At 70.6% G+C, this 221,971-nt stretch carries 227 protein-coding genes, 4 tRNA genes, 1 pseudogene and 1 riboswitch (1 of these 233 cut by a window edge); of the genes and pseudogenes, 164 read left to right on the plus strand and 68 right to left on the minus strand.

The window, feature by feature from the left end; genetic code table 11:
* Positions 1-254 precede the first annotated feature (254 nt).
* The 5 genes from ACZ7GZ_RS11820 to ACZ7GZ_RS11840 are packed head-to-tail and all read left to right on the plus strand — an operon-like array spanning position 255 to position 4,902.
* Positions 255-845: a TlpA family protein disulfide reductase gene (locus tag ACZ7GZ_RS11820; RefSeq protein ID WP_471023157.1), complete on the plus strand. Its 591-nt coding sequence runs from the start codon at positions 255-257 to the stop codon at positions 843-845.
* A 1-nt stretch (position 846) separates the two neighbouring features.
* Positions 847-1,617, plus strand: a complete 771-nt coding sequence (locus tag ACZ7GZ_RS11825; RefSeq protein WP_471023159.1) for a cytochrome c biogenesis CcdA family protein — start codon at positions 847-849, stop codon at positions 1,615-1,617.
* A 3-nt stretch (positions 1,618-1,620) separates the two neighbouring features.
* Complete coding sequence (resB, locus tag ACZ7GZ_RS11830) at positions 1,621-3,336, plus strand: cytochrome c biogenesis protein ResB (protein ID WP_471023162.1); 1,716 nt, start codon at positions 1,621-1,623, stop codon at positions 3,334-3,336.
* Positions 3,333-4,409 carry a c-type cytochrome biogenesis protein CcsB gene (gene ccsB, locus ACZ7GZ_RS11835; RefSeq protein ID WP_471023165.1) on the plus strand — a complete coding sequence of 359 codons (1,077 nt, stop codon included), beginning with the start codon at positions 3,333-3,335 and terminating at the stop codon, positions 4,407-4,409. Before resB ends, ccsB begins: the two co-directional genes overlap by 4 nt.
* 25 nt (positions 4,410-4,434) lie before the next feature.
* The gene (locus ACZ7GZ_RS11840) at positions 4,435-4,902 is read left to right on the plus strand and encodes an SRPBCC domain-containing protein (protein WP_471023167.1); all 468 of its coding nucleotides are present in this window, start codon (positions 4,435-4,437) and stop codon (positions 4,900-4,902) included.
* On the opposite strand, the gene ACZ7GZ_RS11845 is transcribed toward ACZ7GZ_RS11840, so the two are convergent.
* The 4 genes from ACZ7GZ_RS11845 to ACZ7GZ_RS11860 all read right to left on the minus strand — a co-directional run bounded on the left by ACZ7GZ_RS11845 (position 4,899) and on the right by ACZ7GZ_RS11860 (position 8,509).
* Positions 4,899-6,314: a condensation domain-containing protein gene (locus ACZ7GZ_RS11845; protein WP_471023169.1), complete on the minus strand. Its 1,416-nt coding sequence runs from the start codon at positions 6,312-6,314 to the stop codon at positions 4,899-4,901. The genes ACZ7GZ_RS11840 and ACZ7GZ_RS11845 overlap by 4 nt on opposite strands.
* 166 nt (positions 6,315-6,480) lie before the next feature.
* Complete coding sequence (locus ACZ7GZ_RS11850) at positions 6,481-7,458, minus strand: isopenicillin N synthase family dioxygenase (RefSeq protein WP_471023172.1); 978 nt, start codon at positions 7,456-7,458, stop codon at positions 6,481-6,483.
* Positions 7,439-7,888: a nucleoside deaminase gene (locus tag ACZ7GZ_RS11855; RefSeq protein WP_471023175.1), complete on the minus strand. Its 450-nt coding sequence runs from the start codon at positions 7,886-7,888 to the stop codon at positions 7,439-7,441. Before ACZ7GZ_RS11855 ends, ACZ7GZ_RS11850 begins: the two co-directional genes overlap by 20 nt.
* Positions 7,889-7,909: 21 nt before the next feature.
* Entirely contained in the window at positions 7,910-8,509 is a 600-nt protein-coding gene (locus ACZ7GZ_RS11860) for a TetR/AcrR family transcriptional regulator (protein WP_471023178.1), read from the minus strand.
* 87 nt (positions 8,510-8,596) lie between these two features.
* On the opposite strand from ACZ7GZ_RS11860, the gene ACZ7GZ_RS11865 reads away from it, so the two are divergent.
* Complete coding sequence (locus ACZ7GZ_RS11865; RefSeq protein ID WP_471023181.1) at positions 8,597-9,364, plus strand: LppU/SCO3897 family protein; 768 nt, start codon at positions 8,597-8,599, stop codon at positions 9,362-9,364.
* 48 nt (positions 9,365-9,412) lie between these two features.
* Positions 9,413-9,652 (plus strand): annotated as a pseudogene (locus ACZ7GZ_RS11870) (ricin-type beta-trefoil lectin domain protein); the annotation flags it as partial.
* Positions 9,653-9,669: 17 nt separating this feature from the next.
* On the opposite strand, the gene ACZ7GZ_RS11875 reads toward ACZ7GZ_RS11870, so the two are convergent.
* The 3 genes from ACZ7GZ_RS11875 to ACZ7GZ_RS11885 form a co-directional block, all read right to left on the minus strand.
* Positions 9,670-10,023: a hypothetical protein gene (locus ACZ7GZ_RS11875; RefSeq protein ID WP_471023183.1), complete on the minus strand. Its 354-nt coding sequence runs from the start codon at positions 10,021-10,023 to the stop codon at positions 9,670-9,672.
* Positions 10,020-10,715 carry a DUF6232 family protein gene (locus ACZ7GZ_RS11880; protein ID WP_471023186.1) on the minus strand — a complete coding sequence of 232 codons (696 nt, stop codon included), beginning with the start codon at positions 10,713-10,715 and terminating at the stop codon, positions 10,020-10,022. The genes ACZ7GZ_RS11875 and ACZ7GZ_RS11880 overlap by 4 nt, the downstream gene beginning before the upstream one ends.
* Positions 10,716-10,846: 131 nt before the next feature.
* Positions 10,847-11,821 (minus strand): quinone oxidoreductase family protein, encoded by a 975-nt coding sequence (locus tag ACZ7GZ_RS11885; protein ID WP_471023189.1) that lies wholly within the window; start codon positions 11,819-11,821, stop codon positions 10,847-10,849.
* A gap of 101 nt (positions 11,822-11,922) precedes the next feature.
* Here ACZ7GZ_RS11885 and ACZ7GZ_RS11890 point away from each other — a divergent pair, with 101 nt between their 5' ends.
* Together ACZ7GZ_RS11890 and ACZ7GZ_RS11895 are read left to right on the plus strand one after the other, a co-directional pair.
* Positions 11,923-12,246, plus strand: coding sequence for an ArsR/SmtB family transcription factor (locus ACZ7GZ_RS11890; RefSeq protein ID WP_471023190.1), 324 nt, complete (start codon positions 11,923-11,925; stop codon positions 12,244-12,246).
* Positions 12,247-12,355: 109 nt separating this feature from the next.
* Entirely contained in the window at positions 12,356-13,312 is a 957-nt protein-coding gene (locus ACZ7GZ_RS11895; RefSeq protein ID WP_471023194.1) for a DMT family transporter, read from the plus strand.
* Here ACZ7GZ_RS11895 and ACZ7GZ_RS11900 read toward each other — a convergent pair.
* Together ACZ7GZ_RS11900 and ACZ7GZ_RS11905 are read right to left on the minus strand one after the other, a co-directional pair.
* Positions 13,200-14,090 carry a LysR family transcriptional regulator gene (locus tag ACZ7GZ_RS11900; protein WP_471023646.1) on the minus strand — a complete coding sequence of 297 codons (891 nt, stop codon included), beginning with the start codon at positions 14,088-14,090 and terminating at the stop codon, positions 13,200-13,202. The two genes, ACZ7GZ_RS11895 and ACZ7GZ_RS11900, sit on opposite strands and share 113 nt — an antisense overlap.
* The gene (locus ACZ7GZ_RS11905; RefSeq protein WP_471023197.1) at positions 14,090-14,368 is read right to left on the minus strand and encodes a PLD nuclease N-terminal domain-containing protein; all 279 of its coding nucleotides are present in this window, start codon (positions 14,366-14,368) and stop codon (positions 14,090-14,092) included. The genes ACZ7GZ_RS11900 and ACZ7GZ_RS11905 overlap by 1 nt, the downstream gene beginning before the upstream one ends.
* Before the next feature lie 115 nt (positions 14,369-14,483).
* On the opposite strand from ACZ7GZ_RS11905, the gene ACZ7GZ_RS11910 reads away from it, so the two are divergent.
* Positions 14,484-15,020 (plus strand): hypothetical protein, encoded by a 537-nt coding sequence (locus tag ACZ7GZ_RS11910; protein ID WP_471023200.1) that lies wholly within the window; start codon positions 14,484-14,486, stop codon positions 15,018-15,020.
* Here ACZ7GZ_RS11910 and ACZ7GZ_RS11915 read toward each other — a convergent pair.
* Positions 14,977-15,564, minus strand: coding sequence for a TlpA family protein disulfide reductase (locus ACZ7GZ_RS11915; RefSeq protein ID WP_471023202.1), 588 nt, complete (start codon positions 15,562-15,564; stop codon positions 14,977-14,979). The genes ACZ7GZ_RS11910 and ACZ7GZ_RS11915 overlap by 44 nt on opposite strands.
* A gap of 65 nt (positions 15,565-15,629) precedes the next feature.
* Between ACZ7GZ_RS11915 and ACZ7GZ_RS11920 the strand changes: the two genes are divergently transcribed.
* The 9 genes from ACZ7GZ_RS11920 (at position 15,630) to ACZ7GZ_RS11960 (ending at position 22,806) form a co-directional block, all read left to right on the plus strand.
* Positions 15,630-17,081, plus strand: coding sequence for a menaquinone biosynthesis decarboxylase (locus ACZ7GZ_RS11920; protein WP_471023205.1), 1,452 nt, complete (start codon positions 15,630-15,632; stop codon positions 17,079-17,081).
* Positions 17,078-17,980, plus strand: a complete 903-nt coding sequence (gene mqnP, locus ACZ7GZ_RS11925; protein ID WP_471023208.1) for a menaquinone biosynthesis prenyltransferase MqnP — start codon at positions 17,078-17,080, stop codon at positions 17,978-17,980. Before ACZ7GZ_RS11920 ends, mqnP begins: the two co-directional genes overlap by 4 nt.
* Before the next feature lie 79 nt (positions 17,981-18,059).
* The gene (locus ACZ7GZ_RS11930) at positions 18,060-18,707 is read left to right on the plus strand and encodes a UbiX family flavin prenyltransferase (RefSeq protein WP_471023211.1); all 648 of its coding nucleotides are present in this window, start codon (positions 18,060-18,062) and stop codon (positions 18,705-18,707) included.
* Positions 18,708-18,786: 79 nt separating this feature from the next.
* Positions 18,787-19,242: an Lrp/AsnC family transcriptional regulator gene (locus ACZ7GZ_RS11935; RefSeq protein WP_031166822.1), complete on the plus strand. Its 456-nt coding sequence runs from the start codon at positions 18,787-18,789 to the stop codon at positions 19,240-19,242.
* A gap of 38 nt (positions 19,243-19,280) precedes the next feature.
* Positions 19,281-20,444, plus strand: coding sequence for an aminofutalosine synthase MqnE (gene mqnE / locus ACZ7GZ_RS11940; protein ID WP_471023214.1), 1,164 nt, complete (start codon positions 19,281-19,283; stop codon positions 20,442-20,444).
* A gap of 58 nt (positions 20,445-20,502) precedes the next feature.
* On the plus strand, positions 20,503-21,162 hold the full coding sequence (locus ACZ7GZ_RS11945; protein WP_471023217.1) for a UdgX family uracil-DNA binding protein: 660 nt from the start codon (positions 20,503-20,505) through the stop codon (positions 21,160-21,162).
* Between the two features lie 42 nt (positions 21,163-21,204).
* Complete coding sequence (locus tag ACZ7GZ_RS11950; RefSeq protein ID WP_471023219.1) at positions 21,205-21,729, plus strand: GNAT family N-acetyltransferase; 525 nt, start codon at positions 21,205-21,207, stop codon at positions 21,727-21,729.
* A 75-nt stretch (positions 21,730-21,804) separates the two neighbouring features.
* On the plus strand, positions 21,805-22,104 hold the full coding sequence (locus ACZ7GZ_RS11955; RefSeq protein ID WP_471023222.1) for a DUF4229 domain-containing protein: 300 nt from the start codon (positions 21,805-21,807) through the stop codon (positions 22,102-22,104).
* Positions 22,105-22,164: 60 nt separating this feature from the next.
* Positions 22,165-22,806, plus strand: coding sequence for a TetR/AcrR family transcriptional regulator (locus ACZ7GZ_RS11960; protein ID WP_471023225.1), 642 nt, complete (start codon positions 22,165-22,167; stop codon positions 22,804-22,806).
* 149 nt (positions 22,807-22,955) lie between these two features.
* Here the strand turns inward: ACZ7GZ_RS11960 and ACZ7GZ_RS11965 are convergent, their stop codons facing one another.
* From ACZ7GZ_RS11965 to ACZ7GZ_RS11985, 5 genes are read right to left on the minus strand one after another with little or no spacing between them, the layout of a single operon-like run.
* Entirely contained in the window at positions 22,956-24,221 is a 1,266-nt protein-coding gene (locus ACZ7GZ_RS11965; protein ID WP_471023228.1) for an MFS transporter, read from the minus strand.
* A gap of 38 nt (positions 24,222-24,259) precedes the next feature.
* Positions 24,260-24,712 (minus strand): cupin domain-containing protein, encoded by a 453-nt coding sequence (locus ACZ7GZ_RS11970; protein ID WP_471023231.1) that lies wholly within the window; start codon positions 24,710-24,712, stop codon positions 24,260-24,262.
* 15 nt (positions 24,713-24,727) lie between these two features.
* On the minus strand, positions 24,728-26,422 hold the full coding sequence (locus tag ACZ7GZ_RS11975; RefSeq protein WP_471023233.1) for an acyl-CoA synthetase: 1,695 nt from the start codon (positions 26,420-26,422) through the stop codon (positions 24,728-24,730).
* Positions 26,419-29,625, minus strand: a complete 3,207-nt coding sequence (locus ACZ7GZ_RS11980) for an FAD/NAD(P)-binding protein (protein ID WP_471023236.1) — start codon at positions 29,623-29,625, stop codon at positions 26,419-26,421. The genes ACZ7GZ_RS11975 and ACZ7GZ_RS11980 overlap by 4 nt, the downstream gene beginning before the upstream one ends.
* Positions 29,622-30,083, minus strand: coding sequence for a cobalamin B12-binding domain-containing protein (locus tag ACZ7GZ_RS11985; protein WP_471023239.1), 462 nt, complete (start codon positions 30,081-30,083; stop codon positions 29,622-29,624). The genes ACZ7GZ_RS11980 and ACZ7GZ_RS11985 overlap by 4 nt, the downstream gene beginning before the upstream one ends.
* Before the next feature lie 465 nt (positions 30,084-30,548).
* Between ACZ7GZ_RS11985 and ACZ7GZ_RS11990 the strand changes: the two genes are divergently transcribed.
* The 3 genes from ACZ7GZ_RS11990 to ACZ7GZ_RS12000 all read left to right on the plus strand — a co-directional run bounded on the left by ACZ7GZ_RS11990 (position 30,549) and on the right by ACZ7GZ_RS12000 (position 34,748).
* A complete protein-coding gene (locus ACZ7GZ_RS11990) occupies positions 30,549-31,526 on the plus strand; it encodes a LysR family transcriptional regulator (protein WP_471023241.1) in 978 nt (325 codons plus the stop codon).
* Positions 31,527-31,731: 205 nt separating this feature from the next.
* Positions 31,732-33,654: an AMP-dependent synthetase/ligase gene (locus tag ACZ7GZ_RS11995; RefSeq protein ID WP_471023243.1), complete on the plus strand. Its 1,923-nt coding sequence runs from the start codon at positions 31,732-31,734 to the stop codon at positions 33,652-33,654.
* Between the two features lie 212 nt (positions 33,655-33,866).
* The gene (locus tag ACZ7GZ_RS12000; protein ID WP_471023245.1) at positions 33,867-34,748 is read left to right on the plus strand and encodes a LysR family transcriptional regulator; all 882 of its coding nucleotides are present in this window, start codon (positions 33,867-33,869) and stop codon (positions 34,746-34,748) included.
* Here ACZ7GZ_RS12000 and ACZ7GZ_RS12005 read toward each other — a convergent pair.
* Complete coding sequence (locus tag ACZ7GZ_RS12005) at positions 34,699-35,067, minus strand: ATP-binding protein (RefSeq protein ID WP_471023247.1); 369 nt, start codon at positions 35,065-35,067, stop codon at positions 34,699-34,701. The two genes, ACZ7GZ_RS12000 and ACZ7GZ_RS12005, sit on opposite strands and share 50 nt — an antisense overlap.
* Between ACZ7GZ_RS12005 and ACZ7GZ_RS12010 the strand changes: the two genes are divergently transcribed.
* A complete protein-coding gene (locus tag ACZ7GZ_RS12010; protein WP_471023248.1) occupies positions 35,057-35,164 on the plus strand; it encodes a DUF397 domain-containing protein in 108 nt (35 codons plus the stop codon). The two genes, ACZ7GZ_RS12005 and ACZ7GZ_RS12010, sit on opposite strands and share 11 nt — an antisense overlap.
* Here ACZ7GZ_RS12010 and ACZ7GZ_RS12015 read toward each other — a convergent pair.
* Genes ACZ7GZ_RS12015 through ACZ7GZ_RS12025 form a run of 3 tightly spaced genes read right to left on the minus strand, consistent with a single transcriptional unit; the run spans position 35,123 to position 36,818 of the window.
* Positions 35,123-35,773 carry a class I SAM-dependent methyltransferase gene (locus ACZ7GZ_RS12015; protein WP_471023251.1) on the minus strand — a complete coding sequence of 217 codons (651 nt, stop codon included), beginning with the start codon at positions 35,771-35,773 and terminating at the stop codon, positions 35,123-35,125. The two genes, ACZ7GZ_RS12010 and ACZ7GZ_RS12015, sit on opposite strands and share 42 nt — an antisense overlap.
* Positions 35,774-35,817: 44 nt before the next feature.
* Positions 35,818-36,132, minus strand: coding sequence for an AzlD domain-containing protein (locus tag ACZ7GZ_RS12020; RefSeq protein WP_471023253.1), 315 nt, complete (start codon positions 36,130-36,132; stop codon positions 35,818-35,820).
* The gene (locus ACZ7GZ_RS12025) at positions 36,129-36,818 is read right to left on the minus strand and encodes an AzlC family ABC transporter permease (RefSeq protein WP_471023255.1); all 690 of its coding nucleotides are present in this window, start codon (positions 36,816-36,818) and stop codon (positions 36,129-36,131) included. Before ACZ7GZ_RS12025 ends, ACZ7GZ_RS12020 begins: the two co-directional genes overlap by 4 nt.
* A 68-nt stretch (positions 36,819-36,886) precedes the next feature.
* Here ACZ7GZ_RS12025 and ACZ7GZ_RS12030 point away from each other — a divergent pair, with 68 nt between their 5' ends.
* Positions 36,887-37,450: a helix-turn-helix domain-containing protein gene (locus ACZ7GZ_RS12030; protein ID WP_471023256.1), complete on the plus strand. Its 564-nt coding sequence runs from the start codon at positions 36,887-36,889 to the stop codon at positions 37,448-37,450.
* A 139-nt stretch (positions 37,451-37,589) separates the two neighbouring features.
* Here ACZ7GZ_RS12030 and ACZ7GZ_RS12035 read toward each other — a convergent pair whose 3' ends face one another.
* Positions 37,590-37,793 (minus strand): cold-shock protein, encoded by a 204-nt coding sequence (locus ACZ7GZ_RS12035; RefSeq protein ID WP_003992177.1) that lies wholly within the window; start codon positions 37,791-37,793, stop codon positions 37,590-37,592.
* Positions 37,794-38,079: 286 nt separating this feature from the next.
* Between ACZ7GZ_RS12035 and ACZ7GZ_RS12040 the strand changes: the two genes are divergently transcribed.
* The 6 genes from ACZ7GZ_RS12040 to ACZ7GZ_RS12065 all read left to right on the plus strand — a co-directional run bounded on the left by ACZ7GZ_RS12040 (position 38,080) and on the right by ACZ7GZ_RS12065 (position 44,308).
* A complete protein-coding gene (locus ACZ7GZ_RS12040) occupies positions 38,080-38,928 on the plus strand; it encodes a menaquinone biosynthetic enzyme MqnA/MqnD family protein (RefSeq protein WP_471023259.1) in 849 nt (282 codons plus the stop codon).
* Positions 38,929-39,015: 87 nt separating this feature from the next.
* Positions 39,016-40,794 carry a serine/threonine-protein kinase gene (locus ACZ7GZ_RS12045; protein WP_471023261.1) on the plus strand — a complete coding sequence of 593 codons (1,779 nt, stop codon included), beginning with the start codon at positions 39,016-39,018 and terminating at the stop codon, positions 40,792-40,794.
* Between the two features lie 31 nt (positions 40,795-40,825).
* Complete coding sequence (locus tag ACZ7GZ_RS12050; RefSeq protein ID WP_471023264.1) at positions 40,826-41,566, plus strand: prepilin peptidase; 741 nt, start codon at positions 40,826-40,828, stop codon at positions 41,564-41,566.
* 71 nt (positions 41,567-41,637) lie between these two features.
* Entirely contained in the window at positions 41,638-42,837 is a 1,200-nt protein-coding gene (mqnC, locus tag ACZ7GZ_RS12055) for a cyclic dehypoxanthinyl futalosine synthase (RefSeq protein WP_471023267.1), read from the plus strand.
* 7 nt (positions 42,838-42,844) lie between these two features.
* Positions 42,845-43,450 (plus strand): imidazolonepropionase-like domain-containing protein, encoded by a 606-nt coding sequence (locus tag ACZ7GZ_RS12060; protein ID WP_471023269.1) that lies wholly within the window; start codon positions 42,845-42,847, stop codon positions 43,448-43,450.
* 162 nt (positions 43,451-43,612) lie between these two features.
* Entirely contained in the window at positions 43,613-44,308 is a 696-nt protein-coding gene (locus ACZ7GZ_RS12065) for a demethylmenaquinone methyltransferase (RefSeq protein WP_471023271.1), read from the plus strand.
* A 25-nt stretch (positions 44,309-44,333) separates the two neighbouring features.
* Here ACZ7GZ_RS12065 and ACZ7GZ_RS12070 read toward each other — a convergent pair whose 3' ends face one another.
* Both ACZ7GZ_RS12070 and ACZ7GZ_RS12075 read right to left on the minus strand, forming a co-directional pair.
* Positions 44,334-44,669 carry a PASTA domain-containing protein gene (locus ACZ7GZ_RS12070; RefSeq protein WP_471023273.1) on the minus strand — a complete coding sequence of 112 codons (336 nt, stop codon included), beginning with the start codon at positions 44,667-44,669 and terminating at the stop codon, positions 44,334-44,336.
* Between the two features lie 82 nt (positions 44,670-44,751).
* Positions 44,752-45,282: a GNAT family N-acetyltransferase gene (locus ACZ7GZ_RS12075; RefSeq protein WP_471023276.1), complete on the minus strand. Its 531-nt coding sequence runs from the start codon at positions 45,280-45,282 to the stop codon at positions 44,752-44,754.
* A gap of 98 nt (positions 45,283-45,380) precedes the next feature.
* Here ACZ7GZ_RS12075 and ACZ7GZ_RS12080 point away from each other — a divergent pair, with 98 nt between their 5' ends.
* On the plus strand, positions 45,381-46,697 hold the full coding sequence (locus ACZ7GZ_RS12080) for a geranylgeranyl reductase family protein (protein WP_471023278.1): 1,317 nt from the start codon (positions 45,381-45,383) through the stop codon (positions 46,695-46,697).
* Between the two features lie 16 nt (positions 46,698-46,713).
* Here the strand turns inward: ACZ7GZ_RS12080 and def are convergent, their stop codons facing one another.
* Both def and ACZ7GZ_RS12090 read right to left on the minus strand, forming a co-directional pair.
* A complete protein-coding gene (gene def / locus ACZ7GZ_RS12085) occupies positions 46,714-47,340 on the minus strand; it encodes a peptide deformylase (RefSeq protein WP_471023281.1) in 627 nt (208 codons plus the stop codon).
* Positions 47,341-47,489: 149 nt separating this feature from the next.
* The gene (locus ACZ7GZ_RS12090) at positions 47,490-48,302 is read right to left on the minus strand and encodes a C40 family peptidase (protein ID WP_471023284.1); all 813 of its coding nucleotides are present in this window, start codon (positions 48,300-48,302) and stop codon (positions 47,490-47,492) included.
* Between the two features lie 753 nt (positions 48,303-49,055).
* Between ACZ7GZ_RS12090 and ACZ7GZ_RS12095 the strand changes: the two genes are divergently transcribed.
* Genes ACZ7GZ_RS12095 through nuoN form a run of 14 tightly spaced genes read left to right on the plus strand, consistent with a single transcriptional unit; the run spans position 49,056 to position 65,097 of the window.
* Positions 49,056-49,415, plus strand: a complete 360-nt coding sequence (locus ACZ7GZ_RS12095) for an NADH-quinone oxidoreductase subunit A (RefSeq protein ID WP_003992243.1) — start codon at positions 49,056-49,058, stop codon at positions 49,413-49,415.
* Between the two features lie 13 nt (positions 49,416-49,428).
* Positions 49,429-49,983: a NuoB/complex I 20 kDa subunit family protein gene (locus ACZ7GZ_RS12100; RefSeq protein ID WP_007383964.1), complete on the plus strand. Its 555-nt coding sequence runs from the start codon at positions 49,429-49,431 to the stop codon at positions 49,981-49,983.
* A complete protein-coding gene (locus ACZ7GZ_RS12105; protein WP_471023286.1) occupies positions 49,980-50,750 on the plus strand; it encodes an NADH-quinone oxidoreductase subunit C in 771 nt (256 codons plus the stop codon). Before ACZ7GZ_RS12100 ends, ACZ7GZ_RS12105 begins: the two co-directional genes overlap by 4 nt.
* Positions 50,747-52,072 (plus strand): NADH-quinone oxidoreductase subunit D, encoded by a 1,326-nt coding sequence (locus ACZ7GZ_RS12110; protein WP_471023289.1) that lies wholly within the window; start codon positions 50,747-50,749, stop codon positions 52,070-52,072. Before ACZ7GZ_RS12105 ends, ACZ7GZ_RS12110 begins: the two co-directional genes overlap by 4 nt.
* Positions 52,069-52,935 (plus strand): NADH-quinone oxidoreductase subunit NuoE, encoded by an 867-nt coding sequence (gene nuoE, locus ACZ7GZ_RS12115; RefSeq protein ID WP_471023292.1) that lies wholly within the window; start codon positions 52,069-52,071, stop codon positions 52,933-52,935. Before ACZ7GZ_RS12110 ends, nuoE begins: the two co-directional genes overlap by 4 nt.
* Positions 52,932-54,281 (plus strand): NADH-quinone oxidoreductase subunit NuoF, encoded by a 1,350-nt coding sequence (gene nuoF, locus ACZ7GZ_RS12120; protein WP_471023294.1) that lies wholly within the window; start codon positions 52,932-52,934, stop codon positions 54,279-54,281. Before nuoE ends, nuoF begins: the two co-directional genes overlap by 4 nt.
* Positions 54,278-56,782, plus strand: coding sequence for an NADH-quinone oxidoreductase subunit G (locus ACZ7GZ_RS12125; RefSeq protein WP_471023297.1), 2,505 nt, complete (start codon positions 54,278-54,280; stop codon positions 56,780-56,782). The genes nuoF and ACZ7GZ_RS12125 overlap by 4 nt, the downstream gene beginning before the upstream one ends.
* Positions 56,779-58,143 (plus strand): NADH-quinone oxidoreductase subunit NuoH, encoded by a 1,365-nt coding sequence (gene nuoH / locus ACZ7GZ_RS12130; protein ID WP_471023300.1) that lies wholly within the window; start codon positions 56,779-56,781, stop codon positions 58,141-58,143. The genes ACZ7GZ_RS12125 and nuoH overlap by 4 nt, the downstream gene beginning before the upstream one ends.
* Entirely contained in the window at positions 58,136-58,777 is a 642-nt protein-coding gene (nuoI, locus tag ACZ7GZ_RS12135; RefSeq protein WP_471023302.1) for an NADH-quinone oxidoreductase subunit NuoI, read from the plus strand. The genes nuoH and nuoI overlap by 8 nt, the downstream gene beginning before the upstream one ends.
* A complete protein-coding gene (locus ACZ7GZ_RS12140; protein ID WP_471023304.1) occupies positions 58,774-59,616 on the plus strand; it encodes an NADH-quinone oxidoreductase subunit J in 843 nt (280 codons plus the stop codon). Before nuoI ends, ACZ7GZ_RS12140 begins: the two co-directional genes overlap by 4 nt.
* Entirely contained in the window at positions 59,613-59,912 is a 300-nt protein-coding gene (gene nuoK / locus ACZ7GZ_RS12145) for an NADH-quinone oxidoreductase subunit NuoK (RefSeq protein ID WP_073901863.1), read from the plus strand. Before ACZ7GZ_RS12140 ends, nuoK (ACZ7GZ_RS12145) begins: the two co-directional genes overlap by 4 nt.
* A gap of 15 nt (positions 59,913-59,927) precedes the next feature.
* Positions 59,928-61,874: an NADH-quinone oxidoreductase subunit L gene (gene nuoL / locus ACZ7GZ_RS12150; protein ID WP_471023307.1), complete on the plus strand. Its 1,947-nt coding sequence runs from the start codon at positions 59,928-59,930 to the stop codon at positions 61,872-61,874.
* Positions 61,875-61,879: 5 nt separating this feature from the next.
* Positions 61,880-63,451, plus strand: coding sequence for an NADH-quinone oxidoreductase subunit M (locus ACZ7GZ_RS12155; RefSeq protein WP_471023310.1), 1,572 nt, complete (start codon positions 61,880-61,882; stop codon positions 63,449-63,451).
* Positions 63,448-65,097 carry an NADH-quinone oxidoreductase subunit NuoN gene (nuoN, locus tag ACZ7GZ_RS12160; RefSeq protein WP_471023313.1) on the plus strand — a complete coding sequence of 550 codons (1,650 nt, stop codon included), beginning with the start codon at positions 63,448-63,450 and terminating at the stop codon, positions 65,095-65,097. Before ACZ7GZ_RS12155 ends, nuoN begins: the two co-directional genes overlap by 4 nt.
* Positions 65,098-65,178: 81 nt before the next feature.
* Here nuoN and ACZ7GZ_RS12165 read toward each other — a convergent pair whose 3' ends face one another.
* Positions 65,179-65,565: a hypothetical protein gene (locus ACZ7GZ_RS12165; protein ID WP_471023315.1), complete on the minus strand. Its 387-nt coding sequence runs from the start codon at positions 65,563-65,565 to the stop codon at positions 65,179-65,181.
* A 289-nt stretch (positions 65,566-65,854) separates the two neighbouring features.
* Here ACZ7GZ_RS12165 and recQ point away from each other — a divergent pair, with 289 nt between their 5' ends.
* Positions 65,855-67,834, plus strand: a complete 1,980-nt coding sequence (gene recQ, locus ACZ7GZ_RS12170; RefSeq protein WP_471023317.1) for a DNA helicase RecQ — start codon at positions 65,855-65,857, stop codon at positions 67,832-67,834.
* Positions 67,835-67,864: 30 nt separating this feature from the next.
* On the opposite strand, the gene ACZ7GZ_RS12175 is transcribed toward recQ, so the two are convergent.
* The 10 genes from ACZ7GZ_RS12175 to fahA all read right to left on the minus strand — a co-directional run bounded on the left by ACZ7GZ_RS12175 (position 67,865) and on the right by fahA (position 78,522).
* Positions 67,865-70,630, minus strand: coding sequence for a fumarate reductase/succinate dehydrogenase flavoprotein subunit (locus tag ACZ7GZ_RS12175; RefSeq protein WP_471023318.1), 2,766 nt, complete (start codon positions 70,628-70,630; stop codon positions 67,865-67,867).
* A gap of 11 nt (positions 70,631-70,641) precedes the next feature.
* The gene (locus ACZ7GZ_RS12180) at positions 70,642-71,430 is read right to left on the minus strand and encodes an ABC transporter ATP-binding protein (protein WP_471023320.1); all 789 of its coding nucleotides are present in this window, start codon (positions 71,428-71,430) and stop codon (positions 70,642-70,644) included.
* Positions 71,414-72,328: an ABC transporter permease gene (locus ACZ7GZ_RS12185; RefSeq protein ID WP_471023322.1), complete on the minus strand. Its 915-nt coding sequence runs from the start codon at positions 72,326-72,328 to the stop codon at positions 71,414-71,416. The genes ACZ7GZ_RS12180 and ACZ7GZ_RS12185 overlap by 17 nt, the downstream gene beginning before the upstream one ends.
* Positions 72,325-73,668, minus strand: coding sequence for an ABC transporter substrate-binding protein (locus tag ACZ7GZ_RS12190; protein WP_471023325.1), 1,344 nt, complete (start codon positions 73,666-73,668; stop codon positions 72,325-72,327). Before ACZ7GZ_RS12190 ends, ACZ7GZ_RS12185 begins: the two co-directional genes overlap by 4 nt.
* A 14-nt stretch (positions 73,669-73,682) precedes the next feature.
* Positions 73,683-73,910, minus strand: a complete 228-nt coding sequence (locus ACZ7GZ_RS12195; RefSeq protein WP_031166915.1) for a 4Fe-4S dicluster domain-containing protein — start codon at positions 73,908-73,910, stop codon at positions 73,683-73,685.
* A gap of 35 nt (positions 73,911-73,945) precedes the next feature.
* On the minus strand, positions 73,946-74,734 hold the full coding sequence (locus tag ACZ7GZ_RS12200; protein WP_471023327.1) for a GntR family transcriptional regulator: 789 nt from the start codon (positions 74,732-74,734) through the stop codon (positions 73,946-73,948).
* Positions 74,735-74,867: 133 nt separating this feature from the next.
* On the minus strand, positions 74,868-75,806 hold the full coding sequence (locus ACZ7GZ_RS12205) for a M56 family metallopeptidase (RefSeq protein WP_471023329.1): 939 nt from the start codon (positions 75,804-75,806) through the stop codon (positions 74,868-74,870).
* A gap of 231 nt (positions 75,807-76,037) precedes the next feature.
* On the minus strand, positions 76,038-76,424 hold the full coding sequence (locus ACZ7GZ_RS12210; RefSeq protein ID WP_471023332.1) for a GntR family transcriptional regulator: 387 nt from the start codon (positions 76,422-76,424) through the stop codon (positions 76,038-76,040).
* Positions 76,421-77,194 (minus strand): hypothetical protein, encoded by a 774-nt coding sequence (locus tag ACZ7GZ_RS12215; RefSeq protein ID WP_471023334.1) that lies wholly within the window; start codon positions 77,192-77,194, stop codon positions 76,421-76,423. The genes ACZ7GZ_RS12210 and ACZ7GZ_RS12215 overlap by 4 nt, the downstream gene beginning before the upstream one ends.
* 110 nt (positions 77,195-77,304) lie before the next feature.
* Positions 77,305-78,522 (minus strand): fumarylacetoacetase, encoded by a 1,218-nt coding sequence (fahA, locus tag ACZ7GZ_RS12220; RefSeq protein WP_471023335.1) that lies wholly within the window; start codon positions 78,520-78,522, stop codon positions 77,305-77,307.
* A 303-nt stretch (positions 78,523-78,825) separates the two neighbouring features.
* Here fahA and ACZ7GZ_RS12225 point away from each other — a divergent pair, with 303 nt between their 5' ends.
* The 3 genes from ACZ7GZ_RS12225 to ACZ7GZ_RS12235 all read left to right on the plus strand — a co-directional run bounded on the left by ACZ7GZ_RS12225 (position 78,826) and on the right by ACZ7GZ_RS12235 (position 82,253).
* Positions 78,826-80,070: a carboxylate--amine ligase gene (locus ACZ7GZ_RS12225; protein WP_471023647.1), complete on the plus strand. Its 1,245-nt coding sequence runs from the start codon at positions 78,826-78,828 to the stop codon at positions 80,068-80,070.
* Positions 80,071-80,115: 45 nt separating this feature from the next.
* Positions 80,116-81,318, plus strand: coding sequence for an FAD-dependent oxidoreductase (locus ACZ7GZ_RS12230; protein ID WP_471023338.1), 1,203 nt, complete (start codon positions 80,116-80,118; stop codon positions 81,316-81,318).
* A 122-nt stretch (positions 81,319-81,440) separates the two neighbouring features.
* Positions 81,441-82,253 (plus strand): HAD family hydrolase, encoded by an 813-nt coding sequence (locus tag ACZ7GZ_RS12235; RefSeq protein ID WP_471023341.1) that lies wholly within the window; start codon positions 81,441-81,443, stop codon positions 82,251-82,253.
* Positions 82,254-82,381: 128 nt separating this feature from the next.
* Here the strand turns inward: ACZ7GZ_RS12235 and ACZ7GZ_RS12240 are convergent, their stop codons facing one another.
* A complete protein-coding gene (locus tag ACZ7GZ_RS12240; protein ID WP_471023344.1) occupies positions 82,382-82,870 on the minus strand; it encodes a transglycosylase SLT domain-containing protein in 489 nt (162 codons plus the stop codon).
* A 3-nt stretch (positions 82,871-82,873) separates the two neighbouring features.
* Positions 82,874-83,047, minus strand: a riboswitch (cyclic di-AMP (ydaO/yuaA leader).
* Between the two features lie 576 nt (positions 83,048-83,623).
* Between ACZ7GZ_RS12240 and ACZ7GZ_RS12245 the strand changes: the two genes are divergently transcribed.
* From ACZ7GZ_RS12245 to ACZ7GZ_RS12260, 4 genes are all read left to right on the plus strand, one after another.
* Positions 83,624-84,634: a polyprenyl synthetase family protein gene (locus tag ACZ7GZ_RS12245; protein WP_471023345.1), complete on the plus strand. Its 1,011-nt coding sequence runs from the start codon at positions 83,624-83,626 to the stop codon at positions 84,632-84,634.
* Between the two features lie 488 nt (positions 84,635-85,122).
* Entirely contained in the window at positions 85,123-86,328 is a 1,206-nt protein-coding gene (locus tag ACZ7GZ_RS12250; RefSeq protein WP_471023348.1) for a LolA family protein, read from the plus strand.
* A gap of 80 nt (positions 86,329-86,408) precedes the next feature.
* On the plus strand, positions 86,409-87,425 hold the full coding sequence (locus ACZ7GZ_RS12255; RefSeq protein ID WP_471023350.1) for an ABC transporter ATP-binding protein: 1,017 nt from the start codon (positions 86,409-86,411) through the stop codon (positions 87,423-87,425).
* Complete coding sequence (locus ACZ7GZ_RS12260; RefSeq protein ID WP_471023353.1) at positions 87,412-88,293, plus strand: ABC transporter permease; 882 nt, start codon at positions 87,412-87,414, stop codon at positions 88,291-88,293. The genes ACZ7GZ_RS12255 and ACZ7GZ_RS12260 overlap by 14 nt, the downstream gene beginning before the upstream one ends.
* Before the next feature lie 2 nt (positions 88,294-88,295).
* On the opposite strand, the gene ACZ7GZ_RS12265 is transcribed toward ACZ7GZ_RS12260, so the two are convergent.
* A complete protein-coding gene (locus ACZ7GZ_RS12265) occupies positions 88,296-88,889 on the minus strand; it encodes a flavodoxin family protein (RefSeq protein WP_471023354.1) in 594 nt (197 codons plus the stop codon).
* Between the two features lie 195 nt (positions 88,890-89,084).
* On the opposite strand from ACZ7GZ_RS12265, the gene ACZ7GZ_RS12270 reads away from it, so the two are divergent.
* The gene (locus ACZ7GZ_RS12270) at positions 89,085-90,314 is read left to right on the plus strand and encodes a hypothetical protein (RefSeq protein WP_471023355.1); all 1,230 of its coding nucleotides are present in this window, start codon (positions 89,085-89,087) and stop codon (positions 90,312-90,314) included.
* 347 nt (positions 90,315-90,661) lie between these two features.
* On the opposite strand, the gene ACZ7GZ_RS12275 is transcribed toward ACZ7GZ_RS12270, so the two are convergent.
* From ACZ7GZ_RS12275 to ACZ7GZ_RS12285, 3 genes are all read right to left on the minus strand, one after another.
* On the minus strand, positions 90,662-91,141 hold the full coding sequence (locus ACZ7GZ_RS12275; protein WP_471023357.1) for a VOC family protein: 480 nt from the start codon (positions 91,139-91,141) through the stop codon (positions 90,662-90,664).
* Between the two features lie 63 nt (positions 91,142-91,204).
* Entirely contained in the window at positions 91,205-92,155 is a 951-nt protein-coding gene (gene rarD / locus ACZ7GZ_RS12280; protein ID WP_471023358.1) for an EamA family transporter RarD, read from the minus strand.
* 114 nt (positions 92,156-92,269) lie between these two features.
* The gene (locus tag ACZ7GZ_RS12285; RefSeq protein WP_471023359.1) at positions 92,270-93,124 is read right to left on the minus strand and encodes an SDR family oxidoreductase; all 855 of its coding nucleotides are present in this window, start codon (positions 93,122-93,124) and stop codon (positions 92,270-92,272) included.
* Between the two features lie 99 nt (positions 93,125-93,223).
* On the opposite strand from ACZ7GZ_RS12285, the gene ACZ7GZ_RS12290 reads away from it, so the two are divergent.
* Positions 93,224-93,628, plus strand: a complete 405-nt coding sequence (locus tag ACZ7GZ_RS12290; protein ID WP_471023360.1) for a winged helix-turn-helix transcriptional regulator — start codon at positions 93,224-93,226, stop codon at positions 93,626-93,628.
* A 15-nt stretch (positions 93,629-93,643) separates the two neighbouring features.
* Here ACZ7GZ_RS12290 and ACZ7GZ_RS12295 read toward each other — a convergent pair whose 3' ends face one another.
* The 5 genes from ACZ7GZ_RS12295 to ACZ7GZ_RS12315 form a co-directional block, all read right to left on the minus strand.
* On the minus strand, positions 93,644-94,705 hold the full coding sequence (locus ACZ7GZ_RS12295) for a 2-oxoacid:ferredoxin oxidoreductase subunit beta (protein WP_471023363.1): 1,062 nt from the start codon (positions 94,703-94,705) through the stop codon (positions 93,644-93,646).
* Positions 94,698-96,626, minus strand: coding sequence for a 2-oxoacid:acceptor oxidoreductase subunit alpha (locus ACZ7GZ_RS12300; protein WP_471023366.1), 1,929 nt, complete (start codon positions 96,624-96,626; stop codon positions 94,698-94,700). The genes ACZ7GZ_RS12295 and ACZ7GZ_RS12300 overlap by 8 nt, the downstream gene beginning before the upstream one ends.
* A 261-nt stretch (positions 96,627-96,887) precedes the next feature.
* Positions 96,888-97,577, minus strand: coding sequence for a LuxR C-terminal-related transcriptional regulator (locus ACZ7GZ_RS12305; RefSeq protein ID WP_471023368.1), 690 nt, complete (start codon positions 97,575-97,577; stop codon positions 96,888-96,890).
* A 192-nt stretch (positions 97,578-97,769) separates the two neighbouring features.
* The gene (locus ACZ7GZ_RS12310; RefSeq protein WP_471023371.1) at positions 97,770-99,107 is read right to left on the minus strand and encodes a sensor histidine kinase; all 1,338 of its coding nucleotides are present in this window, start codon (positions 99,105-99,107) and stop codon (positions 97,770-97,772) included.
* A 319-nt stretch (positions 99,108-99,426) separates the two neighbouring features.
* Positions 99,427-100,611, minus strand: coding sequence for a sensor histidine kinase (locus tag ACZ7GZ_RS12315; protein ID WP_471023372.1), 1,185 nt, complete (start codon positions 100,609-100,611; stop codon positions 99,427-99,429).
* A 260-nt stretch (positions 100,612-100,871) separates the two neighbouring features.
* Here ACZ7GZ_RS12315 and ACZ7GZ_RS12320 point away from each other — a divergent pair, with 260 nt between their 5' ends.
* From ACZ7GZ_RS12320 to ACZ7GZ_RS12375, 12 genes are all read left to right on the plus strand, one after another.
* Positions 100,872-101,291, plus strand: coding sequence for an NADH-quinone oxidoreductase subunit A (locus ACZ7GZ_RS12320; protein ID WP_471023376.1), 420 nt, complete (start codon positions 100,872-100,874; stop codon positions 101,289-101,291).
* Positions 101,282-101,896, plus strand: a complete 615-nt coding sequence (locus tag ACZ7GZ_RS12325; RefSeq protein WP_471023378.1) for an NADH-quinone oxidoreductase subunit B — start codon at positions 101,282-101,284, stop codon at positions 101,894-101,896. Before ACZ7GZ_RS12320 ends, ACZ7GZ_RS12325 begins: the two co-directional genes overlap by 10 nt.
* Complete coding sequence (locus ACZ7GZ_RS12330) at positions 101,893-103,773, plus strand: NADH-quinone oxidoreductase subunit C (RefSeq protein ID WP_471023380.1); 1,881 nt, start codon at positions 101,893-101,895, stop codon at positions 103,771-103,773. The genes ACZ7GZ_RS12325 and ACZ7GZ_RS12330 overlap by 4 nt, the downstream gene beginning before the upstream one ends.
* Positions 103,770-104,738 (plus strand): complex I subunit 1/NuoH family protein, encoded by a 969-nt coding sequence (locus ACZ7GZ_RS12335; RefSeq protein ID WP_471023383.1) that lies wholly within the window; start codon positions 103,770-103,772, stop codon positions 104,736-104,738. The genes ACZ7GZ_RS12330 and ACZ7GZ_RS12335 overlap by 4 nt, the downstream gene beginning before the upstream one ends.
* A gap of 2 nt (positions 104,739-104,740) precedes the next feature.
* On the plus strand, positions 104,741-105,292 hold the full coding sequence (locus ACZ7GZ_RS12340) for a NuoI/complex I 23 kDa subunit family protein (RefSeq protein WP_471023385.1): 552 nt from the start codon (positions 104,741-104,743) through the stop codon (positions 105,290-105,292).
* Positions 105,289-105,924 (plus strand): NADH-quinone oxidoreductase subunit J family protein, encoded by a 636-nt coding sequence (locus tag ACZ7GZ_RS12345; RefSeq protein ID WP_471023388.1) that lies wholly within the window; start codon positions 105,289-105,291, stop codon positions 105,922-105,924. The genes ACZ7GZ_RS12340 and ACZ7GZ_RS12345 overlap by 4 nt, the downstream gene beginning before the upstream one ends.
* Positions 105,924-106,298: an NADH-quinone oxidoreductase subunit NuoK gene (gene nuoK / locus ACZ7GZ_RS12350; RefSeq protein WP_471023389.1), complete on the plus strand. Its 375-nt coding sequence runs from the start codon at positions 105,924-105,926 to the stop codon at positions 106,296-106,298. Before ACZ7GZ_RS12345 ends, nuoK (ACZ7GZ_RS12350) begins: the two co-directional genes overlap by 1 nt.
* Complete coding sequence (locus tag ACZ7GZ_RS12355; RefSeq protein WP_471023392.1) at positions 106,295-108,289, plus strand: NADH-quinone oxidoreductase subunit 5 family protein; 1,995 nt, start codon at positions 106,295-106,297, stop codon at positions 108,287-108,289. The genes nuoK (ACZ7GZ_RS12350) and ACZ7GZ_RS12355 overlap by 4 nt, the downstream gene beginning before the upstream one ends.
* A gap of 6 nt (positions 108,290-108,295) precedes the next feature.
* A complete protein-coding gene (locus ACZ7GZ_RS12360; protein WP_471023394.1) occupies positions 108,296-109,870 on the plus strand; it encodes a complex I subunit 4 family protein in 1,575 nt (524 codons plus the stop codon).
* Entirely contained in the window at positions 109,867-111,384 is a 1,518-nt protein-coding gene (locus tag ACZ7GZ_RS12365) for an NADH-quinone oxidoreductase subunit N (RefSeq protein WP_471023397.1), read from the plus strand. The genes ACZ7GZ_RS12360 and ACZ7GZ_RS12365 overlap by 4 nt, the downstream gene beginning before the upstream one ends.
* 434 nt (positions 111,385-111,818) lie before the next feature.
* Positions 111,819-112,682, plus strand: a complete 864-nt coding sequence (gene htpX, locus ACZ7GZ_RS12370) for a zinc metalloprotease HtpX (RefSeq protein WP_471023400.1) — start codon at positions 111,819-111,821, stop codon at positions 112,680-112,682.
* Entirely contained in the window at positions 112,679-113,071 is a 393-nt protein-coding gene (locus ACZ7GZ_RS12375) for a YccF domain-containing protein (protein ID WP_471023402.1), read from the plus strand. Before htpX ends, ACZ7GZ_RS12375 begins: the two co-directional genes overlap by 4 nt.
* Before the next feature lie 72 nt (positions 113,072-113,143).
* On the opposite strand, the gene ACZ7GZ_RS12380 is transcribed toward ACZ7GZ_RS12375, so the two are convergent.
* Positions 113,144-114,394 carry an APC family permease gene (locus tag ACZ7GZ_RS12380; RefSeq protein ID WP_471023404.1) on the minus strand — a complete coding sequence of 417 codons (1,251 nt, stop codon included), beginning with the start codon at positions 114,392-114,394 and terminating at the stop codon, positions 113,144-113,146.
* Between the two features lie 156 nt (positions 114,395-114,550).
* Between ACZ7GZ_RS12380 and ACZ7GZ_RS12385 the strand changes: the two genes are divergently transcribed.
* Positions 114,551-114,817: a GlsB/YeaQ/YmgE family stress response membrane protein gene (locus ACZ7GZ_RS12385; protein WP_471023406.1), complete on the plus strand. Its 267-nt coding sequence runs from the start codon at positions 114,551-114,553 to the stop codon at positions 114,815-114,817.
* A gap of 64 nt (positions 114,818-114,881) precedes the next feature.
* Here the strand turns inward: ACZ7GZ_RS12385 and ACZ7GZ_RS12390 are convergent, their stop codons facing one another.
* Entirely contained in the window at positions 114,882-115,370 is a 489-nt protein-coding gene (locus tag ACZ7GZ_RS12390) for a YajQ family cyclic di-GMP-binding protein (RefSeq protein ID WP_471023409.1), read from the minus strand.
* A gap of 226 nt (positions 115,371-115,596) precedes the next feature.
* On the opposite strand from ACZ7GZ_RS12390, the gene ACZ7GZ_RS12395 reads away from it, so the two are divergent.
* Positions 115,597-115,678, plus strand: a tRNA-Tyr gene (locus ACZ7GZ_RS12395).
* A 67-nt stretch (positions 115,679-115,745) separates the two neighbouring features.
* On the opposite strand, the gene ACZ7GZ_RS12400 is transcribed toward ACZ7GZ_RS12395, so the two are convergent.
* Together ACZ7GZ_RS12400 and ACZ7GZ_RS12405 are read right to left on the minus strand one after the other, a co-directional pair.
* Positions 115,746-115,994 (minus strand): hypothetical protein, encoded by a 249-nt coding sequence (locus tag ACZ7GZ_RS12400; protein ID WP_471023410.1) that lies wholly within the window; start codon positions 115,992-115,994, stop codon positions 115,746-115,748.
* 445 nt (positions 115,995-116,439) lie between these two features.
* The gene (locus tag ACZ7GZ_RS12405; protein WP_471023411.1) at positions 116,440-117,114 is read right to left on the minus strand and encodes a hypothetical protein; all 675 of its coding nucleotides are present in this window, start codon (positions 117,112-117,114) and stop codon (positions 116,440-116,442) included.
* Between the two features lie 404 nt (positions 117,115-117,518).
* Here ACZ7GZ_RS12405 and ACZ7GZ_RS12410 point away from each other — a divergent pair, with 404 nt between their 5' ends.
* Genes ACZ7GZ_RS12410 through ACZ7GZ_RS12420 form a run of 3 tightly spaced genes read left to right on the plus strand, consistent with a single transcriptional unit; the run spans position 117,519 to position 118,395 of the window.
* Complete coding sequence (locus tag ACZ7GZ_RS12410) at positions 117,519-117,872, plus strand: DUF6233 domain-containing protein (RefSeq protein ID WP_471023649.1); 354 nt, start codon at positions 117,519-117,521, stop codon at positions 117,870-117,872.
* Positions 117,873-117,916: 44 nt separating this feature from the next.
* On the plus strand, positions 117,917-118,141 hold the full coding sequence (locus ACZ7GZ_RS12415) for a hypothetical protein (protein WP_031167006.1): 225 nt from the start codon (positions 117,917-117,919) through the stop codon (positions 118,139-118,141).
* A 41-nt stretch (positions 118,142-118,182) separates the two neighbouring features.
* Positions 118,183-118,395 carry a hypothetical protein gene (locus ACZ7GZ_RS12420; protein WP_471023413.1) on the plus strand — a complete coding sequence of 71 codons (213 nt, stop codon included), beginning with the start codon at positions 118,183-118,185 and terminating at the stop codon, positions 118,393-118,395.
* A 123-nt stretch (positions 118,396-118,518) separates the two neighbouring features.
* Here the strand turns inward: ACZ7GZ_RS12420 and ACZ7GZ_RS12425 are convergent, their stop codons facing one another.
* Positions 118,519-119,175 carry an SDR family oxidoreductase gene (locus tag ACZ7GZ_RS12425; RefSeq protein ID WP_471023414.1) on the minus strand — a complete coding sequence of 219 codons (657 nt, stop codon included), beginning with the start codon at positions 119,173-119,175 and terminating at the stop codon, positions 118,519-118,521.
* Positions 119,176-119,558: 383 nt separating this feature from the next.
* Positions 119,559-120,824, minus strand: a complete 1,266-nt coding sequence (locus ACZ7GZ_RS12430; RefSeq protein WP_471023415.1) for an amidohydrolase family protein — start codon at positions 120,822-120,824, stop codon at positions 119,559-119,561.
* A gap of 318 nt (positions 120,825-121,142) precedes the next feature.
* Between ACZ7GZ_RS12430 and ACZ7GZ_RS12435 the strand changes: the two genes are divergently transcribed.
* The 9 genes from ACZ7GZ_RS12435 to ACZ7GZ_RS12475 all read left to right on the plus strand — a co-directional run bounded on the left by ACZ7GZ_RS12435 (position 121,143) and on the right by ACZ7GZ_RS12475 (position 127,128).
* Positions 121,143-121,215 (plus strand) — tRNA-Thr (locus ACZ7GZ_RS12435).
* 46 nt (positions 121,216-121,261) lie between these two features.
* A tRNA-Met gene (locus ACZ7GZ_RS12440) sits at positions 121,262-121,334 on the plus strand.
* Between the two features lie 90 nt (positions 121,335-121,424).
* A complete protein-coding gene (gene rpmG, locus ACZ7GZ_RS12445; protein ID WP_003948671.1) occupies positions 121,425-121,589 on the plus strand; it encodes a 50S ribosomal protein L33 in 165 nt (54 codons plus the stop codon).
* A gap of 291 nt (positions 121,590-121,880) precedes the next feature.
* Positions 121,881-122,333, plus strand: coding sequence for an FAS1-like dehydratase domain-containing protein (locus ACZ7GZ_RS12450; RefSeq protein ID WP_471023418.1), 453 nt, complete (start codon positions 121,881-121,883; stop codon positions 122,331-122,333).
* Between the two features lie 7 nt (positions 122,334-122,340).
* Positions 122,341-122,769: a MaoC family dehydratase gene (locus ACZ7GZ_RS12455; RefSeq protein WP_471023419.1), complete on the plus strand. Its 429-nt coding sequence runs from the start codon at positions 122,341-122,343 to the stop codon at positions 122,767-122,769.
* A 148-nt stretch (positions 122,770-122,917) separates the two neighbouring features.
* Entirely contained in the window at positions 122,918-123,487 is a 570-nt protein-coding gene (locus ACZ7GZ_RS12460) for a TetR/AcrR family transcriptional regulator (protein WP_471023420.1), read from the plus strand.
* A gap of 84 nt (positions 123,488-123,571) precedes the next feature.
* Entirely contained in the window at positions 123,572-125,113 is a 1,542-nt protein-coding gene (locus ACZ7GZ_RS12465) for a DHA2 family efflux MFS transporter permease subunit (protein ID WP_471023423.1), read from the plus strand.
* 416 nt (positions 125,114-125,529) lie between these two features.
* On the plus strand, positions 125,530-125,919 hold the full coding sequence (locus tag ACZ7GZ_RS12470; protein ID WP_471023425.1) for a DUF3291 domain-containing protein: 390 nt from the start codon (positions 125,530-125,532) through the stop codon (positions 125,917-125,919).
* A 153-nt stretch (positions 125,920-126,072) separates the two neighbouring features.
* The gene (locus ACZ7GZ_RS12475) at positions 126,073-127,128 is read left to right on the plus strand and encodes a UDP-N-acetylmuramate dehydrogenase (RefSeq protein WP_471023427.1); all 1,056 of its coding nucleotides are present in this window, start codon (positions 126,073-126,075) and stop codon (positions 127,126-127,128) included.
* Between the two features lie 6 nt (positions 127,129-127,134).
* On the opposite strand, the gene ACZ7GZ_RS12480 is transcribed toward ACZ7GZ_RS12475, so the two are convergent.
* Positions 127,135-127,767 (minus strand): NAD(P)-dependent oxidoreductase, encoded by a 633-nt coding sequence (locus ACZ7GZ_RS12480; protein WP_471023430.1) that lies wholly within the window; start codon positions 127,765-127,767, stop codon positions 127,135-127,137.
* Positions 127,768-127,868: 101 nt separating this feature from the next.
* On the opposite strand from ACZ7GZ_RS12480, the gene ACZ7GZ_RS12485 reads away from it, so the two are divergent.
* Entirely contained in the window at positions 127,869-128,480 is a 612-nt protein-coding gene (locus tag ACZ7GZ_RS12485) for a TetR/AcrR family transcriptional regulator (RefSeq protein WP_471023432.1), read from the plus strand.
* Between the two features lie 134 nt (positions 128,481-128,614).
* On the opposite strand, the gene ACZ7GZ_RS12490 is transcribed toward ACZ7GZ_RS12485, so the two are convergent.
* Positions 128,615-129,655, minus strand: coding sequence for an adenosine deaminase (locus tag ACZ7GZ_RS12490; RefSeq protein ID WP_471023433.1), 1,041 nt, complete (start codon positions 129,653-129,655; stop codon positions 128,615-128,617).
* Positions 129,656-129,779: 124 nt separating this feature from the next.
* Positions 129,780-131,006 carry a pyridoxal phosphate-dependent aminotransferase gene (locus ACZ7GZ_RS12495; protein ID WP_471023435.1) on the minus strand — a complete coding sequence of 409 codons (1,227 nt, stop codon included), beginning with the start codon at positions 131,004-131,006 and terminating at the stop codon, positions 129,780-129,782.
* 505 nt (positions 131,007-131,511) lie between these two features.
* Here ACZ7GZ_RS12495 and ACZ7GZ_RS12500 point away from each other — a divergent pair.
* The 10 genes from ACZ7GZ_RS12500 to ACZ7GZ_RS12545 all read left to right on the plus strand — a co-directional run bounded on the left by ACZ7GZ_RS12500 (position 131,512) and on the right by ACZ7GZ_RS12545 (position 145,704).
* A tRNA-Trp gene (locus ACZ7GZ_RS12500) sits at positions 131,512-131,584 on the plus strand.
* A 107-nt stretch (positions 131,585-131,691) separates the two neighbouring features.
* On the plus strand, positions 131,692-131,979 hold the full coding sequence (gene secE / locus ACZ7GZ_RS12505; protein WP_360093898.1) for a preprotein translocase subunit SecE: 288 nt from the start codon (positions 131,692-131,694) through the stop codon (positions 131,977-131,979).
* Positions 131,980-132,059: 80 nt separating this feature from the next.
* The gene (gene nusG / locus ACZ7GZ_RS12510) at positions 132,060-132,914 is read left to right on the plus strand and encodes a transcription termination/antitermination protein NusG (RefSeq protein WP_471023438.1); all 855 of its coding nucleotides are present in this window, start codon (positions 132,060-132,062) and stop codon (positions 132,912-132,914) included.
* 170 nt (positions 132,915-133,084) lie between these two features.
* Positions 133,085-133,519 carry a 50S ribosomal protein L11 gene (rplK, locus tag ACZ7GZ_RS12515; RefSeq protein WP_030345386.1) on the plus strand — a complete coding sequence of 145 codons (435 nt, stop codon included), beginning with the start codon at positions 133,085-133,087 and terminating at the stop codon, positions 133,517-133,519.
* Positions 133,520-133,618: 99 nt separating this feature from the next.
* A complete protein-coding gene (gene rplA, locus ACZ7GZ_RS12520; protein WP_471023440.1) occupies positions 133,619-134,344 on the plus strand; it encodes a 50S ribosomal protein L1 in 726 nt (241 codons plus the stop codon).
* 178 nt (positions 134,345-134,522) lie between these two features.
* A complete protein-coding gene (locus ACZ7GZ_RS12525) occupies positions 134,523-135,458 on the plus strand; it encodes an SCO4651 family lipoprotein (RefSeq protein ID WP_471023442.1) in 936 nt (311 codons plus the stop codon).
* Positions 135,459-136,592: 1,134 nt separating this feature from the next.
* Complete coding sequence (rplJ, locus tag ACZ7GZ_RS12530; RefSeq protein WP_167991102.1) at positions 136,593-137,123, plus strand: 50S ribosomal protein L10; 531 nt, start codon at positions 136,593-136,595, stop codon at positions 137,121-137,123.
* 116 nt (positions 137,124-137,239) lie between these two features.
* Positions 137,240-137,629, plus strand: a complete 390-nt coding sequence (gene rplL, locus ACZ7GZ_RS12535; RefSeq protein WP_471023444.1) for a 50S ribosomal protein L7/L12 — start codon at positions 137,240-137,242, stop codon at positions 137,627-137,629.
* 591 nt (positions 137,630-138,220) lie between these two features.
* On the plus strand, positions 138,221-141,706 hold the full coding sequence (gene rpoB, locus ACZ7GZ_RS12540) for a DNA-directed RNA polymerase subunit beta (RefSeq protein ID WP_471023445.1): 3,486 nt from the start codon (positions 138,221-138,223) through the stop codon (positions 141,704-141,706).
* 98 nt (positions 141,707-141,804) lie between these two features.
* A complete protein-coding gene (locus ACZ7GZ_RS12545; protein WP_471023448.1) occupies positions 141,805-145,704 on the plus strand; it encodes a DNA-directed RNA polymerase subunit beta' in 3,900 nt (1,299 codons plus the stop codon).
* A gap of 78 nt (positions 145,705-145,782) precedes the next feature.
* Here the strand turns inward: ACZ7GZ_RS12545 and ACZ7GZ_RS12550 are convergent, their stop codons facing one another.
* On the minus strand, positions 145,783-146,229 hold the full coding sequence (locus ACZ7GZ_RS12550) for a cold-shock protein (protein WP_471023450.1): 447 nt from the start codon (positions 146,227-146,229) through the stop codon (positions 145,783-145,785).
* A gap of 322 nt (positions 146,230-146,551) precedes the next feature.
* Between ACZ7GZ_RS12550 and rpsL the strand changes: the two genes are divergently transcribed.
* The 7 genes from rpsL (at position 146,552) to ACZ7GZ_RS12585 (ending at position 153,015) form a co-directional block, all read left to right on the plus strand.
* A complete protein-coding gene (gene rpsL, locus ACZ7GZ_RS12555; RefSeq protein WP_003948652.1) occupies positions 146,552-146,923 on the plus strand; it encodes a 30S ribosomal protein S12 in 372 nt (123 codons plus the stop codon).
* Between the two features lie 2 nt (positions 146,924-146,925).
* On the plus strand, positions 146,926-147,396 hold the full coding sequence (rpsG, locus tag ACZ7GZ_RS12560) for a 30S ribosomal protein S7 (protein WP_003998848.1): 471 nt from the start codon (positions 146,926-146,928) through the stop codon (positions 147,394-147,396).
* Between the two features lie 39 nt (positions 147,397-147,435).
* Positions 147,436-149,562 carry an elongation factor G gene (gene fusA, locus ACZ7GZ_RS12565; RefSeq protein ID WP_471023453.1) on the plus strand — a complete coding sequence of 709 codons (2,127 nt, stop codon included), beginning with the start codon at positions 147,436-147,438 and terminating at the stop codon, positions 149,560-149,562.
* 155 nt (positions 149,563-149,717) lie between these two features.
* Positions 149,718-150,911 carry an elongation factor Tu gene (tuf, locus tag ACZ7GZ_RS12570; protein WP_363214371.1) on the plus strand — a complete coding sequence of 398 codons (1,194 nt, stop codon included), beginning with the start codon at positions 149,718-149,720 and terminating at the stop codon, positions 150,909-150,911.
* A gap of 337 nt (positions 150,912-151,248) precedes the next feature.
* Positions 151,249-151,692, plus strand: a complete 444-nt coding sequence (locus ACZ7GZ_RS12575; RefSeq protein ID WP_471023455.1) for a hypothetical protein — start codon at positions 151,249-151,251, stop codon at positions 151,690-151,692.
* Between the two features lie 199 nt (positions 151,693-151,891).
* Positions 151,892-152,542, plus strand: a complete 651-nt coding sequence (locus ACZ7GZ_RS12580) for a serine/arginine repetitive matrix protein 2 (RefSeq protein WP_471023458.1) — start codon at positions 151,892-151,894, stop codon at positions 152,540-152,542.
* A 230-nt stretch (positions 152,543-152,772) separates the two neighbouring features.
* On the plus strand, positions 152,773-153,015 hold the full coding sequence (locus tag ACZ7GZ_RS12585; RefSeq protein ID WP_471023460.1) for a hypothetical protein: 243 nt from the start codon (positions 152,773-152,775) through the stop codon (positions 153,013-153,015).
* On the opposite strand, the gene ACZ7GZ_RS12590 is transcribed toward ACZ7GZ_RS12585, so the two are convergent.
* The gene (locus tag ACZ7GZ_RS12590; protein WP_471023461.1) at positions 152,996-153,412 is read right to left on the minus strand and encodes a hypothetical protein; all 417 of its coding nucleotides are present in this window, start codon (positions 153,410-153,412) and stop codon (positions 152,996-152,998) included. The genes ACZ7GZ_RS12585 and ACZ7GZ_RS12590 overlap by 20 nt on opposite strands.
* 261 nt (positions 153,413-153,673) lie before the next feature.
* Between ACZ7GZ_RS12590 and ACZ7GZ_RS12595 the strand changes: the two genes are divergently transcribed.
* From ACZ7GZ_RS12595 to truA, 34 genes are all read left to right on the plus strand, one after another.
* Positions 153,674-154,078 (plus strand): hypothetical protein, encoded by a 405-nt coding sequence (locus tag ACZ7GZ_RS12595; RefSeq protein ID WP_471023462.1) that lies wholly within the window; start codon positions 153,674-153,676, stop codon positions 154,076-154,078.
* Positions 154,079-154,125: 47 nt separating this feature from the next.
* Positions 154,126-156,360, plus strand: coding sequence for a hypothetical protein (locus tag ACZ7GZ_RS12600; RefSeq protein ID WP_471023465.1), 2,235 nt, complete (start codon positions 154,126-154,128; stop codon positions 156,358-156,360).
* Positions 156,361-156,456: 96 nt separating this feature from the next.
* On the plus strand, positions 156,457-157,491 hold the full coding sequence (locus ACZ7GZ_RS12605) for a hypothetical protein (protein WP_471023468.1): 1,035 nt from the start codon (positions 156,457-156,459) through the stop codon (positions 157,489-157,491).
* 503 nt (positions 157,492-157,994) lie between these two features.
* A complete protein-coding gene (gene rpsJ, locus ACZ7GZ_RS12610) occupies positions 157,995-158,303 on the plus strand; it encodes a 30S ribosomal protein S10 (RefSeq protein ID WP_003948644.1) in 309 nt (102 codons plus the stop codon).
* A gap of 16 nt (positions 158,304-158,319) precedes the next feature.
* Entirely contained in the window at positions 158,320-158,964 is a 645-nt protein-coding gene (gene rplC / locus ACZ7GZ_RS12615) for a 50S ribosomal protein L3 (protein ID WP_014674369.1), read from the plus strand.
* An 8-nt stretch (positions 158,965-158,972) separates the two neighbouring features.
* A complete protein-coding gene (rplD, locus tag ACZ7GZ_RS12620) occupies positions 158,973-159,626 on the plus strand; it encodes a 50S ribosomal protein L4 (protein WP_471023472.1) in 654 nt (217 codons plus the stop codon).
* Positions 159,626-160,045: a 50S ribosomal protein L23 gene (rplW, locus tag ACZ7GZ_RS12625; RefSeq protein ID WP_145886671.1), complete on the plus strand. Its 420-nt coding sequence runs from the start codon at positions 159,626-159,628 to the stop codon at positions 160,043-160,045. The genes rplD and rplW overlap by 1 nt, the downstream gene beginning before the upstream one ends.
* Before the next feature lie 40 nt (positions 160,046-160,085).
* Positions 160,086-160,922, plus strand: coding sequence for a 50S ribosomal protein L2 (rplB, locus tag ACZ7GZ_RS12630; RefSeq protein WP_069779215.1), 837 nt, complete (start codon positions 160,086-160,088; stop codon positions 160,920-160,922).
* A gap of 12 nt (positions 160,923-160,934) precedes the next feature.
* The gene (gene rpsS / locus ACZ7GZ_RS12635; protein WP_073753479.1) at positions 160,935-161,216 is read left to right on the plus strand and encodes a 30S ribosomal protein S19; all 282 of its coding nucleotides are present in this window, start codon (positions 160,935-160,937) and stop codon (positions 161,214-161,216) included.
* A gap of 45 nt (positions 161,217-161,261) precedes the next feature.
* Positions 161,262-161,609 (plus strand): 50S ribosomal protein L22, encoded by a 348-nt coding sequence (gene rplV / locus ACZ7GZ_RS12640; protein ID WP_019329637.1) that lies wholly within the window; start codon positions 161,262-161,264, stop codon positions 161,607-161,609.
* Complete coding sequence (gene rpsC / locus ACZ7GZ_RS12645; RefSeq protein WP_003998826.1) at positions 161,609-162,430, plus strand: 30S ribosomal protein S3; 822 nt, start codon at positions 161,609-161,611, stop codon at positions 162,428-162,430. The genes rplV and rpsC overlap by 1 nt, the downstream gene beginning before the upstream one ends.
* A 5-nt stretch (positions 162,431-162,435) precedes the next feature.
* Positions 162,436-162,855, plus strand: coding sequence for a 50S ribosomal protein L16 (gene rplP, locus ACZ7GZ_RS12650; protein ID WP_009190136.1), 420 nt, complete (start codon positions 162,436-162,438; stop codon positions 162,853-162,855).
* The gene (rpmC, locus tag ACZ7GZ_RS12655; RefSeq protein ID WP_007494763.1) at positions 162,855-163,079 is read left to right on the plus strand and encodes a 50S ribosomal protein L29; all 225 of its coding nucleotides are present in this window, start codon (positions 162,855-162,857) and stop codon (positions 163,077-163,079) included. Before rplP ends, rpmC begins: the two co-directional genes overlap by 1 nt.
* Positions 163,079-163,363: a 30S ribosomal protein S17 gene (rpsQ, locus tag ACZ7GZ_RS12660; RefSeq protein ID WP_153539280.1), complete on the plus strand. Its 285-nt coding sequence runs from the start codon at positions 163,079-163,081 to the stop codon at positions 163,361-163,363. Before rpmC ends, rpsQ begins: the two co-directional genes overlap by 1 nt.
* A gap of 98 nt (positions 163,364-163,461) precedes the next feature.
* A complete protein-coding gene (gene rplN / locus ACZ7GZ_RS12665; RefSeq protein ID WP_003998823.1) occupies positions 163,462-163,830 on the plus strand; it encodes a 50S ribosomal protein L14 in 369 nt (122 codons plus the stop codon).
* A 2-nt stretch (positions 163,831-163,832) separates the two neighbouring features.
* Positions 163,833-164,156, plus strand: a complete 324-nt coding sequence (gene rplX / locus ACZ7GZ_RS12670) for a 50S ribosomal protein L24 (RefSeq protein WP_031477830.1) — start codon at positions 163,833-163,835, stop codon at positions 164,154-164,156.
* A complete protein-coding gene (rplE, locus tag ACZ7GZ_RS12675; protein ID WP_053661885.1) occupies positions 164,156-164,713 on the plus strand; it encodes a 50S ribosomal protein L5 in 558 nt (185 codons plus the stop codon). Before rplX ends, rplE begins: the two co-directional genes overlap by 1 nt.
* Positions 164,714-164,718: 5 nt before the next feature.
* Positions 164,719-164,904 carry a type Z 30S ribosomal protein S14 gene (locus tag ACZ7GZ_RS12680; protein WP_003948630.1) on the plus strand — a complete coding sequence of 62 codons (186 nt, stop codon included), beginning with the start codon at positions 164,719-164,721 and terminating at the stop codon, positions 164,902-164,904.
* A 214-nt stretch (positions 164,905-165,118) separates the two neighbouring features.
* On the plus strand, positions 165,119-165,517 hold the full coding sequence (gene rpsH / locus ACZ7GZ_RS12685) for a 30S ribosomal protein S8 (RefSeq protein ID WP_100827756.1): 399 nt from the start codon (positions 165,119-165,121) through the stop codon (positions 165,515-165,517).
* 24 nt (positions 165,518-165,541) lie between these two features.
* Positions 165,542-166,081 (plus strand): 50S ribosomal protein L6, encoded by a 540-nt coding sequence (rplF, locus tag ACZ7GZ_RS12690; RefSeq protein ID WP_471023477.1) that lies wholly within the window; start codon positions 165,542-165,544, stop codon positions 166,079-166,081.
* A gap of 3 nt (positions 166,082-166,084) precedes the next feature.
* Positions 166,085-166,468, plus strand: a complete 384-nt coding sequence (rplR, locus tag ACZ7GZ_RS12695; protein WP_014674380.1) for a 50S ribosomal protein L18 — start codon at positions 166,085-166,087, stop codon at positions 166,466-166,468.
* A gap of 36 nt (positions 166,469-166,504) precedes the next feature.
* A complete protein-coding gene (gene rpsE / locus ACZ7GZ_RS12700) occupies positions 166,505-167,110 on the plus strand; it encodes a 30S ribosomal protein S5 (RefSeq protein ID WP_019753099.1) in 606 nt (201 codons plus the stop codon).
* Positions 167,111-167,112: 2 nt separating this feature from the next.
* Entirely contained in the window at positions 167,113-167,295 is a 183-nt protein-coding gene (gene rpmD / locus ACZ7GZ_RS12705; RefSeq protein ID WP_003974250.1) for a 50S ribosomal protein L30, read from the plus strand.
* Between the two features lie 2 nt (positions 167,296-167,297).
* On the plus strand, positions 167,298-167,753 hold the full coding sequence (rplO, locus tag ACZ7GZ_RS12710; protein WP_014674382.1) for a 50S ribosomal protein L15: 456 nt from the start codon (positions 167,298-167,300) through the stop codon (positions 167,751-167,753).
* Positions 167,754-167,998: 245 nt separating this feature from the next.
* Entirely contained in the window at positions 167,999-169,312 is a 1,314-nt protein-coding gene (gene secY / locus ACZ7GZ_RS12715; protein WP_471023480.1) for a preprotein translocase subunit SecY, read from the plus strand.
* Positions 169,312-169,977, plus strand: coding sequence for an adenylate kinase (locus ACZ7GZ_RS12720; protein ID WP_471023483.1), 666 nt, complete (start codon positions 169,312-169,314; stop codon positions 169,975-169,977). Before secY ends, ACZ7GZ_RS12720 begins: the two co-directional genes overlap by 1 nt.
* A 99-nt stretch (positions 169,978-170,076) precedes the next feature.
* Positions 170,077-170,913, plus strand: coding sequence for a type I methionyl aminopeptidase (gene map, locus ACZ7GZ_RS12725; protein ID WP_471023484.1), 837 nt, complete (start codon positions 170,077-170,079; stop codon positions 170,911-170,913).
* Between the two features lie 147 nt (positions 170,914-171,060).
* Positions 171,061-171,282, plus strand: coding sequence for a translation initiation factor IF-1 (gene infA / locus ACZ7GZ_RS12730; RefSeq protein WP_003948620.1), 222 nt, complete (start codon positions 171,061-171,063; stop codon positions 171,280-171,282).
* A 59-nt stretch (positions 171,283-171,341) separates the two neighbouring features.
* The gene (rpmJ, locus tag ACZ7GZ_RS12735; RefSeq protein ID WP_003998809.1) at positions 171,342-171,455 is read left to right on the plus strand and encodes a 50S ribosomal protein L36; all 114 of its coding nucleotides are present in this window, start codon (positions 171,342-171,344) and stop codon (positions 171,453-171,455) included.
* 196 nt (positions 171,456-171,651) lie between these two features.
* Positions 171,652-172,032: a 30S ribosomal protein S13 gene (gene rpsM / locus ACZ7GZ_RS12740; protein WP_023547369.1), complete on the plus strand. Its 381-nt coding sequence runs from the start codon at positions 171,652-171,654 to the stop codon at positions 172,030-172,032.
* Between the two features lie 65 nt (positions 172,033-172,097).
* Positions 172,098-172,502: a 30S ribosomal protein S11 gene (rpsK, locus tag ACZ7GZ_RS12745; protein WP_003956432.1), complete on the plus strand. Its 405-nt coding sequence runs from the start codon at positions 172,098-172,100 to the stop codon at positions 172,500-172,502.
* Between the two features lie 149 nt (positions 172,503-172,651).
* A complete protein-coding gene (locus ACZ7GZ_RS12750) occupies positions 172,652-173,674 on the plus strand; it encodes a DNA-directed RNA polymerase subunit alpha (RefSeq protein ID WP_003966937.1) in 1,023 nt (340 codons plus the stop codon).
* Between the two features lie 161 nt (positions 173,675-173,835).
* Positions 173,836-174,327, plus strand: a complete 492-nt coding sequence (gene rplQ, locus ACZ7GZ_RS12755; RefSeq protein ID WP_471023487.1) for a 50S ribosomal protein L17 — start codon at positions 173,836-173,838, stop codon at positions 174,325-174,327.
* A gap of 90 nt (positions 174,328-174,417) precedes the next feature.
* Positions 174,418-175,272: a tRNA pseudouridine(38-40) synthase TruA gene (gene truA / locus ACZ7GZ_RS12760; RefSeq protein ID WP_471023488.1), complete on the plus strand. Its 855-nt coding sequence runs from the start codon at positions 174,418-174,420 to the stop codon at positions 175,270-175,272.
* A 1-nt stretch (position 175,273) separates the two neighbouring features.
* On the opposite strand, the gene ACZ7GZ_RS12765 is transcribed toward truA, so the two are convergent.
* Positions 175,274-176,149 carry a hypothetical protein gene (locus ACZ7GZ_RS12765; RefSeq protein ID WP_471023491.1) on the minus strand — a complete coding sequence of 292 codons (876 nt, stop codon included), beginning with the start codon at positions 176,147-176,149 and terminating at the stop codon, positions 175,274-175,276.
* Positions 176,150-176,447: 298 nt separating this feature from the next.
* Here ACZ7GZ_RS12765 and rplM point away from each other — a divergent pair, with 298 nt between their 5' ends.
* The 4 genes from rplM to ACZ7GZ_RS12785 all read left to right on the plus strand — a co-directional run bounded on the left by rplM (position 176,448) and on the right by ACZ7GZ_RS12785 (position 179,620).
* Entirely contained in the window at positions 176,448-176,891 is a 444-nt protein-coding gene (gene rplM, locus ACZ7GZ_RS12770; RefSeq protein WP_030345455.1) for a 50S ribosomal protein L13, read from the plus strand.
* A 42-nt stretch (positions 176,892-176,933) separates the two neighbouring features.
* Positions 176,934-177,446, plus strand: a complete 513-nt coding sequence (gene rpsI, locus ACZ7GZ_RS12775; protein ID WP_471023492.1) for a 30S ribosomal protein S9 — start codon at positions 176,934-176,936, stop codon at positions 177,444-177,446.
* A 179-nt stretch (positions 177,447-177,625) separates the two neighbouring features.
* Positions 177,626-178,984 (plus strand): phosphoglucosamine mutase, encoded by a 1,359-nt coding sequence (gene glmM, locus ACZ7GZ_RS12780; protein ID WP_471023494.1) that lies wholly within the window; start codon positions 177,626-177,628, stop codon positions 178,982-178,984.
* Positions 178,985-179,095: 111 nt separating this feature from the next.
* Positions 179,096-179,620 carry a hypothetical protein gene (locus ACZ7GZ_RS12785; RefSeq protein WP_471023497.1) on the plus strand — a complete coding sequence of 175 codons (525 nt, stop codon included), beginning with the start codon at positions 179,096-179,098 and terminating at the stop codon, positions 179,618-179,620.
* Between the two features lie 101 nt (positions 179,621-179,721).
* Here the strand turns inward: ACZ7GZ_RS12785 and coaA are convergent, their stop codons facing one another.
* Complete coding sequence (coaA, locus tag ACZ7GZ_RS12790) at positions 179,722-180,690, minus strand: type I pantothenate kinase (protein ID WP_471023651.1); 969 nt, start codon at positions 180,688-180,690, stop codon at positions 179,722-179,724.
* A 169-nt stretch (positions 180,691-180,859) separates the two neighbouring features.
* Between coaA and glmS the strand changes: the two genes are divergently transcribed.
* Positions 180,860-182,707: a glutamine--fructose-6-phosphate transaminase (isomerizing) gene (glmS, locus tag ACZ7GZ_RS12795; protein WP_471023499.1), complete on the plus strand. Its 1,848-nt coding sequence runs from the start codon at positions 180,860-180,862 to the stop codon at positions 182,705-182,707.
* A gap of 41 nt (positions 182,708-182,748) precedes the next feature.
* Here the strand turns inward: glmS and ACZ7GZ_RS12800 are convergent, their stop codons facing one another.
* Entirely contained in the window at positions 182,749-183,528 is a 780-nt protein-coding gene (locus ACZ7GZ_RS12800; protein WP_471023502.1) for an SDR family NAD(P)-dependent oxidoreductase, read from the minus strand.
* A 92-nt stretch (positions 183,529-183,620) separates the two neighbouring features.
* Between ACZ7GZ_RS12800 and ACZ7GZ_RS12805 the strand changes: the two genes are divergently transcribed.
* From ACZ7GZ_RS12805 to tsaE, 7 genes are all read left to right on the plus strand, one after another.
* Positions 183,621-183,992, plus strand: coding sequence for a holo-ACP synthase (locus tag ACZ7GZ_RS12805; RefSeq protein WP_351239047.1), 372 nt, complete (start codon positions 183,621-183,623; stop codon positions 183,990-183,992).
* Between the two features lie 46 nt (positions 183,993-184,038).
* Entirely contained in the window at positions 184,039-185,469 is a 1,431-nt protein-coding gene (locus ACZ7GZ_RS12810) for an NAD(P)H-hydrate dehydratase (RefSeq protein ID WP_471023504.1), read from the plus strand.
* A complete protein-coding gene (locus tag ACZ7GZ_RS12815) occupies positions 185,448-185,690 on the plus strand; it encodes a hypothetical protein (protein WP_471023507.1) in 243 nt (80 codons plus the stop codon). The genes ACZ7GZ_RS12810 and ACZ7GZ_RS12815 overlap by 22 nt, the downstream gene beginning before the upstream one ends.
* A gap of 52 nt (positions 185,691-185,742) precedes the next feature.
* Positions 185,743-186,657 (plus strand): L,D-transpeptidase family protein, encoded by a 915-nt coding sequence (locus ACZ7GZ_RS12820; RefSeq protein ID WP_471023508.1) that lies wholly within the window; start codon positions 185,743-185,745, stop codon positions 186,655-186,657.
* A gap of 47 nt (positions 186,658-186,704) precedes the next feature.
* Positions 186,705-187,871, plus strand: a complete 1,167-nt coding sequence (gene alr, locus ACZ7GZ_RS12825; RefSeq protein ID WP_471023511.1) for an alanine racemase — start codon at positions 186,705-186,707, stop codon at positions 187,869-187,871.
* A gap of 120 nt (positions 187,872-187,991) precedes the next feature.
* A complete protein-coding gene (locus tag ACZ7GZ_RS12830) occupies positions 187,992-189,251 on the plus strand; it encodes an alpha/beta fold hydrolase (RefSeq protein ID WP_471023512.1) in 1,260 nt (419 codons plus the stop codon).
* Entirely contained in the window at positions 189,217-189,729 is a 513-nt protein-coding gene (tsaE, locus tag ACZ7GZ_RS12835) for a tRNA (adenosine(37)-N6)-threonylcarbamoyltransferase complex ATPase subunit type 1 TsaE (protein WP_471023514.1), read from the plus strand. Before ACZ7GZ_RS12830 ends, tsaE begins: the two co-directional genes overlap by 35 nt.
* Positions 189,730-190,070: 341 nt before the next feature.
* Here tsaE and ACZ7GZ_RS12840 read toward each other — a convergent pair whose 3' ends face one another.
* A complete protein-coding gene (locus tag ACZ7GZ_RS12840; RefSeq protein ID WP_471023515.1) occupies positions 190,071-190,634 on the minus strand; it encodes a hypothetical protein in 564 nt (187 codons plus the stop codon).
* Positions 190,635-190,747: 113 nt separating this feature from the next.
* On the opposite strand from ACZ7GZ_RS12840, the gene tsaB reads away from it, so the two are divergent.
* From tsaB to ACZ7GZ_RS12860, 4 genes are read left to right on the plus strand one after another with little or no spacing between them, the layout of a single operon-like run.
* The gene (gene tsaB, locus ACZ7GZ_RS12845) at positions 190,748-191,404 is read left to right on the plus strand and encodes a tRNA (adenosine(37)-N6)-threonylcarbamoyltransferase complex dimerization subunit type 1 TsaB (protein WP_471023518.1); all 657 of its coding nucleotides are present in this window, start codon (positions 190,748-190,750) and stop codon (positions 191,402-191,404) included.
* A 17-nt stretch (positions 191,405-191,421) separates the two neighbouring features.
* On the plus strand, positions 191,422-191,895 hold the full coding sequence (rimI, locus tag ACZ7GZ_RS12850; protein ID WP_471023652.1) for a ribosomal protein S18-alanine N-acetyltransferase: 474 nt from the start codon (positions 191,422-191,424) through the stop codon (positions 191,893-191,895).
* Entirely contained in the window at positions 191,888-192,976 is a 1,089-nt protein-coding gene (gene tsaD, locus ACZ7GZ_RS12855) for a tRNA (adenosine(37)-N6)-threonylcarbamoyltransferase complex transferase subunit TsaD (RefSeq protein WP_471023520.1), read from the plus strand. Before rimI ends, tsaD begins: the two co-directional genes overlap by 8 nt.
* Positions 192,973-193,230, plus strand: a complete 258-nt coding sequence (locus ACZ7GZ_RS12860; protein ID WP_471023522.1) for a hypothetical protein — start codon at positions 192,973-192,975, stop codon at positions 193,228-193,230. Before tsaD ends, ACZ7GZ_RS12860 begins: the two co-directional genes overlap by 4 nt.
* Positions 193,231-193,444: 214 nt before the next feature.
* Here ACZ7GZ_RS12860 and ACZ7GZ_RS12865 read toward each other — a convergent pair whose 3' ends face one another.
* Positions 193,445-194,326 carry a COG4705 family protein gene (locus tag ACZ7GZ_RS12865; protein ID WP_471023525.1) on the minus strand — a complete coding sequence of 294 codons (882 nt, stop codon included), beginning with the start codon at positions 194,324-194,326 and terminating at the stop codon, positions 193,445-193,447.
* A gap of 326 nt (positions 194,327-194,652) precedes the next feature.
* Between ACZ7GZ_RS12865 and ACZ7GZ_RS12870 the strand changes: the two genes are divergently transcribed.
* Both ACZ7GZ_RS12870 and ACZ7GZ_RS12875 read left to right on the plus strand, forming a co-directional pair.
* Entirely contained in the window at positions 194,653-195,009 is a 357-nt protein-coding gene (locus tag ACZ7GZ_RS12870; RefSeq protein ID WP_471023526.1) for a YciI family protein, read from the plus strand.
* A 44-nt stretch (positions 195,010-195,053) separates the two neighbouring features.
* Positions 195,054-196,340 (plus strand): RNA polymerase sigma factor, encoded by a 1,287-nt coding sequence (locus tag ACZ7GZ_RS12875; RefSeq protein ID WP_471023528.1) that lies wholly within the window; start codon positions 195,054-195,056, stop codon positions 196,338-196,340.
* Here ACZ7GZ_RS12875 and ACZ7GZ_RS12880 read toward each other — a convergent pair.
* Positions 196,337-197,521, minus strand: a complete 1,185-nt coding sequence (locus ACZ7GZ_RS12880; protein ID WP_471023531.1) for a class I SAM-dependent methyltransferase — start codon at positions 197,519-197,521, stop codon at positions 196,337-196,339. The two genes, ACZ7GZ_RS12875 and ACZ7GZ_RS12880, sit on opposite strands and share 4 nt — an antisense overlap.
* 90 nt (positions 197,522-197,611) lie before the next feature.
* On the opposite strand from ACZ7GZ_RS12880, the gene ACZ7GZ_RS12885 reads away from it, so the two are divergent.
* From ACZ7GZ_RS12885 to groL, 4 genes are all read left to right on the plus strand, one after another.
* On the plus strand, positions 197,612-198,523 hold the full coding sequence (locus ACZ7GZ_RS12885) for a polysaccharide deacetylase family protein (protein WP_471023532.1): 912 nt from the start codon (positions 197,612-197,614) through the stop codon (positions 198,521-198,523).
* A gap of 290 nt (positions 198,524-198,813) precedes the next feature.
* Entirely contained in the window at positions 198,814-199,617 is an 804-nt protein-coding gene (locus ACZ7GZ_RS12890) for a polysaccharide deacetylase family protein (protein ID WP_471023654.1), read from the plus strand.
* Between the two features lie 298 nt (positions 199,618-199,915).
* Positions 199,916-200,224 (plus strand): co-chaperone GroES, encoded by a 309-nt coding sequence (gene groES, locus ACZ7GZ_RS12895; protein ID WP_020132158.1) that lies wholly within the window; start codon positions 199,916-199,918, stop codon positions 200,222-200,224.
* Positions 200,225-200,346: 122 nt separating this feature from the next.
* On the plus strand, positions 200,347-201,972 hold the full coding sequence (gene groL, locus ACZ7GZ_RS12900) for a chaperonin GroEL (RefSeq protein ID WP_471023534.1): 1,626 nt from the start codon (positions 200,347-200,349) through the stop codon (positions 201,970-201,972).
* A gap of 57 nt (positions 201,973-202,029) precedes the next feature.
* On the opposite strand, the gene ACZ7GZ_RS12905 is transcribed toward groL, so the two are convergent.
* The 3 genes from ACZ7GZ_RS12905 to ACZ7GZ_RS12915 form a co-directional block, all read right to left on the minus strand.
* Complete coding sequence (locus tag ACZ7GZ_RS12905; RefSeq protein ID WP_471023537.1) at positions 202,030-202,737, minus strand: ester cyclase; 708 nt, start codon at positions 202,735-202,737, stop codon at positions 202,030-202,032.
* A 75-nt stretch (positions 202,738-202,812) separates the two neighbouring features.
* A complete protein-coding gene (locus ACZ7GZ_RS12910; RefSeq protein WP_471023540.1) occupies positions 202,813-203,586 on the minus strand; it encodes an SDR family NAD(P)-dependent oxidoreductase in 774 nt (257 codons plus the stop codon).
* 74 nt (positions 203,587-203,660) lie between these two features.
* On the minus strand, positions 203,661-204,329 hold the full coding sequence (locus ACZ7GZ_RS12915; RefSeq protein WP_471023542.1) for an MOSC domain-containing protein: 669 nt from the start codon (positions 204,327-204,329) through the stop codon (positions 203,661-203,663).
* Between the two features lie 79 nt (positions 204,330-204,408).
* Here ACZ7GZ_RS12915 and ACZ7GZ_RS12920 point away from each other — a divergent pair, with 79 nt between their 5' ends.
* Positions 204,409-205,308 carry a LysR family transcriptional regulator gene (locus ACZ7GZ_RS12920; protein ID WP_471023545.1) on the plus strand — a complete coding sequence of 300 codons (900 nt, stop codon included), beginning with the start codon at positions 204,409-204,411 and terminating at the stop codon, positions 205,306-205,308.
* Positions 205,309-205,400: 92 nt separating this feature from the next.
* Here ACZ7GZ_RS12920 and ACZ7GZ_RS12925 read toward each other — a convergent pair whose 3' ends face one another.
* Positions 205,401-205,730, minus strand: a complete 330-nt coding sequence (locus tag ACZ7GZ_RS12925; RefSeq protein ID WP_191871889.1) for a WhiB family transcriptional regulator — start codon at positions 205,728-205,730, stop codon at positions 205,401-205,403.
* A gap of 380 nt (positions 205,731-206,110) precedes the next feature.
* On the opposite strand from ACZ7GZ_RS12925, the gene ACZ7GZ_RS12930 reads away from it, so the two are divergent.
* From ACZ7GZ_RS12930 to ACZ7GZ_RS12945, 4 genes are all read left to right on the plus strand, one after another.
* Entirely contained in the window at positions 206,111-206,722 is a 612-nt protein-coding gene (locus ACZ7GZ_RS12930; protein WP_003948568.1) for a response regulator transcription factor, read from the plus strand.
* Between the two features lie 1,034 nt (positions 206,723-207,756).
* Positions 207,757-208,344 (plus strand): sigma-70 family RNA polymerase sigma factor, encoded by a 588-nt coding sequence (locus tag ACZ7GZ_RS12935; protein WP_030641278.1) that lies wholly within the window; start codon positions 207,757-207,759, stop codon positions 208,342-208,344.
* Positions 208,345-208,507: 163 nt separating this feature from the next.
* The gene (guaB, locus tag ACZ7GZ_RS12940) at positions 208,508-210,016 is read left to right on the plus strand and encodes an IMP dehydrogenase (RefSeq protein ID WP_471023546.1); all 1,509 of its coding nucleotides are present in this window, start codon (positions 208,508-208,510) and stop codon (positions 210,014-210,016) included.
* Between the two features lie 117 nt (positions 210,017-210,133).
* Entirely contained in the window at positions 210,134-211,258 is a 1,125-nt protein-coding gene (locus tag ACZ7GZ_RS12945; protein ID WP_471023548.1) for a GuaB3 family IMP dehydrogenase-related protein, read from the plus strand.
* 60 nt (positions 211,259-211,318) lie between these two features.
* Here the strand turns inward: ACZ7GZ_RS12945 and ACZ7GZ_RS12950 are convergent, their stop codons facing one another.
* Positions 211,319-211,861, minus strand: a complete 543-nt coding sequence (locus ACZ7GZ_RS12950) for a hypothetical protein (RefSeq protein WP_471023549.1) — start codon at positions 211,859-211,861, stop codon at positions 211,319-211,321.
* Between the two features lie 137 nt (positions 211,862-211,998).
* A complete protein-coding gene (locus ACZ7GZ_RS12955) occupies positions 211,999-213,207 on the minus strand; it encodes a nucleotide sugar dehydrogenase (protein WP_471023551.1) in 1,209 nt (402 codons plus the stop codon).
* Positions 213,208-213,486: 279 nt separating this feature from the next.
* On the opposite strand from ACZ7GZ_RS12955, the gene ACZ7GZ_RS12960 reads away from it, so the two are divergent.
* The 4 genes from ACZ7GZ_RS12960 to ACZ7GZ_RS12975 form a co-directional block, all read left to right on the plus strand.
* Positions 213,487-215,196, plus strand: coding sequence for a glycerol-3-phosphate dehydrogenase/oxidase (locus tag ACZ7GZ_RS12960; RefSeq protein WP_471023553.1), 1,710 nt, complete (start codon positions 213,487-213,489; stop codon positions 215,194-215,196).
* A gap of 183 nt (positions 215,197-215,379) precedes the next feature.
* Complete coding sequence (locus tag ACZ7GZ_RS12965) at positions 215,380-217,479, plus strand: serine/threonine-protein kinase (protein WP_471023556.1); 2,100 nt, start codon at positions 215,380-215,382, stop codon at positions 217,477-217,479.
* Between the two features lie 163 nt (positions 217,480-217,642).
* Positions 217,643-220,510: a protein kinase gene (locus tag ACZ7GZ_RS12970; RefSeq protein ID WP_471023557.1), complete on the plus strand. Its 2,868-nt coding sequence runs from the start codon at positions 217,643-217,645 to the stop codon at positions 220,508-220,510.
* A 127-nt stretch (positions 220,511-220,637) separates the two neighbouring features.
* Positions 220,638-221,971 carry the 5' portion of a serine/threonine-protein kinase gene (locus ACZ7GZ_RS12975; protein ID WP_471023560.1) on the plus strand. It continues 487 nt past the right edge of the window, so the window shows 1,334 of its 1,821 coding nt (coding positions 1-1,334); the start codon lies at positions 220,638-220,640; its stop codon lies beyond the right edge, outside the window.

Below are 221,971 nucleotides of genomic sequence, written 5' to 3' on the forward strand. Positions count from 1 at the left end.
GAGAAGGAGAAGGGCGGGGACGTGCGGCTGGTCTCCTTCCGGCAGTTCGTCGACTGGATGGACGTGCAGAAGCCCGAGGTGCTCGCCAAGCTGCGCACGCTGGGTGTCGGGCAGAAGCCCACCGCCGGCTGGAAGCAGTTCCTCGCCTGAGTGCGGTGCCGGAAATGTCCCGTGTAAATACGCCCTGAAATGCGGTTTTCCGCCCGGCAGGGGGGTGCCACAGATCGCCGGAACGGGCATGCGAAACTTTTCACATGAGTACCCGTAGCCGCGCCGTCCTGCTCGGTGCCGTGGCCGCCGTGTCGGCCCTGACCCTGTCCGCGTGCGGCAAGGGCGGCACCTCCGGCGGCGGTGGCAACACCAACTTCGTCACCGGCAACAACGGCATCGTCACCGCCCCCCAGGGCAAGCGCGACGCGGCCCCGGACCTGTCCGGCACGACCATCGACGGCAAGACCCTCGACCTGGCCGACTACAAGGGCCAGGTCGTCGTCGTCAACGTCTGGGGCTCGTGGTGCGGCCCCTGCCGCGAGGAGGCCCAGTACTTCTCCAAGGTGTCGAAGCAGTACGAGGGCAAGGGTGTGCGGTTCGTCGGCATCAACACCCGCGACACCAGCACCACCCCCGCGGTCGCCTTCGAGAAGGAGCACGGGATCAGCTACCCGAGCCTGTACGACCCGTCGGGCAAGCTGATGCTCCGCTTCAAGAGGGGCACGCTGAACCCGCAGCTGATTCCCTCCACCCTCGTCATCGACCGGCACGGGAAGGTCGCCGCGCGGGCCCTGGAGGCGCTCGACGACACCTCCCTGCTGAAGATGCTCAAGCCGGTCCTGGCGGAGAAGTGACGTGAGCGCACTCGTGACGCTGGCCGCGACGGGCCAGAACCTGACCGTCCGGGACGGTGCCCTGCTGGTCGCCCTGCCGATCGCCGTACTCGGCGGGCTCGTCTCCTTCTTCTCGCCCTGCGTCCTGCCCCTGGTTCCCGGCTACCTCTCCTATGTCACCGGGGTCGCCGGCACCGACCTGGCCGAGGCCAGACGCGGGCGGATGGCCACGGGTGCCGCCCTGTTCGTCCTCGGCTTCACCGCCGTGTTCGTCTCCGGCGGCGCACTGTTCGGCTTCTTCGGCTCCACCCTGCAGGAGTACAAGGACACGCTGTCCAAGGCGCTCGGCGTGCTCATGATCCTGCTGGGCGTCTTCTTCATGGGGCTGATGCCCTGGCTGACCCAGCGTGAGTTCCGCTTCCACAAGCGGCCGACCACGGGCCTGGTCGGCGCGCCCGTCCTGGGCGCCCTGTTCGGGATCGGCTGGACGCCCTGCATCGGTCCCACCCTCTCCTCCGTCGCCCTGCTCTCCTCCCAGCAGGCGACTGCGGGCCGGGGCGCCCTGCTGACCGTGGCGTACTGTGTGGGCCTCGGCGTGCCCTTCATCCTCACCGCCATCGCCTTCCGCAAGGCGCTCGGCGCCTTCGACTGGGTCAAGCGCCACTATGTCTGGGTGATGCGCATCGGCGGCACGATGATGATCGTGACCGGTGTGCTGCTGCTGACCGGTGCCTGGGACCTCCTGGTGCAGCAGATGCAGACCTGGTCCACCGGCTTCTCTGTGGGGATCTGATCGATGAGCGCAACCGACACCGACAACAGCCGGGACCAGGAGGACCTCGGCGCGGCCGGCTCCCAGCTGTCCACCGCGCCGCGCGAGGAACTCTCCTCCGTACCCGGCCTCGGCGTCCTCGGCTGGGTCCGCTGGTTCTGGCGGCAGCTGACCTCCATGCGGGTCGCGCTGCTGCTGCTCCTGCTGCTCTCGCTCGGTGCGATCCCCGGCTCGCTCATCCCGCAGACCGGCGCCGACCTGAACAAGGTCGACGACTTCCGCAAGGCCCACAGGACGCTCGCGCCGATCTACGACAGGCTCGGCCTGTTCCACGTCTACAGCTCGGTGTGGTTCTCCGCGATCTACATCCTGCTGTTCGTCTCCCTCATCGGCTGTATCGTCCCGCGCACCTGGCAGTTCGTCGGCCAGCTGCGCGGCCGGCCGCCGGGCGCGCCCAAGCGGCTGACCCGGCTGCCCGCGTACACGACGTGGCGTACGGAAGCCGACCCCGAGCAGGTCCGCGAGGCCGCGCTCGCCCTGCTGAAGAAGCGCCGTTTCCGCGCCCACGTCGCCGGTGACGCCGTCGCCGCCGAGAAGGGCTATCTGCGCGAGCTGGGCAACCTCGTCTTCCACATCGCCCTGATCGTGCTGCTGACCGCCTTCGCCTCCGGCCAGCTGTACAAGTCGGACGGCACCAAGCTGGTCGTCGAGGGCGACGGCTTCGCGAACGCGCTCCCGAACTACGACGACTTCAAGTCCGGCAGCCTGTTCCAGAACGACGACCTCGTGCCGTTCAGCTTCGACCTGAAGGACTTCAGGGGCACCTACGAGGTCACCGGCCCGAACAAGGGCACGCCGCGCACCTACGAAGCGAAGATCGACTACACCGAGGGTGCGTACGGCAAGGAGAAGCCGACCACCATCAGGGTCAACCAGCCGCTGCGCATCGGCGACTCCAAGGTCTACCTCGTCAGCCACGGCTACGCGCCCGTCGTCACCGTCCGCGACGGCAAGGGGAACAAGGTCTTCCACGACGCCGTGCCGCTGCTGCCGCTCGACGGCAACGTCACCTCCAACGGCGTGGTGAAGGTCTACGACGGCTACCGCAACCCGCAGGGCAAGTCGGAGCAGCTCGGTTTCCAGGCCTTCTTCGTGCCGACGTTCAACCCCAGGAGCGGCACGATGCTCTCGCAGTTCCCCGCACTGGTGAACCCGCTGCTCGCGGTGAACGCCTACCACGGCGACCTCGGCGGCGTGAACGCGGGCATGGCGCAGAGCGTGTACCAGCTGGACAAGGCGCACATGAAGGCGTTCAAGGACAGCAAGGGACAGCTGCTGAAGAAGCTCCTGCAGCCGGGCGACACGCTCACGCTGCCGAACGGTGCCGGGTCCATCACCTTCGAGAAGGACATCAAGGAATGGGCCGGCTTCGAGATCGTCCAGGAGCCCGGCAGCGGCTGGGCGCTCGGCGGTGCCCTCGCCGCGATCTTCGGTCTGGCCGGGTCCCTGTTCATCCAGCGACGCCGGGTGTGGGTGCGCGCGGTGCGCGGCGCCGACGGCGTGACGGTCGTCGAGATGGCCGGGCTCGGCCGCAGCGAGTCCGCCAAGGTGCCCGAGGAACTGGGCGACCTCGCCGGAACCCTCTACGACCAGGCGCCGGGGGCTGCCGACCGCGACGACGATCCCGACGACGACTCCACCGAATCTCCCGTCGTACCTGCCGAAGGGGCTGAGAAGTGACTCTCGCCGCCGCAACCAACGAACACCTCGCGAGTATCAGCAACACGCTGATCTACTCGTCGATGGCCGTCTACACCCTGGCCTTCTTCGCGTACATCTTCGAGTGGCTCCTCGGCGGCCGCAGCAAGGTGGCCCGTACGGCGGCGGCGCTGACGGCGGACACCTCCGCGAAGGCCCCCGCCGTCACCGTCAGGCAGGCCGGCGGCACCGCCGTGCTGGAGCGGCCCAAGGTCGTCGTCCGCTCGGCGTCCGGCGCCCGTGACGTGCCGGACGGGCCCGGCGCGCACGGCGGGGACGTACAGGGCGACCTCTACGGCCGTATCGCCGTCTCGCTCACCGTGCTCGCCTTCCTGGTGGAGCTGGGCGGTGTCGTCTGCCGCGCGGCCTCCGTGCAGCGGGCGCCGTGGGGCAACATGTACGAGTTCAACATCACCTTCTCCACCGTCGCCGTCGGGGTGTACCTCGGGCTGCTGGCGCTGAAGAAGAACGTGCGCTGGCTCGGGCTGTTCCTGATCACCACGGTCCTGCTCGACCTCGGTCTCGCCGTCACCGTCCTGTACACCGCGAGCGACCAGCTGGTTCCCGCGCTGCACTCGTACTGGCTGTACATCCACGTCTCCACCGCGATCTTCTGCGGCGCGGTGTTCTACGTCGGCGCGGTCGCCACGATCCTGTACCTGTTCAAGGACTCGTACGAGAACAAGCTGCAGACCGGCGGCAAGCCCGGCGCGTTCGCGACCTCGGTGCTGGAGCGCCTGCCCGCCTCCGCGTCCCTGGACAAGTTCGCCTACCGGGTGAACGCGGCGGTGTTCCCCCTGTGGACGTTCACGATCATCGCGGGCGCGATCTGGGCGGGCGACGCCTGGGGCCGGTACTGGAACTGGGACCCGAAGGAGACCTGGTCCTTCATCACCTGGATCGCGTACGCCTGCTACCTGCACGCCCGCGCGACGGCCGGCTGGAAGGGCCGCAAGGCCGCCTACCTGGCGATGCTCGCCTTCGGCTGCTGGCTGTTCAACTACTACGGCGTCAACATCTTCGTCAGCGGCAAGCACTCCTACGCGGGCGTGTGAGCCGCCGGTCGCCCACACTGGTGTCATGAGGGGTTCCATCGCACAGGGCACCAGCCAGACCCACGGGAACACGCACATACTCCATCTCCTGGTGCGGCTCCCGAGGCGCATGGAGGACGTCTGGCCGGCGGTGGCCACCCCCGAGGGACTCGGGGCGTGGTGCACCGCCGTCGACGTTCTGGAGCCCAGACTCGGCGGTGCGGTCACCCTGCGGGACCTGGGCTCCGGCCGGGTCACGGCCTGGGACGTGGACCGGGTCGCGGAGTACACCGTCGGGGGCGGGCGGATCCGGTTCCATCTGGAGCGGGACGAGGGTGACGGCTGCGCGCTGCGGTTCACGCACGAGTCCCAGGGCGAGGAGGCGTCGGAACAGGGCTGGCGGGCTCGATTCGAACGCCTGATCGGGCAAAGTGAGGGCTCGCAAGCCGTTCCGGGTCAGGAGCCCTCACGGCCCTCGGAGCCCTCAGAGCCCCTCCCCGGGCAGTTCACCTAGGACACCGCGGACAGGCTTCCGTGGGCCACCGAGGCGATGTGGTCGCGCAGCCGCTCGACGTACAGCCGCATGTTCTTCGCCGCCACGTCCGTGTCCGGGTACCGGCTCGCCAGCCACAGCCCCTCGTGCAGCCGGTTCACCCACACGCACACCTGATCGCCGTACGACACCCGCAGCAGGGCGTGCGCCCGCTGCTCCGCCCAGCGCTCGGCGCCGGGAACGCCACGTGTGTCGACGTAGGAGACGATCGAGTACAGGTCGGGTGAGGTCGGCCGGAAGTCCGCGCCGAGCAGGCGCAGTACCCGGGCCAGCGGCATCCGGGCCAGTGACCGGTTGGCCTGCAGCTGCGCACGCACCGCCCGCAGGGTCTCCGGGAAGCCCGCCGAACGGCCGACCGGGACCTCGATGGGGGCACCGCCCACGTACCAGCCCACCGAGTCGTTCCACCGCGACTTCACCCGGGTGTGGAACGGCACCACGGTCCGGTACACCGACTGCCCGCCCAGCTCGTGCACGATCAGCCCGGTCGCGGCCAGCAGGCCGACCATGCTGCCGCCGTACGGCCTGCAGTACGCCTCGAACGCCGCCGCCTCGTCCGCGTCCGTCAGCGGCTCGCACAGCATGCGCTGTCTCGGCAGCGGGCCGCCCGGCTCCAGTCCGAGGTCGACCGGGAAGCCCGGCAGCGTGCCGTCGCAGCGCCGGATGAACTCGCGCCAGCGGTCGACGACCGCGTGCCGGCCGTCGATGCCGTCCGCGTCGGCCCGCTCGATCTCGCAGAAGTCGACGTAACTGGCCGCGGGCGCCAGGGAGCCCGGCTCGGTGCCGGCCAGGGCCGCCGTGTACAGCTCGTGGATCTCGGCGGCGATCCGGGTCAGGGAGTAGGCGTCGACGTTGCTGTGGTCGAAGGCCATGTACACGCTGGCGCCGTCGTCCCGTACGACCGCGGTGTAGATCAGGTTCGGCCAGCGCAGCGCGTCCGCGACGGTGTCGAAGCGGTCCTGGAGGTACCGGACCAGTTCGTCGGCGTCACCGAAGTCGCCTGCCTCCTCCCGGTGCAGGGACACGTCCCCCGGGTCCAGCGTGAAGCGGCGCAGTTCGTTGTCCGAGGGGCCCGCCCAGCGGAAGCCGCTGCGCAGCGTCTCGTGCCGCACCGTCCAGGCGCGCAGCGCCTCCTGGAGCGCGTCGAGGTCGACCGGGCCCGGCAGGTCGAAGGCGGTGCCGAGCCAGGTCGGCACGAACAGCCCGTCCTCCCGGACGCACCTGGCCGTCCTGATGTGCGACTCCTGGATGTAGGCGGGCGGCCGGGAGTCCTCCGGCAGTGCCGTCGCCGCCGCCACGGTCGCCGGGCTCAGCGTCCACTCGACGAGCCGTCCCGGCCGGACCTCGCAGCGCTGGATGTCAGTGATTCGCACGCGTCTCCTATCGGCAAAAAAAGGGGGGCCCTGAAGACGGGCCCCCTGGATGGCAATGCCGTGGGACGCGGCCGGGACATGCCCGCCCGGTTCATTTCAACGGATCGGGTGGTGGGCCGAACGTGGGAGTGAATAACCGACGGTGACGCCAGGGCCGGGGGTGGGCTCACCCGACGGTGATCGAGTCGAGTTTCTCGCGCAGGTAGACATGCGAGTCGACCGGCGGGTAGGCCACCCGGCCCACCGGTGCCGGCACGGACTCCACCCGGGTGCCCGGGGTGCACTCGCCGAAGTACACGAGCGACATCAGCTCCTCGGCGGGCGCGTCGAGCGGCGGCGGCAGCACCCGGTGCCGCCCGGACCGCCACCGGTCGCCGGTCCAGCGGGCCAGCAGGTCCCCGACGTTGACGGTGAGGGCGTCCGGGTCGTACGGCGCGTCCTCCCAGCCCCCCGCGTCGGTGTAGACCTGCAGTCCGCCCTTCCCCGCCTGCCGGTCGAGGATGGTCACGGTCCCGAAGTCGGTGTGCGGCCCGATCCGGAACTGCCCCGGCAGCGGCTCGCCGGTCACCTCCGTGCCCGGATACCAGTTGATGTTGAAGCCGTACGTCGGATGGCCCATGTGCCGCGAGAAGAAGTCGCGCTCCAGCCCCAGCGCGTAGCCCAGCAGCGACAGCAGCTCCTTCTCCAGGGCGGCCATCCGCGCCAGGTACTCCTTGCACAGCGCGCGCAGTCCGGGCACCTCGGCGGGCCACACGTTGGGGGCGTACCACTCCGCGTTGACGACGGGATCCTCGAAGGGCTCGTCCGTCGCGAAGGTCAGCGACTCCTTCAGGTCGGGCGGGGTCTCGGTGCCCTCCGCGTACCCGTTGGCCTCGGCGCCGGGCCCGAGCCAGCCCCGGCCGCCGACCTTCGCCTGGTACGCCCGCTTGGCCTCGACGGGCAGCAGGAAGAACTCCCGTGCGGCCGACCGGATCCCGGTCCGCAGCCCGGGCTCCACCCCGTGCCCGGTGACCAGCAGGAACCCGGCGGTCCCCAGCGCCCGGTCGACGGTACGGGCGAGGGCGCCGCGGGCCTGCTCGTCGCCGTGCAGCCAGGGCCGCAGGTCGATGGTGGGAACGCGTGCACTACTCACCGATGTCCTCATTCCACAGCTCCGGGTTCCCCTTGGCGAAGTCCGCCATCAGGGCCGTGCACGCGGGGTCGTCGAGCAGGACGATCTCCACGCCGTGCGCGGCGAGCCAGTCGTGGCCGCCGTGGAAGGTGGCGGCCTCGCCGATCACCACCCGGGAGATGCCGAACTGGCGGACCAGGCCGCTGCAGTACCAGCACGGGGAGAGCGTGGTGACCATGGTCGTGCCGCGGTACGTGCGCTGCCGTCCCGCCGCGCGGAACGCGGCCGTCTCCGCGTGGGCCGAGGGGTCACCGTCCTGGACCCGGCGGTTGCGGCCGCGGCCGAGGAGGGTGCCGTCGGGGGCGTAGAGCGCGGCGCCGATCGGAATCCCGCCCTCGGCCAGCCCGGCACGGGCCTCGTCGAGGGCGGTGGCGAGCCAGGCCCGGGCCTGTGGTTCATCCATGTCCTCTCTCCTTCCCGCCGCTCACCCCTGCGCAGACACCGACCGCCAGATCCGCTCCGGGAGGAGCACCGCCGCCTGGTCGAGGTCCACGTCGTCGATGCCGGACAGCCAGCGGCGGGCGACGCCGACGACCGGGCCGAGGATCAGGGACTCCAGCAGCGGTACCGGGAGCGGAGCGAGGTCGCCGGAGTCCACGTACCGCTCCGCCCACTGCCCGAGCGGTGACAGCCGGGCCTCCTGGGCGTCCCGGAGCCGCTTGCCGTCGGCCATGCCCTGCCGGTCGGCGTACGAGGAGTGCAGCAGCAGCGCCGCCTCCCGGTGCTCCTGGACGAAGTTCAGGTAGGCCCGGACGAGGGCACGAATACCGGTATGGGGGGTACGGGTGTGCCGCAGCGCCGCGACCAGCTCGCCGAGCAGCCGGCCGAGCCACCGCGTCAGCAGGGCGTTCATCAGCCCGTCGACGCTGCCGAAGTGGTGGTACAGGCTGCCGAGGCTCACCCCGCTCTCCCGGGTGATCGCCGCGACCGTCAGCCCCTGCTCACCCGACTCGGAGTAGACCCGCAGTGCGGCGTTCAGGAGTCGTTCGGCGGTGGCCTCGCCACGCTGCTGCTTGGGGCTCATACTGAAGTGCTTTTCTAGAAAGATATTTTAGTTCTGTGGGCTGCAGGCCCACACTGGTTGCCTCATCCTCACATCCAGGAGCGGCTGGTGTCGTCACCCGAGAACCAAGGAATCCCCGAGATCCCCGTCTCCCTCACCCCGCAGCAGGCCGCCTCCGGGACAGTCCTCAGACTGCCGCCCGGCACGGGTGTACCGCCCGTCCGCATACCCCCGGTCCGCGACGGCGACGTCGTACGGCTGCGTACCGCCGACGGCGAGGTGCGCCTGCGGATCCGCGTCACGGCGTCCGCCGCCGCAGCGGGCTCCGGCAAGAAGCAGGGCCTCGCCTGTCTGGGCGTGCTCGGGGTCGTCGCCGCCGTCGTGTTACTCCTGGTGCTCACGAACCACGGCGGCAGCGACGATTCGTCCGACGACACGGTGGGCTCGTCGTCGTACTCACCGTCGTACCCGACCGCCACGGCGACCGACGAGCCGTACACCGGCGACCCGTCCAGCGCCCCGTACAGCAGCGCTCCGGACACCGGCGGCACCTACTCCAGCGACCCGTACGGCACCGGCGACCCCTACGGCACCCCGAGCCCGGACCCGAGCCCCTACACCTCGGGCACCTGCCTCAACGGCACCCTGCCGAACTCCACCACCGCGCAGTCCGTCAGCGGTGTGGAGGAGGTCTCCTGCTCCGCGTCCGACGCGCACTACAAGGTGATCGAGACCGTTCCGCTGACCTCGGACATGAGCCGCTGCAATGACAACCCCCGGACCCAGTACGCCTTTTCCTCGCGCTACACGATCAACGGGGCGACCGTCAACGAGTATGTGTACTGCCTGGTGGGCCTCGGCTCCTACGCACGCTGAAGCAGTCGAAGCAGCTGGAACAGGGGGAAAGTCCGCAGTGCCACCGGCGGCAGCGTCAAGGTCGTCAACGTCTCGACCGGCGCCTGCCTGAGCGCCAACGGCAACGGCCAGGCGGTCTTCGTCGGCGACTGCTCGCAGGGCGGCGGCAACCTCCGCTGGACGACCGGCACCGGCAACTCCCTGCGCACGGTCCACGACGGCGGCTGCCTCGACCTCGCCTTCGGAGGCGGCGTGGCCGAGGCGAGCTGCCAGCCGGGGGCGTCCTCGCAGAGCTGGGCCCGGACGTGACAGGGCCGCCGTAGGGGCTACCCGTTGATCATCCCGATGACCGCCCTCACGGCCTCGGCCACCGGCTGCCCGACCGCTCCGACGGCGGCGGCGATCCCGGCGATCGACCGCAGCGCCCGGTGCCGCTCCAGCGCGGGCACGGTGGCGTCGGGGCTGAGGGCGGGCAGGGACTCGTCCAGGAGCTGGGCGTCGGGCGCCGGCACCTGGGCCCGCAACTGCGCGATCAGCCCGTTCAGTTCGGCGAGGGCGGCGGCCAGGGCCGGGTCCTGCTGCCCGGCTCCGGCGCCGCCCTGGTTCTTGACGATGCCCTGGTTGCCCTGGCCGCCGTACATGTTCACGTTGTCGCCGTAGTAGTAGTTGGTGCCGCTCATGCGCCGATCCCCACGTTTCCGCTGCCGCCGTACATGTTGACGTTGTCGCCGAAGTAGTAGTTCTTCGGCGAGACGGTGAGGCTCTCCACCGTCACCTTGAACTCCGTGTCCGGGTGATCGATGGCATAGGAGATCTGGCCGACGATCTGGTCCAGGTAGCGCGCGTCCTGGCTGGTGACCAGCGCCGTGGAGGCGCCCGAGGTCTCCACCGCCAGGACGTGCTGCGGTGCGGAGGCCAGGACCGAGATCATCTCGATGAGGAAGTAGATCTCAACGAAGAGGGCCACGATCCAGACGAAGGTGACATAGCCCGCGGCGCCGGAGTTCTGCTCCCCGCCTCCGCCGGCCGCGAGGGAGGGCAGGCCGGGGAGCATCGCGATGAACCCGACGATCAGCGTCCCCGCGGTGTACCGCAGGAACCTCAGCACCGCCTCCTTGCGCTTGGGGCGCATGACGAAGGTGTAGACGCGGGCGATGTTCGCCAGCGGGTACACCGCCGCGCCGATCCACAGGATCCGCTTGCTGACCCGGAGATCGACCCGGGCCGGCGCCGGCTGCGCGGGCGGCGCGGGGACGTCCGGCATGAGCGGCGCCGTGGTGTGCGCGGTGGGCGGCCCCGCGGGCGCCGGTGGAGAGGCCTGCGCGGTCGGTGGGTCCTGGGCCGGGCGTTCGGGTGGCTGGCCGGTCTGCATCTGCTTCTGTCCCCCAGAGGTCAGGCGATCCCTCGCAACTCGGTGACCACCATTAACAACAACGCCGGCGGGTGATGGCAAGTCGTCAGCCGCCGCGAAGTGGAGCCTGGGCGGGAGAAGTTGACGGAGGTTCAGTCGGACACGCGCAGCAGCAGCTTCCCCGTGCTCGACCGTCCGCCCATCAGCCGGTGCGCCTCGGCCGCCTCCGCGAGAGCGAACTCGGCCGTCACCGGCACGGTCACCGTCCCGTCGACCGCCTTCGCGAGCGCCTGCTCCGACAGCCGGCGCAGCGCGTCCGGTGCCGTCCTGGCCAGGGTCAGGATCGAGAAGCCGGACACCGTGATGCCGAGCGGGTACAGCTCGGGCTGGCCCACGCTCCACGGCTCGGCACCGCTCGCGTTGCCGAAGGAGACCAGGCGCCCGAAGGCGGCCAGCGAGGCCAGTCCGGCGCGCAGGGTGTCGCCGCCGACGGGGTCCAGGACGAGGTCGGCGCCGCGCCCGCCGGTCGCCTCGCGTACCTGCTCCTGGAAGGCGCCGACGAACACCTCGTCGTACCCGTGGTCCTTGGCGTGTGCTGCCTTCGCGGCCGAGGACACCACGCCGTACACCGCCCCGGCGCCGGCCGCGCGCGCCAGCTGGCCGATGGCCGTGCCGACCCCGCCCGCCGCGCCCTGTACGAGGACCGACTCGCCGGGCTGGAGCCGGCCGACGGTGTGGACGAGGGCGTACGCCGTGGTCAGGACCGTCGGCAGGGTCGCGGCGGTGCGCAGGTCCAGGCCGGCCGGGACCGGGAAGACGGTCGCCGCCTCGGCCACCACCACCTCCGCGTACCCGCCGCCCTCGGTGTGCGCCACCACCTCCTGGCCGACGGTCAGGCCCGTGACCCCGCCGCCGAGCGCGCGGACGCGGCCGGAGACCTCCAGGCCGGGGACGTAGGGGAGTGCGGGCACCCGGTAGCCGTCCGAACGGGCCTTGAGGTCGGCGAAGTTCACCCCGGTCCAGGCCACGTCGATGCTCACCTGCCCGGGGCCTGGTTCCGGCGCCTGGGCCGTCACCAGCCGCAGCACCTCGGGACCGCCGTACTCCTGGAACTCCACCGCGCGCATGCCACACCCCTGGCTCGACTGTTCAATGAAAAGCGAACACTCATGAGTGTATGGTTTTCATCGAACACTCGGCAAGCGGATGCGGAAGAGGGGAGCATGGCGTGGCAGTCGGCAGTCACCGGGCCGCCCCGGAGCACACCCACCCCGACGACGTGCCCGTCCTCACGGCGCTCGCCGCCCTCGCCGACCCCGTACGCCTCACCCTCGTGAGGGAGCTGGCCGGCTCCGCCGACTGGAGCCGCAGCTGCGGCAGCTTCGACGTGCCGGTGGGCAAGGCCGCCCTCAGCCACCACTTCGCGGTACTGCGCGGCGCCGGGCTGGTGGAACAGCGCGACGAGGGACCCAAGCGGGTCAACCGGCTGCGCCGGGCGGAGTTCGACGCCCGCTTTCCGGGACTGCTGGACCTGGTCCTCCGCGGCGACTGACCGGCCCGGGTGGCTCACCTGCCCCTATCGGCGGCGCCGATGGCCCCATCGGCAGCGTCCCGCACCGGCGCGTGGCACCCGGTCGGGGCCCGGTCCTAGCGTCGGTGCCATGACCTCGGAACTCAAGGGCACCGCCCAGCTGACCACCGCCATGATGCTCTCCGGCACCCTCGGCGTCTTCGTCGTCGAGTCGGGAGCCCCGCCCTTCGACGTCGTCTTCTTCCGTGTCCTGTTCGGCGCCCTCGCCCTCGGCGGCTATGTCACCGCCCGCGGCTGGCTGCGCGACCACGGCTTCACCCCGCGCACCCTCGGACTCGCCGTGCTCGGCGGGGTGTTCATCGTCTTCAACTGGGTGCTGCTCTTCCAGTCGTACCGGAACACGTCCATCTCCGTGGCCACGGTCGTGTACCACACCCAGCCGTTCTACGTGGTCCTCCTCGGCGCCCTGCTGTTCCGCGAACGGCTCACCGCCGCCAGGGCCGGCTGGATCGCCGTGGCCTTCGCCGGGCTGATCCTGGTCTCGGGCGTCACACCCGGCGACTTCGCGGGCGGCGGGTCGTACCTGACCGGCATCGGCCAGGCCCTCCTGGCCGCCCTGCTCTACGGCCTGTCCACCCTGGTCACCAAGCGGATCACCGGTGTCCGCCCGCATCTGATCGCCCTCGTCCAGGTCCTGGTCGGCATCCCGCTGCTGCTGCCCTTCGCGGACTTCGGCGCCATGGGCGGCACCGGCTGGGGCTGGGGCTGGCTCGCCGGGCTCGGTCTGATCCACACCGGCGTGATGTACGTCCTCATGTACGCCGCGTACGCCAAGCTGCCGACCTCGAAGATCGCCGTGCTGGCCTTCGTCTACCCGGCCGTGGCGATGCTGACGGACTGGGCGGTGTACGGCCACCACATCGGGCTCGTGCAGGCGCTGGGCGTCCCGCTGATCGTGACGGCCAGCCTCCGGGTCACCCTGGCCCGTCCTGCTCGGCGACCAGCCTCCGCGCCCGCTCCACGAACAGCCGCGCATGCGCCGGAAGCCGCTTCCCGGACCGCCACGCCAGCTGCGTCCGAAGCGTGAACGGCGGCTCCCAGTCCAGTCGTACGAGAGAGCCCTCCGCGAGTTCGGCGGCGACCGTCACCTCGGGCAGCAGCGCCACCCCGAGGCCGGCCGCCGCCGCGCGCTTGGTGGCCTCGATCGTGCCGAACTCCATGAACTCCACCGGCTTCAGCGCCGTCAGCTCCCGCTCGAACAGATCCCGGTAGGCGCAGCCCGGCTCGGTGGCCAGCAGGGGCTGCGCGGTCAGCTCCGCCGTCGTGACCGCCGCCTCGGCCAGGGCGTGCCCGGGCGCCGCCACCAGGGCCAGCGGCTCCACCGCCAGCACGGCGGTCTCCAGCCCCGGGTGCTCGGTCTCCTCCTCCATCAGGAACCCGACGTCGTAGGTGCCCTGACGCAACGCCTGCCGGGTCTCGTCGCCGATGGTGGTGCGCAGGGCGAGGCGCACCTTGGGATGGCGGTGGTGGAAGTACTCCAGCAGCGGCGGCAGCCGGTAGGAGGTCAGCGACTCCATCGTGCCGACGGTCAGGGTGCCGGACGGCTCCTCCGGCTCGACGACCACCGCCCGGGCCTCCTCGGTCAGCTCGATGATCTGCCGGGCGTACGGCAGCAGCCGCTCGCCGGCCTCGGTGAGCCGGATCCGGCTGCCGAGCCGGTCGAACAGCTCCACACCGAGGGAGGTCTCCAGGGTGCGGATCTGACCGGTCACACTGGACTGGGCGTACGCCAGCTCGGACGCGGCCCGGGTGAAGCTCAGTACCGTGGCGACCTTCTCGAAGGTGACGAGCAGCCGGAGTTCCATCACGTGTCCCGGTCGTCCTTGCGGAGGGACTTGAGGAACTCGGGGTTGTCGTCGGGCGCGACCCAGGCGGGTGCCGAGCCGCCGGCCGGGGCCTGCCGCACCCGGCCGGTGATCAGCCAGGCGACCGGACCGACCAGCACCTCGCCGAAGAGCAGGATGACGATCACCCACACCACCTTCGGCAGATGCCGCACCTCTTCCTCGGGGGTGTTCAGGCAGTCCACGAAGGCGTAGATCCACAGGGCCAGGACCAGCAGGAACGGCAGATACCTGAGCATTGGCGTGCGATCCCCCGACGAAGTGAGACGGCCCCGGTGACCGGGCCAGAGTAGCGGGTGGCCAGGATGGACACCGTCATGACCGCTGCCCGGGCACCGGGGGAAGGTGGCCGCGATGAAGGCAGGCGCGCGCAGGAGACGGGCGGCGGCCGGGCCGGCCGCCGGAGGACTGGCCCTCGGGGGCGTGCTGGTCGCGCAGGAGCTGGCCTCGCCGGTGTTCGGCAGCGGCAGGCGCCGCTGGCGAAGGACCCGGCATGCGCCCGGATCGCCGCGCACCACCCGGGCCGTCTGGACGGCGACCGGCGCGACCCGTTCACCTACGAGGGGCTCGCGGCCTGGGGCCACGGGAAGGTCCGACTGCGCTGCGGCCTCATCCCGCCCCCCGGCGAAGGACCCGTACATCGCCGTGAACGGCGTGGACCGGGTGCTGCGCGAGGGCGCCGCGCGCGACGGGCACGACCCGCTCGCCACCTACGGCCGCCGGCCCGCCGTCGAGGTGACGCTCTCTGGCTCGGTGCGGCAGACCGACACCCTGCTCATGGAGCTGAGCCGGCTGGTCGCACCGGTACGCCCGAGCGACCACTGCCTGGCCGGCCACCGAGCGGGGCTCAGCGCGTCCGGTCCGCCTTCTCGGCGAGCAGCGGACGCGTGATCGTGCGCGCGTCCGCCTCGGTGAGCCGGATCGGGCCGTGCGCGGCGATCTTTCCGTCCCGGTCGATGAACGGCGGGTACGGCAGCGCCTGCGCCAGGTACTTCCCGGGCAGCCGGTGGACGAGCTGCCGGCTGCCGGGGTCGTGCAGGCTCGGGTAGGCCAGGCGGTGGTCGCCCGCGAACGCCCGGCCCTGGGCGCGGTCGGCGTCGGTGTCCACGCCCAGCACCCGGAGGCCCTTGCCCGCCAAATGCCGCTGGGCCCGCGAGAGTCCGGGCGCCTCGGCACGGCACGGCCGCACCAGGAGGCCCGGACGTTGAGGACGACGACCTTGCCGCGGTAGTCGGACAGCCGGACGCGGCGGCCGTCGAGCGCGGTGCCGCCGAGATCGGGGGCGGCCTGGCGGTCGGCGGCCGGGACACGGATCACCGGGGACGCGGCGGAGCTGTCCGTGTCCTGCCGGGGCGTGCACGCGGCGAGCGCGACGAGCGGGACCAGGAGTCGTGACACGCGACGACGCCTCATGATCGACGAGTATCCCGGCCACGCCGGACCCCGGCCGGGCAGGGGTGGGCGCAGGGACGAAGCGGTAGGTCGGCGATACTGGGGCGCATGGCTTACGACGATCTTCGCTCCCTGCTGCGGGCGCTGGAGCGCGAGGGCGACCTCAAGCGCATCAAGGCCGAGGTCGACCCCTATCTGGAAGTCGGGGAGATCGTCGACCGGGTGCAGAAGTCCGGCGGCCCGGCCCTGCTCTTCGAGAACGTGAAGGGCTCGGCGATGCCGCTGGCCATGAACGTCTTCGGCACCGACCGCCGCCTGCTGAAGGCGCTGGGCCTGAAGTCGTACGGCGAGATCTCCGAGAAGATCGGCGGCCTGCTGCGGCCCGAGCTGCCGCACGGCTTCGTCGGTGTGCGCGAGGCGTTCGGCAAGCTCGGCGCGATGACGCACGTGCCGCCGAAGAAGGTCAGGGAGGCTCCGGTCCAGGAGGTCGTCCTGCACGGCGACGAGGTGGACCTCGACCGGCTCCCGGCGCTGTTCACCTGGCCCAAGGACGGCGGCTCCTTCTTCAATCTGGGGCTCACGCACACCAAGGACCCGGAGACCGGCATCCGCAACCTCGGGCTCTACCGCCTGCAGCGCCACGACCGGCGCACCATCGGCATGCACTGGCAGATCCACAAGGACAGCCGCAACCACTACCAGGTGGCCGCGCGCCGGGGCGAGCGGCTGCCCGTCGCCATCGCCTTCGGCTGCCCCCCGGCCGTCACGTACGCCTCCACCGCCCCGCTCCCCGGCGACATCGACGAGTACCTCTTCGCCGGGTTCATCGCGGGCAGGCGGACCGAGATGGTCGACTGCAAGACGGTGCCCCTGCAGGTGCCGGCTCAGGCCGAGGTCGTCCTGGAGGGCTGGCTGGAGCCCGGCGAGATGCTCCCGGAGGGCCCCTTCGGCGACCACACCGGTTTCTACACCCCGCAGGAGCCGTTCCCCGCGCTGAAGATCGACTGCGTGACGATGCGCAGGCGCCCGCTGCTGCAGTCGATCGTCGTGGGCCGCCCGCCCACGGAGGACGGCCCGCTGGGCCGCGCGACGGAGCGTTTCTTCCTGCCCCTGCTCAAGATCATCGTCCCGGACATCGTGGACTACCACCTGCCCGAGGCCGGCGGCTTCCACAACTGTGCGATCGTCTCGATCGACAAGAAGTACCCCAAGCACGCGCAGAAGGTGATGCACGCGATCTGGGGGGCGCACATGATGTCCCTGACCAAACTGATCGTGGTCGTGGACTCCGACTGCGACGTGCACGATCTGCACGAGGTCGCCTGGCGGGCCCTCGGCAACACCGACTACGCCCGTGACCTCACGGTCGTCGACGGCCCCGTCGACCACCTCGACCACGCCTCCTACCAGCAGTTCTGGGGTGGCAAGGCGGGGATCGACGCGACGAAGAAGTGGCCGGAGGAGGGCTACACCCGGGACGGGGGCTGGCCGGACATGGTCCTCTCCGACCCCGATACGGCGGCCCTGGTCGACCGCCGCTGGAAGGAGTACGGCCTGTGAGCAGCGCCTCCGCGGCGATCCCCCAGCCGGGACGCACGAAAGCCTTCCTGCGGCTGGTGATGATCGAGCACTCGGTCTTCGCGCTGCCCTTCGCCTACATCGCCTCCCTCACGGCGATGTACGAGGGGGACCGGAACATCCACTGGGGCCGGCTGCTGCTGGTCACCGTCTGCATGGTGGGCCTGCGCACGTTCGCGATGGCGGTCAACCGCATCATCGACCGCGAGATCGACGCCCGTAACCCCCGCACGGCCCACCGTGAACTGGTGACCGGCGCGATGTCCGTCCGGCACGCCTGGACGGGCGCCCTGATCGCCCTGGTGATCTTCCTCGGCGCGGCGGCCCTGCTGAACCCGCTGTGCCTGGCCCTCGCCCCGGTCGCCGTCATCCCGATGGTGGTGTACCCCTACGGCAAACGCTTCACGAACTTCCCGCAGGCCATCCTCGGCCTCGCCCAGTCCATGGGCCCCGTCGGCGGCTGGCTCGCCATCTCCGGTTCCTGGAGCGGGGACGCGGTGATCCTCGGCCTCGCCGTCGGCATCTGGATCGGCGGCTTCGACCTGATCTACGCCTGCCAGGACGTCGAGACCGACCGGGAGATCGGCGTCATGTCGGTCCCGGCCCGCTTCGGCATCCCGGCGGCGATCTGGGGCGCGCGGGCCTGCCACACGGTGACGACGGCCCTGTTCGTCTGGTACGCCCTGGCCACGCACGCCGGTGCCGCCTTCTGGCTGGGCCTGGCGATCGTGGCGGGTGCCTTCGTCTACGAACACCGCATCGTCCGCCCCCACGACCTGTCCCGTCTCAACCGGGCGTTCTTCTCGGTCAACGGGTTCATCGGCATTGCCCTGTTCGTGTGTGCCCTGCTGGATCTGCTGGTGCGCGGTCTGACGGTCTGACGAACCCCGGGCCACCCGGCCTGAGCCCTGGCCGACCCACCGGTACGCTCAAGGTGTGAACGCAGGAGAAACGCAGTGCGTGCCTTGGATCGTGGGGGTGTCCGGTGCTTCCGGGACGCCGTATGCGGCGGCCGTGCTGCGGGCGCTGCTGGAGGCGGGCGAGGCGGTCGACCTGGTGGTCAGCCGGGCCTCGCGGCTGACGCTGCTGGACGAGACGGGGATCTCGTTCCGGGACGCCCACTGGCAGGACGACCTGCGCGAATGGCTGGCCCGGGGCGCCGACGGCAAGCCCGGGACCTTCGACGTGGACGTCAGCGGGGTGCGGTACTGGAGCGCGGGCGACCTCGCCGCCGGTCCGTCCTCGGGGTCGTACCCGGCGAAGGGGATGCTCATCGTGCCCGCATCCACCGCCTGCGTGGCCGGTGTGGCGCTCGGGCTGTCCAAGGACCTGCTGCAGCGCGTGGCGAGCGTCACCCTGAAGGAGCGCCGGCCGCTGGTGGTCTCGGTGCGGGAGACGCCGCTGAACGGGCAGACCCTGCGCCACCTGGTCGCCCTGGACGACGCCGGGGCCACCGTCGTACCGGCCTCGCCCGCCTTCTACGCGGGCGCCACCCACATCCAGGACCTGGTCGACTTCGTCGCCGGGCGGGTGCTGGACGCGGCCGGCGTGCAGCACCGCCTGTACCGGCGCTGGAAGGGCGAGCTGGGCGGCGGCACGAACCAGTAACGCACATCGCGGGCACATCACAGTACGTCGCATCACTTCAGGAACTCTTCAGACCTCTTCAGCGGAAGGCTTCGATCGCATGGACGCGGTGGACAGGCAGCTCATCCAGGCCCTGAGGGAGAACGGCCGGGCCTCGTACGCGGAGCTGGGGCGCCTCGTCGGCCTGTCGGGCCCCAGCGTCACCGACCGCATCAACCGGCTGGAGGCGGCCGGTGTCATCACCGGCTACCGCGCCACGGTGAACGCGGCCTCGCTCGGTCTCGGCGTGACCGCCCTGATCGGCATCTCGCTCTCCGACGCCGCCGACCACGAGGACGTCGCGCAGCGGCTGCGGGACCTGCCGGAGATCGAGGACTGCTGGTTCATCGCCGGCGACGACTCCTACATGCTCAAGGTGCGCTCGTCGGACGTCGACGGTCTGGAGAGGACCATCCGCCGGCTGAGCGGCACCAAGGGCGTCTCCCGGACCCGTACCACCATCGTGCTGTCCACGAAGTGGGAGAACCGGGTCGGGGAGCTGCCCGAAGAGGTCTAGGGATACCGTTGGTCGGGCTGTCGTAGAAAGGTGTTGGCATGGACGTCGGGCTCAAGCGCGAGCTGGAGGAGAAGGTCCGCTCCGGTGAGCGGCTGACCCGCGAGGACGGCATCGCGCTGTACGAGTCGGACGACCTGGCGTGGCTCGGCGGCCTCGCCCACGAAGTGCGCACCCGCAAGAACGGCGACGTGGTGCACTTCAACGTCAACCGGCACCTGAACATGACCAACGTGTGCACGGCCTCCTGCGCCTACTGCTCGTTCCAGCGCAAGCCGGGCGAGAGGGACGCGTACACGATGCGCATCGAGGAGGCCGTCAAGCTCGCCAAGGCGATGGAGTCGGAGAACCTCACCGAGCTGCACATCGTCAACGGCCTGCACCCGAACCTGCCCTGGCGCTACTACCCGCGTTCGCTCAGGGAGCTGAAGCAGGCCCTCCCGAACGTCTCCCTGAAGGCCTTCACGGCGACGGAGATCCACCACTTCGAGACGATCAGCGGTCTGTCCGCCTCGGAGATCCTGGACGAGCTGATCGACGCCGGGCTGGAGTCGTTGACCGGCGGTGGCGCGGAGATCTTCGACTGGGAGGTCCGGCAGCACATCGTGGACCACCGCACCCACTGGGAGGACTGGTCCCGTATCCACCGCCTGGCGCACGAGAAGGGTCTGAAGACCCCGTGCACCATGCTCTACGGCCACATCGAGGAGCCGAGGCACCGGGTCGACCACGTTCTGCGTCTGCGCGAACTGCAGGACGAGACGAACGGCTTCCAGGTCTTCATCCCGCTGCGCTACCAGCACGACTTCGTGGACATGAAGGACGGCAAGATCCGCAACCGCCTTCAGGCCCGCACCCAGATGGCGACCGGCGCGGAGGCGCTGAAGACCTTCGCCGTCTCCCGGCTGCTGTTCGACAACGTCCCGCACGTGAAGGTCTTCTGGGTCATGCACGGCGTGCAGACGGCCCAGCTGGCCCTGCAGCACGGCGCGGACGACATGGACGGCTCGGTCGTCGAGTACAAGATCACGCACGACGCGGACAACTTCGGTACGCCGAACAAGCTCACCCGTGACGACCTGCTGGAGCTGATCCGCGACGCCGGCTTCCGCCCGGTGGAGCGCAACACGCGCTACGAGATCATCCGCGAGTACGACGGCCCCGACCCGGCACGCAGGGAGTCCCCCCAGCCGATGCGGGTCTGACACCAGGGGGCTCCGCCCCGTGGGTGAAAAGGCGAGGCACAAGGGGTACCCGCCCGGCATGGTTGCAACGAAGGCCCCCGAGGACGCCTACACGGCGGAGCCCTTCGTCCCGGACGGCGCCGGGCTCACCGCCCTGCGCCGGGCGGCGGCCGACTGCCGGGGCTGCCCCCTGCACCGGGATGCCACGCAGACGGTGTTCGGCGCGGGCAACGCGCACGCGCGCGTGATGCTCGTCGGCGAGCAGCCCGGCGACCAGGAGGACCGCCAGGGCAAGCCCTTCGTCGGCCCCGCCGGCAAGCTGCTCGACAGGGCGCTGGACGAAGCCGGTATAGACCCGGCGGACGCGTACGTCACCAACGCCGTCAAGCACTTCAAGTTCACCCGGGCCGAACCCCGCAAGCGCCGGATCCACAAGGCTCCGAGCCTGCGCGAGATGACCGCGTGCGGGCCGTGGCTCGCGGCGGAGCTGGCACTGGTCGAGCCCGAACTGATCGTGGTGCTGGGCGCGACGGCGGGGAAGGCGCTGCTGGGGTCGTCGTTCCGGGTGGGCGAGGTGCGCGGGACCGTACTGGAGCGGGAGATCCACGGCCGGCCCGAGCGGCTGGTGCCGACCGTGCATCCGTCGTCGGTGCTGCGGGCACAGGACGACGCGGACAGGAAGGCCGCGTACCAGGGCCTCGTGGCCGACCTGAAGGTGGCTGCCCGCGCCCTCGGGTAGGTGGCTGCACGCACCCTGCTCGGTAATAGATAAAGTGGCCCCATGCCGCTTACCTTCACTCTGGACCCGGCCATCACCCCCGCCCTGCGCGACGGCATCCTCGACCTGTGGACGGACGTGTCCAACGCGGGCGGCGCCGTGGGCTTCGTACCGCCGGTGGGCCGGGAGGACGTCCGGCCGGAGCTGGTGCGCCACTTCGTGGCCATGGCCGAGGGCCGTCACCGGCTGCTCGTCGGCTGCGACGAGACGGGCGCGCCGGCCGCGACCGCCTTCTTCTCCTTCAACACGCACCCGCTGCAGAAGCACTGGGTGTGGCTGTACACGGTGATGGTCCACCCCAGGCACCAGGGCAAGGGGTACGGCCGCGACCTGCTGGCGGTCGCCGCGGAGGCGGCCCGCGCCTTCGACGGCATCGACGCGATACGGCTGACCTGCCGGGGCGGCCTCGGCCTGGAGCGGTTCTACGGCTCCTGCGGTTACCAGGAGGTCGGCCGGGTGCCGGGCGCCGTCCGGGTGGCACCCGGCGACGACCGCGACGACGTGTTCATGCTGCTGCCCCTCGGCTGACCCCCCTGCAAGATCCCTTCCCCGTCGTGCTTCACTGGACGATGACCCCTTTTGGAATCGGACGAGTGGATTGAGATGCTCCGCTACACGCTGATGCGCCTCGGCATCTTCGCCGGCTGCCTCGTGGTCGTCTGGGGAGCCGTCTACTCCGGCATCTTCCCGCGCGGTTTCGGCGACTCCAACTTCCTGTGGGTGCTGCTGCTCTCGCTGGTGCTGTCGGCGCCGATCAGCTGGGTGGTGCTGCGCAAGGAGCGGGAGCGGGCCTCCGTGCAGATCGTCGGCAAGGTCGACCGGATGAAGGCCAACCTGGACGCCAACCGCAGCCAGGAGGATCTCGCCGACGACACCGCCCGGGCGCAGAGCCAGCCCTCCTGACCCACGGCCTGTCCGACGGCACGGCTCCCGGCACCCCGGGCCCCAATTAGTCTTGCCCTCATGGGTGGGGCGAAGACCAGACGGATGCCGCGTGCGGTGCGCGAGCAGCAGATGCTCGACGCCGCCGTGCGGATCTTCGGCCAACGCGGGTACATGGCCGCCTCGATGGACGAGATCGCCGAACTCGCGGGTGTCTCCAAGCCGTTGGTCTATCTGTACCTGAACTCCAAGGAAGACCTCTTCACCGCCTGCATCCGGCGTGAGGCCGGCGCCCTGACGGCGGCCGTCCGCGCCGGGGTCCGCACCGACCTGCCCGCCGACCGCCAGCTGTGGGACGGGCTCAGGGCCTTCTTCGCGCACACCGCGGAGCACCCCGACGCCTGGTCGGTGCTGCACCTCCAGGCCCGTACGCACGGGGAGCCCTTCGCGGGGGAGGCCGCCGCGATGCGTGAGGAGATCGTCACGTTCGTGACCCGGCTGGTCGCCGTCGCCGCACGGGGGGCCCACCGGGATCCCGACCTCCCCGAGCGTGAGGTCGCCGGACTCGCCGAGGCCCTGGTCGGGGCCGCGGAGTCACTGGCAGCCTGGGCCAACGCCACGCCCGGTGCCACCGCCCGGCAGGCAGCGGCCACCCTGATGAACTTCGCCTGGGCGGGCCTGGGCAACCTGATGGAGGGCCGGCCCTGGACGCCGCTCGGCTGACGGACCCCCACGTCCGAGGCGCCGCGCACCACGCGCCCGCGACGGCAGGGCCTCCTGGCGCCCGGAGGGATTCCCCCCTCCTCGGGCGGCCAGGAGGCCCTGTTTCGGTGAGCCGAAGGACCACGGCAGGCCGGTGTCCGGCCGATGCCCTACCTGCCTTCGCGCGGCATCACCACGGCGGACAGGACGGCGGGCACGGCGCCGACGAGCAGCATGATCACCGGCCAGGACGTCGCCGACAGCAGGCCGGGGATGATGACCGGGGTGATGAACGCACCCGCGAAGACCATCGTGTTCTCCAGCCCGAGCGCGGTGCCGGACCGCTCCTTGCCCGCCATGATCGCGATCTCGGCGTAGTGGACGCCGTGCCAGCCGCAGGAGAGCAGCCCCGCGAGGACCATCAGCCCGGCCGCCACCCAGGACGGTCCCGACTGGCACAGCGCGAGTCCGGCGAAGCAGACCGCGATGATCCAGCTGTAGACGATGACCAGGGTGCGGCGGTGCCGGCCGCCCCGGCTGTCGGTCCACCGCCCGCTCCACACCCGGGACACAGCGCCCATGGCCTGGACGGCGAACAGCAGACCGGAGATCGCCGTGAGACCCAGCCCGTGCACGGTGTGCAGGTAGATCGCGGCGAACGACAGGATCGTGAACTGCGGGAAGTCGAGCAGGAAGGCGCTGAAGGACACCCGCCAGATGCTCCAGCGGCGCAGCGGGCTGACGGTGTTGGTCGCCTTCAGACCCCCGGCGGGCAGGGGCGGCTCGTCCATCCAGCAGACGATGGCGAGGGTGGCGGCCAGGGAGAAGACGGTCAGGAAGGTGAAGACCGCCCGGAATCCGATGCCCATGGCGAGGGCGGGCAGAACCGCCGCACCGATGGCTCCGCCGAGGGGCACGGCCGCCACCCGGAGGCTGATGGCGAAGCCGTGGCTGCCGGGCGGGAACCAGCCCATCACCGCCCTGCCCGAGGCACTGTTGACACAGCCGCCGAGGGCGCCGGCGAGCAGCAGCACGGCGGACAACAGCCAGGAGGGCGGGCTGGAGTGTCCGGCCGGAACGAGGAAGGCCGCGGCCACGGCCAGGCACAACGTCGTGCCGGAGAGGCCTGAGATCAGTACCCTGCGCTCGCCGAAGCGGTCGGTGAGCAGGCCCCAGATGACTTCGGTGAGCGCTGCCCCGCAGGTCAGGGCGGCGAGCACCAGACCGAGCTGTCCGGTGGAGTAGTGGTAGTCGTTCTGGAGGACCGCGCTGGCCATGGGGATGCCCTGGAAGGCCGCGCTGAACGCGGCCTGCGCGAAGACGCCGATGCCGAGGACCCCCCACTTGTAGTGGGGTGAGTGGACCTTCCCCGACCTGCCGACGGGGAGGGGTTCCGCGGCGTTGTCGGCGACGGCTGTCGTGACCTTTGTGGACATGGTGTTGAGGATCCTTCTGTGAGCGGGGCGGGGAGAGGTCAGGCAGCGGAGGCCGGTGCGCCGTCCAGGGCCAGGCCGGTGTCCGGGGTCTCGCCGGGCAGCAGGGGCTCGGTGCGCTTCTCCCGGATGACGAGCAGGGTGCAGCCGCGCGGGCTGCTCACGCGGTGGACGCTGCCGGGCTCTTCGAGGACGAGGTGTCCGGCGGGGTAGATGTCGCCGTTGTCGTTGCGCAGTTCACCGTCCACGACCACGATCAGCTCGTAGCCGAGATGCCGGTGGAGGTCTCCGTGGGCTCCCGGCCCGAAGCGCGCGAGGTAGGCCTCCGCGCCGTCCGGGCCGGTCTCCTCGGCGGTGTAGAGCCAGTGGACGTCGACGGCCTCGCGTCCGGGCTGGACATAGGGCTGCCAGGTCAGGTCGTCGTGCTGCGCACCGCCGAGAAGGCCGGGGATGACACGGACATCGCGCTGCTGGTGGGTGTGGGCTGCGGGCATGGCGGAGGAGTCCTCTCAGATCTGGGAAGGGGCGTTCCGGGCGCTGTCGGGGGTGCCGCTGTGCAAGCGCGCGGCGACTTCGGCGCGGCGGACCTTGCCGGACACCGTGCGCGGCAGACTGCGGGCGAAGGAGACGCTGTGCACGCGCAGGGCGCGGGTGACGTGCAGGTCGACGTGGGCGAGGAGTTCGGCCGCCGTGGCCCGGTGGCCGGGTTCGAGTTCCACCACGGCGTGGGCGGCCTGGGTGAGGGCCGGGTGGGGCACGGGCACGACCGCGGCCTCGCGCACCGCGGGGTGCGTGCGCAGGACCGCTTCGAGTTCGTACGGGGAGACCCGGTGGCCTGCCGACTTGAAGACGTCGTCGCGGCGTCCGAGGAGGCGCACGTAACCGTCGCGGCCCAGTTCCCCGCAGTCCCCCGTCGCGTACAGGTCCTCGGTGAGGACGCGCCCGGTGCGCTCGGCGTCGTCGTCGTAACCGGGCATCAGTCCCACGGGCTGGTTCGCTCGTGACACGTACAGCTGGTCGTCCCGGACGGTGAGTTCCCAGCCCGGCAGCGGCTTGCCGGCCCAGCCGGGTTTGCCGGACAGGCCCGGAGTGGTGCCGACCAGCGCGGTCGTCTCGGTCTGGCCGTACCCCTCGCGGACGGTGACGCCCCACGCGGTCTGGACGGCCTCGGCCACCCGCGCGGGCAGCGGCTCTCCGGCCGTGGTGGCCTCCCGCAGCCGCGGCCGGGCCCGGTCGGCGTGCCGGGCCAGACGGCCCCACACCGCGGGTGGGGCGCAGAGACTGGCGATGCCCCGCTCCTGCAGGAACCGCGGCAGCCGCCCGGAGTCGACGATGTCGGCAGGCGGCACCACGAGCGTCGCCTCGGCGGTGAAGGGGACGAAGAAACTGGACCAGGAGTGCTTGGCCCAGCCGGGCTCGGAGATGTTCACATGCCGGTCGCCGGGCAGCAGCCCGTTGAAGTACAGGGACGACAGATGGCCGACCGGGTACGAGACATGGGTGTGGGTGACGAGTTTGGGTGCCGAGGTGGTACCGGAGGTGAAGTAGGCGAAGGCCGTGTCCGAGGCCGGGGTGGGGCCGGTGGGCAGGTACTGCGCCGGGGCGTGGCGGGAGTCGGCGTACGGGTGCCAGCCGGCGACGGGAGCACCGGCCGCGATGCGGGTTGCGGGCCCGTCGTGCTCCGACGGGTCCGACCGGTCGAAGAGCGGGGTGAGGTCACTGCGGCAGATCACATGGCGGACCCGGCCACGCCGGAGCCGGTCGGCGGCCTCCTTCCGGGTCAGGCTGGTGTAGGTGGGGATGGCCACGGCGCCGGTCTTCAGACAGGCCAGGAGCGTCTCCCACAGCTCCGCCTGCGCGCCCAGGACGATGAGCACCCGGTCGCCGCGCTGGACGCCCAGCCGGGTGAGCCAGGTGGCGAGCCGGTCGGAGCGGGCCGCGAGGTCCTGGTAGGAGATCTGCTGGACCCGGCCGTCGGGGCCGTGGAGTTCCAGGGCGGTGCGCGGGTTGTCGTGGGCGATGACGTCGAACCACTCCAGGGCCCAGTTGAAGTGGGTCAGGCGCGGCCAGGTGAAGGCCCGGCGGGCGGCTTCGTGGTCGGCGCGCAGTTCCTGGAGGAGGTCGCGGCTGCGGCGGAAGACGGTGTGGGCCAGGGTGTGGCGGAGGACGAAGTGGTCCGCGGTGTCCGGGTGCCGGGAGGTCATGCGCGGGCTCCTTCCAGTCCGCTGGGGGCGGCCGTGAGCCGGAGCGCTGCCAGCGCGTCCCCGGCGACGGCGTCGGCGTCCTTGGTGAAGTCGGTCCACGGGCCGGGCCGCGCGGATCCGACCTGCATGAACCAGCGCTGCCCCTCGGAGGGGATGCCGAGGACGTAGAGGCCGTCCGCCGCGGTCCCGGCGGTGGTCATCGGCCGGTACGGCGCATCGGTCGTGGTGACCCCGCCGGTGGCGAAGCCGTCCGTGCCGTGGTTGTTGCTCCAGGGGGTGGCCAGCCCGGTGTCGAGCAGGTGCCGGGTGAGCGGCGCGGGATCACGGGTGAGGTCCGGCGCGGGGATGCGGGCGTCGACGAGGACGTCGCAGTGCTGGAGCGACCCGCCGACCTGCGCGGAGCGGACCGTGAAGCGTTTGCCGGCCTCGTCCGTGCCGAACTCGGTCGCGGGACCCGCCACTTGCAGCACACCCGCCTGGAGCAGGGCGAGTGTCTGCCGCAGGCGTTGGGCCGGCGGGCCGGCGGCCAGGAAGGAGCTGAGCGGTGCGAACCAGCCGAGGAAGTCGTCGCGGTGCGATGCGGCGGTCAGGCCGCCGAAGTCGACCGCGCGGCGGATGGTTCCCCGCACGTCGCGCAGGACGTCCAGGGCCGCCTTGCGCGGACCGTGGTGGTTGCCCTGCCCGGCATGTGCGATGTCCTCCCGGATCCACCGCGTCAGAGCGGCGGTGAACTCGGCCGGACCGGTGAAGTCCTGCGGCCCGAACGGCCGCGCCAGGGCGTGGATGTCGAGGGGCTCCAGGTCCTCGATGCCGAGCCGGCGTGCCTCGGCACGGATGATCCGCTCGGCGTCCTTGGCGTCGGTCGCCTCCACGCAGGCAGCCGCACGGGCCACAAAGCGCTGCTCGGCCCGGTCCCCGCAGGCGCCGCGCACGGCGGTGGCGTAGTAGACGAGTTGCATCTCCGCGTGCAGCCAGGGCCAGACCTGCGTACGGAAGTTGAGCGGGGCGCCGGATGCGCGCAGGGCGGTGATGCGGTCCGGGGTGAACACGCGCGGCGTGTAACGCCACTGCGGGCCCTTCTGGTTGCGGCCACGCGCCGGCAGCGGTGCTCCGGAGCGGGAACCGGCCACGATGACGGGCTCCTGCCCGCAGGGCACGTACCGCAGGGCCCCTTCCTTCGTCTCGGTGAAGTGCCCGCCGCGTCCCGTGGTCAGGGCCGCGACGATGTCGTAGAACGTCAGGCCCATGCCGAGAACGGCGACCCGGCTGCCCGGTGCGATGTCGTCCAGCGGCATGTCGGCGGCGCTGTCGCCGCGGATGTACCGCACCGTCGGGTGGTCGTCGGCGAAACGGGCCAGGCGGTCCTGGTCCTCGGAGAGTTCGCTGCGGGGGTGGCCGGTGGTCAGCACCACCCGGTCGGCAGCGAGCAGTTCACCGTCGGAGAACTCCAGCTGCCAGCCGGCGTCGCCGGAGCGTTGCAGGGCGACGACGTGGCCGGTGCGGCGGCGCAGTGTCACGCCCGCGGGAAGTGAGTTCTCGACCGCGTCGAGCAAGAACTGCAGGTATCCGCCGTACAGGGCGCGGGGCGCGTAGGCGTTGGGGCCGGGCCACACGGTGTCGGCGGCGGCCCACCACTGGGCCAGGGAGGGGCCGGCACCCGCGCGGGCGGGACCGTCGTCCGCGGGACCCGAGAACATGGTCACTTCGCCGCAGGCGGTGTTCATCAGGAAGGCGGTGCTCTGGTCCGTGCGCCAGATGCGCCCCGCGCCGACCTGGTCCTTGTCGATCAGGACGATCTCGACGGGCCGGCCGGGCGCGGTCCTGCCCAGACGGGCGGCGATGCGCTCGACGACGGCCAGTCCGCGCGGGCCCGAACCGACGACCGCGACGCGGTAGGGGGCGGTGACCTGCGGGCGCGGGCGGGGCAACGCCGCCGCCAGCCGGTCGTGTGTGTCGGCGGTGTAGCGCAGCATGCCGAGCAGCCGGCTCGACGTGACGGCGAGACGGGTGGTGCCCGGGGCGGGCAGGGGCATGGCGCCCGTGTCGGACCACACCAGGCGGCCGTCGTCGCCGATGGTGCCGCGTGCCGTGCCCGCGTTGTCCCGGTGCAGGCAGAAGGGCACGTCCAGGAGGCCACGGGCGAAGGCTGCGCGCAGGCCGGAGCCGATGTCCGTTCCCTGCTCCAGGACGGTGGTGATGAGCTTCAGGGCCTCGGCGTAGACCGTCTCGTAGTCGACCTGCCGGGCCCAGGGAAGGCCGCAGCCGTCGTCCAGGGCTCGACGGGCGGCCTGTGCCGCCCGCTCCAGCGCGGAGACGTTCTCGGCGACGGTGGGGATCCGATGGGCCTCGGCGACGGTCTTGACGATGAGCCGCTGGGCACCACCGCGCACCGCGATCTGGGCCGACATGTCCAGGAGCAGTTCGGCGCCGGCCCGGGTGGCGGGGTAGACGCCCATGTAGGTGTAGAGGACCACGTGCCGGGCCACCCCGGTGGGCAGGAAGAGCTCGGCGAGATGATGCAGGGCCGCGAGCGCCTCGATGTCCTGGACGGGGTTGGTCTGCTGCGCGTACGACAGGGACACCGAGGACACCCCGTGCTGGGCGAAGAACATCGCTTCCAGCACGCTGATCGCCACGAGCAGCGACGGCGGGGACATCTGGCCGAGCATGCAGCCGCCGAAGGTCTCCAGGTGGGCACGCATTCCGTGGTCGGCCGCCTGCTCGGCGAGCTGCTGGGTGGCGTCGGTCCACGCGGACACCGCCTCGGCCAGCGGCAGCCGGGAGTAGGGCAGGCAGTAGGAGACCGGGCCGCCTTCGGACGCCGACAGCCCCGCGGCCACCATGGCCTCGAAGATGTGGGCGGGCCGTGCCGAGCCGTGCCGCACCTGGACGGGAATGGCGCCCGCGGCGGCGGCGACGCGCGCGGTGGTGTGCGGCCCGTGGTTGACGAGGGGGAAGCCGTTCAGCGCACGCCCCGCGGCGAGGGCCGCCTCGGCGCCCGCCATGTCCTCCACGCGGGTGTAGGAGTCGATGGTGAGGGTGCCCAGGGTCCGGGCGCGGGCGGCGGCGACGGCCGCCAGCCCGCCGGCCATGTCCTGCGGAGCCGACATGCCCATGCGGGGCTGTACGACCAACTGGCCCTGCCGTGCCGCCTGTTCCACGTAGGTCTGCATGTCGCCGGTGCGCGGCGATATGCCGGTCATGCGGCGACTCCCGGGGACTCCGCGCGGTGCGCCGTCAACTGGCGCAGTGCGGCGTCGAACTCGGCGGGACCGGCGCCGTCGGTGAAGACCGCGTCGAATCCCGCGGCCGACAGTTCCTCGGCCAGCTGCGGCTGGGCGGCGCCCTGGATGCCGAGCTTTCCGCCGATCATCACGGGGACGCGGGAGACCGCGCTGTCGCCGTCCTCCCGCACCTTCCTGATCAGCCGCAGACCGTCGATGTGGCCGTGGCCGTTGACCGAGGAGATGACCACGGCGTCGGGGCGCTGCGTGCGTATCTGCTCGACGAGCTCGGCGTCGGGGACGCATGGACCGAGGTTGGTCACCTCGTACCCGTTTTCTTCGAGGAGGAGCTGGAGGAACACGAGATTCCAGGTGTGGGAGTCGGAGGAGACCGTCGAGAGCAGCACGCGCCGGGCTCTGGACTGGATCGGTGACATGGGGAGAGCCTCCTGTCGGATGAGCCGCAGCCGGTGGTGCGGCTCCATCACGATCACGCGTCACGGGCCGGCGCCCCATACCGGTTCGGAGGTCGTGAACCGCGGTTCGCCTGCCGTGAACCGGGGCCGTGGAATCGCAAGGAAACGGTCAAGGGGAGGCCTGGAAGGTAAAGAGATGAACTTGGGTTTGTGTTTGTACCTGAGGGCAAAAACAGGCCGGTGTCGACGCTCGCGCATGTTCCATGGCTGCTCCGGTGATCCTGCTCGACTGCGCCTTCCGGCCTGGTCATCGAAGTGAGGCCGGATCAGGGAGTCGCCCGGCTCGTTCGTGCGCGAGGCACCGGAATGGCTGATACCGGGGGGTGTGTGTCAGGCGTGGGAGGCGGAGGCGGGTATCGCCTGGATGCGCGGTACATGCGATGTTGTTGCTTGAATGCGGTGCGGGTTCGGGGAGGGGACGCGGGCGTGGACGTGCAACGGCTGGAAACATTCGTCGCCGTGGCGGAGAGCGAGAGTCTGGCAGAGGCCGCGAAGCGTCTGGGCTATGCGCGATCGACGGTCACCAGTCACCTGCAGAGCCTCGAACGCTCCCTGGGCGCCGCCCTGCTGGAACGCAGGGCGACCGGACACCGTCTCACCCACGCCGGTGTCTGTCTCCTGGAGTACGCCAAGGACATCCTGGAGAAGATGGCGCAGGCCCAGACCGCGGTGACCGCCGCTGCCGAGAACGGCTCGCACACCACCTTGTCCATCGGCGCCACGGCGTCCCTGTGCACCTACCGCCTTCCCGGGTTTCTGCGCACCCTCGGCCGGCTGGTGCCGGACATCGAGGCGCAGGTGTTCGTCGGCGAGGTGGCCGAACTGCGTGCCCAGGTGAGCCGCGGTGAACTGTCCGCGGCACTCGTCAACTCCAAGACGGCCTCGGTGCAGCCGGCCCGGACGGCCGCACCGGAACAGGACAACCGCCGGCATCTGTGGATCGACCGGGCCGTGCTGATCGGCGCGCCGGAGACGGTGGCCCGCCCGTCCCGGCTGCTGCTCACGGCCCCCGGCTGCGTCTTCCGGGAGATCGCCGAGCACGAGGTGCTGCCCCGCCTGGGCCGCATCGACATACAGCAGGTGGGCAGCGTGGACGGGGTCAAGTCGTCCGCGCTGGCCGGACTGGGGCTCGGCCTCGTCCCGCTGATCGCCGTCGGGCCCCAGCTGGAGAACCGGCAGCTGGTGGAGATACCGCTGCCCCTGCCGTCCGTGACCACGGAGCTGATCTGGAACGCCGAGGTCACCCCCGCCCACGTGGTCCAGCACCTGAGGCGGCTCGGGCCGCAGCAGGCGCGGTCCCAGCCCGGCGGATCCCACCTGCCCGGTGTGCCGGCCGAAGCGGCCACCGGCCGGCCTCACGACGGACCGCCGCACGCCTGTGCCGCCCGCCCCAGGCCCGCGTAGCGGGACCCAACGGCCCGAGGGCTCCGGTCACATGGGGCCTCTCCCGCAACCCCCGAGGCTGCACATCCCCGGCTCCGGACCATCCCCGGACTCGCACAATTGCCTCACAGTGGAGTCGTACGATCACCTGCCTAACCAGCGGTAACCCCTTTCTCCGTATCTATGGGGGTCCGCCGCAGGTGCACGCACGCCACAGGAGCCGCTCGTGTCCACGCCGTACCCGAACGCCCCCGTCTCCGCCACCGACTACGACGGCCGCCCGGTCCTCGTGGAACCCTGGGTCCAGCGGCTGGACGGCACCGTACGGGAGGTGTCCGTACCGCCGTTCACGCCTCCGGTGAAACACGGCTCCCTCGCGGACCTGCCGTTCGACAACGCGGAGTCCGCGCCCGCCGCGATCGTGCTCAGCCGCAGGCTGCAGGACGGCCGCTGGACGGACCTGACGGCCGCGTACTTCGCCGAGCAGGTGCTCGCGGTGGCCAAGGGGCTGATCGCCGAGGGCCTGGTGCCGGGCGACCGCATCGCCGTCATGGCCCGTACGACGTACGAGTGGACGCTGCTCGACTTCGCCGCCTGGGCCGCCGGCCTGGTCACCGTGCCGGTCTACCCCACCTCCTCGGTCTTCCAGACCCGCTGGATCCTGCACGACTCCGGCGCCGTCGCCCTGATCACCGAGACCACCGCCCAGGCCTCCGCCATCGGCCCCGAACTCCAGCACCTGCCCGACCTGCGCCATCTGTGGGTGATGGACAAGGACCACGTGACCCGGCTCGCCGAGGCCGGCGCCCCGGTGCCGGACGGCGAAGTCGCCGTACGGCGCGGCATGCTGGGCCCCGACACCCTCGCCACGCTCATCTACACCTCCGGCACCACCGGCCGCCCCAAGGGCTGCGCGCTCTCGCACGGCAACTTCTTCGCCGAGGTCGACAACGCCATCGAACTGCTCCACCCGGTCTTCAAGGTCCAGGACGAGGAACCCTCGGTCCTCCTCTTCCTGCCGATGTCCCACGTCTTCGGGCGCATGGTGGCCATCGCCTGCGTCCGGGCCCGGGTCCGCCTCGGCCACGCGCCGAGCCTGGCCGCCGAGGACCTGCTGCCGGACCTGGCGGCCTTCAGGCCGACCGCCCTGCTGACCATCCCGTACATGCTGGAGAAGGTCTACAACTCGGCCCGGGCGAAGGCGGAGTCGGGCGGCCGGGCCGCGGTCTTCGACCGGGCCACCGCTGTCGCCCGGCGCTACGGGGAGGCGCTGGAGGCGCAGCAGACCGGCACCGGCAGCGGCCCGAGCCGCTCCCTGAAGACGGCCCGCAGCTTCTACGACCCGCTCGTCTATCGCAAGATCCGCTCCGCCATGGGCGGTCGCGTCCGGCACGCCGTCTGCGGCGGCTCCCCGCTCGGCCGGCGCCTCGCCGCGTTCTACGCCGGCGCCGGCATCGAGATCTTCGAGGGCTACGGCCTGACGGAGACCACCGGCGCCACGACCGTCACCCCGCCCCTCAAACCCCGCCTGGGCACGGTCGGCTGGCCGCTCCCCGGCACCCGCGTCCGCATCGCGGCGGACGGGGAGATCCTCGTCGCCGGCGACCATGTGCTGCGCGGCTACTGGGACCCCCGGGCCGGCGGAGTCGTCCCCGCGACCAGGGACGGCTGGCTGCCCACCGGCGACATCGGTGAGCTGGACGACGAGGGCTACCTCACCATCACCGGCCGCAAGAAGGAGCTGCTGATCACGGCGGGCGGCAAGTCGGTGGCCCCGGCCCCGCTGGAGAACTGGCTGCGCCAGCACCCGCTGATCTCCCAGGTGATGCTGGTCGGCGACGGCCGGCCATACGTCGCCGCGCTGATCACCCTCGACCCCGACGGCATCACCCACTGGCGGCAGATGATCGGCAAGCACCCGGTACCGCCGGAACTCCTCGTCGGGGACCCCGAGTTGGAGGCGGTCCTGCAGCGCGCGATCGACGAAGCCAACAGGCTGGTCTCCCGCCCCGAATCCATCCGCCGCTTCGCCGTACTCCCCGTGGACTTCACCGAGGCCGCCGGCCATCTGACGCCCTCCATGAAACTCCGCCGTGAGGCGATCACGCGGGACTTCTCCGGTGCGGTGGAGGGTCTGTACGGGGGCTGAGGCGACGGCGGTCGCGAGGAACCCGTCGACCACCTGGTCGTGATCGGTCGACACCCGCTCCTCGCTGGTCCCGCCTCGGTCCGGACGCTCGGCGGGGCGGGGAGCGGGTTGCCGCCTGGGTCGATCGCGGCCCGCCACCGATCCTCGTACGGCCCTGACGGCCAGTCAATCCTTGGGTTTTCTCAGTAAGTCCAAGTGTTAGCTTGGAGATTGTGACTCTCGAAGACCTCCGCGTGTTCGTGTCCGTGTGCCGCGCCGGCAGCCTCAGCTCCGTCGCGCGGGACCTCGGCTGCACCCAGTCCGCCGTGAGCCAGCACGTGAAGCGGCTGGAGAAGGAGACCGGGGTCGCGCTGCTGGAACGGCAGCCGCGGGGCGTGGTCCCCACGCAGGCCGGCCGGATCCTGGAAGCGGCGGCGGCCGAGGGCATATCCGGCCTCGACCTCGCGGTACGGCAGCTGCGTGACCTCGTCGACGGCCACAGCGGGTACGTCCGCGTCGCCACCGGCGCCACCACCGTCCGGCACTTCATGTCCGACGCGGTGGTCACCTTCCGCCGCCGTCACCCCAAGGTCAACCTGGAGTTCCGTACGGTCAGTTCCGGGCGCGGCACCTTCGACGCCCTGGCCGACGGCACCCTCGACCTGGCGTGGATCACCGTCGGCCCCCGGGTCCGCGGCATCGAGCAGCGGACGGTCGCGGAACTGCCCTGGCTGCTCGCCCTCCGCGCCGACGACCCCCTCGCCGAACGGCCGGATCTCGACCCCGCGGAACTGGCCGACGTACGCCTCATCCGCCTGCCTCCCAACTCCACCTCCGCGGCCCACCTCGACGCGGCCTGCGCCGAGCTGGGCGCGCGGTTCGCCTACGACACGAGCGTCGCCGACTGGGACACGGCGCTGCTGCTGGCCGAGCTGGGGGTGGGCCGGGCGGTCGTCCCCGCCGTACCCGGGCTGCCGGTACCGGGGAAGGGCGACCTACGGCTGGTCCCGCTACGGGGCCTGCGCCCCCTCCCGGTCGGCTGGGCCGTCCGCCGCTGGGACGCCCTCAGCCCTCCGGCACGGGCCTTCGCGGACACGGTCGCCGCCGCCCGCTGAGCGAGAGTTCCGCCCATACCGTCTTGCCGACGGTGCGCGGCGCCACGCCCCAGCGGGCCGACAGCACGAGTACGACCACGAGTCCGCGCCCGTGCTCGTGGTCCGGCCCGCCGGTCAGGAACCGCAGCTCCTTGTCTCCCCGGGCGTCACTCACCTCGATACGCAAGACGTCCCTCCCGGGCAGCAGCCGGAGCCGCAGCCCGAAGCCCCGGCCCGGCACCCGGCCGTGGGTGACGGCGTTCGCCGCGAGCTCGGCGACGAGGAGCTGAGCGGTCCAGTTCGGGTCGCCGTCGTGCCGGTGTCCCCAGGTGTCCCACATCCGCCACTCGAAGCAACCCGCCGCCCCTCACCTCACCCTCACCCCGTCCGCCTGGTCACCCTTTCTTCTGGGCGAGAAGGAACGCCTGGCCCGCTGACTCCTGCAGCGCGGTGTCCCGTTCGCGCACGGTGCTGGAGCGGAGGGCGAAGCCGCCGTCGGCCAGCAGCCCGGCCATGAACTCGGGACGACGCCGCTCGAAGTCCAGGCTCACCGGACGCCCCCACGGCCGAGCCAGGCGGCGCGGCTCGTCTCCCGTCTGGAAGGCGAGCAGGAGATGACCGCCAGGAGCCAGCACACGCGAGAACTCGGAGAAGAGGCGAGGGAGTTCGTCCACGGGTGTGTGAATACTGGAGTACCAGGAGACGACCCCGGCGAGGGAACCGTCGTCAAGAGGCAACTCCAGCATCGACCCCTGCCCGAACCGCAGAGCGGGATACTCGCGGCGGGCGATGGCGAGCATCGACTCGGAGAGGTCGAGGCCGAAGACGGACAGGCCCAGGCCGGCGAGGTGGGCTGTGACGGCCCCGGGCCCGCAGCCGAGGTCGGCCACCGGCCGGTCCGGGCCGACCAGTTCGGCGTACGCGGCCAGCAGAGCCCGGTCCAGCGGCCTGTGGGCGAGCGGATTCCGGAAGTGGTCGGCGTAGTCCTCGGCGACCGCGTCGTAGAAGGTGCGGGTGGCGGTGAGGAAGTCCTCGGTGTCGGTCATGTCGGGGGACGGTAACGGCGCGTACTGACACCGGCGTCGGGCTTCTAGCCGACCCCCGCCAGCCGCAGCACCGCGGTCGTCGCCGCGGCACCGAGCACCACCACCGCGAACGGGGCCCGGCGCCAGGCCAGCAGGCCGCCGACCAGGACCCCGGCGGGCCGGGTCCAGCCCGCGAAGCCGCCGGACTCCGTCAGCGCACCGGTGGCCAGGAGGGCGACGAGCAGCACCACCGCCCCGGTCGAGGCGAGTTCCTGCGCCCGGGCCGGTATCTCGACCCGCCCGTGCAGCACCGGCCCCACCAGCCGGAAGGCATACGTGCCCAGGGCCAGCGCGAGGATCACGAGGACGGTGGCGTTCATACGGCGGCCTCCACGGGCTGTCGGCGATACAGGAAGAGCCCCGCCAGAGCGAGCAGCACCGGCACCCCGGCAGGCACGGCGGGCGTCGCCGCGAGGGCGAGGACGGCGCCGAGCACGGCACACCGCCGTACCGCCGCGTCCTTCCGCAGCTGGGGCAGCACCAGCGCGACCAGCACGGCGGGGAACGCGGCGTCGAGCCCGTACCGGGCCGTGTCGCCCAGTGCGCCCCCGGCGAGCGCGCCCGCCAGCACCCCGGTGTTCCACACGGCGAACAGCCCGAGCCCGGAGATCCAGAAGGCCCGCCGCTGCCGTACCGGGTCGGGCTGGGCGAGGGCGAAGGCGACCGTCTCGTCGGTGACCAGGTGGGCGCCGAGGAACCGGGCCGCCTTCCCGGCCCCGAGGATCTCGGCGACGGCCAGGCTGAAGGCGGCGGTACGGGTGTTCAGCAGCAGCCCGGTGGCCGCAGCCGCGAGCGGGCCGCCCCCGGCGAGCAGCACCCCCACCGCGCTGAACTGGGCAGATCCGGCGTACACCACCAGGGACATCAGCACCGGCACCCACACCGGCAGCCCGCCCGCGACGGAGACGGCGCCGAAGGAGACGCCGACGACGCCGCTGGCGATCCAGACGAGCGAGCTGTCGCGGAGCAGGGAACGGTCCGCGGGTGTTCGGAGAAACGAACGCATGTTTCCTACAATGGACAGTGGGCACACTGTCCGTCAAGCCGAACGATCGTACCGATGGAGCGAACGACATGTCCGAGCCTCCCGCCCGGCTCCCCGTGGAGTGGATCGCCGCATCGCTCAAGCGCGAGCGCACCCGCACCGGGCTGTCCCTGTCCGAGCTGGCCAAACGCGCCGGAATCGCGAAGTCCACGCTCTCCCAGCTGGAGGCGGCGAGCGGCAATCCCAACGTGGAGACGCTCTGGGCGCTCGCGGTCGCGCTGGGGGTGCCGTTCAGCGCGCTGGTGGAGCCGCCGGTGCCGAGCGTCCAGGTGATCCGGGCCGGCGAGGGCCCGGCGGTCGCCTCGGCGCAGGCGAACTATGTCGCCACCCTGCTGTCCGCGAGCCCTCCTTCGGCCCGGCGGGACATCTACCGCCTGAGCGCCGAGCCCGGGGCGGCCCGCGTGTCGGAACCGCACATCCCCGGCACGGTCGAGCATCTGATCGTGGGCTCCGGCCGGCTGAAGGCGGGCCCGGCGGGGGAGGAAGCCGAACTCGGCGCCGGGGATTACATGACCTATAGGGGAGATGTGCCGCACTCGTACGAGGCGCTGGAGCCGGGCACGACCTTCGTCCTCGTCATGCAGCACACGTAGAGAATTCGCACAGAATTCATCGACGGCCGGGGATCGGCGACCGGGGCCAACGGCCGGGGAGGGAAAGGCAGGAGCCCCGTCGCCGGAACGGCGCGGGGCTCCTTGGGTACTGCTCTCAGGTTCTGCGATCAGGCAGTGATCAGACGGGGGTGACGTTCTCCGCCTGCGGACCCTTCGGGCCCTGCGTCACGTCAAAGCTCACCTGCTGGTTCTCCTCGAGGGAGCGGAAGCCGGAGGCGTTGATCGCGGAGTAGTGAACGAAGACGTCGGGGCCGCCGCCCTCCTGGGCGATGAAGCCAAAGCCCTTTTCGGCGTTGAACCACTTCACGGTTCCGGTAGCCATAAGCCCTCCTTGGGCCCAAAAGGGTTGCCCTGCTCCAGAACCTGCACGTGCGAAACGGTGCTGCACAACTGCATTCGTCTGAAAACGACGAGAGCCCGCGGTCACATGCTCCGCAGGCTCTGTACTGCAAGGGAAACCAAACTGCAACTTGCGGCAAGCCTAGCATCCGGGCAGCCGAAAGCAATAGGGATCAAGATCACGTCACCCGGATGTTTGAACGGAGGTTGGTCCATTTGACGGCGGGGTCGGTCCCGGCACCGTACCGGACGGGGTCTAGTCTCGCGATGTGGACAATTCTCGCACCCGGCCGCGCGTCGGCCACATCCAGTTCCTGAACTGCCTGCCCCTGTACTGGGGGCTCGCGAGAACCGGCACCCTCCTCGACTTCGAGCTGACCAAGGACACCCCCGAGAAGCTCAGTGAGCAGCTCGTGCGCGGCGACCTCGACATCGGCCCCGTCACCCTCGTCGAGTTCCTGAAGAACGCCGACGACCTGATCGCCTTCCCGGACATCGCCGTCGGGTGCGACGGCCCGGTGATGTCCTGCGTGATCGTCTCGCAGGTCCCGCTGGACCGGCTGGACGGCTGCCGGGTCGCCCTCGGCTCGACCTCCCGTACCTCGGTCCGCCTCGCCCAGCTCCTCCTCGCCGACCGCTACGGCGTCCGGCCCGACTACTACACCTGCCCGCCCGACCTCAGCCTGATGATGCAGGAGGCGGACGCCGCGGTCCTGATCGGCGACGCGGCACTGCGGGCGAACCTGCTGGACGGCCCGCGCTACGGCCTGCAGGTCCACGACCTCGGCACGCTCTGGAAGGAGTGGACCGGCCTGCCGTTCGTCTTCGCGGTCTGGGCGGCCCGCCGCGACTACGCCGACCGCGAGCCGGACATCACCCGCCAGGTCCACGAGGCCTTCCTCGAGTCCCGCAACCTCTCCCTGGAGGAGGTCGCCAAGGTCGCCGAACAGGCCGCCCGCTGGGAGGCCTTCGACGAGGTGACCCTGGCGCAGTACTTCACCACCCTCGACTTCAGCTTCGGCTCCCCGCAGCTGGAGGCGGTCGCCGAGTTCGCCCGCCGGGTCGGCCCGACCACCGGCTTCCCGGCGGACGTGAAGGTGGACCTGCTGCGTGGGTGACCACGCGTCACTAGGCTGAGGGCGACAGGCTCGGACACGGGCCTCGGGTACGGGCCTTGAGGCCGGAGGCGTTGGGGGGAGCGCGCCATGCAGCCGCTGGACGTGGACGAGCCGGCCACCGTCGGCCCCTACCGGCTGCTCGGCCGGCTCGGTGCCGGCGGGATGGGCCGGGTCTACCTCGGCCGCAGCGCGGGCGGCCGTACGGTCGCGGTGAAGATCGTGCATCCGCACTTCGCGCTGGACGAGGAGTTCCGCGCCCGCTTCCGGCGCGAGGTGGCGGCCGCCCGCAGGGTCGGCGGCGCCTGGACCGCGCCCGTCCTGGACGCGGACCCGGACGCCCCGGTGCCGTGGGTCGCCACCGCCTACGCGGCCGGCCCGTCCCTCGCCGCGGCCGTCACCGACACCGGCCCGCTGCCCGCGCACACCGTACGGGCCCTGGGCGCGGGCCTCGCCGAGGCGCTGACGGCCGTACACGAACGAGGGCTCGTGCACCGGGACGTGAAGCCGTCGAACGTCCTGCTGACCCTTGACGGACCGTTGCTGATCGACTTCGGCATCGCGCGGGCCATGGACGGCACGGCGTCCCTGACGTCCACCGGTGTCTCGGTCGGCTCCCCGGGTTACATGTCACCCGAGCAGATCCTCGGCAAGGGCGTCACGGGTGCGGCCGACGTCTTCTCCCTCGGCGCGGTCCTCGTCCACGCGGCCACGGGAGAAGCGCCCTTCCGCGGTGACTCCTCGGCCGCGCTCCTCTACAAGGTGGTCCACGAGGAGCCCGAACTCGGATCGCTGGACGGCGCGTTGCGGGAGGTCGCCGCGGCCTGCCTGGCCAAGGACCCGGCGGCCCGGCCCGTCCCCGCCGACGTGAGCCGACTGCTCGCCCCTGAGGGCGCCGCCCGCCTGGTCGCCGGCGGCTGGCTGCCCGGCCCCCTGGTGGAACAGGTCAGCCGCAGCGCCGTCCGCCTGCTCAACCTGGACACGGAGGAGACGGTGCGGTCGGGCCCGGTGGCCTTCGACCGGCCGGCGGTCGCGGGGGCACCGACACCGGCGTCGCCCTCCGACGCGGCCCCTGCCCCCGCCGAGTCGGCCTCCTTCACCGGAGCCGGTGCTTTCGGGCCCGCGCCCGTGATGAGTCCGCAGGGCCCTGGCACGTCGGATTCCGCAGGCACGGCGGGCGGCGCGACCGGTGCGGCCGGGGTCTGTCCCGAGTCCGCGACCGGTGTGGACGGCGTGCCACCCGGGGCGCCGACCGTCGCGCCCCCGCCGCGGGACGCCCCGCCGCCCGGCCGGGTCTCGGTCAGCCTGGCGGCGGCCTCCGCACCGGCAGCGGGCGGTCGCGGTCGCCGGCTGAGCTGCACGCTGGTGCTGGCGGTCGCCGGAGCGCTGGCCGTGGTGTCCCTGGTGCTCGGCGCGGTGCTGCGGCCCTGGTTCCAGAACGGCGATGACGCGGGCGCGGGCAGCGCCCCCCGCTCCCCGGCGCCGAGTGCGGCGTACAGCAGCGCCCCCGACGGAGCGCCCGGTGCGGTCCCGGCCCGCTACCTCGGCACCTGGGAAGGGCAGGGCACCGAACTCGGACTGCCCGCCGGCTCCTTCCGGATCACCGTCCACCAGGCCGCCGTGGGGAAGGAGTTGGGACGGCTCCGGAACACCGACCAGTTCGGTGGTGTGTGCACGGACGTCCTCACCCTGAAGAAGGTGACGAAGTCCCAGATCCTCGCGACCTCGGTGGGCGCCGAGGACAACCCCGGGCACTGTGTGGCGAACCCGCGCCAGGTCGAGCTGACCCCGGTCGGCGACGACCTGCAGTTCACTTCGGACAGCGCGGCCGAGGGCAACGCGCGGGCCCGCATGTCGAAGGTCGGATGAGGACCGTGGGCGCGACGGGAAGCGGGACGGGATGAGCACAGGGGCGCTGATGGCCGCCGCCGCGCTGTGGGGCGCCCTGGCGGGCGCGCTGCTGCCCCGCGCCGCCTACCGCTTCGCCGTCCCCTCCGGTGAGCCGTGGCGGGACCGGTGCCCGGACGGCCACCCGCTGCGGGGCTGGATCGGCCGGACGGGGTGCGGCGCGTGCGGAGCGGGGAGGCCGGGCCGGCCACTGAGCACGGAGGTGCTCCCTGCCGTCCTCGCCACCGCCCTGACCTGCGCCGCTCTCGCCGCCGCCACCGGCACCCGGCCGGAACTGGCGGTCTGGCTGCTGCTCGCGCCCGTCGGGGTGCTGCTGGCCGTGGTCGACTTCCGGGTGCAGCGGCTGCCCGACCCACTGACTTTGCCCCTCGCCGGGGCCGCCCTCGCCCTGCTGGGCCTCGTCACGCTGCTGCCCGAGCACGCCGGCCACTGGCCCACCGCGCTGTACGCAGCCCTCGCGCTCGGCGCCGGCTACTACGCGCTGTACCGCATCAACCCGGCCGGCATGGGCTTCGGCGACGTGAAGCTGGCCGTCGGCATGGGCGCCGTACTCGGCTGGTACGGCTGGTCCACGGTCCTGCTCGGCGCCTTCGCCGGCTTCCTGTTCGGCGCCCTGTACGGCGGCGCCCTCGTCGTCGTACGGCGCGCGAGTCGCAAGTCGGCGATCCCGTTCGGCCCGTTCCTGCTGGCCGGGGCCTTCACAGGGCTGCTGATCGGCGCGTACGCGGCCTGAGAGCGGGCCGGGGAAACGGCTGACGTAGGCTGAGTCAGTCCGTCCACAACCCTTGACGAAAGGGACGCCCGGTGACCGAGAAGGCCGACCTCCAGTCCGTGCTCGACCGAGCCGCAGCGGGCGGACGCATCACGCCCGAGGAGGCGCTCGTCCTCTACCGCGACGCCCCGCTGCACGCGCTGGGCGCCGCCGCCGACGCCGTACGCCGCCGCAAGTACGCCGGCATCGAGCACATCGCGACGTACATCATCGAGCGGAACATCAACTACACGAACGTGTGCGTCACGGCGTGCAAGTTCTGCGCCTTCTACGCGGCCCCCAAGGACAAGGACAAGGGCTGGACCCGCGACCTCGACGACATCCTGCGCCGCTGCGCGGAGACCCTCGAACTGGGCGGCACCCAGATCATGTTCCAGGGCGGCCACCACCCGGACTACGGCGTCGAGTACTACGAGAAGCACTTCCGGGCCATCAAGGAAGCCTTCCCGCAGCTCGTCATCCACTCGCTGGGCGCGTCCGAGGTCGAGCACATGGCCCGTATCTCCGGCGTGTCCGTCGAGGAGGCCATCACCCGGATCCACGAGGCCGGCCTGGACTCCTTCGCGGGCGCCGGCGCGGAACTGCTCCCCGAACGCCCCCGCAAGGCCATCGCTCCCCTCAAGGAGTCCGGCGAGCGCTGGCTGGAGATCATGGAGTCCGCGCACCGGCTGGGCGTGGAGTCCACGTCCACCATGCTGATGGGCACCGGCGAGACCAACGCCGAGCGCATCGAGCACCTGCGCATGATCCGCGACGTACAGGACCGCACGGGCGGCTTCCGCGCGTTCATCCCGTACACCTACCAGCCCGAGAACAACCACCTGAAGGGCCGGACGCAGGCGACGATCTTCGAGTACCTCCGAATGATCGCCATCGCCCGCCTCTTCCTGGACAACGTCCGGCACATCCAGGGCTCGTGGCTGACCACGGGCAAGGAGGTCGGCCAGCTGTCGCTGCACTACGGCGCGGACGACCTCGGCTCGATCATGCTGGAGGAGAACGTGGTCTCCTCGGCCGGCGCCAAGCACCGCTCCAACCGCCTGGAGATCATCGACCTGATCCGCAAGGCGGGCCGCGTCCCGGCGCAGCGCGCCACGACGTACGAGCACCTCCTCGTCCATGACGACCCGGCGAACGACCCCGTCGACGACCGCGTGGTCTCCCACATCTCCTCCACGGCCATCGAGGGCGGCACGGCCCACCCCGAACTGAAGCTGCTGGCTTCGAACTAGGGGCGTCTTGCTGACGATTCACGCCGACTCCAGGGGCCACGCCCTCGCCGTCGAGGGCGAGCGGGTCGCGGCTGCCGGCCCCCTGGAGGAGCTTGCCGCCGTGTACCCGCACGCGCGCGTGCGCACCTGGCCCGGCATCCTCACGTCCGGATTCGTCAGCCTCCACGGCAACGAGCTGCTGGAGGAGACGTACCATCCGGATCCCCGGGAGGCAGACGCCCTCGGTACCGAGCCGTTGACCGGCGACGCGCTGACAGCGCTCGCCCTCGACGACGCCCGCTGGGGCGCGAGCGCCCGGCGCGGGGTACAGCGCATGCTGGCCCACGGCACCGTCGCGGCAGCCTGCGAACCGCTGCGCAACCGTGCGGTCCAGGACGCCGTGCGGCGTACCGGGCTGGTGCTCACCGGCCGGCAGGGGCGCCCCGGCGGCGTCCCCTCCCTCGACCCTCTCGCCTCGGGCCTGCCGCCCGTGACACCGCCTCCGCGCACCCCGGGCTCCGCCGCCCGCTTCGCGGTCTTCGACGCCCACGACGAGGCCGAACTCGCCGAGCGGGGAGCGGGTACGTGCCTGGCGACGGTGCTGGCGGGCCGATTGGTCTTCCGCCGCCGCTGACCCCTCCACCCTCGAGCAGGACACCGGCATCACCCCGCCCTGCACCGTGGTCGTACGCCACCCGGCAGGCCCTCCGGTAGGGCCGACCACCGGGGTGGAGGGCGTCGCGGCACGCAGGAGGCCGAGCCTCCTGCCGTGGGACCGGGCTGCAACAATGGGCGGGTGACCCGCGCTTCCCTGAACAAGCAGCCGCACGAAGTCGCCTCGATGTTCGACGACGTGGCGGAACGGTACGACCTGACGAACGCCGTGCTCTCGCTCGGCCAGGACCGGCGCTGGCGCAAGGAGGTGGCGAAGGCGGTCGACGCGCGCCCCGCGCAGAAGGTCCTCGACCTCGCCGCCGGTACGGCCACCTCCTCGCTGCCCTTCGCGCGGACGGGCGCCTACGTCGTCCCCTGCGACTTCTCGGTCGGGATGCTCCAGGTCGGCAAGAGGAAGCACACCTGGCTGCCGTTCACGGCCGGGGACGCGACGAAGCTGCCGTTCCAGGACGACACCTTCGACGCCGTCACCATCTCCTTCGGGCTGCGCAACGTCCAGGACGCGGATGCGGCCCTGCGGGAGATGTACCGGGTGACCCGGCCCGGCGGGCGCGTGGTGATCTGCGAGTTCTCGACCCCGACGTGGGCGCCGTTCCGCACCGTCTACACCGAGTACCTGATGCGCGCCCTGCCGCCGGCCGCCCGCGCGGTGTCCTCGAACCCGGACGCCTACGTCTACCTCGCCGAGTCCATCCGTGCCTGGCCCGACCAGGCCGCCCTCGCCGAAAGGATGGGCAAGGCGGGCTGGTCGAAGGTGGCCTGGCGCAACCTCACCGGCGGTGTGGTCGCCCTGCACCGGGGCTTCAAGGAGAGCTGAGCCGTCCTTCCGCAACGCGGCGGGCTCAGTGGTTGATCATCTCGAAGGCGTCACCGGGCTCACCGAGTTCGCGTCGGAGTCCGCCCGTGGGCGGTCGCGGGACGCGTGGCTCGCGCACGCCTCCGCCGCCCTCTCCCTCACCGAAGTCGAACCACACGTACACCATCGACTCCCGCGGCACCTCGGCGCCGGGCTGCGGGTACTGGCGTACGACGTAGTCGACGACCGTGTGGTGGAAGTCCGGGCGGTCCGGCGCGTTGAGGAACAGGCCCCGCGCCCGGGCCGTTTCGCGCGCGTCCACGGCCATCAGTCCGACCAGCCGCGGCACGCGCACTTCGGGTGTTTTGGGTGTTATACGCACAGATGTCACCCCCAGCGGTACTGGAAGGGTAACTCTCGTGTGCCCCGGCCGGAAGGAGTTGGTGTCTTTCTGTAACAGATGACTACGCTGCGTTATCAGTGCGGGTGTTGAGGGCGAGCCGGAAGCAGAGCGCCGACTCGTTCAGCATGGGATGCGGATAGGTCTCCGCCGGCCGCATCCCGAGCCGCCGGGTCACCGCGATCGACCGTTCGTTGCCCGGCCGGACCATCGCCACCACCTCCGGCACCCCGGCCGCCCGCACCCGCTCCAGCGTCTCGCGCGAGGCAGCGGTGACGTACCCCTTGCCCCAGTGCGCCCGGCCCAGCCGCCAGCCGATCTCGATCTCGCCGACCGGCCCCCAGGCGGGCCGCCAGGGCTGCGCCCCGGTGAAGCCGATGACCTCCCCGGACTCGTCCAGCAGGGTCCACAGACAGAAGCCGAGTTCCGCGTCGTGCCGCCGCTGGCGCGCGGTGAGTTCCTCGTAGACGGACAGCGCGGCCGGCCTGCCGCCGTAGAACTCCATGACCTCGGGGTCGTCGAAGACCCGGTGCCAGGCGATCGCGTCCTCGTGCGTGGGCACGCGCAGCCGTACCGCGGGGAGGGGTCGGTTCACAGGGCAGCCCTTCAGCCGGGTGATCAATTCTGCTGAATAGACTGCCCGTGTCCAGTGCCGGTCGGCACGCATATTCCGAACCTTGGGGAGATCCCGCCGTGACCGTCGAGACCGAGCCCCACTCCGAGCGAGTCCCCGAGCCTTTCTCCGAGAACACCGCCGATGTCATCGTCGTCGGCGCGGGGCCGGCCGGCTCCACGACCGCGTACCACCTCGCCAAGGCCGGTCTCGACGTCCTGCTCCTGGAGAAGACCGAGTTCCCGCGCGAGAAGGTCTGCGGCGACGGCCTCACCCCGCGTGCGGTGAAGCAGCTCGTGGCGATGGGCATCGACATCTCCGAGGAGGCCGGCTGGCTGCGCAACAAGGGCCTGCGCATCATCGGCGGCGGTGTCCGCCTCCAGCTGGACTGGCCGGAACTGGCCTCCTTCCCGAACTACGGACTGGTCCGCAAGCGCGACGACTTCGACGAGCAGCTCGCCCGCAACGCCCAGAAGGCGGGGGCGCGGCTGTACGAGCGCTGCAACGTGAGCGGTCCGGTCATCGACGACCGCACCGGCCGCATCACCGGCGTCAGGGCCAAGCTCGGCGAGGAGAAGCGCGAGGTCACCTTCCACGCGCCCCTGGTGGTGGCCGCCGACGGCAACTCCACCCGCCTGTCCCTGGCGATGGGCCTGCACCGCCGCGAGGACCGCCCGATGGGTGTCGCGGTCCGGACGTATTTCGAGAGCCCCCGTCACGACGACGACTACCTGGAGTCCTGGCTGGAACTGTGGGACCGCCGCGGCCCCCAGGACCGTCTGCTGCCCGGCTACGGCTGGATCTTCGGCATGGGCGACGGCACGTCGAACGTGGGCCTCGGCGTCCTGAACACCTCCGCCTCCTTCAAGGAGCTGGACTGGCGCGAGATCCTCAAGGCCTGGTGCGCCTCCATGCCGGAGGACTGGGGCTACACCCCCGACAACATGACCGGTCCGATCCGCGGCGCCGCCCTGCCCATGGCCTTCAACCGCCAGCCGCACTACACGCGTGGGCTGCTGCTCGTCGGCGACGCCGGCGGCCTGGTGAACCCCTTCAACGGCGAGGGCATCGCCTACGCCATGGAGTCCGGCCAGATCGCCGCCGACGTCATCGTCCAGGCCCACGCGCGGGCCACGCCCGCCCAGCGCGAGATCGCCCTCCAGGGCTATCCGCGCATCCTCAAGGACACCTACGGCGGCTACTACACGCTCGGCCGCGCCTTCGTGAAGCTCATCGGCAACCCGAAGGTCATGCAGATCGCCGCCCAGCGCGGCCTCACGCACCCGATGCTGATGAAGTTCACCCTCAAGCTCCTCGCGAACCTCACCGACCCCACGGGCGGCGACGCGATGGACCGCATCATCAACGGCCTGAGCAAGGTGGCCCCGAAGGCGTGAGCCCTCGCCAGGCCTGTCAGCCCCGGCTCAGTTCCTCGGCCCTGGCGGCCCGGCGGGCGAACACCTCGTCGCGCCGGTCCGTCATCTGCCGCAGCGCGTCCTTTTTCTCCCGCTTGGAGAGCCGGTCCAGGTAGAGGTGCCCGTGGGTGTGGTCGGTCTCGTGGGCGAGGCAGCGCGCGAAGTACCCCGTGCCCTCGATGACGACCGGCCGGCCGTCCTTGTCCTGCCCGCGTACGACGGCCCTGTCCGGCCGCGGTACGGCCATCACGGCACCCGGCACCGACAGACAGCCCTCGCCCTCGTCCAGCAGCCGTCGCCCGTGCGTGGGCGTTTCGAGCACCGGATTGACGATGTGCCCGACATGTCGGACACCATCGTCATCGGGGCAGTCGTACACGAACAGCCGGAGATCGACCCCCACCTGATTCGCCGCCAGTCCCGCCCCTTCGGCGACATACAGCGTGAGGAACATGTCGTCGATGAGTGCGGCGAGGTCGGGCCCGAACTCCGTGACGTCCCGGCACGGCTTGTGCAGGACCTCCTCGCCGGCCTCGGTGATCCTGCGCACCGCACCACGCCGGGCCTCCGGGGCGTGGCGGGGGTAGTGGTCGGCGGGCCTTCCCTGCACGAACACGCGTGGCATCGCGCGGTCTCCTTCGCTCGTGGACGGACCGCCGGGCGGCGGCCCGTGCCGAGCATGTCAGGAACACCGCCCTGGCGTGCCGGGAACGCCGCAGGGCCGCTGCCCCCGAGCGGCTGCGGCCCTACGCGCGTTGAGAGGCGCGGGAGCGCTCAGAGCACCCGCACGGCGCCGGTCGGCGGGTCGTACGACAGCGGGTGCTCCCCGACGCCGCTGGAGGGGTTCTGCGCGCCGACGAACATGCCGTCGCCCACGTACACCGCGACGTGGTAGGCGCTGCCCGCGCTGCCCCAGTACAGGATGTCGCCCGGCTGCAGATTGCTCAGCGACACCTGGGTGCCCTGGGTCGACTGGTCCTGGGAGACGCGCGGCAGGCTGATCCCGACCTGCTTGAACGCCGTCTGCACCAGGCCGGAGCAGTCGTACGCCGACGGGCCGGTGGCGCCGGAGACGTACGCCTTGCCGATCTGGGCCTTGACGAAGCTGATGACGGCCGCGGCCGAACCGGTGGCCGTGGACGTGCTCGTGGAGGTGCTGCCGGTGTCCGTCGTGGCGGAGAGCGTCGTGCGCTCCGCGTTGCGGGAGGCGCGCGCGGCGGCCTCCTTGCGTGCGGCCTCCTCGGCCTTCTTCTTGGCCTCGGCGGCCTTCTGCTTCGCCTCGGCGAGGTCCGCCTTGGCCTGCTTCGCGGCCTTTGCGGCGGCCGCGTCACGCTCGGCCTGCAGCTGGTAGTTCGCGGCGGCCTGCTGGGTGGCGTCCGCGGACTTGGCCGCCTGGGCGGCCAGGTCGGCCGTCAGGGTGGGCAGTTCGAGGGTCTGCGTCACCGGCTCGGCCGCGTTCGCCGAGCCGGACGCCCCGGCGACTGCCAGGGTGCTGAGGACGCCACCGGCAACTCCGGCCCGCATCGCGAGGGTCGACGCGCTGCGGCGGGGCTTCCGGTGGCTGCGTATGTGAGCGGTGTGGGACATGGGAACAACCGGTACCAGGGGCTCCTTCATATCTACAAGAAACGTGTGCTGCGCCACAGTTGCTCAATCGAGACCCAGAATCCCGGGCGTGTCGTTCTTTATTGACGCCGTAACGGACATAGCGGACGTCGGTGATCAAGGCCTTGATCACGGTCTTTGATCATTACGTCCGGATTGCCCCCCGCCTACCACCGGTTGAGGTCGTTGGCCAAGCCCGCTTCTCAGGGCCCTCTCATCAATGTGGCGGAGGTCACGGAACGGTTACCGGTAGCGGGGCGTCCTGTGTGCGCGGCGCTCGTGAACGCGTGCACGCGTCCGCACCCCCCGTCCACACCGCACCCCCGCCTCCCTCTGATGTGTGAACGCCGCCCTCTACCAGGCACCCGCGCCCAGCGCCAATTTGCATGCAGCGGAACTCTCTTGATATGGAGACGCCCCTTCCGGCCTGCGATGACAAGCGAAAATGTCACTTCTGGTGATCAACTGAACGCTTCGCGTATGAAGATCACTCATCATCCGACTTCATGATCCTTCGTCAGGTGGTGGAGATCACAAAGCTTGTGGAATACCCCGTGTCGCAGATCACAGAGCGACGGGCATAAGATGCGTGGCAACTGGGCTTGTGACCTGCTTCACATGTTCTCGATCTTCGCCACGGGACGACGGGGCCCGAGGGACCGGTGAGGCGGAAGTGAGCGCAGTGCACCAGTGCAACCGCCAGCAGTCAGCGCCGACTGAGAGGAGCGAGGAGCGGTGAACGCGTATGCGCCCATCCTCGTACTGGGAGCCCTCGGGGCAGGCTTTGCGATCTTCTCCGTGGTCATGGCCACGCTGATCGGTCCGAAGCGGTACAACCGCGCCAAGCTCGAGGCCTACGAGTGCGGTATCGAGCCGACCCCCACGCCGGCCGGCGGCGGGCGCTTCCCCATCAAGTACTACCTGACGGCGATGCTCTTCATCGTCTTCGACATCGAGATCGTCTTCCTCTACCCCTGGGCCGTTACCTTCGACGCCCTGGGGATCTTCGGGCTCGTGGAGATGCTGCTCTTCGTGCTCACCGTCTTCGTCGCGTACGCGTACGTATGGCGGCGCGGCGGCCTGGAATGGGACTGAGGGGCCTTACGACATGGGACTCGAAGAAAAGCTGCCGAGCGGCTTCCTGCTGACCACCGTCGAGCAGGCCGCGGGCTGGGTGCGCAAGGCGTCCGTCTTCCCCGCCACCTTCGGCCTCGCCTGCTGCGCCATCGAGATGATGACCACCGGCGCCGGCCGTTACGACCTGGCGCGCTTCGGCATGGAGGTCTTCCGCGGCTCGCCGCGCCAGGCGGACCTGATGATCGTCGCCGGCCGGGTCAGCCAGAAGATGGCGCCGGTGCTCCGGCAGGTCTACGACCAGATGCCCAACCCGAAATGGGTGATCTCCATGGGCGTATGCGCCTCCTCGGGCGGCATGTTCAACAACTACGCGATCGTCCAGGGCGTCGACCACATCGTCCCGGTCGACATCTATCTGCCCGGCTGCCCGCCCCGCCCCGAGATGCTGATGGACGCGATCCTCAAGCTCCACCAGAAGATCCAGTCCTCCAAGCTCGGCGTCAACGCCGAGGAAGCCGCCCGCGAGGCGGAGGAGGCGGCGCTCAAGGCCCTGCCCACGATCGAGATGAAGGGGCTGCTGCGGTGAGCGACGCGAACGGCAACGGCGCAGGCGGCGTGAACGGCTCCGCGAACGGGGTGAACCCCGAGAAGGACCTCTCCGCCTCCAACCTCCCCGGCCAGCGCGGCCAGGGCGGCGAGGAGATCCGCGTCCAGCGCGGCATGTTCGGCGCCGACAACGGCGGCGACACCTCCGGCTACGGCGGCCTGGTCCGCTCGATCCGGCTCCCGGGACCGGCGACCCGGCCCTACGGCGGCTGGTTCGACGAGGTCGCCGACGAGCTGGAGGGCGCCCTGGAGGAACAGGGGCTCCTCCCTGACAACGCCATCGAGAGGACGGTCGTCGACCGGGACGAGCTGACCTTCCACATCGAACGCGAGCACCTGGTCCGCGTCGCCCGCACCCTGCGCGACGACCCGGCCCTGCGCTTCGAACTGTGCACCGGCGTCAGCGGCGTCCACTACCCGCACGACAAGGGCCGCGAGCTGCACGCCGTCTACCACCTGCGCTCGATCACCCACAACCGGCTGATCCGCCTCGAGGCCAGCGCCCCCGACAGCGACCCGCACATCCCGTCGCTGGTCTCCGTCTATCCGACCAACGACTGGCACGAGCGCGAGACCTACGACTTCTTCGGGATCGTCTTCGACGGTCACCCGGCCCTGACCCGGATCATGATGCCGGACGACTGGCAGGGCCACCCGCAGCGCAAGGACTACCCCCTCGGCGGCATCCCCGTCGAGTACAAGGGCGCCCAGATCCCGGCTCCGGACCAGCGGAGGTCGTACTCGTGAGCAGCACCCAGTCAGCAGCCGCCCGGGAAACCACCGAGGGCACCGTATACACGGTCACCGGTGGCGACTGGGACGAGGTCGTCCAGTCCGCGACCCGCGCCGACGACGAACGCATCGTCGTCAACATGGGCCCCCAGCACCCCTCCACCCATGGGGTGCTCCGCCTGATCCTGGAGATCGAGGGCGAGACGGTCACCGAGGCCCGCTGCGGCATCGGCTATCTGCACACCGGCATCGAGAAGAACCTCGAGTACCGCACGTGGACGCAGGGCACCACCTTCGTCACGCGCATGGACTACCTGACGTCCTTCTTCAACGAGACCGCCTACTGCCTCGCCGTGGAGAAGCTCCTCGGTATCGAGGACGACATCACCGAGCGCGCCAAGATCATCCGGGTCCTCCTGATGGAGCTGAACCGGATGTCCTCCCACCTGGTGTGCATCGCCACCGGTGGCATGGAGCTCGGCGCCACCACGATCATGATCTACGGGTTCCGTGATCGTGAAATGATTCTCGACCTCTACGAGCTCATCACGGGCCTTCGGATGAACCACGCGTACATCCGCCCCGGCGGACTCGCCCAGGACCTGCCGCCCGGCGCGGTGGACCAGATCCGCGAGTTCGTGAAGAAGATGAAGAAGAACCTCCCGGAGTACGACAAGCTCGCCACCGGGAACCCCATCTTCAAGGCCCGCATGCAGGACATCGGCTACCTCGACCTGGCCGGCTGCATGGCCCTCGGCGCCACCGGCCCCATCCTGCGCTCCACCGGCCTGCCGCACGACCTGCGCAAGGCGCAGCCGTACTGCGACTACGAGACGTACGACTTCGAGATCCCGACCGCCGACACCTGCGACGCCTACGGCCGCTTCCTGGTCCGCCTGGAGGAGATGCGCCAGTCGCTCAGGATCGTCGAACAGTGCCTGGACCGGCTCGCCCCCGGCCCGGTCATGGTCGCCGACAAGAAGATCGCCTGGCCCGCCCAGCTCGCCCTGGGGCCGGACGGACTCGGCAACTCCCTCGACCACATCAAGAAGATCATGGGCACCTCCATGGAGGCCCTGATCCACCACTTCAAGCTCGTCACCGAGGGCTTCCGCGTCCCGCCGGGACAGGCGTACGCGGCCGTCGAGTCCCCCAAGGGCGAGCTCGGCGTGCACGCCGTCTCCGACGGCGGCACCCGCCCCTACCGGGTCCACTTCCGCGACCCGTCCTTCACCAACCTGCAGGCCATGGCGGCGATGTGCGAGGGCGGCCAGGTCGCCGACGTCATCGTCGCCGTCGCGTCCATCGACCCCGTGATGGGAGGCGTCGACCGGTGACCACCTCTTCTTCGGAGCGGGGCGTCAGCCTGGGCATGCCCGAACTGCCCGCGCCCGCGTACCCGGACGACGTCCGGGCCCGGCTGGAGGCGGACGCGCGCGAGGTGATCGCGCGCTACCCGGACTCCCGGTCGGCCCTGCTGCCGCTGCTCCACCTCGTGCAGTCCGAGGAGGGCCATGTCACGCGCACCGGAATGCAGTTCTGCGCGGACATGCTCGACCTGACCACGGCCGAGGTCACCGCCGTCGCCACCTTCTACACCATGTACCGGCGGGGGCCGTCCGGTGACTACCAGGTCGGCGTGTGCACCAACACGCTGTGCGCGGTGATGGGCGGCGACGCGATCTTCGAGACCCTCCAGGAGCATCTGGGCGTCGGCAACGGCGAGACCACCGACGACGGCAAGGTCACCCTGGAGCACATCGAGTGCAACGCGGCCTGCGACTTCGCCCCGGTCGTGATGGTCAACTGGGAGTTCTTCGACAACCAGACGCCGGGCAGCGCCAAGCGACTGGTCGACGACCTGCGCGCGGGACGGCCCGTGCAGCCCACGCGCGGGGCACGGCTGTGCACCTTCAAGGAGACCGCGCGGATCCTGGCCGGCTTCCCCGACGAGCGGCCCGGGGCCGTCGAGGAGGGCGGCAGTGCGGGACCGGCGTCGCTGGTGGGCCTTCGCCTGGCAAGGGGAGAGACCGCACCCGCGCGCGTGGTCCATCCGCGCGGAGGTCCGCATGAGGAACCGCGGGACAGGGTGCACGAGCCGTCGCCGGCCGAGCACCTCAGTTCCCATGACGCGCCGCAGGAGACATCGGCCTCCGACCCGGCTCACCCCGCAGGGCCTACCGCAGAGGAGGGGGAGTGATGACCGTGGCACCCGAACTCAAGGACTCGAGCCCCGAGAAGCTGCTCGCACCCGTGCTGTCGGCCTTCTGGGACGAGGACCGGTCCTGGACTCTGGACGTCTACCGGAGGCACGAAGGGTACGAGGGGCTCCGCAAGGCGCTCGCCATGTCACCGGACGACCTGATCGCGTACGTCAAGGAGTCCGGGCTGCGTGGCCGCGGCGGCGCGGGATTCCCGACCGGAATGAAGTGGCAGTTCATTCCGCAGGGTGATGGGAAACCACACTATCTAGTTGTCAACGCCGACGAGTCGGAGCCGGGGACCTGCAAGGACATCCCGCTCCTCTTCGCCAACCCGCATAGCCTCATCGAGGGCATGGTGATCGCTTGCTATGCCATCAGGTCGTCGCATGCCTTCATCTATCTGCGTGGTGAAGTCGTCCCCGTTCTGCGGCGGTTGCACGAGGCCGTGCGCGAGGCCTACGCGGCGGGCTACCTCGGCGAGAACATCCTGGGCAGCGGACTCGACCTCCAGCTCACCGTGCACGCGGGCGCCGGCGCGTACATCTGCGGTGAGGAGACCGCACTGCTCGACTCGCTCGAAGGCCGCCGTGGTCAACCGCGGCTCCGTCCCCCCTTCCCTGCGGTGGAAGGCCTCTATGCCTGTCCGACTGTTGTGAACAACGTCGAGTCGATCGCGTCGGTTCCCGCGATCCTGCAAAACGGAAAAGATTGGTTCAGGGCGATGGGCAGCGAGAAGTCCCCGGGCTTCACGCTCTACTCGCTCAGCGGCCACGTCGCCAGCCCCGGCCAGTACGAGGCCCCGCTCGGCATCACGCTCCGCCAGCTCCTCGACATGAGCGGCGGCATGCGGCCCGGCCACCGGCTGAAGTTCTGGACGCCGGGCGGCTCCTCGACACCGATGTTCACCGACGAGCACCTCGACGTCCCCCTCGACTACGAGGGCGTCGGCGCCGCCGGCTCGATGCTCGGCACCAAGGCCCTGCAGTGCTTCGACGAGACGACCTGCGTGGTGCGGGCGGTGACCCGCTGGACCGAGTTCTACGCCCACGAGTCCTGCGGCAAGTGCACACCGTGCCGCGAAGGGACGTACTGGCTCGTGCAGTTGCTGCGCGACATCGAGGCCGGCAAGGGCGTCATGTCCGACCTCGACAAGCTCGCCGACATCGCCGACAACATCAACGGCAAGTCCTTCTGCGCCCTCGGTGACGGCGCCGCGTCCCCGATTTTCTCCTCGCTGAAGTACTTCCGCGAGGAGTACGAGCAGCACATCACGGGCCGGGGCTGCCCCTTCGACCCGGCCAAGTCGACGGCCTGGGCGGACCGCCCGGAGGTGAACGCATGACCGTGACCACCAACGCTCCCGCGGGTGGCGGAGATGCGGCGGTCCCGCCGGAAGACCTCGTCACGCTGACGATCGACGGCGTCGAGATCAGCGTGCCCAAGGGCACCCTGGTCATCCGGGCCGCCGAGCAGCTCGGCATCGAGATCCCGCGGTTCTGTGACCATCCCCTGCTCGACCCCGCCGGCGCCTGCCGTCAGTGCATCGTCGAGGTCGAGGGCCAGCGCAAGCCGATGGCTTCCTGCACCATCACCTGCACCGACGGCATGGTGGTGAAGACCCAGCTCACCTCGCCGGTCGCCGAGAAGGCGCAGCAGGGCGTGATGGAGCTGCTGCTCATCAACCACCCGCTGGACTGCCCGGTCTGCGACAAGGGCGGCGAGTGCCCGCTGCAGAACCAGGCGATGTCGCACGGCAACCCCGAGTCCCGCTTCGACGGCAAGAAGCGGACCTACGAAAAGCCCGTGCCGATCTCCACCCAGGTGCTGCTCGACCGCGAGCGGTGCGTGCTGTGCGCCCGCTGCACCCGGTTCTCCAACCAGATCGCGGGCGACCCGATGATCGAGCTGATCGAGCGGGGCGCGCTCCAGCAGGTCGGCACCGGCGAGGGGGACCCGTTCGAGTCGTACTTCTCCGGCAACACCATCCAGATCTGTCCGGTCGGCGCCCTCACCTCGGCGGCCTATCGTTTCCGCTCCCGCCCCTTCGACCTCGTCTCCTCTCCGTCGGTCTGCGAGCACTGCTCCGGCGGCTGCGCCACCCGCACCGACCACCGGCGCGGCAAGGTCATGCGGCGGCTCGCCGCCGACGACCCCGAGGTCAACGAGGAGTGGATCTGCGACAAGGGACGCTTCGCGTTCCGGTACGCGCAGCTCAAGGACCGCCTCGACACGCCCCTGGTGCGCAACGCCGACGGCGTCCTGGAGCCCGCCTCCTGGCCGGAAGCCCTGGAGGCGGCCGCGCGGGGACTGACCGCCGCCCGCTCCCGGGCCGGTGTCCTCATCGGCGGCCGGCTGACCGTCGAGGACGCCTACGCCTACAGCAAGTTCGCGCGCGTGGCGCTCGACACGAACGACATCGACTTCCGCGCGCGCGTGCACAGCGGCGAGGAGGCCGACTTCCTGGCGTCCCGGGTGGCCGGGCGCGGCCGTGACCTCGACGGTACGGGCGTCACGTACACCGCCCTGGAGAAGGCGCCGGCCGTGCTGCTGGTCGGCTTCGAGTCGGAGGAGGAGGCGCCCGGCGTCTTCCTGCGGCTGCGCAAGGCCTGGCGCAAGCGCAGGCAGCAGGTGTACGCGCTGGCCACGCACGCGACCCGGGGCCTGCAGAAGGCGGGCGGCACCCTGCTGGCGGCCGCCCCGGGCACCGAGACCGAGTGGCTGGACGCCCTCGCGAGCGGCGTCGGCCTGGAGGAGCCCGGCACACGGGCCGCTGAGGCCCTGCGCGCCGACGGCGCGGTCATCGTCGTCGGTGAGCGGCTCGCCTCGGTCGCCGGCGGCCTCACCGCCGCGGTACGGGCCGCCGACTCGACCGGCGCCCAGCTGGTGTGGATCCCGCGCCGGGCCGGTGAGCGGGGCGCCATCGAGGTGGGCGCGCTGCCGTCGCTGCTGCCGGGCGGCCGTCCGGCGACCGACCCGCGCGCGCGGGAGGAGGTCGCGGCCGTCTGGGGGCTCGCCGAACTCCCGCTGCGCTACGGCCGTGACACCCACCACATCGTCGAGGCCGCCGCCACCGGCGAACTCTCCGCACTCGTGGTCGCCGGGGTGGAGGTCGCCGACCTGCCCGACCCGGCACGCGCGCGTGAAGCACTCGACAGTGTCGGCTTCCTGGTGTCGCTGGAGCTGCGGCCCAGCGAGGTCACCGGGCACGCCGACGTCGTCCTGCCGGTCGCCGCGGTCGCCGAGAAGGCGGGCACCTTCCTCAACTGGGAAGGCAGGGTGCGTTTGTTCGAGGCGGCCCTCAAGCCCGAACAGATGACCCGCCTCCTGGCACCCACCGACGCGCGCGTGCTGCAGATGCTGGCCGACGCGATGGACGTCCACCTGGGCCTGCCGGATCTGCGCACCACGCGCGCGGAGATCGACAGGATCGGCTCCTGGAACGGCCCGCGCGCCGCCGCGCCCCAGGAGTCCGCGGGCGCGCTGCCCCGCCCGGCCGCCGGCGAGGCCGTACTCGCCGGACACCGGCTGCTGCTCGACCAGGGTCTCCTGCAGGAGGGCGACGAGGCGCTCGCCGGAACCCGCCATGCCGCACACGCGCGCGTGTCCGCCGCGACGGCCGCAGAGACGGACGTCAGGGACGGTGACGTCCTCGCCGTCACCGGCCCGGCCGGCACCGTCGAACTCCCGCTCCGGATCACCGAGATGCCCGACCGAGTGGTCTGGCTCCCGCTGAACTCCGTCGGCGGGGGCGTCGCCTCCGGCACCGGGGCGCAGCCCGGCTCCCTCGTCCGTATCGGCCCGGCGGCAGTCGCCGAACAGGCCCCCAAGGAGGTGGAGGCATGAGCCCGTACCTCGCAGCTGAAGACCTCTCGATGTTCGGCCGTGACCCCTGGTGGCTGGTCGTCATCAAGGCCGTGTTCTGCTTCGCCTTCCTGATGGTGACCGTACTGTTCTCCATCGTCTGGGAGCGCAAGGTCGTCGCCTGGATGCAGCTGCGCATCGGCCCCAACCGGCACGGTCCCTGGGGCATGCTCCAGTCGCTGGCCGACGGTGTGAAGCTGATGCTCAAGGAAGACATCATCGTCAAACGCGCGGACAAGGTGGTCTATGTCCTCGCGCCGATCGTCGCGGCCATCCCGGCCTTCATGGCGATCGCGGTGATCCCCTTCGGCCCGGCCGGCAACGAGATCTCGATCTTCGGCCACCGCACCGCGATGCAGCTGACCGACCTGCCGATCGCGATGCTCTACATCCTCGCGGTCGCCTCCGTCGGCATCTACGGCATCGTCCTCGCGGGTTGGAGTTCCGGATCCACCTATCCGCTCCTCGGCGGCCTGCGCTCCTGCGCGCAGATGATCTCCTACGAGATCGCCATGGGCGCCGCGTTCGCCTCGGTGTTCCTGTACTCGGGGTCGATGTCGACGTCCACGATCGTGGAACAGCAGCACGACCGCTGGTACATCCTGCTGCTGCCGGTCTCCTTCATCCTCTACATCGTCACGATGGTCGGCGAGACGAACCGCGCCCCCTTCGACATGCCGGAGTCCGAGGGCGACCTGGTGGGCGGCTTCAACACCGAGTACTCGTCCATCAAGTTCGCGATGTTCATGCTCGCCGAGTACGTGAACATGGTGACGGTCTCGGCCGTCTCGACCACCCTGTTCCTCGGCGGCTGGCGCGCCCCCTGGCCGATCAGCTCCTTCTGGGAGGGTGCGAACCACGGCTGGTGGCCGTTGCTGTGGTTCGTCATCAAGGTCCAGCTGCTGCTGTTCTTCTTCATCTGGCTGCGCGGCACGCTCCCGCGGGTCCGCTACGACCAGCTGATGAAGCTCGGCTGGAAGGTTCTCATCCCGGTCTCCGTGACCTGGCTGATGCTGGTGGCGACCGTACGGGCCCTGCGCAACGAGCACTACGACTTCGCCGACATCGCCCTCTACGTGGGCGGCGGAGTCCTCGCCCTGCTGCTGATCTCCTTCGTCGCCGACATGTTCCGCGAGAAGGCAAAGGCGACCGGCCGGTCCGCCGCCGAGCAGGCCGGATTCGACCCGATGACGGGCGGATTCCCCGTGCCGCCGCTGCCCGGTCAGGAGCTGCCGCCGGTGCCGAGGCGCCGCCCGCGCCGCGATCGGGAGCTGATTGTCAGTGGTGGGTCGGACACTGTCAGTGACGGATCTTCGGATGGAAAGGAGGCGTCCGATGGCTGAGGAGCCGAAGGAGACCAAGCCCGGTTTCCAGAACCCCGTCGCCGGCTTCGGCGTGACCTTCAAGGCCATGTTCAAGAAGCGGCTGACCGAGCAGTACCCGGAGCAGAAGAAGACCACGGCTCCGCGGTTCCACGGACGGCACCAGCTCAACCGCCATCCGGACGGCCTGGAGAAGTGCGTCGGCTGCGAGCTGTGCGCGTGGGCCTGCCCCGCCGACGCCATCTACGTGGAGGGCGCCGACAACACCGACGAGGAGCGCTACTCGCCGGGCGAGCGGTACGGCCGCGTCTACCAGATCAACTACGCCCGCTGCATCCTGTGCGGGCTGTGCATCGAGGCGTGCCCCACGCGCGCGTTGACGATGACCAACGAGTTCGAACTGGCCGACTCCAGCCGCGCCAACCTCATCTACACCAAGGAACAGCTCCTCGCCGGCCTCGAAGAGGGCATGGTCGACACACCGCACGCGATCTTCCCGGGGACGGACGAACAGGACTACTACCGGGGCCTGGTCACGCAGGCAGCGCCCGGCACGGTCCGCCAGGTCGCCCTCTCCAAGGGCGAGGTCCCGCAGGAGGCCGCGTCGACCTTCGGTGAGGACGAGCCGGCCTCGGAGAAGGTGATCGGCCAATGACGACGCATCTCGCCGCCTACACCACCTCCACCGGTGAGGCCTTCCAGTTCTGGGTCCTCGGCACCGTCGCGGTGATCGGCGCCCTGTGCACCGTGTTCATGAAGAAGGCCGTGCACAGCGCGCTGTGTCTCGCCGGGACCATGATCGTCCTGGCGGTGTTCTACCTCGCCAACGGCGCCTACTTCCTGGGCATCGTGCAGATCGTCGTCTACACGGGCGCGATCATGATGCTGTTCCTGTTCGTGGTGATGCTCGTCGGCGTGACGGCGGCGGACTCGCTGAAGGAGACCATCAGGGGCCAGCGCTGGCTGGCCCTTCTGTGTGGGGTCGGCTTCGGCGTCCTGCTGCTCACCGGCATCGGGAACGCGTCCCTGAAGGAGTTCGACGGCGCCGGCCAGGCGAATGCGAACGGCAATGTGGAGGGCCTCGCCTCCCTCATCTTCACCAAGTACGTCTTCGCCTTCGAAATCACCGGCGCCCTGCTGATCACGGCCGCCGTCGGCGCCATGGTGCTCACACACCGCGAGCGCACCGAGCGCGCCAAGACCCAGCGCGAGCTGTCCGAACAGCGCGTCCGTGAAGGCACCCACCTCCCTCCGCTGCCGGCCCCGGGTGTCTACGCCCGGCACAACGCGGTCGACATCGCGGGCCTGCTCCCCGACGGCACCCCGTCCGAGCTGACCGTCAACAAGACGCTGCGCGAACGCGGCCAGATCCGTGACGTGTCCGCGGAGGCGCTCAACGACCTGCGCGCACTGGAACAGCGCGCGGAGGAACGCCTGGAGCGCACGGTGATCGAACCGGCGACGTTCAAGCGGCCCGAGGAGGCGTCGAAGTGAACCCGGTCAACTACCTCTACCTCGCGGCCCTGTTGTTCACGATCGGCGCGACGGGCGTACTGATCCGGCGCAACGCCATCGTGGTCTTCATGTGCATCGAACTGATGCTGAACGCCTGCAACCTCGCGTTCGTCGTCTTCTCCCGGATGCACGGCAACCTCGACGGCCAGATCATCGCCTTCTTCACGATGGTCGTCGCCGCCGCGGAGGTCGTGGTGGGCCTCGCGATCATCGTGTCGCTGTTCCGTACCCGCCACTCGGCCTCGGTCGACGACGCCAGCCTGATGAAGCTGTAAGGGGTCGGAAGAATCGTGGAGAACCTGATCGCGCTGCTCATCGCGGCGCCCCTGCTCGGAGCGGCCGTCCTCCTGGTCGGCGGCCGGCGGCTCGACGCCGTCGGCCACTGGATCGGCACGGTGCTCTCGTTCGTCTCCTTCGCCTTCGGCGTTGTCCTCTTCGCCGACCTGCTGGGCAAGGGGGCCGACCACCGGACGCTGATGCAGCACCTGTTCAGCTGGGTCCCGGTGGCCGGCTTCCAGGCGGACGTCACCTTCCGCCTGGACCAGCTGTCGATGACGTTCGTACTGCTGATCACCGGCGTCGGCTCGCTGATCCACCTGTACTCGGTCGGGTACATGGAGCACGACGAGCGGCGCCGCCGTTTCTTCGGCTACCTGAACCTGTTCCTCGCGGCGATGCTGCTGCTCGTCCTCGCCGACAACTACCTGCTGCTGTACGTCGGCTGGGAGGGCGTCGGCCTCGCGTCGTACCTGCTGATCGGCTTCTGGCAGCACAAGCCCAGCGCCGCGACGGCCGCGAAGAAGGCCTTCCTGGTCAACCGCGTCGGCGACATGGGCCTGTCGATCGCGATCATGCTGATGTTCGCGACCTTCGGGACCTTCGCCTTCGGCCCGGTCTTCAGCCACGCCGGTGACGCCTCCGAGGGCAAGCTCACCGCCATCGGCCTGATGCTCCTGCTCGCCGCCTGCGGCAAGTCCGCCCAGGTGCCGCTGCAGTCCTGGCTCGGCGACGCCATGGAGGGCCCGACCCCGGTCTCGGCCCTGATCCACGCGGCGACGATGGTGACGGCGGGCGTGTATCTCATCGTCCGCTCCGCAGCCATCTTCAACGGCGCCCCCGACGCCCAGCTGGCCGTCACCGTCGTGGGCGCTGTGACGCTCCTGTTCGGTGCGATCGTCGGTTGCGCGAAGGACGACATCAAGAAGGCGCTGGCCGGCTCGACCATGTCGCAGATCGGCTACATGATCCTCGCCGCCGGCCTCGGCCCCATCGGCTACGTCTTCGCGATCATGCACCTGGTGACGCACGGCTTCTTCAAGGCCGGGCTGTTCCTCGGCGCCGGTTCCGTCATGCACGGCATGAACGACGAGGTCGACATGCGCAAGTACGGCGGCCTGCGCAGGTACATGCCGGTCACCTTCGTCACCTTCGGCCTCGGCTACCTCGCCATCATCGGGTTCCCGGGCCTGTCCGGGTTCTTCTCCAAGGACAAGATCATCGAGGCGGCCTTCGCCAAGGGCGGCACCGAGGGCTGGATCCTCGGCGGTGCGGCCCTGCTGGGCGCGGCCATCACCGCCTTCTACATGACGCGCGTGATGCTGATGACCTTCTTCGGAGAGGAGCGTTGGAAGAACCAACCCACTCGCTCCCCGGAGGCACCGAGCGCCGAGCCCGCCGCCGAGCACCGCGGCGAGCACGCCGAGCCACACCCGCACGAGTCCCCGAAGGTCATGACGATCCCCATGATCGTGCTGGCCGTCGGCTCTGTCCTGGGCGGTGGCTTCTTCAGCATCGGCGACCGCTTCCTGCACTGGCTCGAGCCGGTCACCGGACACAGCGAGGGCAACTCCCCGGTCAGCGCATGGGTGGTCACCGCGGCGACCCTGGTGTGCCTCGTCATCGGCGTCGGCATCGCCTGGGCCCAGTACGGCCGCAAGCCCGTCCCCGCCGTCGCCCCGCGCGGCTCCCTGCTCACCCGCGCGGCCCGTCGCGACCTGCTCCAGGACGACTTCAACCACGTCGTCCTGGTACGCGGCGGAGAACACCTCACGCGCTCCCTGGTGTACGTCGATCACACCCTGGTCGACGGTGTCGTCAACGGCACGGCAGCCGGCTTCGGCGGCCTGTCCGGACGGCTCCGCCGGGTCCAGAACGGCTTCGCCCGCTCCTACGCGGTCTCGATGTTCGGCGGTGCGGCACTTCTGGTCGCCGCGACCCTGCTGATGAGGGCGGTCTGATACCGATGTCCTTTCCTCTGCTGACAGCGACGGCGGCGCTCCCGGCCATCGGGGCCGTCGCCACGGCCGCCGTACCGGCCACGGGGCGCACCGCCGCCAAGTGGCTGGCGCTGCTCGTCTCGCTCGCCACACTCGCCCTGGCGATCACCGTCCTGGTCCGCTTCGATCCGGACGGCGCCCGCTACCAGCTCACCGAATCGCACGCCTGGATCAAGGACTTCGGGGTGCGGTACGAGCTGGGTGTCGACGGCATCGCGGTGGCGCTGGTCGCGCTGACCGCCCTGCTGATCCCGTTCATCATCCTCGCCGGCTGGCACGACGCCGACCCGCTGGAGACCGGCAGCCGCCGCTGGCGGCCCACCCAGGGCTTCTTCGCGCTGATCCTGGCCGTCGAGGCGATGGTGCTCATCTCGTTCGAGGCCACCGACGTCTTCGTCTTCTACATCTTCTTCGAAGCCATGCTCATCCCGATGTACTTCCTCATCGGCGGCTTCGGAGACCGCGCCCACGCGCAGGGCGAGGCGGCGGCCTCGACACAGCGGTCGTACGCGGCGGTGAAGTTCCTGCTCTACAACCTGGTCGGCGGTCTGATCATGCTGGCCGCGGTGATCGGCCTCTACGTGGTGGCCGGGAACTTCAGCCTCCAGGAGATCGCGCAGGCCCGCGCCAACGGTTCGCTGCACATGGCGACGAGCACCGAACGCTGGCTGTTCCTCGGCTTCTTCTTCGCCTTCGCGGTGAAGGCGCCACTGTGGCCGCTGCACACCTGGCTGCCCAACGCCATGCAGGAGGCCACCGCCCCGGTCGCCGTCCTCATCACCGCGGTCGTCGACAAGGTCGGCACCTTCGCGATGCTCCGCTTCTGCCTCCAGCTGTTCCCGGAGGCCAGCAAGTGGGCGACGCCCGTGATCCTCGTACTGGCCCTGATCAGCATCGTCTACGGCGCGCTGCTCGCCGTCGGCCAGCGGGACATCAAGCGCCTGGTGGCCTACGCGTCGATCTCGCACTTCGGCTTCATCATCATGGGCATCTTCGCGATGACCAGCCAGGGCCAGTCCGGCGCGACGCTCTACATGGTCAACCACGGCATCTCCACGGCCGCGCTGATGCTGGTCGCGGGCTTCCTGATCTCCCGGCGCGGGTCGCGGCTCATCGCCGACTACGGAGGTGTGCAGAAGGTCGCGCCGGTGCTCGCCGGCACCTTCCTGATCGGCGGCCTCGCCACGCTGTCCCTGCCCGGACTGGCCCCGTTCGTGAGCGAGTTCCTGGTCCTGGTCGGCACCTTCACCCGCTACCCGGCGATCGGCATCATCGCCACCTTCGGCATCGTCCTCGCCGCGCTCTACACCCTCGTCCTGTACCAGCGGACGATGACGGGCCCGGTGAAGCCCGAGGTGTCGGCGATGCCCGACCTGCGCGCGCGTGAACTCCTGGTCGTCGCCCCGCTGATCGTGCTGCTGATCTTCCTGGGCGTCTACCCGAAGCCCGTCACGGACATCGTCAACCCCGCGGTCAAGCAGACCATGTCCGACGTACACAAGACCGACCCCAAGCCCTCGGTGGAGGCGGCCAAGTGAGCACAGCAGCCATCCACAGCCTGTGGACAACCGCGGCCGATCCGATCTCGAAGATCCCGGCACCGAAGATCGAATACGGACAATTGTCGCCGACGCTGATCGTCGTCGGCGCGGCGCTGGTCGGGGTGCTCATCGAGGCGTTCCTCCCGCGCACGTCCCGCTACTACGCGCAGGTCTTCGTGTCCGTCGTCGCCCTGTGCGCCGCGTTCGCCGCGGTGGTCGCGCTGGCGGCCGACGGCTACGGCACGACGAAGGCGCACATCGCCGCGATGGGCGCCATCGCCGTCGACGGCCCGTCCCTGTTCCTGCAGGGCACGATCCTGCTGGCCGGCCTGGTCGGCCTGTTCACCTTCGCCGAGCGGCGCCTGGACCCGGCCGCGCACGGCAACCGCGTCGACTCCTTCGCCGCGCAGGCCGCCTCCGTACCGGGCAGCGACAGCGAGAAGGCCGCGGTGAAGGCCGGCTTCACCACCACCGAGGTCTTCCCGCTGCTGCTCTTCGCCATCGCCGGCATGCTGGTGTTCCCCTCGGCCAACGACCTGCTGACCCTGTTCGTGGCCCTGGAGGTCTTCTCCCTGCCGCTGTACCTCCTGTGCGCGCTGGCCCGCCGCAAGCGGCTGATGTCGCAGGAAGCCGCGGTCAAGTACTTCCTGCTCGGCGCGTTCGCCTCCGCGTTCACCCTGTTCGGCATCGCCCTGCTCTACGGCTACGCCGGCTCGGTGTCGTACGCGCGCATCGCCCAGGTCGTCGACGGCACGGTCACCAACGTCGACCCGGCACTCGCCAACACCATGGGCAACGACGCGCTGCTGCTGCTCGGCAGCGCCCTGATCGTGATGGGCCTGCTGTTCAAGGTGGGTGCGGTGCCCTTCCACATGTGGACGCCGGACGTCTACCAGGGCGCGCCGACGCCCGTGACCGGCTTCATGGCGGCGGCGACGAAGGTGGCCGCGTTCGGCGCGCTGCTGCGCCTGCTGTACGTCGTTCTGCCCGGGATGCGCTGGGACTGGCGGCCGGTCATGTGGGCGGTGGCGATCATCACCATGCTCGGCGGTGCGATCGTCGCGATCACGCAGACCGACATCAAGCGGCTCCTTGCGTACTCGTCCATCGCGCACGCCGGATTCATCCTCGCGGGTGTCATCGCCACCTCGAAGGACGGCGTCTCGTCGGTCCTCTTCTACCTGGCCGGCTACTCCTTCGTGACGATCGGCGCCTTCGCGGTGGTCACGCTCGTGCGTGACGCGGGCGGCGAGGCCACCCACCTGTCCAAGTGGGCCGGGCTCGGCCGCAGGTCACCGCTGGTGGCCGCCGTGTTCGCGGTGTTCCTGCTGGCCTTCGCGGGTATCCCGCTGACCTCCGGCTTCGCGGGGAAGTTCGCCGTGTTCAAGGCGGCGGCGGACGGTGGTGCGGCACCGCTGGTCGTGATCGGTGTGATCTCCTCGGCGATCGCCGCGTTCTTCTACATCCGCGTGATCGTGCTGATGTTCTTCAGCGAGCCGAAGCCGGAAGGCCCGACCGTGGCCGTGCCGTCCCCGCTGACCATGGCGGCGATCGCCATGGGCGTCGCGGTCACGCTGGTGCTCGGTGTGGCCCCGCAGTACTTCCTGGACCTGGCGAGCCAGGCGGGAGTGTTCGTGCGCTGAGTCTTTTGCGTCAGGCCCCGGTTCCCCACGGAACCGGGGCCTTCGCGCTTGGTCAGCCGGGTGCTCCGGGGTACGGGCACTTCACGTCGGGGTTCCACTCGAAGAACAAACCGCTGGGGTTGTCCGCACCCCGGTGAGCCTGCGCCCCCCGACGCCGTCGTCCTCGTAGAGCAGGGCAGTGGGCTTGGCCGGGTCGAGAGAGCCGTAGAGGGACGTGTTGATGTAGTGGTATCCCATGGCACCCTGGGCACCCTGCCCGCCCGTCACATCCACGGTGCACGGGTTGGGCTCGTATCCGTCGGCCAGGGCCTTCGGCACGTAGAGGTACTTCGCGGTAGCCGCGTACGTCGGGACGAGTTGCGCCCATTCGGCGGGGTCCGGACCGGCGGCACGGGCGGGCGTGGTCGTCAGAGCGAGGGCGGCGATGGCGGCGACGGCGAGAGCGGCCTTAGCGAGGTGAGCGGGCATCGGGCGGAGCTCCTTGGAACGGCACGCGGTCGGGTACCGGAGCGGGTGTCGAGTGGCTGTCTGTGCCGGGCCTCCGCCTCTCCCGCCCCGAGCAGCATGGCCCCGGTGTGATCGCCGGACCATCCGGGACGACCGACGGGGTGACCGGGCTGGTCCGTGCGAGGACGCGCAAGGCTCGTGCGGGTGTCACCCGGCCTGTGGATAACTCCGATGCTGTCGGTCCGGACCCCTATCGTGGAGGCAGCGGTCGAGAGACGACACACACGGGGGACCGACGGGGGACAGGACGATGGGCGTGACGGGCGGGATCAGCGAGATGCCACAGGTGACCGAGGGGCCGGGCGCGGCCGACAGCGAGGCGCTGGCCACGCTGCACCGGGTCTTCGGATACGAGGCCTTCCGGGGCGAGCAGAAAGCGATCATCGAGCATGTGGTCGCGGGCGGCGACGCCCTCGTCCTCATGCCCACCGGCGGCGGCAAGTCGCTGTGCTACCAGATCCCGGCCCTGGTCAGACCCGGTACGGGCATCGTGATCTCCCCGCTGATCGCGCTCATGCAGGACCAGGTGGACGCCCTGCGCGCCCTCGGCGTGCGGGCCGGCTTCATCAACTCCACGCAGGACTTCGACGAGCGGCGCATGGTCGAGGCCGAGTTCCTGGCCGGAGAGCTGGACCTGCTGTATCTGGCGCCCGAGCGGCTGCGCCTGGACGCCACGCTGGATCTCCTCGCGCGCGGCAAGATCTCCGTCTTCGCGATCGACGAGGCGCACTGCGTGTCCCAGTGGGGCCACGACTTCCGCCCCGACTACCTCACCCTGTCCCTCCTCGGCGAGCGCTGGCCGGACGTCCCGCGGATCGCCCTCACCGCCACGGCCACCCGAGCCACCCACGAGGAGATCACCCAGCGGCTGAACCTTCCGACGGCCCGCCACTTCGTCGCCAGCTTCGACCGGCCCAACATCCAGTACCGGATCGTGCCCAAGGCCGACCCCAGGAAGCAGCTTCTCGCCTTCCTCCGACAGGAGCACGCGGGCGACGCCGGCATCGTGTACTGCCTGTCGCGCAACTCGGTGGAGCGGACGGCGGAGTTCCTGACCGCCAACGGCATCGAGGCCGTTCCGTACCACGCCGGTCTGGAGGCGGGCACGCGCGCCGCCCACCAGTCGCGCTTCCTGCGGGAGGACGGCCTGGTCGTGGTGGCGACCATCGCCTTCGGCATGGGCATCGACAAGCCGGACGTACGGTTCGTCGCCCACCTGGACCTGCCCAAGTCGATCGAGGGCTACTACCAGGAGACCGGGCGCGCGGGCCGTGACGGCCTGCCGTCCACGGCCTGGATGGCGTACGGCCTGAACGACGTCGTACAGCAGCGCAAGCTGATCCAGTCCGGCGAGGGCGACGAGGCGTTCCGCCGCCGGGCCGCCGCCCACCTCGACGCCATGCTCGCGCTGTGCGAGACGGCCCGCTGCCGTCGCGGCCAGCTGCTCGCCTACTTCGGTCAGGATCCCGACGCTGCGGCCTGCGGCAACTGCGACACCTGCCTCACCCCGCCGGAGACCTGGGACGGCACGATCGCCGCGCAGAAGGTGCTGTCGACGGTGGTCCGGCTGCAGCGGGAGCGCGGGCAGAAGTTCGGCGCCCTGCAGATCGTCGACATCCTGCTCGGCAAGCGCACCGGCAAGGTCATCCAGTTCGACCACGACCAGCTGTCCGTCTTCGGTATCGGCCAGGACCTCCCCGAGGCCGAGTGGCGCGGTGTCATCCGGCAGCTGCTGGCCCAGGGACTGCTCGCGGTCGAGGGCGAGTACGGCACTCTGGTGCTCACCGAGGCGAGCGGCTCCGTGCTGCGGCGTGAGCGGGAGGTGCCGCTGCGCAAGGAGCCGAAGAAACCGGCCGTTTCCCGGTCGCGGTCGGCGGGCGCATCCGGAGGCGACCGCAAGGCCAAGGCCGCCGCCGAACTGCCCGACGACCTGCTGCCGGCCTTCGAGGCACTGCGCGCCTGGCGCGCCGAACAGGCCCGCGAACAGGGCGTGCCGGCGTATGTCATCTTCCACGACGCGACCCTGCGGGAGATCGTCGGCCGACGGCCCGGTTCGGTGCGCGAGCTGGGCACGGTGAGCGGTGTCGGCGAGAAGAAGCTGGCGACGTACGGGGAGGGCGTGCTGGCTGTGCTGGCCTCCCTGGACGGGCCCGCCCCGGCCGCCGGCGACGTGCAGGACGCCGACTGGCCGGAGCCGGACGAGGAGCCGGCGCCGGACGACTGGATATAGCCCGGCACGGCATGTCGCGAGGTACGGGGGTCACAGCCCCCGCGCCGCGTAGGCCCTGACGTCCGCGTCCGAGTCGCTGGTGGCCGTCGCGAGGGCGGCCCGCGCCTCTGCCGTGGCCCGGTGCCGGGTCAGAGCCAGCACGGCCGCCTTGCGCACGTCGGCGTTCGGGTCGGCCAGCGCCTCGGCCAGGGCGGGGACGGCGGTCCCGGCGGGCGCGGCCGACAGGGCGGTCGCGGCGCCGGAGCGGACCTGCCAGGCCGGGTCCGACAGCGCGGCCACGGCTCGGGCGGCGAGCGGAGCCGGGCAGCCGGTGCCCGCCAGCGCGGCGAGCGCGGCACCGCGCACCAGGGGATCGGTGTCCCCGGTGAGCCGGACCAGGGTGGCGGTGAGCAACTCGCGGTCGGCCGCGGCCAGGGACGCCGGGCCGACGGCGGCCAGGGCCTTGGCCACGGTGACCCGGACCTCCCGGGAGGGATCGTCCGCGGCATCCGCCAGCGGCCGGACCGCGTCGACGGAGACGAGCGCCCGTACGGCCTCCGTGCGGACGGCGATGTCGGGGTCGGCCAGCGCCGCCGCGAACACCGCGGCCTCACCGAGCCGCAGAGCGCGCAGCACATCGAGGGCGGCGGCACGGACCACGGGGTCGGACTCGGCGAGAGCGCCGGTGAGGGCGGTGCCCAGAGCCGGTTCGGGCGCCAGGGTCTCGACGAGTTCGCGCAGCGAGGCCGCGGCGGTCGCGCGGACCTCGGCGTCGGAGTCGGCGAGGGCACCGGCCAGGGCCTGCCCGGTGCCGGGCGGCACGGTCTCGGTGAGGACCGAGACTGCCGTACGCCGGACGGCGGGATCCTCGTCGGCCAAGTACGGCTCGAGGAGGTCGAGTTCGGGTTCCGCCTCGGCCAGCTCCAGCAGGTGCAGGAGCCGGGACGAGGCGGTGCCCGGCACGCCCGACGGGTCGGCAAAGGCGGTGGTACGCACGGACGTCGGTCCTGCGGCGACCGGCGCCACCTCGCGCGGCCCGGCCGTGGCGACCTGCTCGGGACGGACCTCGCCCAGCTGCCGGGAGGGACCGCCGACCGGCTCGAACTCCTCGACCGGGACCAGATACGGAGCCACGGGGCGGGCCGTGAACTCCATCGCACCAGAGGGGGACTTGTGCAGATCGAGATGGTGGAACCAGGAGACGTCGTCACGGCCGGGATGGTCGAGACGGTCGTGGTAGAGGCCCCAGCGGGACTCGGTGCGGGCGAGAGAGGCGCGGGCGGCCATCTCGGCGCAGTCGCGGATGAAGGTGACCTCGGCGCAGCGCATCAGCTCGTGCGGGGTGCGGGCGCCCATGGCGGCGACGTCGGCGCGCATCCGCTCGAAGGCCTCGAGGGCGAGGGAGAGGCGCGCGCCGGACTTCGGAGGTGCCACGTAGTCGTTCACGAAACGGCGCAGCTTGTACTCGACCTGGGTCTGCGGCGGGCCGTCCGGGTTGCGCAGCGGGCGGTAGATCAGCTCGTGCGCCTCGCGCACCTGGTCGGCGGGAAGCTCACCGTCGTACGCCGTGTACTGGGCGGCGTCCGCGCCGGCGAGGTCGCCGAAGACGAACGCGCCGATCATGTAGTTGTGCGGGACACAGGCGAGGTCACCGGCGGCGTACAGGCGGGGGACGGTCGTACGGGCGTGGTCGTCGACACGGACGCCGGAGGCGGAGTGGCCACCGCACAGGCCGATCTCGGAGATGTGCATCTCGACGTCGTGGGTGCGGTAGTCGTGCCCGCGGCCGGCGTGGAAGGTGCCGCGGGTGGGCCGCTCGGTGGAGTGCAGGATCGACTCCAGGGCGGAGACCGACTCCTCGGGGAGATGGCTGAGCTTGAGGTAGACCGGGCCGCGGTCGCTGGCGACCTCGGCGGCGAACTCGGCCATCATCTGCCCCGACCAGTAGTCGGAGTCGACGAAGCGCTCGCCGTGCCGGTTGACCTGGTAGCCGCCGAAGGGGTTGGCGACGTAGGCGCAGGCCGGGCCGTTGTAGTCCTTGATCAGCGGGTTGATCTGGAAGCACTCGATACCGGTCAGCTCGGCGCCCGCGTGGTAGGCCATGGCGTACCCGTCACCGGCGTTGGTGGGGTTCTCGTAGGTGCCGTAGAGGTAGCCGGAGGCGGGCAGGCCGAGCCGGCCGCAGGCGCCGGTGGCGAGGATGACCGCGCCCGCGCGGACGGTGACGAAGGCGCCGGTGCGGGTGTGGAAGCCGACGGCGCCCACGGCCCGCCCCTCGGCGGTGAGGACCCGGACCGGCATCACCCGGTTCTCGATCCGGATGCGCTCCCGCATCTCCCGCCGCCGCAACTGCCGGTACAGGACCTTTTTGACGTCCTTGCCCTCTGGCATGGGCAGTACGTACGAGCCGGAGCGATGGACCTGGCGCACCGCGTACTCTCCGTGCTCGTCCTTCTCGAACTTGACCCCGTACGACTCCAGCCGCTGGACCATCGCGAAGCCGCGGGTGGCGGTCTGGCGGACGGTGGACTGGTCGACGATGCCGTCATTGGCGCGGGTGATCTCGGCGACGTAGTCGTCGGGCTCGGCGCGACCGGGGATGACCGCGTTGTTGACGCCGTCCATGCCCATGGCGAGCGCGCCGGAGTGGCGGACGTGGGCCTTCTCCAGCAGCAGCACGTTCGCACCGCGCTCGGCGGCGGTCAGGGCGGCCATGGTGCCGGCGGTGCCGCCGCCGATGACGAGGACGTCGCAGGTCAGCTGCTCGGCGTCGGCGACGGCGGGAATCTCCAGGGAAGTGGACGCGGGGGTGGTCACCGGGGTGCCTTTCAGGAGCCGAGCGAGGTGAGGATGTCGCGGCGCAAGGCCACACGGGCCGGGTCGTCGACGGCCCCACGGTCGCGCGGCCCGGGTACGTCGCGTACGGCGGCCACCCGGCCGGAGCCGAGCAGGGCCACGCGGTCACCGAGGAAGAGGGCCTCGTCCACGTCATGCGTGACGAAGACGACGGTCGCGCCCGTGCCGCGCAGCACGTCCACCAGCAGGTCCCGCATGCCGGAGCGGGTCTGGGCGTCCAGGGCGCCGAAAGGCTCGTCCATGAGGACGGCGCGCGGGCTGTCGGCCAAGGCGCGGGCCAACTGGGCGCGCTGGCGCTGCCCGCCGGAGACCCGGTGCGGCAACTGCCCGGCCTGCGCGCTGAGTCCGACGCGGGCGAGCCAGGACTCGGCCCGGGAACGGCGTGCGGAGCGCGGTACGCCACTGATGGCGAGCGGCAGTTCGACGTTCCCGCGCAAGGTGCGCCAGGGGAGCAGCGCGTCCTCCTGGAAGACCAGCGCACGGTCGGCCGACGGCCCCGTCAGCGGGACGCCGTCCGCCTCCGCGGCGCCACCCAGGGGAGGCAGCAGCCCGGCGAGGGTGCGCAGCAGCGTGGACTTGCCGCAGCCGGAAGGGCCCACGACGGTCAGGATCTCGCCGGGGGACACGTCCAGGTCGACGTCGTACAACACCGGCGCGTCCGGGCGGCCGAGCACGGTGGAACGGAAGGTGAGCCGGGTGCCGCGTACGGCCTTCGATGCCGGCGCGACGGGAGCGGTGACGGTCTCAGACGAGGTGCTCATCACGGGCCTCCTCGGTGTCGTTCTGGCCCTGCTGCTCGGGCTGGGCCTGCTGCTCGGGATCGCCGTCGGCGCGACCGGGGGCGGCGACAGGCCGGGACACGCGGGTGCGGCCGGCGGGGACGTACGAGGTGCGGGGCAGCCACCGGGTCAGACGCCGGCCGAGGACTTCCACGGCCGTGGAGGTGACCCAGCCGAGGACGCCGATCGTGACCATGCCGACGAAGACGCCCGGGTAGTTCACCACCGTGTAGTCCTGCCAGGTGCGGTAGCCGACGCCGTACTGGCCGGAGATCATCTCGGCGGAGATCACGCAGATCCACGACACGCCGATGCCGACCGACAGCCCGCCGAAAATGCCGGGCAGTGCGCCCGGCAGTACCACCGAGCAGAGGATCCGCAGCCGGCCGCCGCCCATGGTGCACACCGCTTCCTCCCAGACGGGGGTGAGGGCACGGACCGCGTGCCGGGTGGAGACCAGCACAGGGAAGAAGGCGGCGGTGCAGGTGATGAAGACGATGCCCTGCTCATTGGAGGGGAAGAGGAGGATCGCGACGGGGACGAGGGCGATCGCCGGTATCGGGCGGATCACCTCCAGGACCGGACCGAGCAGATCCTCGGCGAGGCGCGAGCGGGCCACGAGCACGCCCGTCGCCACGCCCAGGACGGCCGCCAGCGCGAAGCCGGTGAGGATCCGGGTGAGGCTGTCGGTGAGGTCGGTCCAGTAGTCGTCGCCGGAGAGCCGGTCGCCGAAGGCGCGGGCCACGTCCGTGACCGTCGGGAACTGCGAGAACCGCAGCCACAGGTTCACGTCCAGGCTGGTCAGCAGTTGCCACAGGCCGAGGAACGCGGCCAGCGATGCCGTCCGCAGCGCATACCGGGCCAGGGGCCGCCGGGTCATGAGGCCCGCTCCAGCGCCTCGCGGTACGACACGGTACGGGCGCCGCCGTGGGCGGTGACGTAGGCCTGCGCGGTCGCCGGGGTGACGAAGGGCAGCAGCTGGTTGCCATCGGCTACCCACACCGCCTTGTCGGCGAACCAGAGGGTGCCGGTGGCGGCGTCGGGTACATATGTGGCGCGGATGCCGGCCTGGTGCCCGGCCACGTAGGCCAGCAGTTCCTTCGCGGACGTGAACGAGAGCGCCTTCTCGCTGCCCTTGGGCCACACCTCGCTCGCAGCCGGTGCGGGTGCGGCGGCAAGGCGCTTGGCGTAGGAGGCGCTGAGGGCTTTCTTGACGTACTGGTCGTCGACGAAGGAGTCCACGTCGATGTCGCCGGTCAGTTTGGCGGCCTTCAGTACGGACACGTCCTGCTTGAGCGCGGAGACGAGCTGCGGCTTGACCGCCGGGTCGAAGGTGGCGATGCCGTGGGCACCGTTGTAGAGGTAGACCACCTCGGCGGGCAGGCCGGTGGCTTCGGCGACCTTCTCGGAAGCGGCGACGGGCTGGGCGTTGAGGTAGTCCGTCGCCTCCGCCTGGGCCTTGAGGAAAGCCTCCAGGACGGCCGGACGCTGCTGGGCGAAGTCCTCGCGGGCGGTGACGCCGTGGAAGGTGGGCAGGTTCAGCTGGGCGCCGTCGTACAGCGCCTTGGCACTGCCCTGGTAGGTGAGAAGGCCCGGCCAGGCGACGAACTGCGACAGGGCGTCCACGCTGCCTGAGGAGAGCGCCGAGGCGCCCACGGCGGGCTGCTGGTTGAGTTTGGAGATGCCCTTGTCCGGGTCGATGCCGGCGCGTTGCAGGGCCCGTACGAGAGTGCCGTCCGCGGCGGAACCGATGCTCGTGGAGACCTTCTTGCCCTTCAGGTCCTTCAGGGAGGTGAGTTTCGAATCGGGCGCGGTGACGACGGTGTTGAGGCCGCCCCGCAGGTTGTAACCGGTCACCGAGATCAGGTGGGTGGGCCGGCCGAGCTGTTTGCCGCGGGCCGCGTTGAGCAGCAGCGGGAAATCGCCCATCGAGCCGATGTCGATCTTGCCGGCGGTCATCTGGGCGGTGATCGGAGCGCCGGTGGCGTAGTCCTGCCAGTCGACCTTGTAGGTGTGGCCGTCATGCAGGGAGTTGAGCTGCTTCTCGAAGTAGCCGAGGGAGCGCAGCAGCGTGCCCGCGGTGACGGTGTTGATGGTCTTGGACTGGTAGCCGACGGTCACGGTGACCGTGGAGCCGCTGCCCGCTTCGGCGCTGCCGCCGCAGGCGGACAGGGGAAGGAGGAACGCGATGGCGGATGCGGCGACTGCCGTTCGTTTCATGATGGTTGTACCTCTCACCGCAGCAGATAGGGCATGTTGACCGTGACGGCTCCGGTGGGGCAGCGGGCTGCGCACGGGCCGCAGTACCAGCACTCGTCGACGTGCATGTACGCCTTGCCGTTGGTCTCGTCGATGGCCAGGGAGTCCAGCGGGCACATGTCCACGCAGAGGGTGCAGCCGTCGATGCACTTCGACTCGTCGATGGTCACGGGCACGTCGGCCCGCTGGGGCGCCAAGGGCATGGCTGTCTCCAGGAAACGTGCAGGCAAGGGGCGTGTTACGACCGGTGGAGCAGGCCGCTCATGGTGATCCGGTCGCCGCGGAAGCGGATGAACTCCAGGTCGACGGGGCGGCCGTCGGCGAGGTGGGTGAGGCGTTCCAGCATCAGTACGGCGGCGCCGCGCGGGGCCTGGAGCACGGCGGCGGAGTGGGTGTCCGCGTTCACCGCCTCCAGGGTGATCTCGGCGTGGCCGAGGCGCTGGCCGGTGATGGCTTCCAGGAGGCGGAAGACATCGGTGTTCTCCAGGTCGGCGCCGAGCAGGGCGGTGCCGATGTCGAGCGGGATGTAGGTGAGGTCGAGGGAGAGCGGGAGGCCGTTCAGGCGGCGCAGACGCTCGATGTAGAGGACGTCGGCGCCGGCGGGGATACGGAGGCGGTCGGCCACCGGGACGGGTGCGGGGGCGGGGCCCATGGTGCGGACCTCGTTGGTGACGCGGCCGTGTTCGCGGAGGGTTTCCGCGAGGCCCATCAGACGGTCGAGCCCGTGCGGGTACTTCTGGGCGACGACCACGGTGCCGACTCCGGGCAGCCGCTCCACCAGCCCCTCGGCCCGGAGCAGGTCCAGGGCCTGGCGGACGGTGTTGCGGGAGGCGCGGTAGTCGGCGGCGAGGGTCGACTCGTGGGGGAGGGGGCCGTTCTGGAATACGCCGGTGAGGATCTGGTGGCGCAGCAGGTCGGCGAGCTGCCGGGCCCGGTCCGCACGCAGCCGTCGACGCGTGCGGTGGGCGGCGACGGTGGTCGCGGCGCCTTGACCGGCGTGGTCTCGGGGGCGGTCGGTGGGTGGCATGGCCGAAACCATACCGACCCGGTAGGGAATGGGGTGTTGCTGAAGTGTTGCGCCAGGTGAGGGGTCGTTGGATACCGCGCTGAGCTGCGCTTTTTCCGGTGCGGGCGGGAAGATCTGCCACCGGGTGGTCGGGTCAGGAGAGTGCTGTCAGGCCCGGTGCGAACGTGATCAGGAGCGGCAGCAAGGGCACCAGCGCGGCCACCGTCGTCGTCAGCGCCCGGTGCCGGCGCAGCAGCCGCGGTGGCGGCTCCAGCAGGCGGTCCACGCGCTCGCCGAGGAGGCGCCGGCTGGAGTCGCAGGACAGGACGCCCCGGTGCTGGTTCAGCTCGATCAGCGCGAGGGCCGTGGTGAGGTGCCCGCAGCGCCGGGACGCCGTGTCGTCGGCGGCCAGCTCGACCAGGCGGTGCGTCTGGTCGCAGAAGTGCGCGAAGAGCGGTACGCGTGGGAAGCCCGTGGCGAGCGCGGTGGACAGGTGCAGCAGCCAGTCGTGGTGGGCACGCGCGTGCCCGCGCTCATGGGTGAGGACGGCGTCCAGCTGGTGGTCGGTGAGGCGCTGCAGCGCCCCCGTCGTGACGACCAGCTGCGGCGGGTGTCCCGGCATCCACCAGGCGTCCGGGTATTCGTCCTCCAGCACCAGCATCGGGCCGCGCGCCCCGGGCAGGCCGGCCGGCAGATCGGGGGCACGCTCCCGCAGGTGCGCGCGGGCCTGGCCGCGGCTGCGGCGGGCCTCGACGAGTTCCCGGCCCAGCATCGCCGTCGTCCAGGCGGCTCCGCAGGCCAGCAGCACGGTGAGGGCGGCGGCCCACACCGGCGCGGAGGAGAGGTCGTAGGCGGCGGTGACGGAGGGCGGCGCGGGGGCGAAGACACGCTCGCGGACGGTGTGGAAGACGGCCGCCGTGCCCAGTACCAGTGCCGCCAGACAGCACAGCAGGACGGTGGCGACCAGGCACTGCCACACCCACAGCGCGACCACCGGTTCCCGCTCGGGCCAGGCCGCGCGGGTCAGCGCGCGTGGTGCCGGCAGGGCGGCCGTCAGGGCGACGACGCTCAGCAGGAGCAGGCAGACGGTCATGCCGGGGCTCCGGTTCCTGGTCGGAGAGTTGTGCGGGTGTCGGTGGTGCGGGGCGGCGCGCCGAGGGTGCGTCGCGTGTGGTGCGTGCCCGCCCAGTATGACGGTGAGGGGCGGCGAGAGTCAGGTCTCGGCGGTGATCGGTCTTGTGGTTGCGTCGCCGGCTGTCCTTCCCGTCCGGTGCGCCCGACTGTCCTTCCCGTCCGGCGTGCCTGGCCTTCGGGTGCGGATGCGTTACGTCCGCCGCTCCTGGAACGCGCGCCGTACCGCCTCCAGCACGTCGTCCTCTCCGAAGTCCAGGGCCGCCGCCCAGGCCACGAAGTCACGTGTGCCGTCGGCGAGTTCCGCCGTTTCGCGGCGGCGGGTGCCCGGTGGTGGCGGAGCCACCCGGGTCCCAGCGCCGCGCCGGGTCCGGATCAGGGACGCCGCCTCCAGTTCGCGGTAGGCACGGGCGACGGTGCCCGCTGCCAGGCCGAGGTCCGCGGCCAGTTGCCGTACCGTCGGCAGCCGCTCGCCCTCGGCCAGTCGTCCGCTGCTGATCAGGGCGGCGAGCTGGGCGCGGATCTGCTCGTAGGGCGGGACGGGGCTGGTCGTGTCGACCCGGACGGCGGTGCCGCTCACCGGCGTGCCCCCGCTCGGCGGCGCCACCCCGCCCGGGGCGAGCACACGGTGAAGAGCATCCACGGCGCGGTCACCAGCGAGATCAGTGCGAGCGGCAGCAGGAGCATGTTGGCCGCGGTGCCCGCGGCGCCGTCGCACGTCATGCTCGTCAGGGCGCCCGAGGCCGTTGCGGCCGCGCCGAGCAGCGAGGTGGAGACGACGATCCCCCAGGCGGCCACGATCGCCAGCGAGCGGTCGCGGCGGGACTGCTCGTCGCCGGGCCGGGTGGCGATCCGCCGCAGCGACCAGCCGCACGCGCCCGTGGCGGCGGCGAGGGAGGCCAGCATGGGCAGGCCGTAGGAGAGACCGGGCCAGGGGCCGTGCCCCTCGGTCATGCCCCGGCAGGTCAGGGTGAGTTCACGGCCGGCCCGCCCCAGGTCGTCCGGCGAGGCCACCGCGCCCGCCGTCGCCAGCAGTGCCACCAGGGCGACCGCGAGGACGGCCAGCAGCCAGGTCGTCCGCGGCGGTACGTAGTCGCGGATCCGGCGAGGTGCGAGCCCTGCGGTGCGGACGGCTCCCCGGGCCGGCGCGGTCAGTGCGTCGCCCACCAGGACGCCGGCGACCGCGCAGAGGCCGAACGCCGGGATGGCGTACAGCACGCCGTCGCCGTGGTGGAGTCGGGACAGCCAGACGGCCGCCAGGGCGCCCGTGGCCAGGCCCGTCCAGCGGGCGTAGCGGTCGACCGGCGCCCGGGAGGCGGTCGCCGGCGAGGTCATGTCGAGGTCGGTCATGGAAGTCCCCCGTGAAAAGCACGACTTGTACTCACCGCTTGTATCAAGCGGTGAGTACAAGATGCCCGGTCCGGCGAACTTGTGTCAATCTCTTGCTACAAGGTGGCTCTTCACCCCGCCACGACCCGCCCGCTGACCTCCCCCAGGCCGACACGGCGCCCGTCCGCCGCGGGAGCCCATGCCGACAGGGTCACCACGTCTCCGTCCTCCAGGAAGGTCCGCTTGCCGTCCGGGAGTTCGAGGGCGTCGCGGCCGTTCCAGGTCAGCTCCAGCAGAGAGCCGCGCTGACGCTCCTCGGGGCCGCTCACCGTGCCCGAGCCGTACAGGTCGCCGGTGCGCAGCGAGGCACCGTTCACCGTCATGTGGGCGAGCTGCTGTGCGGCGGTCCAGTACATGGTCGAGAACGGCGGCTCGGAGACCACATGGCCGTTGATCGCGACGGAGATTCGCAGGTCGTAGCCGCCGGGGTCGATGCCGGGCGCCGAGTCGTCCAGGTACGGCAGCAGCGGGTGCGTGCGCTGCGGGGGCGCCACGCGCGCGTGCTCCAGTGCTTCCAGCGGGGTGATCCATGCCGACACCGAGGTCGCGAAGGACTTGCCGAGGAAGGGCCCGAGGGGGACGTACTCCCAGGCCTGGATGTCCCGCGCGGACCAGTCGTTCAGCAGGCACAGTCCGAAGACGTGGTCGCTAAAGTCGGCCAGCGCGACCGGACTGCCCAGCGCGGACGGCACACCCACGACGAAGCCGACCTCCGCCTCGATGTCCAGCCGGATCGACGGCCCGAAGACGGGTGCCGGGTCGGCCGGGGCCTTGCGCTGCCCGGAGGGCCGTACGACGTCCGTACCGGAGACGACGACCGTGCCGGAGCGGCCGTGGTATCCGATGGGCAGGTGCTTCCAGTTGGGGGTGAGGGAGTCCTCGGCGTCCGGGCGGAAGATCTGGCCGACGTTGCGGGCGTGGTTCTCCGAGGCGTAGAAGTCGACGTAGTCCGCCACCTCGAAGGGCAGGTGCAGGGTCACCTCGGACAGGGGGTGGAACAGCGGCTCGACGGCCTCGCGGTGCGCGGGGTCCGTGACCCAGGCCGTGACGGCGCGCCGTACCTCCGACCAGGTGGGGCGGCCGGCGGCCAGCAGCGGGTTGAGGGTGGGGCGTGCGAGCAGCGCGTGGTGGGGTGAGCCGAGGGCGGCGGCTGCGGCGCCCGCGTCGAGGACGTGGTCCCCGAGCCGGACGCCGACCCTCCGCTCCGTACTGCCGGAGGGCGAGAACACGCCATAGGGAAGGTTGTGCGGTCCGAAGGGGTCGCCCTCGGGGACGTCGAAGGGGGGCATGGGGTGCTGCCTCACTCTCATCCGGGCCGTGCACGGCGATCGTTCCATGTGGTCGCGCCACACGTTACGGCTGGGATGCCTGTCTTGGGCAGTGCCTCCTGTGGCGCCCGGGGGATGTCCGAAGGTGTGTGTCGAAGAAGCTTCGAAAGGTTGCTCGTACCCTGCCTAAAGAGTTCGCAATGTCCGGATAAGCCTTGTCGGAGGCGGTAATTCCGGCTTAGCGTCCTTTGGGGACGCGGACGGGGTGGGTCCGTTCCATTGGGGGGACACGTGGGGGGACCCGTGGCCGGAGACACCGTCGGGTTGCCGTTCGAGGCGGACCGGGACGTACCAGGACTGATCGTCAAGTTCGGCGACTACCCGCTGCACCACGGCGGCGTCGGGGCGATCCGCAGCCTGGGCCGGCTCGGCGTGCCCATGTATGCCATCACCGAGGACGCGTACACGCCCGCGGCCTCCTCCCGTTATCTGAAGAAGGCCTTCGTATGGCCGACGACCGGTGCGGAGGACCCGGACCGCCTGGTCGAGGGCCTGCTGCGCATCGGCCGCCGTATCGGCCGCCCCACCGTCCTCGTCCCGACCGACGAGGAGGCCGCCGTACTGATCGCGGAACACCAGGACGAGCTGGCCGGATCTTTTCTCTTCCCGCGTGTCGACCCCGTCCTGCCGCGCCGGCTCGCCAGCAAGCAGGGCCTGCACGAACTGTGCGTGGAGCACGGCATCGCGAGTCCCGCGTCGGCGTTCCCCGAGTCGTACGACGACGTCGTCGCCTTCGCCGACACGGCCCGCTTCCCGGTGGTGGCCAAGAACCGGGAGGCGTTCGTACGGCGCACCCGTCCCGCGGTGGGCGGCACCACGAGGATCGCCACCCGCGAGGGTCTGCTCACCCTCGCCCGGGACTGGGGGGCGCGGCCGGGCGTGATCCTCCAGGAGTATCTGCCGCGCGAGGAGGCCGAGGACTGGATCGTGCACGCCTGCTTCGGCCAGGACTCCAGCCCCCTCGCCCTGTTCACCGGCGTCAAGGTCCGCTCCTGGCCGCCGCACGCCGGCATGACGGCGAACGCGTACGTCGTCGACAACCCGGAACTCGCGGACCTCGCCGCACGTTTCATCAAGCAGATCGGCTACAGCGGCATCATCGACCTCGACCTGCGCTTCGACCGGCGCGACGGACAGTACAAGCTCCTCGACTTCAACCCCCGCGTGGGCGCCCAGTTCCGCCTCTTCGAGAACGAGTCGGGCGTGGACGTCGTACGCGCCATGCATCTGAATCTGACCGGCCGCCCCGTTCCGGAGGGGGAGCAGCGCGCCGGCCACCGCTACATCGTGGAGAACATCGACCTGCCCGCCCTGCTCGCCTACCGCCGCAGCGGCTATACGACGCCGCACGCGCCGGCGAAGGCGAGCGGGACGGAGCTGGCCTGGCTCGCGGGTGACGACCCGCTGCCGTTCCTCACGATGCTCGCCCGCTTCGTGCGTCCGGGCGCGAAGCACCTCTATCAGCTGTGGCGGACCAACCGCCGCGGCAGCAGCACATCCACGAAGTAGGCAAGGCCACCAAGCGTGGCGCACCGTGTCCTGGGGAGGGACTTCGTGACTCGACCGGTTGCAGTCATCGGGGCCGGGCCTTTCGGCCTGTCCACCGCCGCCCATCTGCGGGCGCGCGGCATCCCCGTCCGCGTCTTCGGCGACCCCATGGTCAGCTGGCGCGACCACATGCCCGAGGGCATGCTCCTGAAGTCGACGCCCGCCGCCTCCAACCTCGACTGCCCGCAGCCCGGTCACACCCTCGCCGACTACTGCGACGCGGCCGGGATCCGCCGCCTGGTGACCGACGAGGACATCATCCCGGTGGAGACGTTCATCGCCTACGGCGAGTGGTTCCAGCAGAAACTGATCCCCGGCCTGGAGCGGGTGCGGGTCGTCTCCGTGGACCGCGACAAGAGCGGCGGCTTCGAACTGAAGCTGGACTCGGGCGAGTTGTTCACCGCGCGTGCCGTCGTCGTCGCCACCGGGCTGTCCGGCCTGGCGCACCTCCCGGCGGAGCTCGCGGGAGCCGCGGCCGACGGACCGGCGCCCACGGGCCCGGTCTCTCACAGCTCCCAGCACCACGACCTGGGCCGCTTCGCCGGCAAGGAGCTGATCGTGATCGGCGCCGGCCAGTCCGCGCTGGAGACGGCCGCGCTCGCCGCCGAGGCGGGGGCACGCGTGCGTGTCGTCGCGCGTGGCCGCGGCCGGGTCGCCTTCGGCGCCCCGCCCTGGGACCAGCCGAAGCTGCGCCCCGAGTCCCCCTTCGGCCGGGCCTGGTCGCTGTGGGCGCTCAGCCACTACCCCCACCCCTACCGCTATCTGCCCGAGACCACCCGCCACTTCCTGGTCCGCCGGGTCCTCGGACCGCTCGGCGCCTGGTGGCTGCGCGAGCGCTTCCAGAGCGCCGTGCTGGTCCAGGACGTGGAGCGGGTGGTGGGCGCCGAGGCGCCGGACGGCAGCCCCGTCCTCACCGTCCGCACACACGGCGGACGCACCGAGCGGCTCACCGCCGACCACGTCATCGCCGCCACCGGCTACCGCGTCGACATCGCGGCGATGGACTTCCTCGGCCACGAACTGCGCACCCGGCTCGCCGTGAGCCGCGGTACGCCCAAACTCGGCCCCGGCTACGTCTCCTCCGTCTCCGGGCTGTATTTCACGGGCCTGCCGGCGGCGTCGTCGTACGGCCCGGTGATGCGCTTCGTCTGCGGTACGGAGTTCGCCTCTCCGCGCCTGACGGCACACCTGGCGGCGGCCCACGGCTGATGCCTCCGGGAAGGCCGACACGTCATCAAGGGGGCGGAGGGCGCCACTTGGGGCTGACCAGTACGTAAGTACGCAGGACGACAAGATGAGTCGGCGGGGCGAGGTATCCGTATTCTCTGATCATGGCCGCCTCCCCCGCGTACGCTCTGATCGCCACCGACCTGGACGGAACGCTGCTGCGCGGCGACGACACCGTCTCCGACCGGTCGCTCGCCGCGCTCGCGCGGGTGGCGCGGGCCGGTGTCCGGCATCTGGTGGTGACGGGCCGCCCGGCCCCGCGGGTACGGCCACTGCTCGAGCATCTCGGCTGCACGGGGCTCGCGGTGTGCGGGCAGGGCGCGCAGGTCTACGACGCCGCGTCCGGCCGTCTGCTGTGGTCGGTCCGGCTGGACCGGGAGCTGGCCGAGACCGCGCTCGGCAAGATCGAGGCCGAGGTGGGGCAGGTCTACGCGGCCGTCGACCAGGACGGCGTCGACGGGCTCACGCTCATCGAGCCGGGCTATCTGATGCCGCACCCGACCCTGCCCGCGGTGCGGGTCGGCCGGCGCGACGACCTGTGGTGCGAGCCCATCAGCAAGGTGCTGTTGCGCCATGCCGGCCTGTCCGACGACGAGTTGGCGGCGGTAGCGCGCGAGGTGGTGGGCTCGCTGGCGACGGTCACCATGTCGGGGCCGGGGACCGTGGAGCTGCAGCCGTCCGGGGTGACCAAGGCGACCGGCCTCGCGCTGGCCGCCGAGTGGCTCGGGATCGCCGCGCAGGAGGCCCTGGCGTTCGGCGACATGCCCAACGACATCCCGATGTTCGACTGGGCCGGACACGGGGTCGCCATGGCGAACGCGCACCCCGAACTCAAGGCGGTGGCCGACGAGATCACCCTGTCGAACGAGGACGACGGCATCGCCGCCGTCCTCGAAGGACTGTTTCCGACCGACTGACCGGCCCATCAGTAGGCGGCCGTCCGGCGCGGGCCCGCAGGACGCACGGTGGCCGCCCGGCGCGCCCCTTCCGTCAGGTGGGGGGCGTACCGGGCGGGCCGGTGACGTGCTGCCGGTCCGCGGAGCTGTCAGTACGCGCCGAAGACGTTGTCGATCGACCCGTACCGCGCGGCCGCGTAGTTGCAGGCGGCGGTGATGTTCGCGACCGGGTCGTAGATGTTGAAGGAGGTTCCGGCCACGTGGTACGCGTTGAACGTCGGGTCGATGACCTGCAGCAGGCCCTTGGACGGGATGCCCTTGGCGGCGTTGGAGTCCCAGAGGTTGATGGCGGCCGGGTTGCCGGAGGACTCCCGCATGACGTTGCGGTAGATGCCGTTGTAGGTGCCCGGGATGCCCTTCTGAGCCATGATCGCGAGGGACTCGCGGATCCAGCCGTCAAGGGTGTTCGGGTAACCGGCGGGGGTGGTGGAGACCGTGGTGGCGGCCGGGGTCGCGGCGGAGGCGCTGGTCGCCCCGATGAGCGGCAGGGCGAGGACGGCGGCACCGGTGCCGGCGGCGGCGAGGGCGCGGACGAGGCGGTTGTTCCGGGTACGGCGGTGCTGAGCGGCAGCAGGCATGGGGAAGTTCCTCTCCAACGCCTGCGGGGTGAGCTGTCGGGTTCGGGCGGGGAGGTGCCCGGCCGTGCCCGGGAAGGCACGGCTTCACCCCTAGCCGGTCCGGCGCGACGGGTGTCGTCCGGTCCGGCGCTTACCTGGGTCCCCCGCTCCTGCCATACGAATGGGTCCGTGGATGGTTATGCGGGCGGCGGCAGGATTCGGCGTCCGCCCGACGGCCCGGAACGTATGCGAGAGCACATGTCGGGAACAAGTACCGGATTCACACAACGTCCTGTTTGACCTTGATCTATGCACTATGAGGTGCTTGATCCTTTGCGCTCGCCAACCCTCAACTCGCCAGCGGGGCAAGGCGGGAAGGGGAACCGGGGCCAATGGGGTGCCGACGGGTGCCCGTGACCCAACTCACGAAATAGCAAAGTGCTTCAAGTCGGACATGGGGGATTCGGGTGGATCGGCTGAACGGTGGAACCTGCGACCTGGCGCCCGTCGTTGTTCCGGGGGAGGGGGGTGGAGGTATTACTCCGCTCGCCTCTCGGCTTGCGACAAAGCGGACGGATTCCTATTAAGTCGATAAATATACGTTCCTATTACTTGATCAAAAGTATCCCGGTCATGACCTGATACCTCCCAGGCTGGACCGGTGGGCGCTATCGGTGATCGAAAGAGGACCGGATACGCTGACTCGAGTGATGGCAGCGACCTATCGACAAACCGTGTAATCGCCAGCAGACACCAGCAGACAGGAGACCCCTCGTGACCGTCGTCGGGCCGTTCGGGCTGAGCGTGCGGGACCAGGCTCTGGAAGCCGATGTCCAGGCCGGATTGACGGCTGTCGAGGAAGGCTTGCTCGAGGCCACCAAGAGCGAGGTCCCGTTCATCACGGAGGCCGCACAGCACCTCGTGCGAGCCGGCGGGAAGCGGTTCCGGCCGCTGCTCGTGATGCTCGCGGCCCAGTTCGGCGACCCCTACGCGCCGGGTGTCGTACCGTCGGCCGTGGTGGTGGAGCTGACCCATCTGGCCACGCTGTACCACGACGACGTCATGGACGAGGCGGCCGTACGGCGTGGCGTGGACAGCGCCAACACGCGCTGGGGCAACTCGGTCGCGGTCCTCACCGGGGACTTCCTGTTCGCCCGGGCCTCCCAGATCCTCGCCGACCTCGGCCCCGAGGCCGTCCGGGTGCAGGCCCTCGCGTTCGAGCGGCTGGTCACGGGCCAGATCCTGGAGACCGCCGGTCCCGCGGACGGCCGCGACCCGGTCGAGCACTACCTGGACGTGCTCGGCGGCAAGACGGGCTCGCTGGTGGCGGTGTCGTGCCGGTTCGGCGCGATGATGTCCGGCGCGGCCGAGACGGTCGTCGACGTGCTCACCCAGTACGGCGAGCGGCTCGGCGTCGCCTTCCAGCTCGCCGACGACGTCCTGGACATCGCCTCCGACTCGCACGAGTCCGGCAAGACCCCCGGCACCGACCTGCGCGAGGGCATTCCGACGCTGCCCGTTCTGCGGCTGCGTGAGCGGGCGGCCCGGCTGGGGCTGCCCGAGGACATCGCACTGTGCCGGCTGCTGGACTCCGACCTCAGTGACGACGCCCGGCACGCCGAGGCGCTGGCCGCGCTGCGCGCCCACCCCGCGCTGGAGCAGGCCCGCCGGGACACCGTCCGCTACGCGGAGGAGGCCCGTGCCGCGCTGGCGCCGCTGCGGGAGTGCGACGCCAAGGCGGCGCTGATGGAGCTGTGCGACGCGGTGGTGCACCGCGCCGGCTGACCCCGGCCGTCCCACGGGGCCACGTCTCGCGGCGGCGACCGGCCGTACGGAGCCTGTGCGACCGGTACGGCCCGGTGCGATGCACGGTCCGCCGCAGACATCCCTCCCCCGGTGGCTCGGATGCCCGTCCCCTCCGGTGGCTCGGATGCCCGTCCCCTCCGGTCGCTCGGATGCCCGTCCTCCCGGTCGCTCGGATGCCCGTCCTCCCGGTCGCTCGGACCCGCCCGGCACCTGCCGCTCCGATGCCCATGCCCCCGTACAGCCCCCTCCGTTCCGGTGAGACCCCTACGGGTCGGGGGAGCCGCGGCCCCTACGTGTCATACCGCAGGCGTACACGGAGTTGGCTCCGAGGTCTGACGCTTCCTCATGGCCGATTTGGTGAGATGGACACCACGGACATCACCACTCCTCACCGATTCGGGTGAGAATGGCGGCACTGGTGGACCAGCGTGGGGACAGCCGCCGCCGACGACGGAGGTAAGGCACACATGGCACCGTACGAAACCGACGACGCAGTGGACGCCGCGCAGGAGGAAGCTCCGCGCGCCGGACGCCGCAAGGCCGCCCGCTACGCGGTCCCGGTCGCGGTGGTGGGGGTGGCGGCGGCCACGATCGGGCTGGTCCCGGCGCTCGCCGCCTCCGGTGACCCCGACCTGCCCAGGATCACCGCACAGCAGCTCATCGAGAAGATCGCCAAGTCGGACGTGCAGCAGCTGTCCGGCACCGTGCGGGTCAGCACCGACCTCGGCCTGCCCGACCTGGGCGGCCTGGAGAGCAGCCTGGCCTCGGGGGCCGCCAAGGGCTCCGGCGACGGCTCCTCGGCCGACCCGCAGGCCAAGCTCACCTCGCTGGTCTCCGGCACGCACACGCTGCGCGTCGCCGCGGACGGCCCGCAGAAGCAGAAGCTGTCGCTGCTGGAGAGCGGCTCCGAGTACAGCCTCATCCACAACGGCAAGGACGTGTGGGGCTACGACAGCAAGAGCAACGAGGTCTACCACGGCACCTCGGCCGACTCCGGCAAGGACCACAGGGCCGAGCCCCCGGCCACGCCCAAGGACTTCGCCGACGAGGCGCTGAAGTCGGTGGACGACACCACGTCCGTCACCGTCGACGGCACCGAGCAGGTCGCCGGCCGCGACGCCTACAAGCTGCTGATCAAGCCCCGGCAGTCCGGTACCACGGTCGGCGCGATCAGCATCGCCGTCGACGCGAAGACGGGCATGCCGCTGAAGTTCACGCTGACTCCGAAGAGCGGCGGCGCCGCCGTCCTCGACGCGGGCTTCACCCGGGTCTCCTTCGCGAAGCCGGACGCCTCCACCTTCGCCTTCACCCCGCCCAAGGGCGCGAAGGTGACGGAGGAGAAGACGGGCAACAAGGAGCACGCGGAGCGGCAGCACGCGCCGAAGCGGGGCGAGTTCGGCAAGGGTCTCGGCGGCTCCGACGTCCTCGGCAAGGGCTGGACGTCCATCGCCACCTTCGACACCGGCGCCAAGGGCGGCCTGCCGACCGGCGCCAAGGCCGGTGACCTCGGCGGCTTCCTCGGCTCGCTCGGCGACAAGGTCTCCGGCAAGTTCGGCAAGGGCACCGTCTTCTCCACCCGGCTGGTCAACGCCCTGATCACCGACGACGGCAAGGTCTACGCCGGCACGGTGACCAAGGACGCCCTGGTGAAGGCGGCGAACACGGGAAAGTAGCCCCTTTCGGGCACCACGAGCCGTGACCGTACGTTGAACCTTCGGGGTCTTCGGGGGCAGGGCGAATCGAGGGGGAGCCGATGGACGAACCGTCCGCCAGGGAGCGCGAGGCGGGGGAGAACGGGGAACCGGGGGACGCACAGCGGCGTGCCCCGGCCCGGGCGGAGGCGGGCGTCATCGTCACCCGCGGCCTCACCAAGCGCTATCGCGGCGGACAACTCGCCGTCGACGGCCTCGACCTGACCGTCCCGGCGGGCAGCGTCTTCGGCTTCCTCGGCCCGAACGGCTCCGGCAAGACCACCACCATCCGCATGCTGATGGGCCTGATCGAGCCGACGGCGGGCACGGCCCGTGTGCTGGGCCGCCCGATGCCCCGGGCGGCCCGTGCCGTTCTCCCGCAGATCGGCGCGCTCATCGAGGGGCCCGCCCTGTACGGCTTCCTCTCCGGCCGGGACAACCTGCTGCGCTACGACGCCGCCGACCCGACCGCCGACCCCCGCACCCGGCGCGCCCGCGTCGCCGCAGCCCTGGACCGGGTGGGCCTCACGGCGGCCGCCGGCAAGAAGGCGAAGGCGTACTCGCTGGGCATGAAACAGCGCCTCGGCCTGGCCGCCGCGCTGCTCCAGCCACGCCGGCTGCTGGTTCTGGACGAGCCCACCAACGGCCTGGATCCGCAGGGCATGCGCGAGATCCGCACCCTGATCCGGGAGCTGGCCGCCGACGGCACGACCGTCTTCCTCTCCTCCCACCTCCTCGACGAGATCGAGCAGGTCTGCACCCACGCGGCGGTCATGGCGCGGGGCCGGCTCGTCACCCAGGGTGCGGTGGCCGACCTGGCGGCCGGGGCGCGGGGCCGGCTGGTGGTGACCACCCCGGATCCGGCCGAGGCGGCCCGGGTGCTGAAGGAGCAGGGCGTCGGGGATGTCATCGCCGACGGCGACCGGGTCGGCGGCGAACCACCCGCACGCGACCTCGCCGAGGTGAACGCGGCCCTGGTCGCGGCGGGAGTGCGGGTCCGGGGTTTCACGGTCGAACGGGCCTCGCTGGAGGACGCGTTCGTGGCGCTGACGGGGGAGGGCTTCGATGTCGCGGGCTGAAACGGTCCCGGCGACCGCCGTACGGCGGCCGAGTCCGCTGTGGACGCTCGGGCTGCTGCGCAGTGAACTGGTCACGACCCTCCGGCGCTGGCGCACCCTCGCCCTGCTCGGCGTGCTGACCGCGGTGCCGGTGCTGGTCGGGATCGCGGTGAAGATCCAGACGCGCGGCGGCGGGACGGCGGACCACAGCGGGCAGGGCCCGGCGTTCCTCGCACAGATCACCAACAACGGCCTGTTCCTGGTGTTCACGGCGCTGGCCGCGACACTGCCGTTCTTCCTGCCGATGGCCGTCGGGGTCGTCGCGGGCGACGCGATAGCCGGTGAGGCGGGGGCGGGCACCCTGCGCTATCTGCTGGTCGCCCCGGCCGGTCGTACCCGGCTGCTGCTGACCAAGTACACGACCGTGATGGCGTTCTGTCTGCTGGCCACCCTGGTCGTCGCCGTCTCCGCTCTGATCGTCGGCGCGCTGCTCTTCCCGCTGGGCGACCTGACGACCATCTCCGGTACCCGGATCAGCTTCGCCGAGGGCCTCGGCCGGGCCCTGCTGATCGCCCTGGTGGTCGCTGCCTCGCTGGTCGGCGTGGCGGCGCTGGGCCTGTTCGTGTCGACCCTCACGGGCAGCGGCATCGCGGCGATGGCGACCACCGTCGGCCTGCTCATCACCGTCCAGATCCTCGACCAGATACCCCAGCTGCACGCGCTGCGGCCGTACTTCTTCCCGCACTACTGGCTGTCCTTCGCCGACCTGATCCGCGACCCCGTCTACTGGGACGGCCTGGTGAAGAACCTCGGCCTGCAGGCGCTGTACGCGGCGGTGTTCGGTTCGGCGGCCTGGGCGCGGTTCACGACGAAGGACATCAGCGCGTAGGCCTAGCCGGCGGCCTTCTCGTGCGGGAAGCGGGCCAGGGGCGCGTCCTGGGCGAAGAAGGTCTTCGCGCGTGCCAGCGCCTCGGTGTCCTTCAGCACGTCGCCGGGCGCGCTGCCGTTGCCGAGCAGCACCCCGCCGAAGCGCATCCCCATGTAGGCGGCGGAGTTGTTGAGTGTGCCGGCGTAGGGGTCGGCGACGGACGGCTCGTCGTCCGCCAGTGCCGCGATGCCCCAGAGCGTGCGGCCGGCCAGGGTCGCCCTGAAGTCGAGGCCCGGGGTGCGCAGCCAGCCGGACCAGTGGTCCAGGTAGCGCTTGGTGAGACCGGACACCGAGTACCAGTACAACGGCGAGGCGATCACGATGTCGGTGGCCGCGAGGGTGGCGTCCAGCAGCAGACCGGCGGGGCCGTCCGACGGCGGCCGTACGTGGTCGCTGTCGTGCCGCGCGTCGGTGAAGTCGGGGAGCGGGTGGTCGGCCAGGCGGATCCAGCGCTGTTCGACATCACCGGGCAGCTGCTCGGCGGCCCTGCGGGCCAGCAGTTCGGTGTTGCCCTCGGCGCGGGAGCTGCCCAGGACGAAGAGAAAACGGCGGCTCATGGGTCCCCCAGGTGGGTGCTGGCGTACGACGGTTAGAGTCGTGCGCATTTTATGCACACGCAAGCACTTCTGGCCAGGGTGCGGCTGGTGCGAGGCTGTGACGCTGCGGTGACGTGGAATTCGAGGGAAACCGACACACTGGTCGGCAGGACGCGTACGACCGGATCGCGACGCCGGGGGAGTGAGGGAAAACCGATGGCCCGACTCAGCTTCGAGAAGAAGCGGGTGCAGCAGCCCGCGGTGCATCCGGCGGTGGTGGCCGTGCGGGTGTTCGGCGCGGGAAGCGCGTCGGTGGGTGGGGCGTCGGTGGTGGCGGGGCCGGGCGAGGAGATCCAACAGGCCGTCCTCGACCACCTGCAGCGCCTGGCCATCAGCCTCGGCGCCCCGATACGCGCCACCATCCACGACGACCGCGTGGGCTGCGTGGTTCCACTGGAGGTCTCGGCGGACGGCTCCAGCCGGGTCACGGGGCGGGCGATGCGGGTGGCCGCGGCGAGCGGGCCGGGCGGGCCGCGCTCGGCCGACGTTGCGTCACCGGCGGCCGTGGCCGTGGCGGAGGGCGCGCGGGACGTGCCCCGTGGGGAGCAGCCGGAGCCGGCCGGGGCGGTGCAGGTACCGACGGGACAGTTCGGTCCCGCGCCGGTCATGCCGGTCAGGGAGGCCCCGGTGCCCGCCGCCGACGCCCCGAAGCCCGAGCCCGCACCCAGGGCCTACGTCCCCCCGGCTTACGCCCCCGCGGCCCCGGCCGCCCCGATCCCGGCTGCCACGGCCCCGGCTTCCGTGGTGACCGCGCCTGCCGCTCCGGCCTCCAGGGTCTCCGCCCCCGCAGCCCTGGCCTCCATGGCATCCGCGCTCATGGCCTCTGCCCCCGACCCCGCTCCGACCCACACCCCCGCCCGGGGCTTCGACGCCGTCGCCGAGGAGGTGCTCGGGGACGAGCCCGTGACCGAGACCGCGGAGGGGGCCGAGTTGCTCACCGAGCCGATGACGCGGATCAACGAGGCCGTGCGGGAGGGCCGTGTCGAGGCGGCGGCGGAACTCGCCGACCGTACGGTCGCCGAGGCGTCCGCCGTGCTGGGCCCCCGCCATGCCGAGGTGCTGCACCTGCGCGAACTGTCCGCCTACATCGCCTACTTGGCGGGCGACCCGGTCCGTGCCTTCCAGCTGTCCCTGGACCTCGCCCGGCTGCGCCGGCAGGCGCGGGACGCGGAGGCCGCCTATGGCAACGTGCAGAGCGCGGCGACCGCCTGGCGCGCGGTGCGCGACCCGGAGGAGGGGCTGCGGCTGGGCCGGGACCTGATCGACCTGTGGGCGGAACTCAGCAGCGAGCCGGGCCCCGCTGCCGACGACCCCCGCCCGCTGGAGTCCGCCCGCGCCCGCATGGTGCGCCTCACCGACCGGGCGGCTCGCGCCGCGCAGGCCTGACGACTGCCTGATCCTGACGCCCGCCCGTGGCCTGACGACTGCCTGATCCTGACGCCCGCCCGTGGCCTGACGACTGCCTGGTCCTGACGACTGCCTGGTCCTGACGACTGCCTGGTCCTGACGACTGCCTGGTCCTGACGACTGCCTGGTCCTGACGCCCGTCCGTGGCCTACGCCGGTCCGTGGCCTGACGCTCGCCCGTGGCCTGACGCCCGCCCGTGGCCTGACGCCGGTCCGGACAGGACGCCCGTCCAGGCGCGGCGTCCGCCCGCACCGGATGGGCGTCCAGGCGCGGCGCCCGCCCGGACCCGGCAACCGGCCACGCCGGAACCGGTCCCGGCGGCAGCCCTACTGCACGCAGAACTCGTTGCCCTCCGGGTCCGTCATCAGCACCCACTCGCCGGCGGGCTCCTTCACCTCGCGCAGTACGTGCGCGCCCAGCGCCCGCAGCCGTGCCACCTCGTCCGCGCGCTGCCCGGCACCGGCGTGCAGGTCGAGGTGGAGCCGGTTCTTGACGGTCTTCGGCTCCGGTACGCGCTGGAAGAGCAGTCGCCGCCCGAGGCCCGTGCCGGTCTCCGGGTCGTACGGGTCGTCGGGGTGCCGTACGGCGATCAGGTCGCGGAAGGCGGGGCGGCCGTGGTACTCGACGGTGGCCTCCCCGGGCAACGCGCCGAGGGACAGCAGCCGTTCGACGAGGGCGCTGTTGTCCTCGGCCGTGTAGTGCAGCGCGGCGGCCCAGAAGTCGGCCTGTGCGTGCGGGTCGGCCGCGTCGATGACGAGCTTCCAGTGCAGTGGGGCGGGGGCCTCGGTGGGCGGCTGAGTCGACATGCTCACCACTTATAGCGGGGAGCACTGACATCAGCGGCGTTCACGGGAGCGGAGCCCCCCGGTTCACGCGTCCACAGGCGCGGTATCCGGCGTGTTCACCCGGGGTGTCCCGAGCGGCTCCCTCGGCCTCCGCGCGGAGCGCAGCGCGTCACCCGTGAGCAGCACCAGTGCCAGCCAGACCAGGGCGAATCCGGCCCAGCGCTCGGGTGGCATGGCCTCGTGGAAGTAGAGGACGCCGCACAGGAACTGGAAGACGGGGGCCAGGTACTGCAGCAGGCCCAGCGTGGACAGGGGCACGCGGATCGCCGCCGCGCCGAAGCAGACCAGGGGCAGCGCGGTGACGACGCCGGTGGAGGCGAGCAGGGCGGCGTGTCCGGTGCCGTCGTTCAGGAAGCTCGTGCCTCCGTGTCCGCCGAGCCACAGCAGATAGCCGAGCGCGGGCAGGAACTGGATCGCGGTCTCGGCGGCCAGTGACTCCAGGCCACCGAGGGCGACCTTCTTCTTGACCAGGCCGTAGGTGGCGAAGGAGAAGGCGAGGACGAGCGAGATCCACGGGGGGCGGCCGTAGCCGATGGTCAGGACGACGACGGAGGCGAGGCCGGTCGCGACCGCCGCCCACTGCACGGGCCGCAGCCGCTCCTTGAGCAGGAGCACGCCCATCGCGATGGTCACCAGCGGGTTGATGAAGTACCCGAGGGAGGCCTCGACCACATGGCCGGAGTTCACGGACCAGATGTAGACGCCCCAGTTCAGGGTGATGACGGCGGCGGCCACCGCGATGAGCCCGAGCCGGCGCGGCTGGCGCAGCAGTTGTCCGGCCCACGCCCAGCGCCGGACGAAGAGCAGGGCGACGGCGACGACCAGCAGGGACCACACCATGCGGTGGGCGAGGATCTCCACCGCCCCGGCGGGTTTCAGCAGGGGCCAGAACAGGGGCACCAGGCCCCACATGCCGTAGGCCGCGAAGCCGTTCAGCAGGCCTATCCGGTGCTCACCCTTGGACTTCCCGGCCACAGCCCCTCCCTCTCCCGTCACGCACGCGAGAACGAAGGTAGCGCCGCGCACCCCCGGCTGTCATGGCCATATTGCCATACGGTCATGACAGCCGGGGTGGTGTCACCGGATCGCTCAGCCCTTGAGCGCGGCGGAAACCGCCTCCGCCAGCGGGGTGGTGGGACGGCCGATCAGCCGCGACAGATCCCCGGAGGAGACCACCAGCTCGCCCTTCTCGACCGAGGCGTCCACACCGGCCAGGACCGCGGCCAGCGGGCCGGGCAGCCCGGCGCCGGTCAGGATGCCGGTGAAGGCCTCGACGGAGACCGGGGTGTAGGTGATCTCCTTGCCGGTCTGCCGGCTCAGCTCGGCCGCGTACTCGGCGAAGCCCCACGCCTCGTCGCCGCCCAGTTCGTACGTCGTGTTCTCGTGGCCCTCGCCGGTCAGCACCGCGACCGCGGCGGCCGCGTAGTCGGCACGGGCGGCCGAGGAGAGGCGGCCCTCGCCGGCGGCCTGGACGACCGTGCCGTGCTCCAGCACCGGGGCCAGGTTCTCGGTGTAGTTCTCGTGGTACCAGCCGTTGCGCAGCAGCGCGTACGGCAGGCCGGAGGCGAGCAGCACCTCCTCGGTGGCCCGGTGGTCGTCCGCCAGCGCCGCCGTGAGACTGCCCGGGGCGCTGGTGTACGCGAGCAGCGCCACGCCCGCCGCCTTCGCCGCGTCGATGACGACCTTGTGCTGTCGCACCCGGCCCTTGTCGAACTCGTTGCCGGAGATCAGCAGGACCTTGTCGCCGGCGGCGAACAGGCCGTCGAAGGTGTCGGGGGCGTTGTAGTCGGCGACGGCCAGTTTCACTCCGCGTGCCGCGAAGTCGGCGGCCTTCGTCTCGTCGCGCACGACGGCGGTGATCCGCTCCGCCGGAACCTTCTCCAGCAGCTGTTCCACGACGTGCCGGCCGAGGTGTCCGGTGGCTCCGGTGACGACGATGCTCATGGTGGGGACTCCTTGGGGGTGCCGTTGTCTGCCTATGGCACTCACCCTAGGGATGGCGCTAACTGAGCGAAAGTACCCACTTTGAAGTAAGGTACGGTCATGGCGGTAAGTGAGTCGAAGGGCGGCGGCGAGGCCATGTGCCCCCATCGCCTGGTCCTGGAGCACGTCACCAGCCGCTGGGGGGTGCTGGTGCTGATCCAGCTCCTCGACCGCCCGTACCGCTTCAGCGAACTGCGCCGGGCGATCAGCGGCCTCGGCGGGCGGGGCGTCAGCGAGAAGATGCTCACCCAGACCCTGCAGACCCTGGAGCGCGACGGCCTCGTCCACCGGGACGCCAAGCCCGTCATCCCGCCGCGCGTCGACTACTCCCTGACCGGGCTGGGCCGCGAGGCGGCGGAGCAGGTACGGGCACTGGCGCAGTGGACCCAGCAGCGCATGGACGACGTGCTCAACGCCCGCCGGGCATACGACGAGGCCCGGGAAATCCAGTCCCGGGCCTCGTGACGGCGAACAGCAGGGTCAGCCGACGACCGTCCAGGTGTCCCCGCCGGCCAGCAGCGCGGCCAGGTCGCCCTTGCCCTTCTGCTCGATCGCGGTGTCCAGCTGGTCGGCCATCGCCGTGTCGTAGACCGGTCGTTCGACCGAGCGGAAGACACCGATCGGGGTGTGGTGCAGGGTGTCGGGGTCGGCGAGCCGGGAGAGGGCGAAGGCCGTGGTCGGCGACGCGGCGTGCGCGTCGTGGACCAGGATGTCCGCCTCGTTCTCCGCCGTCACGGTGACCGCCTCCAGATCACCGGTGGCCCGGCTGCGTACGACGCCGCGCGCGCCGTCGGCCCCGAAGCGGATCGGCTGCCCGTGCTCCAGGCGGATCAGGGTCTCCTCGGCCTGCTCCTTGTCCTTCAGGGCGTCGAAGGCGCCGTCGTTGAAGATGTTGCAGTTCTGGTAGATCTCGATCAGCGCGGTGCCCGGGTGGTCTGCGGCCGCGCGCAGCACCTCCGTCAGGTGCTTGCGGTCGGAGTCGATGGTGCGGGCCACGAAGGACGCCTCCGCGCCGAGCGCCAGCGACACCGGGTTGAACGGCGCGTCCAGCGAGCCCATGGGCGTCGACTTGGTGATCTTGCCGACCTCGGACGTCGGCGAGTACTGGCCCTTGGTCAGGCCGTAGATCCGGTTGTTGAACAGCAGGATCTTCAGGTTGACGTTGCGGCGCAGGGCGTGGATCAGGTGGTTGCCGCCGATGGACAGCGCGTCGCCGTCACCGGTGACCACCCACACCGACAGGTCCCGCCTGCTCGCGGCCAGGCCGGTCGCGATCGCCGGGGCGCGGCCGTGGATGGAGTGCATCCCGTAGGTGTTCATGTAGTACGGGAAACGGGAGGAGCAGCCGATGCCGGAGACGAAGACGATGTTCTCTCTGGCCAGCCCCAGCTCCGGCATGAAGCCCTGCACGGCGGCGAGGATCGCGTAGTCGCCGCAGCCCGGGCACCAGCGCACCTCCTGGTCCGACTTGAAGTCCTTCATCGACTGCTTGGCCTCGGCCTTGGGGACCAGCTGCAGCAGTCCGTTGCCGGCGTCAGTCATCGATGGCCTCCTTCAGCGCGGTGGCGAGCTGTTCCGCCTTGAACGGCATGCCGTTGACCTGGTTGTAGGAGTGGGCGTCGACCAGGTACTTCGCCCGGATCAGGGTGGCGAGCTGCCCGAGGTTCATCTCCGGGACCACCACCTTGTCGTACTGCTGGAGCACCTTTCCGAGATTGCGCGGGAAGGGGTTGAGGTGGCGCAGATGGGCCTGCGCGATCGACTCGCCGGCCGCCCGCAGCCGCCGTACCGCCGCCGTGATCGGGCCGTACGTCGATCCCCAGCCCAGGACCAGGGTCTTCGCGCCGTGCGGGTCGTCGACCTCGATGTCCGGGACCTCGATGCCGTCGATCTTGGCCTGCCGGGTGCGGACCATGAAGTCGTGGTTGGCGGGGTCGTAGGAGATGTTGCCCGTGCCGTCCTGCTTCTCGATGCCGCCGATGCGGTGCTCCAGACCCGGCGTGCCCGGGATCGCCCACGGCCGGGCGAGGGTCTCGGGGTCCCGCTTGTACGGCCAGAAGACCTCGGTGCCGTCGGCAAGGGCGTGGTTCGGCCCGGAGGCGAACTGGACGCGCAGGTCCGGCAGCTCGTCCAGGTCCGGGATCCGCCACGGCTCGGAGCCGTTGGCCAGGTAGCCGTCGGACAGCAGCATCACCGGTGTGCGGTACGTCAGCGCGATCCGGGCCGCCTCCAGCGCGGCGTCGAAGCAGTCCGCCGGGGTCTGCGGCGCGACGATCGGCACCGGCGCCTCGCCGTTGCGGCCGAACATCGCCTGCAGCAGGTCCGCCTGCTCGGTCTTGGTCGGCAGACCCGTGGACGGCCCGCCGCGCTGGATGTCGACGACCAGCAGCGGCAGCTCCAGCGAGACGGCGAGACCGATCGTCTCGCTCTTCAGCGCGACACCGGGACCGGACGTCGTCGTCACCGCGAGCGAGCCGCCGAAGGCCGCGCCCAGCGCCGCGCCGATGCCCGCGATCTCGTCCTCGGCCTGGAAGGTGCGGACGCCGAAGTTCTTGTGCTTGCTCAGCTCGTGCAGGATGTCCGAGGCCGGAGTGATCGGGTACGAGCCGAGGAACAGCGGCAGGTCCGCCTGCTGCGAGGCCGTGACCAGGCCGTAGGCCAGGGCGAGGTTGCCGGAGATGTTGCGGTAGGTGCCGACCGGGAAGGCCTTGGCGGCCGGGGCGACCTTGTAGGAGACCGCGAAGTCCTCCGTCGTCTCGCCGAAGTTCCAGCCGGCCCGGAACGCGGTGATGTTCGCCTCGGCGATGTCCGGCTTCTTGGCGAACTTCGACCTCAGGAACTTCTCGGTGCCCTCGGTGGGCCGGTGGTACATCCAGCTCAGCAGACCCAGCGCGAACATGTTCTTGCTGCGCTCGGCCTCCTTGCGGGAGAGGGAGAACTCCTTGAGTGCCTCCACCGTGAGGGTGGTCAGCGGCACCGGGTGGAGGTTGTAGCCGTCCAGCGAGCCGTCGTGGAGCGGGTCGGTGTCGTAGCCGACCTTCTGCAGGGCGCGCTTGGTGAACTCGTCCGTGTTGACGATGATCTCGGCGCCGCGCGGCAGGTCGCCGACGTTCGCCTTCAGGGCGGCCGGGTTCATCGCCACCAGCACGTTCGGCGCGTCCCCGGGGGTGAGGATGTCGTGGTCGGCGAAGTGCAGCTGGAAGCTGGAGACACCGGGCAGGGTGCCGGCGGGGGCGCGGATCTCGGCGGGGAAGTTGGGGAGGGTGGAGAGGTCGTTGCCGAAGGAAGCGGTCTCCGAGGTGAACCGGTCACCGGTGAGCTGCATACCGTCACCCGAGTCCCCCGCGAACCGGATGATCACCCGGTCCAGGCGCCGCACGTCCTTCGCGCCGCCCGGTTTGCGCTGCTCTCCCACGACGGTTCCGTCGGTCTGCTCCGCTGGGCTGCTGACCTGGCTGGTCACTGAACTGGACCTCCTTCGAGGCGGCTGTCCGTCGGGTGGTCGTCCCACGGACCATCCCAGGATCAACCCTACGTCGGTTAGGGTCGCCTTCCCGAGGCCATCCGAAGATTGGACGGCGTTTCGAGACGGCCTGTCGCGCTGCTTCTCACTCTCCCGCATGATGACCCGCGCCGCCGGAACCCCGATCAAGAAGTTCCCGAGCGTCCCTCGCTTGTCTCCTGAGCGGCGGTGCCGGGTCCTCAGGAGTTCAGGGCCGGGTCCTCAGGAGTTCAGGTACGTCAGGACGGCCAGAACGCGACGGTGGTCGCCGTCGCTCGGGGCCAGCCCGAGCTTCAGGAAGATGTTGCTGACGTGCTTCTCCACGGCCCCGTCGCTGACCACCAGCTGCTTGGCGATGGCCGAGTTCGTGCGCCCCTCCGCCATCAGCCCGAGCACCTCGCGCTCGCGCGGCGTCAGCCCCGCCAGCACGTCCTGCTTGCGGCTGCGCCCGAGCAACTGCGCGACGACCTCCGGGTCCAGCGCCGTACCGCCTTCGGCCACCCGCACCACCGCGTCCACGAACTCGCGCACCTCGGCGACCCGGTCCTTGAGCAGATAGCCCACACCCCGGCTGGAACCGGCCAGCAACTCGGTGGCGTAGCGCTCCTCCACGTACTGCGACAGCACCAGCACCCCGAGCCCCGGATGAGCCTTGCGCAGCCGTACGGCCGCCCGGACGCCCTCGTCGGTGTGCGTCGGCGGCATCCGCACGTCCGCCACGACCACGTCGGGCAGCGTGCCCTGTGCCTCCAGGTCCGCGACGGTCTTCACCAGAGCCTCCGCGTCGCCGACACCGGCCACGACATCGTGCCCGCGGTCGGTCAGCAACCGGGTCAGGCCCTCCCTGAGCAGCACTGAATCCTCGGCGATGACCACCCGCACCCTGTCCTCCACGATCTCCCGGCCCCCCATGCCATGCCGCTCGTGCGACGACGCCCGCCCATGCGGACGCTCGTCCGTACGAAGGCCAAGCATCCCAGCATTCGCTCCGCACCGCCGCCGCACAGCACAATCCGGCCACCGGCGGGGGCAGGGGGCGGGAGGCCGTCCCCTGGGGAGGGAGGCGGGTGTGCGCGGGGGGGCGGGGGGCCGTCGTACCGGGCGTCAGGCTCGCCAGGGCAGTTCCGCGATCACCCGGGTGGGGCCGCCCGACGGGGAGTCCACCACGAGGACGCCGTCCACCGCGTCCAGTCGTCCGGCGAGGCCGGCCAGGCCCGAGCCGCGGGAGACGTCCGCGCCGCCCACCCCGTCGTCGGTCACCTGCAGCATCAGCCGGTCCTCCGTGCACCACACGTCCACCGAGGCGGACCGGGCCCCGCTGTGCTTGCTGATGTTCTGCAGCAGTTCGGAGACGGTGAAGTAGGCGATGCCCTCGATGGCCGGCGCCGGGCGGGCCGGCAGATCGACCTCGACCCGTACCGGCACCGTGCACCGGGAGGCGACCGCGGACAGCGCGGCGTCCAGACCACGGTCGGTCAGCACGGCCGGATGGATGCCGCGGGCGAGATCGCGCAGCTCCTGCAGCGCCGTCTTCACCTCGCCGTGCGCCTCGTCCACCATCCGCGCCGCCGCCCGCGGGTCCTCCCGGAGCTTCTCCTTCGCCAGCCCCAGATCCATGGCCAGGTTGACCAGCCGGGCCTGTGCCCCGTCGTGCAGGTCCCGCTCGATGCGCCGCAGGTCGGCGGCGGCCGTGTCGACCACGACCCCGCGGTCCGACTCCAGCTCCACCACCCGCGCCGACAGCAGCGACGGCCCCAGCAGCCCCCGTACCAGCAGCCCGTCCACCGCCGTCAGGGCCCGTACGACCCACGGCGTGGCCAGGGTGACCAGCAGCCCGACCAGCGCGGTCACGGTGATCTCGAAGGGGTTGTCGAGATAGACGCTGTGGTGTTCGTCGCCGTACAGCTGCAGCCCGCCCTGGCCGCCGTACATCGGGAAGACCCAGAACCACAGCGGGTAGGTCAGCAGCGACCAGCCGCACGTCCACAGGCTCACCGCCACCGAGAACGAGAACACCGCCCAGGGGAACTGCACCAGCGTGTACAGCAGGTTCCGCCAGGAGGTGCCGCTCTTGAGCACCGCGCCCATCCAGCCCAGCGCGCCCGGCTTGCGCAACCGCAGCGGCTCCGGCTCGGCCACGTCCAGCCGCAGCAGACCGCGCGCCCGCGCCCGCTCCAGCGCGCCGAAGCCGCGGCAGCCGGCGAGTGCCGCCGCGAGCACCGGGACGCCGAGGAAGGTCACCAGCAGGCCCACGCCGAGCGATGCCATGGTGACCGTCCAGGTGAACAGCACGGTGGAGAGGGGCAGGCTCAGCAGGACGTAGCCGAGCTCGCGCCAGCTGCGCGCCTCGAACGGCGCCCGCAACGCGGCGGGCAGCCGATAGCCGGTTCCGGCGGACCGCCCGTGCCCCCGCCCGTACCCGTGTCCGTACTCCGTGGCCATCGATGTCGTCCCGTTCTTCTCGTTCGAGCGGCGGTTCAGCCGTGTCTCCAGAGTCCTGTGCCGGGGGGTGCCGGGCCATGGAGTCCGTCGGCGTCTCGGGCCGGGGGTTTTCCCCACCCCTTGCCTCCGGCGGACAGGCCGTCGTCCGCTGCGGCCGGCGTCTTCGTGCGGTCGGCTGCCGGCGCCGTCGTGCGCGGTCGCCGTAGGCGGTTGTGCCGTGGCGCGGCGCGGGTTTCGTCGCGGTTGCTCGCGCGGCCCCCTGCGGAGCCCCAGCCGCCGCACCCGCCTGGGAAGCCGCAGCCGCATGCGGAGCCGCCGGTTACTCCGTCCGGTCCCGCCACGGCAGCTCGGCCGTGATCACCGTCGGGCCGCCGGCCGGGGAGTCGAGGACGAACAGGCCGTCCACCGCGCCCAGCCGCTCCGCGAGGCCCCGCATCCCGGTGCCGCCCTCGAGCCGGGCGCCGCCACGGCCGTCGTCCCGGACCTGGATGAGCAGTCGGTCCTCCGTCCGCCACACGTCCACCGACGCGGACCGGGCCCCGCTGTGCTTGCTGATGTTCTGCAGCAGTTCGGAGACGGTGAAGTAGGCGATGCCCTCGATGGCCGGCGCCGGACGGGCCGGCAGGTCCACGGTCACCTTCACCGGCACCGTGCAGCGCGTGGCGACCGCGGACAGGGCCGCGTCCAGGCCCCGGTCCGTGAGCACGGCCGGATGGATGCCGCGGGCGAGGTCGCGCAGCTCCTGCAGGGCCAGCTTCACCTCGCCGTGCGCCTCCTCCACCATCACCGCCGCCGAGTCGGGGTCCTCCAGCAGCTTCTCCTTGGCCAGACCGAGCCCCATGGCCAGGTTGACCAGCCGGGCCTGTGCCCCGTCGTGCAGGTCCCGCTCGATGCGCCGCAGGTCGGCGGCGGCCGTGTCGACCACGACCCCGCGGTCCGACTCCAGTTCGGCGATACGGCGTTCCAGCTCGTCCGACGGCGACAGCAGTCCGCGCACCATGAAGCGGTCCACGTTCGCCAGCCCCCGCGCCAGGTACGGCAGCACCGGCCACAGCACGAACAGCGAGGTCAGCACGGTGCAGAAGGTGAGGACACCCCACGGCAGCCGGATCGCGTCGTAGAGCAGCGTCCGCCAGCCCACCGGGTCCTTCAGCGCCATCCACAGCCGCTGTGTCAGCCCGCCGCCGCGGGCGAACGGCATCGGTGTCGGCTCCTCCACCCGCACCCCGAGCAGCCGCCGGGCGCGGGCCCGCTCCAGCTTCCCCAGCTGCCGGGCGCCCAGCAGGCTCAGCGCCAGCAGCGGAAGGCCGATCACGGTGAGCGTCAGGGACCCGCCGACGGACAGCACGGTGATCGCGTAGACGAAGCCGAACACCGTCACCGGCAGGTTCAGCAGGAGATACAGGATCTCCTTCCACGTGTGCGTGTCGTACGCCGGCCGGATCGGCGGCAGCCGGTCGGTGCCGTCGGCCGCCCGGCCGTCGGCGGAACTGGTAGCGGTCATACCGGTCAGCCTGCCGTGCGCGGCGCCCTCCGCGCCATGCGGTACGCCGCCCTCCGCCGCCGGGGGAAATCCCCACCCCGCGCACGTCATCTGTCTCACCCCGTGACGGGCTGCTTACCCGCTCTTTATCAGGGCCTAGACTCCCGTGCGTACAGATCCTCGAATCGCATTGCATCACAGAGGTCACCGACTCACGAGTTCACCGACTCGCGAGTTCACTCATTCACCAAGGTCATGAGGTCAGGGAGCGAGGTCGGACGGTGCGGGAGACGTTGGGGGACTCGACGGTCGGCGCGGCGCACGTCATCGCGGCCGGTTACTTCCGGTCCTACTCGGTGGTCGGACTGCTCGCGCTCGTCGGCGTGCTGTTCGTCGCGGTCGCCTTCGGCGCGGGCCGCCTGCTGCGCCCGGTCGTGCCGACCCCGGAGAAACTCCTGACCTACGAGTGCGGCGTCGACCCCGTCGGCGAGGGCTGGGCCCACACCCAGGTCCGCTACTACGTCTACGCCTTCCTGTACGTGATCTTCGCGGTCGACTCGATCTTCCTGTTCCCCTGGGCCACGGTCTTCGCCGCGCCCGGTTACGGCGCGACGACGCTCGTGGAGATGTTCGTCTTCCTCGGCTTCCTCGCCGTGGGCCTGCTGTACGCATACAAGAAGGGCGTCCTGGCATGGACGTGACCCCGGATCCCGTTTACCTGCCGGAGCCCAAGCGGCTCGGCGCCCTGGCCCGCCTGGCCCCCGAGCCGATGAAGGTGGTCCTCAACTGGGGCCGCCGCTACTCGCTCTGGGTTTTCAACTTCGGCCTCGCCTGCTGCGCGATCGAGTTCATCGCCGCGTCGATGGCCCGCCACGACTTCATCCGCCTCGGCGTGATCCCGTTCGCGCCGGGACCGCGCCAGGCGGACCTGATGGTGGTGTCGGGCACGGTCACGGACAAGATGGCCCCGGCCGTGAAGCGCCTGTACGAGCAGATGCCGGAGCCGAAGTACGTCATCTCCTTCGGCGCCTGCTCCAACTGCGGCGGCCCCTACTGGGACTCGTACTCGGTGACGAAGGGCGTCGACCAGATCATCCCGGTGGACGTGTATGTCCCCGGCTGCCCGCCCCGGCCCGAGGCACTGCTTCAGGGAATCCTCAAGCTCCAGGAGAAGATCGCCCGCGAGTCGCTGGAGGAGCGGTACGGCACCGGTTCCGCCCGCCCGTCGGCCGCCGCCCTCACCAGCGACCTGGTGAAGCCGCCGATCCCGGCCCCGGCTCCGGGCACCGAGGGGGACGCCCGATGAGCACCGTCGGCTGGCTGCCCGCCCCGGTCGAGGACCTCTTCGGCACGGACGCCACGGCCGAGGAGTCGTACGACCTCCTGGCCGTGGACGTGTCGCCGTCCTCCTGGCTGACCGCCCTGGAGACGGCCCGTACGACCCTGGGCTGCACCTACTTCGACTGGCTGAGCGCGGTCGACGAACCGGGCACGGGTTTCCGCGTCTCGGCCCACGTCGTCGCCCTCCACCCGGTCCGCCGTCTCCTCGTCCGCACGACCGTCCCGCACGAGGCGCCGACGCTGCCCTCCGCCGTCGGCGTCTACAAGGGCGCCGCCTGGCACGAGCGCGAGACCCACGAGATGTTCGGTGTCCGCTTCGAGGGCCATCCGTCACTGGAACACCTCCTGCTCCCCGAGAACTTCGAAGGCCACCCGCTCCGCAAGGACTTCGTCCTCGCCGCCCGCGTCGCCAAGGCCTGGCCCGGCGCGAAGGAGCCGGGCGAGTCCGAACACGGTGGCCCGAAGCGCCGGCAGATGCTGCCTCCCGGCGTGCCGGACCCCAACGAATGGGGCCCGCTGAAGGGCCAGCTCCCGCCGGCTCCGGCCCGTCCGGCCCGTGCGGCGGCGGGGCGCGCGGCGGGAGACCGTCCGGTACGACGCACCCGTACGGCGGCGGAGGGCTCCGCGAGCCAGCAGCCAGAGACTCCTGCTGGTGCTGGTGCTGGTGCTGGTGCTGGTGCTGGTGCTGGTGCTGGTGCTGGTGCGTCGGGGGGCCATGGTGCCGCCGGTGCTGCTGGTGCCCGTCCGCGGCGGATGCGGAGTGCGAGCGAAGGCTCGGTGAGTCAAACCCCGACGCCGGCCCCACAGGACGCGGCCGAGCAGAAGCAGGCCGCGGCGCAGGGCGACGCGCCCCGGGCAGCGACTTCGGAAGGCCCGGCGGCCGAGGCGTCCGTGGCCCACGAGCCCGGCCCGCCGCCGGCCCGCCCGCGCCGCGCCCGCACCGCCTCGGAGGGCTCGGCATCACAGCGAACCGGGACCCCGGAGCCGGCGGCACCGGTTTCGGGCGAGGAGGCGGTACGGGTTTCGGGCGAGGCGGCGGCACGGGTTTCGGGCGAGGCGGCGGCACCGGCTTCGGGTGAGCCGACGGGCCCGGCTTCCGGTGAGCCGACCGCACCGGCTTCCGGTGAGCCGACGGGCCCGGCTTCGGATGAGGCTGGGGCAGCGGCTTCCGGTGAGCCGGCGGCTCCCCCTTCGGGTAGGCCGACCGCCCCGGACAGCGCGGCTCGCCCCGCCCGCCAGAGCACGGCCCCACGCAGCTCGGACGCCCCCTGGCACCACGCCCGCCCGGCCTTCGACGAGCCGACGGGGTCCGAGCGGACGCCCGGGGAGGCCGAGAGGGCTCCTGTGGAAGCCGAGCCAACACCTGGCGAGTCCGAGCGGACTTCTGCGGAGCCTCAGCGCGTCTCTGCCGAGCCCGAGCCCAGCCCTGCGAAGCCCGAGCGCGCCCTCGCAGAACCGGAGCGGACTCCTGCGGAACCGGAGCGGACTCCTGCGGAACCGGAGCGGACCCTTGCGGAGCCCAAGCGGGCGCCTGCGGAAGGTGAGCCGGTCCCCGCCGAACCGGAGCCGTCCTCCGCCGAACCGGAGACCTCCTCCGCCGAGCGGGAGGCGTCCCCCGCCGAACGGGAGCCGACCCGTGCGGAACCCGGTCGGACCGAGCAACGACGTGAACGGCCCACCAAGGGTGACGACCCCGACACCCCCGACGGCCGCGCCACGCGCACCACCTCCGGCACCTCTGACAACGGCAACCCCGTGACCCCCGGCACCGCAGGCGCTCCGCACACTTCCCGTACCCCAGACACCCCCGACGACCCCCACCCCACAGGAGGCCCGCAGTGAACGGCGTGCTGGACGTCGCCCTGCGACTCCTCGTCGTGTTCGTCGTCTTCCTCACCTTCCCGCTGATCGTCGGCCAGACCGAGCACAAGGTGATGGCCCACATGCAGGGCCGGCTCGGCCCGATGTACGCGGGCGGCTTCCACGGCTGGGCCCAGCTCATCGCCGACGGCGTGAAGTTCGCGCAGAAGGAGGACGTGGTCCCGGCCGGCGCCGACCGCCGTGTCTTCCAGCTGGCCCCCGCCGTCGCCCTGCTGCCGTACCTCCTCGTCCTGCTCGCCATCCCGATCGGCCCGAGCGAGGGCGCCGTCGGCCAGGTCCTGGACGCGGGCGTGTTCTTCGTGCTCGCGGTGATGGGCGTCGGCGTGCTCGGCTCGCTCATGGCGGGCTGGGCCAGCGCGAACAAGTTCTCCCTGCTCGGCGGCCTGCGCACGGCCGCCCAGCTGCTCGCCTACGAACTCCCGATGCTGCTCGCCGCGGCCTCGGTCGCCATGGCGGCGGGCACCGTCTCCCTGCCCGGCATCCTGCACACCTTCCACTGGTGGTGGGTGCCCTGGCAGATCGTCGGCGCGGTCGTCTTCTTCGTCGCCGGACTCGCCGAACTGCAGCGCCCGCCGTTCGACATGCCCGTCGCCGACTCCGAGATCATCTTCGGCGCGTACACGGAGTACACCGGACTGCGGTTCGCCCTCTTCCTCCTCGCCGAGTACGCCGGGATCGTCGTCCTGTGCGGTCTGACCACCGTCCTGTTCCTGGGCGGCTGGCACGGCCCCTGGGGCCACGACGGCCTGGGCTGGCTGTGGACCCTGCTGAAGACCGCGATCCTCGCCTTCCTCGTCATCTGGCTCCGCGTGACCTACCCGCGGCTGCGCGAGGACCAGCTCCAGAAACTCTCCTGGACCCTCCTCGTCCCCCTCTCCCTCGCCCAGATCGCCCTCACCGGCGTCGTCAAGGTGGTGATCAGCTAACCATGGCCCCCATCCCCGGCTCCGGCCTCGCCAAGGGCCTGGCCGTCACCCTGCGCACGATGACGAAGAAGACCGTCACCGAGCAGTACCCGGACGCCCTGCCCGAACTCCCGCCCCGCACCCGCGGTGTGATCGGCTTGTTCGAGGAGAACTGCACGGTCTGCATGCTCTGCGCCCGCGAGTGCCCGGACTGGTGCATCTACATCGACTCCCACAAGGAGACGGTCCCGCCGGCCGCCCCCGGTGGCCGCGAGCGCAGCCGCAATGTCCTCGACCGGTTCGCCATCGACTTCTCCCTGTGCATGTACTGCGGTATCTGCATCGAGGTCTGTCCTTTCGACGCGTTGTTCTGGTCCCCGGAGTTCGAGTACGCCGAGACGGACATCCGCGACCTCACCCACGAGCGGGACAAGCTCCGCGAGTGGATGTGGACCGTCCCGGCCCCGCCCGCCCTCGACCCCGCGGCCGAGGAGCCGAAGGAGATCGCCGCCGCCCGCAAGGCCGCCGAGAAGCTGGCGGCCGCGCAGGCCGAACCGGGGGAGGGCGACTCGTGAGCCTCGCCGCAGCCACGGCCACGGTGGCCGCTTCCGGCACACACGGCTTCCTGTCCCCGACCGGTGTCGAGATCGCCTTCCTCCTCGTCGGCCTGGTCACCTTCGGCGCCGCGCTGATCACCGTCACCACCCGCCAGCTGGTGCACGCCGCCCTGTGGCTGGTCGTCGCCCTCGGCGGCCTCGCCGTGGAGTACCTGCTGCTCACGGCCGAGTTCATCGCCTGGGTGCAGGTCCTGATCTACGTCGGTTCCGTCGTCGTCCTCCTGCTGTTCGGTCTGATGCTCACCAGGGCGCCCATCGGCCGCTCCCCGGACGCCGACTCCGGCAACCGCTGGGCCGCCCTGGCCGTCGCGGTCGCCGCAGCCGTAGCCCTGGTGTGGGTGGTCGTCGACGCCTTCCGCACCACCTGGATCGACCTGGGCGGCCCGGCCGCCGGCACCACACGGATCACCGGCGAGAGCCTGTTCCGGACCTGGGTCCTGCCCTTCGAGGCCCTGTCCGTACTGCTCCTCGCGGCCCTGGTCGGCGCGATCGTCCTGTCCCGCAAGGCGAAGGCGGGCACGGCCTCCGGCGCACCGGCCACCGCCCACGCGCCCGCGACCGCACCCGGCGAGAAGGAAGGCGCCCGCTGATGCACCTCGCCTACCCGGCCGTACTGTCTGCCCTCCTCTTCTGCACCGGCCTGTACGGCGTCCTCGCCCGCCGCAACGCGATCCTGGTCCTGATGTCGGTCGAGCTGATGCTCAATGCCGTCAACCTCAACCTGGTCGCCTTCGACGTCTGGCTCAGCCGGGCCGCGAAGGAGACCCTGCACTCCGGCCAGGCGCTGACCCTGTTCACCATCGCCATCGCCGCCGCCGAGATCGGCATCGGCCTGGCGATCGTGCTCGCCGTCCACCGCAACCGCGGCACCTCCGACATCGACAAGCTCCGCGACACCGCCGAGGGACCCGGCACCGAGGGACCGGGCTCCCCGGCGGCCGAGAAGGCTGAGGCCACCGCGTGACCACGACCACCCTCGCCGTCCTCGTCCCCATCCTGCCGTTCCTCGGCGCCGCGGCCGGACTGCTGCTCGGACGCACCGCGCCCGGGTTCGTCCGCCCGCTCGCCGTACTGCCGCCGCTGGTCTCGCTCGTGCTGGCCGTGCTGGTCGCCGTGCGCCAGGGCGGCGGCCGGACCATCGACGCGTACACCGAGCTGACACCCACCGGCTCGGTCCCCATCGAGCTGGCGCTGCACATCGACGGCTTCGCCGCGCTCGTCGCGATCCTGGTCGCGTTCGTCGCCGCCTGCGTGCAGATCTACTCGACGGGCTATCTGCGCGACGACCCGCGCTACCCCTCGTACGCCGCCCTCGTCTCCCTGTTCACCTCCGCGATGCTCCTGGTCGTCTACTCCGGCGACCTGATCGTGCTGCTGGTCGGCTGGGAAGTCATGGGCATCTGCTCCTACTTCCTGGTCGGCCACTACTGGGAGACCCCGGAGGCCCGCGCCGCCTCGCTGAAGGCCTTCCTGGTCACCAAGCTCGGCGACGTGCCGTTCCTGATCGGCCTGTTCGCGCTGGCCACCGACGCCGGCTCCTTCCGTATCACCCGCGTCCTCGGCGCCGTCGCGAGCGGCAACCTGCACCACCCGACCCTCGTCGCCCTGCTGCTCCTCGCGGGTGCCGCGGGCAAGTCGGCGCAGTTCCCGCTGCACACCTGGTTGCCGGACGCGATGGCGGGCCCGACGCCCGTCTCGGCACTCATCCACGCCGCGACGATGGTCGCCGCCGGTGTCTACTTCATCGCCCGTCTCCTTCCGGTGTTCGAGGCCTCCCGGGCCGCGATGATCGTGCTGGCCGTCATGGCCGCCGTGACCATGACCGGCTCGGGTCTCGCCGCACTCGCCCAGGACGACATCAAGCGCGTCCTCGCCTACTCGACGATCGGCCAGCTCGGCTACATGACCGGCGCCCTCGCCGTCGGCGACCGCGGCGCCGCCGTCTTCCACCTCCTGTCCCACGGCGCCTTCAAGGCGCTGCTGTTCCTCGCCGCCGGCGTGATCATCCATGCCGCCGGCACCAACTCGCTGGCCGCCATGTCCCGCATGCACGGCCTGCGCGACCGCGTCCCGGACGCCTACTGGACGATGACCGTGGCCCTGCTCGCGCTCGCCGCGATCCCGCCGTTCAGCGGGTTCTTCTCCAAGGAGTCGGTCCTCGGGGCCGCCGAGCACGTCGCCCAGGGGGGCACCGAGTACGTGCCCGGCGCCGCCGGCTGGATCGTCCTCGTCGCCGGTCTGCTCACCGCCCTGCTGACCGCCGCCTACGCGACCCGGCTGTGGCTGCTGGCCTTCCGCGGGCGGGGCGCCGAGGCCCCCGACCACGGCCGCCAGCCGCTGACGATGACCGTGGTGCTCTGGGTGCTCGCGGTGCCGTCCCTGGCCTTCGGCGGGCTCGCCTACCGCTCGCTGCCCGACTGGTTCGACGGCCGCGACCTGACCCCGACCCCGCTCACCTCCATCCTCGGCACGGGCCTCGCCCTGGTCGGCGGGCTGCTCACCTACGGTGCCTGGCAGCGCACCACGCAGCTCGCCGCCCGGTTCCCGCTGGGCGCGGTCGCCGCCCACCCCGAGGGTGACGCCGCACTGGTCGAGGCCGAGGCCATCGCGACCCACGAGCCGGCCTACGGCGACATCGCCCACGCCCCCGACCCGGCGGACCCCGGCCGGCTGCTGCTCGGCCCGCTGCACCGGTCCGCGGCCGCCGGCTTCCACCTGGACGCCGTGTACGCGGTGATGTTCGTCCGCCCGGTCCAGGCCGGGGCGAGCCTCGTCCGGTTCCTCGACCGTGAGGTCGTCGAGACCTACGTAAGCGGCGCGGCCGCCCTGCCCCGGATGCTCGGGGCCGCCGTACGGCGGGCGCAGACCGGCAATGTGCAGACCTATGTGAGCGCGCTGCTCGCCGGCACCGTCGTCCTGGCGGTCGCCGTCGTCCTCGTCGCCACGGGAGCGTGAGCAGGCGTGATCGATATCAACGAGTCCGTGATGCAGTTCCTTCTGGCGTTCGTCGTCGTCGGCCCGCTCCTCGGCGCCGTCGCCGCTCTCCTGCCGGCCCCGCCCGGGCTGAAGGGGAAGTCGCCCGAGCAGGCCGTGCTGCGGCACGGTGTGACCGTGACCGGCGCGATCCTCATCGCCGCGATCGTCCTCGCGCTCGGCTTCGACCACGACCATGCGTCGAAGATGCAGGCCACGACCGACATCAGCTGGATCCCCGCACTCGACGTGCGGATCCACCTCGGCATCGACGGCATCTCCCTCCCCCTCGTCGTCCTGACCGCGCTGCTGACCTTCCTCTGCGCGCTGTACTCCTACTTCAACCCGCCCAAGGGCCCGTCCCCGAAGGCGTTCGTCGCGCTGCTGTTCCTGCTCGAGTCCGGCACCCTCGCGACCTTCGCCGTCCTCGATCTGCTGCTGTTCTTCCTCGCGTTCGAGACGGTGCTCATCCCGATGTACTTCCTCATCGCCCGCTGGGGCGGCGAGGGCCGGACCCGGGCCGCGTGGAAGTTCATCCTGTTCACGCTGCTCGGCTCCGTCGTCATGCTGCTCGGCCTGCTCCTGATCGGGATCAAGGCGGGCACGTTCGACATGGTGGCACTCGCCACTGACAACGGCCGGTCGCTGACCGCATCCGTGCAGGTCATCGCCGTCCTGGCGATCGGGATCGGGCTCGCCGTGAAGTCGCCGATGTGGCCGCTGCACAGCTGGCTGCCCGACGCCCACACCGCCGCGCCGACCGTCGGCTCGGTGCTGCTGGCCGGTGTCCTGCTGAAGATGGGTACGTACGGGTTCGTCCGGATCCTGCTGCCGGTCGCGCCGCACGGCTTCCACACCTTCGCGCCGTACCTCGCCGCGTTCGCCGTCGTCGGGATCATCTACGGATCCCTGGCCTGCCTGGCCCTGGCCAAGCGCGGCGCGAAGGGCGATCTCAAGCGGCTGATCGCCTACTCCTCCGTCGGCCACATGGGCTTCGTCCTGCTGGGCATCGCCACCATGACCGCGACCGGCGTCAACGGCGCCCTGTTCGCCAACATCGCCCACGGCCTCATCACCGGCCTGCTCTTCTTCCTGGTCGGCGCGCTGAAGGACCGCACCGGCACCACCGACCTCGACACCCTCGCCAAGGAGACGGGAGCCGCGCTGTACGGCAGGGCCCCGCGTCTGGGCGGCCTGCTCGCCTTCGGTGCCGTCGCCTCGCTCGGTCTGCCGGGGCTCGCCGGGTTCTGGGGCGAGATGCTGGCCCTGTTCGGTTCCTTCAAGCCCGCCGCCGACCTCAGCCGGCCGGCCTTCCTCACCTTCATGGCGATCGGCGCGTTCGGCACCCTGCTGACCGCCGCGTACATGCTGATCGTGGTCCGCCGCGTCTGCATGGGCGGTGTCGAGCAGGAGGTCCACACCCTCGCCGACGTACGCGGGTACGAGTTCGCCGCCTGGACCCCCCTTGTCGCCCTCACCGTCGTCGCCGGACTGTGGCCCAGGGCGCTGCTCGGCCTCACCGACCCGGCCGTGCACCAGCTCCTCGCAGGAGGCACCCGATGAGCGCCCAGCCCCTCGCCGAGTCCCTGGTCCAGTCCGTCGACTGGCTCGCCGTCGCCCCGCCGACCATCACCGCCGCGGTGGGACTCGTCGTCCTGGTCGCCGACCTGTTCCTGCCCGAGGCCCGCAAGGCCGTCCTCGGCTGGATCTCGGTCGCCGGACTGGCCGTGTCCGCGCTGATGCTGCTGCCTCTCCTTGACGGCGACCGCAGCACCTTCTGCCGGAACGGCGCCACGCGCGCGTGCAGCTACACCGCCGACCACTTCACGCTCGTCATCCAGTTCCTGGTCCTCGGCGGCGCCCTGCTCGCGGCGCTGCTGTCGGTTACGAACCTCAGGGACGACCAGCGGCGCGTCCCGCCGGGCGAGTTCTGGTTCCTGCTGCTGTCCTCGGCGGCCGGCGCGGCCCTGCTGCCCGCCTCCCGGGACCTGGCCACCCTGATCGTCGCCCTGGAGGTCGCGTCCCTGCCCGCCTTCGCCCTCGTCGGCATCCGGCACGGAGACAAACGGTCCTCCGAGGCCGCCCTGAAGTTCTTCCTGTCCTCGGTGACGGCCACCGCGGTCAGCCTGATGGGCATCAGCTTCGTCTACGCCTCCACCGGCACCCTCTACCTCACCGAGGTCGCCCAGCGCCTGCCGCACGTCGGCGGGCAGCTGCACACGCTCGCCCAGACGGGCGTCGTCCTCACTCTGATCGGCTTCGCCTTCAAGACGGCCGCCGTCCCCTTCCACTTCTGGGTGCCCGACACCTACGTCGGCGCGCCGCTGCCCGTCGCCGCGTACCTGTCGGTCGTCGGCAAGGCGGTCGGCTTCTCCGGCCTGATCCTCGTCACCGTCGTCGCGTTCCCGTCGTACGCCGACGTCTGGGGCCCCGCGCTCGCTGTCCTGGCCGCCCTGACCATGACCGTCGGCAACGTCGGCGCTCTGCGCCAGCAGGCCACGCGCGCGTACAGCGCCGTACGGCTGCTCGCCTGGTCCTCCGTCGGCCAGGCCGGCTACCTGCTGGTGCCGATCGCCGCCGCCGGCTACGCCAGGGATCCGCAGAAGGCGATCGGCTCCACGGTGGCCTACGCGCTGATGTACGCCGCCGTGAACCTCGGCGCGTTCGCGGTGGCCGCCCTGGTGGGCCGCAGCCGGGCCCTCAACCGGATCTCCGACTACCGGGGGCTGTACGCCACCAACCCGCTCACCGCGCTCCTGCTGGCGTTCTTCCTGCTGTGCCTGGCCGGTCTCCCGCCCGGCGTCATCGGGCTGTTCGCGAAGGTCACCGTGTTCTCGGCGGCCGTCGACGCGGGCCTCGGCTGGCTCGCCGTCGTCATGGCCGTCAACGTGGTGATCGCGCTCTTCTACTACCTGCAGTGGACGGCCCTGCTGTTCCGCGCTCCCGAGGGGGAGCCCGCCCGGCACCGCGTCCCGGCCCCCCTCACGGCCGCCCTCGCCCTGACCGGTGTACTCGGCGTCGCTCTGTCCGGAGCACCCCAGCTGGTCCTCCGCTTCGCGTCCACCGGCCTGTTCTGAGAAGCCGTCACGCGCGCGTCGCCACCTGTGCCGTCACGCGCGCGTGCAGCAGCGGCCCCGTGCGCACGCGCGCGTGGCGACCACGGGCCAGGGCGTCCCGGGCCGCACCCTCGGAGTCGCCGGAGCCATCGAGAGTGCTGACCTGCACAGTCTGTGCAGCGGCCGCATTTCCGCCGGCGCACACCACCGCCGTCGACTTCGCCTCGCCGGGGACGACCTGGAGCGGCGCGGAGCCGGTGCACGCACAAGGCCCGTGAGCCCTCGCAGCGGTGTCGGCGCCGCCACGCGCGCGTGCCGTCGGTCCACCTCACCCGTACGGCCGCGGCACGGCACCGCCCGCACCAGGGAACTCGCACCGCCCGCGTGGCGTTGAGCAGTACGGGAGGATCCACTGGACCTGAGGGTTCCCTGCTGCACGACTTGGAGGGCGTACGGTGCACCGCCGGCACAACGGGCTCAGGACCGCAGTACTCCTCGGGGGGCTGTCCGCACTCATCATCGTCATCGGCAGCTTCTTCGGCCGTGCCGGTCTGGTCATCGCGGTCCTGGTCGCCCTCGGCACGAACGCGTACGCGTACTGGAACAGCGACAAGCTGGCCCTTCGCGCGATGCGTGCCCGCCCGGTCAGCGAGTTCGAGGCCCCGGGGCTGTACCGGATGGTCCGCGAGCTGTCCACGCAGGCCCGCCAGCCCATGCCCCGGCTCTACATCTCCCCGACGGAGGCCCCCAACGCCTTCGCGACCGGCCGCAATCCGCGCAACGCGGCCGTGTGCTGCACGGAGGGCATCCTGCGCCTGCTGGACGAGCGTGAACTGCGGGGCGTGATCGGCCACGAGCTGAGTCACGTCTACAACCGGGACATCCTCATCTCCTCGGTGGCCGGCGCCCTCGCCTCGGTGATCATGTTCCTGGTGAACTTCGCCTGGCTCATCCCGGTCGGCCGCTCGGACGACGACGACGGCCCCGGGCTGCTCGGCATGCTCCTCATCATGATCCTGGGTCCGCTCGCCGCCACCGTCATCCAGCTGGCCATCAGCCGCTCCCGCGAGTACGAGGCGGACGCCTCCGGCGCTCAGCTCACCGGAGACCCGCTGGCCCTCGCCAGTGCCCTGCGCAAGCTGGAGACCGGCACCCAGCAGCTTCCGCTGCCGCCCGAGCCCCGGCTCGAGATCGCCAGTCACATGATGATCGCGAACCCCTTCCGTGCAGGCCAGGGGTTGACGAAGATGTTCTCCACGCACCCGCCGATGGCGGACCGCATCGCCCGGCTCGAGAAGATGGCAGGTCGCTACCAGTGAAGACCATCCTGAACATCATCTGGCTCATCCTGAGCGGCTTCTGGCTGTTCCTCGGCTACCTCCTCGCCGGCGTCCTGCTCTGCATCACGATCATCGGAATCCCCTTCGGCATAGCAGCGTTCCGCATCGGCGTCTACGCCCTGTGGCCCTTCGGGTACACCACGATCGAGCGCCGCGACGCGGGCGCCCCCTCCTGCATCGGCAACGTCCTGTGGCTGGTGCTGGCCGGCTGGTGGCTGGCGCTCGCGCACATCGTCACCGGCATCGCCCTGTGCCTCACGATCATCGGCATCCCGTTCGGCATCGCCAACTTCAAGCTGATCCCGGTCTCCCTGCTGCCGCTGGGCCGCGAAATCGTCCCCACGGACCAGCCGTTCGCGACCCGCTGAGCCGGTCGGCGGAAGCCGGACGCCGGAAGGGCGGGCGGCCGCGGGCGCACTGACGACGCGCCACCCGCCGTGTCACTCGCCGCGCCGGCGCACCCACCGCCGTACGCCGTAGGCCGCCACGCCCACCGCGAGTACGCCCGCGCCCACCGCCACCGAAACGGCGGGCAGTGCGAGCGCCAGAGTGGCGCAGCCCAGCAGGCCCACCGCGGGTACCGCACGAGCCTTCGGGGCGGAAGCCAGGGCCCATGCGGACGCGTTGGCGACGGCGTAGTAGGCGAGCACTCCGAAGGAGGAGAAGCCGATCGCGCCGCGCACGTCCACCGTCGCGGCCAGTAAGGCGACCACCGCGCCCACGGCCGGCTCCGCCCGGTGCGGCACCTGGAAGCGCGGGTGTACGGCCGCCAGGGCTCCCGGCAGATGCCCGTCCCGGGCCATGGCGAGCGTCGTACGGGACACGCCCAGGATCAGCGCGAGCAGTGAGCCGAGCGCCGCCACCGCCGCCCCGGCCCGCACCACGGGCACGAGCCCCGGCACGCCGGCCGCCCGTACCGCGTCGGCCAGCGGTGCCGGCGCGTGCCCGAGCCGGCCCGCGCCGAGGACACCGAGCACCGCGACGGCCACGCACGCGTACACCACCAGTGCGATCCCCAGGGCGAGCGGGATCGCGCGCGGGATGGTGCGCGCCGGGTCCCGCACCTCCTCCCCGAGGGTCGCGATGCGCGCGTACCCGGCGAAGGCGAAGAACAGCAGTCCCGCTGCCTGGAGCACTCCGCCGGCGCCCGACGACAGCCCGACCTCCAGCCGCCCGGCATCGGCCCGCCCGGAGGCCAGGCACACGATCACCACGGCCGTGAGAACGGCCAGCACCCCCGCCACGATCACGCGCGTCAGCCACGCCGACTTCTGGATCCCGCCGTAGTTCACGGCCGTCAGGGTCACCACGGCCGCGACCGCCGCCGCATGCGCCTGCCCCGGCCACACGTACGCGCCCACGGTGAGCGCCATGGCCGCACAGGACGCCGTCTTGCCGACCACGAACGCCCAGCCCGCGAGGTAACCCCAGAAGGGGCCCAGCCGTTCCCGCCCGTAGACGTATGTGCCGCCGGAGGCCGGATAGCGGGCGGCGAGTCGGGCCGAGGACATGGCGTTGCAGTAGGCCACCACGGCGGCGAGCGCCAGCCCGGGCAGCAGTCCCGATCCGGCCGCGCGCGCGGCGGGCCCCAGGGCGGAGAAGACGCCGGCTCCGATCATCGAGCCGAGACCGATGACCACGGCGTCCCGCACTCCCAGGGTGCGTCGCAGTGCGGTGCCGGAAGGTGCCATGTGCCGCACCCTACTGAGCACGGCAACCATGCAGTGGACCTGTGACGTCCTCTTCATGGACACGGCACGAACACGCGCGCGTGACGACAGCGCGTCCGCCCCGGACTCTCAGCAGCCGGACAGCGCGGACACAGCGCGGAAGGGCAGGTTCATGGCATGAGCATCATCGCTTGGATCATCCTGGGACTGCTGGCCGGAGCCATCGCCAAGATCCTCCTGCCGGGCCGCGACCCCGGCGGCTTCATAGGTACGACCCTGATCGGCATCGCGGGCGCGTTCATCGGCGGCTGGATCTCCGCCCGCTGGCTGCACCACCCGATCAGCAAGGGCTTCTTCGACGGCGCCACCTGGGCCGCGGCCATCGGCGGCTCCCTGGTGCTGCTGATCGTCTACCGCCTCCTGTTCGGCAACTCCCGGGACTGAGCGCCGTATCGGCAGCGCGGAAGGGTGGGCACCGCTCGGGGGTGCCCACCTCATTTACGGCCTCTTACCGGTAGTTCACGAACTGCAGCGCGAAGTCGAAGTCCTTGCCCTTCAGCAGCGCGATCACGGCCTGCAGATCGTCACGGCTCTTGGAGGAGACGCGCAGCTCGTCACCCTGGACCTGGGCCTTCACACCCTTGGGGCCCTCGTCACGGATGATCTTCGCCACCTTCTTCGCGTTCTCCTGGGAGATGCCCTCCTCGATCGACGCGAAGATCTTGTACTCCTTGCCGGACAGCTGGGGCTCGCCCGTGTCCAGCGCCTTCAGCGAGATGCCGCGCTTGATCAGCTTGGACTGGAAGACGTCGAGGACAGCCTTCACCCGGTCCTCGGAGTTCGCCTCCATGAGGATCTTTTCACCGGACCACGAGATCGAGGCGCCCACGCCCTTGAAGTCGTAGCGCTGCGAGATCTCCTTGGCGGCCTGGTTGAGGGCGTTGTCGACCTCCTGCCGCTCGACCTTCGAGACGATGTCGAAACTGGAGTCGGCCATGTCCTGTGGCTCCTTGTATCGGGGTGCATATCGGGTGCGTGCCGGCGTGCGCGGCGACGCCGCCGGGTCCGGCGTGGCGCCGGGCCGCATCCGCACCAGCCTAGCCACCCCGCGAGCCGTCGGGTGGAGATCAACCGGGTGGCGAAGCACCCCCATGTATCGGGTATTGTTTACGTCGTCGCCAGGGAGCGCCGCCGTAGAGCGGTTCGAGCTGGTGATCAACCCCGGCGGTGTGCCCGAGCGGCCAAAGGGAGCAGACTGTAAATCTGCCGGCTCAGCCTTCCCAGGTTCGAATCCTGGCGCCGCCACACGGGAACGAGAGCCCCGTGATCTGCGAGAGCGGATCACGGGGCTCTCGTCGTTTACTCTTCGCGGCTACTTGACGTTCCTCTTCAGGTTTTCGATCACGAAGCCGCCGTCCTGGTTGCCGTAGACCGTGTTGGGGTGGAGAAGGAACGCGACGAAGGGCAGGGGTACCGGGCCCGGGAGGACGGAGACCGGGACGGGCTTGGCGCTGACCAGGTCGAGTGCGTCGGAGCCGTCGGCCGCGTGTGCGGGCGCGGTGGCCATCAGCAGGGCACCGCTGGCGGCGGCCGCGGCGAGGATGCGGGGGGTGGTCTTCATGACCTGTGCAACGACCGAATCGTACGGCCGTCACCTGCAGCATCCACCGGGATGGGTCGTGTCCCGTGTCAGGGAAGGTTGTGCCCGTGCCATCGAAGGTTGATCGGCGATGGCAGGTCTTCTCCACGGGCGCTGGGGATCTTGACGGATCTTGTCTCGGAGCAGGTCGACGTGTTGGGCAAAGGTCTCACGATCTTCAGCACCCCACGCTTGCCGCCGGGCCGGGCTCTGCTGGTCAGAACCCGTGCGCGGAGTTCGGTCCCCGCGTACCCGGCCGCCCTGCCTTGTCGCCCCTGATCGGTCCTCGTCCTCGTCCGCGTCGCCGATGAACACGCGGAGATCGTGGACGCCCTGAAGTGGCTGGATGACGTACAACTCCACCCGGCCCAGAGCGCGGCGGACCACATCCACGTCGCCACGCTGGGCCTAGGTGTGCAGGCGTGCCTCAGCTGGCGGTGCCGACCAGGCGACGCATGATCGTCATGAGTTCGTCGGGCGGGGAGATCCTCATCGTCCGACTTTCCTGGTCGAAGAGTGTGATCGAGGTCAGCGTGCCGGCGCGCCACCAGAACACCCGGGGGGAGAGGCGTCCGGGGCCATCCTCGTAGGCGCCCTGCCCGAACTGTGCCAAGGCGTTGGCGGCCTCGGCCACGTGCTCGTCAGTGAGCGGGTAGAACACGAGGTTGTGCCGGTTCGGGACGACTAGCAGCACACCCTCGTCCGGTATCTCTGGGCCGTCGGCGGCCCGCACCGCCTCTTCGAAGACGAGCACCTTGCTGGCCGCGAACACCGACTCCGGGTGGCCGAGGATGTGGAGGACCGCGCCACCGGGGAGATCGGCGGTGTCGTAGTTGACCGGCTCGCTGAGCAAGTTGGTACGCGCCGCGGCCGCGAGGGTGTCCCACTCGACGAGGGCCACCTCGCGGTCACTGAGGACGCGGACGTTGTCAGGGGTGTCGAGGGCGATGCCCACCAGGAGGTCCGTGGCCAGTGGTTGCAGGTAGCCGAACTGCCCTCGTGCTTCCTCGGGTATCGATTCCTCGGCGACCAGCCGCAGGTACACGCTGCGCAGGGGATCCGAGGCACTGTTGTGGTCGGTGCGGGCTGACAGGTCGCTCATACGCGGTTCCTTGGGATCTGATGGGTGGTCCGTCGGGCGGCTCACAGGTGGAGCAGCTCACCGATCAGATCACGCAGCCCCGCGCCGCCGCACCGTGGTGCAGCGGCGAGCAGGCGCGGGCCCCGGTACGGCCGGGGACACCACTTCTCCACCCGGTCCCCTATTGCCGGTGGCGAGGCCCGGCAGCGCTCCCGTACGGCTCTGTCACTCGCGTGGCGCCGACGGCGAGAGTCCGCCCGGCCGCGAGGGCGATCACGCGTTTGCACGCAGGGCCTCTGACCAACGCGGTCAACCTTCGACGACACAAAGTCGCGTCCGCAAGGTGCGATGGCGCGCGGTCAAGGATCGGTGTCACAGGACACCCGCTGGTGCCGTTTCCCGGACTCTTCACTAGAATCGAACACGTGAACGATGACCGTCCGCTGACGCGTCTCGACATGCTGCGTTTCGCCCGCCGCGTCGTCGAACGTCAGGCCGCGAAGCAGCTTGCCCTGATGGACCGGTGGATCGCGGACGAAGAGCGCAGGGAGGCCGAACGGCAGCACCGCCTCACGACCCGGCAGGCCGCGCCGGATTGGCTGATCGAGCGCGGTCTGAACGGCCACAAGGCGGTGTACGTCCACGTCGGCGGCTGTCCGAGCGCCGGCGGGCGTGCCAGGGGAGTCGGTCCGGACCAGGCGGTACGTGCGCTCACCGAAGGACGTGTCCCGGCGTGTCCGCTGTGCCGCCCCGACACCGCGCTGGGGATTCTGGAATGACGGGTCCGGGTGCGGGTCCGGGCGGTCCGGACGATGCTGGAGCCATGGCCGGGAAGCGACCCATCATCGTGCACCTGCCGTCCCCGACCGGCGGACGCCGCGTCCGGGTGGACGGCGAGATCCTCGGCTTGGCGCACAGCGTGCGGGACCTGGTGGAGTTCCTGCGCCGGGCGGGGCTGGAGATCGAGCCGGAGCAGGTGGCCGACTCGCCGCTGATCGACTGGCGCGGGGTGGGACCCGACCGCTGGGAAGCCGAGACCCGCACCTGACGCCGGTGCCGCCTCCGCGTCCCTGTGGGCACACTGGCGGTATGTCCTCCCCACGCAGAACCTGTCCCGTGTGCCGACGCGACATCGCCGTCATCGCCGGCCGTTTCGCGCGGCACGACCCACCCGGGTCACGGCAGGGCGGGGAACTGGTCTCCTGTGCCGGATCACGGCGACAGGCACAACCGGGCGCCCTGCAGCCGACGTTGGACGGATACGCCGTACCGGACTTTCCCGGGCAGCTGCCTCTCTTCTGAGTGCGGACGGGAGCAGGACCTCGTGGGAACGGGAGCGGGACTCAGGATTCTGACGGGGCGACAGGATGCGGCGCTACAGGCCTTGGTGGCGGACGGTAATCGGTCAACGAGCTGTGGCCGGCCTCAGTTCCCGGCCACCGACTTCACCGCGACCGACACCGGCGTCGATCCGCTGATCAGCTCCAGCGTCAGGCCGGTTGTCGCCGGAGTGTCCACCAACTCCGCGAGGACGGCCGCCACGTCGTCCCGCGGGATCGCGCCGCGCCCGGTGTGCGCCTCCAGCCGGACCAGACCGGTGCCCGCGTCGCCCGTCAGCGAGCCGGGGCGCAGGACCGTCCAGTCCAGGGCCTCCTGGCGGGTGACGTACGCGTCCGCCTCCCCCTTGGCACGCAGGTACGCGTCGAAGACGTCGTCGCCCTGGTGTCCGGGATCCGCGCCCATCGAGGACACCACCAGGAAGCGACGCACGCGCGCGCGGACGGCCGCGTCCGCGAACAGCACCGCCGCGCCCCTGTCCACCGTCTGCTTGCGTTCCGCGCCGCTGCCCGGGCCCGCGCCCGCCGCGAAGACCGCCGCGTCGGCACCCTGCAGGTGCGCCGCGACCTCCTCGACCGAGGCGGATTCCAGGTCGAGCAGGACCGGTTCGGCACCGGCCGCCCGCAGATCGTCGCCCTGCTCCGCCTTGCGGATGATCCCCGCGACGTCGTCCCCGCGCGCGGAGAGCAGGCGCTCCAACCGCAGCGCAATCTGACCATGACCACCAGCGATGACAATGCGCATGATTCCGACCGTACGCCGCAGGGGGCGCGTCTGCCGTACGAGTCAGCCGGCATGGCCGGTGCGCGCCGGGCTCGCGCGCACCGGCACGCGTCCAGCGTGCACAGGCACACGCTCGGCGCGTGCTCAGGATCGCGCGCTCGGCGTGTGGCCGCGGCTGTGCGCCCGGCGTGCAGACGCACACGTACGCCCGGCGCGACAGCCGCATTCATCCGCCCGGCGCACACCGACTGATCGCACTCTCGGCGTGCGGTGATCCGCCATGCGCCCGGCGCGCACACCGAACCACGCGCCCGCGCCAGGTAGCCCGCACCCCCCGACCCGCACCCCCCGACCCGCGCCCCCCCCCGACCCGCGCCCCCCGACCCGCGCGCCCCCACCCGGCCTCACGACAGCTCACCCCGCCCCTGCCGCGGCAGCCCGAGTTCTGCCGCCGCAGCCGAGTTGCAGTACTCGCGCACCGCGCTCGTGCGCGCCACCACCCGGCCCCGGTGCACCACGATCCGGCTGTAGGCCAGGGACAGGGCGCCGGCCAGGCGGTCGCCGCGCACGGCCAGGAGCTCGGCGGGGAAACCGGCCTCGACGCGCACCTCCGGCAGCCCCAGCACCGCGCGCGCCGAGGTGCTCACGGCGTCGTAGGCGTCCTGCGGGCGCAGGCCGTGGGCGGAGGCGAGGAGGTAGGCCGCCTCCAGGGGGTCAGCGCGGCCGACGGGGTTGGAGAGGTCGCGCAGGGCGCCGCTGCCGGCGGCCACCCGGACCCCGGCCGCGCGCAGCAGCCGTACCGGAGCGACGCCCCGGCGGTCGGCGCCACAGCAACCGCCCTGGGGCAGGCACACGACCGTCACTCCGGCCGCCGCGAGCTGGTCGGCGGCCCGTGACGCGGCCTCGGCGGGCAGGCGCGTGAGGCCGGCGCACGGCCCGATCGTCACGCCGGGGCGCAAACCCCCGGCCATGGCCGCGAGCCGGGACAGCCGGCCCGGGTCGGAGGCGTCCGTGTGCAGGTCCACCGGGCAGCCGTGCTCGGAGGCCACCTCCAGGACCGTCTCCACGTAGCCCGTGGGATCGGGGTCCAGGTCGGGACAGCCGCCCACCACGGAGGCGCCCATCTTGACCGCGTCGCGCAGCATCGCCAGCCCGTCGGCGCCGGCCACCCCGGTCAGCAGCCGTGGCATCGCCACCGCCGTCAACTCCGCGAGCCCGTGCAGCGAGCGCCGCGCCTGAAGGACGGCGCCCAGTGCGCCGAGGCCCTGGACGTCGCCCACGCGTACGTGCGCGCGTGCCGACGTCGCCCCGTGCCCGAGCTGCAGCAGAGCCGCCTCCGTCGCCCGGCGCTGCACGTCCTCGGGGGCGTGGGACACCGGCCCGGGGCGCTCGGCGGACAGCGCGGTGTCGCTGTGCGCGTGCGGTTCGGCCGGGGCCGGGAGGAGCAGGTATCCGTTCAGGTCCACGCGCGTGGCGCCCGTCCGGGCCGGACCCGGCGCCAGACTGCCGGCCGTGCCCACCGCCTCGATGCGTCCGCAGCCGAGCCGTACGTCCACGGTCCGGCCGTCGGTGAGCCGCGCCCCGCACAGCAGCAGGGCGGCCGTGTCGGACTGGCCGGAGGATCCCGAGGAGTTCGACGGTGGGTGGGGCTGCGGCTGGCTGTCGGGCATCGCGCTCCAGGATCGGGCCGGGGGCTCGGGCGGGCCGCGTGAGCATGCGGGGCTCGCCCACCCCAAGATCACGCAGAGTGAGACGAGCCTAGGGTGGCGAGCCGCCCGGGACGCGTAGGAGCGCAATAGTCGTACCGGTGTGGTCCGCCCTTGGCGGTACACGTGTCGCCCACAAGCGTGGCCCCGGCCCACTCCGCCCCGAGGCCCCCGTTCATGCGGCTCATGAGGCCGCTGCGAGGGCGGGGATGCGGGTGGTCAGGGGCGGCCGGATACGGATTTGGGTGAACGGCGGCGGACCGTGTAATGTCTTCATCGCTCGCCCCAATAGCTCAGTCGGCAGAGCGTCTCCATGGTAAGGAGAAGGTCAACGGTTCGATTCCGTTTTGGGGCTCTGGTGTGAGAGGTTCCCGTCGAAAGGCGGGATCCGATCGCATCGCAGCGGTGTAGCTCAGTCGGTAGAGCAAGCGGCTCATAATCGCTGTGTCACCGGTTCAAGTCCGGTCACCGCTACTGACAGTAGCCGATTGCGGGGTCGGTCCTTCGATCGGCTACTCTTTCTTGCGTTGAACTAGTCCATCCGTTCGTCTTAGGAGCACTCACGTGGCTGCCACCGACGTCCGCCCGAAGATCACGCTGGCCTGCGTGGAGTGCAAGGAGCGGAACTACATCACCAAGAAGAACCGGCGTAACAACCCGGATCGTCTTGAGATGAAGAAGCACTGCCCGCGTTGCAACGCGCACACCGCGCACCGCGAGACGCGATAAACAGGCTCGTACACGAGGCCGTCCCCTTCCGAGGGGGCGGCCTCGCGTCGTTTCAAGGGCTCACCGGGCAAGGGCTCACCGGTCAGGCACTCAACGGTCAGGGGTTGACCGGTCGAGGAGTCACCGGTGAGGGCTGACCGGTCGAGGGCTCACCGGCTCGCCGGCCCAGTGGCTCACCAGCTGGGCGCCAAGCTCTGCGTCGAGCTGAGCGCCCGCCCGTCCCCGCACGTTCCCCGGCTGGTTTCCGGCTAATTTGGGGCCATCACAGCAGACATCAGGAGGTGCCGGGCCATGGCGCTCGACCAGTCCTTCGTAGGACGGACCTACCCGCCCACCGCGCCCTATGAGGTGGGCCGGGAGAAGATCCGCGAGTTCGCCGAGGCGGTGGGCGAGACCAACCCGGTGTACACGGACCCCGAGGCCGCGAAGGCCTACGGGCACCCCGATGTGATCGCCCCGCCGACATTCGTGTTCTCCATCACTTTCCGGGCCGCGGGACAGGTCGTCGAGGACCCGCAACTCGGCCTCGACTACAGCCGGGTGGTGCACGGCGACCAGAAGTTCGCCTACCGCCGCCCGGTCCGCGCCGGCGACCGGCTCTCGGTCACCTCCACCATCGAGGGGATCAAGTCCCTCGCGGGCAACGACATCCTGGACATCCGCGGTGAGGTGTACGACGAGGCGGGCGAGCACGTCGTGACCGCCTGGACCAAGCTGGTGGCCCGCGCGGCCGAGGAGGCGTGAGGACCTGATGACGGCGAAGATCACCTACGGGGACGTCGAGGTCGGCACCGAGCTGCCGGCGCAGACCTTCCCCGTGACCCGTGCCACGCTCGTGCGCTACGCCGGCGCCTCCGGGGACTTCAACCCGATCCACTGGAACGAGAAGTTCGCCAAGGAGGTCGGCCTGCCGGACGTCATCGCGCACGGCATGTTCACCATGGCCGAGGCGATCCGCGTGGTCACCGACTGGACCGGGGACCCGGGCGCGGTCGTGGAGTACGGCGTCCGCTTCACCAAGCCCGTCGTCGTGCCGAACGACGACCAGGGTGCCCTGATCGAGGTCAGTGGCAAGGTCGCGGCCAAGCTGGACGACAACACCGTGCGCGTGGACCTGACGGCGACCAGCGGCGGCCAGAAGGTGCTGGGCATGTCCCGGGCGGTCGTACGTCTGGCCTGACGGCTCCGCCGGAAGCGGTGGCGTCCGGGTTGCAGCAGTAGTGGGGTAAGGGGCGTCCTCCCTGGCGGGGCGCCCCTTACGCGCGTTCTGGAGACACCCCCTGAGCGGACCGCTTGCTAAGTTAGTGATTGAGTACTAACTTAGCCGCATGCCCAGGATGAGTGCACAGGAGCGACGTGAGAGCGTCATCCGCGCGGCGATCGCGGAGTTCGCACGGAAGGGCTACTACGGCACGTCAACGGAGGCGATCGCGGCCCGCGTGGGTGTCTCCCAGCCGTACCTCTTCCGGCTCTTCGAGGGGAAGAAGGCGATCTTCGTCGCCGCGTCGCTCCGGTGCGTGGACGACACCTGCCGGGTCTTCGAGGAGGCGGCCAAGGGGCTGGAGGGGGAGGAGGCCCTGCACGCCATGGCGAACGCCTATGTGCGGCTGATCACGGAGCAGCCCGAAAAGCTCCAGATGCAGATGCAGACGTACATCACCGTCTCGGCGGCCGAGGCGGAGGGTGACCGTGAGTTCGGTGAGACCGTACGGGCCGGCTGGATGAAGCTGTGGGACACGCTTCACCTGCCACTGGGGGCGGACGACAGCGAGACCATGCACTTCCTGGCGTACGGAATGCTCATCAACACCCTCGCGGCCATGGGGTTTCCGCCCGAACACCGCGTCTGGCAGGGGATGTATCCGTCGGCCCGGATCACGGGCCGGCTGGAGAAGTAGCGGAACGTGGCGGGTGTCCTGCCCTTTTCACGCCCGCGAAAGTTAGTCATCAATAACTAACTAGATCGCTCTCTAGGGGGAGAGATGTCACAGCAGACCGCACAGAACGCACCGCGCGGACGCGCCGCGTGGGCCCTCGGCATCACCAGCGTCGCCGGATTCATGGCGGCCCTCGACAACCTCGTCGTCACCACCGCCCTGCCCTCCATCCGCAGGGACCTCGGTGGCGCGCTGGGCGACCTCGAGTGGACCGTGAGCGCCTACACACTCACCTTCGCCGTGCTTCTGATGTTCGGCGCGGCGCTCGGCGACCGCTTCGGGCGCCGTCGGCTCTTCATCGCCGGACTCGCCGTGTTCACCGGCGCCTCCGCCGCCGCGGCCATGGCACCCGGCATCGGCTCCCTGATCGCCGCCCGCGCGGTCCAGGGCGTCGGCGCCGCCGTGATGATGCCGCTCACGCTGACCCTGCTGACAGCGGCCGTACCCGCCGCCAAGCGCGGGATGATGTACGGCATCTGGGGCGCCGTCAACGGGCTCGCCGTCGCCTCCGGCCCCCTCATCGGCGGCAGCCTCACCGAGCATGTCTCCTGGCACTGGATCTTCTGGCTGAACGTCCCGCTCGGCCTGATCGCGCTGCCGCTCGCCCGTCTGCGTCTGGCCGAGTCCTACGGCGCCGGCGCCCGGCTCGACGTCCCCGGCACCCTGCTCGCCAGCGGCGGGCTCTTCGGAATCGTGTACGGCCTGGTCCGCGGGCCCTCCGACGGCTGGACCGACAGCCTGGTGCTGACCGCGCTGTTCGCGGGCGGGGCGCTGCTGGCCGGGTTCATCCTCTACAGCTCGCGTGCGGCCAGTCCCATGCTGCCGATGAGGCTGTTCCGGTCCCGTGCCTTCTCCGGCATCAATGCGGCCAGCCTGCTGATGTTCCTCGGGATGTTCGGCTCGATCTTCCTGCTCAGCCAGTACATGCAGGGCGTGCTCGGCTACTCGCCCACCGAGGCGGGCCTGAGGATGCTGCCGTGGACCGGCATGCCGATGCTCGTCGCGCCCGTCGCCGGCATCCTCTCGGACCGCGTCGGCGGCCGCCCGGTCGTCGCCGCGGGACTGTTCCTGCAGGCCGTCGGTCTCGGCTACATGGCCGCCGTGGCCACCGCGGGCGCCTCCTACGCCGCCCAGCTGCCCGCCCTGATCATCAGCGGCGTCGGTATGGCCCTGTACTTCGCGCCGGCCGCCAATCTGGTCATGTCCAGCGTCCGCCCCCAGGAGCAGGGCATCGCCTCCGGCGCGAACAACGCGCTGCGCGAGGTGGGCGGTGCGCTCGGCATCGCGGTGATGTCGTCGATCTTCTCCGCGCAGGGTGGCTACGAGAACGCGCAGAGCTTCGTGGACGGCCTGCGGCCCGCCCTGGTCACCGGCTCGGCGGTGGTCGCCCTCGCCGCTGTCGCGGCCCTGGTGATCCCGCCCCGCCGGAGTGCCGCCCGGCTCGCCGCGGCGGACGGCCAGACGCCCGCGACGGCCTTGAAGGCCGATGCCCTGGAGACGGCCGACCCGAGGTCAGGCGGCCCGGAGACGGCCGACCCGAAGTCAGGCGCCCCGGAGACCAGTGGACTGGAGACCGCCGCCCGCTGAAGCCCGGCCAACGACCGGTACCCGGAGATCGTCGACCTGAAGTCCGGCGCCCTGGGAGCCGCCGTCCGCCGAAGTCGGGCCGGGGTTCGATGCCCTGAGGACTCCGGTCCGAGGCCCGGCGCCCTGGGAGCCGCAGGCCCGGAGTCCGGCTCCCCGGAAGCGCTCGCTCCGGGACACCGGCGCCCTGGGGACCGCCGCCCGCCGACGCCCGGCCGGTGTCCGGTGCCCTGGGGCCGTAGGCCCGGCGTCCGGCGCCTTGTAAGCCCCCGCCCCTGAGACCGGCGCCCAGGAGGACGCCGTCCGCTGCAGCCCGCCCCGGCGACCGCCGTCCGCTGAAGTCCGCCGAAGCCTGCCCGGCTGCCGGCTACCGGTGCCCGCCGAAGCCCGACCCGGAAGCTCGTCACATGGAGGTCGCGATGCCCGCTCTTCCCGCTCTTCCCTGGATCGTGCCGCACACTCCGCCGCAGGACGCCCAGGTGCACGTCTTCGCCTCGCGCTTCGAGACCCGCACCCTGTGGGGCGCCCTCCGCTTCCTCGCCCGCACCCCGGGCGTGTGGCGGCAGATCGGCCGGGCGCCCGGCGCCTACGGGGCCTCCCTCAGGGCACAGCCCCTGCGGCGGACGTTCTGGACCCTGTCCGCCTGGGAGTCCGCCGACGCGCTGAAGGCCTTCGCCCACTCCGGCGCCCACCGGCCCACCTCTCGCGGCCTGGCCTCCGAGATGCGCGGCGTCGCGTTCGCCACCTGGCAGGCCCCCAGCGACCAGCTGCCGCTGAGCTGGGAGGAGGCGGAACGACGGCTCGCGTAGAACGCCGGCCGGACAGGGCGTCGCGTACGCGCGCGTGGCCTTCGAAAAGGAGACCACGCGTGCGTACACGTGTGTCCGACCCCAGGCGTGGGGTGACGGGGTGGCCGACCGCGCCCGTCCGTGCAGGGAGAACCGTCTCGTAGTCTTGGGCCCGTGCAGGTACTCCACGACGCCCCTCTTGCCCCGCTGACCACCTTCCGGCTGGGCGGTCCCGCGACGCGGCTGGTCACTGCGGTGACCGACGCCGAGGTGATCGCCGCCGTCCGTGAGGCCGACGACAGCGGGACGCCGCTGCTGGTCATCGGCGGCGGATCGAACCTGGTCATCGGCGACAAGGGCTTCGACGGCACCGCCCTGCGCATCGCCACGCGCGGTGTCGAACTGCGCGGCACGACCCTGGAGCTGGCGGCCGGCGAGGTGTGGACCGACGCCGTCGCCCGCACGGTCGAGGCCGGGCTCGCCGGTATCGAGTGCCTGGCCGGCATTCCCGGATCCGCGGGCGCCACACCGATCCAGAACGTGGGCGCCTACGGGCAGGAGGTCTCCTCCACCATCACCGAGGTCCTCGCCTACGACCGGCGCGCCGGCGAGACCGTCACGCTGACGAACGAGGAGTGCGCCTTCTCGTACCGCCACAGCCGCTTCAAGGCCGACCCCGAGCGCTATGTGGTGCTGCGTGTCCGCTTCGAGCTGGAGGACGCGCGCGGGCTGTCCGCGCCCGTGAAGTACGCCGAGGCGGCGCGTGCGCTCGGCGTCGAGCCCGGCGACCGGGTGCCGCTGGCCGACGCCCGCGAGACCGTGCTGAAGCTGCGTGCCGGGAAGGGCATGGTCCTCGACCCCCAGGACCACGACACCTGGTCCGCCGGATCCTTCTTCACCAACCCGATCCTCACCGGCGAACAGTTCGCCGCGTTCCACGCGCGCGTGCGCGAACGGCTCGGGGACGGTGCCGAGCCGCCCGCCTACCCGGCGGGGGAGGGCCGTACGAAGACCTCCGCGGCCTGGCTGATCGACAAGGCGGGCTTCACCAAGGGCTACGGCACCGGTGCGGCCCGCATCTCCACCAAGCACACCCTCGCCCTCACCAACCGGGGCGAGGCCACCACCGAGGACCTGCTGGCGCTGGCCCGTGAGGTGGTCGCGGGTGTCCGCGAGGCCTTCGGGGTCACGCTCGTCAACGAACCGGTGACCGTCGGCGTCAGCCTGTAGAGGCGCTCAGTACGCCACCCCCACCCCCTGCTTCACCGTTTCCGCGTCGTCGATCATCGCCAGCATCGCGTGCGCGACGTCCGCGCGTGCGATGAAGCGGCCCTTGCGCGGGAAGCCGCCGACGACGGTGCGGTAGCGACCGGTGAGCGGCTTGTCCTGCAGGCGCGGCGGCCGTACGGACGTCCAGTCCGTACCGCTTCGGCCCAGCTCGGCCTCCATCTCGCGCAGGTCGGTGTAGACGTCCTTGAGGACGGCCGACACCAGGCCCCGCAGGGCACGGTCCAGTGCGCCGTCGGCCTCCGGGGCCGGGCCGACGGGGCCGGCGCTGACCACGAGCAGCCGTCGTACGCGCTCCGCCTCCATGGCGCGCAGCACCGTACGGGTCAGCCGGGTGGTGACCCCGGCGTCCCTGCGGCTGCGCGCGCCCAGTCCGGAGAGGACCGCGTCACGGCCGCTGACGGCGGCACGCAGTTCCTCGGGGTCGGTCAGATCGGCGCGGAACACCTCCAGCGCGTCCCCCCTGACGTCCAGCCGGGCCGGATCGCGGAGCACGGCCGTCACCCGGTGGCCCGCGCCGAGCGCCTGGCGCACGATCTCCCGGCCGATGCCGCCGGTGGCGCCGAAAACGGTGAGGTTCATGAAGGCTCCCCTGCTCGGGCTGGTGGGTGAGTACTCACTCACCTCTGCTCGCCCTAGAGTGAGTAAACACTCACCCACTCGTCAAGCCCGATTGGACCCCCATGGAGCAGAAGCCCGCGCGTGTCCGCATCCTCGACGCCGCCCACGAGCTCATGCTCACCGTCGGACTCGCCCGCGCCACCACCAAGGAGATCGCCCGCGCGGCCGGCTGCTCCGAAGCGGCCCTCTACAAGTACTTCGACAGCAAGGAAGAGCTGTTCGTGCGCGTGCTCACCGAGCGGCTTCCGCGGCTCACCCCGCTGCTGGGCAGCCTCGCCACCGAAACGGGACAGGGCACCCTGGAAGGCAACCTCACCGAGATCGCCCGCCAGGCCGCCCTCTTCTACGAGCAGAGCTTCCCGATCGCCGCCTCCCTGTACGCCGAGACCCAGCTCAAGGAGCGCCACTACGACGCGCTGCGCATGCTCGGCTCCGGCCCGCACCAGCCCATCCAGGACCTGGACGCCTACCTCCGCGCCGAACAGGCCGCCGGTCGCGTCCGCGCCGACGCCGACACCTTCGCGGCCGCCTCGCTGCTGCTGGGCGCCTGTGCGCAGCGCGCGTTCGCCTACGACGCGACAGAGACGGGTCAGCGGCCGCCGGTCGACGACTTCGCCGCACGGCTCGCGAAGACCCTGCTGGGCGGAATCTCCGTTGTGCCGGCCTCCGCGTGAGACCGACGAGGCGCGCACCGCGCGGGTAACGGCGCCCTGGGGACCCCGGCAGAGACGTGTCGTCAGGGGCGCCGGCCCTCATGGGCTGCGCCCGGGGCCGAAGGACGAGCCCGGCGTCCCGCCCTGCGCCCCCTTCAGGCGGCCGGGCGAGCCAGCCAGTCGTCGATCCCGGCCAGCAGCCGCGCCCTGATGTCCTCGGGGGCGGCCGAGCCCCGCACCGACTGGCGCGCCAGTTCGGCGAGTTCGGCGTCCGAGAAGCCGTGGGCGTGGCGGGCGATCTCGTACTGGGCGGCCAGCCGGGAGCCGAACAGCAGCGGGTCGTCGGCGCCGAGGGCCATCGGGACGCCGGCCTCGAAGAGCGTCCGCAGCGGCACGTCCTCGGGCTTCTCGTACACGCCGAGCGCGACGTTCGACGCCGGGCACACCTCGCAGGTCACGCCCCGGTCGGCCAGCCGCTTCAGCAGCCGCGGGTCCTCCGCCGCGCGCACCCCGTGCCCGATCCGTGAGGCGTGCAGGTCGTCCAGGCAGTCGCGCACCGAGGCCGGACCGGTCAGCTCGCCGCCGTGCGGGGCCGACAGCAGACCGCCCTCGCGCGCGATGTGGAAGGCCCGGTCGAAGTCCCGGGCCATGCCGCGCCGCTCGTCGTTGGAGAGCCCGAAACCGACCACGCCCCGGTCCGCGTACCGCACCGCCAGGCGGGCCAGCGTACGGGCGTCCAGCGGGTGCTTCATGCGGTTCGCGGCCACCAGGACCCGCATACCGAGGCCCGTCTCCCTCGACGCCGTGTCCACCGCGTCCAGGATGATCTCCAGCGCCGGGATCAGCCCGCCCAGCCGGGGCGCGTACGACGTCGGGTCCACCTGGATCTCCAGCCAGCCCGAGCCGTCCCTCAGGTCCTCCTGCGCCGCCTCCCGGACCAGGCGCTGGATGTCCTCCGGTTCGCGCAGGCAGGAGCGCGCCGCGTCGTACAGCCGCTGGAAACGGAACCAGCCCCGCTCGTCGGTGGCCCGCAGCTTCGGCGGTTCACCGCTGGTCAGGGCCTCGGCCAGGGTCTCGGGCAGTCGTACGCCGTACTTGTCGGCCAGTTCCAGCACGGTCGCGGACCGCATCGAACCGGTGAAGTGCAGGTGCAGATGGGCTTTCGGCAGCTCAGAGAGGTCACGTACACGCTCCATCCCAGGATCCTGCCGTACGCACCTGTCACACCGGTAGCCGTTTCCCCGTACGTGGTCTTGCTCGCACAAACGAACAGGAGCACCTGGGAACGTTCCCAGGTGCTCCTGTCCAAAAATGGACCGCTCAGTCCCGCGCCTCCGCCAGGAGCTTCTGCAACCGGCTCACGCCCTCGACGAGGTCCTCGTCGCCGAGCGCGTACGACAGGCGCAGGTAGCCGGGCGTGCCGAACGCCTCACCCGGGACGACCGCGACCTCGGCCTCCTCCAGGATCAGCGCGGCCAGCTCGACGGTGTCCTGCGGGCGCTTGCCGCGGATCTCCTTGCCGAGCAGCGCCTTGACCGACGGGTAGGCGTAGAAGGCGCCCTCGGGCTCCGGGCAGAGCACGCCGTCGATCTCGTTGAGCATCCGCACGATGGTCTTGCGGCGCCGGTCGAAGGCCTCACGCATCGTCGCCACGGCGTCCAGGTCGCCGGAGACGGCGGCCAGGGCGGCCACCTGGGCCACGTTGGAGACGTTCGAGGTGGCGTGCGACTGCAGGTTCGTCGCGGCCTTGACGACGTCCTTCGGGCCGATGACCCAGCCCACGCGCCAGCCGGTCATGGCGTACGTCTTCGCCACACCGTTGACCACGATGCACTTGTCGCGCAGCTCGGGCAGGAGCGCGGGCAGGGACACCGCGGCGGCGCCGCCGTAGACCAGGTGCTCGTAGATCTCGTCGGTGAGCACCCACAGGCCGTGCTCGGCGGCCCAGCTGCCGATCGCCTCGGTCTCGGTCTCGGAGTACACCGCTCCGGTCGGGTTGGACGGGGAGACGAAGAGGACGACCTTCGTCTTCTCCGTGCGCGCCGCCTCCAGCTGCTCGACGGAGACGCGGTAGCCGGTCGTCTCGTCGGCCACGACCTCCACCGGGACACCGCCCGCGAGGCGGATCGACTCCGGGTACGTCGTCCAGTACGGCGCCGGGACGATGACCTCGTCGCCCGGGTCGAGGATCGCGGCGAACGCCTCGTAGATGGCCTGCTTGCCGCCGTTGGTGACGAGGATCTGCGAGACGTCGGGCTCCCAGCCGGAGTCGCGCAGCGTCTTCGCGGCGATCGCGGCCTTCAGCTCGGGCAGGCCGCCGGCCGGGGTGTAGCGGTGGAACTTGGGGTTCTTGCAGGCCTCGACGGCCGCCTCGACGATGTAGTCCGGGGTCGGGAAGTCGGGCTCACCGGCGCCGAAGCCGATCACCGGACGCCCGGCGGCCTTCAGGGCCTTGGCCTTGGCGTCCACGGCGAGGGTGGCGGACTCGGAGATCGCGCCGACTCGGGCGGAGACCCGGCGCTCGGTGGGTGGGGTTGCAGCGCTCATGAGGCCATCGTTTCAGATCGGAAACCCCTGCGGCATGCCGGTTTCATTTGCAGGCCGACGCAGCCGGTCCGCGAGCCCCTGAAGGCGTGAACGGGCTCGTCCGGGGACACGGTCGCGGTCGGCGCCGACCCGGCCGGCGGCACCGGGGTTCCCGGTGCGGGGTCCGGTCGTCGGTTCCGCGCCCACCAGGGCGGATGCGATCTCGACGGCGCAGCCGGCGGTGGCGCGGAGCGTGACGAAGTGTGACCGGACGAGCGCGCGGCCCGGTCGTTCACGGCTGGGAAGGCGGCAGACCGAACGGCATGGGGGGCGGGACGTGAACAAGGGTCCGAATCCGGTCCCCGGCCAGGACGATCTTTGGTCAAGTGGCTCCGGACGGGCACTTTCTGTTCGACGCCGGGCCGCGGACCACGTACACTCTCACCTCGTTGGCCTTCAGCAGCCGCCGCCGCAACCGGTGCACACCGCGCACCCGGCCGGATGCGGTACGTTGGGGGACACACAAAGGGTCGTAGCTCAATTGGTAGAGCACCGGTCTCCAAAACCGGCGGTTGGGGGTTCAAGTCCCTCCGGCCCTGCTACACACACCGCCAGGATGTGTGCGCATGTACGTACAGCAATGCACCGCCGTGCGGCTCAGAAACCGGGCGCGGCACGGCCACGACCCGGGACCAGGTGAGGACGAATGACGGACGCCGTGGGCTCCATCGACACGCCTGACGCCCAGGACGAGCTGCCGGAGTCCAAGAAGAAGGCCCGCAAGGGCGGCAAGCGCGCCAAGAAGGGCCCGCTGAAGCGCCTCGCCACCTTCTACCGCCAGATCATCGCGGAGCTCCGCAAGGTCGTCTGGCCGACGCGTAACCAGCTGACGTCGTACACCACCGTGGTGATCTTCTTTGTCGCCATCATGATCGCGCTGGTGACCGTGATTGACTATGGGCTCAACCACGCGGCCAAGTACGTCTTCGGCTGAGCCAAGAGCGAAGGGCGCCGTGGTACCGGCGCCCGTTTTCGCATGTTCCACCCCTATGTATCCAGGAAGAAGCAGCCACCGTGTCTGACCCGAACCTGAACGACGACGCCATCGAGTCGCGCGCGACCGCTGCCGAGATGGTGGACGACGAGCTCGACATCGTCGAGGGCGCGGACGAGCAGGACGAGTTCGAGGCTGCCGAGGCCGAGGCGGGGGAGCCGGCCGAAGAGGCTGCCCTGACCGTCGAGGACGAAGAGGACGGGGAAGCCGGCGAGGAGGCCGCCGAAGAGGCTGCCGAGGAAGAGCCGGCCGCGCCCGTCGACCCCGTCCAGGCCCTGCGCGAGGAACTGCGCACCCTGCCCGGCGAGTGGTACGTCATCCACACCTACGCCGGTTACGAGAACCGCGTGAAGACCAACCTGGAGCAGCGCGCCGTCTCGCTGAACGTCGAGGACTACATCTTCCAGGCCGAGGTGCCGCAGGAAGAGGTCGTCCAGATCAAGAACGGCGACCGCAAGACGATCAAGCAGAACAAGCTGCCGGGTTACGTCCTGGTCCGCATGGACCTGACCAACGAGTCCTGGGGCGTCGTCCGCAACACCCCGGGCGTCACCGGCTTCGTCGGCAACGCCTACGACCCGTACCCGCTGACCCTGGACGAGATCGTCAAGATGCTCGCCCCGGAGGCCGAGGAGAAGGCCGCCCGCGAGGCCGCCGAGGCCGAGGGCAAGCCCGCTCCGCAGCGCAAGGTCGAGGTCCAGGTGCTGGACTTCGAGGTCGGCGACTCGGTCACCGTCACCGACGGTCCGTTCGCCACGCTGCAGGCGACCATCAACGAGATCAACCCCGACTCGAAGAAGGTCAAGGGCCTGGTGGAGATCTTCGGCCGCGAGACGCCGGTCGAGCTGTCCTTCGACCAGATCCAGAAGAACTAGTCCATTTCTGGACGTTGCTCTTCCGAGCAGGTCAGGCGGGCTGTCTCAGCCGGTCTGACCTGCTCGGTTTTTAGCCGCGCATCTATACCCGTTATCGTTGTGCGGTATGCCTGCGTCAGGGTCGCGATCCTCGCGCGGGCATGGACCCGAATGAAAGGACCCGGAGAGCTATGCCTCCCAAGAAGAAGAAGGTCACGGGGCTCATCAAGCTCCAGATCCAGGCCGGTGCCGCCAACCCGGCTCCGCCGGTCGGCCCCGCGCTGGGTCAGCACGGCGTCAACATCATGGAGTTCTGCAAGGCCTACAACGCCGCGACCGAGTCGCAGCGCGGTTGGGTCATCCCGGTGGAGATCACGGTCTACGAGGACCGTTCCTTCACCTTCATCACCAAGACGCCGCCGGCCGCGAAGATGATCCTCAAGGCCGCGGGCATCGAGAAGGGCTCCGGCGAGCCGCACAAGACCAAGGTCGCCAAGATCACCGAGGCGCAGGTCCGCGAGATCGCCCAGACCAAGATGCCCGACCTGAACGCGAACGACCTGGACGCCGCGGCGAAGATCATCGCCGGCACCGCGCGTTCCATGGGCGTCACGGTCGAGGGCTGAACCCCACCCCAGTAGTCATGCGGCCGTAGCCGGTCGCACGTGGCAGGGCCTGCTCGGCCCAGGGACCACGACTCCTTTCAGAACACACAGGAGCAAGTTGTGAGCAAGCGCAGCAAGGCTCTCCGCGCTGCGGACGCCAAGGTCGACCGGGAGAAGCTGTACGCCCCGCTCGAGGCCGTCCGTCTCGCCAAGGAGACCTCCACGACCAAGTTCGACGCCACCGTCGAGGTCGCCTTCCGTCTGGGTGTCGACCCGCGCAAGGCCGACCAGATGGTCCGTGGCACCGTGAACCTTCCGCACGGCACCGGTAAGACCGCCCGGGTCCTGGTCTTCGCGACCGGTGACCGTGCCGAGGCCGCGCGTGCCGCGGGTGCCGACATCGTCGGCGCCGACGAACTGATCGACGAGGTTTCGAAGGGCCGTCTGGACTTCGACGCCGTCGTCGCCACCCCGGACCTCATGGGCAAGGTCGGCCGCCTCGGCCGCGTCCTCGGCCCGCGTGGCCTGATGCCGAACCCGAAGACCGGCACCGTCACCCCCGACGTGACCAAGGCCGTCACCGACATCAAGGGCGGCAAGATCGAGTTCCGCGTCGACAAGCACTCGAACCTGCACTTCATCATCGGCAAGTCGTCCTTCGACGACGCCAAGCTGGTGGAGAACTACGGCGCCGCGCTGGAGGAGATCCTCCGTCTGAAGCCGTCCGCCGCCAAGGGTCGCTACATCAAGAAGGCCGCCATCACCACCACGATGGGCCCCGGCATCCCGGTCGACCCGAACCGCACCCGCAACCTCCTCGTCGAGGAGGACCCGGCCGCCGTCTGAGCCCCCCGCTCAGCCCGGTAGCCGCGTCAGGTACGCGTGAGTAAGGGCGGGCCCTGCAACCTTCCAGGTGCGGGGTCCGTCCTTTCTTTGTACGAGCTTTCTTTCCAGGTCCTTTCGGACGGCTGTCAGTGGCCTGGGCTACGGTGCAGGCACTCGACTTGTATGGGGGTAGGACAAGATGAAGAGCACGACGGCGCGCCGGATGACCCTTTCCGTGGCGGTGGTTGCCGCGCTGACCGGGGTGGCCGCCTGCGGCTCCTCGGACTCCGGGAAGGGCGGCAAGGCGGCCGGCGGCGGCGCGATCCACCTCAGCCCCATCGCCGCCGTACTGCGCACCGCCGAGCAGTCCACCGACAAGGCGGACTCGGCCAAGGTGCACTCCACGATGTCCCTGGGCAACCTGATGTCGGCGACCGGGGACGGCGCCCTCGCCTGGGGCCACGGCATCAAGGGCAACCTCACCATGACGTACACCGGCGGGCAGATGGCCCAGATGATGCGCAAGGCCGGTACCGCGTCGATGCAGGCCCGCTATCTGCCGGACGCCTACTACGTGAAGATGAGCGATGCGTTCGCCCGGCAGACGGGCGGCAAGCACTGGGTCAGGTACGCGTACGACGACCTCGCCAAGCTCGCCGGCGCCTCCGGCTCGTACCTGAAGGACCAGGCCCAGACGTCCTCGCCGAACCAGGCCGTGAAAATGCTGCTGGCCTCCGGTGACGTGAAGAAGGTCGGCGAGGAGACGGTCTCCGGCGTCCACACCAGGCACTACGCGGGCACGGTCAACGTCGCCGACCTCGCGGGCCGGAGCAGCAACCTCAGCGCGGACCAGCTGGCGGCCCTGAAGAAGCAGCTCGACCGGGCGGGCGTCACCACCGACACCATCGACATCTGGATCAACGACCAGAACCTGCTGGTGAAGAAGACCGAGAAGGCGGACACGGCCAAGGGCACCCTGACCAGCAGCGCGTCCTACAGCGACTACGGCGTGCCGGTCTCGGCCGAGGCGCCGTCGGCCAGTGACACCAAGGACTTCAAGGACCTGATGAAGTCCCTCGGGACCCACGGCTCGGGCAACACGTCGAGCGGCTCCGCCACCGGCACCCTCTCCTGAAGCACCGCCCACTCTCTCCGCCGGTGCGCCGAGCCCGCACCGGCGGCGTCGGCCCGCGCGGCGCGCGCGGCGCGCGCGACCGAGCAGGGCCGGATCCGGGCCGACGGCTGGGTTCGCCGCTGGGCCTTCGCCGGGCCGGGCGGGGATCACCCCCTCGGCGGCACGGCCGGCACCGGCTCGACTCCGGGCCCACCGTGAGGTTTCTGCCCCGGCGGCGGACTGCCCGTGGACAGGGCCGCCGTGCGGCACCAGGCCGGGCGCGACACGGCCCGCGAGGCCGCCTTCCTCACCGCGGCCGGGGGGCCGTGGCGACGGAGCTCGCGCGGGAGATCCTGCGTTCGGCCTCGTGCGGGTCTGTGCTGGAGGGTTTGAGGCTGGGCCACCTGCGGAGATCCGTGCGGGAGAGCTTGGGGCGGTGCCTCGTGCCGCGGCCGGTGCGCGAGGGTGAGGCCGAGCTGTCACGGCATCCGTGCCGGAGGACGACAGCTCGACCTCATGCGGCGGCCTGTAGAGCCCGCCGCTGAAGCCTCCTGCCGCAGCCGGCCCAGGGCCCACGGCCGAGCCGTGCTGGGCGCGAGCCGAAGCTCCACGACACGGGCGGGCTGCCGCACGGCCGATGTCGCGGGAGCCGTGGCCAGGCCGTGCAGCCCGGATAGCAGAGCAACGGCTCGACCCGCCCCCCGGCGTGCGGCTGACCGTGTCGAAGAATGTGCGGTTCGTCCGCGCAGGGCAGCCCCCATGTCGCAGAATGTGCGACTCGGCCGCGTGCGGCAGCCCCGGTCGTAGAGCTGCGGCTCGGCCCCGTGCGGCGGTCGTGCGGGGAGGGTTCCTGTGGGCCCGGGGGAGTCGCTTACGGTCGATTTGCTCGACGGCGCCCCGGTCCCGTACTCTCTTGCAGAAGCCAAAGACCGCTGGTCGTTGCCGTGCACTCGAACGAGGGCGCGGTGGCCGAAGGATCCGCTGAAAAGTGGGCGACCCGCGCAGGTGACAGTGGAAGAACTCCCGGAGTGCGCGCGCCGAGCGCGTGTGCGACCGGTCGAGTCCGCCCCGTGCGCCTGCGCCGGGGCGTTTCGTTTCCCCAGTCCTCCTTCGGGTCCGCGCGGTCCGAATCACCCGGAAGGAGGCCGAGGCTCTATGGCGAGGCCCGACAAGGCTGCCGCGGTTGCGGAGCTGACGGACAAGTTCCGCAGCTCCAACGCCGCCGTGCTGACCGAGTACCGCGGTCTCACCGTGGCGCAGCTCAAGACGCTGCGCCGGTCGCTCGGTGAGAACGCCCAGTACGCCGTGGTGAAGAACACGCTGACCAAGATTGCGGCCAACGAGGCCGGGATCACGCTGGACGACCAGCTCTTCGCTGGTCCGACGGCCGTCGCCTTCGTCACCGGTGACCCGGTGGAGTCGGCGAAGGGTCTGCGTGACTTCGCCAAGGAAAACCCGAATCTCGTCATCAAGGGCGGTGTCCTTGACGGCAAGGCGCTGTCCGCCGACGAGATCAAGAAGCTTGCGGACCTCGAGTCCCGCGAGGTTCTGCTCAGCAAGCTGGCCGGTGCCTTCAAGGCGAAGCAGTCCCAGGCTGCCTCCGTCTTCCAGGCGCTGCCGTCGAAGCTCGTCCGCACCGTGGACGCGCTGCGCGCCAAGCAGGCCGAGCAGGGCGGTGCCGAGTAATTCGGCTCGCTTTCTGATCCTGGCCGCATGACGCGGCGAGGGTCTCAGCGGGCCGACGTACGCCCGCCTTACCCAGTACATCCGGCACCTGCCGATTGAGTGGAAGGACCGCCATCATGGCGAAGCTCACCCAGGACGAGCTGCTTGCCCAGTTCGAGGAGATGACCCTCATCGAGCTCTCCGAGTTCGTGAAGGCCTTCGAGGACAAGTTCGACGTCACCGCTGCCGCTGCTGCCCCGGTCGTCATGGCCGGCGGTGTCGCCGGTGGCGCTGCCGCCGAGGCCGAGGAGGAGAAGGACGAGTTCGACGTCATCCTCACCGGCGCCGGCGACAAGAAGATCCAGGTCATCAAGGTCGTGCGTGAGCTGACCTCGCTGGGTCTGAAGGAGGCCAAGGACCTCGTCGACGGCACCCCGAAGCCGGTCCTCGAGAAGGTCAACAAGGAAGCCGCCGACAAGGCCGCCGAGGCCCTCAAGGGCGCCGGCGCCTCCGTCGAGGTCAAGTAAGACCTCTCGGGTCCCCAGGACTCGAACGCGCGCTGAGCGCGGCCCCGTGGCGCCCTGAAAAGTGCCCCGCAGGGCTGTAACGCGAACGCACCGAAGAGCGATCATCCATCCGGGTGGTCGCTCTTCGGCGTATCCGGAGGACCGACCACGGTTGCCTTGCACTCGCGACGGCGAGGGGTATGGTGATCTTCGTCGTGTCTCCGGCCAGTCTCGTTTGGACTGAGGGGCCTTGACGAACCGCACGCAGCGCGCAATTCTCAGGACGCGTCGTCACAAGGATCCGAATCCGAGGCATGGATCGACGGCGAAGAGGGCAGTATCAACGTGCGTTGAGGGCAGGCATGCCGAGGGCGTTGACAAGAGCGGTGAGGACAGCGAGGGTCTCGACAAACCCGCACTGGACATCAGTGTGCCGAGTGGCTACACTGACCCTTTGCGCTGCCTGTTAGCTGTCCCCTGCCCGTCACCAGGGGTCTGCCCTCACTCGAGCATCGATGACAAAAGCCACTTTGACCTGGGCTTTCTGTCTCTGTGTGCGGGAGAGGGGCCGGCACGCGCGTAGTGAGTCCGAGCCCTCGGAAGGACCCCCTCTTGGCCGCCTCGCGCAATGCCTCGACCGCGAATACGAACAACGGCGCCAGCACCGCCCCGCTGCGCATCTCCTTTGCAAAGATCAAGGAGCCTCTCGAGGTTCCGAACCTGCTCGCGCTGCAGACCGAGAGCTTCGACTGGCTGCTCGGCAACACCGCCTGGCAGAGTCGGGTCGAGGAGGCTCTGGAGAACGGTCAGGACGTCCCCACCAAGTCCGGTCTGGAGGAGATCTTCGAGGAGATCTCCCCGATCGAGGACTTCTCCGGGTCGATGTCCCTGACGTTCCGGGACCACCGCTTCGAGCCGCCGAAGAACTCCATCGACGAGTGCAAGGAGCGCGACTTCACGTACGCCGCCCCGCTCTTCGTCACCGCCGAGTTCACCAACAACGAGACCGGTGAGATCAAGTCCCAGACGGTCTTCATGGGCGACTTCCCGCTCATGACGAACAAGGGCACCTTCGTCATCAACGGCACCGAGCGTGTCGTGGTGTCTCAGCTGGTCCGTTCCCCCGGTGTCTACTTCGACTCCAGCATCGACAAGACGTCCGACAAGGACATCTTCTCCGCCAAGATCATCCCGTCCCGGGGTGCCTGGCTGGAGATGGAGATCGACAAGCGCGACATGGTCGGTGTCCGCATCGACCGCAAGCGCAAGCAGTCGGTCACCGTGCTGCTCAAGGCGCTCGGCTGGACGACCGAGCAGATCCTCGAGGAGTTCGGCGAGTACGAGTCCATGCGCGCCACCCTGGAGAAGGACCACACCCAGGGCCAGGACGACGCGCTGCTCGACATCTACCGCAAGCTGCGCCCGGGCGAGCCCCCCACGCGTGAGGCCGCACAGACGCTGCTGGAGAACCTCTACTTCAACCCCAAGCGCTACGACCTCGCCAAGGTCGGCCGCTACAAGGTGAACAAGAAGCTCGGTGCGGACGAGCCGCTGGACGCCGGTGTGCTCACCACCGACGACATCATCGCCACCATCAAGTACCTGGTGAAGCTGCACGCCGGCGAGACCGAGACGATCGGTGAGTCCGGTCGCTCGATCATGGTCGAGACCGACGACATCGACCACTTCGGCAACCGTCGTATCCGCAGCGTCGGCGAGCTGATCCAGAACCAGGTCCGCACGGGTCTCGCCCGTATGGAGCGTGTCGTGCGCGAGCGCATGACCACGCAGGACGTCGAGGCGATCACGCCGCAGACCCTGATCAACATCCGGCCGGTCGTCGCCTCCATCAAGGAGTTCTTCGGCACCAGCCAGCTGTCCCAGTTCATGGACCAGAACAACCCGCTGTCGGGGCTGACGCACAAGCGTCGTCTGAACGCCCTCGGCCCGGGTGGTCTCTCCCGTGAGCGGGCCGGCTTCGAGGTCCGTGACGTGCACCCCTCGCACTACGGCCGCATGTGCCCGATCGAGACGCCGGAAGGCCCGAACATCGGTCTGATCGGTTCGCTCGCCTCCTACGGCCGGGTCAACGCGTTCGGTTTCATCGAGACGCCGTACCGCAAGGTCGTCGACGGCCAGGTCACCGACGAGGTCGACTACCTGACCGCCGACGAGGAGGACCGCTTCGTCATCGCGCAGGCCAACGCGCCGCTGACCGACGAGATGCGGTTCGCCGAGGCCCGCGTGCTGGTCCGCCGCCGTGGCGGCGAGGTCGACTACGTCGGCGGCGAGGACGTGGACTACATGGACGTCTCGCCGCGCCAGATGGTGTCGGTCGCGACCGCCATGATCCCCTTCCTCGAGCACGACGACGCGAACCGTGCCCTCATGGGCGCGAACATGATGCGTCAGGCCGTGCCGCTGATTAAGTCCGAGGCACCGCTCGTCGGCACCGGCATGGAGTACCGCTCCGCGGTCGACGCCGGCGACGTGGTCAAGGCCGAGAAGGACGGTGTGGTCCAGGAGGTCTCCGCGGACTACATCACCACCGCCAACGACGACGGCACGTACATCACGTACCGCCTGGCCAAGTTCTCCCGGTCCAACCAGGGCACCTCGGTCAACCAGAAGGTCATCGTCAACGAGGGCGACCGCGTCATCACCGGCCAGGTGCTGGCCGACGGCCCGGCCACCCAGAACGGCGAGATGGCCCTCGGCAAGAACCTGCTCGTGGCGTTCATGCCGTGGGAGGGTCACAACTACGAGGACGCGATCATCCTGTCGCAGCGCCTCGTGCAGGACGACGTCCTCTCCTCGATCCACATCGAGGAGCACGAGGTCGACGCCCGTGACACCAAGCTCGGCCCCGAGGAGATCACCCGGGACATCCCGAACGTCTCCGAGGAGGTCCTCGCCGACCTCGACGAGCGCGGCATCATCCGCATCGGTGCCGAGGTCATCGCCGGTGACATCCTCGTCGGCAAGGTGACCCCGAAGGGTGAGACGGAGCTGACCCCCGAGGAGCGCCTGCTGCGCGCGATCTTCGGTGAGAAGGCCCGTGAGGTCCGTGACACCTCGCTGAAGGTGCCGCACGGCGAGACCGGCAAGGTCATCGGCGTGCGCGTCTTCGACCGCGAGGAGGGCGACGAGCTGCCGCCGGGCGTGAACCAGCTGGTCCGCGTCTACGTCGCGCAGAAGCGCAAGATCACCGATGGTGACAAGCTCGCCGGCCGCCACGGCAACAAGGGTGTCATCTCGAAGATCCTTCCCATCGAGGACATGCCGTTCCTCGAGGACGGAACTCCGGTCGACATCATCCTCAACCCGCTGGGTGTGCCGTCCCGAATGAACCCGGGACAGGTCCTGGAGATCCACCTCGGCTGGCTCGCCAGCCGCGGCTGGGACGTCTCCGGCCTCGCGGACGAGTGGGCCCAGCGCCTGCAGGTCATCGGCGCCGACCAGGTCGCCCCGCGCACCAACGTCGCGACCCCGGTCTTCGACGGTGCCCGCGAGGACGAGCTGGCGGGTCTGCTGCAGCACACCATCCCGAACCGCGACGGCGAGCGCATGGTCCTCCCGTCCGGCAAGGCGCGGCTGTTCGACGGCCGTAGCGGTGAGCCGTTCCCGGACCCGATCTCGGTCGGCTACATGTACATCCTGAAGCTGCACCACCTGGTCGACGACAAGCTGCACGCCCGCTCGACCGGTCCGTACTCGATGATCACCCAGCAGCCGCTGGGTGGTAAGGCCCAGTTCGGTGGCCAGCGGTTCGGTGAGATGGAGGTGTGGGCCCTCGAGGCCTACGGCGCCGCGTACGCCCTCCAGGAGCTGCTGACCATCAAGTCCGACGACGTCACCGGCCGCGTGAAGGTCTACGAGGCCATCGTCAAGGGCGAGAACATCCCCGAGCCCGGCATCCCCGAGTCCTTCAAGGTGCTCATCAAGGAGATGCAGTCGCTCTGCCTGAACGTGGAGGTGCTGTCCAGCGACGGTATGTCCATCGAGATGCGCGACACCGACGAGGACGTCTTCCGCGCTGCGGAGGAGCTCGGTATCGACCTGTCCCGGCGCGAGCCGAGCAGCGTCGAAGAGGTCTGACGGGAGTCCGGCGGGGCCCTGACCCACAAGGGCCCCGCCGACCCCCAGGCCCCCGTTTCAGACCACAGACTTTCAACCCTGAGAGGGATTGACGCATAGTGCTCGACGTCAACTTCTTCGACGAGCTCCGGATCGGTCTGGCCACCGCTGACGACATCCGCCAGTGGAGCCACGGCGAGGTCAAGAAGCCGGAGACCATCAACTACCGCACCCTGAAGCCGGAAAAGGACGGGCTCTTCTGCGAGAAGATCTTCGGTCCGACCCGGGACTGGGAGTGCTACTGCGGCAAGTACAAGCGCGTCCGCTTCAAGGGCATCATCTGCGAGCGCTGTGGCGTCGAGGTCACGCGCGCCAAGGTGCGCCGTGAGCGGATGGGCCACATCGAGCTGGCCGCGCCCGTCACGCACATCTGGTACTTCAAGGGTGTCCCGTCGCGCCTCGGCTACCTGCTGGACCTGGCGCCGAAGGACCTCGAGAAGGTCATCTACTTCGCCGCGTACATGATCACGTACGTCGACGAGGAGCGCCGTACCCGCGACCTGCCCTCCCTGGAGGCGCACGTCTCGGTCGAGCGCCAGCAGATCGAGAACCGCCGGGACGCCGACCTGGAGGCCCGTGCCAAGAAGCTCGAGACCGACCTGGCCGAGCTGGAGGCCGAGGGCGCCAAGGCCGACGTGCGCCGCAAGGTGCGCGAGGGTGCCGAGCGCGAGATGAAGCAGCTGCGCGACCGTGCGCAGCGCGAGATCGACCGTCTCGACGAGGTGTGGACCCGGTTCAAGAACCTCAAGGTCCAGGACCTCGAGGGCGACGAGCTGCTCTACCGCGAGCTGCGTGACCGCTTCGGCACCTACTTCGACGGCTCGATGGGTGCCGCGGCGCTGCAGAAGCGCCTGGAGTCCTTCGACCTCGAGGAGGAGGCCGAGCGTCTCCGCGAGATCATCCGCACCGGCAAGGGCCAGAAGAAGACCCGCGCCCTGAAGCGGCTGAAGGTCGTCTCCGCGTTCCTGCAGACCTCCAACAGCCCCAAGGGCATGGTCCTGGACTGCGTCCCGGTCATCCCGCCGGACCTGCGTCCGATGGTGCAGCTGGACGGTGGCCGCTTCGCGACCTCCGACCTGAACGACCTGTACCGCCGTGTGATCAACCGCAACAACCGCCTGAAGCGGCTTCTCGACCTCGGCGCGCCCGAGATCATCGTGAACAACGAGAAGCGCATGCTCCAGGAGGCCGTCGACGCGCTCTTCGACAACGGCCGTCGGGGTCGCCCGGTGACGGGCCCCGGCAACCGCCCGCTGAAGTCCCTCAGCGACATGCTGAAGGGTAAGCAGGGTCGATTCCGTCAGAACCTGCTCGGTAAGCGTGTCGACTACTCGGCGCGTTCCGTCATCGTCGTCGGCCCGCAGCTGAAGCTGCACCAGTGCGGTCTGCCCAAGGCCATGGCGCTGGAGCTGTTCAAGCCGTTCGTGATGAAGCGCCTGGTCGACCTGAACCACGCGCAGAACATCAAGAGCGCCAAGCGGATGGTGGAGCGCGGCCGTACGGTCGTGTACGACGTCCTCGAAGAGGTCATCGCCGAGCACCCGGTCCTGCTGAACCGTGCGCCCACCCTGCACCGCCTCGGCATCCAGGCCTTCGAGCCGCAGCTGGTCGAGGGCAAGGCCATCCAGATCCACCCGCTCGTCTGCACCGCGTTCAACGCGGACTTCGACGGTGACCAGATGGCCGTGCACCTGCCGCTGTCCGCGGAGGCGCAGGCCGAGGCCCGCATCCTGATGCTGTCCTCGAACAACATCCTCAAGCCGGCCGACGGCCGCCCGGTGACGATGCCGACCCAGGACATGGTCCTCGGTCTGTTCTTCCTCACCACCGACGGCGAGCTGCGTGACACCAAGGGCGAGGGCCGGTCCTTCGGCTCCACGGCCGAGGCGATCATGGCGTTCGACGCCGGCGAGCTGGCGCTGCAGTCGGCGATCGACATCCGCTTCCCGGTGGGCACCATCCCGCCGCGCGGCTGGACCCCGCCGGCGCGCGAGGAGGGCGAGCCCGAGTGGCAGCAGGGTGACACCTTCCGCCTGCGGACGACCCTGGGCCGTGCGCTCTTCAACGAGCTGCTGCCCGAGGACTACCCGTTCGTGGACTACTCGGTGGGCAAGAAGCAGCTCTCCGAGATCGTCAACGACCTCGCCGAGCGCTACCCGAAGGTCATCGTGGCGGCGACGCTCGACAACCTGAAGGCGTCCGGCTTCTACTGGGCCACCCGTTCCGGCGTCACCGTCGCCATCTCCGACGTCGTCGTCCCCGAGGCGAAGAAGGAGATCGTCCGCGGCTACGAGGCGCAGGACGAGAAGGTCCAGAAGCAGTACGAGCGCGGTCTGATCACCAAGGAAGAGCGCACTCAGGAGCTCATCGCGATCTGGACCAAGGCGACCAACGAGGTCGCCGAGGCGATGAACGAGAACTTCCCCAAGACCAACCCCATCTTCATGATGGTTGACTCGGGTGCCCGAGGAAACATGATGCAGATGCGGCAGATCGCCGGTATGCGCGGTCTGGTGTCGAACGCGAAGAACGAGACGATCCCGCGTCCGATCAAGGCGAGCTTCCGTGAAGGCCTCTCCGTGCTGGAGTACTTCATCTCCACGCACGGTGCCCGTAAGGGTCTGGCGGACACCGCCCTTCGTACCGCCGACTCGGGTTACCTGACCCGGCGTCTGGTGGACGTCTCGCAGGACGTCATCATCCGCGAGGAGGACTGCGGCACCGAGCGCGGCCTCAAGCTGGCGATCGCCGAGCGCGGCGAGGGCGGTGTCCTGCGCAAGACGGACAACGTCGAGACGTCCGTGTACGCGCGCTGCCTCGCCGAGGACATCGTGGTCGACGGCAGGGTGCTGGCCCCGGCCGGTACCGACCTGGGCGACGTGCTCATCGACGAGCTGGTCAGGAACGGCGTCGCGGAGGTCAAGACCCGCTCGGTCCTGACCTGTGAGTCCGCCGTCGGCACCTGCGCGATGTGCTACGGCCGTTCGCTGGCCACCGGCAAGCTGGTCGACATCGGTGAGGCGGTCGGCATCATCGCCGCCCAGTCCATCGGTGAGCCCGGTACCCAGCTGACGATGCGTACCTTCCACACCGGTGGTGTGGCCGGTGACGACATCACCCAGGGTCTGCCGCGTGTCGTCGAGCTCTTCGAGGCCCGTACCCCGAAGGGTGTCGCCCCGATCTCCGAGGCCTCCGGCCGCGTGCGCATCGAGGAGACCGAGAAGACCAAGAAGCTCGTGGTCACCCCGGACGACGGCAGCGACGAGACGGCGTACCCGATCTCCAAGCGTGCCAAGGTCCTGGTCAGCGAGGGCGAGCACGTCGAGGTCGGCCAGCAGCTCACCGTGGGTGCCACCAACCCGCACGACGTGCTGCGCATCCTGGGTCAGCGTGCCGTCCAGGTCCACCTGGTCGGCGAGGTCCAGAAGGTGTACAACTCGCAGGGTGTGTCGATCCACGACAAGCACATCGAGATCATCATCCGGCAGATGCTGCGCCGCGTGACGATCATCGAGTCGGGCGACGCCGAGCTGCTGCCCGGCGAGCTGGTCGAGCGCTCGAAGTTCGAGACCGAGAACCGTCGTGTGGTCCAGGAGGGCGGTCACCCGGCCTCCGGTCGTCCGCAGCTGATGGGTATCACCAAGGCCTCGCTGGCGACGGAGTCCTGGCTGTCGGCCGCCTCCTTCCAGGAGACGACCCGAGTTCTGACGGACGCGGCGATCAACGCCAAGTCCGACAGCCTCATCGGCCTCAAGGAGAACGTCATCATCGGTAAGCTCATCCCGGCCGGTACGGGTCTGTCCCGCTACCGCAACATCCGGGTCGAGCCGACCGAGGAGGCCAAGGCCGCGATGTACTCGGCCGTCGGCTACGACGACATCGACTACTCGCCGTTCGGCACCGGCTCCGGCCAGGCCGTTCCGCTGGAGGACTACGACTACGGTCCGTACAACCAGTAAGAATGAGTTGAAGGGCGGCCACTCCCACAGGGGGTGGCCGCCCTTCGGCGTAGAGCTCGTGACGGGATCAGCCGGGCGTCAGCCCTCGACCCAGCCGTGGCTCTTGCCGAGCTGTACCAGCTGCCGGCGGACCTGGGTGATCTGTTCCCCGGTCATCCAGGGGGCCGAGGTCAGCAGGAGTTCCGTCACCTCGGAGTTGTACTCCGCGACACTGAGCACATCGCACGTGGGATCTTCAGCGTCCTCGAGTCCGGCGGTGAAGGCCTGCACGGACGGAGGCACCCGGAGCCGCGCCGGCGGAGGTATCACGGGTGTCTGTGCCCTGTCGGCAAGCCGGACGGAAGACGCCTTGGGACCGCGGTCGCCGTCCTCGATCTCGAACTCGACCCACGTCCCGGAACGCAGGGAGGACTCCGGTATCAGGAGATCGTTCGCGTGCAGGAAGACGTCCTCCCCGCCGTGCTCAGGAGCGATGAAACCGTAGCCCCGCACCCCGTCGAACCGGAGAACCTTACCGACAGCCATCCGAACCCCGTCACCACCTTCTCGGGCCCCTTGCCCGAAACATCTGCGGTGGATCCTAGCCTCGCGGCTCGTCCGGGTTACGTCGTCAGCCTATTCGTTTTGACCCAGCTGGATGAGGTAGGTACGCTCAGACCTTGTGCCTGGGGTGTGCCCTGGCTCGTGTGCGTGCCTTCAGACCGCATGGCGAGCCGCGACCGGCCACCGTAATCTGCGCCCTTTTCGCCTTGCGGCGAGAGTCTGCGGGATTCGACACACCCGACCGCGTGGGTCGGCGAAGTTCCAGGTTAGCTGTACCTATCGGCACACAGAAACCGGAGAAGTAGTGCCTACGATCCAGCAGCTGGTCCGCAAGGGCCGGCAGGACAAGGTCGAGAAGAACAAGACGCCCGCACTCGAGGGTTCCCCTCAGCGTCGCGGCGTCTGCACGCGTGTGTTCACGACCACCCCGAAGAAGCCGAACTCGGCCCTCCGCAAGGTCGCGCGTGTGCGTCTGACCAGCGGCATCGAGGTCACCGCTTACATTCCGGGTGAGGGACACAACCTGCAGGAGCACTCCATCGTGCTCGTGCGCGGCGGCCGTGTGAAGGACCTGCCGGGTGTTCGCTACAAGATCATCCGTGGTTCGCTCGACACCCAGGGTGTCAAGAACCGCAAGCAGGCCCGCAGCCGCTACGGCGCCAAGAAGGAGAAGTAAGAATGCCTCGTAAGGGCCCCGCCCCGAAGCGCCCGGTCATCATCGACCCGGTCTACGGCTCTCCTCTGGTGACCTCCCTGATCAACAAGGTGCTGCTGAACGGCAAGCGCTCGACTGCCGAGCGGATCGTCTACGGCGCCATGGAGGGCCTGCGCGAGAAGACCGGCAACGACCCGGTCATCACGCTCAAGCGCGCTCTCGAGAACATCAAGCCGACCCTCGAGGTCAAGTCCCGCCGTGTCGGTGGCGCCACCTACCAGGTCCCGGTCGAGGTCAAGCCCGGCCGTGCCAACACCCTGGCGCTGCGCTGGCTGGTCGGTTACTCCCGCGCCCGTCGCGAGAAGACCATGACCGAGCGTCTCCTCAACGAGCTTCTCGACGCCTCCAACGGCCTCGGTGCGGCTGTGAAGAAGCGCGAGGACACCCACAAGATGGCCGAGTCCAACAAGGCCTTCGCGCACTACCGCTGGTAGTCGCTACCCACATCGAGACCGAGAGAAGACTGAAGCCTTATGGCTACCACTTCACTTGACCTGGCCAAGGTGCGCAACATCGGCATCATGGCCCACATCGACGCGGGCAAGACGACCACCACCGAGCGGATCCTGTTCTACACCGGCGTTTCGTACAAGATCGGTGAGGTCCACGACGGCGCTGCCACCATGGACTGGATGGAGCAGGAGCAGGAGCGTGGCATCACGATCACCTCTGCTGCCACCACCTGTCACTGGCCGCTGGAGGACGTCGACCACACCATCAACATCATCGACACGCCGGGCCACGTCGACTTCACCGTCGAGGTGGAGCGTTCCCTGCGTGTGCTCGACGGTGCCGTGACGGTGTTCGACGGCGTCGCCGGCGTTGAGCCCCAGTCCGAGACGGTGTGGCGTCAGGCGGACCGCTACGGCGTTCCGCGTATCTGCTTCGTCAACAAGCTCGACCGCACCGGTGCCGAGTTCCACCGCTGCGTCGACATGATCTCTGACCGCCTGGGCGCTCAGCCGATCGTGATGCAGCTGCCGATCGGTGCCGAGGCCGACTTCAAGGGCGTCATCGACCTGGTGACGATGAAGGCCCTGGTCTGGTCCGCCGAGGCCACCAAGGGCGAGATGTACGACGTCGTCGACATCCCGAGCACGCACACCGAGGCTGCCGAGGAGTACCGCGGCAAGCTGCTCGAGGCCGTGGCCGAGAACGACGAAGAGATCATGGAGCTGTACCTGGAGGGCAACGAGCCCTCCGTGGAGCAGCTGTACGCCGCGATCCGTCGTATCACCATCGCGTCCGGCAAGGGCACCGGCACCACGGTGACCCCGGTGTTCTGCGGCACCGCGTTCAAGAACAAGGGCGTTCAGCCCCTGCTCGACGCGGTCGTGCGCTACCTGCCGTCGCCGGTCGACATCGAGGCCATCGAGGGCCACGACGTCAAGGACCCCGAGGTCGTCGTCAAGCGCAAGCCGTCCGACGACGAGCCGCTGTCCGCGCTGGCGTTCAAGATCATGAGCGACCCGCACCTCGGCAAGCTCACCTTCGTCCGGGTTTACTCGGGCCGCCTGGAGTCCGGCTCTTCGGTGCTGAACTCCGTCAAGGGCAAGAAGGAGCGCATCGGCAAGATCTACCGCATGCACGCCAACAAGCGTGAGGAGATCGAGTCGGTGGGCGCCGGCGACATCGTCGCCGTCATGGGCCTGAAGCAGACCACCACCGGTGAGACGCTGTCCGACGACAAGAACCCGGTCATCCTGGAGTCCATGGACTTCCCGGCGCCGGTCATCCAGGTCGCCATCGAGCCCAAGTCGAAGGGTGACCAGGAGAAGCTGGGCGTCGCGATCCAGCGCCTGGCCGAGGAGGACCCGTCCTTCCAGGTCCACTCGGACGAGGAGACCGGCCAGACCATCATCGGTGGTATGGGCGAGCTGCACCTCGAGGTGCTGGTCGACCGTATGCGCCGTGAGTTCAAGGTCGAGGCCAACGTCGGCAAGCCGCAGGTCGCGTACCGCGAGACGATCCGCAAGGCCGTCGAGCGCGTGGACTACACCCACAAGAAGCAGACCGGTGGTACCGGTCAGTTCGCCAAGGTGCAGATCGCGATCGAGCCCATCGAGGGTGGCGACGCCTCGTACGAGTTCGTGAACAAGGTGACCGGTGGTCGTATCCCGAAGGAGTACATCCCTTCGGTCGACGCCGGTGCGCAGGAGGCCATGCAGTTCGGCATCCTCGCCGGTTACGAGATGACCGGCGTGCGCGTCATCCTGATCGACGGTGGCTACCACGAGGTCGACTCCTCCGAGCTCGCCTTCAAGATCGCCGGTTCGCAGGCCTTCAAGGAGGCCGCGCGCAAGGCTTCGCCCGTGCTGCTCGAGCCGATGATGGCCGTCGAGGTCACCACGCCCGAGGACTACATGGGTGAGGTCATCGGCGACATCAACTCCCGCCGTGGCCAGATCCAGGCCATGGAGGAGCGGGCTGGTGCCCGCGTCGTGAAGGGCCTCGTGCCCCTGTCGGAGATGTTCGGCTACGTCGGCGACCTCCGCAGCAAGACGTCGGGTCGCGCAAGCTACTCGATGCAGTTCGACTCCTACGCCGAGGTTCCGCGGAACGTCGCCGAGGAGATCATCGCGAAGGCCAAGGGCGAGTAACGCACCGCGTTCACACGCTTTAGGCTTGACTCCGGAGCCTCAAGGGGCATTCAGTCGCAATCCCGGATGAATGCCCCGGGTTCCGGGCTTCCCAGCAAAGATCACCTGGCGCCGATGAAGTAAGGCGTACAGAACCACTCCACAGGAGGACCCCAGTGGCGAAGGCGAAGTTCGAGCGGACTAAGCCGCACGTCAACATCGGCACCATCGGTCACATCGACCACGGTAAGACGACCCTCACGGCCGCCATTACCAAGGTGCTGCACGACGCGTACCCGGACCTGAACGAGGCCACCCCGTTCGACAACATCGACAAGGCGCCCGAGGAGCGTCAGCGCGGTATCACCATCTCCATCGCGCACGTCGAGTACCAGACCGAGGCGCGTCACTACGCCCACGTCGACTGCCCGGGTCACGCGGACTACATCAAGAACATGATCACCGGTGCCGCCCAGATGGACGGCGCGATCCTGGTGGTCGCCGCCACCGACGGCCCGATGCCGCAGACCAAGGAGCACGTGCTCCTGGCCCGCCAGGTCGGCGTTCCGTACATCGTCGTCGCCCTGAACAAGGCCGACATGGTGGACGACGAGGAGATCCTGGAGCTCGTCGAGCTCGAGGTCCGTGAGCTCCTCTCCGAGTACGAGTTCCCCGGCGACGACGTTCCGGTCGTCAAGGTCTCCGCTCTCAAGGCCCTCGAGGGCGAGAAGGAGTGGGTGGACTCCGTCCTCAACCTGATGAACGCCGTCGACGAGTCGATCCCGCAGCCGGAGCGCGACGTCGACAAGCCGTTCCTCATGCCGATCGAGGACGTCTTCACGATCACCGGTCGCGGTACGGTCGTCACCGGCCGTATCGAGCGTGGTGTCCTGAAGGTCAACGAGACCGTCGACATCATCGGCATCAAGACCGAGAAGACCACCACCACGGTCACCGGCATCGAGATGTTCCGCAAGCTGCTCGACGAGGGTCAGGCCGGTGAGAACGTCGGTCTGCTGCTCCGCGGCATCAAGCGCGAGGACGTCGAGCGCGGCCAGGTCATCATCAAGCCGGGCTCGGTCACCCCGCACACGGAGTTCGAGGCCCAGGCCTACATCCTGTCCAAGGACGAGGGTGGCCGCCACACGCCGTTCTTCAACAACTACCGTCCGCAGTTCTACTTCCGTACGACGGACGTGACCGGCGTGGTGACCCTCCCCGAGGGCACCGAGATGGTCATGCCGGGTGACAACACCGAGATGAAGGTGGACCTCATCCAGCCCGTCGCCATGGAAGAGGGCCTGAAGTTCGCCATCCGTGAGGGTGGCCGCACCGTGGGCGCCGGCCAGGTCACCAAGATCGTCAAGTAAGTTCGGCTTGCTTGAGGGTCACTGACTGACCTAGGAGAGGCCCGTACGACTTCGGTCGTACGGGCCTCTTCGCTTTTTCCGCGCGGGTCACTGCGTGTTCCGCACCGGCGGATGGTCGTACGACTGCTCACACACGTACACCTGGACCACCGGCCGCCAGCTGCCGCCGTCCGGTGCCTGCACGCGGCTCGGGCCGCAAGCGCCGTCGTGCGCACATGGGGTGGTCCGCAGGACGGAGGGGCGAGTCAGACCAGCGGGGGAGCGGGGTGCACCTGCGGGCTGATGCGGAGGGCTGTGCGGGCGCCGGAGCATGGGGATCCCAGGGGAGGGAGACGCGGTGGAGCGCTGGGACCGGATCGGGCGTGCGGCGGCGTACGGGGCGGCCGCGGCCCTCGTGCCGTATCTGGTGATCAAGGTGTCGTGGGTGGTCGGTTCGTTACTGGGGCTGCTGCCGGTCGGGCGGGGGTTCAGCCTGGGCGGATGGCTGGTGCTCAACTCCGTCACGATCGGTATGGCTGCGGCCGGGATCACGCTGGGGCTGGCGCTGGTGCGGCCGTGGGGGATGCGGATCCCCGGCTGGCTGGTGGGCTTCTTCGCCTGGGTCGGGTCGGGGTTCTTGGGAAGCGGATACGGCAGCCGGGTCGACCGGCACCGGACGAGAGCCGGTACGGCGGCGGACGCCACGAGAGCCCAGCACGCGCTGACGCCGACCAGCGCATGCCAGCCGGCCGGCCGCTCATCGCGGTGCGCGATGCCCAGGAAACCACCGGCCGCCCAGTAGACCCAGGACGTTTCCCGGCAATGGACCATCGGGCGGGGAGCCAAGGGAGGACTCGAAATGACGGAGACCTTCCGCGTCGGCAGCTCGGAGATGCGGAATCCCGTGCGGTCGACGGTGCTCGGGGCGGGATGGACCTGGCGTGGAGCGCATACGCGCCACCTCTGATGGGCCAAGGCCCCTTGCCCTACGATGCGGCGCTATGGCGATACAGAACCCCTGGGGAGCCCCGTACGGCGGCCCGCCGACCCCGCCGCCGGCCGTCCCGGCCAAGGACTTGCGGCCTCGGCGCATCTGGTACCTGGTAGCCGCGCTGCTGGGGCTCGTACTGGCCGGTGTCGGTACCGCATTCATCGTGGTCACGGTGAAGGACACGGTGGGCTCGATCGACACCGCCCGGAGCTTCTCCGGCGGCGGCTCGCGGACGTTCAGCTTCGTCCAGGGACAGACCAAGGCGATCTACGTCTCGCAGTCCGGGAAGGGGCACGTCGACTGCCGGATCCCGGAGATGCGGTCCGGGTCGATGACGCAGCCGGACAGCACCTTCCGCATCACCGTCGGGTCCCGCACCTGGGACCGCGTCTTCGAGGTGAAGCCCGGCAGCAGCGGCGACTACACCCTCACCTGCACCTCGGAGCTGCCGGCCGAGTTCGCGCTCGGGGACAAGCCCCGGGTGGGGGCCACGATCGGCAGCATCGCCGCGGCGATCGGCTGCTTCCTCGCCGCGTTCGCCACAACCGTGACCATCGTCGTCGTCACCGCCGTCCGCCGCAGCCGCCACCGCCGACGGCTCGCCACCGCGTGGACCCCTCCGCAGCAGTGGGGGCCACAGCCGCCTGGCCGGATGTACTAAGCGCCAGATCTTGAACTGACCGTGCGGCCCGCGCGATGTCGGGAGGACTCGTCGTCCTGTCCGGCGAAGACCTCCTCCGCATGGCGGCGGTAACGGCGCGCCGGTGCCGGCGGCGCAGGATCTCGGGTCCTCGCAGCCGGCGATGCGCGCAGGGGCCCTTCCGAGAACGCGGTCGTGGGGACGACCGGACCCTGAAGCCCGGCCCCACGTGCCGGAGAGGCGAGGTACCCATGACGCACTCCGCCGGACCGCCCACGCGCGGGCGCCGTCGCCCGGACCTGCGGCACTGGCTGAGGCCCCGGGGTTCGCGTCTTCTCGTCCTCGGCGTGTGCATGGCCGTCGGCGGGCTCGCCGGTGGGGTGCGCTCCGCGTGGGACGGTAAGGGGATCTGGACGGTCCTCGGCACCTTCGGCTCGGGGATACTCGGCGTGCTCACCGTCGTGGGTTACTTCGTCAACCGGGAGGACCGCTGAGAGCGGTCCGGCAGACCTCGGCCTGGGATCGGGCTTTCGCCTGGTCGGCCAGCCGGGACAGAACCTTGGCGTACACCGTGGTCGCCGCCGCCAGGACGGTGGGCAGGACGGCGAGCGCGAGGAAGCCCAGCAGTGCCGGCCACTGGCGCAGGTGGTCCTCGGCGCAGACGTCGTTCATCGACGAGGGGTCGAGCAGCGGGCCCCGGCACGCGCTGCGGGCCTCGCCGTACGCCGAGCTCTCGGGGCCGTAGTCCGCGAACAGCAGGTAGGCGAACCACCCCCACATCACCAGTGCCAGCAGCGTCCACGCGATCGACCACTTCTCTATGCGGTCGCCGTCCCGGCGGACATCCACGGAGCGCCCCTCGGCGGGGACGGCCGTTTCCTCAGCTGTCATGTCTCCCCCATCGTGATCGGCGAACCAGTCCAGCACACCTCGTGCTCCGGGTCGACCCAGGTCAGAAGACCGCTCACCGAGGGGCCGGGAAGAAGAACCTCGAAGCCGGAGGCAGCACCCTTGCTGTCGTAATGGAAACACCGAGGCCCGCAGCCCAACTGCCCGCAGGATACCGCCGTTTGCTACCGTGACGCGAACACGCCAGAGCGACAGACGGGGGTTGTCATCGTGGCAGGAAGCGGCGGCGAACACGCTGTGGGAATGCGGCTCAATCAGTATCCGGCCGACCCGGGCGGTGGCGGATCAACGGGTGGTGGCCGGCCGGACCTCGCGTCCTCTCCCGCCGAGAAGAAGGCCGCGGCGGACACCCTCCACAGGGACATCGAGCCGGACACCAGGACGGCGGGGGAGTCGGCGGACGACGAGACGAGCGCCGTGGTCAAGGCGTTCGATGCGAAGGACGGGCACGGCTGGCTCACATCCGGTGCCGTGAGCAAGGCGCACAAGACCTGGGGCGAGCAGTTCAAGGGCTTCTTGAACCGGCTGTCGGAGGACGAAGCGGCCCTTCGCAACAACAGCACCGCGCTGGCCGGGACGGACTTCGGAGTACGTGCCGGGATGGGCAAGGTGTCGGTGTTCGACACGTACTCGCCACCGGAGCAGTGACAGACAGCTGAGCTCGCCAGCACGCCACTCGACTCGACGGGGACCCCATGCCGACGTATCACGAGATCCTTACGACCGAGCTGTCCACACTCACCACGGCCGCCGACCGCTGGGACGGTGTGGCTACGAAGCTGCAGAAGCAGGAAACCGCGTACCGGCGCGACGTGCATGGAATCACCCTGCGTCCGACGTTTGTGGGGCAGAGCCAGCAAGTCGCCAACATGCGCTTCGGTATCAGGCTCAAGGAATTCCAGGACGCCCAGACGGAGGCGAAGGCCATCGCCTCGCTCCTGCGTGACGCGCACACGCAGTTCGTGCACCTGCGCAAAGAGCTTGAGTCCGCGCGGGACGACGCGATCGCCAAGGGCATGAAGGTGTCGGACCAGGGCGTGGTTTCGTACGACACCGGAAAACTCAGCCAGGGCGACCGGCAGGCCCTGGCCCATGACCCCGACTACCAGGAAAGCATTCGCACGTCCGTCGCCTCCTGGCAGGCGCGCATCGATCAGTGCGTGAAGAACGTAGACGACGCCGACAGGGGCGTCGAGATCGCCTTTCAGGCCGTCGTCGTGGACTCCGACGTCAACGACGGCACGTTCAACGGGTTCAACGGCAAAGCCCAGGGTGACATCGAGAAGTACGAGGCGGACGAGGCCAAGGACATCGCGCAGCGCGTCAACGCCGGCAAGGGATCGGCGGCCGACTACCGGGAGCTGCAGCGCCTCTTCCACGACAACTCCGGCGACAAGGCGTTCAGCCAGACCCTCCTGGACGAACTGGGTGCCAAGGGCACGCTGCAGCTCTCCAACAGCCTCGACGGGCTCGCCTACCACGACGACAAGCAGCACAGCGGCCAGTACCTGGACATCCAGAAGGGCCTCGCCAACACGCTGGCGACCGCGACCCAGGACCCGCACTCGTCCTTCTACAAGAACTTCCGCGCGGACATGCGCAAGGCCGGTACCGAGCAGTTCAAGGTCGACGGCCTCAGCCCCATCCCGGACGAGAGGGTCCGCGGCTACCAGAGCCTCGTCACGCTGATGGAGCAGGGACACGGTTACAACGGGCAGTTCCTGGAGGACACCGCGGACGACATCCGGCACGCGGAGGAGTCGTACATCCCCAAGGGGGACAACCCGTCCGAGTCCATCTGGGCCCTGCGGGACAAGTTCAGCGGAAAAGACCGGGGCTGGTTCGCCAACGACCCGCTCGACGGCGTGCTCGGGATCATGTCCCACGACCCGAAGACCAGTACCGAGTACCTGGACCCGGCCCACAACGACAACCTTCAGTACCTGCTCCACGGGCGGAACTGGGACACCGTCGTCGACCACTTCGCGACCCCGCCCGGCGGCATGACGACCGGCATACCCGTGCTGGCGGAGGACGGTGACGTCCGCAAGGGCTTCGGCGCGGCGCTGGAGGCCGCGACGACCGGACAGGCACCGGGCGACTATCACCCGATCGGTCACCACACCGAGCCGCAGGCACGCATCCTGCAGCACACGATCAACACGCTGTACACCGACAAGCACGCCCAGGACCTGCCGACGAACCTCGTCAAGCCGATGGCCCACATCCTGACGTCGTACACGGCCGACACGCACGAGACCTACGCGGAGTCGTCGTCGAAGTACGACGTCGACTGGAACGGCGACGGTTCCGTCTGGAGCGACAAGGACGGCGCGCACATGGCCGTGGGGCACCAGCGCCTCGCCGCCGTCATGCGCGGCGTCGCCAACGACCCGGAGGCGTTCGGCCATCTCTACGGAGCCGAACAGCAGTATTCGCACCATGTCCTGGACGGCATCCCCGCCGACGCCGGGGACAAGACGATCCGGGATCGCATCGTGGAGTCGTCCCGCGCCATGGGCGCCTATGACGGCATCCGCTCGGACATCATCTACGACGAGCGGTTCAAGAAGACGCAGTGGGCCGCCGACTTCAACCACGGCCTGGGCACGTCCCTCAGCACGGCACTGATGTTCAACCCCGTCAAGGATCTCAGTCCCGTGGGAGACCTCAGCCAGCGGACCCTCGACGTGTGGTCGTACGAGTCGAACAAGGAGCACGTGGCCGAGGCGAACCTCGAGGCGACCGAGAAGAACGCGAAGACCTACGACGCCGGCCAGCACGACGTCGAGAAGCTGGTCAGGGCGTGGGCGGACAGCCGTGGCCATGCCGTCGACAGTGACTGGACGAAGTACTACGTCCATGCGGGGCAGGACGACTACGAACACGGTCGTGACCGGACGCTGAGCACGCTTCGCACCGACCGCTGACATGACAGGGAACGTCCCCCCGACAGAATGAGCATGATGCAGATGAAATCCGCGTCCCGACGTAGGCACGCCGGGTGGTACGCAGCAGCGGTCCTGGTGGTTCTGGCGCTTCTGGGGCTTGTGCTCTACGGCACCGGGACCTTCGACTCGGGGCGTGACGACAGCTCACTGGACGCGGCGTGCGACGGCACCCTGGCCCAGGGCGGGCTCAGTGCGGCACTGCACTCGTCGCGCCTGAGCGCGGGCGATGAAGGCGGCGACGGCGACTACCTGACCGCCTGCGGTGTCCGGAACGCAGAATCGGGGCCGCAGCGCAGTTCCCTGCAGCTCAAGCTGCGCTGGAGCACTTCGGCGGTTCCCTCGTCCACCCTCGCCTGGTACAACGCGGACTACAACGGGCTGAAGGCACAGGCGGCGCCGCTGGGCCACGGCTGGTCCGGTGTCGTGCGGCGCGACGACACCTATCAGGTCATGGTCGCGCTGGATTGCTTGAACCAGAGGAACAAGGCCCTGGTCGCCTATGGTGACCTGCTGGGTACGTCGAACAGTGCAACCCTGACCGGTCTCGGCCGGGTGACCACCGAGACGGCTCAGAAAGCGGCCGAGAAGTACGGCTGCCAGGTGAAGGCCGGCAAGCGGCTCACCGGCCTGTCCACCGAACGGCTCGGCACGCCCGACACGGCGAAACCGCTGCAGCAGGCTCAGGGATCATGCGTCGCGTTGCGCGGCACGGCGGCGGCACAGAACGGCACCTCCGAGATCATGGAGTACCCGGCGGACCCGGACGCTCCGCAGACCAACTGCTATCTCGTCACGAAGGCCAAGAAGCCCGGCTACGGACTCTTCGCCTACTACGGTGCCGCCGCCAAGGACTTCCTGACGAGCGAGGGCAGTCGGCTCAAGCAGGGTTACGGCCCCACCCACAGCGACCGCGACTACGCATGGGCCACCGCGACGTGCGCCCAGTCGGCGCAGCCTGCCGTGTTCGTCCTGTACCGCCTGTACGACAGGGACACCGACACCTATCCGATCTCCCACTACTCCGCCTCGTTCGCCCGCTCCGCCCTGAAGGCCTTCGCCGACCACGAGGCGAAGCAGCGCGGCTGCGCCGACGTACGTATCGCGTCCTGACCGTGACCGCCCGCATGCCGCTCGCCAGCCCGGACCGGGCGAAGGGCCCGCGTGCACGATCGATGGGCACACCCCGCCCCCGGTTTGACCTACGTCACTTCGGGGGTAATCTCTTCGGCCCGATTGGCGGTGCCCCCGCCCCATATGGCAGACTGTCCGAGTTGCTCGGTCGAGTGTTGATGCTGCGCGCCTCCCGCCGGGAGGACCGGAAGCGAGTCCCACAGTACTCGTCGCCCTAACTGCCACTACGGCAGCACTGGGGCGGACGTACGGGAATCTTCCGGGAAGTGTGGGCGCGGCACCGGCCAGGCGCCCGGTGGGCCCGAGGTCCCCGGTCCGCGGTTCCGGAAGGGCCGTCGCATTCCCCGCAGGGATGTTCGAACAAGGGACATCTGTGTCAGCGGGAGCGCGACACACCCGACCGCGTGGGTCGGAGGAGTGACGGCAGCAGAAGGAATCCGCCGGGTTCCAGAGCGTAAGAGAGACAGGACTACTGAGTAGCCATGGCGGGACAGAAGATCCGCATCCGGCTCAAGGCCTACGACCACGAGGTCATCGACTCCTCGGCGAAGAAGATCGTCGAGACGGTGACCCGCACTGGTGCGTCGGTCGCGGGCCCGGTGCCGCTGCCCACTGAGAAGAACGTGTACTGCGTCATCAAGTCGCCGCACAAGTACAAGGACTCGCGCGAGCACTTCGAGATGCGCACGCACAAGCGCCTGATCGACATTCTCGACCCGACCCCCAAGACCGTTGACTCTCTGATGCGACTCGACCTCCCGGCCGGTGTCGACATCGAGATCAAGCTCTGAGGCTGGTGGGCTGAGAATGGCTAAGCAGATCAAGGGCATCCTGGGCGAGAAGCTCGGCATGACGCAGGTGTGGGACGAGAACAACCGTGTTGTTCCGGTCACCGTCGTCAAGGCCGGCCCCAACGTCGTGACCCAGGTTCGTACGAACGACGTCGACGGCTACGAGTCGGTCCAGATCGCCTTCGGCGAGATCGACCCGCGCAAGGTGAACAAGCCCCTCAAGGGCCACTTCGCCAAGGCCGACGTCACCCCCCGTCGTCACCTCGTCGAGATCCGCACCGCGGACGCCTCCGAGTACACGCTCGGCCAGGAGATCACCGCTGAGGTGTTCGAGGCCGGCGTGAAGGTCGACGTCACCGGCAAGAGCAAGGGCAAGGGCTTCGCCGGTGTCATGAAGCGCCACAACTTCCGTGGCCTCGGCGCCGGACACGGCACCCAGCGCAAGCACCGCTCGCCCGGTTCCATCGGTGGCTGTGCCACCCCGGGCCGCGTGTTCAAGGGCCTCCGCATGGCGGGTCGCATGGGCAACGAGCGGGTCACCACCCAGAACCTGACCGTCCACGCCGTTGACGCGGAGAAGGGTCTGCTGCTCATCAAGGGCGCGGTTCCCGGTCCGAACGGCGGCCTCGTCCTGGTCCGCACCGCGGCCAAGGGGGCCTGAGGTAACCGATGAGCACTGTTGACATCCTTTCGCCGGCGGGCGAGAAGGCCGGTTCCGTCGAGCTCCCCGCGGAGATCTTCGACGCCAAGGTCAGCGTTCCGCTGATCCACCAGGTCGTCGTCGCGCAGCTGGCCGCGGCCCGTCAGGGCACGCACAAGACCAAGACCCGTGGTGAGGTCCGTGGTGGTGGCAAGAAGCCGTACCGCCAGAAGGGCACCGGTCGCGCCCGCCAGGGTTCGACCCGCGCGCCGCAGTTCGCCGGTGGTGGCGTCGTCCACGGCCCGCAGCCGCGTGACTACTCGCAGCGCACCCCGAAGAAGATGAAGGCCGCCGCCCTGCGCGGTGCCCTCACCGACCGGGCGCGTCACAACCGCATCCACGTCGTCTCCGGCGTGGTCGAGGGCGCGAACCCGTCCACGAAGGCCGCCAAGTCGCTGTTCGGCAAGATCTCGGAGCGCAAGAACCTGCTCCTGGTCGTCGACCGCGCCGACGAGGCCGCGTGGCTGTCCGCCCGCAACCTGCCCCAGGTCCACATCCTGGAGCCGGGCCAGCTGAACACGTACGACGTTCTCGTCTCGGACGACGTGGTCTTCACCCAGGCCGCTTTCGAGTCCTTCGTGTCTGGCCCCAAGGCCGCTGACACCGAAGGGAGCGAGGCCTGATGGCTACGCGTCACCCGAGCATTGCCTCGAAGGCCGCCAAGGCCGCCAAGGCCGCGCGCGTCGCCAAGGCGCGTCGCCACGCCACCGAGGGCAAGAACACCGTCGAGACCCCGCTGAGCAAGTCGTACACGGACCCCCGTGACGTCCTGCTGAAGCCGGTCGTCTCCGAGAAGAGCTACGCGCTCCTCGACGAGAACAAGTACACGTTCATCGTCGACCCGAACGCCAACAAGACCCAGATCAAGCAGGCCGTCCAGGCGGTCTTCTCGGTCAAGGTCACCGGGGTCAACACGATCAACCGCCAGGGCAAGCGCAAGCGCACGAAGACCGGCTTCGGTCAGCGTGCCGGCAGCAAGCGCGCGATCGTGACCCTCGCCGAGGGCGACCGTATCGACATCTTCGGCGGTCCGACCGCCTAAGGGCGGTCCGGATCGTCCGATATCGGACGAGGACTGAGAAATGGGAATCCGCAAGTACAAGCCGACTACGCCGGGCCGTCGTGGCGCCAGCGTCGCCGACTTCGTCGAGGTCACGCGGTCCACGCCGGAGAAGTCGCTGGTCCGCCCCCTGCACAGCAAGGGCGGCCGTAACAACGCCGGTCGTGTGACCGTTCGCCACCAGGGTGGCGGACACAAGCGCGCCTACCGCGTGATCGACTTCCGTCGTCACGACAAGGACGGCGTGCCGGCGAAGGTCGCGCACATCGAGTACGACCCCAACCGCACCGCGCGCATCGCGCTGCTGCACTACGCCGACGGCGAGAAGCGCTACATCCTCGCCCCGCGCAACCTGCAGCAGGGTGACCGCGTCGAGAACGGTCCCGGGGCCGACATCAAGCCGGGCAACAACCTGGCCCTCCGCAACATCCCGGTCGGTACCACGATCCACGCGATCGAGCTCCGTCCCGGTGGCGGTGCCAAGTTCGCCCGCTCCGCCGGTGCCTCCGTGCAGCTGCTCGCGAAGGAGGGCGCCTACGCCCACCTGCGCATGCCGTCCGGTGAGGTCCGCCTGGTCGACGTCCGCTGCCGCGCCACCATCGGCGAGGTCGGCAACGCCGAGCAGAGCAACATCAACTGGGGTAAGGCCGGCCGTAAGCGGTGGCTGGGCGTCCGCCCGACCGTCCGTGGTGTCGTGATGAACCCGGTTGACCACCCGCACGGTGGTGGTGAGGGCCGGACCTCCGGTGGTCGCCACCCTGTGTCCCCGTGGGGCAAGAAGGAAGGCCGTACTCGTTCGCCCAAGAAGGCGTCGAACAAGTACATCGTCCGCCGCCGCAAGACGAACAAGAAGCGCTAAGGACGGGTTGAGATGCCTCGTAGCTTGAAGAAGGGGCCCTTCGTCGACGACCACCTGATCAAGAAGGTGGACACGCAGAACGAAGCCGGCACCAAGAACGTCATCAAGACCTGGTCCCGTCGCTCGATGATCGTCCCGGCCATGCTCGGCCACACGATCGCGGTGCACAACGGCAAGACCCACATCCCGGTGTTCGTCACCGAGTCGATGGTCGGCCACAAGCTCGGCGAGTTCTCGCCGACCCGCACCTTCCGGGGCCACGTCAAGGAAGACCGGAAGTCGAAGCGCCGCTAGTAGCGGATCGCATTCAGACACGTAAGTAACTCTGAAGGGACAACCATGGAAGCCAGGGCCCAGGCGCGGTACATCCGCGTCACGCCCATGAAGGCCCGCCGTGTGGTGGACCTCATCCGTGGCATGGACGCCACGGAGGCCCAGGCTGTTCTGCGATTCGCTCCGCAGGCAGCCTCCGTGCCGGTCGGCAAGGTGCTCGACAGCGCCATCGCCAACGCCGCGCACAACTACGACCACACCGACGCCGACAGCCTCTACATCTCCGAGGCGTACGTCGACGAGGGCCCGACCCTGAAGCGGTTCCGGCCGCGTGCCCAGGGCCGTGCCTACCGGATCCGCAAGCGGACCAGCCACATCACCGTGGTCGTCAGCAGCAAGGAAGGAACCCGGTAATGGGCCAGAAGGTTAACCCGCATGGGTTCCGGCTCGGTGTCACCACGGACTTCAAGTCCCGGTGGTACGCCGACAAGCTGTACAAGGACTACGTCAAGGAAGACGTCGCCATCCGCCGGATGATGACGTCCGGCATGGAGCGCGCCGGTATCTCGAAGGTTGAGATCGAGCGCACCCGTGACCGCGTGCGTGTGGACATCCACACCGCTCGTCCGGGCATCGTCATCGGCCGCCGTGGCGCCGAGGCCGACCGCATCCGCGGTGACCTCGAGAAGCTCACGGGCAAGCAGGTCCAGCTGAACATCCTCGAGGTCAAGAACCCCGAGACCGACGCTCAGCTGGTTGCCCAGGCCGTTGCCGAGCAGCTCTCCTCCCGCGTCTCCTTCCGCCGCGCCATGCGTAAGAGCATGCAGTCGGCGATGAAGGCGGGCGCCAAGGGCATCAAGATCCAGTGCGGTGGCCGCCTCGGCGGCGCCGAGATGTCCCGCTCGGAGTTCTACCGCGAGGGCCGCGTGCCCCTGCACACGCTCCGTGCGAACGTGGACTACGGCTTCTTCGAGGCCAAGACGACCTTCGGCCGCATCGGTGTGAAGGTCTGGATCTACAAGGGCGACGTCAAGAACATCGCCGAGGTCCGCGCCGAGAACGCTGCGGCCCGTGCGGGTAACCGCCCGGCCCGTGGCGGTGCCGACCGCCCGGCCCGTGGTGGCCGTGGTGGCGAGCGGCGCGGTCGCAAGCCGCAGCAGGCTGCTGGCGCCGAGGCCCCCAAGGCCGAGGCTCCCGCGTCCGCTCCGGCTGAGAGCACCGGAACGGAGGCCTGACCGAAATGCTGATCCCCCGTAGGGTCAAGCACCGCAAGCAGCACCACCCGAAGCGCAACGGTATGTCCAAGGGTGGAACGCAGGTTGCGTTCGGCGAGTACGGCATCCAGGCGCTGACCCCGGCCTACGTGACGAACCGCCAGATCGAGGCGGCTCGTATCGCGATGACCCGTCACATCAAGCGTGGCGGCAAGGTCTGGATCAACATCTACCCGGACCGTCCCCTCACCAAGAAGCCGGCCGAGACCCGCATGGGTTCCGGTAAGGGTTCTCCGGAGTGGTGGATCGCGAACGTCAAGCCCGGACGTGTGATGTTCGAGCTGTCGTACCCCAACGAGAAGATCGCCCGTGAGGCGCTGACCCGTGCGGCCCACAAGCTGCCGATGAAGTGCCGGATCGTCAAGCGCGAGGCAGGTGAAGCGTGATGTCGGCCGGTACCAAGGCGTCCGAGCTGCGCGAGCTGGGCAACGAGGAGCTTCTGGCGAAGCTCCGCGAGGCCAAGGAAGAGCTGTTCAACCTCCGCTTCCAGGCGGCGACGGGTCAGCTCGAGAACCACGGCCGTCTCAAGGCGGTCCGCAAGGACATCGCCCGGATCTACACCCTCATGCGTGAGCGTGAGCTCGGCATCGAGACGGTGGAGAACGCCTGATGAGCGAGAAGAACGTGACTGAGAACACCGAGGCGCGCGGTTTCCGCAAGACCCGCGAGGGTCTCGTCGTCAGCGACAAGATGGACAAGACCGTCGTCGTCGCCGTCGAGGACCGCGTCAAGCACGCGCTGTACGGCAAGGTCATCCGCCGTACCAACAAGCTCAAGGCGCACGACGAGCAGAACGCCGCGGGTGTCGGCGACCGCGTCCTCCTCATGGAGACCCGGCCGCTGTCCGCGACGAAGCGCTGGCGCGTCGTCGAGATCCTCGAGAAGGCCAAGTAATTCCCGCGGGGCAAACCCCGCGGGCCAGTTCCGCCAGGCTCCAACGGGGCTGAGTGATCAGCCCCGTTGGGGAACCGGCAGACGATCAGGAGATAGACGTGATCCAGCAGGAGTCGCGACTGCGTGTCGCCGACAACACTGGTGCGAAGGAGATCCTTTGCATCCGTGTGCTCGGTGGCTCCGGTCGCCGCTACGCGGGCATCGGTGACGTCATCGTCGCCACCGTCAAGGACGCGATCCCCGGTGGCAACGTGAAGAAGGGTGACGTCGTCAAGGCGGTCATCGTTCGCACCGTCAAGGAGCGCCGTCGTCCGGACGGCTCGTACATCCGCTTCGACGAGAACGCCGCCGTCATTCTGAAGAACGACGGCGACCCTCGCGGCACCCGCATTTTCGGCCCGGTCGGCCGTGAGCTGCGCGAGAAGAAGTTCATGAAGATCATCTCGCTCGCGCCGGAGGTGCTGTAAGCATGAAGATCAAGAAGGGCGACCTGGTCCAGGTCATCACCGGCAAGGACAAGGGCAAGCAGGGCAAGGTCATTGCCGCTTACCCGCGCGAGGAGCGTGTCCTGGTCGAGGGTGTCAACCGGGTCAAGAAGCACACCAAGGCCGGTCCGACCGCTCGCGGTTCCCAGGCCGGCGGCATCGTCACGACCGAGGCGCCGATCCACGTCTCCAACGTCCAGCTGGTCGTTGAGAAGGACGGCAACAAGGTCGTCACGCGTGTCGGTTACCGCTTCGACGACGAGGGCAACAAGATCCGCGTTGCCAAGCGGACGGGTGAGGACATCTGATGGCTACCACCACCACTCCGCGTCTGAAGACGAAGTACCGCGAGGAGATCGCGGGCAAGCTGCGTGACGAGTTCAAGTACGAGAACGTCATGCAGGTTCCCGGCCTCGTCAAGATCGTGGTCAACATGGGTGTCGGCGACGCCGCCCGTGACTCGAAGCTGATCGAGGGCGCGATCCGCGACCTGACCACCATCACCGGTCAGAAGCCGGCCGTCACCAAGGCCCGCAAGTCCATCGCGCAGTTCAAGCTGCGTGAGGGTCAGCCGATCGGTGCCCACGTCACGCTCCGTGGCGACCGCATGTGGGAGTTCCTGGACCGCACCCTGTCGCTCGCGCTGCCGCGCATCCGCGACTTCCGTGGTCTGTCCCCCAAGCAGTTCGACGGCCGTGGCAACTACACCTTCGGTCTCACGGAGCAGGTCATGTTCCACGAGATCGACCAGGACAAGATCGACCGCGTCCGGGGTATGGACATCACCGTGGTCACCACGGCGACCAACGACGCTGAGGGCCGCGCGCTCCTTCGTCACCTCGGCTTCCCGTTCAAGGAGGCGTGAGCGAGATGGCGAAGAAGGCTCTGATCGCTAAGGCTGCTCGCAAGCCCAAGTTCGGTGTGCGTGGCTACACCCGCTGCCAGCGCTGCGGCCGTCCGCACTCCGTGTACCGCAAGTTCGGCCTGTGCCGCGTGTGCCTTCGTGAGATGGCTCACCGTGGCGAGCTGCCGGGCGTGACCAAGAGCTCCTGGTAATCCCCTAATTAGGGATTCCTGGACCTCTCGGTAAGCAACCGGGACGGCAGGGGACTCCGCCCTCATGGCTTAGGCTAGGAGGGTTGGGCCTCTGCCGCCCTGAACGACTTACTACGCCGTAGGTCCCCGCGCCGCACCCGTCCCGTCTGCAGAAGTACGGGGAGAGGGATGGCGCATATAGGAAACCCCGGCGAGAAAGGCCACAGGCCAATTCATGACCATGACTGATCCGATCGCAGACATGTTGACTCGTCTGCGGAACGCGAACTCGGCGTACCACGACACCGTGACGATGCCGGCGTCCAAGATCAAGTCGCACATCGCGGAGATCCTCCAGCAGGAGGGCTTCATCACGGGCTGGCGCGTCGAGGACGCCGAGGTGGGCAAGAACCTCACCCTCGAGCTGAAGTTCGGCCCGAACCGTGAGCGCTCCATCGCGGGCATCAAGCGGATCTCCAAGCCCGGTCTCCGGGTGTACGCGAAGTCCACCAACCTGCCGAAGGTGCTGGGCGGCCTCGGCGTGGCGATCATCTCCACGTCGCACGGGCTCCTCACCGACAAGCAGGCCGGCAAGAAGGGCGTGGGTGGGGAAGTCCTCGCCTACGTCTGGTAGCAGAAGGGAACGGAGGAAACAGCTATGTCGCGCATCGGCAAGCTCCCCATCGCGGTTCCCGCCGGCGTGGACGTCACCATCGACGGCCGTACGGTCTCGGTCAAGGGCCCCAAGGGCGAGCTGACCCACACCGTCTCGGCGCCGATCGAGGTCGCCAAGGGCGAGGACGGCACCCTGCAGGTGACCCGCCCCAACGACGAGCGTCAGAACAAGGCCCTGCACGGCCTGTCCCGCACGCTGGTGGCGAACATGATCACCGGCGTGACCCAGGGTTACGTGAAGAAGCTCGAGATCAGTGGTGTCGGTTACCGCGTGACCGCAAAGGGCTCGAACCTGGAGTTCGCGCTCGGCTACAGCCACCCGATCGTCGTCGAGGCCCCCGAGGGCATCACCTTCAAGGTCGAGGCCCCCACCCGGTTCTCGGTCGAGGGCATCGACAAGCAGAAGGTCGGCGAGGTTGCGGCCAACATCCGCAAGCTGCGCAAGCCCGACCCGTACAAGGCCAAGGGCGTCAAGTACGAGGGCGAAGTCATCCGCCGCAAGGTCGGAAAGGCGGGTAAGTAAGCCATGGCATACGGGCAGAAGATCCTCAAGGGCGACGCCTACAAGCGCGCCGCGATCAAGCGCCGTCACATCCGGATCCGCAAGCGGATCTCCGGTACGGCGGAGCGCCCCCGTCTGGTCGTGACCCGCTCCAACCGCCACATCGTGGCGCAGGTGATCGACGACCTGAAGGGCCACACCCTGGCGTCGGCGTCCACCCTGGACGCGTCGATCCGTGGTGGCGAGGCCGACAAGTCCGCGCAGGCCAAGCAGGTCGGTGCCCTGGTCGCCGAGCGTGCCAAGGCCGCCGGTGTCGAGGCCGTCGTGTTCGACCGTGGTGGCAACCAGTACGCCGGGCGCATCGCCGCCCTGGCGGACGCCGCCCGCGAGGCCGGGCTCAAGTTCTGAGCCGCTTGTAGCTAGCGGAAAGAGAGAGGTAATCCAATGGCTGGACCCCAGCGCCGCGGAAGCGGTGCCGGTGGCGGCGAGCGGCGGGACCGGAAGGGCCGTGACGGCGGCGCTGCTGCCGCCGAGAAGACCGCGTACGTTGAGCGCGTCGTCGCGATCAACCGCGTCGCCAAGGTTGTGAAGGGTGGTCGTCGCTTCAGCTTCACCGCGCTGGTCGTGGTGGGCGACGGTGACGGCACCGTGGGTGTCGGATACGGCAAGGCCAAGGAGGTGCCGGCCGCCATCGCCAAGGGCGTTGAGGAGGCCAAGAAGCACTTCTTCAAGGTCCCCCGGATCCAGGGCACCATCCCGCACCCGATCCAGGGTGAGAAGGCTGCCGGCGTCGTGCTGCTCAAGCCCGCGTCCCCGGGTACCGGTGTTATCGCCGGTGGTCCGGTGCGTGCCGTGCTCGAGTGCGCCGGTATCCACGACGTGCTGTCGAAGTCGCTCGGCTCCGACAACGCGATCAACATCGTGCACGCGACCGTGGAGGCCCTGAAGGGTCTGCAGCGTCCCGAGGAGATCGCGGCCCGCCGTGGTCTGCCCCTCGAGGACGTCGCTCCCGCGGCTCTGCTGCGTGCGCGTGCCGGGGCGGGTGCGTAATCATGGCGCAGCTCAAGATCACGCAGGTCAAGTCCTACATCGGCAGCAAGCAGAACCACCGTGACACCCTGCGCTCCCTTGGTCTCAAGGGCATCAACACGCAGGTCGTCAAGGAGGACCGCCCCGAGTTCCGCGGCATGGTGCACACCGTCCGCCACCTCGTGACGGTCGAGGAGGTCGACTGATCATGGCGGAGCAGAACCCGCTGAAGATCCACAACCTCCGTCCCGCCCCGGGCGCCAAGACCGCCAAGACCCGTGTGGGTCGTGGTGAGGCGTCGAAGGGTAAGACGGCCGGTCGTGGTACCAAGGGCACCAAGGCCCGCTACCAGGTTCCGGAGCGCTTCGAGGGTGGCCAGATGCCGCTCCACATGCGCCTCCCGAAGCTGAAGGGCTTCAAGAACCCGTTCAAGACCGAGTACCAGGTCGTGAACCTCGACAAGCTGGCCGCGCTGTACCCCGAGGGTGGCGAGGTCACCGTCGAGGGCCTGGTGGCCAAGGGTGCCGTTCGCAAGAACAGCCTCGTCAAGGTCCTCGGCCAGGGCGAGATCTCCGTGGCGCTGCAGGTGACGGTCGACGCCGTCTCCGGCTCCGCCAAGGAGAAGATCACCGCCGCCGGCGGTACGGTCACCGAGCTGGTCTGAGTCCCTCAGGTCCACTCGATGACGTGAACGATCCCGACCGGGGATACCCCACAAAAGGGGTATCCCCGGTCGGTCGTTCCTAGGGCGGGGCTCTCGCCGGTAAGGTGGCCAGCACTGCCTACTTTCACCGGGTGCCTCCCATGGGGCACCCTGAGCGGCAGTTGACCGTTAGCTATTCGTCTGTATCCGTCGAACCTCAAGACCGTCACCCTTGACGCAGTTGCGCGGGGGTCGCAGGAGGCACCGTGCTCACCGCGTTCGCCCGGGCGTTCAGGACGCCCGACCTGCGCAAGAAGCTGCTCTTCACGCTGGCCATCATCGTGGTCTACCGGGTCGGTACCCACATTCCGATCCCCGGCGTCAACTACCAGGCCGTCCAGCGGTGTGTGACCGAGGCCCAGGGCAACCAGGGCCTGTTCGGCCTCGTGAACATGTTCAGCGGCGGTGCGCTGCTGCAGATCACGGTCTTCGCGCTCGGCATCATGCCGTACATCACGGCCAGCATCATTCTCCAGCTGCTGACCGTGGTCATCCCGCGCCTGGAAGCCCTCAAGAAGGAGGGCCAGGCCGGCACGGCGAAGATCACGCAGTACACCCGCTATCTCACCGTTGCGCTCGCCATCCTGCAGGGCACCGGCCTGGTCGCCACCGCCCGCAGCGGCGCCCTCTTCAACGGCTGCTCGGTCGCGTCGAGCATCGTCCCCGACCAGGCGATCTTCACGACGATCACCATGGTCATCTGCATGACCGCCGGCACGGCCGTCGTGATGTGGCTCGGTGAGCTGATCACCGACCGCGGCATCGGCAACGGCATGTCGATCCTGATGTTCATCTCGATCGCCGCGACCTTCCCGTCCGCGCTGTGGGCGATCAAGAAGCAGGGCACCCTGGCCGGCGGCTGGATCGAGTTCGGCACCGTGATCCTGGTCGGCCTGGTCATGGTCGGTCTGGTCGTCTTCGTCGAGCAGGCCCAGCGCCGCATCCCGGTCCAGTACGCCAAGCGCATGATCGGCCGTCGTTCCTACGGTGGTACGTCCACCTACATCCCGCTCAAGGTGAACCAGGCGGGTGTGATTCCCGTCATCTTCGCCTCGTCGCTGCTCTACATTCCGGCACTCGTGGCGCAGTTCGCGGGGGGCAGGTCGGGCTGGAAGGACTGGATCCAGCAGAACCTGACCAAGGGCGACCACCCGATTTACATCACTCTGTACTTCTTGCTCATCGTTTTCTTCGCGTTCTTCTACGTGGCGATCTCCTTCAACCCCGAGGAAGTCGCCGACAACATGAAGAAGTATGGTGGCTTCATCCCGGGCATCCGGGCTGGCCGACCGACCGCTGAGTACCTCAGCTATGTGCTCAACCGGATCACCTGGCCGGGTTCGCTGTATCTGGGTCTGATCGCTCTCGTACCGACAATGGCGTTGGTCGGCTTCGGTGCAAGCCAGAACTTCCCCTTCGGCGGGACCAGCATCCTGATCATCGTGGGTGTCGGCCTCGAGACGGTGAAGCAGATCGAGAGCCAGCTCCAGCAGCGCAATTACGAAGGGTTCCTCCGCTGATGCGTATCGTCCTCGTCGGGCCGCCGGGTGCCGGTAAGGGAACGCAAGCCGTCCGGCTCGCAGAGAAGCTGGCGATCCCGCACATCTCCACGGGTGACCTGTTCCGGGCCAACATCAGCCAGCAGACCGAGCTGGGCAAGCTCGCGAAGTCCTACATGGACGCCGGCAACCTCGTTCCCGATGAGGTCACCATCGCGATGGCCAAGGACCGGATGGAGCAGCCGGACGCCGAGGGCGGCTTCCTGCTCGACGGCTTCCCGCGGAACGTCTCCCAGGCCGAGGCGCTGGACGAGCTGCTGCGCACCGAGGACATCACGCTGGACGCGGTCCTGGACCTGGAGGTCCCGGAGGAGGAGGTCGTCAAGCGCATCGCCGGCCGCCGCATCTGCCGTAACGACTCCTCGCACGTCTTCCACGTGACCTACAGCCAGCCGAAGAAGGAAGGCGTCTGCGACGTCTGCGGCGGCGAGCTGTACCAGCGCGACGACGACTCCGAGGACACGGTCCGCAAGCGGCTGGAGGTCTACCACACGCAGACCGAGCCGATCATCGACTACTACAAGGCGCAGGGCCTGGTCGTGACGATCTCCTCCCTGGGCCCGGTGGACGAGATCACGCAGCGGGCGCTGGGGGCACTCAAGCGCGAGAAGGCCGAGAACAAGTAGATCGCGGTCCTTCCGGCCGCGGTGCCCCTCACCGGGTGCCGCGGCCGTACTGTTGTGTACGTAACCCAGTCGATGTGAGTGAGGGAGAGCGCAGGCCCCATGGTGCAGATCAAGACGCCCGAGCAGATCGCGAAGATGCGTGCGGCGGGCCTGGTCGTAGCCGCCATCCACGCGGCCACCCGTGAGGCCGCGGTGCCCGGCGCCTCCACGAGGGACCTGGACGAGGTCGCCCGCAAGGTCCTCGCCGAGCACGGCGCCAAGTCGAACTTCCTGGGCTACGGCGGCTTCCCGGCGACCATCTGCACCTCCGTGAACGAGGTGGTCGTCCACGGCATCCCCTCCGACGACGTCGTCCTCAAGGACGGCGACATCATCTCCATCGACTGCGGCGCGATCATCGACGGCTGGCACGGCGACGCCGCCTACACGGCCTTCGTGGGCTCCGGTCACTCCCCGGAGCTGGTCGAGCTGTCCCGGGTGACCGAGGAGTCGATGTGGGCCGGCATCGCGGCCATGAAGCAGGGCAACCGCCTGGTCGACGTCTCGCGGGCCATCGAGACCTACATCCGCCGCCAGCCCAAGCCGGGCGGCGGCAAGTACGGGATCATCGAGGACTACGGCGGCCACGGCATCGGCACCGAGATGCACATGGACCCGCACCTGCTGAACTACGTCGACCGGCGCCGCGGCAAGGGGCCCAGGCTGGTCCCCGGCTTCTGCCTCGCGATCGAGCCGATGGTGTCCCTCGGCACTCCGCGCACGGAGGTCCTGTCGGACGACTGGACGGTCATCACGACGGACGGCACGTGGTCGTCCCACTGGGAGCACTCGGTGGCTCTGACGGCGGAGGGCCCGCTGGTGCTCACCGCTCCTGACGGCGGCAGGGCGAAGCTGGCCGAGTACGGCATCACGGCGGCTCCCGACCCGCTCGCATGACGATCTCCCCCGTGGGGCAGACTTCCTCGATTCGCCTTTCCGGGAACAGCGACGTAGACTGACTCGTCGGCTCTCGTGCACCCTCATGCCTGAAAACCTGAGACTGCGACGGGAGTCGATCAAGGTAGTCGATTCGAAGGGCGAAGCGTGGCCAAGAAGCAAGGTGCCATCGAGATCGAGGGCACTGTCGTCGAGTCTCTGCCGAACGCCATGTTCAAGGTCGAGCTCCAGAACGGCCACCAGGTCCTGGCACACATCAGCGGCAAGATGCGTATGCACTACATCCGCATCCTCCCTGACGACCGGGTCGTGGTGGAGCTGTCTCCGTACGACCTGACGCGTGGCCGGATCGTCTACCGGTACAAGTAGATCTTGCCCGCATCCCGTCTCGGCGGGGTGGTGGCACTGACCCGGAGAACCTCAATCCCATGAAGGTCAAGCCGAGCGTCAAGAAGATCTGCGACAAGTGCAGGGTGATCCGCCGTCACGGTCGGGTCATGGTCATCTGCGAGAACCCGCGCCACAAGCAGCGCCAGGGCTGACGCACGACCGTAACCCTCTGCACCTCTATCGCAGGGATTCGCGCGACGCGAGCTGAATTTGTTCATACGCAGGACCCAAGCCGTCGCGAGCGGCTTGACACCCCCGGTCGGAGGCCGGGGACCCGGTTCGTACCTCGTACGGCGGCCGGGAGCCGGTTCTGCGGAAGACCTCCGAAAGATCACCAGGAGCCATTGAATGGCACGCGTTTCCGGTGTTGACATCCCGCGCGAAAAGCGCGTGGAGGTCGCCCTCACCTACGTGTTCGGCATCGGCCGGACCCTCTCGAAGGAGACGCTGGCTGCGACCGGCGTCGACCCGAACACCCGTGTTCGTGACCTGACCGAAGAGCAGCTGGTCGCGATCCGCGAGTACGTCGACAACAACATCAAGACCGAGGGTGACCTCCGTCGCGAGATCCAGGCCGACATCCGCCGCAAGGTCGAGATCGGCTGCTACCAGGGTCTGCGTCACCGTCGCGGTCTGCCCGTCCGCGGTCAGCGCACCAGCACCAACGCCCGTACCCGCAAGGGCCCGCGTCGCGCCATCGCCGGCAAGAAGAAGCCGGGCAAGAAGTAGTCCGCAGCGGACACCTGTCCACGGTCTTCGCTGTAGGACCGACCACCTCCCGTAGGAGTTAGTAGATGCCCCCCAAGGGACGTCAGGGCGCTGCCAAGAAGGTGCGCCGCAAGGAAAAGAAGAACGTCGCTCACGGCCACGCGCACATCAAGAGCACGTTCAACAACACGATCGTCTCGATCACGGACCCGTCCGGCAACGTGATCTCCTGGGCCTCCGCCGGCCACGTCGGCTTCAAGGGCTCCCGGAAGTCCACGCCGTTCGCCGCGCAGATGGCCGCCGAGTCGGCTGCCCGCCGCGCCCAGGAGCACGGCATGCGCAAGGTCGACGTGTTCGTCAAGGGCCCGGGTTCCGGTCGTGAGACCGCGATCCGCTCCCTGCAGGCCACGGGCCTCGAGGTCGGCTCCATCCAGGACGTCACCCCGACCCCGCACAACGGCTGCCGCCCGCCGAAGCGCCGCCGCGTCTGACGCACGGCTGCTTCAGGGCTTTTCGGGCGGTACGGCTCCGTAAAAGGGCCGTATCGCCCGTACCCTTGCAGTACCCGCGCTTTTCACGGGCGCGGTTTCCGTCGGGCGTCAAATAGCGGGCGTCCACGAATGAAGGATCTGATCCACACATGCTGATCGCTCAGCGTCCCTCGTTGACCGAAGAGGTCGTCGACGAGTTCCGCTCCCGGTTCGTGATCGAGCCGCTGGAGCCGGGCTTCGGTTACACCCTCGGCAACTCCCTCCGCCGTACCCTCCTGTCCTCGATCCCCGGCGCTGCTGTCACCAGCATCCGGATCGACGGCGTGCTGCACGAGTTCACCACCGTGCCGGGCGTCAAGGAGGACGTCACCGACCTGATCCTCAACATCAAGCAGCTGGTCGTCTCCTCGGAGCACGACGAGCCGGTCGTGATGTACCTGCGCAAGCAGGGCCCGGGTCTGGTCACCGCCGCCGACATCGCGCCCCCGGCCGGTGTCGAGGTGCACAACCCCGACCTCGTCCTCGCCACGCTCAACGGCAAGGGCAAGCTGGAGATGGAGCTGACGGTCGAGCGCGGCCGCGGTTACGTCTCCGCCGTGCAGAACAAGCAGGTGGGCCAGGAGATCGGCCGTATCCCGGTCGACTCCATCTACTCGCCGGTGCTGAAGGTCACGTACAAGGTCGAGGCCACGCGTGTCGAGCAGCGCACCGACTTCGACAAGCTGATCGTCGACGTCGAGACCAAGCAGGCGATGCGTCCGCGTGACGCCATGGCCTCCGCCGGCAAGACCCTGGTCGAGCTGTTCGGTCTCGCCCGCGAGCTGAACATCGACGCCGAGGGCATCGACATGGGCCCGTCCCCCACGGACGCCGCCCTTGCCGCCGACTTGGCGCTGCCGATCGAGGAGCTGGAGCTCACGGTCCGCTCCTACAACTGCCTCAAGCGTGAGGGCATCCACTCCGTGGGTGAGCTCGTCGCCCGCTCCGAGGCCGACCTCCTCGACATTCGCAACTTCGGTGCGAAGTCCATCGACGAGGTCAAGGCGAAGCTGGCCGGCATGGGCCTGGCCCTGAAGGACAGCCCGCCCGGATTCGACCCGACCGCCGCCGCCGACGCCTTCGGCGCCGACGACGACGCGGACGCGGGCTTTGTGGAGACCGAGCAGTACTAAGAGCTCGGGCCCACCGGTCCGTTTTCGGCTGCCGGCCCGCTGTGGCTGGCCGCGCAGTTCCCCGCGCCCCTTCGGGCGCGGGGTCTCCGACAGGCGACCGCCTGCTCGGATACTGACCCCGGTACCTGATACGGCCGGGGCAGACACACAGGAGAAGAACAATGCCGAAGCCCACCAAGGGTGCCCGTCTGGGCGGCAGCGCCGCGCACGAGAAGCTGCTCCTCGCGAACCTCGCGAAGAGCCTCTTCGAGCACGGCCGTATCACCACCACCGAGGCGAAGGCCCGCCGCCTGCGCCCGTACGCCGAGCGTCTGATCACCAAGGCGAAGAAGGGCGACCTTCACAACCGCCGTCAGGTGCTCCAGGTCATCACGGACAAGGGCGTCGTCCACACGCTCTTCACCGAGATCGGCCCGCGGTACGAGAACCGTCCGGGTGGCTACACCCGCATCACCAAGATCGGTAACCGCCGGGGCGACAACGCGCCCATGGCCGTCATCGAGCTGGTCGAGGCGCTGACGGTGCAGCAGAAGGCCGTGGGTGAGGCCGAGGCCGCCACCAAGCGTGCGGTCAAGGAGGCCGACGAGGCCAAGGCCGAGACCACCGAGGCTCCGGCCGAGGAGGCCGCTGCCGAGGAGTCGAAGGACGCCTGAGGCAACACCTCGCGCTGAGCGGGTCCGCCCTTTCCGGGCGGGCCCGCTTTCGCGTTCTTTCACGAGGCACTGCCCTGAGAGGATTTCCACGTGAGTGATGAAGTACAGCCCGGGTACGTCCGTGTCCGCCTCGACATCTCCTACGACGGCAGCGACTTCCACGGCTGGGCCAAGCAGGCCGGCGGCAAGCGGACCGTGCAGGGCGAGATCGAGGACGCCCTGCGCACGGTGACGCGGTCCCGGGAGACGTACGAGCTGACCGTCGCCGGGCGGACCGACGCCGGGGTGCACGCGCGCGGGCAGGTGGCGCACGTGGACCTGCCCGAGGGGGTCTGGCGGGAGCACAACCAGAAGCTGCTCAAGCGGCTCGCCGGGCGGTTGCCGAAGGACGTGCGGGTGTGGGCCCTCAGGCCGGCGCCCAGCGGCTTCAACGCCCGGTTCTCCGCCGTCTGGCGCCGGTACGCGTACCGGGTCACCGACAATCCCGGGGGAGTGGACCCCCTCCTGCGGGGCCACGTCCTCTGGCACGACTGGCCGCTCGACGTCGACGCCATGAACGAGGCCGCCCGGCATCTGCTCGGCGAGCACGACTTCGCCGCGTACTGCAAGAAGAGGGAAGGGGCGACCACGATTCGCACCCTTCAGGAGCTGAGCCTCGAAAAGGGCGCCGACGGGATCATCACCGCCACCGTGCGCGCCGACGCGTTCTGCCACAACATGGTGCGCTCGCTGATCGGCGCGCTGCTGTTCGTCGGGGACGGGCACCGCGGGCCGGAGTGGCCCGGGAAGGTGCTGGCCGCGGGCGTGCGGGACTCCGCCGTGCATGTCGTACGACCGCACGGGCTGACCCTGGAGGAGGTGGGCTACCCCGCCGACGAGCTGCTGGCCGCGCGCAGCAGGGAGGCGCGGAACAAGCGCTCGCTCCCGTCGGCGGGGTGCTGCTGAGCTACCGGTTCGCCGCCGCGGACGCCTGGGCCTGGCCGCGGCGGTAGATCTGGTCGAAGGTGAACTGCTGCAGGTCGTTGCCGGCGGAGAAGATCTTCGTGTCCTTCTTGGTCACGTTCTTGCCGTCGAGGAAGCCGACGGTCGTGAAGTAGGCGTAGCGCCCGGCGGCGTTCGTGGTCGTCAGGCAGACCGCGGCGTTGCAGAAGTCCTTGACGCCCTTGCCGGGCAGGGAGCGCACCATGGCGTTCTTCTTGGCCTGCTTCTTGACCTGGGCGGCCTGTGCCTGGTCGTCGAAGACGGCGACGCCGACGGTGGCCGCGATGCCGCCCTTGCTGTAGGTCACGCGGATCAGGCGGGTGCAGCCGTTGGCGGTGAGGATCTTCGGAAGGTCGGCGCCGGCGGCTGAGGCGCAGGTGGTGGTGTCGGCCGTGGCGCCCTTCTTGTACACCGTGTCGCCCATGGTCAGCTGGGTGCCGGGGAAGAGCGTGCCGGCGCTGAGCGGGGCGGTGTCCTTCTTGGCGCTGGCGATGAAGTCCTTCGGGTCCAGCGGCGGCGGGGCGCTGGTGGGCGCGAAGGACGGCGTGGCCGAGCCGCTGGGCAGGGAGGCGCTGGCGGGCAGGTGGCCGGGGCCGGCCTGCGGTCCGTCGTCGCCGTTCGCGGAGACGACGGCCATGGCGACCACGGTGCCTATCGCGACCGTGGCGAGTGCCCCGCCGCCTATGAACAGCAGCTTGCGGCGCTTGTTGCGGGTCTCCGAGGCCTCCGCGAGCGCGGCCCAGTCGGGAGTGCCGTCGTCACCTCCGCTGCTCCAGGGCTGCTGGGAATTCGGTTTCCAGGGATCCCACTGAGACTGGGGTCCCCCCTGCCCGTAACTCATGGGGCGCATCTTAGACGGGGTGCGCAAGATGCTGGAGCGCGTGCGGCGGCATGCCTTGTTTGTCCGCCGACATGAGGGGGAAGGGCCTCGTTTTGACCCGTCCGGGGCCCTGCAGGTAACCTGCTTCTTCGTTGTGTATTGGCTTGCTCATTCTCACGGGACGGGCCCTTACACCGGTCCGCCGGGCCGATGACCAGCGACCAGCACGCGGTTTGCGTCACCGCGGTGCGGTCAAGGCTGTCGTGATCGTTTCGGTGACCTGTTCAGGACCATTCACTCGAAGCGAAGGCTACGAACCGTGCGTACGTACAGCCCCAAGCCCGGCGATGTGACGCGCCAGTGGCACGTCATCGACGCTCAGGACGTTGTCCTGGGCCGTCTCGCCACCACCGCAGCGACCCTTCTGAGGGGCAAGCACAAGCCGATCTACGCGCCGCACGTCGACGCTGGTGACTTCGTCATCATCATCAACGCCGACAAGGTGCACCTGTCCGGCAACAAGCGGACCCAGAAGATGGCGTACCGCCACTCCGGCTACCCGGGTGGTCTGCGCTCCGTCCGTTACGACGAGCTGCTCGACAAGAACCCCGAGAAGGCCATCGAGAAGGCCGTCAAGGGCATGCTCCCCAAGAACACTCTGGGCCGTCAGATGCTCTCGAAGCTGAAGGTCTACAAGGGTGACCAGCACCCGCACGCTGCCCAGCAGCCGGTGCCGTTCGAGATCACCCAGGTCGCGCAGTAAGTCCGGCCACCCCCTAAGACTGAAGAGAATCTGAGGAGAATCGTGGCCGAGACCACTGCCGAGCAGCCGATCGAAGAGATCGACATCGAGAGCTACACCACCGAGTCCGAGGTCCCCGTCGAGGGCGAGTACACCTCGGAGTCCCTGGCCTCCCGCTTCGGCGAGCCCCAGCCGGCCGCCGGCCTGGGTCGCCGCAAGAACGCCATTGCCCGTGTCCGGATCGTTCCGGGCACCGGCAAGTGGAAGATCAACGGTCGCACCCTCGAGGACTACTTCCCGAACAAGGTGCACCAGCAGGAAGTCAACGAGCCCTTCAAGGTGCTCGAGCTGGACGGCCGTTACGACGTCGTCGCCCGCATCGCCGGTGGCGGTGTCTCCGGTCAGGCCGGTGCGCTGCGTCTCGGTGTCGCCCGCGCCCTGAACGAGGCCGACGTCGACAACAACCGCGGTCCGCTGAAGAAGGCCGGCTTCCTGCGCCGCGACGACCGCGCGGTCGAGCGGAAGAAGGCCGGTCTGAAGAAGGCCCGCAAGGCTCCGCAGTACAGCAAGCGCTAATCAGCAGCTGCCTGCTCGTACTCCGAACGCCCCGGCGGCACGCCACATGTGCCGTCGGGGCGTTCGTTTATCCCGGCCAAGGGCGTATAACGACACAAGACGTTCAAAGGCTGGTGCGATCGGATGACTCGGCGTCTGCCACCATTCAGGGCAGCAAGGACGCTTCCTCAGGAGGACAAGTGGGACGACTCTTCGGTACGGACGGCGTGCGCGGTGTCGCCAACGCGGACCTGACCGCCGAGATGGCGCTCGGCCTGTCCGTAGCGGCGGCGCACGTGCTGGCCGAGGCGGGCACCTTCGAGGGCCACCGGCCGAAGGCGGTGGTCGGACGGGACCCGCGGGCGTCCGGGGAGTTCCTGGAAGCGGCCGTGGTCGCGGGCCTCGCGAGCGCGGGCGTGGACGTCCTGTGCGTCGGTGTGCTGCCGACGCCCGCGGTGGCGTACCTGACCGGCGCGCTCGGCGCCGACCTCGGTGTGATGCTCTCCGCCAGCCACAACGCCATGCCGGACAACGGCATCAAGTTCTTCGCCCGCGGCGGCCACAAACTCGCCGACGAGCTGGAGGACCGGATCGAGGCGGTGTACGAGTCGCACCGGCACGGCGAGCCGTGGCAGCGGCCGACGGGTGCCGGGGTCGGACGGGTGCGTTCGTACGACGAGGGTTTCGAGCAGTACGTCGGCCATCTGCTGTCGGTGCTGCCCAACCGGCTCGACGGGCTGAAGATCGTCCTGGACGAAGCGCACGGCGCGGCCTCGGGGGTCTCGCCGGAGGCGTTCTCCCGGGCGGGCGCCGAGATCGTCACGATCGGTGCGGAGCCGGACGGCCTCAACATCAACGACGGCTGCGGCTCGACCCACCTCGACAAGCTGAAGGCCGCGGTCCTGGAACACCGCGCGGACATCGGTGTCGCGCACGACGGCGACGCCGACCGGTGCCTGGCCGTGGACCACACCGGCGAGGAGGTCGACGGCGACCAGATCCTCGCCGTGCTGGCGCTGGCGATGCAGGAGCGTTCCGCGCTGCGGTCCGACACGGTGGTCGCCACGGTGATGTCCAACCTGGGCTTCAAGCTCGCGATGCAGAGGGCCGGGATCCGGCTCGTGCAGACGGCCGTGGGCGACCGGTATGTGCTCGAGGAGATGAAGGAGCACGGCTACGCCCTCGGGGGCGAGCAGTCCGGGCACGTGATCATCCTCGATCACGCGACGACCGGTGACGGCACGCTGACCGGGCTGCTGCTGGCGGCGCGGGTCGCCGAGACCGGGCGCAGCCTGCGCGAGCTGGCCGCCGTGATGGAGCGGTTGCCGCAGGTGCTGATCAATGTGCCGGACGTGGACAGGTCGCGGGTGCGGACCTCCGCGGACCTCGCCGCCGCCGTGACCGAGGCCGAGCGGGAACTCGGCGAGACCGGGCGGGTGTTGCTGCGGCCGTCCGGTACCGAGCCGCTGGTGCGGGTGATGGTCGAGGCGGCCGACATCGACCAGGCGCGGTCGGTGGCCGGGCGACTGGCCGACGCGGTGAAGTCGGCCCTGGGGTGATCCCCAAGGCGTAGCAAAAAGTGCACGATCCGTCACTGACTGTTTCTCTGGCGTCGAGGCCGCTGACAGCGGCGTCCCCCCTCGACGAAAGAGAAGCACATCATGAAGATCGTGAGCAGCACCATGAAGCGAGCGGTCGGTCCGGTCCTGGTGGCGGGTCTTCTCGTCGCCTCGGCCGCCACCCCGGCCGCCGCCCAGACACCGGGCTCCACGGCGTTCCGCATCTTCGGCGGCCTCGCCGGGCTCCAGGCGCGCGCCGGCGTGGCGAACGTCGTCACGGCCACCGTCAGTTCCGCCAACCATCTGATTCTCACCGACAGCACAGGCATCGCGATCGGTCCCGGCTGCACCCGGGTGTCCGCCAACAGCGCCGACTGCGGCCTCGTCGGCACGGTGACCCGGCTCGCCGTCGCGCTGGGCGACGGGAACGACTCCTTCGACGGTTCCACGGTTCACGTCAACACCACCGTCGATGCCGGTACGGGTACCGACACCGTGACCACCAACGGCGGCAACGACACGATCGGCGTCCAGGACAACGCCGGTGGTGACACGGTGAACTGCGGCGATGGCACCGACACGGTGTTCGCCGACCCCGGCGACACCGTCAACGGGAACTGCGAAAGGCGGTTCTAGAGGCCGCCGGCCTTCGCCGTACGCCCGCGCTGTCTGGCCCACGGCCGCTTCTGGGCCAGCAGCGTCAGAGTTCCGGCCGGGACGATGCCCGGCAGGCCGGGCTACAGCTTGCGCAGCCTCAGCCGCTGCACCTTGTGGTCCGGGCCCTTGCGCAGGATGAGGGTGGCCCGGCCGCGGGTGGGGGCGATGTTCTCCACCAGGTTGGGCTTGTTGATCGTCCGCCACAGTGTGCGGGCGTAGTCGAGGGCCTCCTCCTCGGAGACCTGGGTGTACTTGCGGAAGTACGAGGACGGGTTCTGGAAGGCGGTCTGGCGCAGCTTCTTGAAGCGGTTGAGGTACCAGCGCTCGATGTCCTCGGTGCTCGCGTCGACGTACACGCTGAAGTCGAAGTAGTCGGCGAGTCCGACCCTGGTACGGCCGTCCTTGCCGGGGAGGGCGGGCTGCAGGACGTTCAGTCCCTCGACGATCAGGATGTCGGGCCGGCGGACCGTGAGCCGCTGGTCCGGGACGATGTCGTAGATGAGGTGGGAGTAGACGGGGGCCGTGACCTCGTCCTTGCCCGCCTTGATGTCGGCGACGAACCGGGTGAGGGCCCGGCGGTCGTAGGACTCGGGGAATCCTTTCCGCGACATCAGGCCGCGGGCCTGAAGCTCCTTGGTGGGCAGCAGGAAGCCGTCGGTGGTGACCAGTTCGACGCGCGGGTGCTCGGGCCAGCGGGACAGCAGGGCCTGAAGAAGCCGGGAGACGGTGGACTTGCCGCAGGCCACGGAGCCGGCGACCCCTATCACGAACGGGGTACCGGACTGGGAGCCCTGCTCCCCGAGGAACGTGTTCAGGGCGCCTCGGAGACCGTCGGTGGCCCCCACGTACAGATTGAGAAGCCGGGAGAGCGGGAGGTAGATGTCGCGCACCTCGTCCAGGTCGATCACATCGCCCAGACCGCGCAGCTTCTCCACCTCCTCGGCGGTGAGCGGCAGCGGCGTCTTGTCGCGCAGCGCGCTCCACTCGGCGCGGGTGAGGTCGACGTAGGGAGTCGCCTCCGGCCTGTGCCGGTGGGCGCTCCGGGGCATCGAGGAGACCGGTGAGATCACAGTCCATTGTTAACGGAGTTTGAACGGGGCGGCGGGTGGGGTCCGTCACGCCCGCGGCCCGGCGAGCTGTTCGTATGGCGGTGGTAATTTCCGAATTCGGGCACACGGAAGCGGTTTTTGGCGCCGGACGGGTCGTAGGCTGCGGCTCATGTGCGGAATCGTGGGATACGTAGGGTCGCAGTCGGCGCTCGATGTCGTGATGGCCGGGCTGAAGCGGCTGGAGTACCGGGGGTACGACTCGGCCGGTGTCGCCGTGCTGGCGGACGGTGGGCTGGCCGCGGCGAAGAAGGCCGGGAAGCTGGTCAACCTGGAGAAGGAGCTGGCCGAACGGCCGCTGCCGACGGGCTCGACGGGCATCGGGCACACCCGCTGGGCCACGCACGGCGGGCCCACGGACGCCAACGCCCATCCGCATCTGGACAACGCGGGCCGGGTCGCCGTCGTCCACAACGGGATCATCGAGAACTTCGCGGTGCTGCGCGCCGAGTTGGCCGAGCGTGGCCACGAGCTGAACTCCGAGACGGACACCGAGGTGGTCGCCCACCTGCTGGCCGAGGAGTTCTCCTCCTGCGCCGACCTCGCGGAGGCGATGCGGCTGGTGTGCCGGCGGTTGGAGGGTGCGTTCACGCTGGTCGCGGTGCACGCCGACGAGCCGGACGTGGTCGTGGGCGCGCGGCGGAACTCCCCGCTGGTGGTGGGCGTTGGAGAGGGTGAGGCGTTCCTGGCCTCCGACGTCGCCGCGTTCATCGCCCACACGCGCTCGGCGGTCGAGCTGGGCCAGGACCAAGTGGTGGAGCTGCGCCGTGACGGCGTCACGGTCACGGGCTTCGACGGCCGCCCGGCCGAGGTCCGCTCCTACCACGTGGACTGGGACGCCTCCGCTGCCGAAAAGGGGGGGTATGACTACTTCATGCTCAAGGAGATCGCCGAGCAGCCCAAGGCGGTCGCCGATACGCTCCTCGGCCGGATCGACCCGTCCGGCTCGCTGACGCTGGACGAGGTGCGGATCACCCCGTCCGAGCTGCGCGAGGTCGACAAGGTCGTCATCGTCGCCTGCGGTACGGCCTTCCACGCCGGCCTGATCGCCAAGTACGCCATCGAGCACTGGACGCGGATCCCGTGCGAGGTGGAGCTGGCCAGCGAGTTCCGCTACCGGGATCCGATCCTGGACGGCCGCTCCCTGGTCATCGCCATCTCCCAGTCCGGCGAGACCATGGACACCCTGATGGCGCTGCGGCACGCCCGCGAGCAGGGCTCCAAGGTGCTGGCGATCTGCAACACCAACGGCTCCACGATCCCGCGCGAGTCGGACGCGGTGCTGTACACGCACGCCGGGCCGGAGGTCGCCGTGGCCTCCACCAAGGCGTTCCTGACCCAGCTGGTGGCCTGCTATCTGGTCGCGCTGTACCTGGGCCAGGTACGCGGCACCAAGTGGGGTGACGAGATCCAGGCGGTGATCAAGGACCTCTCCCGGATCTCGGAGGACGTCGAGAGGGTCCTGGAGACCATGGAGCCGGTGCGGGCGCTGGCACGGACGCTGGCGTCGAAGAACACGGTGCTGTTCCTGGGCCGGCACGTGGGCTACCCGGTGGCCCTCGAAGGCGCCCTCAAGCTCAAGGAACTCGCCTACATGCACGCCGAGGGTTTCGCGGCGGGCGAGCTGAAGCACGGCCCGATCGCGCTGATCGAGGAGGACGTGCCGGTGGTCGTGGTCGTCCCCTCCCCGCGCGGCCGTTCGGTCCTGCACGACAAGATCGTCTCCAACATCCAGGAGATCCGGGCCCGCGGGGCGCGCACCATCGTGATCGCGGAGGAGGGCGACGAGGCGGTGGTCCCGTACGCCGACCACCTGATCCGCATCCCGGCCACCCCGACCCTGCTGCAGCCCCTGGTCGCCACCGTCCCCCTGCAGGTCTTCGCGTGCGAGTTGGCTACCGCCCGGGGCAACGACGTGGACCAGCCGCGGAACCTGGCGAAGTCGGTGACGGTGGAGTAGGGCCGAGGCCCGGTGCACCGATGGTCCGGTGCACCGATGGCTCAGTGCACCGACAGGCCGCCGTCCACGAAGATCGACTGGCCGGTGACATAGGCGGAGGCGCGGCTCGCGAGGAAGACGGCCGCGCCTTCGAAGTCCTCGGCGAGACCGTTGCGGCCGGTCATCGTGCGCGCGGCCAGCGCCGCCACCTTCTCCGGGTCGGAGGACAGCCGCTCGTTCAGCGGTGTCATCACGAACCCCGGCACCAGGGTGTTGGCGGTGACGCCGTACGGCGACCAGGCCTCGGCCTGTGAGCGGGCCAGCGACTCCAGGGCGCCCTTCGAGACGCCGTACGCCCCGCTCTGCACGAAGGCGCGGTGGGCCTGCTGGGAGGTGATGTGGATGATCCGGCCGAAGCCACGCTCCGCCATGCCGGGCCCGAACCGCTGCCCCAGCAGGAAGGGCGCCTGAAGGTTCACGGCCATGGTGGTGTCCCACACGTCCTCGCCCAGCTCGCTCATCGGCGGCCGCAGGTTGATCCCGGCCGAGTTGACGAGGATGTCGGGCTCGCCGAAGACGCCGGCCGCCTCCTCGGCCGCTACGCGCACGCCGTCGCGGGTGCTCAGGTCGGCCGCGACCCAGGCGGCCCGGCAGCCCGAGGCCGTCAACCCGCCCACGGTCTCCTGCAGTTGTTCCTTGCCCCGGGCCGCGACCACCACGCTCGCGCCGGCCCGTGCCAGCGCCCCGGCGATGGCCCGGCCGATGCCGGAACTGCCTCCGGTCACCACGGCGACACGGCCGTCCAGCGAGAACAGGTCGAAGAGGTAGGGCTGGGACGTCATGGGGCGCAGCGTAGACGGCGGATGCGCGGCTCGGCAGGGGATTTCGGCAGGTGGGCGGGTGTGGCGGGGCCGGCGATCGTAGGCTGCCGGGCATGAGCATCATCGGAGTGGGGATCGACGTCGCCGAGATCGACCGGTTCCGTGCCTCGCTGGAGCGGACCCCGGGCCTGGCCGACCGGCTGTTCGTGGAGCGGGAGTTGCTGCTGCCCAGCGGGGAGCGGCGCGGGATCGCCTCGCTCGCGGTCCGGTTCGCCGCCAAGGAGGCGCTGGCGAAGGCCCTCGGCGCGCCGCCCGGGCTGCACTGGACCGACGCCGAGGTGTACGTCGAGGACAGCGGGCAGCCCCGGCTGCGGGTGACGGGGACCGTGGCGGCGCGGGCCGCGGAACTGGGCGTGCGGTCCTGGCATGTGTCGCTCAGCCATGACGCGGGGGTCGCCTCGGCCGTGGTGATCGCCGAGGGCTGAGTGCCCCGGGTGTGGACGGCCGCGGTTCCGGGGCAGACTCGGTGCCATGCGTACTGCGTACAGCGTGGAGACGGTAAGGGCGGCCGAAGGCGCACTGATGGCACGGCTGCCGGAGGGTGCGCTGATGCAGCGGGCCGCCGCGGGGCTGGCCGCCGCCTGCGCCGAGTTGCTCGGGCGGGTGTACGGCAGCCGGGTGGTGCTGCTCGTCGGCAGCGGTGACAACGGCGGGGACGCGTTGTACGCGGGGGCACGGCTGGCGCGGCGGGGAGCCGGGGTGACGGCCGTACTGCTCTCGCCCGAACGGGCCCACGCCGGGGGGCTCTCCGCGCTGCGCAGGGCCGGGGGAGCCGTCGCCGCCTCCGATGCCGTCGACGAGCCGATCGAGCGGGCGGATCTGGTCGTCGACGGGATCGTGGGGATCGGCGGCAAGGGCGGGCTGCGGCCCGACGCCGAGAAGCTCGCCCGACTGGTGGAGCGGTCCCGGGCCGCCGTGGTGGCCGTGGACCTGCCCAGCGGGGTCGAGGCCGACACCGGGGAGGTGCGGGGGGCCGCGATCCGGGCCGACCTCACCGTCACCTTCGGCACCTGCAAACCCGGCCTGCTGATCGATCCGGGGCGGGAGTACGCCGGCGTCGTACGGCTCGTCGGCATCGGGCTGGAACTGCCGGGCGAGGCCGACCTGGAGGCCCTGCAGCACGCCGAGGTCGCGCGGCTGCTGCCGGTGCCCGCCGCGGAGAGCGACAAGTACCGGCGGGGGGTCGTGGGCATCGCCGCCGGGTCCGCGCGGTATCCGGGGGCCGCCGTGCTCGCCGTGTCCGGGGCGCTGCGGGGCGGGGCGGGCGCCGTACGGTACGTCGGGCCCGCGGCCGACGCGGTCATCGCACGCTTCCCGGAGACCCTGGTGTCCGACGCCGGGCCGGCCAGGGCCGGGCGGGTGCAGGCCTGGGTGGTCGGGCCGGGGGCGGGCGACGACGCGGCGACCGTGGCCGAGGTGCTGGGCGCGGACGTGCCGGTCCTGGTCGACGCGGACGGGCTGCGGCTGGCCGAGCGGGACACGGTGCGCGGGCGTACGGCGCCGACCCTGATGACCCCGCACGCGGGAGAGGCCGCCGCGCTGCTGGGGGTGCGGCGGGAGGAGGTCGAGGGGGCTCGGCTGGCCGCGGTGCGCGAGCTGGCGGTGGTGTACCGGGCGACCGTGCTGCTGAAGGGTTCGACGACGCTGGTGGCCGACTCGGGGGGAGGGGCGGTGCGGGTGAACGCCACGGGGACCTCGTGGCTCGCTACGGCGGGCAGCGGTGACGTGTTGTCAGGGCTGGCCGGGTCGTTGCTGGCGGCCGGGTTGTCGGCGGTGGACGCGGGGAGTGCGGCGGCGTATCTGCACGGGCTGGCCGGGCGGTTCGCCTCGGACGGGGCGCCGGTGGGGGCGCATGACGTGGCGGCGCGGATCCCGGAGGCGTGGCGGGACGTCCGGGGCTGACCGGGCCGCGGCTGCCCGCCGGCCGTGGTGACGAGGAACGGGGCGGCGGGCCGAACCGGGTGAGCCGCACCACCTCGCCCGGAACCCCGGCCGCCGGCTGTACGGCCCGGAGCGCGCCCGCCGCCGGGAAGGCCGCCGTCGGACGGGCCCCGGCCGGGGCCGCCGGCGCGGACTGCACCCGGATACCGAACCGGGTGTACCCGGGTGCACTCCTCGGGTGACCCCGCCGCGCGGCATCCCCGATCCGCGAGGGCCGCGCGTTTGGCTGATCGCATGATCAGCAGACGAATCGCGTCCCGGGGTGTCGCGGCGCTGCTCGCCATCGCCACGGCACTCCCGGCGGCCGGAACCGCCGAAGCCGCTGCGGCCGTCCGCTCGGCCGTTAAACCCGCACCCCCCGCCCCGGCTCCCGCCCCCGAGCTGGTCCCGGGCGTCGCCCCCGGGCCCGCTCAGCCGTGGCAGATCGACACGCCCGACCAGGCGCTGCCGCCCAAGGTGTACACGCCGACCGCGGCGGAGGACGCCGTCGAGCCCAAGGACGCGGCGCCGGGGACGTACGACCTCATCGAGTACGTGCCGCTCGCCGACGCCGTCGACAAGGTGACGTGCAGCAGGCAGGCCGGGCCCTACCAGCGGCAGGTGGAGCGGTGGCTGAAGCGGAAGGCGGACGGCAAGCAGTCCGCCGCCGACTGCAGGGCCGTCCGCGCCTTCCAGACCAAGCACGGGATCAAGCCGGCCATCGGGTTCGCCGGGCCCGTCACCTGGTCGACCATGATGCTCATCTCGGCGAAGAAGAACCCCAACGCCGCCAGGAAGTGCCCCGTCCGGTCGTACAAGGTCGCCTGCGTCGATCTGAACCGGCAGCTCACCTGGGTGCAGAAGGGCTCCAAGGTGGTGTTCGGACCGGTGCCGATGCGCAGCGGACGCAAGGGACACGTCACCCGCAAGGGCTGGCACACCGTCTACTGGCGGCACAAGAACCACGTGTCGACCCTGTACAACGAGCCCATGCCGTACGCCCAGTTCTTCGACGGCGGCGAGGCCTTCCACGCCGTCTACGGCAGCATCTACACCACCGTCGGCTCCTGGGGCTGCGTCAATCTGAAGCTCGGCGACGCGCGCAAGCTGTGGGGCGTGCTGAAGAAGGGCGACCACGTCTACGTATGGGGGCGGCGGCCGGGTACCTGACACTGCACGCCGGTGCCCGTACGGCCCTCTGAGAGACTGGGGGCGCGATGAGTGAGACTGCGACTGTGCCGACCGCCCCCCTGCGCGCCCGCGCCGAGATCGACCTGGGCGCCCTGCGGGCCAATGTGCGTGCCCTGCGCGCCCGGGCGAGGGACGCGGCCCTGATGGCCGTCGTCAAGTCCGACGGCTACGGCCACGGGGCGCTGCCGTGTGCCCGCGCGGCCCTCGCGGCGGGCGCGAGCTGGCTCGGCACGGCCACGCCCGAGGAGGCCCTCGCGCTGCGCGCGGCCGGGCTGCCGGGCCGGATCCTGTGCTGGCTGTGGGTGCCGGGCGGACCCTGGCGGCAGGCGGTCGAGGCCGGCATCGACGTGTCCCTGAGCGGCATGTGGGCGCTGCGGGAGGTCGTGGCGGCTGCCCGCGAGGCCGGACGCACCGCGCGCGTGCAGCTCAAGGCCGACACCGGGCTCGGCCGCAACGGCTGCCAGCCGGCCGACTGGCCCGAGCTGGTCGCCGAGGCCCTGCGCGCCGAGGCCGAGGGGCTGGTCCGCGTCACCGGGCTGTGGTCGCACTTCGCCTGCGCCGACGAGCCGGGCCATCCGTCCGTCGCCGCCCAACTGGACCGCTTCCGGGAGATGCTGGCGTACGCCGAGGAGCAGGGCGTGCGGCCCGAGGTGCGGCACATCGCCAACTCGCCCGCCACGCTCACCCTGCCCGAGACCCACTTCGACCTGGTCCGCACGGGCATCGCCATGTACGGCATCTCGCCCAGCCCGGAGCTGGGCGCCCCCGCCGACTTCGGGCTGCGTCCGGTCATGACGCTCAGCGCCTCGCTGGCCCTGGTCAAGCACGTGCCCGGCGGCCATGGCATCAGCTACGGCCACCACTACGTCACCCCCGGCGAGACCACCCTCGGCCTGGTGCCGGTGGGCTACGCGGACGGCATCCCACGGCACGCCTCCGGCACCGGTCCGGTGCTGGTCGACGGCAAGTGGCGGACGGTCGCCGGCCGGGTCGCCATGGACCAGTTCGTGGTGGACCTCGGCGGGGACGAGCCGGAGGCGGGCGCGGAGGCGGTCCTGTTCGGGCCCGGCGACCGCGGTGAGCCCACCGCCGAGGACTGGGCGCAGGCCTGCGGCACGATCGCGTACGAAATCGTCACACGCATCGGAACCCGCGTTCCCCGCGTCTATGTGAACGGGGAAGAACTCGGGTAACCCGTCCCCAAGGGCTCGGTCACAGCGGCAACAACAGCAATCCGGCATCACACCAGCACCACAGGTTTCATTCGTTTCACCCACCCAGGCGAACTGCAGTACGGCGAAGAGGAGCGGTACGTGAGCGAGAGCAGTGCGGAGGCCGTGGCGGACGTCGTCGCCTCGGCGGCCGCCGCCTCCGCCGCGGGGGCGGCCGGGAGCTGGCGCAGGGCGACCGGCATCGCCGGTGCCGCGATAGGCGTGCTCGCCGCGGGCGCGGCGGCCGGCGTCGCCATCGAGCGGATGACGGTGGGCCGCGGCATGCGCAGGAAGGCCCGGCTGGCGCTGGACTCCGCGGGCCCCTACGGCACCCTGCGCGGCACCCCCGGCAAGGCGCACGCCGACGACGGCACCGAGCTGTACTACGAGGTCGACGAGGCCGAGCCCGACCCCGGGCCGAACGTCTCCCCGCGCCGGCGCCGCCTCTTCGGCCGCAAGGCCCCCGCGCCCGTGACCGTGGTCTTCTGCCACGGCTACTGCCTCAGCCAGGACTCCTGGCACTTCCAGCGGGCGGCCCTGCGCGGGGTCGTACGGACCGTGCACTGGGACCAGCGCAGCCACGGCCGGTCCGGGCGGGGCGCGGCCCAGACCCGGGACCGGGTGCCGGTCACCATCGACCAGCTCGGCCGCGATCTGAAGGCCGTCCTCGACGCCGCCGTACCGGAGGGGCCGATCGTGCTGGTCGGCCACTCGATGGGCGGCATGACCATGATGGCCCTCGCCGCCCAGTACCCCGAGCTGATCCGGGACCGGGTCGTCGCCACCGCCTTCGTCGGCACGTCGTCCGGGCGGCTCGGCGAGGTCAACTTCGGGCTGCCCCTCGCCGGCGTCAACGCGGTGCGCCGGATCCTGCCCGGAGTGCTGAAGGCGCTCGGGCAGCAGGCGGAGCTGGTGGAGAAGGGGCGCCGGGCCACCGCCGACCTGTTCGCCGGGATCATCAAGCGGTACTCGTTCGCCGGACGGGACGTGGACCCGGCCGTCGAGAGGTTCGCGGAGCGGATGATCGAGTCCACCCCGATCGACGTGGTCGCCGAGTTCTACCCGGCCTTCACCGACCACGACAAGACCGAGGCGCTCGCCTGCTTCCGGCACATGCCGGTGCTCGTGCTGGCCGGCGTCCAGGACCTGGTCACGCCCAGCGAGCACAGCGAGGCCATCGCTGACCTGCTGCCCGACGCCGAGCTGGTCCTCGTCCCGGACGCCGGGCACCTGGTGATGCTGGAGCACCCGGAAGTGGTCACCGACCGCCTCGCCGACCTGCTCACCCGTGCGGGCGCGGTGCCCGCAGGGGCTACCGTTACTGGCTATGGAAGCACCAGCAGCACCGCACAACCCCGCTGAGACCCGGCTGACGATCACCGCGCCCGAGCAGATGCGCGAGCTGGGCCGCCGACTGGCCAAGCTGCTGCGCGCGGGTGACCTGGTGATGCTCAGCGGCGAGCTGGGCGCGGGCAAGACCACGCTGACCCGCGGGCTCGGCGAGGGCCTCGGCGTGCGCGGCGCGGTCACCTCACCGACCTTCGTGATCGCCCGGGTGCACCCCTCCCTCGGCGGCGGCCCGCCCCTCGTCCACGTCGACGCCTACCGGCTCGGCGGCGGCCTGGACGAGATGGAGGACCTGGACCTCGACGTCTCGCTGCCCGCCTCGGTGATCGTCGTGGAGTGGGGCGAGGGCAAGGTGGAGGAGCTGACCGAGGACCGCCTCCAGGTCGTCATCCACCGCGCCGTCGGTGACACGACCGACGAGGTGCGGCATGTGACGCTGACCGGGCTGGGGGAGCGCTGGGCCGACGCCGGCCTGGAGACGCTCACGGCCTGAGGTGCCCGGATTCCGACAAGCCGTCGGCAACATATTGCGCGGGACGTCCCCGGCGTGGTCACATGGTATCCAGCCTGTAGTTAGGTGTGCCTAACTACATCTGCCCCCGCACGTCAGGAGGCGCCCATGCCCGAACCCGGGCCCACCACGGTCGCAGGGGTGTCCATGCGCGACCTGCTGGCGTCATGCGCTGCGGCACAAGAGGTCTCCCTGCCGCCCCGGGCCCCGGAAGCGCGCCCCAAGGGGGCCCTGGGTCCTGTTGAACAAGCGGCTCGGGCCGCGCGGGCGCGACAAGCCACAACGGCGCCGCACCCGCGCGACGACACGACCCGCCACTGCGCCTAGCGGATCACCACGACCCGCACCCCGATGGTCGCGAAGTCCCACATCGCGTCACCGTCGGCCCGCGTCTCCCGAATCCCGCCGGTCCTCGCGTTCGGCTCCGCCGCCGGCTGCGGTCCGCCGCTGCCGATCGCCGCGCTGAACCCGATCGCCAGCCCGTCCACGCTGGTGAACCGCACGACATGCTCGACGGGGACGCCGTCGGAGCCGGTGACCGCGCTCGAACGGGACGTGACCCAGTACGTGCCGGCCGGCGGGTCGATGCTGCCCGGGTTCACCCTGAACGTGCGCTGCACCCGGTTCGTCTCGCCGACCAGCCAGACCCGGTCGTCGTCCAGCGCGTACACGACCCGTTCACCCAGGCCGGAACCGCGCGGCAGGGCGGCCGGGTTGCCGCGGTCGCGGGGCGACTTGCCGGCGGCCGTCAGGGGCGGTGCGCCCGCCGCGGGCCTGACGCCCAGGCTCGCCGGTGCGGTCGCGTGGGCCTGGTAGGCGAGGAAGCCGACGGTTCCGAGGGCTGCCGCGGTGAGGGCGGCCACGATCCCCGAACTGGTCCGTGCCACGTGCGCCCACCTCCGCCTCGGGTCATATGTCGTACTTCGTACAGACCGTAGCACCGGGTGACCGTTCGACCCGGACGGCCATGCGTGAGCCGTGGGCGCCGTAGGCTGTTTGCGTGCTCTTGCTCGCTCTGGATACCGCCACACCCGCCGTCACCGTCGCGCTGCACGACGGCACGGACGTCATCGCCTCGTCGAGTCAGGTGGACGCGCGCCGGCACGGTGAACTGCTGCTGCCGGCCGTCGACCGTGTGCTCGCCGAGGCCGGGCTCAAGCTGGACGCCGTCACCGGCGTCGTCGTCGGCATCGGGCCCGGCCCCTACACCGGTCTGCGCGTCGGCCTGATGACCGCGGACACCTTCGGCCTCGCCCTCGGCGTCCCGGTGCACGGCGTGTGCACGCTGGACGGCCTCGCCTACGCCGCCGACATCGAGAAGGGCCCCTTCGTCGTGGCGACCGACGCCCGGCGCAAGGAGGTCTACTGGGCGAAGTACGCCGACTCCCGGACCCGGCTGACCGACCCGGCCGTGGACCGGCCGGCCGACATCGCCGAGCAGGTCTCGGGTCTCCCGGCGGTCGGCGCCGGCGCACTGCTCTACCCGGACACGTTCCCGAGCGCCCACGAGCCCGAGCACGTCTCCGCCGCCGCCCTCGCCTCGCTCGCGGCCGGGAGGCTGGCCGCCGGCGAGGAACTTCCGGCCCCCCGCCCGCTGTACCTGCGCCGCCCGGACGCCCAGGTCCCCAAGAACTACAAGGTGGTCACCCCGAAGTGACCGTACAACTGCGCGAGATGCGCTGGTGGGACATCGACCCGGTCCTGGAGCTGGAGAAGGACCTGTTCCCCGAGGACACCTGGTCCCGGGGCATGTTCTGGTCCGAGCTGGCCCACTCCCGGGGACCGGAGGCGACCCGGCGTTACGTCGTCGCCGAGAGCGACGGCCGTATCGTCGGCTACGCCGGTCTGGTCGCCGCCGGTGAGCAGGGCGACGTCCAGACCATCGCCGTGGCCCGGGACATCCAGGGCACCGGCCTCGGCGCCCGCCTGCTGGCCGAACTGCTGCGCGCGGCGACCGCGTTCGAGTGCCACGAGGTGATGCTCGAGTGCCGGGTCGACAACGTCCGCGCCCAGAAGCTCTACGAGCGCTTCGGCTTCGAGCCGATCGGCTTCCGGCGCGGCTACTACCAGCCGGGCAACGTGGACGCCCTGGTCATGCGACTGACCGACCCTTCCTCATCAGTACAAGGAACCGAGACCAATGGCTGACGAACCTCTCGTCCTCGGCATCGAGACCTCCTGCGACGAGACCGGCGTCGGCATCGTCCGCGGCACCACCCTGCTGGCGGACGCCGTCGCCTCCAGCGTGGACGAGCACGCCCGCTTCGGCGGTGTCGTACCGGAGGTGGCGTCCCGCGCGCACCTGGAGGCGATGGTGCCGACCATCGACCGCGCCCTGAAGGAGGCGGGGGTCAGCGCCAGGGACCTGGACGGCATCGCGGTGACCGCCGGTCCCGGCCTCGCGGGCGCCCTGCTCGTCGGCGTCTCGGCGGCCAAGGCGTACGCCTACGCCCTCGGCAAGCCCCTGTACGGCGTCAACCACCTGGCCTCCCACATCTGCGTCGACCAGCTGGAGCACGGCCCGCTGCCCGAGCCGACGATGGCCCTGCTGGTCAGCGGCGGGCACTCGTCCCTGCTGCTGTCCGGGGACATCACCTCGGACGTCCGCCCCATGGGCTCGACCATCGACGACGCGGCGGGCGAGGCCTTCGACAAGATCGCCCGCGTGCTGAACCTGGGCTTCCCCGGCGGCCCGGTCATCGACCGGTACGCGCGCGAGGGCGACCCGGAGGCGATCGCCTTCCCGCGCGGCCTGACCGGCCCGCGCGACCCCGCGTACGACTTCTCCTTCTCCGGCCTGAAGACGGCCGTGGCCCGCTGGATCGAGGCCAGGCGCGCGGCCGGCGAGGAGGTCCCGGTCCGTGATGTGGCCGCGTCCTTCCAGGAGGCCGTCGTCGACGTGCTGACCCGCAAGGCCGTCCGCGCCTGCAAGGACGAGGGCGTCGACCACCTGATGATCGGCGGCGGCGTCGCGGCCAACTCCCGGCTGCGTGCGCTTGCCCAGGAGCGCTGCGAGGCGGCCGGCATCCGGCTGCGCGTGCCGCGCCCCAAGCTGTGCACGGACAATGGCGCGATGGTCGCCGCGCTCGGCGCCGAGATGGTCGCCCGGAACCGGGCCGCCTCCGGCTGGGACCTGTCGGCCGACTCCTCCCTGCCGGTCACGGACCCGCACGTGCCGGGCAACCACGACCATGTGCACGAGGTCAGCAAGGAGAACCTGTACTCATGACCGTCGCCCTGATGTGGGAGGCCCGGGCGGCCGACGGGCGGGGGGCGGAACTCCTCGCCTGGGCGCGGGAACAGCGCCTGACGGAGGAGCCGCTCAGGCGCGAGACCTTCCGGGCGCCGCAGGACCGGGTGCTGGTCATCACCTGGTGGGACGTGTCGTACGACGCCGAGCTGCCCGAACTGCCCGAACCGGCACCGGAGTTGGTGACCCGGGCCGTGCACCGCTGGCGGTTCGAGTCGGTGGCGGACGGCTGAGCTTGGCGGTCCCGCCCGGACTGCGCTATGATCATCACACAGCGAACGGCCGGACGCCGAAATCGAGACATCGAGATCGAACTCCACCCCGGACGCAGTGCGTTGGTGGTCCAAGGAAAGACGTCCCGCTTCCTGCGGGGAGATGCAGGTGCAAGGCCTGCCCGGCGCTCCACAGACACCCCGCCCCCGGTTTCCCGGGGGCGGGGTGTTCTCGTTACCTGCGGCCGGCGCCCTGCGGCCGGACCGTCTCCGCCTCGGGGCCCTCGTGCTCCGGGCCCGGCCCGGCCACGGCGGCCCGCCGCTCCTGGAACTGCGCATACGCCATCAGGCCGAACAGCACCGCGAGCAGCACCGCCGACGAACCGGCCGTACCGAGGTCGAGGCCGCCCTTCGCGACCGGCTTGGTCAGGAAGTCGCCGGCCGTGGCGCCCAGCGGGCGGGTCAGTACGAACGCGATCCAGAAGAGCAGCACGTTCGGCACGGCCGGGACCTTCATCAGCGCGATCAGGACCAGCAGGGCGCCGGTCACCAGCGCCGCGCCGCCCAGGTAGCCCAGGCCCGAGCTGTCGGACAGGAAGTCGCCCATCGAGGTGCCCAGGGTGTTGGAGACCAGGATGGCCGACCAGAACAGGGCCTCACCCCTGAAGGTGACGATGTCGCGGATCTGGAACGTCATCCCGCTCAGCTTCCAGGCCAGGAAGATCGCCAGGAGGAGGGAGACGAGGATCGCCGCGCCCTGCGGGTAGCCGAGGCCCAGGCCCTGCGGGCCCCAGCCCAGCTTCGTGGCGCCGTTCGAGAGGTACTTGGCGCTGGCGTCGCGGTTCATGAAGTCGGACATGGTGGTGCCGGCCATGGAGGTCGACAGGATCACGGTCCAGTAGAAGAACGGGTTGTAGCGCGACGAGCGCAGCTGGATCACCAGCGTCACCACGAAGACCAGGAACAGGGCGATGGTGGTGAGGAAGTAGCCGAGTTTCAGCGTCTGCGAGAACAGATCGCCGGCCGTCTCGCCGAGGGTCGTCGCCGCGATCTTCATGACCCAGAAGGCCAGCGTGACCTCGGGCAGTTTCTTCATCACGGACTTCGTCGTCGTCAAGGGAGCTCCTGTGAGGGGGTGTCACCTGCGACCCGACCCTCCCAAGGGCCACCTGAACGCATCCTGAACTGCTCGCGTCCGAGGTCTTGCGGAACCGGGTTCGCTGTGGTGTCGCTGTGGCTCGATCCGTTCCCCTCCATACGCTGGCCCCAATCCGTTCGCTCAATTCGTTCCGCCGGACACCTCCACCTCACACCGCAACCGCCGCTCCGCCCGCACCACACCCCGGAAAAAACTTCCGTGCGGGTGTCGATCCGGGCGTCCGCCGTTCGACGCATGGGTGAGCGGCGGGCCAAGGCCCCGCCGCCCCGACCGAAGGAGTCACCATGCCCCGCTACCTGTCGCTCGTGCACGTCGACGAGTCCACCGCCCCCGCCGAGGGCCCCAGCGAGGAGCTGATGCGCCGGATGGGCGAGCTGATCGAGGAGGTCACCAAGGCCGGCGTCATGCTCGAGACCGCCGGGCTGACCCCCGCCCAGCAGGGCACCACGGTGCGCTGGGAGGGCGGGAAGCTGTCCGTCACCGACGGGCCGTTCACCGAGTCCAAGGAGGTCGTCGGCGGCTACGCGATCATGCAGTGCAAGGACCGGGCCGAGGCCGTGGAGTGGACCAAGCGGTTCTTGAAGGTCCACGAGGACTACTGGACCGTCTCGTGCGAGGTGCGCGAGATCGCCGAGGGCTGACCGTCGTTGGCGGCGCGGGCGCCGGGGGTGTTGCATGGTGGGCTGTGGAACCACAGCCCACCGAGCCTCAGCCCACCGGGCCCGCCGCCGCCCACGCCATCGAGACCGTCTTCCGCCTGGAGTCGCCGCGTGTCATCGCCGGCGTGGCCCGGATCGTCCGCGACGTGGGCATCGCCGAGGAACTGGCGCAGGACGCCCTGGTCGCCGCCCTGGAGCAGTGGCCCCGTGACGGTGTGCCCGACAACCCCGGCGCCTGGCTCATGGCCACCGCCCGGCACCGGGCCGTCGACCTGATCCGGCGCCGCGAGACCTACGCCCGCAAGCTGGAGGAGATCGGCCGGGACCGCACACTGTCGTCCCCGCCGCCGTACGGCGGGCCCGCCGACCCGGACGACATCGACGACGACCTGCTCCGGCTCGTCTTCACCGCCTGCCACCCGGTGCTGTCGCCCGAGGCCCGCACCGCGCTCACGCTGCGCCTGCTCGGCGGCCTGACCACGGCCGAGATCGCCCGCGCCTACCTCGTCCCGGAGCCGACGATCGCCCAGCGCGTCGTCCGCGCCAAACGGACCCTGGCGAAGAAGAACGTCGCCTTCGAGGTGCCCTGCGGCCCCGACCGCGAGGCGCGCCTCGGCTCCGTCCTGGACGTCATCTACCTGATCTTCAACGAGGGGTACGCGGCGACCGCCGGCGACGACCTGCTGCGCCCCGGCCTGTGCGAGGACGCGCTGCGCCTGGCCCGCGTGCTGTCCGCGCTGATGCCCGAGGAGCCGGAGGTGCACGGCCTGACCGCGCTGCTGGAGTTCCAGGCGTCCCGCACGGCCGCCCGCACGGGTCCGGACGGCGAGCCGGTCCTGCTCAAGGACCAGAACCGCCGCCGCTGGAACCGCAGGCTCATCGCCCGCGGCGTACAGGCCCTCGACCGGGCCGGCGCCACGGCGACCGGCGCCCCGGGCCCCTACGCCCTCCAGGCGGCCATCGCCGCGTGCCACGCCCACGCGCACACGTACGAGGAGACCGACTGGCGGACCATCGCCACCCTGTACGGCCTGCTGGCCGCCCGTGCCCCGTCCCCGGTGGTCGAGCTGAACCGCGCGGTCGCCGTGTCGATGGCCGACGGCCCGGCCGAGGGCCTGAAACTGGTGGACGCCCTGGCCGCCGAACCCGCCCTGCGCGACTACCACCTGCTGCCCAGCGTCCGCGGCGACCTGCTGGCCCGGCTCGGGCGTACGGTTCAGGCCCGCGCGGAGTTCGAGCGGGCGGCCGGCCTGGCGCGCAACGACAAGGAACGGCAACTGCTGCTGCGCCGGGCCGGCGAGGTGCCGTCCTAGCCGGGCCTGCCCAGGTCCTGAGCGGGCCTGCCCACGAGCATGGTCGGCGCCCCGGCGACCCGGGTGAGGAACACCGTCGCCGCGTTCGGCCCCTGCGGCTTGACCTTCTTGCGCAGTTCCTCCGGCTCGACCGCCGACCCGCGCTTCTTCACGGTCAGCGTGCCGACCTCGCGCTCGCGCAGCAGGGCCTTCAACTTCTTGACGTTGAAGGGGAGTTGGTCGGTGATCTCGTAGGCGGAGGCGTACGGCGTGTGCCGCGGCTCGTCGGCGGTGACGTAGGCGATCGTCGGGTCGATCAGCCCGCCGTCCAGGTGTTCGGCCACCTCGGCGACCAGATGGGCGCGGATCACGGCACCGTCCGGTTCGTACAGGTACCGGCCCACCGGGCGCACCGCGGGATCGGGCAGGCCCCGGCCGAGCAGCGTGCGCGGGCCGGGCAGCAGCGTGGCGCGCACCGCCCCCGGCGCTCCCGTCCCGAACCACAGCACCGCCTCCTTCACATCACCGCCGTCGGAGATCCACTCCGCCTCGGCCTCGGCGGGGACGGCCTCGTGGGGGACACCCGGGGCGATCTTCAGCGCGGCCGTCGGGGCGGTCGAGGCGGCTCCCACCGCCCAGGACAGCGGCGGTGAGTAGGCCTCCGGGTCGAAGATCCTGCCGCGGCCCCCGCGGCGCGCCGGATCCACGAAGACCGCGTCGTACCCGGCGGTGTCCACCTCCGTGACGTCCGCCTCGCGCACCTCGATCAGCTCGCCCAGCCCCAGTTCCTCGGCGTTCGCCCGGGCCACGGCGGCCGTCACCGGATCCCGGTCCACGGCGAGCACCCGGATCCCCGCCCGGGCGAACGCGATCGCGTCCCCGCCGATCCCGCAGCACAGGTCGGCCACGGAGGTCACGCCGAGGCCCTTGAAGCGCTCCGCGCGATACGTCGCCACGCTGGTCCGCGTCGACTGCTCGACCCCGTTCGGCGTGAAGAACATCCGCCCCGCGTCCGCCGCCCCGAACTTCGCCGCCGCCCGCTGCCGCAGCCGGGCCTGGCCGAGCGCGGCCGACACCAGCTCGGCGGGATGGTCGCGGCGCAGCCGGGTGGCGACGGCGAGTTCGTCCGCCGGGGCGGTGTCGCGGACCTCGTCGAGGAGGGCACGGCCTTCGGGGGTGAGGAGCAGAGCGAGGTCGTTCACCGGGTCATTGTGGGCCAGTCGGTGGATCGTCCGCCTCCGGCGGCGGTGTCGGCCCGGGATCCGTGCCCTGGCCTGGGAGGATCCGGCACCATGCAACTAATCGTACAAAACGATAAAAATCAGATCCGGGTCAGGTGTCCCGCCCTCGCCCGCGGAGCCGCCGCGCTGGTCTGTGCCGCCCTTCTCGCCGGCTGTGCCGGCTCCGGCGCGGCCCGCCCCGCGTCCGGCCAGGGCGGCCCCGCGCACACCCTGAGTCCCCAGGCCCGCCAGGCCGCCGAACACGCCCGCCTGGTCGCCGCCGCCCGGCGCTGGGGACTGGACGAGGTCCCGCTGACGCCGCCGCCCCCGCCCGCGAAGAAGCCGCACATCACCGCCCGGGCCGGATTCGAGGTCGACCACCAGGAGGACTGGGAGCTGCCTCCGGTCTTCACCACGATCCCCACCCGGCAGAAGATCGTCTTCCTGACGATCGACGACGGTTCTGAGAAGGACCCGGACTTCCTGCGGATGATGCGGGAACTGAAGATCCCGTACACCGCCTTCCTCAGCAACTACCTGGTCAAGGACGACTACGGGTACTTCCGCAGGATGCAGTCCTACGGCCACACCCTCAACAACCACACCCTGCACCACCCCTATCTGCCGGGCCTGTCCTACGAGGAGCAGCGGGACGAGATCTGCGGCATGCAGGACATCATGGAGGAGCAGTTCGGCAGGCGCCCGACGGTCTTCCGCCCGCCCTACGGCGACTACGACCAGGACACCCTGCGCGCCGCCAAGGCCTGCGGCATCCGCTACGCGCCGATCTGGAACGAGGAGGTCTTCGTCGACCACTGGGAGTACCGCGAGGACGACCAGAAGATGCGCCGCGGCGACATCGTCCTCACCCACTTCCGTGGCCGCTCCGACTGGAACGGCACGATGGTCGACGACATGCGCCGCTTCCTGAACAAGGTCACCCGCGAGGGCTACGCCGTAGCCCGCCTGGAGGACTACCTGTGAGGTACGGCGGCAGCGCCGAGGGCCCCCGGGCGGTGTGCGGGAGGGCGGGTTCCGGTGGCCTTGGGGCGGCGTGCGGGGCGGCGGCTTCCGGTGGTCTGGGGCCGGTGTGCGGGGCGGCGGGTTCCGGTGGTCTGGGGCCGGTGTGCGGGGAGGTCGGCCCCGGCGGCGCGCAGGCGGTCTGCAGGAAGGCGGGGTTCAGGGGGCCGTGGGTGGGGCGGGCGCAGGGGGCCCTCGGTGGTTCGCGGGCGGGGGGCGGAGGAGGGGGCTGCGGGTGGCGCCCCGGACGGGCGCTGACCGCGGCGGTCCTCGCCCCGGTCCTCCTCCTCACCGGCTGCGCCCAGTCCGTCGACCCCATCGAGCGCCTCGGCATGAAGGCCGCCGAGGGTGTGCACCCGCCCGGCCCCGCCCCCGACCGGGCCTACCGCCGCTGGGGCCTGACCGAGCCCCTCGCCCGCCCGCCGCGCCCCACCGCCCGCACCCTCGCCCTCACCCCGCACACCGCCGGCCGCGCCCTGCCCCGCGTCATGGACCACGTCCCCACCCACGACCGGGTCGTCTTCCTCACCTACGACGACGGCGCCGACAAGGACCCCCGTTTCGTCGACATGGTCCGCGAACTCCGGCTGCCCGTCAGCATGTTCCTCACCGACAGCGTCGCCGGCCCCGGCTACGGCCACTTCGCCCGCCTGCGCCGGCTGGGCGCCGGCATCCAGAACCACACCCTCGACCACCGCGCGCTGTCCGGACTGCCCTACTCCGGCCAGCGCGCCGAGATCTGCGGCCAGCAGGACAGGCTCGCCTCCCGGCTCGGGGTGCGCCCCCGCCTCTTCCGCCCGCCGTACGGCTCGTACGACACCACCACCCTGCGCGCGGCGTCCGACTGCGGCATCTCCGCGCTCGTCCTGTGGCGCGCCGCCATGACCCCGGACGACCTCGTCTACACCCACGGCGCACACCACCTCCGCCCCGGCGACATCATCCTGATCGGCCCGGACGAGACAACGGGCCCCAGCCTGCGCGACCGCACCGCCCGGGCCGTGCGCAGGGTCCAGCAACGGGGGCTGACGGTGGGCCGGCTGGAGGACTACCTGTAGGAGGACTGCCTGCAGGCCGGGAAACCAGCCTGTCCGGGGGGCGGGAGCCCCCGGGGACGGCGGAGCAATCCGGCCACCGAGGACCCCGGCGCTGAACGGATCTTCGGCCGACGCGCCGCACGGCATTGGCACTCCGCTTGACCGAGTGCTAACCGCAGTCATAGTCTCGGCTCTGGCACTCCCCCCTGGAGAGTGCCAACAAAGCGACGGGCAGGTCCGGCACCCGCGACGACGGATCGACCTGGTCGCCACCTCAGACAGTTAACCCCGTGAGATCTCCGAAGGGGGAGGTCGGATCGTGACGACCACCAGCTCCAAGGTTGCCATCAAGCCGCTCGAGGACCGCATCGTGGTCCAGCCGCTCGACGCCGAGCAGACCACCGCCTCTGGCCTGGTCATCCCGGACACCGCGAAGGAGAAGCCCCAGGAGGGCGCCGTCCTCGCCGTGGGCCCGGGCCGCTTCGAGAACGGCGAGCGTCTGCCGCTCGACGTCAAGGTCGGCGACGTCGTCCTGTACAGCAAGTACGGCGGCACCGAGGTGAAGTACAACGGCGAGGAGTACCTCGTCCTCTCGGCTCGCGACGTGCTCGCGATCATCGAGAAGTAGTCACCTCGAGCAAACCTTTGCTTCTGAGCTGCGCCCCTGGCCCCCGCGACCGATAACGAAGCCGGGCGCCCGGGGCGCAGTTGTCTTTACTCCCACAGATTTCCGAGAGGGCTTCCGCTGTCATGGCGAAGATTCTGAAGTTCGACGAGGACGCCCGTCGCGCCCTTGAGCGCGGCGTCAACAAGCTGGCCGACACGGTGAAGGTGACGATCGGCCCCAAGGGCCGCAACGTCGTCATCGACAAGAAGTTCGGTGCCCCCACCATCACCAACGACGGTGTCACGATCGCCCGCGAGGTCGAGATCGAGGACCCGTACGAGAACCTCGGCGCGCAGCTGGTGAAGGAGGTGGCGACCAAGACCAACGACATCGCGGGTGACGGCACCACCACCGCCACCGTGCTCGCCCAGGCGCTGGTGCGCGAGGGCCTGAAGAACGTCGCCGCCGGTGCCTCCCCGGCCGCCCTGAAGAAGGGCATCGACGCCGCCGTCAAGGCCGTCTCCGACGACCTGCTGGCTTCCGCCCGCCCGATCGACGAGAAGTCCGACATCGCCGCCGTCGCCGCGCTGTCCGCCCAGGACCAGCAGGTCGGCGAGCTCATCGCCGAGGCGATGGACAAGGTCGGCAAGGACGGTGTCATCACCGTCGAGGAGTCCAACACCTTCGGTCTGGAGCTGGACTTCACCGAGGGCATGGCCTTCGACAAGGGCTACCTGTCGCCGTACTTCGTGACGGACCAGGAGCGCATGGAGGCCGTCCTCGACGACCCGTACATCCTCATCAACCAGGGCAAGATCAGCTCCATCCAGGACCTGCTGCCGCTGCTGGAGAAGGTCATCCAGGCCGGCGCCTCCAAGCCGCTGCTGATCATCGCCGAGGACGTCGAGGGCGAGGCCCTGTCGACCCTGGTCGTCAACAAGATCCGCGGCACCTTCAACGCCGTCGCGGTGAAGGCCCCTGGCTTCGGCGACCGCCGCAAGGCGATGCTGCAGGACATGGCGATCCTCACCGGCGCCACCGTCATCTCCGAGGAGGTCGGCCTCAAGCTCGACCAGGTCGGCCTGGACGTGCTCGGCTCCGCCCGCCGCGTGACGGTCACCAAGGACGACACCACGATCGTCGAGGGTGCCGGCAAGGCCGAGGACCTCACCGGCCGCGTCGCGCAGATCAAGGCCGAGATCGAGAACACCGACTCCGACTGGGACCGCGAGAAGCTCCAGGAGCGCCTCGCGAAGCTGGCCGGCGGCGTGTGCGTGATCAAGGTCGGCGCCGCCACCGAGGTGGAGCTGAAGGAGAAGAAGCACCGTCTGGAGGACGCCATCTCCGCGACCCGCGCCGCGGTCGAGGAGGGCATCGTCTCCGGTGGTGGCTCCGCCCTGGTCCACTCCTCCAAGGTCCTCGAGGGCAACCTCGACAAGACCGGCGACGAGGCCACCGGTGTCGCGGTCGTCCGCAACGCCGTGGTCGAGCCGCTGCGCTGGATCGGCGAGAACGCCGGCCAGGAGGGCTACGTCATCGTCTCCAAGGTCAAGGACCTGGAGAAGGGGCAGGGCTACAACGCCGCCACCGGCGAGTACGGCGACCTGGTCAAGGCCGGCGTCATCGACCCGGTGAAGGTCACCCGCTCCGCCCTGGAGAACGCCGCCTCCATCGCCTCCCTGCTGCTCACGACCGAGACCCTGGTCGTCGAGAAGAAGGAAGAGGAAGAGCCGGCCGCCGCGGGCCACGGCCACGGCCACGCCCACTGAGCCAAGCGCTCCCGACGAAGGCCCGGCACCCGTCACGGTGCCGGGCCTTCGCCCTGTCTACTGCTCCAACTCGTCCAGTGCGCCCAGTTGCTGCATCAGCCCCAGCTGGTCGTGCTGCCACCAGGTTTCGGCGATCTTGCCGTGGTCCGTGAAGCGGAAGAGTGTCATTCCGGTCATGGAGACCCGCCTGCCCGTGGGCGCGATCCCCAGGAAGTCCCCTTTGTGCGTGGCGTTCCAGATCCACCGCGCGCAGGCCCGGTCGCCCTCGGCGAGCACGTCCTCGACCGTGAAGGTGAAGTCGAAGGAGCCGCGCCACATCCGGTACTCGGCGCGGACGTTGTCCAGGCCGATGGTGTCCTGCGGGTTCACCGGGTCGTGGCTGTGGACGTCCTCGTCCAGCAGATTGTTGAGCGGCGCCAGCTCGCCCGCGCTCTGGAGCTCCTCGAAGAACCTGAGCACGGTGTCCTCGGCCAGCCGCTCGTCCCGCACGACGTCCAGATCGGTGAACGTCGGCATCTCGTCGCACAGCGCGACCATCTCCTGGAAGATCCTGTCGGTCTCCGGGAGGTTCGAGTTCCGCATCGCCTCCGCGTACGACGGGAACTCCACCACTTCGACGATGTGCGACGCGTCCGAGCGGTCCTTGCCGACCAGCGCGTGCGTCGCCGTCCGCTTCCCCTTGGTCTGCGCGACCCAGTCGTCCATCAGCCGGTTCATCTCGTCCAGCCGGCTCGTCCTGCACTCGATGAGCTGTACGAAGGTCATGACGCCGCCTCCCGGCCCCCCTGGCCCGGTGTGCCACGCTCATTTTCCCACCGGGACGGCAGCGCCACCCGTTCGCTACCGGGGCCCGTACTTGCGGCCCGTCCGGGAGGAGATACCGCCCATCAGTCCGCGTGGGGTGACCTTCACCAGGCCCATCAGCGCCTTGTAGCGCGGGTCGGGGACCGACAGCGACTTGCCGCGCGCCAGGTCGGCCAGAGCCGCCGCGACCAGCTTGTCGGCGTCCAGCCACATCCAGCCCGGGATGTTGTCCGTGCCCATCCCGGCCCGCTGGTGGAACTCGGTGCGCACGAAGCCGGGGCACAGGGCCATCAGGCGTACGCCGCTGCCGGCCAGGTCCTTGGCCGCGCCCTGGGTGAACTGCACGACCCACGCCTTGGAGGCGCCGTAGGTGCCGCGCGGCACGAAGGCGGCCACGGAGGCGACGTTGACGATCCCGCCCCGCCCCCGCTCGCGCATCGCCTCGGCCGCCGCCGACGTCAGCCGGAGCACCGCCTCGCAGTGCACCTTGAGCATCCGCAGCTCGTCGGCCATGGACACCTCGAGATAGCGGCCCTTGTTGCCGAAGCCCGCGTTGTTGACCAGCAGGTCGACCGGGTTCTTCCGGTCGCCGAGGCGGTCGGCCACCGACTCGATGCCCTTGTCCTCGGACAGGTCGGCGGTCAGCACCTCCACCTCGATGCCGTGCCGGTCGTGCAGTTCGGTCGCCTGTTCGCGCAGCCGTTTGGTGTCCCGTGCCACCAGGACGAGGTCGTGCCCGTCAGCCGCCAGCCGCCGCGCGAACGCGGCGCCGATCCCCGCGGTCGATCCCGTAATCAGAGCCGTTGTCATGACCCAAGGGTAGTGACCCGGAGCGGGCGCGTCCGCTGGCGCGGGAGCCGGGCGGAGGCCCGGCCCACGGGCGCTCAGCCCTGCTGCAGCGCCACGTACTTGCGCGCCGCGGCCAGCGTCTCAGCGTGCAGCGCCTCACCCGCCGCCAGCACCCGCGGCAGCAGTTCCCGCTCGGTGGTGACCGCGCGGAACTGCAGGGCCGCCGTCACCCCGTGGTCCGGCCGGTGCACGATCTCGATGGGATCGCCCGCCCGTATCTCGCCTGGCTCGATCACCCGGAGGTAGGCACCCGTTGCGCCCTTCTGCGTGAATCTCCTGACCCAGCCGCGCTCGCCCAGATGGCCCTGGAACGTACGGCACGGGATCCGGCCGGAGGTCACCTCCAGAACCGGCCCGGCCCCGATCCGCCAGCGCTCGCCGATCAGCGCCCCGGAGACGTCCAGCCCGTCCGTCGTCAGGTTCTCCCCGAAGCAGCCGTTGGCCAACGACCGGCCCAGCTCGCGCTCCCAGTCGTCGAGATCCTCGCGCGCGTAGGCGTACACCGCCTGGTCGTCCCCGCCGTGATGGCGCAGCTCGCACACCGCGTCCCCGGCCAGCCCGCTGCCGCCGACCCCCTTGGGGCCCGGCGCCGTCACCCGCACCGGCCCGTCGGCGGGCTTCTTGTCGATGCCCGTCACCCCCTCCGGCTGGTCCGTGTACGGCACCGGCTGCGGGCGGCCCAGATTGATCGTGAGAACCCTCATGCCCGCACGGTACGTGACCCACCTCAAAGCGTCGAGCGAATATCGCGCACCATCCCCAAGCATCCCTTATGCTCGGAGGGTGATCGAGGCCCGACATCTCCGCGTCCTGCGCGCCGTCGCCACCACCGGTTCCTTCTCGGCGGCGGGGCGCGAACTGGGCTGCACCCAGCCCGCCGTCAGCCAGCAGATGAAGGCCCTGGAGACCTCGGTCGGCACCCCGCTGCTGGTCCGCAGCGGCCGCGAGATGCGGCTGACCCAGGCCGGGGAAGCCCTGGTCAGGCACGCCTCCGGCATTCTCGCCGGGCTCACCGCGGCCGAGGAGGAGGTCGCCGCCATCGCGGGCCTGCGCGCCGGCCGGGTCCGGCTGGTCTCCTTCCCGAGCGGCACGTCCACCCTGGTCCCCACCGCCCTCGCCGCCCTGCGCGCCGCCCACCCCGGCACCCGCGTCTCCCTGGAGGAGGCCGAGCCCCCGAAGTCCGTCGAGCTGCTGCGCGAGGGTGACTGCGACCTCGCGCTGGCCTTCCGCTACGAGGGGGCGGCGGTCGCCGAGGACTGGGACGACCTGGTCGTGCGGCCCCTGCTGACGGACCGTCTGGTCGCCCTGGTCCCGGAGCGTCATCCCCTGGCGCGCGCCCAGTCCGTCGCCATCGGCGAGCTGGCCCAGGAGCCGTGGATCGCGGGCTGCCCGCGCTGCCGCGGCCAGCTGGTCGAGGTGTGCGAGGGAGCCGGTTTCACCCCGCGCATCGACTTCGCCACGGACGACTACCCGGCGGTGGTCGGCCTGGTCGGCGCCGGCCTGGGGGTCGCCGTACTGCCGCAACTGGCGGTGGAGTCGGTACGGCCCAGGGGTGTGCGCACGGTACGGCTGGAACCGGCGGTGCGGCGCGAGATCGTCGGCCTCACCCTGCCCGACCTGGCGCAGGTACCGGCCGTGGCGGCGACGCTGGAACAGCTGGCCCGGGCGGCCGTGCGCGCCTAGGAGTCCGCGCAGAATCAAGGGCACGCGCGCGGCGTGCCCTGGTGGGAGGGAAAGGGGGGCACCCGGAGGGCCGTGGGTGCAGAAACGTTCCTTCAGTGGTTGGGGGCCGTGTCCGCGCCGACGGCCGAGGCCGTCACCAGGCGGTTGCGCGCGCGCCCCATCAGCTCCTCACGCTCATCCTCGGTCAGGCCGCCCCACACGCCGTACGGCTCGCGCACCGCCAGGGCGTGCGCCGCGCACTCCGCGCGCACGGGGCACCTCATGCAGACCTCCTTGGCCGAGTTCTCGCGAGCGCTCCGAGCCGCCCCGCGCTCGCCCTCCGGGTGGAAGAAGAGCGAGCTGTCCACGCCGCGGCAGGCAGCCAGCAGCTGCCAGTCCCACAGGTCCGCGTTCGGTCCGGGAAGGCGGGAGAAATCTGCCATTACGTGACCCCTTGTAGCCGTTCTGAGCGGATACGGTGCCAACGACCGTACATCTCCGGTCTAAGGAGATGAAAATATGACTCATTGCGAATCTAGCCTCGGACACCACGAAACGGGAAGAAAAGGGGCCAAATGGGGCATAGTCGTGATGAAAAGTTGAGGGTCTGTTGTTCATGTCTGCTCCGTGTCGAGCCCCTCACGTAGAGTGCCGAAGACGGCACGCGGCCCCGTAACTCTTTCGAGTGACCGTCGTTGAGAGTGCGGAGGCGGTTGAAGAGAAAAGCGCTCGGGCAGGCGTCCGAGGCGGTCGACCGCACAGGTGACGATTCCGTACCAGCCTGGAGGCTCAAGGTGACGCGCATCAGCTGCGGAGGGCGGCCATGACATCCGTCCTCGTCTGCGACGACTCCCCGCTTGCCCGAGAAGCGCTCCGCCGCGCGGTCGCGACCGTGCCCGGCGTCGAGCGCGTGACGACGGCGGCCAACGGCGAGGAAGTCCTCCGCCGCTGGGGCGCCGACCGCTCCGACCTCATTCTGATGGACGTGCGCATGCCCGGCCTGGGCGGCGTGGAGACCGTGCGCCGTCTGCTGTCGGCCGACCCCGGCGCGCGCATCATCATGCTCACCGTCGCCGAGGACCTCGACGGCGTGGCCCTCGCGGTCGCCGCCGGTGCCCGGGGCTACCTGCACAAGGACGCCTCGCGCGCGGAACTGCGCGCCACGGTGACGCAGGCCCTAGCGGACCCGACCTGGCGGCTGGCCCCGCGCCGGCTCCGCTCGGCCGAGATGGGGGCGGCGCCCACGCTCACCGCGCGTGAGATCCAGGTCCTGGAAGGCATGAGCCACGGCCGTTCCAACGCCGAGATCGGGCGCGAACTGTTCCTCTCCGAGGACACCGTCAAGACGCACGCGCGGCGCCTGTTCAAGAAGCTCGGTGCCTCCGACCGGGCCCACGCCGTGGCGCTCGGCTTCCGCTGGGGACTGGTCCGGTAGGCGGTGCCGGGCCCTGCGGGGCAGGCGGGGCCGGCCGCCACCGGGGCACCGCTCCCGGACCCGGACGCGTATCCGCCTCCCCTGGCAGCAGCCGGGCGCCCCGTCGGCGCCGGAGCCGCCCGGGGAAGGGGACGCGGAAGGGAACTCGGCCCGCTCCTCGAGATGTCCGGGCGAAAGGCCGGCTTTCGGGTGTCCGGGCCGTGCGGCGGCTTTCGGGTGTCTGCGCCGTGCGGCGGCTTTCCGGGCTGCGGGCCGTGTGCCGGTATCCGCGTGTCCCGGCCGTGCGCCGCACCGAACCCCACCGTGACGGGTCCACGGTGTCACGCCGGGCCCCGGGTCCGTAATGCCGTGCCTCGGCCGTGCGTGACGCCGTGCGAGGGGTTTCGGGGGCGCGTCCGCGTGCCCCGGGTCCGCACGGGGACGCGCGCGTGCGCACCTCCGCGGGGCTCCCGGGCCTGGGGCGCACCGCCGCGCCCTGGCCGCCTGCGGGAACGGACGGGGGTGCCCCGCGGCGGCACCCCGGCTTCGGCGTCCTGCCGCCGCCTCCCGGCACGCCCGCCGGGGCGGGATACGGGCGCGGTGCGGTGAAACGCCCTGACCGGTGTTCCGGTTGCCCGTGGAAGCGGCCGTGACGCGTCGCCCGGGGGTGGACCCGGTCACACCCGAGGAGGCGTGCGCCGGGCTGCCGGCCGGGTGGTGGGCCGTACGCGGGAACGGAGATCCATTCCGGGAACACCCGTGGTCGGCACCGCTGGACGAGGATCGCGGCACACGCGGTCGGGCCGTTCGCGCCCTGGGCGTACGACTCCGTCGGACGCCTCGGCGGGCGCTGCGCAAGGAGGCCCGCCGGACGAGCGCTGCTCGTTTCGGCGCGGATGCCGCATCCTTGAGATGTGGAGTCTCTCGGGGACGAGTCGGTCGAGCGGAAGGGGAGGGCGCAGGGAATGAGTGCCGGCGCACCTGCTCATAACGCTTCGGTGCACAACCACGAGCACGATGCGACGGACCGGACGGCCGCAAGGCACCATGGACCGATGCGCGACGACGAGGCGGGCACGGCCCACGGGGCGATCGGTGCGCTCGTGCATCGCGCCGTCGACGGGGACGAGCAGGCCACGCACGATCTGCTTGCGCACGTGCACCCGCTGGCGCTGCGTTACTGCCGCACCCGGCTGTCCCGGCTGCCCGGCGACGCGCGCCACTTCGTCGAGGACCTCGCCCAGGAGGTCTGTGTCGCGGTCCTGCTCGCGCTGCCCCGCTACCGCGACACCGGCCGTCCCTTCGAGGCGTTCGTCTTCGCCATCGCCTCCCACAAGGTCGCCGACCTGCAGCGCGCCGCGATGCGCCACCCGGGCTCCACGGCCGTGCCCTCCGACGAGATGCCGGAACGACCCGACGACTCCCTCGGCCCCGAGGAGCGCGCCCTGCTCAGCAGCGACGCAGAGTGGGCGAAGAAGCTGCTGGCCAACCTCCCCGAGAACCAGCGTGAACTGCTCCTGCTGCGCATCGCCGTGGGCTTGACCGCGGAGGAGACGGGGCAGATGTTGGGAATGTCACCCGGCGCGGTCCGGGTCGCCCAGCACAGGGCGCTGAGCCGCCTCCGCGCGCTCGCCGAACAGTAATCCCCTGGCGTGCGGCACCCCCAGCTCCTCCGCTGAACAGGTGCGCCGCCGTTTCCGTACGAACATACGAAGCCTGAAGTGACCCCGTACCGTGGAATTTGCTAGCGATGCTTCCCGTTAGCATGGACATCCGCACCGATCAAGGCCATTTGGGGAAGGTGTCATGACTGCCAACGTCGACGGAGTGCCCGGGAAATTCGCGACACTCGGGCTGACCTACGACGACGTGCTGCTGCTGCCGGGCTCGTCGGACATGGCACCCGACGAGATCGACACCGCCTCGTACGTCTCCAAGAACGTGCGGGTCAACATCCCGCTGCTGTCCGCCGCCATGGACAAGGTGACCGAGTCCCGCATGGCGATCGCGATGGCCCGCCAGGGCGGCGTCGGCGTGCTGCACCGCAACCTCTCCATCGAGGACCAGGCCAACCAGGTCGACCTGGTGAAGCGCTCCGAGTCCGGCATGGTCACCGACCCCATCACCATCCACCCGGACGCCACCCTCGCCGAGGCCGACGCGCTGTGCGCCAGGTTCCGCATCAGCGGCGTCCCGGTGACCGACGGCGACAAGAAGCTCCTCGGCATCGTCACCAACCGTGACATGGCCTTCGAGAGCGACCGCAGCCGCCGCGTGCACGAGGTCATGACCCCGATGCCGCTGGTCACCGGCAAGGTCGGCATCTCCGGCCCGGAGGCCATGGAGCTGCTGCGCAAGCACAAGATCGAGAAGCTGCCGCTGGTCGACGACGAGGGCGTCCTCAAGGGCCTGATCACCGTCAAGGACTTCGTCAAGGCGGAGCAGTACCCGAACGCGGCCAAGGACGCCGAGGGCCGTCTGCTGGTCGGCGCGGCGGTCGGTGTGGCCGGTGACGCCTTCGAGCGCGCCCAGGCCCTGATCGAGGCCGGCGTCGACTTCATCGTCGTGGACACCGCGCACGGCCACTCCCGGCTGGTCGGCGACATGATCGCCAAGATCAAGTCGAACTCCTCCGGCGTCGACGTCATCGGCGGCAACGTGGCCACGCGCGACGGCGCCCAGGCCCTCGTCGACGCGGGCGCCGACGGCATCAAGGTCGGTGTCGGACCGGGCTCCATCTGCACCACGCGCGTGGTCGCCGGCGTCGGCGTCCCGCAGGTCACCGCGATCTACGAGGCCGCGCTCGCCGCCAAGGAGGCCGGTGTCCCGGTCATCGGCGACGGCGGCCTGCAGTACTCCGGCGACATCGCCAAGGCCCTGGTCGCGGGCGCCGACACGGTGATGCTCGGCTCGCTGCTCGCGGGCTGCGAGGAGTCCCCGGGTGAGCTGCTGTTCATCAACGGCAAGCAGTTCAAGTCGTACCGCGGCATGGGCTCGCTCGGCGCCATGCAGACCCGCGGCGACCGCAGGTCGTTCTCCAAGGACCGCTACTTCCAGGAGGGCGTCGCCTCCGACGAGCAGCTGATCCCCGAGGGCATCGAGGGCCAGGTGCCCTACCGCGGCCCGCTGTCCTCCGTCGTCCACCAGCTGGTCGGCGGCTTGCGCCAGTCGATGTTCTACGTCGGCGGCAAGACTGTTCCCGACCTCCAGGCGAACGGCCGGTTCGTGCGGATCACCTCGGCGGGCCTGAAGGAGAGCCACCCGCACGACATCCAGATGACGGTCGAGGCGCCGAACTACAGCAGCAAGAAATGACGCCCACGCGCGCGTGAAGCGCACGCAACGGCGGTCCCGGAGCATCCGGGGCCGCCGTTGTCGTACCCGTCGGCGATACTGGAAGGCGCTGAAACGCATCAGGGAAAGGCCACAGACGTGACTGAGATCGAGATCGGGCGCGGCAAGCGCGGCCGCCGGGCGTACGCCTTCGACGACATCGCCGTCGTCCCCAGCCGCCGTACGCGGGACCCGAAGGAGGTCTCGATCGCCTGGCAGATCGACGCCTACCGCTTCGAGCTGCCCTTCCTGGCCGCCCCCATGGACTCGGTCGTCTCCCCGGCCACCGCGATCCGCATCGGCGAGCTGGGCGGCCTCGGCGTCCTCAACCTCGAAGGCCTGTGGACGCGGCACGAGGACCCGCAGCCGCTGCTGGACGAGGTCGCCGGGCTGCCCGCCGAGCAGGCGACCCGCCGCCTCCAGGAGATCTACGCGGCGCCCATCAAGGAGGAGCTGATCGGCGCGCGCATCAAGGAGGTGCGCGACTCGGGCGTGGTCACCGCGGCCGCGCTCTCCCCGCAGCGCACCGCCCAGTTCTCCAAGGCGGTCGTGGACGCGGGCGTGGACATCTTCGTCATCCGCGGTACGACGGTCTCGGCGGAGCACGTCTCCCATGCGAGCGAGCCGCTGAACCTGAAGCAGTTCATCTACGAACTGGACGTCCCGGTGATCGTCGGTGGCTGCGCCACCTACACCGCCGCCCTGCACCTGATGCGCACCGGTGCGGCCGGCGTCCTGGTCGGCTTCGGCGGCGGCGCCGCCCACACCACGCGCAACGTGCTGGGCATCCAGGTCCCGATGGCCACCGCCGTCGCCGACGTGGCCGCGGCTCGCCGTGACTACATGGACGAGTCCGGCGGCCGGTACGTGCACGTGATCGCGGACGGCGGGGTCGGCTGGTCCGGCGACCTGCCCAAGGCGATCGCCTGCGGCGCCGACGCGGTGATGATGGGCTCCCCGCTGGCCCGCGGCACGGACGCGCCCGGCAAGGGCCACCACTGGGGCATGGAGGCGGTCAACGAGGAGCTGCCCCGCGGCAAGAAGGTCGACCTGGGCACGGTCGGCACGATCGAGGAGATCCTCACCGGCCCGTCCCACACCCCCGACGGCTCGATGAACTTCTTCGGTGCCCTGCGCCGCGCGATGGCCACCACCGGCTACAGCGAGCTGAAGGAGTTCCAGCGGGTCGAGGTGACGGTGGCGGACAGCCAGCACCGCCGCTGACCCGTACCACGCGAAGGGCCCGTCCACCGGTGGACGGGCCCTTCGGGTTGCGGGCGAGCGTTACGCGGCGGCCTTCCTGGTGCCCGAGAACGCGGCGAAGCCGGCGATGGCGAAGAAGAGGAACGTCAGCGGATCGGCCTCCGCCTTCCAGGCCTTCTGTACCACGTCGAAGTGGTCGAAGAAGACCTGGGAGAAGCTCAGACCGGTCTCCTTGGCGCCGATCATGGCCTCGCCCACCAGCTGGCCGAGGTACACGGAGGCCAGGGCCAGGACGACGGCGGCGATGGGCAGGACCGGGTTGCGGCCGCCCGCCTTGCCGGCCGCGAGACCGATGACGAACCCGACGCCGACGGCCGCGTAGCCGATCTCGTGCTTGGTGGCGCCTATGACGACTCCGTAGAGCGCGGCGGCGGCCACCGCGGCGACGACCGCGGCGGCGAGGCCCAGGACGAGGTTGTTCCGGCCCGGCGCGGGCGGTGCCGGCGGCGCGAAGGCGCCCGGCTGCGGCGGGTACGGCGCACCGGCCGGCTTCTGCTGGGCGTACGGGTTGCCGTCCACCGGACCGGACTGCGGCGGCTGAGGTGGCAGAGCTGACTGGCTCATGACAGAAATCCCCCCGATATGGAGCACGACTGAAGAACGGGAACGAAGACGCTCGCGCATCCGTGTGCGGCGAGTCCGGGGGAGACTAACAGCCGGGGACGACAACGCCCCCGGCTGTTTTCCGTTCGTGACCGGGCTCAGAGCCGGTGCGCCGTGCCCGTGGGCGTGGCCCCGCGCGTGTCCAGCAGCAGCTGGGCCTTCACCGACAGCCCCTGCAAGTCGTACGTCCGGTGGTGCTGCAGCAGGATCGTCAGGTCGGCCTCGGCGGCGGCTTCGTAGAGCGCGTCCGCGCGCGGGACCGGGCGGTCCAGGACGTTCCAGGAGGCCACATAGGGGTCGTGGTAGCTCACGGAGGCGCCCAGCTCCATCAGCCGGATCGCGATCTCCTGGGCGGGTGTGCACTGCTGGTCGGCGAGATCGGGCTTGTACGTCACGCCGAGCAGCAGCACGCGCGCGGCGCGGGCGGACTTGCCGTGCTCGTTGAGGAGGGTGGCGGCGCGCTGGACCACGTACCGCGGCATGCGGCTGTTGACCTGCTGGGCCAGTTCCACCAGGCGCAGGGTGCGGGTGGCGTGGCCGGTGAGGTCCTGCGGGACGCCGTGCCCGCCGACGCCGGGTCCGGGCCGGAAGGCCTGGAAACCGAACGGTTTGGTCTCCGCGCAGCGGATCACGTCCCACATGTCGACGCCCAGCTCGTGGCAGAGCACGGCCATCTCGTTGACCAGCGCGATGTTGACGTGCCGGAAATTGGTCTCCAGGAGCTGCACCGCCTCGGCCTCGCGCAGTCCACGCGCGCGTACCACCTTGTCGGTGATGCGGCCGTAGAAGGCGGCGGCCGACTCGGTGCACGCGGGGGTGAGGCCGCCGATGACCTTGGGCGTGTTGGCGGGGGTGTGCTCGCGGTTGCCGGGGTCGACCCGGCTGGGGGAGTAGGCGAGGTGGAAGTCGCGGCCGGCGCGCAGCCCGGAGCCCTTCTCCAGGAGGGGCCGCAGGAACTCCTCCGTCGTTCCGGGCAGCACGGGCGACTCCAGGATGACCGTGGTGTGCGGGCGGAGCCGTTCGGCGAGCGTGCGGGCGGCCGCCTCCACCTGGCCGAGGTCGAGCCCGCCGTCGGCGCCGCGCGGGGTCGACGCGCAGATCACCGCGGTGCGCACCCGGCCGAGCTGGGCCGGGTCGGTGCCCGGCCGGAAGCCCGCCGCGTGCATCCGGCGCAGCTCGGCGGGGCTGAGCGAGCCCGCCTCGGGGCCGGTCGTGTAGCCGATGGTGGCGATGCCTGCGGCGACGGCGGCCTGGGCGAGCGGCAAACCGTAGGGGCCGAGTCCGATGACGGCGAGGTCTGAGGGCATGCGTGGGCCGTCCTTCCCAGTAGCCGAAGCGGAACAGGTACGCAACCGCTGCCGACAGGATGAGCGAGTGCTCTGTCAGACTAGGTACATATATGACCGTTATGTCTGATTGTGTCCGTGTGTCTTCCAGGGTTGTGCGCAAGTTGTCCACAGGTTGGGAGCCCGTGGTGGCTGAAGTGGGGCAACCCGGTCAGAATTTGGGCATGAGGAGGGGATGAACCGGGCTTCGCCCACCGGGTGCGGCCGACGCGAGCGAGTGTGCGACAGCGGGAGGCAGCGGTGAGGACAGCGACTCTGGGGCCGGCGCAGCGCGCCGAGGCACTGGCGGCGATGGCGGAGCGCGAGCTGGACGTCCTGGTGATAGGCAGCGGAGTGGTGGGCGCGGGGACCGCGCTGGACGCCGTCACGCGCGGCCTGTCCACCGGTCTGGTCGAGGCCCGCGACTGGGCGTCCGGGACCTCCAGCCGGTCCAGCAAACTCGTCCACGGCGGTCTGCGCTATCTGGAGATGCTCGACTTCGCACTGGTCCGCGAGGCTCTGAAGGAGCGCGGACTGCTCCTGGAGCGGCTCGCCCCGCACCTGGTCAAACCGGTGCCGTTCCTGTATCCGCTGCAGCACAAGGGCTGGGAGCGGCTGTACGCGGGCTCGGGCGTGGCCTTGTACGACGCGATGTCCATGGCCCGCGGCCACGGCCGGGGCCTGCCCCTGCACCGCCACCTGTCGCACCGTCACGCCCTGCGCGTCGCTCCCTGCCTCAAGAGGGACGCCCTGGTCGGCGCCCTGCAGTACTACGACGCCCAGATGGACGACGCCCGCTTCGTGGCCACCCTGGTGCGCACGGCGGCGTCCTACGGCGCGAAGGCGGCCAACCGCGCGCGCGTCACCGGGTTCCTGCGCGAGGGCGAGCGCGTCGTCGGCGCCCGGGTGCAGGATGTGGAGGGCGGCGGGGAGTACGAGGTCCGCGCCAAGCAGATCGTCAACGCGACCGGCGTGTGGACCGACGACACGCAGGCCATGGTGGGCGAGCGCGGCCAGTTCCACGTCCGCGCCTCCAAGGGCATCCACCTGGTCGTGCCCAAGGACCGCATCCACTCCACCACCGGTCTGATCCTGCGCACCGAGAAGTCCGTCCTCTTCGTCATCCCCTGGGGCCGGCACTGGATCGTCGGCACCACCGACACCGACTGGGACCTCGACAAGGCCCACCCGGCGGCATCCAGCGCCGACATCGACTACCTGCTGGAACACGTCAACTCGGTGCTCGCGGTGCCGCTCGGCCGCGACGACGTACAGGGCGTCTACGCCGGTCTGCGCCCGCTGCTCGCCGGGGAGTCCGACGCCACCAGCAAGCTGTCCCGCGAGCACACGGTCGCCCATCCGGTGCCCGGACTCGTGGTCGTGGCGGGCGGCAAGTACACCACCTACCGGGTGATGGCGAAGGACGCGGTCGACGAGGCCGTGCACGGCCTGGACATGCGGGTCGCCGACTGCGTGACGGAGGAGACCCCGCTGCTGGGCGCGGAGGGGTACCACGCGCTGTGGAACGCGCGCGCACGGATCGCCGCCCGCACCGGACTGCACGTGGCCCGCGTGGAGCACCTGCTGAACCGGTACGGCTCCCTGGCCGAGGAGGTCCTGGACCTCATCGCCGCCGACTCCGCCCTGGGCGAGCCCCTGGCCGCCGCCGACGACTATCTGCGCGCCGAGGTGGTCTACGCCGCCTCGCACGAGGGCGCCCGGCACCTGGACGACGTCCTCACCCGCCGCACCCGCATCTCCATCGAGACCTTCGACCGGGGCACCCGCAGCGCCCGTGAGGCGGCCGAGCTGATGGCGCCGGTCCTCGGCTGGGACAAGGACCAGATCGAGCGCGAGGTCGAGCACTACGAGAAGCGGGTGGAGGCCGAGCGGGAGTCCCAGCTCCAGCCCGACGACCAGACGGCGGACGCGGCGAGGCTGGGAGCCCCGGACATCGTGCCGCTCGGCTGAGGAGGCGCCGGGCGGCTGTGCCCGCCGGCAGTCGAACGGCCGTCACCTTCGTGGGGACAACGCGCAGTTCGCCCGGCTTCCGGCGTGTTGGCCCCGCCTGGGCGAAGGGGCCCCTGGGCGTCGAGCACTTGTCGGGTGAGAGACAATGGAGCCTCTGTCAGGGCGGGTTGTATGAGGGGACGCATGTCGGAGGCGGAGCGGGCGGGTACCTCTCGTCAGGGGACTCGTCAGGACAAGAGCGAGCGTCGTCTCCTCGCCGGGCGGTACCGGCTGGGAGACGTGCTGGGCCGGGGCGGCATGGGCACGGTCTGGCGCGCCGAGGACGAGACCCTGGGCCGGACGGTCGCCGTCAAGGAGCTGCGGTTCCCGTCGAACATCGACGAGGAGGAGAAGCGGCGCCTGATCACGCGCACCCTGCGCGAGGCCAAGGCGATCGCCCGGATCCGCAACAACAGCGCGGTGACGGTCTACGACGTGGTCGACGAGGACGACCGGCCGTGGATCGTCATGGAGTTGGTGGAGGGCAAGTCCCTCGCCGAGGTCATCCGCGAGGACGGCCTGCTGGAGCCGAAGCGCGCCGCCGAAGTGGGCCTCGCCATCCTCGACGTGCTGCGTTCCGCGCACCGCGAGGGCATCCTGCACCGGGACGTGAAGCCGTCCAACGTGCTCATCGCCGAGGACGGCCGGGTCGTCCTCACCGACTTCGGCATCGCGCAGGTCGAGGGTGACCCGTCCATCACCTCCACCGGCATGCTCGTCGGCGCCCCCTCCTACATCTCCCCCGAGCGCGCCCGCGGTCACAAGCCGGGCCCGGCGGCCGACCTGTGGTCGCTCGGCGGGCTGCTGTACGCGGCGGTCGAGGGCGTCCCCCCGTACGACAAGGGCTCGGCGATCGCCACCCTCACCGCGGTGATGACCGAGCCCCTGGAGGAACCCAAGAACGCGGGCCCGCTCAGGGACGTCCTCTACGGCCTGCTCGTCAAGGACCCGGCCAAGCGGCTCGACGACGCCGGCGCCCGGGCGATGCTCAACAAGGTGATCCACGCGCCCGAGCCGGAGCCCATGGACGCCACGCGGGTGGTTCCGCTGCCGGCCCGGCCCGGCCCGGCCGAGGGCGAGCGGGGCGGGGGCAAGCGGGGCGAGGAAGCCGCGGAGAAGCTGCGCGGCGCGCTGCGGTCGGTCCGCAAGGCGGCCGGGGCGGCGGCCACCGCCGCGGCGTCGGCGCGGACGAAGAGCGACGGCGACACGGCCGCGCCCGGCGCCGGTGAAGCGGCCGGCACGGGCGGTGCCACGGCCGGCGGGGCACGCCCGGCCGCCCCCGGCGGGGCGCGTCCGGCATCCTCCGGCGGAGCGCGGCCCGGCTCGTCCACCGGAGCCGGATCCGTCGGACGGCAGGGCGGACCGGCCTCGGGCGCCACCGGTGTACCGAACTCCAGCACGAACAAGCCGAGTTCGGGCTGGCCCGTGATGCCGCCGCCGGACCTGGACCTGCCGCCGCGGCCGGTGCCGAGGGCACCGCTGACCGACGTGGTGCCCAAGCGCACCCTGGTGATCATCGCCGTGGTGGTCGTCCTCGCGGTGCTCGGTACCGTCCTGGCCTTCGCCCTGAGCGGCGACGAGGGCAAGGGCGGCAAGAGCACCGGCGCCGGGGCGGCGGCCGGCGCCGGCGCGTCCACCAAGCAGGACAAGAGCGGCAAGAGCCAGGACCGCGGGACGCGGACGGACGGGCCGTCGCCGGCCGGCACCGGTGCCGCCTCGGACCGCGCGGTCGACGCGAGCGCGTCCGCCGACGCCTCCGGCTCGGCCGGCTCGTCCGGTGCGTCCGGTGCGAAGGGCGGCGGGAGCGCGCCGGCGGTGTGGACCCGCAAGAGCGGCCAGGGGTACTCGATCGGCCTGCCCAAGGGGTGGTCGTACAAGTCCACCGGCGACGCCGGTGACCGCTACACCGGTCCCGACGGGCAGAAGCTCCTCGTCGGCTGGACCGGCAGCCCCAAGGACGACCCGGTGGCCGACTGGAGGAACCAGGAAGGCGGCATGGTCCGCTCCCAGTACCACAGGATCCACATCGAGAAGGTGGACTACCGCGACTGGAACACGGCCGACTGGGAGTTCACCTACGTCGACGACGACGGCACCGAGTACCGCACCATCGACCGCGGGTTCGTGGTCAACGGCCGTCTCGGTTACGGACTGATGTACACGGCGAAGGCCGCGGCATGGGACAGCGCGCTGCGCAAGGACACCTGGAAGACGCTGACGACGTCCTTCGCGCCCAAGTCGTAGACACCGGGCGCCGGTTTGCGGCGTGAGAATCCGTCATCCACTCCGTGCGGGTTGCCTCCGGCACGTATCGTGAATGGTTGCGGACCGTACGCAGCCGGGTGTGTGTGCGAAACGGGTCGTGAGGCGAACGGATATGACCAGCCGGGCGGCCGGGGGAGGCGCAGTGGAGGACTACGCGGGTCGGGTGCTCGCCGACCGCTACCGCCTGCCGTTGCCGCCCTCCGACACGTACGAACTCACCGAGACCCGCGCCTTCGACACCTACAGCGGCCAGGAAGTGCTGGTCCGGCAGGTGCCGTTGCCGGAGGTCGTCGAAGCCGAGGTGCTCGACGCGGAGGGACTGCCCGAAGGCTTCACCGCGCGTGAGCGCGGGGGCGGGGCCCGGCGGACGGCGGACGCACGGACCGCCACCCGGCGGCCCGCCGACCCGGCCGTACGGCGCGCCGTCGAGGCCGTGCAGGCGGCGGCCCGCATCCCCGACCATCCGCGCCTCGACCAGGTTTTCGACGTGTTCGCCGAGGGCGGGTCGCTGTGGATCGTCAGCGAGTTGGTGGCCGCGCGCCCGCTGGCCGCGCTGCTCGCCGAGCAGCCGCTGTCGCCGTACCGGGCGGCCGAGGTCGCCGCCGACGTGCTCATGGCCCTGCGGGTGCTGCACGCCCACGGCTGGGTGCACCGCAACGTCACCGCTCGCACGGTACTGGTCTGCGAGGACGGCCGCGTGATGCTGACCGGCCTCGCCGTCGGCGCCGCGGAGGAGGCGTTGTGCGGGTACGACCCGGTGCCGGCCCAGGACGGCGGGGCGCAGGGAGCCCCGGGCACGCCGGGAGCGGTGGGCGGAGCCGGGACGGCGGGCGCCGGGCCGGGCGCTTCCTCCGGTTCTGGCGGCGGCCCGGGCGGTGGGGCGGTCCGAGCGGGAGCGGTTCCTTCCGCGGACGTCGACCCCGAGGCCGCACGCCGGGCCGCGATCCAGGCGCGGGCGGCCGGAGGGCTGCCGGTGCCCGGGGCGAACGGGATGTCCGGCGGCACCGGGCTGCCCAGCGGTACCGGTGTGCCCGGCGGTCCTGGGGGGCCCGGAGGCACCGGCGTGACCGCCCCCGCGGGGCAACGGCCGCTGGAGGGCGGCGCGGACATCCGGGCCGCCCGCGCCGGTGCCATCGCCGCGTACCGCGCGGGTGCCCGTGCCGCCGCCCGGGTGCAGGAGGCCCGGCAGAGCGGGCGCCCCGCCCTGCCCGGGGCCCGGCCGCCCGCCGAGTCCAGCGCCGGTGCCGACCGGACCGACGGTACGGCGCAGGCGCCGTACCCCGGCGGCCCGACACCGCCCGGCCGCATCGCCGACCCCGACGGAGTACAGGGCGAGCCCTGGCCCGGCACCGCCCCCCGCCCGGGCGCCGCCGACGGCTCCCCGGACCTGGGCGGCGGCTCGCGGCGCCCGGGTTCTGGCGTCTCATCGCGCCCCGGTGCCGAGGGCGGGGGCTCCGCGGATCCGGGCGGCGGCCTGCGCCCCGGTACCGCCGGTGGCCTCCCGGACCTGGGCGGCGGCCCGCAGCGGGCCGGTTCTAACGCGGCCGATCAACACCCCGTGCGCCCGGCCGTCCCCGGACAGGTGTCCGTTCCGGAGCACTGGACCGGTGCCACCCCCGGCCGTCAGGCCGGCGACCTGCCCTCCCGGGGTACCGGACCCGGCCACCACCTCCTTCCCCAGCAGGCTCAGGCCGGCCCCCGCTGGGACGACAGCGGGGCGGCCGTGACCGGTGCCCGGCGCGGGCCCGGCACCGCGTTGGCGGCCGAGCGGGCGCGGCAGGTGCGGATGACCGTCGTGGGGCCGGTGACCGAGCGATGGGCGCCGGAGCAGGCCGTTCCCGTGCACGAGAACTGGCAGCTGGCGGCGCCGATCGGGCCGGCGACCGATCTGTGGGCGCTCGGCGCGTTGTTGTTCCGGGCCGTGCAGGGACACGCGCCCTACCCGGAGGAGTCGACGGCCGAGCTGGTGCAGCTGGTGTGCGCCGAGCCGCCCGCCTTCGCCGAGGAGTGCGGTCCGCTGCGGCCGGTCGTGGAGTCGCTGCTGCGCCAGGACCCCACCGACCGGTTGGACTTCGAGGAGCTGAACGGCTGGCTGCGCTCGCTGGTGCGCTCCGCGCCCGAGCCGGACGCCGGCACCCACGTCGTACCCGTGCCGTCCGCCGATCCGAGCCGGCTGCCGATCGTGCGGCGCCGCGGCGAGCTGGTGCGGATGCGACGACGCCGCGCCGGACTGCCCGAGGCCCCTCCGCACGGCCGGCACAAGCGGGCCAGAGCCCGGGAGGAGGAACGTTCCCCGCGCAGCCTCGGCCGGACGCTGCTCCTGCTGATCCTGCTCCTGCTGGCCGGCGCGATCGCCTACGCGATGCTCTTCATGCCCGGACAGGGGGAGAACGGGGCCGCGGGCAGCGACCGTACCCGGACCGCGGGGGAGGCGAGTCCCGCGCCGTCGCGCACCGGGCAGCAACCCCCTTCCGGGCAGCAGCCCCCTTCCGGGCAGAGCACGCCCAAGAGCAGCGCGCCCGCCACCGAGACGCAGACCGGCGGCGACACGTCCGTCGCCGACGGCTTCACCCTGCGCAAGGACCCCGACGGCTTCCAGGTGGCCGTCGCCAAGGGCTGGGACCGCACCCCGAAGAACGGCAGCGGCCAGGTGGTGTACGCACACGGGAACTTCGAGCTGATCGTCGTCCCCGGACGGGACAGCGCCGCCACGTACGGCGGTGACCCGATGCGCTACCAACGGGACAAGGAGAGCGAGCTCCAGCCGTACCGCGACTCCAGCTGGGCCACGGCCACCGGGCTGCGCACCATCGAGGTGGGCGGACGGACCATGGCCGAGGGACAGTTCACCTGGACCGACGGGCAGGGGCGCGACCTGTTCGTGCGCAACATGGCGATCCTGCTGAACGGCCGTTACCACCTCGTCCAGGTCCGCGGTCCGGAGGCCGACCGGGACGAGGTGACGCGGTTCTACGAGCAGGCCACGGCGACGTACCGCTACACGGGTTGAGCGCCCTGTACACGGGGGCGGCGACAACCGTCACAGTGCTGTCACCTTGGCACCCCCGTGGTTCCCAGTCGGCAGGCCGGTCCTTAACCTGACCCTGTCAAGAGCATTGCGGGGCAACGTGAATCAGATGCAGGGCCTGCTCATAGCGGGCCGCTACCGGCTTGCCGATTCCATCGGCAGCGGCGGCATGGGCCGGGTGTGGCGCGCCCACGACGAGGTATTGAACCGGACGGTCGCCGTCAAGGAGTTGACCGCCGCGCTCTACGTCTCGGACAGTGACCGGGCCGTGCTGCTCGCCCGCACCCGGGCCGAGGCCCGCGCCGCAGCGCGCATCAACCACTCCGCGGTCGTCACCGTGCACGACGTCCTCGAACACGACGGCCGCCCCTGGATCGTCATGGAGCTGGTCGAGGGCCACTCGCTGGCCGACGCGGTCAAGGAACGGGGGCGCGTCGAGCCCCGGGAGGCCGCCCGCATCGGCCTGTGGGTGCTGCGGGCGCTGCGCGCCGCGCACTCGGCCGGCGTACTGCACCGGGACGTCAAGCCCGGCAACGTCCTCCTCGGCCGTGACGGCAGGGTGCTGCTCACCGACTTCGGCATCGCCCAGATCGAGGGCGACTCCACCATCACCCGCACGGGAGAGGTCGTCGGCTCGGTCGACTATCTCGCGCCCGAGCGGGTACGCGGGAACGACCCCGGCCCGGCCTCGGACCTGTGGGCGCTCGGCGCCACGCTGTACACGGCGGTCGAGGGCCGGTCGCCGTTCCGCCGCACCTCACCGCTGAGCACCATGCAGGCGGTCGTCGAGGAGGAGGCCGACGAGACGCGCCACGCCGGTGTGCTCGGCCCCGTCATATCCGCCCTGCTGCGCAAGGAACAGGACCGGCGGCCGAGTGCGGAGGAGGCGGAGCAGATGCTCGCCGAGGCGGCCGAGGGCCGCCGCCCGCACGCGGCCCAGGCGTTCGTCCCGACGCAGGGCGCGGGCGTACACACCCGCGGGACGGGCCACTCGGGCGCCCCGGGTTACGGCTCCACCCGGACCGCTTCCGGCTACGGCTCCACCGGGCCCGCTTCCGGCTACGGCTCCGGCGGACCCGCCTCCGGCTACGGCTCCGGCGGCCATGCGCCCGGTTACGAACCCGGCGGCCCCGCCTCCGGGTTCGGCCCCGGAAGCCCCGGAGCGCCGGCGGGCCCGGGCCGTTCCGCGACCGGGCCGACGGCCGTGGCGCCCACACCCCCGGGCGCGGCGGGTGGTCCGGCGACGGCACGGACCCGTCCCCGGCGCCGGCTGCGCACCCTCGCGCTCGTCTGCGCCGTCGCGGCCGTACTCGGCGGTGGCGCGGCGGTGGCCTTCCAGGAGTGGGGCGGCGGCTCGGAGCGGAACACCGGGTCGAGCGGGGGCGCGAGCCCGGCCACGACGTCGGCCTCCGCGAGCGGCAGCCCGGCGCCGGGCGCCGACGG

It is taken from the genome of Streptomyces sp. NPDC037288 (assembly GCF_055603265.1).

Bases quoted from the DNA above. Each gene is read 5' to 3' on its own strand.
- rpsG (WP_003998848.1), top strand. From the start codon at position 146,926: ATGCCTCGTAAGGGCCCCGCCCCGAAGCGCCCGGTCATCATCGACCCG.
- tsaD (WP_471023520.1), top strand. From the start codon at position 191,888: ATGGCTGACGAACCTCTCGTCCTCGGCATCGAGACCTCCTGCGACGAG.
- ACZ7GZ_RS12455 (WP_471023419.1), top strand. From the start codon at position 122,341: ATGACGGCGAAGATCACCTACGGGGACGTCGAGGTCGGCACCGAGCTG.
- ACZ7GZ_RS12950 (WP_471023549.1), bottom strand. From the start codon at position 211,861: ATGAGCCAGTCAGCTCTGCCACCTCAGCCGCCGCAGTCCGGTCCGGTG.
- ACZ7GZ_RS12315 (WP_471023372.1), bottom strand. From the start codon at position 100,611: ATGACCGCTACCAGTTCCGCCGACGGCCGGGCGGCCGACGGCACCGAC.
- ACZ7GZ_RS12490 (WP_471023433.1), bottom strand. From the start codon at position 129,655: ATGGAGCGTGTACGTGACCTCTCTGAGCTGCCGAAAGCCCATCTGCAC.
- rpmD (WP_003974250.1), top strand. From the start codon at position 167,113: ATGGCGCAGCTCAAGATCACGCAGGTCAAGTCCTACATCGGCAGCAAG.
- ACZ7GZ_RS12425 (WP_471023414.1), bottom strand. From the start codon at position 119,175: ATGCGCATTGTCATCGCTGGTGGTCATGGTCAGATTGCGCTGCGGTTG.
- ACZ7GZ_RS12485 (WP_471023432.1), top strand. From the start codon at position 127,869: ATGGAGCAGAAGCCCGCGCGTGTCCGCATCCTCGACGCCGCCCACGAG.
- ACZ7GZ_RS12050 (WP_471023264.1), top strand. From the start codon at position 40,826: ATGAGCACAGGGGCGCTGATGGCCGCCGCCGCGCTGTGGGGCGCCCTG.
- ACZ7GZ_RS12805 (WP_351239047.1), top strand. From the start codon at position 183,621: ATGAGCATCATCGGAGTGGGGATCGACGTCGCCGAGATCGACCGGTTC.
- ACZ7GZ_RS12420 (WP_471023413.1), top strand. From the start codon at position 118,183: ATGTCCTCCCCACGCAGAACCTGTCCCGTGTGCCGACGCGACATCGCC.
- ACZ7GZ_RS11885 (WP_471023189.1), bottom strand. From the start codon at position 11,821: ATGCGCGCGGTGGAGTTCCAGGAGTACGGCGGTCCCGAGGTGCTGCGG.
- rplC (WP_014674369.1), top strand. From the start codon at position 158,320: ATGGCTAAGCAGATCAAGGGCATCCTGGGCGAGAAGCTCGGCATGACG.
- ACZ7GZ_RS12250 (WP_471023348.1), top strand. From the start codon at position 85,123: ATGGCACCGTACGAAACCGACGACGCAGTGGACGCCGCGCAGGAGGAA.
- ACZ7GZ_RS12965 (WP_471023556.1), top strand. From the start codon at position 215,380: ATGTCGGAGGCGGAGCGGGCGGGTACCTCTCGTCAGGGGACTCGTCAG.
- secE (WP_360093898.1), top strand. From the start codon at position 131,692: ATGACGGACGCCGTGGGCTCCATCGACACGCCTGACGCCCAGGACGAG.
- ACZ7GZ_RS12885 (WP_471023532.1), top strand. From the start codon at position 197,612: ATGCAACTAATCGTACAAAACGATAAAAATCAGATCCGGGTCAGGTGT.
- rplW (WP_145886671.1), top strand. From the start codon at position 159,626: ATGGCTACGCGTCACCCGAGCATTGCCTCGAAGGCCGCCAAGGCCGCC.
- ACZ7GZ_RS12525 (WP_471023442.1), top strand. From the start codon at position 134,523: ATGAAGAGCACGACGGCGCGCCGGATGACCCTTTCCGTGGCGGTGGTT.
- ACZ7GZ_RS11850 (WP_471023172.1), bottom strand. From the start codon at position 7,458: ATGAGGACATCGGTGAGTAGTGCACGCGTTCCCACCATCGACCTGCGG.
- ACZ7GZ_RS12015 (WP_471023251.1), bottom strand. From the start codon at position 35,773: ATGACCGACACCGAGGACTTCCTCACCGCCACCCGCACCTTCTACGAC.
- guaB (WP_471023546.1), top strand. From the start codon at position 208,508: ATGACTGCCAACGTCGACGGAGTGCCCGGGAAATTCGCGACACTCGGG.
- ACZ7GZ_RS12390 (WP_471023409.1), bottom strand. From the start codon at position 115,370: ATGGCCGACTCCAGTTTCGACATCGTCTCGAAGGTCGAGCGGCAGGAG.
- rpmC (WP_007494763.1), top strand. From the start codon at position 162,855: ATGTCGGCCGGTACCAAGGCGTCCGAGCTGCGCGAGCTGGGCAACGAG.
- ACZ7GZ_RS12090 (WP_471023284.1), bottom strand. From the start codon at position 48,302: ATGTCCCACACCGCTCACATACGCAGCCACCGGAAGCCCCGCCGCAGC.
- ACZ7GZ_RS12925 (WP_191871889.1), bottom strand. From the start codon at position 205,730: ATGGCAGATTTCTCCCGCCTTCCCGGACCGAACGCGGACCTGTGGGAC.
- ACZ7GZ_RS11855 (WP_471023175.1), bottom strand. From the start codon at position 7,888: ATGGATGAACCACAGGCCCGGGCCTGGCTCGCCACCGCCCTCGACGAG.
- fahA (WP_471023335.1), bottom strand. From the start codon at position 78,522: ATGCCCCCCTTCGACGTCCCCGAGGGCGACCCCTTCGGACCGCACAAC.
- ACZ7GZ_RS12860 (WP_471023522.1), top strand. From the start codon at position 192,973: ATGACCGTCGCCCTGATGTGGGAGGCCCGGGCGGCCGACGGGCGGGGG.
- ACZ7GZ_RS12310 (WP_471023371.1), bottom strand. From the start codon at position 99,107: ATGGCCACGGAGTACGGACACGGGTACGGGCGGGGGCACGGGCGGTCC.
- ACZ7GZ_RS11955 (WP_471023222.1), top strand. From the start codon at position 21,805: ATGCTCCGCTACACGCTGATGCGCCTCGGCATCTTCGCCGGCTGCCTC.
- nuoK (WP_471023389.1), top strand. From the start codon at position 105,924: ATGCACCTCGCCTACCCGGCCGTACTGTCTGCCCTCCTCTTCTGCACC.
- ACZ7GZ_RS12405 (WP_471023411.1), bottom strand. From the start codon at position 117,114: ATGAGCGACCTGTCAGCCCGCACCGACCACAACAGTGCCTCGGATCCC.
- rplB (WP_069779215.1), top strand. From the start codon at position 160,086: ATGGGAATCCGCAAGTACAAGCCGACTACGCCGGGCCGTCGTGGCGCC.
- ACZ7GZ_RS11900 (WP_471023646.1), bottom strand. From the start codon at position 14,090: ATGGAACTCCGGCTGCTCGTCACCTTCGAGAAGGTCGCCACGGTACTG.
- ACZ7GZ_RS11935 (WP_031166822.1), top strand. From the start codon at position 18,787: ATGGACGCGGTGGACAGGCAGCTCATCCAGGCCCTGAGGGAGAACGGC.
- ACZ7GZ_RS12270 (WP_471023355.1), top strand. From the start codon at position 89,085: ATGGCCCGACTCAGCTTCGAGAAGAAGCGGGTGCAGCAGCCCGCGGTG.
- ACZ7GZ_RS12140 (WP_471023304.1), top strand. From the start codon at position 58,774: ATGACGACGCATCTCGCCGCCTACACCACCTCCACCGGTGAGGCCTTC.
- ACZ7GZ_RS12820 (WP_471023508.1), top strand. From the start codon at position 185,743: ATGATCAGCAGACGAATCGCGTCCCGGGGTGTCGCGGCGCTGCTCGCC.
- rplR (WP_014674380.1), top strand. From the start codon at position 166,085: ATGGCATACGGGCAGAAGATCCTCAAGGGCGACGCCTACAAGCGCGCC.
- ACZ7GZ_RS11905 (WP_471023197.1), bottom strand. From the start codon at position 14,368: ATGCTCAGGTATCTGCCGTTCCTGCTGGTCCTGGCCCTGTGGATCTAC.
- ACZ7GZ_RS11840 (WP_471023167.1), top strand. From the start codon at position 4,435: ATGAGGGGTTCCATCGCACAGGGCACCAGCCAGACCCACGGGAACACG.
- rpsE (WP_019753099.1), top strand. From the start codon at position 166,505: ATGGCTGGACCCCAGCGCCGCGGAAGCGGTGCCGGTGGCGGCGAGCGG.
- rplP (WP_009190136.1), top strand. From the start codon at position 162,436: ATGCTGATCCCCCGTAGGGTCAAGCACCGCAAGCAGCACCACCCGAAG.
- ACZ7GZ_RS11965 (WP_471023228.1), bottom strand. From the start codon at position 24,221: ATGTCCACAAAGGTCACGACAGCCGTCGCCGACAACGCCGCGGAACCC.
- ACZ7GZ_RS12550 (WP_471023450.1), bottom strand. From the start codon at position 146,229: ATGGCTGTCGGTAAGGTTCTCCGGTTCGACGGGGTGCGGGGCTACGGT.
- rplQ (WP_471023487.1), top strand. From the start codon at position 173,836: ATGCCGAAGCCCACCAAGGGTGCCCGTCTGGGCGGCAGCGCCGCGCAC.
- ACZ7GZ_RS12580 (WP_471023458.1), top strand. From the start codon at position 151,892: ATGGCGATACAGAACCCCTGGGGAGCCCCGTACGGCGGCCCGCCGACC.
- ACZ7GZ_RS12495 (WP_471023435.1), bottom strand. From the start codon at position 131,006: ATGAGCGCTGCAACCCCACCCACCGAGCGCCGGGTCTCCGCCCGAGTC.
- rplK (WP_030345386.1), top strand. From the start codon at position 133,085: ATGCCTCCCAAGAAGAAGAAGGTCACGGGGCTCATCAAGCTCCAGATC.
- ACZ7GZ_RS12595 (WP_471023462.1), top strand. From the start codon at position 153,674: ATGCGGCTCAATCAGTATCCGGCCGACCCGGGCGGTGGCGGATCAACG.
- rpsH (WP_100827756.1), top strand. From the start codon at position 165,119: ATGACCATGACTGATCCGATCGCAGACATGTTGACTCGTCTGCGGAAC.
- ACZ7GZ_RS11920 (WP_471023205.1), top strand. From the start codon at position 15,630: ATGGCTTACGACGATCTTCGCTCCCTGCTGCGGGCGCTGGAGCGCGAG.
- ACZ7GZ_RS12155 (WP_471023310.1), top strand. From the start codon at position 61,880: ATGTCCTTTCCTCTGCTGACAGCGACGGCGGCGCTCCCGGCCATCGGG.
- alr (WP_471023511.1), top strand. From the start codon at position 186,705: ATGAGTGAGACTGCGACTGTGCCGACCGCCCCCCTGCGCGCCCGCGCC.
- groL (WP_471023534.1), top strand. From the start codon at position 200,347: ATGGCGAAGATTCTGAAGTTCGACGAGGACGCCCGTCGCGCCCTTGAG.
- ACZ7GZ_RS12430 (WP_471023415.1), bottom strand. From the start codon at position 120,824: ATGCCCGACAGCCAGCCGCAGCCCCACCCACCGTCGAACTCCTCGGGA.
- ACZ7GZ_RS12385 (WP_471023406.1), top strand. From the start codon at position 114,551: ATGAGCATCATCGCTTGGATCATCCTGGGACTGCTGGCCGGAGCCATC.
- ACZ7GZ_RS11980 (WP_471023236.1), bottom strand. From the start codon at position 29,625: ATGACCGGCATATCGCCGCGCACCGGCGACATGCAGACCTACGTGGAA.
- def (WP_471023281.1), bottom strand. From the start codon at position 47,340: ATGCCACGCGTGTTCGTGCAGGGAAGGCCCGCCGACCACTACCCCCGC.
- ACZ7GZ_RS12930 (WP_003948568.1), top strand. From the start codon at position 206,111: ATGACATCCGTCCTCGTCTGCGACGACTCCCCGCTTGCCCGAGAAGCG.
- rpsK (WP_003956432.1), top strand. From the start codon at position 172,098: ATGCCCCCCAAGGGACGTCAGGGCGCTGCCAAGAAGGTGCGCCGCAAG.
- ACZ7GZ_RS12200 (WP_471023327.1), bottom strand. From the start codon at position 74,734: ATGCCACCCACCGACCGCCCCCGAGACCACGCCGGTCAAGGCGCCGCG.
- ACZ7GZ_RS11820 (WP_471023157.1), top strand. From the start codon at position 255: ATGAGTACCCGTAGCCGCGCCGTCCTGCTCGGTGCCGTGGCCGCCGTG.
- ACZ7GZ_RS12810 (WP_471023504.1), top strand. From the start codon at position 184,039: ATGCGTACTGCGTACAGCGTGGAGACGGTAAGGGCGGCCGAAGGCGCA.
- ACZ7GZ_RS12190 (WP_471023325.1), bottom strand. From the start codon at position 73,668: ATGAAACGAACGGCAGTCGCCGCATCCGCCATCGCGTTCCTCCTTCCC.
- ACZ7GZ_RS12470 (WP_471023425.1), top strand. From the start codon at position 125,530: ATGCCCGCTCTTCCCGCTCTTCCCTGGATCGTGCCGCACACTCCGCCG.
- ACZ7GZ_RS12275 (WP_471023357.1), bottom strand. From the start codon at position 91,141: ATGTCGACTCAGCCGCCCACCGAGGCCCCCGCCCCACTGCACTGGAAG.
- rplF (WP_471023477.1), top strand. From the start codon at position 165,542: ATGTCGCGCATCGGCAAGCTCCCCATCGCGGTTCCCGCCGGCGTGGAC.
- ACZ7GZ_RS12180 (WP_471023320.1), bottom strand. From the start codon at position 71,430: ATGAGCACCTCGTCTGAGACCGTCACCGCTCCCGTCGCGCCGGCATCG.
- rplO (WP_014674382.1), top strand. From the start codon at position 167,298: ATGGCGGAGCAGAACCCGCTGAAGATCCACAACCTCCGTCCCGCCCCG.
- ACZ7GZ_RS12415 (WP_031167006.1), top strand. From the start codon at position 117,917: ATGGCCGGGAAGCGACCCATCATCGTGCACCTGCCGTCCCCGACCGGC.
- tsaE (WP_471023514.1), top strand. From the start codon at position 189,217: ATGGAAGCACCAGCAGCACCGCACAACCCCGCTGAGACCCGGCTGACG.
- ACZ7GZ_RS11975 (WP_471023233.1), bottom strand. From the start codon at position 26,422: ATGACCTCCCGGCACCCGGACACCGCGGACCACTTCGTCCTCCGCCAC.
- ACZ7GZ_RS12905 (WP_471023537.1), bottom strand. From the start codon at position 202,737: ATGACCTTCGTACAGCTCATCGAGTGCAGGACGAGCCGGCTGGACGAG.
- ACZ7GZ_RS12720 (WP_471023483.1), top strand. From the start codon at position 169,312: ATGCGTATCGTCCTCGTCGGGCCGCCGGGTGCCGGTAAGGGAACGCAA.
- ACZ7GZ_RS12265 (WP_471023354.1), bottom strand. From the start codon at position 88,889: ATGAGCCGCCGTTTTCTCTTCGTCCTGGGCAGCTCCCGCGCCGAGGGC.
- ACZ7GZ_RS12005 (WP_471023247.1), bottom strand. From the start codon at position 35,067: ATGTGGGACACCTGGGGACACCGGCACGACGGCGACCCGAACTGGACC.
- ACZ7GZ_RS12325 (WP_471023378.1), top strand. From the start codon at position 101,282: ATGGACGTGACCCCGGATCCCGTTTACCTGCCGGAGCCCAAGCGGCTC.
- ACZ7GZ_RS11945 (WP_471023217.1), top strand. From the start codon at position 20,503: ATGGTTGCAACGAAGGCCCCCGAGGACGCCTACACGGCGGAGCCCTTC.
- ACZ7GZ_RS11985 (WP_471023239.1), bottom strand. From the start codon at position 30,083: ATGTCACCGATCCAGTCCAGAGCCCGGCGCGTGCTGCTCTCGACGGTC.
- ACZ7GZ_RS12465 (WP_471023423.1), top strand. From the start codon at position 123,572: ATGTCACAGCAGACCGCACAGAACGCACCGCGCGGACGCGCCGCGTGG.
- ACZ7GZ_RS12450 (WP_471023418.1), top strand. From the start codon at position 121,881: ATGGCGCTCGACCAGTCCTTCGTAGGACGGACCTACCCGCCCACCGCG.
- rplE (WP_053661885.1), top strand. From the start codon at position 164,156: ATGGCTACCACCACCACTCCGCGTCTGAAGACGAAGTACCGCGAGGAG.
- ACZ7GZ_RS12330 (WP_471023380.1), top strand. From the start codon at position 101,893: ATGAGCACCGTCGGCTGGCTGCCCGCCCCGGTCGAGGACCTCTTCGGC.
- ACZ7GZ_RS12240 (WP_471023344.1), bottom strand. From the start codon at position 82,870: ATGCCTGCTGCCGCTCAGCACCGCCGTACCCGGAACAACCGCCTCGTC.
- ACZ7GZ_RS11875 (WP_471023183.1), bottom strand. From the start codon at position 10,023: ATGAGCGGCACCAACTACTACTACGGCGACAACGTGAACATGTACGGC.
- ACZ7GZ_RS12290 (WP_471023360.1), top strand. From the start codon at position 93,224: ATGGCGGTAAGTGAGTCGAAGGGCGGCGGCGAGGCCATGTGCCCCCAT.
- ACZ7GZ_RS12205 (WP_471023329.1), bottom strand. From the start codon at position 75,806: ATGACCGTCTGCCTGCTCCTGCTGAGCGTCGTCGCCCTGACGGCCGCC.
- ACZ7GZ_RS12600 (WP_471023465.1), top strand. From the start codon at position 154,126: ATGCCGACGTATCACGAGATCCTTACGACCGAGCTGTCCACACTCACC.
- ACZ7GZ_RS12255 (WP_471023350.1), top strand. From the start codon at position 86,409: ATGGACGAACCGTCCGCCAGGGAGCGCGAGGCGGGGGAGAACGGGGAA.
- nuoH (WP_471023300.1), top strand. From the start codon at position 56,779: ATGAGCCCGTACCTCGCAGCTGAAGACCTCTCGATGTTCGGCCGTGAC.
- ACZ7GZ_RS12460 (WP_471023420.1), top strand. From the start codon at position 122,918: ATGCCCAGGATGAGTGCACAGGAGCGACGTGAGAGCGTCATCCGCGCG.
- ACZ7GZ_RS11910 (WP_471023200.1), top strand. From the start codon at position 14,484: ATGAAGGCAGGCGCGCGCAGGAGACGGGCGGCGGCCGGGCCGGCCGCC.
- rplV (WP_019329637.1), top strand. From the start codon at position 161,262: ATGGAAGCCAGGGCCCAGGCGCGGTACATCCGCGTCACGCCCATGAAG.
- ACZ7GZ_RS12870 (WP_471023526.1), top strand. From the start codon at position 194,653: ATGCCCCGCTACCTGTCGCTCGTGCACGTCGACGAGTCCACCGCCCCC.
- ACZ7GZ_RS12020 (WP_471023253.1), bottom strand. From the start codon at position 36,132: ATGAACGCCACCGTCCTCGTGATCCTCGCGCTGGCCCTGGGCACGTAT.
- rplL (WP_471023444.1), top strand. From the start codon at position 137,240: ATGGCGAAGCTCACCCAGGACGAGCTGCTTGCCCAGTTCGAGGAGATG.
- ACZ7GZ_RS12295 (WP_471023363.1), bottom strand. From the start codon at position 94,705: ATGACTGACGCCGGCAACGGACTGCTGCAGCTGGTCCCCAAGGCCGAG.
- ACZ7GZ_RS12915 (WP_471023542.1), bottom strand. From the start codon at position 204,329: ATGAGGGTTCTCACGATCAATCTGGGCCGCCCGCAGCCGGTGCCGTAC.
- ACZ7GZ_RS11970 (WP_471023231.1), bottom strand. From the start codon at position 24,712: ATGCCCGCAGCCCACACCCACCAGCAGCGCGATGTCCGTGTCATCCCC.
- coaA (WP_471023651.1), bottom strand. From the start codon at position 180,690: ATGCCCCGGAGCGCCCACCGGCACAGGCCGGAGGCGACTCCCTACGTC.
- resB (WP_471023162.1), top strand. From the start codon at position 1,621: ATGAGCGCAACCGACACCGACAACAGCCGGGACCAGGAGGACCTCGGC.
- ACZ7GZ_RS12045 (WP_471023261.1), top strand. From the start codon at position 39,016: ATGCAGCCGCTGGACGTGGACGAGCCGGCCACCGTCGGCCCCTACCGG.
- ACZ7GZ_RS12680 (WP_003948630.1), top strand. From the start codon at position 164,719: ATGGCGAAGAAGGCTCTGATCGCTAAGGCTGCTCGCAAGCCCAAGTTC.
- ACZ7GZ_RS12765 (WP_471023491.1), bottom strand. From the start codon at position 176,149: ATGAGTTACGGGCAGGGGGGACCCCAGTCTCAGTGGGATCCCTGGAAA.
- ACZ7GZ_RS12035 (WP_003992177.1), bottom strand. From the start codon at position 37,793: ATGGCTACCGGAACCGTGAAGTGGTTCAACGCCGAAAAGGGCTTTGGC.
- ACZ7GZ_RS11960 (WP_471023225.1), top strand. From the start codon at position 22,165: ATGGGTGGGGCGAAGACCAGACGGATGCCGCGTGCGGTGCGCGAGCAG.
- ACZ7GZ_RS12910 (WP_471023540.1), bottom strand. From the start codon at position 203,586: ATGACAACGGCTCTGATTACGGGATCGACCGCGGGGATCGGCGCCGCG.
- ACZ7GZ_RS12165 (WP_471023315.1), bottom strand. From the start codon at position 65,565: ATGCCCGCTCACCTCGCTAAGGCCGCTCTCGCCGTCGCCGCCATCGCC.
- ACZ7GZ_RS11895 (WP_471023194.1), top strand. From the start codon at position 12,356: ATGACCTCGGAACTCAAGGGCACCGCCCAGCTGACCACCGCCATGATG.
- ACZ7GZ_RS12030 (WP_471023256.1), top strand. From the start codon at position 36,887: ATGTCCGAGCCTCCCGCCCGGCTCCCCGTGGAGTGGATCGCCGCATCG.
- rpsC (WP_003998826.1), top strand. From the start codon at position 161,609: ATGGGCCAGAAGGTTAACCCGCATGGGTTCCGGCTCGGTGTCACCACG.
- ACZ7GZ_RS12025 (WP_471023255.1), bottom strand. From the start codon at position 36,818: ATGCGTTCGTTTCTCCGAACACCCGCGGACCGTTCCCTGCTCCGCGAC.
- ACZ7GZ_RS12285 (WP_471023359.1), bottom strand. From the start codon at position 93,124: ATGAGCATCGTCGTCACCGGAGCCACCGGACACCTCGGCCGGCACGTC.
- rplD (WP_471023472.1), top strand. From the start codon at position 158,973: ATGAGCACTGTTGACATCCTTTCGCCGGCGGGCGAGAAGGCCGGTTCC.
- ACZ7GZ_RS12215 (WP_471023334.1), bottom strand. From the start codon at position 77,194: ATGACCGACCTCGACATGACCTCGCCGGCGACCGCCTCCCGGGCGCCG.
- ACZ7GZ_RS12955 (WP_471023551.1), bottom strand. From the start codon at position 213,207: ATGCCCTCAGACCTCGCCGTCATCGGACTCGGCCCCTACGGTTTGCCG.
- rplJ (WP_167991102.1), top strand. From the start codon at position 136,593: ATGGCGAGGCCCGACAAGGCTGCCGCGGTTGCGGAGCTGACGGACAAG.
- ACZ7GZ_RS12750 (WP_003966937.1), top strand. From the start codon at position 172,652: ATGCTGATCGCTCAGCGTCCCTCGTTGACCGAAGAGGTCGTCGACGAG.
- glmS (WP_471023499.1), top strand. From the start codon at position 180,860: ATGTGCGGAATCGTGGGATACGTAGGGTCGCAGTCGGCGCTCGATGTC.
- rpsS (WP_073753479.1), top strand. From the start codon at position 160,935: ATGCCTCGTAGCTTGAAGAAGGGGCCCTTCGTCGACGACCACCTGATC.
- rplX (WP_031477830.1), top strand. From the start codon at position 163,833: ATGAAGATCAAGAAGGGCGACCTGGTCCAGGTCATCACCGGCAAGGAC.
- ACZ7GZ_RS12400 (WP_471023410.1), bottom strand. From the start codon at position 115,994: ATGAAGACCACCCCCCGCATCCTCGCCGCGGCCGCCGCCAGCGGTGCC.
- rpsM (WP_023547369.1), top strand. From the start codon at position 171,652: ATGGCACGCGTTTCCGGTGTTGACATCCCGCGCGAAAAGCGCGTGGAG.
- mqnE (WP_471023214.1), top strand. From the start codon at position 19,281: ATGGACGTCGGGCTCAAGCGCGAGCTGGAGGAGAAGGTCCGCTCCGGT.
- ACZ7GZ_RS12235 (WP_471023341.1), top strand. From the start codon at position 81,441: ATGGCCGCCTCCCCCGCGTACGCTCTGATCGCCACCGACCTGGACGGA.
- nuoI (WP_471023302.1), top strand. From the start codon at position 58,136: ATGGCTGAGGAGCCGAAGGAGACCAAGCCCGGTTTCCAGAACCCCGTC.
- map (WP_471023484.1), top strand. From the start codon at position 170,077: ATGGTGCAGATCAAGACGCCCGAGCAGATCGCGAAGATGCGTGCGGCG.
- rpsQ (WP_153539280.1), top strand. From the start codon at position 163,079: ATGAGCGAGAAGAACGTGACTGAGAACACCGAGGCGCGCGGTTTCCGC.
- ACZ7GZ_RS11860 (WP_471023178.1), bottom strand. From the start codon at position 8,509: ATGAGCCCCAAGCAGCAGCGTGGCGAGGCCACCGCCGAACGACTCCTG.
- ACZ7GZ_RS12380 (WP_471023404.1), bottom strand. From the start codon at position 114,394: ATGGCACCTTCCGGCACCGCACTGCGACGCACCCTGGGAGTGCGGGAC.
- rpmJ (WP_003998809.1), top strand. From the start codon at position 171,342: ATGAAGGTCAAGCCGAGCGTCAAGAAGATCTGCGACAAGTGCAGGGTG.
- ACZ7GZ_RS12585 (WP_471023460.1), top strand. From the start codon at position 152,773: ATGACGCACTCCGCCGGACCGCCCACGCGCGGGCGCCGTCGCCCGGAC.
- ACZ7GZ_RS12195 (WP_031166915.1), bottom strand. From the start codon at position 73,910: ATGCCCTTGGCGCCCCAGCGGGCCGACGTGCCCGTGACCATCGACGAG.
- ACZ7GZ_RS12340 (WP_471023385.1), top strand. From the start codon at position 104,741: ATGGCCCCCATCCCCGGCTCCGGCCTCGCCAAGGGCCTGGCCGTCACC.
- rimI (WP_471023652.1), top strand. From the start codon at position 191,422: ATGCGCTGGTGGGACATCGACCCGGTCCTGGAGCTGGAGAAGGACCTG.
- ACZ7GZ_RS12365 (WP_471023397.1), top strand. From the start codon at position 109,867: ATGAGCGCCCAGCCCCTCGCCGAGTCCCTGGTCCAGTCCGTCGACTGG.
- rpsJ (WP_003948644.1), top strand. From the start codon at position 157,995: ATGGCGGGACAGAAGATCCGCATCCGGCTCAAGGCCTACGACCACGAG.
- ACZ7GZ_RS12260 (WP_471023353.1), top strand. From the start codon at position 87,412: ATGTCGCGGGCTGAAACGGTCCCGGCGACCGCCGTACGGCGGCCGAGT.
- ACZ7GZ_RS12935 (WP_030641278.1), top strand. From the start codon at position 207,757: ATGCGCGACGACGAGGCGGGCACGGCCCACGGGGCGATCGGTGCGCTC.
- ACZ7GZ_RS12125 (WP_471023297.1), top strand. From the start codon at position 54,278: ATGACCGTGACCACCAACGCTCCCGCGGGTGGCGGAGATGCGGCGGTC.
- ACZ7GZ_RS12590 (WP_471023461.1), bottom strand. From the start codon at position 153,412: ATGACAGCTGAGGAAACGGCCGTCCCCGCCGAGGGGCGCTCCGTGGAT.
- ACZ7GZ_RS12800 (WP_471023502.1), bottom strand. From the start codon at position 183,528: ATGACGTCCCAGCCCTACCTCTTCGACCTGTTCTCGCTGGACGGCCGT.
- ACZ7GZ_RS12305 (WP_471023368.1), bottom strand. From the start codon at position 97,577: ATGGGGGGCCGGGAGATCGTGGAGGACAGGGTGCGGGTGGTCATCGCC.
- ACZ7GZ_RS12480 (WP_471023430.1), bottom strand. From the start codon at position 127,767: ATGAACCTCACCGTTTTCGGCGCCACCGGCGGCATCGGCCGGGAGATC.
- fusA (WP_471023453.1), top strand. From the start codon at position 147,436: ATGGCTACCACTTCACTTGACCTGGCCAAGGTGCGCAACATCGGCATC.
- recQ (WP_471023317.1), top strand. From the start codon at position 65,855: ATGGGCGTGACGGGCGGGATCAGCGAGATGCCACAGGTGACCGAGGGG.
- ACZ7GZ_RS12100 (WP_007383964.1), top strand. From the start codon at position 49,429: ATGGGACTCGAAGAAAAGCTGCCGAGCGGCTTCCTGCTGACCACCGTC.
- ACZ7GZ_RS11950 (WP_471023219.1), top strand. From the start codon at position 21,205: ATGCCGCTTACCTTCACTCTGGACCCGGCCATCACCCCCGCCCTGCGC.
- ACZ7GZ_RS11880 (WP_471023186.1), bottom strand. From the start codon at position 10,715: ATGCAGACCGGCCAGCCACCCGAACGCCCGGCCCAGGACCCACCGACC.
- ACZ7GZ_RS12185 (WP_471023322.1), bottom strand. From the start codon at position 72,328: ATGACCCGGCGGCCCCTGGCCCGGTATGCGCTGCGGACGGCATCGCTG.